At 60.2% G+C, this 199,529-nt stretch carries 183 protein-coding genes, 4 tRNA genes and 4 pseudogenes (1 of these 191 cut by a window edge); 96 read left to right on the top strand and 95 right to left on the bottom strand.

Annotated features, from left to right (window positions below; genetic code table 11):
- Positions 1-99, top strand: a pseudogene (locus tag AEQ63_RS28960) (hypothetical protein); the annotation flags it as partial.
- Here the strand turns inward: AEQ63_RS28960 and AEQ63_RS28955 are convergent.
- Positions 95-379, bottom strand: a pseudogene (locus AEQ63_RS28955) (energy transducer TonB); the annotation flags it as partial. The pseudogenes AEQ63_RS28960 and AEQ63_RS28955 overlap by 5 nt on opposite strands.
- Positions 380-1,443: 1,064 nt before the next feature.
- Here AEQ63_RS28955 and AEQ63_RS13230 point away from each other — a divergent pair.
- Complete coding sequence (locus tag AEQ63_RS13230; protein WP_042609135.1) at positions 1,444-2,073, top strand: glutathione S-transferase N-terminal domain-containing protein; 630 nt, start codon at positions 1,444-1,446, stop codon at positions 2,071-2,073.
- 118 nt (positions 2,074-2,191) lie between these two features.
- Here the strand turns inward: AEQ63_RS13230 and AEQ63_RS13225 are convergent, their stop codons facing one another.
- Positions 2,192-2,632, bottom strand: a complete 441-nt coding sequence (locus AEQ63_RS13225; protein WP_016775372.1) for a CBS domain-containing protein — start codon at positions 2,630-2,632, stop codon at positions 2,192-2,194.
- A gap of 198 nt (positions 2,633-2,830) precedes the next feature.
- On the opposite strand from AEQ63_RS13225, the gene AEQ63_RS13220 reads away from it, so the two are divergent.
- Entirely contained in the window at positions 2,831-5,191 is a 2,361-nt protein-coding gene (locus AEQ63_RS13220) for a DNA polymerase II (RefSeq protein ID WP_161806075.1), read from the top strand.
- Here AEQ63_RS13220 and AEQ63_RS13215 read toward each other — a convergent pair.
- The 3 genes from AEQ63_RS13215 to AEQ63_RS13205 all read right to left on the bottom strand — a co-directional run bounded on the left by AEQ63_RS13215 (position 5,156) and on the right by AEQ63_RS13205 (position 7,843).
- On the bottom strand, positions 5,156-5,626 hold the full coding sequence (locus AEQ63_RS13215; RefSeq protein ID WP_064363687.1) for a DUF1810 domain-containing protein: 471 nt from the start codon (positions 5,624-5,626) through the stop codon (positions 5,156-5,158). The two genes, AEQ63_RS13220 and AEQ63_RS13215, sit on opposite strands and share 36 nt — an antisense overlap.
- Positions 5,627-5,650: 24 nt before the next feature.
- The gene (locus tag AEQ63_RS13210; RefSeq protein ID WP_064363686.1) at positions 5,651-6,472 is read right to left on the bottom strand and encodes an aldo/keto reductase; all 822 of its coding nucleotides are present in this window, start codon (positions 6,470-6,472) and stop codon (positions 5,651-5,653) included.
- Between the two features lie 222 nt (positions 6,473-6,694).
- A complete protein-coding gene (locus tag AEQ63_RS13205) occupies positions 6,695-7,843 on the bottom strand; it encodes an aldose epimerase family protein (protein WP_064363685.1) in 1,149 nt (382 codons plus the stop codon).
- A gap of 344 nt (positions 7,844-8,187) precedes the next feature.
- Between AEQ63_RS13205 and AEQ63_RS13200 the strand changes: the two genes are divergently transcribed.
- Both AEQ63_RS13200 and AEQ63_RS13195 read left to right on the top strand, forming a co-directional pair.
- Positions 8,188-8,937 carry a hypothetical protein gene (locus AEQ63_RS13200; protein ID WP_042609140.1) on the top strand — a complete coding sequence of 250 codons (750 nt, stop codon included), beginning with the start codon at positions 8,188-8,190 and terminating at the stop codon, positions 8,935-8,937.
- Between the two features lie 238 nt (positions 8,938-9,175).
- A complete protein-coding gene (locus tag AEQ63_RS13195; RefSeq protein WP_064363684.1) occupies positions 9,176-9,961 on the top strand; it encodes a sulfite exporter TauE/SafE family protein in 786 nt (261 codons plus the stop codon).
- Positions 9,962-10,018: 57 nt separating this feature from the next.
- Here AEQ63_RS13195 and AEQ63_RS13190 read toward each other — a convergent pair whose 3' ends face one another.
- Complete coding sequence (locus tag AEQ63_RS13190; RefSeq protein WP_064363683.1) at positions 10,019-10,483, bottom strand: GNAT family N-acetyltransferase; 465 nt, start codon at positions 10,481-10,483, stop codon at positions 10,019-10,021.
- Between the two features lie 208 nt (positions 10,484-10,691).
- On the opposite strand from AEQ63_RS13190, the gene AEQ63_RS13185 reads away from it, so the two are divergent.
- Entirely contained in the window at positions 10,692-11,264 is a 573-nt protein-coding gene (locus tag AEQ63_RS13185; RefSeq protein ID WP_042609143.1) for a DUF4174 domain-containing protein, read from the top strand.
- A 234-nt stretch (positions 11,265-11,498) separates the two neighbouring features.
- On the opposite strand, the gene AEQ63_RS13180 is transcribed toward AEQ63_RS13185, so the two are convergent.
- Positions 11,499-12,620 (bottom strand): AAA family ATPase, encoded by a 1,122-nt coding sequence (locus AEQ63_RS13180; RefSeq protein WP_064363682.1) that lies wholly within the window; start codon positions 12,618-12,620, stop codon positions 11,499-11,501.
- A gap of 454 nt (positions 12,621-13,074) precedes the next feature.
- Here AEQ63_RS13180 and AEQ63_RS13175 point away from each other — a divergent pair, with 454 nt between their 5' ends.
- Together AEQ63_RS13175 and AEQ63_RS13170 are read left to right on the top strand one after the other, a co-directional pair.
- Positions 13,075-13,404 (top strand): DUF6124 family protein, encoded by a 330-nt coding sequence (locus tag AEQ63_RS13175; RefSeq protein WP_042609144.1) that lies wholly within the window; start codon positions 13,075-13,077, stop codon positions 13,402-13,404.
- Between the two features lie 15 nt (positions 13,405-13,419).
- On the top strand, positions 13,420-13,686 hold the full coding sequence (locus AEQ63_RS13170; RefSeq protein WP_042609145.1) for a hypothetical protein: 267 nt from the start codon (positions 13,420-13,422) through the stop codon (positions 13,684-13,686).
- 95 nt (positions 13,687-13,781) lie between these two features.
- On the opposite strand, the gene ampC is transcribed toward AEQ63_RS13170, so the two are convergent.
- Complete coding sequence (gene ampC, locus AEQ63_RS13165; protein WP_064363681.1) at positions 13,782-14,948, bottom strand: class C beta-lactamase; 1,167 nt, start codon at positions 14,946-14,948, stop codon at positions 13,782-13,784.
- Positions 14,949-15,107: 159 nt separating this feature from the next.
- On the opposite strand from ampC, the gene AEQ63_RS13160 reads away from it, so the two are divergent.
- On the top strand, positions 15,108-15,980 hold the full coding sequence (locus AEQ63_RS13160; RefSeq protein WP_064363680.1) for a LysR family transcriptional regulator: 873 nt from the start codon (positions 15,108-15,110) through the stop codon (positions 15,978-15,980).
- A 128-nt stretch (positions 15,981-16,108) separates the two neighbouring features.
- Here the strand turns inward: AEQ63_RS13160 and gudD are convergent, their stop codons facing one another.
- Together gudD and AEQ63_RS13150 are read right to left on the bottom strand one after the other, a co-directional pair.
- Positions 16,109-17,452 carry a glucarate dehydratase gene (gudD, locus tag AEQ63_RS13155; RefSeq protein WP_064363679.1) on the bottom strand — a complete coding sequence of 448 codons (1,344 nt, stop codon included), beginning with the start codon at positions 17,450-17,452 and terminating at the stop codon, positions 16,109-16,111.
- A 25-nt stretch (positions 17,453-17,477) separates the two neighbouring features.
- A complete protein-coding gene (locus AEQ63_RS13150) occupies positions 17,478-18,824 on the bottom strand; it encodes an MFS transporter (protein WP_042609149.1) in 1,347 nt (448 codons plus the stop codon).
- Between the two features lie 355 nt (positions 18,825-19,179).
- Between AEQ63_RS13150 and AEQ63_RS13145 the strand changes: the two genes are divergently transcribed.
- Both AEQ63_RS13145 and AEQ63_RS13140 read left to right on the top strand, forming a co-directional pair.
- Entirely contained in the window at positions 19,180-19,893 is a 714-nt protein-coding gene (locus AEQ63_RS13145; protein ID WP_064363678.1) for a FadR/GntR family transcriptional regulator, read from the top strand.
- 91 nt (positions 19,894-19,984) lie between these two features.
- Positions 19,985-20,215, top strand: coding sequence for a hypothetical protein (locus AEQ63_RS13140; RefSeq protein WP_064363677.1), 231 nt, complete (start codon positions 19,985-19,987; stop codon positions 20,213-20,215).
- 127 nt (positions 20,216-20,342) lie between these two features.
- On the opposite strand, the pseudogene AEQ63_RS13135 reads toward AEQ63_RS13140, so the two are convergent.
- Positions 20,343-20,573, bottom strand: a pseudogene (locus AEQ63_RS13135) (U32 family peptidase C-terminal domain-containing protein); the annotation flags it as partial.
- A 230-nt stretch (positions 20,574-20,803) separates the two neighbouring features.
- Here AEQ63_RS13135 and AEQ63_RS13130 point away from each other — a divergent pair.
- Entirely contained in the window at positions 20,804-21,865 is a 1,062-nt protein-coding gene (locus AEQ63_RS13130; RefSeq protein ID WP_064363675.1) for an AI-2E family transporter, read from the top strand.
- Here the strand turns inward: AEQ63_RS13130 and AEQ63_RS13125 are convergent.
- The 3 genes from AEQ63_RS13125 to AEQ63_RS13115 all read right to left on the bottom strand — a co-directional run bounded on the left by AEQ63_RS13125 (position 21,862) and on the right by AEQ63_RS13115 (position 22,954).
- The gene (locus AEQ63_RS13125; RefSeq protein WP_042609153.1) at positions 21,862-22,044 is read right to left on the bottom strand and encodes a hypothetical protein; all 183 of its coding nucleotides are present in this window, start codon (positions 22,042-22,044) and stop codon (positions 21,862-21,864) included. The two genes, AEQ63_RS13130 and AEQ63_RS13125, sit on opposite strands and share 4 nt — an antisense overlap.
- Positions 22,045-22,147: 103 nt before the next feature.
- Positions 22,148-22,342 carry a hypothetical protein gene (locus AEQ63_RS13120; protein WP_016770691.1) on the bottom strand — a complete coding sequence of 65 codons (195 nt, stop codon included), beginning with the start codon at positions 22,340-22,342 and terminating at the stop codon, positions 22,148-22,150.
- Positions 22,343-22,573: 231 nt separating this feature from the next.
- Positions 22,574-22,954 (bottom strand): hypothetical protein, encoded by a 381-nt coding sequence (locus tag AEQ63_RS13115; protein WP_064363674.1) that lies wholly within the window; start codon positions 22,952-22,954, stop codon positions 22,574-22,576.
- A 243-nt stretch (positions 22,955-23,197) separates the two neighbouring features.
- Here AEQ63_RS13115 and AEQ63_RS13110 point away from each other — a divergent pair, with 243 nt between their 5' ends.
- Positions 23,198-24,016, top strand: coding sequence for a shikimate 5-dehydrogenase (locus AEQ63_RS13110; RefSeq protein ID WP_064363673.1), 819 nt, complete (start codon positions 23,198-23,200; stop codon positions 24,014-24,016).
- Positions 24,017-24,194: 178 nt separating this feature from the next.
- A pseudogene (locus AEQ63_RS13105) lies at positions 24,195-24,712 on the top strand (cupin domain-containing protein).
- A gap of 129 nt (positions 24,713-24,841) precedes the next feature.
- Here the strand turns inward: AEQ63_RS13105 and AEQ63_RS13100 are convergent.
- Entirely contained in the window at positions 24,842-25,486 is a 645-nt protein-coding gene (locus AEQ63_RS13100; protein ID WP_042609156.1) for a YceH family protein, read from the bottom strand.
- 125 nt (positions 25,487-25,611) lie between these two features.
- Here AEQ63_RS13100 and AEQ63_RS13095 point away from each other — a divergent pair, with 125 nt between their 5' ends.
- Positions 25,612-26,121: a DUF1993 domain-containing protein gene (locus AEQ63_RS13095; RefSeq protein ID WP_016775348.1), complete on the top strand. Its 510-nt coding sequence runs from the start codon at positions 25,612-25,614 to the stop codon at positions 26,119-26,121.
- Between the two features lie 238 nt (positions 26,122-26,359).
- On the opposite strand, the gene sstT is transcribed toward AEQ63_RS13095, so the two are convergent.
- Entirely contained in the window at positions 26,360-27,592 is a 1,233-nt protein-coding gene (gene sstT / locus AEQ63_RS13090; protein WP_064363672.1) for a serine/threonine transporter SstT, read from the bottom strand.
- A 306-nt stretch (positions 27,593-27,898) separates the two neighbouring features.
- Between sstT and AEQ63_RS13085 the strand changes: the two genes are divergently transcribed.
- Positions 27,899-29,056, top strand: a complete 1,158-nt coding sequence (locus tag AEQ63_RS13085; RefSeq protein WP_042609158.1) for an MFS transporter — start codon at positions 27,899-27,901, stop codon at positions 29,054-29,056.
- Here AEQ63_RS13085 and nhaR read toward each other — a convergent pair.
- Positions 29,051-29,950, bottom strand: coding sequence for a transcriptional activator NhaR (nhaR, locus tag AEQ63_RS13080; RefSeq protein WP_042609159.1), 900 nt, complete (start codon positions 29,948-29,950; stop codon positions 29,051-29,053). The genes AEQ63_RS13085 and nhaR overlap by 6 nt on opposite strands.
- 133 nt (positions 29,951-30,083) lie before the next feature.
- On the opposite strand from nhaR, the gene AEQ63_RS13075 reads away from it, so the two are divergent.
- Together AEQ63_RS13075 and AEQ63_RS13070 are read left to right on the top strand one after the other, a co-directional pair.
- Complete coding sequence (locus tag AEQ63_RS13075) at positions 30,084-30,326, top strand: hypothetical protein (protein ID WP_064363671.1); 243 nt, start codon at positions 30,084-30,086, stop codon at positions 30,324-30,326.
- A gap of 29 nt (positions 30,327-30,355) precedes the next feature.
- The gene (locus AEQ63_RS13070; RefSeq protein WP_042609161.1) at positions 30,356-31,105 is read left to right on the top strand and encodes a TerC family protein; all 750 of its coding nucleotides are present in this window, start codon (positions 30,356-30,358) and stop codon (positions 31,103-31,105) included.
- A 245-nt stretch (positions 31,106-31,350) separates the two neighbouring features.
- Here the strand turns inward: AEQ63_RS13070 and AEQ63_RS28785 are convergent, their stop codons facing one another.
- On the bottom strand, positions 31,351-31,506 hold the full coding sequence (locus AEQ63_RS28785; RefSeq protein ID WP_177330594.1) for a hypothetical protein: 156 nt from the start codon (positions 31,504-31,506) through the stop codon (positions 31,351-31,353).
- A 193-nt stretch (positions 31,507-31,699) separates the two neighbouring features.
- On the opposite strand from AEQ63_RS28785, the gene AEQ63_RS13065 reads away from it, so the two are divergent.
- The 3 genes from AEQ63_RS13065 to AEQ63_RS13055 all read left to right on the top strand — a co-directional run bounded on the left by AEQ63_RS13065 (position 31,700) and on the right by AEQ63_RS13055 (position 32,941).
- Positions 31,700-32,425: a peptidase C39 family protein gene (locus tag AEQ63_RS13065; protein WP_177330597.1), complete on the top strand. Its 726-nt coding sequence runs from the start codon at positions 31,700-31,702 to the stop codon at positions 32,423-32,425.
- 90 nt (positions 32,426-32,515) lie between these two features.
- Positions 32,516-32,722, top strand: a complete 207-nt coding sequence (locus AEQ63_RS13060) for a DUF6021 family protein (protein WP_042609163.1) — start codon at positions 32,516-32,518, stop codon at positions 32,720-32,722.
- Between the two features lie 12 nt (positions 32,723-32,734).
- Positions 32,735-32,941: a hypothetical protein gene (locus AEQ63_RS13055; RefSeq protein WP_042609164.1), complete on the top strand. Its 207-nt coding sequence runs from the start codon at positions 32,735-32,737 to the stop codon at positions 32,939-32,941.
- 58 nt (positions 32,942-32,999) lie between these two features.
- Here the strand turns inward: AEQ63_RS13055 and pbpG are convergent, their stop codons facing one another.
- Entirely contained in the window at positions 33,000-33,938 is a 939-nt protein-coding gene (gene pbpG, locus AEQ63_RS13050) for a D-alanyl-D-alanine endopeptidase (RefSeq protein WP_064363669.1), read from the bottom strand.
- Positions 33,939-34,169: 231 nt separating this feature from the next.
- Positions 34,170-35,024, bottom strand: a complete 855-nt coding sequence (folD, locus tag AEQ63_RS13045) for a bifunctional methylenetetrahydrofolate dehydrogenase/methenyltetrahydrofolate cyclohydrolase FolD (protein WP_039763375.1) — start codon at positions 35,022-35,024, stop codon at positions 34,170-34,172.
- A gap of 275 nt (positions 35,025-35,299) precedes the next feature.
- Here folD and AEQ63_RS13040 point away from each other — a divergent pair.
- The 11 genes from AEQ63_RS13040 (at position 35,300) to AEQ63_RS12990 (ending at position 45,945) form a co-directional block, all read left to right on the top strand.
- Positions 35,300-35,376, top strand: a tRNA-Arg gene (locus AEQ63_RS13040).
- A gap of 32 nt (positions 35,377-35,408) precedes the next feature.
- Positions 35,409-35,484: transfer RNA gene (locus AEQ63_RS13035), tRNA-His, on the top strand.
- Between the two features lie 57 nt (positions 35,485-35,541).
- Positions 35,542-35,626 (top strand) — tRNA-Leu (locus tag AEQ63_RS13030).
- A gap of 77 nt (positions 35,627-35,703) precedes the next feature.
- A tRNA-His gene (locus tag AEQ63_RS13025) sits at positions 35,704-35,779 on the top strand.
- Between the two features lie 400 nt (positions 35,780-36,179).
- Entirely contained in the window at positions 36,180-37,490 is a 1,311-nt protein-coding gene (gene tig / locus AEQ63_RS13020) for a trigger factor (RefSeq protein ID WP_042609166.1), read from the top strand.
- A 92-nt stretch (positions 37,491-37,582) separates the two neighbouring features.
- Entirely contained in the window at positions 37,583-38,218 is a 636-nt protein-coding gene (gene clpP / locus AEQ63_RS13015) for an ATP-dependent Clp endopeptidase proteolytic subunit ClpP (protein ID WP_016775336.1), read from the top strand.
- A 112-nt stretch (positions 38,219-38,330) separates the two neighbouring features.
- Positions 38,331-39,614 (top strand): ATP-dependent Clp protease ATP-binding subunit ClpX, encoded by a 1,284-nt coding sequence (gene clpX / locus AEQ63_RS13010; RefSeq protein ID WP_007951558.1) that lies wholly within the window; start codon positions 38,331-38,333, stop codon positions 39,612-39,614.
- Between the two features lie 163 nt (positions 39,615-39,777).
- Positions 39,778-42,174, top strand: coding sequence for an endopeptidase La (gene lon / locus AEQ63_RS13005; protein WP_064363668.1), 2,397 nt, complete (start codon positions 39,778-39,780; stop codon positions 42,172-42,174).
- A gap of 149 nt (positions 42,175-42,323) precedes the next feature.
- Positions 42,324-42,596, top strand: coding sequence for an HU family DNA-binding protein (locus tag AEQ63_RS13000; protein ID WP_003183171.1), 273 nt, complete (start codon positions 42,324-42,326; stop codon positions 42,594-42,596).
- 227 nt (positions 42,597-42,823) lie between these two features.
- On the top strand, positions 42,824-44,695 hold the full coding sequence (locus AEQ63_RS12995; RefSeq protein WP_064363667.1) for a SurA N-terminal domain-containing protein: 1,872 nt from the start codon (positions 42,824-42,826) through the stop codon (positions 44,693-44,695).
- Positions 44,696-45,078: 383 nt separating this feature from the next.
- A complete protein-coding gene (locus tag AEQ63_RS12990; RefSeq protein ID WP_064363666.1) occupies positions 45,079-45,945 on the top strand; it encodes a DUF2242 domain-containing protein in 867 nt (288 codons plus the stop codon).
- A 382-nt stretch (positions 45,946-46,327) separates the two neighbouring features.
- Here AEQ63_RS12990 and AEQ63_RS12985 read toward each other — a convergent pair whose 3' ends face one another.
- Both AEQ63_RS12985 and AEQ63_RS12980 read right to left on the bottom strand, forming a co-directional pair.
- A complete protein-coding gene (locus AEQ63_RS12985) occupies positions 46,328-47,368 on the bottom strand; it encodes an AraC family transcriptional regulator (protein WP_064363665.1) in 1,041 nt (346 codons plus the stop codon).
- Positions 47,369-47,371: 3 nt separating this feature from the next.
- Positions 47,372-48,502 (bottom strand): nitrilase-related carbon-nitrogen hydrolase, encoded by a 1,131-nt coding sequence (locus AEQ63_RS12980; RefSeq protein ID WP_064363664.1) that lies wholly within the window; start codon positions 48,500-48,502, stop codon positions 47,372-47,374.
- A 207-nt stretch (positions 48,503-48,709) separates the two neighbouring features.
- On the opposite strand from AEQ63_RS12980, the gene AEQ63_RS12975 reads away from it, so the two are divergent.
- From AEQ63_RS12975 to AEQ63_RS12965, 3 genes are all read left to right on the top strand, one after another.
- Positions 48,710-50,749, top strand: a complete 2,040-nt coding sequence (locus tag AEQ63_RS12975; RefSeq protein ID WP_064363663.1) for an NADPH-dependent 2,4-dienoyl-CoA reductase — start codon at positions 48,710-48,712, stop codon at positions 50,747-50,749.
- Positions 50,750-50,874: 125 nt separating this feature from the next.
- Positions 50,875-51,801, top strand: a complete 927-nt coding sequence (locus AEQ63_RS12970; protein WP_042609172.1) for a 1-aminocyclopropane-1-carboxylate deaminase/D-cysteine desulfhydrase — start codon at positions 50,875-50,877, stop codon at positions 51,799-51,801.
- Positions 51,802-52,475: 674 nt separating this feature from the next.
- Positions 52,476-52,817: a hypothetical protein gene (locus AEQ63_RS12965; protein WP_064363662.1), complete on the top strand. Its 342-nt coding sequence runs from the start codon at positions 52,476-52,478 to the stop codon at positions 52,815-52,817.
- Between the two features lie 90 nt (positions 52,818-52,907).
- Here the strand turns inward: AEQ63_RS12965 and phnX are convergent, their stop codons facing one another.
- Both phnX and AEQ63_RS12955 read right to left on the bottom strand, forming a co-directional pair.
- On the bottom strand, positions 52,908-53,735 hold the full coding sequence (gene phnX / locus AEQ63_RS12960) for a phosphonoacetaldehyde hydrolase (protein ID WP_042609174.1): 828 nt from the start codon (positions 53,733-53,735) through the stop codon (positions 52,908-52,910).
- 120 nt (positions 53,736-53,855) lie between these two features.
- Positions 53,856-54,986, bottom strand: coding sequence for a 2-aminoethylphosphonate--pyruvate transaminase (locus AEQ63_RS12955; protein WP_064363661.1), 1,131 nt, complete (start codon positions 54,984-54,986; stop codon positions 53,856-53,858).
- A gap of 111 nt (positions 54,987-55,097) precedes the next feature.
- Here AEQ63_RS12955 and AEQ63_RS12950 point away from each other — a divergent pair, with 111 nt between their 5' ends.
- Positions 55,098-55,958, top strand: a complete 861-nt coding sequence (locus AEQ63_RS12950) for a LysR substrate-binding domain-containing protein (RefSeq protein ID WP_064363660.1) — start codon at positions 55,098-55,100, stop codon at positions 55,956-55,958.
- 102 nt (positions 55,959-56,060) lie between these two features.
- On the opposite strand, the gene AEQ63_RS12945 is transcribed toward AEQ63_RS12950, so the two are convergent.
- The gene (locus tag AEQ63_RS12945) at positions 56,061-57,455 is read right to left on the bottom strand and encodes a type VI secretion system Vgr family protein (protein ID WP_064363659.1); all 1,395 of its coding nucleotides are present in this window, start codon (positions 57,453-57,455) and stop codon (positions 56,061-56,063) included.
- Between the two features lie 221 nt (positions 57,456-57,676).
- Here AEQ63_RS12945 and AEQ63_RS12940 point away from each other — a divergent pair, with 221 nt between their 5' ends.
- Positions 57,677-58,381: a YebC/PmpR family DNA-binding transcriptional regulator gene (locus AEQ63_RS12940; RefSeq protein WP_064363658.1), complete on the top strand. Its 705-nt coding sequence runs from the start codon at positions 57,677-57,679 to the stop codon at positions 58,379-58,381.
- Positions 58,382-58,507: 126 nt separating this feature from the next.
- On the opposite strand, the gene AEQ63_RS12935 is transcribed toward AEQ63_RS12940, so the two are convergent.
- The 4 genes from AEQ63_RS12935 to AEQ63_RS12920 form a co-directional block, all read right to left on the bottom strand.
- Complete coding sequence (locus AEQ63_RS12935; RefSeq protein ID WP_064363657.1) at positions 58,508-59,821, bottom strand: leucine-rich repeat-containing protein kinase family protein; 1,314 nt, start codon at positions 59,819-59,821, stop codon at positions 58,508-58,510.
- A 214-nt stretch (positions 59,822-60,035) separates the two neighbouring features.
- Positions 60,036-61,166, bottom strand: a complete 1,131-nt coding sequence (gene zapE / locus AEQ63_RS12930; protein WP_064363656.1) for a cell division protein ZapE — start codon at positions 61,164-61,166, stop codon at positions 60,036-60,038.
- A 208-nt stretch (positions 61,167-61,374) separates the two neighbouring features.
- Positions 61,375-62,130 carry an anti-sigma factor family protein gene (locus AEQ63_RS12925; protein ID WP_064363655.1) on the bottom strand — a complete coding sequence of 252 codons (756 nt, stop codon included), beginning with the start codon at positions 62,128-62,130 and terminating at the stop codon, positions 61,375-61,377.
- Positions 62,127-62,633, bottom strand: a complete 507-nt coding sequence (locus AEQ63_RS12920; RefSeq protein ID WP_016775320.1) for an RNA polymerase sigma factor — start codon at positions 62,631-62,633, stop codon at positions 62,127-62,129. The genes AEQ63_RS12925 and AEQ63_RS12920 overlap by 4 nt, the downstream gene beginning before the upstream one ends.
- 156 nt (positions 62,634-62,789) lie before the next feature.
- On the opposite strand from AEQ63_RS12920, the gene AEQ63_RS12915 reads away from it, so the two are divergent.
- Entirely contained in the window at positions 62,790-63,896 is a 1,107-nt protein-coding gene (locus tag AEQ63_RS12915; protein ID WP_064363654.1) for a catalase family peroxidase, read from the top strand.
- Positions 63,893-64,438 carry a cytochrome b gene (locus AEQ63_RS12910; RefSeq protein ID WP_042609182.1) on the top strand — a complete coding sequence of 182 codons (546 nt, stop codon included), beginning with the start codon at positions 63,893-63,895 and terminating at the stop codon, positions 64,436-64,438. The genes AEQ63_RS12915 and AEQ63_RS12910 overlap by 4 nt, the downstream gene beginning before the upstream one ends.
- A gap of 57 nt (positions 64,439-64,495) precedes the next feature.
- On the opposite strand, the gene AEQ63_RS12905 is transcribed toward AEQ63_RS12910, so the two are convergent.
- Entirely contained in the window at positions 64,496-65,647 is a 1,152-nt protein-coding gene (locus AEQ63_RS12905; RefSeq protein ID WP_064363653.1) for a M14 family metallopeptidase, read from the bottom strand.
- A 97-nt stretch (positions 65,648-65,744) separates the two neighbouring features.
- Between AEQ63_RS12905 and AEQ63_RS28105 the strand changes: the two genes are divergently transcribed.
- Complete coding sequence (locus tag AEQ63_RS28105; protein WP_152972353.1) at positions 65,745-65,963, top strand: hypothetical protein; 219 nt, start codon at positions 65,745-65,747, stop codon at positions 65,961-65,963.
- A 104-nt stretch (positions 65,964-66,067) separates the two neighbouring features.
- Here the strand turns inward: AEQ63_RS28105 and AEQ63_RS12900 are convergent, their stop codons facing one another.
- The gene (locus tag AEQ63_RS12900) at positions 66,068-66,466 is read right to left on the bottom strand and encodes a DUF6124 family protein (protein WP_064363700.1); all 399 of its coding nucleotides are present in this window, start codon (positions 66,464-66,466) and stop codon (positions 66,068-66,070) included.
- A gap of 130 nt (positions 66,467-66,596) precedes the next feature.
- Between AEQ63_RS12900 and AEQ63_RS12895 the strand changes: the two genes are divergently transcribed.
- Positions 66,597-67,253: a LexA family protein gene (locus AEQ63_RS12895; protein ID WP_042609184.1), complete on the top strand. Its 657-nt coding sequence runs from the start codon at positions 66,597-66,599 to the stop codon at positions 67,251-67,253.
- A gap of 42 nt (positions 67,254-67,295) precedes the next feature.
- Here AEQ63_RS12895 and AEQ63_RS12890 read toward each other — a convergent pair whose 3' ends face one another.
- The 4 genes from AEQ63_RS12890 to AEQ63_RS12875 form a co-directional block, all read right to left on the bottom strand.
- Positions 67,296-69,245, bottom strand: coding sequence for an acetyl/propionyl/methylcrotonyl-CoA carboxylase subunit alpha (locus AEQ63_RS12890; protein ID WP_064363652.1), 1,950 nt, complete (start codon positions 69,243-69,245; stop codon positions 67,296-67,298).
- Positions 69,245-70,057 (bottom strand): gamma-carboxygeranoyl-CoA hydratase, encoded by an 813-nt coding sequence (locus AEQ63_RS12885; RefSeq protein ID WP_064363651.1) that lies wholly within the window; start codon positions 70,055-70,057, stop codon positions 69,245-69,247. Before AEQ63_RS12885 ends, AEQ63_RS12890 begins: the two co-directional genes overlap by 1 nt.
- Positions 70,058-70,070: 13 nt before the next feature.
- Positions 70,071-71,675: a carboxyl transferase domain-containing protein gene (locus AEQ63_RS12880; protein WP_064363650.1), complete on the bottom strand. Its 1,605-nt coding sequence runs from the start codon at positions 71,673-71,675 to the stop codon at positions 70,071-70,073.
- 107 nt (positions 71,676-71,782) lie between these two features.
- Positions 71,783-72,946 (bottom strand): isovaleryl-CoA dehydrogenase, encoded by a 1,164-nt coding sequence (locus tag AEQ63_RS12875; protein ID WP_016775311.1) that lies wholly within the window; start codon positions 72,944-72,946, stop codon positions 71,783-71,785.
- 291 nt (positions 72,947-73,237) lie between these two features.
- Between AEQ63_RS12875 and AEQ63_RS12870 the strand changes: the two genes are divergently transcribed.
- Positions 73,238-74,935 carry an AMP-binding protein gene (locus AEQ63_RS12870; protein WP_064363649.1) on the top strand — a complete coding sequence of 566 codons (1,698 nt, stop codon included), beginning with the start codon at positions 73,238-73,240 and terminating at the stop codon, positions 74,933-74,935.
- A 653-nt stretch (positions 74,936-75,588) separates the two neighbouring features.
- Here AEQ63_RS12870 and AEQ63_RS12865 read toward each other — a convergent pair.
- The 3 genes from AEQ63_RS12865 to AEQ63_RS12855 form a co-directional block, all read right to left on the bottom strand.
- Positions 75,589-76,488 (bottom strand): hydroxymethylglutaryl-CoA lyase, encoded by a 900-nt coding sequence (locus AEQ63_RS12865; protein ID WP_064363648.1) that lies wholly within the window; start codon positions 76,486-76,488, stop codon positions 75,589-75,591.
- Positions 76,489-76,639: 151 nt separating this feature from the next.
- On the bottom strand, positions 76,640-77,035 hold the full coding sequence (locus tag AEQ63_RS12860; RefSeq protein ID WP_042609191.1) for a MerR family transcriptional regulator: 396 nt from the start codon (positions 77,033-77,035) through the stop codon (positions 76,640-76,642).
- A gap of 150 nt (positions 77,036-77,185) precedes the next feature.
- The gene (locus tag AEQ63_RS12855) at positions 77,186-78,121 is read right to left on the bottom strand and encodes a LysR family transcriptional regulator (RefSeq protein ID WP_064363647.1); all 936 of its coding nucleotides are present in this window, start codon (positions 78,119-78,121) and stop codon (positions 77,186-77,188) included.
- 171 nt (positions 78,122-78,292) lie between these two features.
- On the opposite strand from AEQ63_RS12855, the gene AEQ63_RS12850 reads away from it, so the two are divergent.
- Positions 78,293-79,522, top strand: coding sequence for an acyl-CoA dehydrogenase (locus AEQ63_RS12850; RefSeq protein ID WP_042609193.1), 1,230 nt, complete (start codon positions 78,293-78,295; stop codon positions 79,520-79,522).
- Between the two features lie 121 nt (positions 79,523-79,643).
- Here the strand turns inward: AEQ63_RS12850 and AEQ63_RS12845 are convergent, their stop codons facing one another.
- Together AEQ63_RS12845 and xthA are read right to left on the bottom strand one after the other, a co-directional pair.
- A complete protein-coding gene (locus AEQ63_RS12845) occupies positions 79,644-80,978 on the bottom strand; it encodes a substrate-binding domain-containing protein (RefSeq protein ID WP_064363646.1) in 1,335 nt (444 codons plus the stop codon).
- A 153-nt stretch (positions 80,979-81,131) separates the two neighbouring features.
- Positions 81,132-81,944, bottom strand: coding sequence for an exodeoxyribonuclease III (gene xthA, locus AEQ63_RS12840; protein ID WP_064363645.1), 813 nt, complete (start codon positions 81,942-81,944; stop codon positions 81,132-81,134).
- A gap of 297 nt (positions 81,945-82,241) precedes the next feature.
- Between xthA and AEQ63_RS12835 the strand changes: the two genes are divergently transcribed.
- The 7 genes from AEQ63_RS12835 to AEQ63_RS12805 all read left to right on the top strand — a co-directional run bounded on the left by AEQ63_RS12835 (position 82,242) and on the right by AEQ63_RS12805 (position 93,488).
- Positions 82,242-82,892 (top strand): GNAT family N-acetyltransferase, encoded by a 651-nt coding sequence (locus tag AEQ63_RS12835; RefSeq protein ID WP_042609196.1) that lies wholly within the window; start codon positions 82,242-82,244, stop codon positions 82,890-82,892.
- A 66-nt stretch (positions 82,893-82,958) separates the two neighbouring features.
- Positions 82,959-84,686, top strand: a complete 1,728-nt coding sequence (locus tag AEQ63_RS12830) for an autotransporter assembly complex protein TamA (protein ID WP_064363644.1) — start codon at positions 82,959-82,961, stop codon at positions 84,684-84,686.
- Positions 84,683-88,357, top strand: coding sequence for a translocation/assembly module TamB domain-containing protein (locus AEQ63_RS12825; RefSeq protein ID WP_064363643.1), 3,675 nt, complete (start codon positions 84,683-84,685; stop codon positions 88,355-88,357). Before AEQ63_RS12830 ends, AEQ63_RS12825 begins: the two co-directional genes overlap by 4 nt.
- Before the next feature lie 303 nt (positions 88,358-88,660).
- Complete coding sequence (locus tag AEQ63_RS12820) at positions 88,661-89,143, top strand: MarR family winged helix-turn-helix transcriptional regulator (protein WP_042609199.1); 483 nt, start codon at positions 88,661-88,663, stop codon at positions 89,141-89,143.
- The gene (locus AEQ63_RS12815) at positions 89,133-90,602 is read left to right on the top strand and encodes an efflux transporter outer membrane subunit (RefSeq protein ID WP_064363642.1); all 1,470 of its coding nucleotides are present in this window, start codon (positions 89,133-89,135) and stop codon (positions 90,600-90,602) included. Before AEQ63_RS12820 ends, AEQ63_RS12815 begins: the two co-directional genes overlap by 11 nt.
- Positions 90,603-90,617: 15 nt before the next feature.
- The gene (locus AEQ63_RS12810; protein ID WP_042609201.1) at positions 90,618-91,820 is read left to right on the top strand and encodes an HlyD family secretion protein; all 1,203 of its coding nucleotides are present in this window, start codon (positions 90,618-90,620) and stop codon (positions 91,818-91,820) included.
- A gap of 138 nt (positions 91,821-91,958) precedes the next feature.
- Complete coding sequence (locus tag AEQ63_RS12805) at positions 91,959-93,488, top strand: DHA2 family efflux MFS transporter permease subunit (protein ID WP_042609202.1); 1,530 nt, start codon at positions 91,959-91,961, stop codon at positions 93,486-93,488.
- Positions 93,489-93,674: 186 nt separating this feature from the next.
- Here AEQ63_RS12805 and lpxH read toward each other — a convergent pair whose 3' ends face one another.
- Positions 93,675-94,421, bottom strand: a complete 747-nt coding sequence (gene lpxH / locus AEQ63_RS12800) for a UDP-2,3-diacylglucosamine diphosphatase (RefSeq protein WP_064363641.1) — start codon at positions 94,419-94,421, stop codon at positions 93,675-93,677.
- Positions 94,418-94,924 (bottom strand): peptidylprolyl isomerase, encoded by a 507-nt coding sequence (locus AEQ63_RS12795; protein ID WP_064363699.1) that lies wholly within the window; start codon positions 94,922-94,924, stop codon positions 94,418-94,420. Before AEQ63_RS12795 ends, lpxH begins: the two co-directional genes overlap by 4 nt.
- 251 nt (positions 94,925-95,175) lie before the next feature.
- On the opposite strand from AEQ63_RS12795, the gene AEQ63_RS12790 reads away from it, so the two are divergent.
- Both AEQ63_RS12790 and cysS read left to right on the top strand, forming a co-directional pair.
- Entirely contained in the window at positions 95,176-96,873 is a 1,698-nt protein-coding gene (locus AEQ63_RS12790) for a glutamine--tRNA ligase/YqeY domain fusion protein (protein WP_064363640.1), read from the top strand.
- Positions 96,874-96,891: 18 nt separating this feature from the next.
- Complete coding sequence (gene cysS, locus AEQ63_RS12785; protein WP_064363639.1) at positions 96,892-98,274, top strand: cysteine--tRNA ligase; 1,383 nt, start codon at positions 96,892-96,894, stop codon at positions 98,272-98,274.
- Between the two features lie 324 nt (positions 98,275-98,598).
- Here the strand turns inward: cysS and AEQ63_RS12780 are convergent, their stop codons facing one another.
- Positions 98,599-100,437, bottom strand: a complete 1,839-nt coding sequence (locus tag AEQ63_RS12780; RefSeq protein ID WP_064363638.1) for a sigma-54-dependent Fis family transcriptional regulator — start codon at positions 100,435-100,437, stop codon at positions 98,599-98,601.
- Positions 100,438-100,811: 374 nt separating this feature from the next.
- On the opposite strand from AEQ63_RS12780, the gene AEQ63_RS12775 reads away from it, so the two are divergent.
- Genes AEQ63_RS12775 through AEQ63_RS12750 form a run of 6 tightly spaced genes read left to right on the top strand, consistent with a single transcriptional unit; the run spans position 100,812 to position 106,764 of the window.
- Positions 100,812-101,906, top strand: coding sequence for an ABC transporter ATP-binding protein (locus AEQ63_RS12775; protein ID WP_016775291.1), 1,095 nt, complete (start codon positions 100,812-100,814; stop codon positions 101,904-101,906).
- Positions 101,906-103,018 (top strand): ABC transporter ATP-binding protein, encoded by a 1,113-nt coding sequence (locus tag AEQ63_RS12770; protein WP_016775290.1) that lies wholly within the window; start codon positions 101,906-101,908, stop codon positions 103,016-103,018. The genes AEQ63_RS12775 and AEQ63_RS12770 overlap by 1 nt, the downstream gene beginning before the upstream one ends.
- The gene (locus AEQ63_RS12765; protein ID WP_007961995.1) at positions 103,015-103,881 is read left to right on the top strand and encodes a carbohydrate ABC transporter permease; all 867 of its coding nucleotides are present in this window, start codon (positions 103,015-103,017) and stop codon (positions 103,879-103,881) included. Before AEQ63_RS12770 ends, AEQ63_RS12765 begins: the two co-directional genes overlap by 4 nt.
- Positions 103,882-103,890: 9 nt before the next feature.
- Entirely contained in the window at positions 103,891-104,691 is an 801-nt protein-coding gene (locus AEQ63_RS12760) for a carbohydrate ABC transporter permease (RefSeq protein ID WP_024013421.1), read from the top strand.
- A 10-nt stretch (positions 104,692-104,701) separates the two neighbouring features.
- Positions 104,702-104,974 (top strand): DUF2160 domain-containing protein, encoded by a 273-nt coding sequence (locus AEQ63_RS12755; RefSeq protein WP_064363637.1) that lies wholly within the window; start codon positions 104,702-104,704, stop codon positions 104,972-104,974.
- Between the two features lie 47 nt (positions 104,975-105,021).
- Entirely contained in the window at positions 105,022-106,764 is a 1,743-nt protein-coding gene (locus AEQ63_RS12750) for an ABC transporter substrate-binding protein (RefSeq protein WP_042609208.1), read from the top strand.
- Positions 106,765-107,065: 301 nt separating this feature from the next.
- Here the strand turns inward: AEQ63_RS12750 and nuoN are convergent, their stop codons facing one another.
- The 22 genes from nuoN to AEQ63_RS12640 all read right to left on the bottom strand — a co-directional run bounded on the left by nuoN (position 107,066) and on the right by AEQ63_RS12640 (position 133,294).
- On the bottom strand, positions 107,066-108,529 hold the full coding sequence (gene nuoN / locus AEQ63_RS12745; protein WP_024013420.1) for an NADH-quinone oxidoreductase subunit NuoN: 1,464 nt from the start codon (positions 108,527-108,529) through the stop codon (positions 107,066-107,068).
- A 7-nt stretch (positions 108,530-108,536) separates the two neighbouring features.
- Complete coding sequence (gene nuoM, locus AEQ63_RS12740; protein ID WP_042609209.1) at positions 108,537-110,069, bottom strand: NADH-quinone oxidoreductase subunit M; 1,533 nt, start codon at positions 110,067-110,069, stop codon at positions 108,537-108,539.
- A 39-nt stretch (positions 110,070-110,108) separates the two neighbouring features.
- The gene (gene nuoL, locus AEQ63_RS12735; protein ID WP_042609210.1) at positions 110,109-111,962 is read right to left on the bottom strand and encodes an NADH-quinone oxidoreductase subunit L; all 1,854 of its coding nucleotides are present in this window, start codon (positions 111,960-111,962) and stop codon (positions 110,109-110,111) included.
- Entirely contained in the window at positions 111,959-112,267 is a 309-nt protein-coding gene (nuoK, locus tag AEQ63_RS12730) for an NADH-quinone oxidoreductase subunit NuoK (RefSeq protein ID WP_003180046.1), read from the bottom strand. The genes nuoL and nuoK overlap by 4 nt, the downstream gene beginning before the upstream one ends.
- Before the next feature lie 3 nt (positions 112,268-112,270).
- Positions 112,271-112,771: an NADH-quinone oxidoreductase subunit J gene (nuoJ, locus tag AEQ63_RS12725; protein WP_007951462.1), complete on the bottom strand. Its 501-nt coding sequence runs from the start codon at positions 112,769-112,771 to the stop codon at positions 112,271-112,273.
- 9 nt (positions 112,772-112,780) lie between these two features.
- Positions 112,781-113,329: an NADH-quinone oxidoreductase subunit NuoI gene (nuoI, locus tag AEQ63_RS12720; protein WP_016775283.1), complete on the bottom strand. Its 549-nt coding sequence runs from the start codon at positions 113,327-113,329 to the stop codon at positions 112,781-112,783.
- Between the two features lie 11 nt (positions 113,330-113,340).
- Positions 113,341-114,348, bottom strand: a complete 1,008-nt coding sequence (gene nuoH, locus AEQ63_RS12715) for an NADH-quinone oxidoreductase subunit NuoH (RefSeq protein WP_039763316.1) — start codon at positions 114,346-114,348, stop codon at positions 113,341-113,343.
- A complete protein-coding gene (gene nuoG, locus AEQ63_RS12710; protein WP_039763314.1) occupies positions 114,345-117,059 on the bottom strand; it encodes an NADH-quinone oxidoreductase subunit NuoG in 2,715 nt (904 codons plus the stop codon). The genes nuoH and nuoG overlap by 4 nt, the downstream gene beginning before the upstream one ends.
- A gap of 136 nt (positions 117,060-117,195) precedes the next feature.
- Positions 117,196-118,551, bottom strand: a complete 1,356-nt coding sequence (gene nuoF / locus AEQ63_RS12705) for an NADH-quinone oxidoreductase subunit NuoF (RefSeq protein ID WP_064363636.1) — start codon at positions 118,549-118,551, stop codon at positions 117,196-117,198.
- Complete coding sequence (gene nuoE / locus AEQ63_RS12700) at positions 118,548-119,045, bottom strand: NADH-quinone oxidoreductase subunit NuoE (RefSeq protein ID WP_003223804.1); 498 nt, start codon at positions 119,043-119,045, stop codon at positions 118,548-118,550. Before nuoE ends, nuoF begins: the two co-directional genes overlap by 4 nt.
- 2 nt (positions 119,046-119,047) lie before the next feature.
- Positions 119,048-120,832 (bottom strand): NADH-quinone oxidoreductase subunit C/D, encoded by a 1,785-nt coding sequence (gene nuoC / locus AEQ63_RS12695; RefSeq protein WP_042609213.1) that lies wholly within the window; start codon positions 120,830-120,832, stop codon positions 119,048-119,050.
- Between the two features lie 69 nt (positions 120,833-120,901).
- Entirely contained in the window at positions 120,902-121,576 is a 675-nt protein-coding gene (locus AEQ63_RS12690; RefSeq protein WP_016775278.1) for a NuoB/complex I 20 kDa subunit family protein, read from the bottom strand.
- Positions 121,577-121,586: 10 nt separating this feature from the next.
- Entirely contained in the window at positions 121,587-122,000 is a 414-nt protein-coding gene (locus AEQ63_RS12685; protein WP_003223812.1) for an NADH-quinone oxidoreductase subunit A, read from the bottom strand.
- A gap of 639 nt (positions 122,001-122,639) precedes the next feature.
- Positions 122,640-123,965: an isocitrate lyase gene (aceA, locus tag AEQ63_RS12680; RefSeq protein ID WP_003223815.1), complete on the bottom strand. Its 1,326-nt coding sequence runs from the start codon at positions 123,963-123,965 to the stop codon at positions 122,640-122,642.
- A gap of 474 nt (positions 123,966-124,439) precedes the next feature.
- A complete protein-coding gene (locus AEQ63_RS12675; RefSeq protein WP_042609214.1) occupies positions 124,440-125,201 on the bottom strand; it encodes a secretin N-terminal domain-containing protein in 762 nt (253 codons plus the stop codon).
- 248 nt (positions 125,202-125,449) lie between these two features.
- A complete protein-coding gene (locus tag AEQ63_RS12670; protein WP_016775275.1) occupies positions 125,450-125,875 on the bottom strand; it encodes a GNAT family N-acetyltransferase in 426 nt (141 codons plus the stop codon).
- Positions 125,868-127,037, bottom strand: coding sequence for a ribosomal protein uL16 3-hydroxylase (locus AEQ63_RS12665; RefSeq protein WP_016775274.1), 1,170 nt, complete (start codon positions 127,035-127,037; stop codon positions 125,868-125,870). Before AEQ63_RS12665 ends, AEQ63_RS12670 begins: the two co-directional genes overlap by 8 nt.
- An 86-nt stretch (positions 127,038-127,123) precedes the next feature.
- Positions 127,124-128,494, bottom strand: coding sequence for an adenylosuccinate lyase (gene purB, locus AEQ63_RS12660; RefSeq protein ID WP_003223822.1), 1,371 nt, complete (start codon positions 128,492-128,494; stop codon positions 127,124-127,126).
- 126 nt (positions 128,495-128,620) lie between these two features.
- Complete coding sequence (gene hflD / locus AEQ63_RS12655) at positions 128,621-129,244, bottom strand: high frequency lysogenization protein HflD (protein ID WP_039763308.1); 624 nt, start codon at positions 129,242-129,244, stop codon at positions 128,621-128,623.
- Positions 129,241-130,365, bottom strand: coding sequence for a tRNA 2-thiouridine(34) synthase MnmA (gene mnmA / locus AEQ63_RS12650; RefSeq protein ID WP_042609216.1), 1,125 nt, complete (start codon positions 130,363-130,365; stop codon positions 129,241-129,243). The genes hflD and mnmA overlap by 4 nt, the downstream gene beginning before the upstream one ends.
- Positions 130,366-130,424: 59 nt before the next feature.
- Positions 130,425-130,871 (bottom strand): NUDIX hydrolase, encoded by a 447-nt coding sequence (locus AEQ63_RS12645; protein ID WP_064363635.1) that lies wholly within the window; start codon positions 130,869-130,871, stop codon positions 130,425-130,427.
- Positions 130,872-131,068: 197 nt separating this feature from the next.
- Complete coding sequence (locus AEQ63_RS12640; protein WP_064363634.1) at positions 131,069-133,294, bottom strand: NADP-dependent isocitrate dehydrogenase; 2,226 nt, start codon at positions 133,292-133,294, stop codon at positions 131,069-131,071.
- Between the two features lie 481 nt (positions 133,295-133,775).
- Between AEQ63_RS12640 and icd the strand changes: the two genes are divergently transcribed.
- Entirely contained in the window at positions 133,776-135,032 is a 1,257-nt protein-coding gene (gene icd / locus AEQ63_RS12635; protein ID WP_056788899.1) for an NADP-dependent isocitrate dehydrogenase, read from the top strand.
- 82 nt (positions 135,033-135,114) lie between these two features.
- On the opposite strand, the gene AEQ63_RS12630 is transcribed toward icd, so the two are convergent.
- Positions 135,115-135,420 (bottom strand): cold shock domain-containing protein, encoded by a 306-nt coding sequence (locus AEQ63_RS12630; protein WP_064363633.1) that lies wholly within the window; start codon positions 135,418-135,420, stop codon positions 135,115-135,117.
- A 224-nt stretch (positions 135,421-135,644) separates the two neighbouring features.
- Between AEQ63_RS12630 and clpS the strand changes: the two genes are divergently transcribed.
- A complete protein-coding gene (gene clpS / locus AEQ63_RS12625) occupies positions 135,645-136,028 on the top strand; it encodes an ATP-dependent Clp protease adapter ClpS (RefSeq protein WP_011334948.1) in 384 nt (127 codons plus the stop codon).
- A gap of 30 nt (positions 136,029-136,058) precedes the next feature.
- Positions 136,059-138,329, top strand: coding sequence for an ATP-dependent Clp protease ATP-binding subunit ClpA (gene clpA / locus AEQ63_RS12620; protein ID WP_016775266.1), 2,271 nt, complete (start codon positions 136,059-136,061; stop codon positions 138,327-138,329).
- Between the two features lie 739 nt (positions 138,330-139,068).
- Here clpA and infA read toward each other — a convergent pair.
- The 3 genes from infA to aat all read right to left on the bottom strand — a co-directional run bounded on the left by infA (position 139,069) and on the right by aat (position 140,846).
- Positions 139,069-139,287 carry a translation initiation factor IF-1 gene (gene infA, locus AEQ63_RS12615; RefSeq protein WP_002553999.1) on the bottom strand — a complete coding sequence of 73 codons (219 nt, stop codon included), beginning with the start codon at positions 139,285-139,287 and terminating at the stop codon, positions 139,069-139,071.
- 112 nt (positions 139,288-139,399) lie between these two features.
- Complete coding sequence (locus tag AEQ63_RS12610) at positions 139,400-140,107, bottom strand: arginyltransferase (RefSeq protein ID WP_042609221.1); 708 nt, start codon at positions 140,105-140,107, stop codon at positions 139,400-139,402.
- Between the two features lie 58 nt (positions 140,108-140,165).
- Positions 140,166-140,846 (bottom strand): leucyl/phenylalanyl-tRNA--protein transferase, encoded by a 681-nt coding sequence (gene aat, locus AEQ63_RS12605; RefSeq protein ID WP_064363632.1) that lies wholly within the window; start codon positions 140,844-140,846, stop codon positions 140,166-140,168.
- 522 nt (positions 140,847-141,368) lie between these two features.
- On the opposite strand from aat, the gene ftsK reads away from it, so the two are divergent.
- From ftsK to cysG, 6 genes are all read left to right on the top strand, one after another.
- Positions 141,369-143,777, top strand: coding sequence for a DNA translocase FtsK (ftsK, locus tag AEQ63_RS12600; protein WP_041477069.1), 2,409 nt, complete (start codon positions 141,369-141,371; stop codon positions 143,775-143,777).
- Positions 143,778-143,842: 65 nt separating this feature from the next.
- The gene (gene lolA, locus AEQ63_RS12595; protein ID WP_042609224.1) at positions 143,843-144,463 is read left to right on the top strand and encodes an outer membrane lipoprotein chaperone LolA; all 621 of its coding nucleotides are present in this window, start codon (positions 143,843-143,845) and stop codon (positions 144,461-144,463) included.
- Between the two features lie 162 nt (positions 144,464-144,625).
- Entirely contained in the window at positions 144,626-145,948 is a 1,323-nt protein-coding gene (locus AEQ63_RS12590) for a replication-associated recombination protein A (RefSeq protein ID WP_042609225.1), read from the top strand.
- Entirely contained in the window at positions 145,948-146,322 is a 375-nt protein-coding gene (gene crcB, locus AEQ63_RS12585; protein ID WP_016775261.1) for a fluoride efflux transporter CrcB, read from the top strand. The genes AEQ63_RS12590 and crcB overlap by 1 nt, the downstream gene beginning before the upstream one ends.
- Positions 146,323-146,337: 15 nt before the next feature.
- A complete protein-coding gene (serS, locus tag AEQ63_RS12580; RefSeq protein ID WP_064363631.1) occupies positions 146,338-147,618 on the top strand; it encodes a serine--tRNA ligase in 1,281 nt (426 codons plus the stop codon).
- Entirely contained in the window at positions 147,619-149,013 is a 1,395-nt protein-coding gene (gene cysG / locus AEQ63_RS12575; RefSeq protein WP_064363630.1) for a siroheme synthase CysG, read from the top strand. It abuts the gene before it with no gap.
- A 94-nt stretch (positions 149,014-149,107) separates the two neighbouring features.
- Here cysG and AEQ63_RS12570 read toward each other — a convergent pair whose 3' ends face one another.
- The 7 genes from AEQ63_RS12570 to AEQ63_RS12540 form a co-directional block, all read right to left on the bottom strand.
- Positions 149,108-150,109 (bottom strand): glutathione S-transferase family protein, encoded by a 1,002-nt coding sequence (locus AEQ63_RS12570; RefSeq protein ID WP_064363629.1) that lies wholly within the window; start codon positions 150,107-150,109, stop codon positions 149,108-149,110.
- Positions 150,110-150,200: 91 nt separating this feature from the next.
- On the bottom strand, positions 150,201-151,202 hold the full coding sequence (locus AEQ63_RS12565; protein WP_042609229.1) for a glycosyl transferase family protein: 1,002 nt from the start codon (positions 151,200-151,202) through the stop codon (positions 150,201-150,203).
- Positions 151,199-151,534, bottom strand: a complete 336-nt coding sequence (locus AEQ63_RS12560; protein WP_016770652.1) for a TusE/DsrC/DsvC family sulfur relay protein — start codon at positions 151,532-151,534, stop codon at positions 151,199-151,201. The genes AEQ63_RS12565 and AEQ63_RS12560 overlap by 4 nt, the downstream gene beginning before the upstream one ends.
- On the bottom strand, positions 151,531-151,824 hold the full coding sequence (gene tusB / locus AEQ63_RS12555; protein WP_064363628.1) for a sulfurtransferase complex subunit TusB: 294 nt from the start codon (positions 151,822-151,824) through the stop codon (positions 151,531-151,533). Before tusB ends, AEQ63_RS12560 begins: the two co-directional genes overlap by 4 nt.
- Positions 151,824-152,180, bottom strand: a complete 357-nt coding sequence (gene tusC, locus AEQ63_RS12550) for a sulfurtransferase complex subunit TusC (protein WP_042609231.1) — start codon at positions 152,178-152,180, stop codon at positions 151,824-151,826. Before tusC ends, tusB begins: the two co-directional genes overlap by 1 nt.
- A gap of 2 nt (positions 152,181-152,182) precedes the next feature.
- Positions 152,183-152,575 carry a sulfurtransferase complex subunit TusD gene (tusD, locus tag AEQ63_RS12545; protein WP_042609397.1) on the bottom strand — a complete coding sequence of 131 codons (393 nt, stop codon included), beginning with the start codon at positions 152,573-152,575 and terminating at the stop codon, positions 152,183-152,185.
- Positions 152,576-152,750: 175 nt separating this feature from the next.
- A complete protein-coding gene (locus tag AEQ63_RS12540; protein WP_064363627.1) occupies positions 152,751-153,080 on the bottom strand; it encodes a DUF6388 family protein in 330 nt (109 codons plus the stop codon).
- Between the two features lie 132 nt (positions 153,081-153,212).
- Between AEQ63_RS12540 and AEQ63_RS12535 the strand changes: the two genes are divergently transcribed.
- A complete protein-coding gene (locus tag AEQ63_RS12535) occupies positions 153,213-153,563 on the top strand; it encodes a hypothetical protein (RefSeq protein ID WP_042609233.1) in 351 nt (116 codons plus the stop codon).
- Positions 153,564-153,666: 103 nt separating this feature from the next.
- Here AEQ63_RS12535 and AEQ63_RS12530 read toward each other — a convergent pair whose 3' ends face one another.
- Entirely contained in the window at positions 153,667-154,092 is a 426-nt protein-coding gene (locus AEQ63_RS12530; protein WP_064363626.1) for a GNAT family N-acetyltransferase, read from the bottom strand.
- 151 nt (positions 154,093-154,243) lie between these two features.
- Between AEQ63_RS12530 and AEQ63_RS12525 the strand changes: the two genes are divergently transcribed.
- From AEQ63_RS12525 to AEQ63_RS12515, 3 genes are all read left to right on the top strand, one after another.
- The gene (locus AEQ63_RS12525; RefSeq protein ID WP_064363625.1) at positions 154,244-154,681 is read left to right on the top strand and encodes a hemerythrin domain-containing protein; all 438 of its coding nucleotides are present in this window, start codon (positions 154,244-154,246) and stop codon (positions 154,679-154,681) included.
- A gap of 221 nt (positions 154,682-154,902) precedes the next feature.
- Complete coding sequence (locus AEQ63_RS12520) at positions 154,903-155,538, top strand: lytic polysaccharide monooxygenase auxiliary activity family 9 protein (RefSeq protein WP_064363624.1); 636 nt, start codon at positions 154,903-154,905, stop codon at positions 155,536-155,538.
- Positions 155,539-155,637: 99 nt separating this feature from the next.
- Positions 155,638-156,225, top strand: coding sequence for an NUDIX domain-containing protein (locus tag AEQ63_RS12515; protein ID WP_064363623.1), 588 nt, complete (start codon positions 155,638-155,640; stop codon positions 156,223-156,225).
- Between the two features lie 75 nt (positions 156,226-156,300).
- On the opposite strand, the gene AEQ63_RS12510 is transcribed toward AEQ63_RS12515, so the two are convergent.
- Entirely contained in the window at positions 156,301-156,816 is a 516-nt protein-coding gene (locus AEQ63_RS12510) for a methylated-DNA--[protein]-cysteine S-methyltransferase (protein ID WP_064363622.1), read from the bottom strand.
- 150 nt (positions 156,817-156,966) lie between these two features.
- On the opposite strand from AEQ63_RS12510, the gene ggt reads away from it, so the two are divergent.
- From ggt to AEQ63_RS12495, 3 genes are all read left to right on the top strand, one after another.
- The gene (gene ggt, locus AEQ63_RS12505; protein WP_064363621.1) at positions 156,967-158,694 is read left to right on the top strand and encodes a gamma-glutamyltransferase; all 1,728 of its coding nucleotides are present in this window, start codon (positions 156,967-156,969) and stop codon (positions 158,692-158,694) included.
- 65 nt (positions 158,695-158,759) lie between these two features.
- Complete coding sequence (locus tag AEQ63_RS12500) at positions 158,760-159,293, top strand: cysteine hydrolase family protein (protein WP_064363620.1); 534 nt, start codon at positions 158,760-158,762, stop codon at positions 159,291-159,293.
- A 764-nt stretch (positions 159,294-160,057) separates the two neighbouring features.
- Positions 160,058-161,071 (top strand): lysozyme inhibitor LprI family protein, encoded by a 1,014-nt coding sequence (locus AEQ63_RS12495; RefSeq protein ID WP_064363619.1) that lies wholly within the window; start codon positions 160,058-160,060, stop codon positions 161,069-161,071.
- Here AEQ63_RS12495 and AEQ63_RS12490 read toward each other — a convergent pair.
- Entirely contained in the window at positions 161,041-161,382 is a 342-nt protein-coding gene (locus AEQ63_RS12490; protein ID WP_064363618.1) for a DUF7693 family protein, read from the bottom strand. The genes AEQ63_RS12495 and AEQ63_RS12490 overlap by 31 nt on opposite strands.
- 158 nt (positions 161,383-161,540) lie before the next feature.
- Between AEQ63_RS12490 and AEQ63_RS12485 the strand changes: the two genes are divergently transcribed.
- Entirely contained in the window at positions 161,541-162,986 is a 1,446-nt protein-coding gene (locus AEQ63_RS12485) for a SulP family inorganic anion transporter (protein WP_064363617.1), read from the top strand.
- Here the strand turns inward: AEQ63_RS12485 and AEQ63_RS12480 are convergent.
- Both AEQ63_RS12480 and AEQ63_RS12475 read right to left on the bottom strand, forming a co-directional pair.
- Positions 162,954-165,176 carry a response regulator gene (locus AEQ63_RS12480; RefSeq protein WP_064363616.1) on the bottom strand — a complete coding sequence of 741 codons (2,223 nt, stop codon included), beginning with the start codon at positions 165,174-165,176 and terminating at the stop codon, positions 162,954-162,956. The two genes, AEQ63_RS12485 and AEQ63_RS12480, sit on opposite strands and share 33 nt — an antisense overlap.
- Before the next feature lie 185 nt (positions 165,177-165,361).
- A complete protein-coding gene (locus tag AEQ63_RS12475; RefSeq protein WP_064363615.1) occupies positions 165,362-165,880 on the bottom strand; it encodes a carboxymuconolactone decarboxylase family protein in 519 nt (172 codons plus the stop codon).
- A 130-nt stretch (positions 165,881-166,010) separates the two neighbouring features.
- On the opposite strand from AEQ63_RS12475, the gene AEQ63_RS12470 reads away from it, so the two are divergent.
- A complete protein-coding gene (locus AEQ63_RS12470; protein ID WP_064363614.1) occupies positions 166,011-166,826 on the top strand; it encodes an AraC family transcriptional regulator in 816 nt (271 codons plus the stop codon).
- A 3-nt stretch (positions 166,827-166,829) separates the two neighbouring features.
- Here the strand turns inward: AEQ63_RS12470 and AEQ63_RS12465 are convergent, their stop codons facing one another.
- Positions 166,830-167,723: a DMT family transporter gene (locus AEQ63_RS12465; RefSeq protein WP_064363613.1), complete on the bottom strand. Its 894-nt coding sequence runs from the start codon at positions 167,721-167,723 to the stop codon at positions 166,830-166,832.
- Between the two features lie 89 nt (positions 167,724-167,812).
- Here AEQ63_RS12465 and AEQ63_RS12460 point away from each other — a divergent pair, with 89 nt between their 5' ends.
- Both AEQ63_RS12460 and AEQ63_RS12455 read left to right on the top strand, forming a co-directional pair.
- Positions 167,813-169,144, top strand: a complete 1,332-nt coding sequence (locus AEQ63_RS12460; protein WP_064363612.1) for an aminotransferase-like domain-containing protein — start codon at positions 167,813-167,815, stop codon at positions 169,142-169,144.
- A gap of 40 nt (positions 169,145-169,184) precedes the next feature.
- Positions 169,185-169,562, top strand: coding sequence for a c-type cytochrome (locus tag AEQ63_RS12455; RefSeq protein ID WP_064363611.1), 378 nt, complete (start codon positions 169,185-169,187; stop codon positions 169,560-169,562).
- Between the two features lie 398 nt (positions 169,563-169,960).
- Here AEQ63_RS12455 and AEQ63_RS12450 read toward each other — a convergent pair whose 3' ends face one another.
- Positions 169,961-171,616: a sensor domain-containing diguanylate cyclase gene (locus AEQ63_RS12450; protein ID WP_064363610.1), complete on the bottom strand. Its 1,656-nt coding sequence runs from the start codon at positions 171,614-171,616 to the stop codon at positions 169,961-169,963.
- 176 nt (positions 171,617-171,792) lie between these two features.
- Between AEQ63_RS12450 and AEQ63_RS12445 the strand changes: the two genes are divergently transcribed.
- Positions 171,793-172,128, top strand: coding sequence for a hypothetical protein (locus tag AEQ63_RS12445; RefSeq protein ID WP_042609250.1), 336 nt, complete (start codon positions 171,793-171,795; stop codon positions 172,126-172,128).
- 74 nt (positions 172,129-172,202) lie between these two features.
- Here the strand turns inward: AEQ63_RS12445 and AEQ63_RS12440 are convergent, their stop codons facing one another.
- A complete protein-coding gene (locus AEQ63_RS12440) occupies positions 172,203-172,643 on the bottom strand; it encodes a hypothetical protein (RefSeq protein WP_064363609.1) in 441 nt (146 codons plus the stop codon).
- Between the two features lie 124 nt (positions 172,644-172,767).
- Positions 172,768-173,337 carry a chorismate mutase gene (locus AEQ63_RS12435; protein WP_064363608.1) on the bottom strand — a complete coding sequence of 190 codons (570 nt, stop codon included), beginning with the start codon at positions 173,335-173,337 and terminating at the stop codon, positions 172,768-172,770.
- Positions 173,338-173,535: 198 nt separating this feature from the next.
- Here AEQ63_RS12435 and AEQ63_RS12430 point away from each other — a divergent pair, with 198 nt between their 5' ends.
- Both AEQ63_RS12430 and AEQ63_RS12425 read left to right on the top strand, forming a co-directional pair.
- The gene (locus tag AEQ63_RS12430; RefSeq protein WP_064363607.1) at positions 173,536-174,894 is read left to right on the top strand and encodes an MATE family efflux transporter; all 1,359 of its coding nucleotides are present in this window, start codon (positions 173,536-173,538) and stop codon (positions 174,892-174,894) included.
- Positions 174,895-174,968: 74 nt separating this feature from the next.
- A complete protein-coding gene (locus AEQ63_RS12425) occupies positions 174,969-175,526 on the top strand; it encodes a YceI family protein (RefSeq protein ID WP_064363606.1) in 558 nt (185 codons plus the stop codon).
- Between the two features lie 4 nt (positions 175,527-175,530).
- Here the strand turns inward: AEQ63_RS12425 and AEQ63_RS12420 are convergent, their stop codons facing one another.
- Positions 175,531-176,016 (bottom strand): DUF3592 domain-containing protein, encoded by a 486-nt coding sequence (locus AEQ63_RS12420; RefSeq protein ID WP_064363605.1) that lies wholly within the window; start codon positions 176,014-176,016, stop codon positions 175,531-175,533.
- Between the two features lie 152 nt (positions 176,017-176,168).
- Between AEQ63_RS12420 and AEQ63_RS12415 the strand changes: the two genes are divergently transcribed.
- The gene (locus AEQ63_RS12415; protein WP_042609256.1) at positions 176,169-176,855 is read left to right on the top strand and encodes a GNAT family N-acetyltransferase; all 687 of its coding nucleotides are present in this window, start codon (positions 176,169-176,171) and stop codon (positions 176,853-176,855) included.
- Positions 176,856-176,919: 64 nt separating this feature from the next.
- On the opposite strand, the gene AEQ63_RS12410 is transcribed toward AEQ63_RS12415, so the two are convergent.
- Entirely contained in the window at positions 176,920-177,360 is a 441-nt protein-coding gene (locus AEQ63_RS12410; RefSeq protein ID WP_042609257.1) for a hotdog fold domain-containing protein, read from the bottom strand.
- Between the two features lie 160 nt (positions 177,361-177,520).
- Between AEQ63_RS12410 and AEQ63_RS12405 the strand changes: the two genes are divergently transcribed.
- The gene (locus tag AEQ63_RS12405; protein WP_042609258.1) at positions 177,521-178,144 is read left to right on the top strand and encodes a TetR/AcrR family transcriptional regulator; all 624 of its coding nucleotides are present in this window, start codon (positions 177,521-177,523) and stop codon (positions 178,142-178,144) included.
- A gap of 113 nt (positions 178,145-178,257) precedes the next feature.
- Here AEQ63_RS12405 and AEQ63_RS12400 read toward each other — a convergent pair whose 3' ends face one another.
- The gene (locus tag AEQ63_RS12400; RefSeq protein WP_064363604.1) at positions 178,258-179,199 is read right to left on the bottom strand and encodes a class I SAM-dependent methyltransferase; all 942 of its coding nucleotides are present in this window, start codon (positions 179,197-179,199) and stop codon (positions 178,258-178,260) included.
- 200 nt (positions 179,200-179,399) lie between these two features.
- Here AEQ63_RS12400 and AEQ63_RS12395 point away from each other — a divergent pair, with 200 nt between their 5' ends.
- The 4 genes from AEQ63_RS12395 to AEQ63_RS12380 all read left to right on the top strand — a co-directional run bounded on the left by AEQ63_RS12395 (position 179,400) and on the right by AEQ63_RS12380 (position 182,130).
- Positions 179,400-179,819, top strand: coding sequence for a response regulator (locus tag AEQ63_RS12395; RefSeq protein ID WP_064363603.1), 420 nt, complete (start codon positions 179,400-179,402; stop codon positions 179,817-179,819).
- A 57-nt stretch (positions 179,820-179,876) separates the two neighbouring features.
- Positions 179,877-180,545 (top strand): HAD-IA family hydrolase, encoded by a 669-nt coding sequence (locus AEQ63_RS12390; protein ID WP_064363602.1) that lies wholly within the window; start codon positions 179,877-179,879, stop codon positions 180,543-180,545.
- 352 nt (positions 180,546-180,897) lie between these two features.
- The gene (locus AEQ63_RS12385) at positions 180,898-181,695 is read left to right on the top strand and encodes an SDR family NAD(P)-dependent oxidoreductase (RefSeq protein ID WP_064363601.1); all 798 of its coding nucleotides are present in this window, start codon (positions 180,898-180,900) and stop codon (positions 181,693-181,695) included.
- Between the two features lie 21 nt (positions 181,696-181,716).
- Positions 181,717-182,130: an SRPBCC family protein gene (locus AEQ63_RS12380; protein WP_064363600.1), complete on the top strand. Its 414-nt coding sequence runs from the start codon at positions 181,717-181,719 to the stop codon at positions 182,128-182,130.
- A gap of 126 nt (positions 182,131-182,256) precedes the next feature.
- On the opposite strand, the gene AEQ63_RS12375 is transcribed toward AEQ63_RS12380, so the two are convergent.
- Complete coding sequence (locus AEQ63_RS12375) at positions 182,257-183,651, bottom strand: sensor histidine kinase (protein ID WP_064363599.1); 1,395 nt, start codon at positions 183,649-183,651, stop codon at positions 182,257-182,259.
- Complete coding sequence (locus AEQ63_RS12370; RefSeq protein ID WP_042609265.1) at positions 183,629-184,312, bottom strand: response regulator transcription factor; 684 nt, start codon at positions 184,310-184,312, stop codon at positions 183,629-183,631. Before AEQ63_RS12370 ends, AEQ63_RS12375 begins: the two co-directional genes overlap by 23 nt.
- 198 nt (positions 184,313-184,510) lie before the next feature.
- Between AEQ63_RS12370 and AEQ63_RS12365 the strand changes: the two genes are divergently transcribed.
- The 6 genes from AEQ63_RS12365 (at position 184,511) to hcnC (ending at position 189,902) form a co-directional block, all read left to right on the top strand.
- Positions 184,511-184,813: a hypothetical protein gene (locus AEQ63_RS12365; protein ID WP_064363598.1), complete on the top strand. Its 303-nt coding sequence runs from the start codon at positions 184,511-184,513 to the stop codon at positions 184,811-184,813.
- Between the two features lie 189 nt (positions 184,814-185,002).
- Positions 185,003-185,932, top strand: a complete 930-nt coding sequence (locus tag AEQ63_RS12360) for a hypothetical protein (RefSeq protein ID WP_016775227.1) — start codon at positions 185,003-185,005, stop codon at positions 185,930-185,932.
- A gap of 220 nt (positions 185,933-186,152) precedes the next feature.
- Positions 186,153-186,692, top strand: coding sequence for a hypothetical protein (locus AEQ63_RS12355; RefSeq protein ID WP_064363597.1), 540 nt, complete (start codon positions 186,153-186,155; stop codon positions 186,690-186,692).
- 237 nt (positions 186,693-186,929) lie between these two features.
- Positions 186,930-187,244 carry a (2Fe-2S)-binding protein gene (locus AEQ63_RS12350; RefSeq protein ID WP_064363596.1) on the top strand — a complete coding sequence of 105 codons (315 nt, stop codon included), beginning with the start codon at positions 186,930-186,932 and terminating at the stop codon, positions 187,242-187,244.
- Positions 187,241-188,650 carry a cyanide-forming glycine dehydrogenase subunit HcnB gene (gene hcnB / locus AEQ63_RS12345; protein WP_064363595.1) on the top strand — a complete coding sequence of 470 codons (1,410 nt, stop codon included), beginning with the start codon at positions 187,241-187,243 and terminating at the stop codon, positions 188,648-188,650. Before AEQ63_RS12350 ends, hcnB begins: the two co-directional genes overlap by 4 nt.
- Positions 188,643-189,902 (top strand): cyanide-forming glycine dehydrogenase subunit HcnC, encoded by a 1,260-nt coding sequence (gene hcnC, locus AEQ63_RS12340; RefSeq protein ID WP_064363594.1) that lies wholly within the window; start codon positions 188,643-188,645, stop codon positions 189,900-189,902. The genes hcnB and hcnC overlap by 8 nt, the downstream gene beginning before the upstream one ends.
- A gap of 115 nt (positions 189,903-190,017) precedes the next feature.
- Here the strand turns inward: hcnC and AEQ63_RS12335 are convergent, their stop codons facing one another.
- Positions 190,018-191,826 carry a monovalent cation:proton antiporter-2 (CPA2) family protein gene (locus tag AEQ63_RS12335; protein WP_064363593.1) on the bottom strand — a complete coding sequence of 603 codons (1,809 nt, stop codon included), beginning with the start codon at positions 191,824-191,826 and terminating at the stop codon, positions 190,018-190,020.
- A gap of 251 nt (positions 191,827-192,077) precedes the next feature.
- Between AEQ63_RS12335 and AEQ63_RS12330 the strand changes: the two genes are divergently transcribed.
- Positions 192,078-192,992, top strand: a complete 915-nt coding sequence (locus AEQ63_RS12330; RefSeq protein ID WP_064363592.1) for a LysR family transcriptional regulator — start codon at positions 192,078-192,080, stop codon at positions 192,990-192,992.
- Here the strand turns inward: AEQ63_RS12330 and AEQ63_RS12325 are convergent.
- From AEQ63_RS12325 to AEQ63_RS12310, 4 genes are all read right to left on the bottom strand, one after another.
- Positions 192,982-193,752: a substrate-binding domain-containing protein gene (locus AEQ63_RS12325; protein ID WP_064363591.1), complete on the bottom strand. Its 771-nt coding sequence runs from the start codon at positions 193,750-193,752 to the stop codon at positions 192,982-192,984. The two genes, AEQ63_RS12330 and AEQ63_RS12325, sit on opposite strands and share 11 nt — an antisense overlap.
- A 13-nt stretch (positions 193,753-193,765) precedes the next feature.
- Positions 193,766-195,058 (bottom strand): MFS transporter, encoded by a 1,293-nt coding sequence (locus AEQ63_RS12320; protein WP_016775219.1) that lies wholly within the window; start codon positions 195,056-195,058, stop codon positions 193,766-193,768.
- A gap of 829 nt (positions 195,059-195,887) precedes the next feature.
- Positions 195,888-197,849 carry a M48 family metallopeptidase gene (locus tag AEQ63_RS12315; RefSeq protein WP_064363590.1) on the bottom strand — a complete coding sequence of 654 codons (1,962 nt, stop codon included), beginning with the start codon at positions 197,847-197,849 and terminating at the stop codon, positions 195,888-195,890.
- 21 nt (positions 197,850-197,870) lie between these two features.
- Entirely contained in the window at positions 197,871-198,467 is a 597-nt protein-coding gene (locus AEQ63_RS12310; protein WP_173867292.1) for a LemA family protein, read from the bottom strand.
- Between the two features lie 200 nt (positions 198,468-198,667).
- Here AEQ63_RS12310 and AEQ63_RS12305 point away from each other — a divergent pair, with 200 nt between their 5' ends.
- The gene (locus AEQ63_RS12305) at positions 198,668-198,976 is read left to right on the top strand and encodes an RcnB family protein (protein ID WP_042609276.1); all 309 of its coding nucleotides are present in this window, start codon (positions 198,668-198,670) and stop codon (positions 198,974-198,976) included.
- An 88-nt stretch (positions 198,977-199,064) separates the two neighbouring features.
- Positions 199,065-199,529: the 5' portion of a hypothetical protein gene (locus AEQ63_RS12300; RefSeq protein ID WP_064363589.1), read on the top strand. Its footprint extends 48 nt past the window's final position; the window shows 465 of its 513 coding nt (coding positions 1-465); its start codon is at positions 199,065-199,067; its stop codon lies beyond the right edge, outside the window.

Raw genomic sequence — 199,529 nt, 5'->3', positions numbered from 1 at the left:
GCACCGAAGCGCGCGGAAGCTGCGAAAAAATTCATCGCTTTCTCGGTGCAGCCGCAGCAGCAGAAGACCTACTCGGAAAACATCGCCTACGGCCCGGCCTGGGTGTTGGCGGGGCCGGAGGCGTCGGGCTGGTCAGCTCGACGGTCATTTCCGGAATTTCCGGCGGCGTCGGCAGTGGCTCCGGTCGCGCCTGATGGAAGAACCACCACGCGCCGCCGTGTATCAGTGCCGACACGGCGATCAGCAAGAGCATCTGTGATTTGTTCAACCCGCCGGGTCGTGACGTGTTGGCTGTAAACGCCGGGCTGCCCGGGGGCGGCGGAACCGGCGCTTGCTGCAACGTCCCCGGCAGGGTTCTGTGCTTTACCGCATCGTTCATTAAAGCTCCCTCGGGTCAGATGAAGGGCAATAAGGTGCCGTCCGAACATATGGCTGATGTTCGAGTGAGTGGGTGCAACTTTCTTCAAGGTGTACGCGAGCCGATAGTTGGACTATCTGTATAAGTGGCCTCGAACAGACTTATTGGCTCAGTAACATCGGTTTTGATTGTTCATGATCCATTCCCTGGCTTGTTGTTGTTTGGAGACGTCAGCTGTCTCACGCTTGTTACAGTTTGCAACAGGTGTGCCAGTTATTACCGAACTGCATTGAGTGCATTTTCTCGCTGCTGCCGATGTCGCATTTCTATAAGTTTCAGGTTCGCTCGCTGTTTTATACGGCGCGAAAGGGTCTTCAAGTCCACACAGAAGGACTTTTTCGAGTGCGAGCCAGAGGGAACGCCGTATCGCGCGAATTGGCGGGATAGAGCGGCTGCTCGGTGATCAGGCTCAGCACCTTACGGTGCGCGGCGAATCGATTTGGTGCAGGTCAGTAATTCAGCGGTCCACAGGATATGTTCCTTATTATTGCTTCTGGAGTATTGGATAACTGCATCACATTCAGGCGTGCGCTTTTGGTGCAACTTCAATGGCGGCAACTCATTGTTTGACAATCTTGCTAAACCGCCTTTTATTCATTGTCGTATTTAAAAAATAAATAACACCTGGCGCCCGGCGATTGATCGGACGCCAGGCACGTTAAGTGTGCGTTGGGTTTCAGGTAATAAAGTAGAAACGCACCAAGTCGAATATGTTCGGCTGGATTTGCGAGTGAGTCGGGTCTGTCGGGCGACGGAGCATTTGAAGATTCACGCGGTGAACTCCTTGTTGCCAGCTCGGACAGGCGAACTTTTGATTCCCTGTCGCACCTTACAAGAACGCGGATAGCGTTCGATGAATGCTCTTGGTGCGGGATGGGCACCGCCAGCGCTGATTGGCGAAGGTTGATTTCGCAAGTCGGCAGTGCATGGGAAAAGCGTGCCAATCACGACACATTTGCAGAATTTTCCACAGCAGGCCAGCCAGCCATCTACCCTGTGCTAAGGCCTAATCGGGGGAAACGGACATGTACCAGCTCTACGGGCACAAGAATTCCGGCGCGGCCGCCATCGAGGCGGCACTGGAGTTGTGCCAGATCGCCTATCGATTCATTGATACCGAAGCCAGCGCCGAAGCCGCCGAAGCGCTTGGTAAACTCAATCCGCTGAAGCAGATCCCGACCCTGCAACTGCCGGACGGCAGCGCCATGACTGAAAGTGCGGCGATCCTGATCCACCTGGGCCTGACGTTTCCCAAGTCCGGCCTGCTGCCGAGCGAGGCGGCTGATCGCGATCAGGCGATTCGCGGCCTGGCCTATATCGTCGGCAATTGCTACGCGGCGGTCGGCATCATCGATTACCCCGAGCGCTGGTTGATCACGCCCGACGAGAGCGCACGGCAGAACCTGATCGCTGGCACGCGCCAGCGCCTGCACTTCAGTTGGGAGATATTTGCCGATCAGTTTTCCGGCGAGCTGTATCTGGATGACGAAACCCCCGGGGCACTGGATGTGCTGGCGGCGGTGGTGAGCCGCTGGGCCGGCAGCCGCGAACATCTGCGCCAGACCCGCCCGGGGTTTTATGCGTGGTTGCAAAGGATTGACCGACACCCGGTGCTGGCACCGGTGTTCGAACGGCATTGGCCCTCTCAAGGCTGACAAATAGCCCCTTGTGGGAGCGAGCCTGCCCGCGAAAGCGGTGTGTCAGCCAAAGATGTTTCGACTGACCCAGCGCATTCGCGAGCAGGCTCGCTCCCACAACGGCACGGCGGTGGGCTCATTCGCCGCGAATGTATTGCTCCAGCTGTTTGATCAGTTCAGCCTGTTCGGCAATTGCTTCTTTGACCAGGTCGCCGATCGACAGCAGACCAATCAACTGGCCGTCCTCGACCACCGGCAGGTGGCGCAGGCGTTTGTCCGACATGATGCCCAGGCAGGTGTCGACGGTTTGCCGGGTGTCCACGGTGATCACGTCCTTGACCATGATGTCGCGCACCGGCGTGCCTACCGAGGAGCGGCCGTGCAGCACCAGTTTGCGGGCATAGTCGCGCTCGCTGATGATGCCGACCACTTTGTCGTCCTCGACCACCAGCAAGGCGCCGACGTTTTTCTCGGCCATCTTCATCAGCGCTTCGAGCACCATGTGATCGGGTTTGATCTGGTGCACTTCCTGATTTTTCTGATCTTTGAGCTTGAGCAGTTGGGCGACGGTCTTCATGGCAGTTACTCAGGTGTTGTCGTTGTTCATCAAGCATCGTAGACGCAGCCGCGCAGAGCAAGGTGGCAATGCGGCAGTTAGCGTGCAAAAAACGCCATTCGCCGGGTTTTTCCGCAGATCCGCGGTATTTTTTGCCGAGGCCAGGCGTGGTAATGCCGCGTAGAATGCCGGTCAGTCTGATTTTTCGAGGTCGCAGTGGTGGATTTACAGCAGGGCTTCGTCCTGACCCGGCATTGGCGCGATACGCCGGCCGGCACCGAAGTCGAGTTCTGGCTGGCGACCGACGCCGGGCCACGCCGTGTGCGCCTGGCGCATCAGCCGTCGGTAGCGTTCATTCCCGCCGCCCAGCGTGAAGCGGCCGAGCGTCTGCTGCACGATGAAAACAATGTCGAACTGCGCTCGCTCGCCCTGCAGGATTTTCAGCATCGTCCGGTACTCGGTCTGTATTGCCAGCAACACGGCCAGTTGATGCGCCTGGAAACCGCGCTGAACCGCGCCGGCGTCGATGTTTTTGAAGCCGACGTGCGCCCGCCGGAACGCTATCTGATGGAGCGCTTCATCACCGCGCCGGTGCTGTTCGGCGGCACCCCGGATGCAGAGGGCGTGCTGCTCAACGCCCAGATGAAAGCGGACCCCGATTACCGGCCGAAACTGCGCCTGGTCTCGCTCGACATCGAAACCACGGAAAACGGCGAGCTGTATTCGATTGCCCTGGAAGGCTGCGGCGAGCGCCAGGTGTACATGCTCGGCGCGCCGAACGGCGACGCCAGCATTGTCGATTTCGATCTGGAGTACTGCGACTCGCGCACGGTGATCCTGAAAAAACTCAACGACTGGTTTGCCCGCCACGACCCCGACGCAATCATCGGCTGGAACGTTGTGCAGTTCGATCTGCGCATCCTTCACGAACACGCCCGGCGTCTCGGCGTGCCGCTGAAAATCGGCCGTGGTGGCGAAGAAATGCAGTGGCGCGAGCACGGCAGCCGCAATCACTACTTCGCCTCGGCAGCGGGGCGGCTGATCATCGATGGCATCGAGTCGTTGCGGTCGGCGACCTGGAGCTTTCCGTCGTTCAGCCTGGAAAATGTTGCGCAGACCCTGCTCGGCGAAGGCAAGGCGATCAACAATCCGTACCAGCGCATGGACGAGATCAACCGCATGTTCGCCGAAGACAAACCGGCGCTGGCCAAGTACAACCTCAAGGACTGCGAACTGGTCACGCGGATCTTCGCCAAGACCGAACTGCTGACGTTTTTGCTTGAGCGCGCCAGCGTTACCGGACTGCCGGCCGACCGCAGCGGCGGTTCGGTCGCCGCGTTCACCCATTTGTACATGCCGTTGATGCATCGCCAGGGCTTTGTTGCGCCGAACCTCGGCACCAACCCGCCGCAGGCCAGCCCCGGCGGGGTTGGCATGGGTTCGCGGCCGGGGGTGTACGAGTCGGTGCTGGTGCTCGATTACAAAAGCCTGTACCCGTCGATCATTCGCACGTTTCTGATCGACCCGGTGGGCCTGATCGAAGGCCTGCAACATCCCGACGACGCTGACTCGGTGCCGGGTTTCCGTGGCGCCCGTTTCTCACGTACCCGGCATTGCCTGCCGGCCATCGTGGCGCGGGTGGCTGAAGGGCGTGAGACCGCCAAGCGCGAGCACAACGCGCCGCTGTCCCAGGCGTTGAAGATCATCATGAACGCCTTTTACGGCGTGCTCGGCTCCAGCGGCTGCCGGTTTTTCGATACCCGCCTGGCCTCGTCGATCACCTTGCGCGGCCACGAAATCATGCTGCGCACTCGCCAGTTGATCGAGGAACAAGGCCACGCGGTGATTTACGGCGACACCGATTCCACCTTCGTCTGGCTGCGCCGACTGCATGGCCAGGAAGAAGCCGCGCAGATCGGCCATGCGCTGGTCAAGCACGTCAACGATTGGTGGCGCGCCCATGTGCGCGACGAATACGGGCTGGAAAGCGCGCTGGAATTGCAGTTCGAGATTCACTACAAGCGTTTCCTGATGCCGACGATTCGCGGCGCGGAGGAGGGCAGCAAGAAGCGCTACGCCGGTCTGGTCACCCGCGCCGATGGCTCGGAGGAAATGGTCTACAAGGGCCTGGAGACCGTGCGTACCGACTGGTCACTGCTGGCCCGACAATTTCAGCAGGAACTGTATGAGCGGATTTTCCACCGCAAGCCGTATCAGGATTACGTGCGCGACTACGTGCGCAAGACCCTCGCCGGGGAATTCGATGATCGGCTGGTGTATCGCAAGCGTCTGCGTCGCACGCTCGACGATTACGAACGCAACGTGCCGCCGCATGTCCGTGCGGCACGGCTGGCGGACGACTACAACGCCGAGCAGGGTCGGCCCCGGCAGTATCAGAACGGCGGCTGGATCAGCTATGTCATCACCCTGGCCGGCCCGGAGCCTTTGGAGGTACGCCGCGCCGCCATCGATTACGATCACTACATCACCCGCCAGCTGCAACCGGTGGCGGATGCAATCCTGCCGTTTGTCGACGACGACTTCTCAACCCTGATCGGTGGGCAACTGGGCCTTTTTTGAGTCGAGCAGTTGCAGCGTCCATTCATCGAGAATGCCATGGAAGTAACGCTCCAGCGCCTGATGGAACAGGCTGCCCTCGGCGCTGAACTGAGCGAACAGGGTCATCGACGAATGAAATTTCAGGTCATCGGGGTGGCCGAAAATCTCTGCAATCGAGCGCTGCGGTACGTTGAGTACCAACTGCGTGCAGGTGCGCAATCGCGCGCCAAGCAGTTCGTGGGCCAGATAAGCCTGGGCCTCATCGGCTGAACCAATGGCAAAACGCCGGGCCATTTCGCTGCCGCCCAACCCGGCGAATTGCGGGAAGACAAACCACATCCAGTGGCTGCGCTTGCGGCCCTCTTCGAGTTCGCGTTGAACGCGTTCGAACACCGGGTCCTGCGCCTGGACAAAACGTTGCAGATCAAACGGGTCGTGCAGATCTGTGCTTCTCATCGCCAAGCCCTCGCAGTCGGCGGCTCAGACCATGGCCAGCCGCTGCTTGCGTTGTGGCGCCGGGAATAGCTTGTCTAGCGCCGCCAGATCCCCGGCGTCCAGTTGCAGCTGCGCCGCTTCGGCATTGAGTTGCACATGTTCCGGGCGCACAGCCTTGGGAATCGCAATCACGCCATCCGGGCGCAGAATCCATGCCAGCGAAACCTGCGCCGGGGTGGCGTTGTGACGACTGGCAATGTCTTGCAGAACCGGCTCGGCGAGCATCGCGCCGCCCTGGCCGATCGGACAGTAAGCCATCAGCGGCAGGCGCTGGTGCTGGCACCACGGCAGCAGATCGAATTCGATGCCGCGCTCTTCGAGGTTGTACAGCACTTGATTGGTGGCGCAGGCCGAACTGGACAGTTCTTCGAGATCGTCGACATCGAAATTCGACACGCCCCAACGGCCGATCTTGCCTTCCTCGCGCAAACGTTCGAAGGCGTCGACGGTTTCCTCCAGCGGGTATTGACCGCGCCAGTGCAGCAGATACAGATCGATGTAGTCGGTGCCGAGCCGACGCAGGCTGCGCTCGCAGGCTTGCGGGATGCCTTGGCGGCTGGCGTTGTGCGGATAGACCTTGCTGACCAGGAAAATCTTGTCGCGCTGACCGGCAATGGCCTCGCCGACGACGGTTTCGGCACCGCCCTCGGCGTACATCTCTGCAGTGTCGATCAGGGTCATGCCCAGCTCGATGCCGGTGCGCAGCGCCGCGACTTCACGGGTGTGCGCCGAGCGATCCTCGCCCATGCGCCAAGTGCCCTGGCCAATCACGGGAACCTGTACGCCGGCCAACTCAAGGGTACGCATTCAAACCTCCTGGCTTAAAGAGTCGATATCTTTAGTGGGCAGCAGGATAGACCAAGGGTTCCCCAACGAAGGTGTGTCGGAACGCTGAAACTCCTGTGGCGAGGGAGCTTGCTCCCGCTGGGGCGCGCAGCGGCCCTCGCTTTTCCTTGAGTTGAAAAGCAGGGGCCTGCTGCGCAGTCCAGCGGGAGCAAGCTCCCTCGCCACAGGGGCGCGTGTTGCAGATTATTTTGTGGTGAATTTCAGGACCACGCTGTGGGCATAGGTCTGCCCCGGATCAAGCCGTGTGCTCGGGAAGTCCGGCTGGTTCGGCGAATCCGGGTAGTGCTGGGTCTCGAGGGTAAACGCCCCCCAGTGCGGATAGACCTTGCCGCCCTTGCCCTTGACCGTGCCGTCGAGGAAGTTGCTGGTGTAGAACTGCACCCCCGGCTCGGTAGTGAACAGTTGCAGGACACGCCCGGATTGTGGGTCGCTGACTTCGGTGGCGACTTTGCTGACATCGCCCTTGGTGTCCAGCGCCCAGTTGAAATCGAAACCACCCTGTTTCGGCTCGGCAAATTTCAGTTGCGGATGATCAGCCTTGATATGCGTGCCGATCGCCGTCGGTTTGCTGAAGTCCATCGGCGTACCGGCGACTGGCGCCAGTTCCCCGGTGGGGATCAGTTTCGCGGTGACCGGCGTGTAATGGCTGGAGTGGATGGTCGCGACCTGCTTGAGAATGTCGCCATTGCCAGCGCCGGCCAGGTTGAAGTAGCTGTGGTTGGTCAGGTTGAGCACGGTTGGCTTGTCGGTGCTGGCCTTGTAGTCGATGCGCAGCTCGTTGTTGTCGGTCAGGCGATAGGTGACTTCGGTGGTCAGGTTGCCAGGGAAGCCCATTTCACCGTCGGCCGACAGGTAGGTCAGGGTCACGCCAACCGAATCCTTGTCCTTGGTCTCTTTGGCCTTCCAGACTTTCTTGTCGAAACCTTCGGGGCCGCCATGCAAGGCATTGGACTTGTCGTTCTGCGGCACTTGATAGCGTTTGCCATCGAGTTCGAAAGCACCCTCGGCGAGGCGATTGCCGAAGCGGCCGATGGTCGCGCCGAAGTACGCGGTGCCTTTCTGGTAGCCCTGCACATCATCGAAACCCAGCACCACGTCGTCGAACTTGCCGTGCTTGTCGGCAACTTTCAGTGCTTGCAGGGTCGCGCCGTAAGTGATGACAGTGGCTTGCATGCCGTGGCTGTTGCGCAGGATGTACTGTTCGACGGGCGTGCCGTCATTGGTCTTGCCGAAGGCTTTGTGTTCGGCGGTCAGGCCCGCCGCGTTGGCGGAAAGGGTAGCGATCATCAGGGACAGTCCGAGGCCGGAGAGCAGGTGACGGGATTGAAGCATGGTTGACCTTCCTTTTTGTTGTTGTTTTCGTATTGACCGTAGGAGCTGCCGAAGGCTGCGATCTTTTGATCTTGATCTTGATCTTGATTTTTAGAAGCAAGATCAAAAGATCGCAGCCTTCGGCAGCTCCTACATATCACTAGTCATGCTATTTGAGTGGGAAGAGGAGATTTATAGCGGATTTCCGCGTATTGGCAAATATAAAGTCCGACTAATTGATCTATCGCAAAGCGCCGAAGGTCGGCTTACGGCCCAGGCACTGCACTTTTTCGCAATCGGCGGCTCTATGCATGGCCAGGATGCGGTGACTCCCGCCGCACAGGAATGTGCCTGTCCGAGATTTCATGCCGAGTGTTTTTGCCCTGATCACCGCCGCTCACCGCCGCCCGTGCCTGCTGCTGGCCTGCCTGGTCTCGCTGTTGCTCAGCGGCTGCAGCCACCAGAACGGCAACGGGTTCTTCAACCAGATGCGTGAAGGGCAGCCGCAGGAATTCCTGCAGACCAGCGTCGACCGTATGGCCACCCTGGCGATGCGCGACAACCTCGACAGCCTCTACCGATTGATGGGCAAGCTCTACCTGCGCAACCCGGAAGAACTGCGCAAGTCCGGTTTCCTCAACATCAACACCGCTGTGAAACAGGTGCGCCTTGCCGTTGAGCAACAGCAGCCGCTGCCCGTGCTCGGCGGGCGCAAGGATCTGGCGGCGCTGAGCTATGCGATGAGCCCGGAATTCCTCGGCGACCGCGTCGGCGCGTTCATCTATGCGATCGGCAGCATGCTGGTCACCGCCCACGGCAATCGCACCGAGTTCTACATGACCGACGCGATCAACCCGACCTTCGTCCACAACGCTGCACGTAATATCGAAAAAGCCATGTGGATCCTCTCGCAACGGCAGAACAAGGAAGGCCAGCCATTGCTGTTCTCCAATGAAATTTCAGAGGAGGGCAGCAACCTCAGCTTCGCCACCGAATTCAGCAAAATCGTCGCGCGCCTGGACCTGCTCACGCAGATGCTCGATGAGCGCTATCGCAGGATTGGTTTGAATTACGCGCAGAGTCTGTTGTTTCTGAATTTCCTGCCGGTGCAGTGAGCCCCACGGTTTCGGCTAGTGCAGAGATCCCTGTAGGAGTGAGCCTGCTCGCGATAGCCGTCTTTCAGATTTTGATGAGTCGACAGGCACTCCGCTATCGCGAGCAGGCTCACTCCTACAATTTTAATCCCGGGTAAATTCGATATGGCATAACCATAGACCGCATCGATATATGTGGTTATATGAAAAATCGCTATGCTGCGGGCCAGATTTTTCCTGTCGTTTTCTGGACGTTTGAATGGAATTGGCAAATTTCGGCCTGGTGATTGCCGGGCTGGTGGTGGGGTTTATCGTCGGCATGACCGGTGTCGGCGGCGGTTCGTTGATGACGCCGATTCTCCTGTGGTTCGGCATCAACCCGGCAACCGCGGTGGGCACCGACCTGTTGTATGCGGCGATCACCAAATCCAGCGGCGTCCTCGTTCACAGGAAAAACAACAACATCGATTGGGCCATCACCGGCTGGCTGACCCTGGGCAGTGTGCCCGCCGTGGCCATGACGCTTTGGTTCCTCAGCACTCTGCACACCGCGCCGGAAGCGATGAACGCCATCATCAAACAGGCGCTGGGCTTCGTCCTCTTCGCCACGGCGCTGGCAATCTTTTTCAAGAAACGCTTGCTCGAATTCGCCCACAAACGCGCGGATGGCAACTACAACCCAAGCGGTTCGCGGCTCAACGTGATGACCGTGATCACCGGGCTGATCCTCGGCACGATGGTTGCCCTGACCTCGATCGGCGCCGGCGCACTGGGCACCGTCGCGCTCTTCATCCTCTACCCGTTGCTGCCAACCCGCCGCCTGGTCGGCACCGAAATTGCCCACGCCGTACCCCTGACCCTCGTCGCCGGCCTCGGCCACGCCAGCATGGGCAACATGGACTGGGGCGTGCTGGGTTTTCTGCTGATGGGGTCACTGCCGGGCATCTGGCTCGGCAGCCACCTGACCGGCCGCATCTCCGACGAAGTCCTGCGCCCGTGCCTGGCAACGATGCTGGTGTTGATTGGTTATAAGTTGGCGTTTTGATCCTGCTGAGCGCCCTACAAAGCTGTGGCGAGGGAGCAAGCTCCCTCGCCACAGGGGTCAGCGTTGGATGACGAACTTCATCACCGTTACCGGCAGTTCTTCGTAAACCAGCTCCTCGACTACCTGCCAGCCCAGTCGCGCATACAGCGACTGCGAAGTGTCGGTGTAGAGATATAGCTCAGGTACGCTCAGCGCCGCTGCTTCTGCAACCACTCGATTGACCAGTTGCGAAGCCACGCCTTTGCCGCGGTGTCCGGCTTTGACGTAGACCCCGGCCAGCCACGGCGTCAGTTCCGGCCGCAGGTCAAGATCGCTGTCGATCAGCAAGGCACCGCCGAGCAGCTCCGCGCCTTCCAAAGCCACCATCACGCTGGGGATCTCGCCCTTGCCACACGCAGAGCGCATCAACTCGATGCGGGCCTCCAGGCTGTCGCCAGGCGCGAAATCACCCCATTCCTTGAAGTTGAGTGTGGCCAGTTCTTCGATAAATTCGGGGTGATTGCACAGATAGTCGATGTGCATGCGGGTGAACTCCATTTCATTGGCAGAGCAGCCACCGTAGTGTGCCGTTGGCCGGTAAGCAAATCGACAGCGTGATCACCTCTGCCATGTTGCGCAAAGCGCGCCCTGACCTAAGCTTCTGACAGGGCAATGCCTTTTTGCCAGACGCCGCCGGAACAATCGCTACGATGCGCAATCAGTAGTGCGTGGATATCAAAAGGAGATGCGCATGCTCATCAGGTCCCTGACCCTGACATTTTTGCTGGCGATCGCCGGCCCCTTGTTCGCCGCCGACAGCGATTCACCCCTGGCCGGGGACGTGGGCCGCGCCCGCCCGCTGATCGTGATTGCGCAAAGCACTGTCGACCCGGTATGGCTGAGCCTGAAAAAGTCGCTGGAAGACCCCGCCAACAAAAAGGGCGTCACCGACCGCAACATCAAGGTCTACACCATCCTCAGCATGTCCGGCCAGCTCGACGGCAAGGACATGGGCCAGCAGGACACCATGGCCCTGCTGCGCTCGCTGAAGCTGGGTGCCGGGGCGTATCCGAAAGTGTTCCTGGTGGGCAAGGACGGCGAAACCAAGCTTTCCGCCTCAGGTGACGAAGCCAAGGCACTGAGCCTGGCGAAAATCTTCGAAACCATCGACGCCATGCCCATGGCCGAAAAAGAAGCCGCCGCTGCCGCCGCCGCTGCGCAAACACCCGCCGCCACCGAGCCGGAACCGGCCAAAGGCGCGAAGGGCGCCAAGCCGAGCAAACCGGCGAAACCGAGCAAGCCGCCGCAGATGCCGGATGATTGAGTGCGCGTTGACTGACTGAAGCAGAATCCCTGTGGGAGCTGGCAAACCAGCTCCCACATTTTTTTGTCAGAACACAAACCCGAGGCAGTCACAAATCCCTTGTAGGAGTGAGCCTGCTCGCGATGGCGGCGGATCAGCCCGCGAATATGTTGCCTGACAAACCGCGATCGCGGGCAGGCTCACTCCTACAGTTTGACCGGCGCTGCCTGCAAAAAAAATGTGCAGGTCGGCATATCACTGGTCATCAAGCATGTACACCAATGCACCTTTTGCACGCTCAATGATCATAGGCGAGCGGGTGGTCAATACGAATTGGCAGTTGGGAAAGGTTGCGCTCAATTGCTCGATCAGACCGAGTTGCCTGCGTTGATCGAGGTGCAAGTCGACATCGTCGATCAGCACGATGCCGTCGCCTTGCAACGGATCAGCCAGTGATGGATTAAGCAGTGCCAGACGTCGGCCGATATCGCCTGCCAGCGCGATCATCGATTTTTCGCCTTGGGAGAGCCGGCTCACATCCAGCGATGTGCCCTGCCGGTCGATGGTCATAAACAGGCGCGGTCGGCGCTGCACGCGCAGATTCGTAAACTCCGGCATGAATGCCGCGATAGCCGAGCGAACAGCAGTCAACTGGCTGTCGCGCGCCGAGGTCTTTATTGTGGCAAGTTCTTTCCAGACGTCGCTGTCGGTACCGAATCTTTCCGAGATTGCTGCCAGTGCCGAAGCAGATAACCCATCCTCGTTTTCGCTGTCCTCGCGCTCACGAAACCATGCGAAAAAGCCGCGAAAATCGGCGCCATCGCTAAAACTGCTTTCGTAGGCATCGAGCTGATCGAAGGCCTGTCTGCCGCTGGGTTTCAGCGAGATATCGTTCACACACCGTTCGGCTGGGTAGTAGGCGATCAGCGGGAGTGAGGCGCTGGCATCGGCGGTGAGTCGCGTACGGTAGTGATCGGCAAGCTCTCTGACGTCTCTCAGAAAGCCACGGTCAGAGACCGCAGGTTCTCCTCGAGTGCGAGCGCTGCCCCATACGAACAGATGGTTTTCGTCATCGGCATTGCAGACAGCAGCCCGTGGGTGAGAACGGTCCGCGAGGCCAATCGAAACGACGGCTGCCGGGGCGTCGTTCCTGATTTCTTCGTCGGCAAGCTGTCTGCCCTTGCCTTTATCGGAACGGATTCGCGCGATCAACCAGGTCAGGCAGGTGTTAACGGATTTCAGCACAGTGGTTTTGCCCGTGCCGTTGTTGCCCACCAGTACCGTGATATTCGATGAATGTGTCCGGGTCGGTGCAAACTCGGTATCCAGATCGCCAAAATGTCCGACGTTCGAGAGTTTGAAGCTTTGGATTTCCATGGATGCGCCTTTTGAGCGGTACTCGGATTGCAGGAAAATGTGGAGTGTAGATACAACGAATTCATCCGCTAATCAAAACTCGTTGCAGCATGTGCCCGCCGAAATGTCCGACACAAAAACCCTTCAAACCCGGTGGATTTTTCCTGCAAGACGCGGCGGCTGGGGTGAACTGGTGCGTTGTGGCGCAGAGGGATAACCTCTTTTGGCCGCTGAGAAAAACAGTGGTCGGATGTGGAAGTCTGGTTGTTCGATTACATCCATCAGTGTCTCAAAAGCGCATGTCGACGGGTTTTATGTCAACATCGCCGCGTTTTGGCGGCTGTGCGCAGGAGCACTTTCGAGTGCGCCGGGTCTTGGTGGATTTGCCTGGTCTTCCACACCTGCGTACAGCGGCCACCCTCATGTGGAAGTGAGACAGGTAGTGTTTCCTACAATCCACAACGGTAATAAACACATGAAAAAACACACTCCAAATCCCCCAGAATCCCTTATGGATTCAAGCTCCTTCGACTCCAATAACCCGCGTCTCCGCCATCCCGGAAACCCCGATCCCATCAGCCACGTCTTCACCATTCTCCCCGACATCGACACAGCAACACTCTTGAGTCACGCCTGCGAAACCCTGGCCTCACTGAACGTGTTGACCACTGATCTGGCCTGCGAATTGAGTGGTGCGCAGCGCAGCCTGACATTGTCGATCCAGCAATTGGCCGTGCTCGGTGAACTGTTGGTCAACCGCGCGCTGGACAATCTCGATTCACCCGCAACGGCGACTCAACATTGAACAGGGAGGTTCTACATGGCGCGCTACATACCCATCACCGGGATCGACTGCAAAATCCCCTGTCTGCTGATCGACAGCGAAGCTCCACTGGATGTCCTGCACGGCACTGCCGCGTATCGCTTGCGCTGCGTAACGCAATTGCTGGAAACCCTGGCGCTGGGTGACGGCAAGGGCCACGACGCCTTGTTGCTGCAGGATCTGGCCCGGGTCTCGGCGACCGTGCTGCGTGACAGTTGCGACCTGATGGATGTCATCGGCTGGCGCTTGCAGGCGCAGCTTTAAGCGCTGAAACGAAAAGATCGCAGCCTGCGACAGCTCCATCGACCGTGTGAAAACCCGATCCCGTAGGAGCTGCCGCAGGCTGCGTTCTTTTGCTCTTAATCCGCCAGCGCCGCGAAAACCGTATGCGCAATCTTCACCCGTTCGGCATTCGGGTAATTCTTGTTGGCCAGAATCACGACACCCATATCCCGCGACGGCACGAACGCCACGTACGCGCCAAAGCCCCGCGTCGAACCGGTCTTGTTGAACAGCACGTTGGCCGGTTCAGCTTGCGGCGGGGTCAGCCACTCGACTGTGTGCGGCTCCATGGCCATGGGCGTGGAGTTGCCGTTTTGCAGTTTTTCCAGGCTGATCGGGTAGGCGTAGCGCTCCCAGCCGAGGCCTTGGGTCATGTCGCCGACGCGGTAATAACCGAGGTGTGTATTGACGATGGCTTTGTGCAGATCAGGCGCGAGGCTGGCCGGTTTCAGCTGTGCCTGGACATAGCGCAGCAGGTCGGCGGCGCTGGTTTTGATGCCGTAGGCTTCGGCGTCGAGTGCGCCGGGGCTGACGCGCACCGGTTGGTCGGCGTTGTCGTAGCCTTGGGCGTAAAGCTTCGACTGCGCTGGCGGCACGCTGAGGAAGGTGTGTCGCAGGCCGAGTTTCGGCAGCAGGGTTTGCGTCATCGCCTGGTCGAACGGCTGGCCGAGGCTTTTCGCCGTCAGGTAGCCGAACAGGCCCAGGCTCGGGTTGGAATACAGGCGATGGCTGCCGGCGGGAAATTGCGGTTTCCACTGTTGGTAATAGCCGAGCATCTTGTCGGAAGAATCCGCCTCAGCAGGAAATTGCAACGGCAGACCGCCAGCACTGTAGGTGCCCAGTTGCAGCACGCTGATGTTGTCGAAGGCGCTGCCCTTGAGCTCCGGCCAGAGTTGGCTGGCCTTGCTCGACAGGTCGAGTTTGCCTGTGGCCTGGGCGTAGCCGGCGAGGGTGGCGGTGAAGGTTTTACTCACCGAGCCGACTTCGAACAGGGTGCTTTCACTGACTTTTTGCCCGGTGTCTTTGGCAGCGACTCCGTAATTAAAGTAATGCGCCTGGCCATTCAGGGTGATCGCCACGGTCAGCCCCGGGATGTTGTTTTGTTGCATCACCGGGGTGACGGCTTGGCTGACCAGTGCCTGCAATTGCCCATCGCTCGGCGTGGCGGCATGGCAGGCAACGCTGCCGAAGAACAGGGCGAAAGCGCTGTAGGAAAAGGCCTTGCTCGGTTTGAAGGAACGCATGAGTGAGTCACTCTCCATGAGTGTCGATTGTTGTATACCGCTACACTGCGGGTGATTTTTCATCGGGCGGCTGATCAGCGCGGTTAATTTAGGCACCTCGCCGGCCCTCGACAAACGATGAAAACTCGGACGAGCCATTAGAAAAATTCTGGACAGCGCATGATTCGACCACAACTGCCGCTCAACGCTCTGCGCGCGTTTGAAGCCTCGGCACGCCACTTGAGTTTCACCCGCGCGGCCGTCGAGCTCTGCGTGACGCAAGCTGCCGTAAGCCATCAAGTCAAAAGCCTGGAAGCGCAACTCAATCTGACCCTGTTCAAACGCCTGCCCCGTGGACTGATGCTGACCAGTGAAGGCGAGACCTTGCTGCCGGTGCTCACTACCTCATTCGATCATATTGCGCAGATGCTCGAGCGCTTGGCCGGTGGCCAGTATCGGGACATGCTGACGGTCGGTGCGGTGGGCACGTTTGCCGTGGGCTGGCTGCTGCCGAGGCTGGCGGACTTTCGGGCGAAATATCCGCTGATCGACTTACGCCTCTCGACTCATAACAACCGGGTGGATGTTGCGGCGGAGGGGCTGGATTACGCGATTCGTTTCGGCGCTGGCGCCTGGCATGGCATTGAGGCGACACGCTTGCTCGATGCGCCGTTGTCGGTGTTATGCGTGCCGGAGATTGCCCGTCAATTGCACTCGCCGGCGGACCTGTTGCAGCAGACCTTGCTGCGTTCCTACCGCACCGATGAATGGCCGGAATGGTTTCACGCGGCGGGTCTGGCGACCCAGGCCGCGCCACCGCAAAGCATCGTGTTCGATTCGTCGCTGGCCATGATGGAGGCGGCATTGCAGGGCGGCGGGGTGGCGTTGGCACCTCCGCTGATGTTCGCCCGGCAACTGGCAGCGGATGCGATCTGCCAGCCGTTTGCGATCGAGATCACCACCGGCAGTTATTGGCTGACGCGGTTGCAGTCGCGACCCGAGACAGCGGCGATGAAAGCGTTCAAGGCGTGGTTGCTGCAAATCTCTGGTTAATGCAAATCCCTTGTAGGAGTGAGCCTGCTCGCGATAGCGGTGTGTCAGTTGATATCAATTTTGACTGACACGCCGCTATCGCGAGCAGGCTCACTCCTACAGGGACTGTGGTGGATGGGAGATCAGGTTTACCGCACCAGACACGGCCGCTTGTTATCGAACTTCCACCCCGGAATCAGAAACTGCATCGCGACGCTGTCATCCCGCGCGCCGAGGCCCATGCCTTTGTACAGTTCGTGAGCCTTGGCCACTTGATCCATGTCCAGTTCCACGCCCAGTCCCGGTTTCTGCGGCACCTGCACGAGACCATCGACAATCTGCAGCGGTGCCTTGGTCAGGCGCTGGCCGTCCTGCCAGATCCAGTGAGTGTCGATGGCGGTGATGTCGCCCGGTGCAGCGGCGGCGACGTGAGTGAACATCGCCAGAGAGATATCGAAGTGGTTGTTGGAATGCGAGCCCCAGGTCAGGCCCCATTCGTGGCACATCTGCGCCACACGAACCGAACCCTGCATGGTCCAGAAGTGTGGGTCGGCCAGCGGAATGTCCACCGACTGCAACTGAATCGCATGACCCATTTCGCGCCAGTCGGTGGCGATCATGTTGGTCGCGGTTTTCAGCCCGGTGGCGCGGCGGAATTCGGCCATGACTTCGCGACCGGAATAACCGTTTTCCGCACCGCACGGGTCTTCGGCGTAGGCGAGTACGTGATGCTGATCGCGGCACAGACGAATCGCTTCTTTCAGCGACCAGGCGCCGTTCGGGTCGAGGGTAATCCGCGCATCGGGGAAGCGCTCGGCCAGTGCCGTCACCGCTTCGATCTCGGCATCGCCACTGAGCACGCCGCCCTTGAGTTTGAAATCCTTGAAACCGTACCTGGCGTGCGCCGCCTCGGCCAGACGCACCACCGCTTCGGCGCTCATGGCTTTTTCGTGACGCACACGGAACCAGTCGTTGTCGGCGTCCGGTTCGCTGCGATAGGCCAGATCGGTTTCGTGCTGATCGCCGACGTAGAACAGATAACCGAGCATCTTCACTTCATCGCGTTGCTGACCTTCGCCGAGCAGCGCCGCCACCGGCACATCCAGATGTTGGCCGAGCAGGTCGAGGAGGGCGGCTTCCAGGCCGGTGAGCGCGTGAATGGTGATGCGCAGGTCGAACGTCTGCAGGCCACGGCCACCGGCATCGCGGTCGGCGAAAGTCTTGCGCACCTGGTTGAGGATTTTCTGGTAGGTGCCGATCGGGCTGCCGACCACCAGATTGCGCGCGTCTTCCAGGGTCTGGCGAATGCGCTCGCCACCGGGCACTTCGCCGACGCCAGTGTGGCCGGCGTTATCCTTGAGGATGACGATGTTGCGGGTGAAAAACGGCCCGTGGGCGCCGCTCAGATTGAGCAGCATGCCGTCGTGACCGGCCACCGGAATGACCTGCATCTCGGTGATGATCGGAGCTTTGGCGGTGTCATGAACAGTCATTGTTGTTTTCCTTGTCGAGACGAAGTCAGGCGTGTTTCGGCGCGGCGTCGGCCAGCGCTTTTTCAGCAGCGGGTTTCGGCGTGGTGCGCGCAGCGAAGACGATGATTGCGGCGATAATCGAGGTCGCGGCCAGACCATAGAGGCCGCCCTGAATCGAGCCGGTGTGTTGTTCCAGCAGGCCGAAGGTGGTCGGCGCGACGAAACCGCCTAGGTTGCCCACCGAGTTGATCAGTGCGATCACCGCCGCCGCGATGCGTGCGTCCAGGTAGGCCTGGGGAATCGGCCAGAACAGCGACGAGGCGGATTTGAAGCCCAGCGCCGCAAAGCAGATCGCGACGAAGGCAAAGATCGGCCCGCCAGTGGTGGACATGAACATCCCCGCTGCGGCGATCAGCAGCGCCGTAGCCACCCACGCTTGCTGGTGTTTCCACTTCGCCGACAGCGAGGCAAAGGCGTACATGCCGACGATCGACAGCAACCATGGAATCGAGTTGAACAGGCCGACCTGCACGTCGCTGAGTTCGCCCATCTTCTTGATGATGCTTGGCAGCCAGAAGGTCGCCGCATAAATGGTCAACTGAATGAAGAAGTAGATCAGGCAGAACAGAATGATCTGCCGGTCCTTGAGCAGTTTGCCCAGCGAGGGCCGAATCGGCGTCGCGGCTTCGCGGGCCTTTTGCTCGTCGTCGATGGCGCTGACCAGCGCATCCTGTTCGGCGCGGCTCAGCCATTTCGCATCGTGGGGTTTGGCATCCAGCCAGAACCAGACGAAGACGCACAGGCACACCGAGAACATCCCCTCGATGAAGTACATCCACTGCCAGCCGTGCATGCCCAGCCCGTTGATCTGCAGAAGCAGACCGGACAACGGACCGGAGATCAGCGAGGCCACCGCCGAGCCGCTGAGGAAGATCGCGATCGCCTTGCCGCGCTCGACGCCTGGCAGCCAACGGGTGAAGTAATAAATCACCCCGGGAAAGAACCCGGCCTCGGCGACACCGAGCAGGAAACGCAGGATATAGAAGTGGGTTTCGTTCTGAATGAACGCCATGCAGGCCGCGACGATGCCCCAGGTGAACATGATGCGGGTCAGCCAGATGCGCGCGCCGACTTTTTGCAGGAGCATGTTGGACGGCACTTCGAACAGCGCGTAGCCGATGAAGAACAGCCCGGCGCCGAAGCCGTAGGCGGCAGCGCCAATGCCCAGATCGGTTTCCATGTGGGTGCGGACGAAACCGATGTTCACCCGGTCAATGTAATTGACGATAAACATGATCACGAAGAGCGGCAGGACGTGGCGTTTGACTTTCGAGATGGCCGAGGCGAGCGTTGGATCAACGCTTTCCTGCATCCCCGAGACGGAGGTTTTCACTTGTTTTTCTCCCACTGATTATTTTTATGCGGGTAGGACTGGTGTTGCGTTGTTGATAGACATCATACAACTGTGTTTTTTTGTCCTACAAGTGGGGAGGGGTGATTAAATTCGTCTGAACATAGAGTTTCTTATGAAAAAATCGGGTTAAGCCCAATATTTTCGGGGGTTGTAGCGAGATGTGCGTAGTGGCTTGCTTGCTTCAGGCATATCGGTAACACCGTAGGATCAACACAGCGAATTTCGACGTCTCTGATGTTGTCATACAAGTAGTCGTGGCATACAGCGCTAGAATCCATCTCAACCGTCATCCCGCGGTGCTACGATCGGCAAGCCCCGATCACCGGAACCGACCATGCAAGAAGACCTCGACGCGCCTGCGCGCAAACGCACGCACAACCTCGCTCATGACCTGGTGGAAAAACTCACCCAGAGCATCCTGCTCGGACAGATGTCGCCCGGTGACAAACTGCCGTCGGAGAATTCCATCGTCCAGGAGCACGGCGTCAGTCGCACCGTGGTGCGCGAGGCGATCTCCAAGTTGCAGGCCTCGGGGCTGGTCGAGACGCGCCACGGCATCGGTACCTTCGTGATCGAGCGCGCGGCGGAGCAGGGCCTGCGCCTGAATGTCGACACGGCGCTGGGTGTGCGCAGCATTCTCGAATTGCGCATGGGCCTTGAAACGCAAGCCGCGGCGCTGGCGGCACAGCGACGCAGTGAGCAGCAGTTGCTGCAGATGCGTCAGGCGCTGGATGACTATCAGCGGCTGCTGGCCAACAACGACAGTTGCGTGGAGGCCGATCGGCGTTTTCATCTGTTGATCGCCGAGGCCACCGGCAACGCCTGCTTCAGCGAGATCATGCAGCACCTGGGCAGCGCGATGATCCCGCGCAATCGTCTGAATGCCGCCGAACGCGGCGCGGCGGATCTGAGCAAGCTCGGGCATTTGGCGAATCTGGAGCACGAGGCGATTCTGAATGCAATCAAGCACCAAGACGCCGATGCCGCCCGTGCCGCCATGTGGCTGCACTTGACCAACAGTCGTGATCGCTTTATTGCCCAGGATTGATGCCGCTGGTCTGATGTATCGCACGCCGTCGATGGCCGCGCTTCCAACTTATACGCCCCGGATAATCCGGGCCAGTATTGTGAGGTGCAGCATGGCTGATGACTCGCTTGTTCCCGGTGGCATGGCGCCCACCGACCAGACCCGCCCCGTATCCGGCACCGACGAGCCGACCCTGAGCGATCACGACGCACCGCCGGGCATGCATCCGGGGCGCGATCCACTGAGCGATGGCGACCGGCCGGATGACTGGAAGGATCCGCCGGATGACGAGGATGTGCCGCCGGCGGATGAGCCGACGCCGTTGTCGGATGACATGCGCTGAGGTCTGGGTTTTTTGTTGCGTGTGCCGGCCTCTTCGCGAGCAGGCTCGCTCCCACGCTGGAGAGTGGGAGCGATCACAATCAAAAGATCGCAGCCTTCGACAGCTCCTACCGAGGCGTGCCTTGGAACTAAACCGGGACCAAATCCCGCATTAACAACTCAAAGCGCAAGTCCGCTCCATCCGGTACCGGAACATACACCGTATGCCCATCCCCCGGCGCCACCTCGATCGCTTCCCCGCTGACACTGCGCAACTCATGCAGAGCAAAATGAAAATTGCCCTTGGGCGTCATCAGTTCCAGATGATCGCCCATGACAAACCGATTCTTCACCTTCATCTCGGCCAAGCATCGGCGCCGTAGGCGAAGGCGTAACGCATGTTTTTCAGGGTGTCAGCGGGGGCAAGCAGCTCGGGGGCAATGAGAGTTGGCATTTGGGTGTCGGTCGCAAAAGCCGCGCAAGGTAGGGCAGCTGTCGCGAGGGTTTATTGATCTGGATCTATGCTCCATGAATAAACATGGCACTCGCGCGCGCGGCGGCTGACTAAGTGGGGCGGGCGTGCGTGACGCCTGACTGACATGGACCGGATATGAACGAAAAGAGTCTGCAATTCAAATCCCTGACAGTGCTGCTAGTGCTGGTCACGGTAGCTTTTATCTGGATTCTGCTGCCGTTTTACGGCGCGGTGTTCTGGGCTGTCATCCTCGGCATTCTGTTTGCGCCAGTGCAGCGCAAGGTGCAGCTGAAATTCGGCTGGCCACGCAACGTGACCTCGCTGTGCACGTTGAGCCTGTGTCTGGTGATCGCGATTCTGCCAGTGATCATCGTCAGCATTTTGCTGGTGCAGGAAGGGGCGACGGTCTACAAGAACATCGAAAGCGGTGAGCTGGACATCGCCGCGTATCTCGCGCAGTTCAAGCACAGCCTGCCGCCGTACTTTCAGCATTTGCTCGATCGCTTTGGCATGGGCGAACTCGACAGCCTGCGGGAGAAGATCGTCAAGACGGCGATGCAGGGCAGTCAGGTGCTGGCGACCCAGGCGTTCAGTTTCGGCCAGGGCACCTTTGAATTCGTGGTGAGCTTTTTCATCATGCTGTATCTACTGTTTTTCTTTCTGCGTGACGGCCCCGAGCTGGCGCGCAAGATTCGCACGGCGGTGCCGCTGGAGGAAAACCACAAGCGCCGCCTGCAACTGAAGTTCAACCGCGTGGTGCGTGCGACAGTCAAGGGTAACGTGGTAGTGGCCGTGACCCAGGGTGCGCTGGGCGGGCTGATTTTCTGGTTTCTCGACATCCCCAGCGCGTTGCTCTGGGCGGTGCTGATGGCGTTTCTCTCGCTGTTGCCTGCGGTGGGCGCGGGGATTGTCTGGGCGCCGGTGGCGGTGTACTTCCTGCTCAGCGGCATGATCTGGCAGGGCGTGGTTCTGGGCTTGTTCGGCGTCTTCGTGATCGGCCTGGTCGACAACGTGCTGCGCCCGATTCTGGTGGGCAAGGACACGAAAATGCCCGACTACCTGATTCTGGTTTCCACCCTTGGTGGGCTCGCGGTGTTCGGCCTCAACGGCTTCGTGATCGGCCCGCTGATCGCCGCGCTATTCCTGTCGAGCTGGGCGCTGTTCGTCGAGACCAAGCCCAAAGTGCAACTGCCTTAGGCATGCAACGCGGTGCTGGTGACCTGTTGCGACAAGGCCTGCGCCGCCGGCAAAGAGGTGAGCGGGCCGCTGATTGGCTCGCCATCGCGCACCAGATACCAGCAGGCGAGCAAGCCCGACGCGCGCAGCGAAGCGGGAACTGCGCTGCCGATCACCGACATGATTTGAACCTGAGCCATGGGAAAACCTCCATCAAACTGATGGGGCTACCTTAGGGATTTGTTGGCGCTGCGGACAATCAACGCTTTCGATAGTGGTCATTGATGCCAGTGAGGTCTGGCGTCATTCGACCACCTGATCGAGCATGTGCATGACTTCGCGTTCATTGAGCAGGCCCTTGTGCACGAGGTTTTCGGCGAGCAGGGACAGCAGCTTGGCGCACCGATGGCCTTCCAGATGCTTGAGCTCGGTGAGCGCGCTGTAGACCTTGCTCGAGGTGCACAAACCGACGATGCGGTGCGGATTTTGTGTGGGCATACAGTCGTCCTTGTTGTTATCGATCTGTTGTTTACGGACGGATTCAGATTGCGGTTCCGTCATGACAAAACGGTGACCATTTGATGAAAAAAACAGCCAGCGGTCGATTCCATCATGCCGACTTTAGCTGCTCGAACTGTCCTCACAACGACCTCGGCGAGATTTTTTCGGACCTTCGCCGACCAGCGGTCATAAAAAAGCCCCGCTCGAAAGCGGGGCTCTGTGTTGCGCTTACCAGCGTGGACCGCCGTAGTAACCATGCGGGCCGCCATAGTAGCCATGGGGCCGACCGTAATAACCGCGAGGCGGGCCGTAGTAAACAGGGGCCGGCTGCACGTAAACCGGTTGCTGCACATACACCGGTGCCGGTTGGTAGTAGACCGGTGGCGGCGGTTGCTGCACGTAGACCGGTTGCGGCTGAACATAAACCGGCTGTTGCTGCACGTACAACGGCCGATCCTGGTTGATCAGTGCCGAGCCGATGATGGCCGAGCCGACGATCGCGCCAAACACTGCAGGGCCCTGCCAGCCATGGCCACCACCCGCTTCAGCCTGACCGGTGACGGCGAGTGCGCCAATCAACAAAGCCATGATGGGAAGTTTACGAATCATGATAAGTCCTCGGTTCTTCGACCCGGCGGCTGGGCCTGAACCAGGCCCACAGTTGTCGCGGGGATACAGCTAAGACAGCAAATTTGCGAAATTCAGCACAGCCGCTGGGTAAATTTTGTGTAAGGTCTGTAGCGGCTTTTTTACTCGGCAGCGCGGCGCCTCGAACAAGCCGCAATGATGATTCAGAACCCGGTGGGCTGGCCAAACCCGTCCATCCGAAAGTGCGTTTGAAGGAGAAGTTTCATGCAGATGAACCCGAACAAAGACACCCAATTGTGCATGTCCCTGTCCGGGCGGCCGGGGAATTTCGGTCTGCGTTTTCACAACCATTTGTATGAACAGTTGGGCCTGAATTTCTACTACAAGGCATTCAGCAGCCAGGACCTGACCGGCGCAGTCGGTGGCATCCGGGCACTGGGTATTCGTGGCTGCGGCGTGTCGATGCCGTTCAAGGAAGCCTGCATTGCCCTGGTCGATGAGCTGGATGCCTCGGCAGCGGCGATCCAGTCGATCAATACCATCGTCAACACCGACGGCCACCTCAAGGCCTATAACACCGATTACATCGCCGTCGCGCAGTTGCTGGAAAGCCACGCGGTGCCGAAAGATTCGACCTTCGCCCTGCGCGGCAGCGGCGGCATGGCCAAAGCGGTGGCCAGCGCCCTGCGCGATGGCGGCTACAGGAACGGTTTGATCGTCGCCCGCAACGAGCGGGCCGGACGTGCTTTGGCAGATTCGCTGGGTTATCGCTGGCAGGCCGAGTTGGGCGACGAGCGCCCGCAGATGCTGATCAACGTCACGCCGGTGGGCATGGACGGCGGGCCGGAGGCGGGGCTACTGGCGTTCGAGCCTGAGGTGATCCAGGCGGCCGAGACCGTGTTCGATGTAGTGGCGATCCCTTCGGAAACGCCGCTGATCGTGCGGGCGCGGGCCGAAGGCAAGCGGGTGATCACCGGGCTGGAAGTGATTGCGATCCAGGCGCTGGAGCAGTTCGTGCTGTACACCGGGGTGCGGCCGAATGAGGCGCAGTTTGCGGCGGCGGTGGAATTTGCCCGTAGCTGAGTGATTTTTGTAGTGGGCTGGTCTGGCCTCATCGCGAGCAGGGTCACTCCTACAGTTGGAATGCGTTCAATCTGTAGGAGTGAGCCTGCTCGCGATAGCCTCGCCACGGATTCACATGAGACCCCTACACTTCAGAAACAACACTCGCCCACCACAAAAACCATAACCGAGGCCACCCATGCATCCCCCCATCCTCAACCTCAACGAGGTCGAACTCGAGCCCCTGCCCGAAGCCCTCGCCCCCGAAGGCGAAACCGCCGAGCGTTATCAGCAGCGTATCGCGCGGATAGGTCAGCAACTGGGTGCGCAGAAGCTCGGTTATCGCCTGTATGCGCTGCCGCCGGGCATGCGCGGCAGTCCGTTCCACAGCCATCGGGTCAATGAGGAAATGTTCTACGTGGTGGCCGGGGAGGGCGAGGTGCGGTTGGGAGGCGAGCGTTTTCCGATCCGCGCCGGTGATGTGATCGCCTGCCCAGCGGGCGGGCCGGAGAACGCCCATCAGATCATCAATACCGGCGCGGGCGAACTGCGTTATCTGGCGGTGAGCACTCAGCAGCAGCCTGAGATTTGCGAGTATCCGGATTCGAACAAGTACGCGGTGATGGATAACTTCGCGGTGGATGCCGAGGGCAATGCCTCGGGGTTTGTCGCTGTCGCGCGGCAGGCGGATGGGTGGATTATTGGGATGGCGAATAAAATCTGAAATTTGCAGATGTCTCCTGTGGGAGCGAGCCTGCTCGCGAAGGCGGCGGGTCATTCAAGATCAGTGGTGACTGACACTACGCTTTCGCGAGCAGGCTCGCTCCTACAATGGCCCTGTGTTGGTTATTCGAGACGGGCCAGGCGTTCTTCCAGCGCTGCAATCCGCGCTTCCAGTTCTTCGATGCGCTCCAGCGAAACGCCACCGCTCGAACGCTCCCCGGGATTGTGCCGCGCCGCCAATATCGCCTCGATATCCGCCGGATCGCCCAGCGCATGGGTGTAGCGATCCTCGCGCTGCCCGGACTGACGCGGAATCAACACCGCCAGTCCACGAGCGATCAATCGCTCAAGCTGATGCACGACCTGTTCGCTATCTTCGAACTCATGCATGCGCCCGCTGCGGGTCAGCAGTTCATTGACGGTCTGCGGACCGCGCAGAAACATCAAACCCGTCAGAATCACCTGTGCCGGCACCAGTTCCAGCGCCTTGTCGACCTTGTGCTCCCAGCGGTCGGCGCGGCTGCCCATGACCAGTCTGGTGAAGCCGCGACCTTCCAGCGCCCGCAGGCTCTGACCAACCTGACCCTGATTGAGGTTCATTACCGGTTCGCGGCTGGTTTTCTGATTGCAGGCCAGCACCAGGGCGTTGAGGGTCAGCGGATAGGTTTCCGGGCTGGTGGCCTGCTTTTCGATCAGCGCACCGAGGATGCGGATTTCCGTGGCATTGAGCCGTGGCTGTTCGGCGGTGGATTCTTGTTCGTTGCTCATCGCGCGTTCCCTCTGCAGTCGAAGCCGCCTAGCCTAATCCTTGCCAAACAAAAGGCAAGCCGTGCGGTCATCAAGCATGGCTATAATCGCCACCACGTATTACCCAGCCATCACATGAGATTGCCATGACCATTTCACTGTACGCCGCATCCGTCCCGGTTTTTCAACAAATGCTCAACGCCCTGAGCGATGTGCTGAAAAAGGCTGAAGCCCACGCCAGCGCGAAAAACATCGACCAGAGCGTCTTCCTGCAAGCGCGGTTGTACCCGGACATGTTCCCGCTGGTGCGTCAGGTGCAGATCGCTGTGGATTTCGCCAAAGGCGTGTCGGCGCGTCTGGCTGAGGTCGAATTGCCGAAGTACGACGACACCGAAACCACCTTCGCCGAGCTGCAAGCGCTGATTGCCAAGGTTCTGGCCTTCATCGGCGAGATCAAGCCAGAGCAGATCGACGGCAAGGAAGGCATCGAAATCGTGACCCGTCCGGGCACGCCGAAAGAGAAGCGCTTCAGTGGTCAGGCGTATTTGCTGACTTACGGCTTGCCGCAGTTCTTCTTCCACGTCACCACCACTTATGCGCTGCTGCGTCATAACGGCGTTGAAGTGGGCAAGCGTGACTACATGGGCGCGTTCTAAGCCTGCAAGAGCCCCTCACCCTAACCCTCTCCCGGAGGGAGAGGGGACTGACCGTGGTGTTTGCCCGAGATAAGCTGACGTGAGCTATCAAGCCGAACTCAGGTATGAAAACGACACAGATCGGCTCCCTTTCCCCCTCGCCCCCTTGGGGGAGAGGGTTGGGGTGAGGGGGTAGATTCCAGCCACAAAAAAGCCCGCCAAGGTTCACACCAAGGCGGGCTTTTCGTTGCGCGAGAAATTACGCCGTGCGCTGAGCCTTCTCTTCCTCACCGAGGCAAGCCGCTGCGGTAAACAGCACATCGGTCGACGAGTTGAGCGCGGTTTCCGCCGAATCCTGCAGCACGCCAATAATGAAGCCTACCGCCACGACCTGCATGGCGATCTCGCTCGGGATGCCGAACAGGCTGCACGCCAGCGGAATCAGCAGCAGCGAACCACCGGCCACACCCGAAGCGCCACAGGCGCAGATTGCTGCGACGACGCTGAGCAGGATCGCGGTCGGGATGTCCACGGCGATGCCCAAGGTGTGCACGGCCGCCAGGGTCAGCACGGTGATGGTGATTGCCGCGCCCGCCATGTTGATGGTGGCGCCAAGCGGGATCGATACCGAGTAGGTGTCTTCGTGCAGGCCCAGGCGCTTGCTCAACTCCAGATTGACCGGAATGTTCGCCGCCGAGCTGCGGGTGAAAAATGCGGTGATGCCGCTTTCGCGCAGGCACATCAGGGTCAGTGGGTACGGGTTGCGGCGCAGCTTCCAGAACACGATCAGCGGGTTCATCACCAGCGCAACGAACAGCATGCAGCCCAGCAGCACGGCCAGCAGATGCGCATAGCCGAGCAGCGCGCCGAAACCGGAAGTGGCCAGCGTCGACGCCACCAGGCCAAAGATGCCCAGCGGCGCGAAGCGAATCACTACGCGCACGATCAGGGTCACGCCGTTGGACAGATCATCGAGCACTTCGCGGGTGGTATCGCCGGCGTGGCGAATGGCGATGCCCATGCCGATCGCCCAGGCGAGAATGCCGATGAAGTTGGCATTCATCAGCGCGCTGACCGGGTTGTCGACAACACTCAGCAACAGGCTTTGCAGGACCTCGGTGATGCCGCCAGGCGCGGTGACCGTAACGTTGTCCGTGGACAGTACCAGGGTCGACGGGAAGCTCATGCTGACAACCACGGCCACCACCGCCGCGGCGAACGTGCCCAGCAGGTAGAGGAACAGGATCGGCCGGATGTGTGTTTCCTGGCCATGCTTGTGGTTGGCGATCGAAGCCATCACCAGCACGAACACCAGAATCGGCGCCACGGCTTTCAACGCCGAGACAAACACTTTGCCAATGAACGTGGTGGACTTCGCCGCTTCCGGGGCGAACAGAGCCAGGGCGATGCCGGCGATCAGGCCGATGACAATCTGGCTGACCAGACTGAGGTTTTTCAGGCGTTGCAAAAGAGAAGGGGATGAAGCGGTCATGACGGCATCTCTGTTTTTTATAGGGTGCGAAGCGTCGTGGGCAGTCACGAAACGCCTGTCGAAGTGACATCAACGCCGCCAAACGGCACGTTGATCAGCTGTACGATTTTCAGGGCGCGGACTTTATCACAGCGCAGGCGCCAACCTTCAGCCTGTGACGATCTGCCACCGCATCAACCGGGCAGATCGGCAGTTTTGGGCAACTCAGTGCAGACACAGTCTGTTAAGATTCGCCATCCTCATTTTCTAGTTCTGCCAGCGGGCCTCCGGGTCATCGCTGGCGTCGTCGTTTTGCTGGAGTTGCGCATGCTGTTGCCTATTCTTCTGTTGTCCGCCGCCGGGTTCACGGTGCTGACCACGGAATTCGTCATTGTCGGCCTGCTGCCGGCGATAGCCCGAGACCTCGAAGTCACCATCCCGCAAGCCGGGCTGTTGGTGACGTTGTTCGCCTTTACCGTGGCGCTGTTCGGCCCGTTCCTGACCGCTTATTTCGCCCGTTTCGAACGGCGCAGACTGTTCATCAGCATCCTGATCATGTTCGGCCTGGCCAACACAGTTGCAGCTTTGGCGCCGAACATCTGGGTGATGGCCATCGCGCGCTTGATTCCGGCGCTGGGCTTGCCGGTGTTCTGGGCGCTGGCCAGCGAGACGGCGGTGGACATCGTCGGCCCGGATTTCGCCGGTCGGGCGATTGCCAAGATCGGCTTCGGTATTGTCTGCGCCACGGTGTTCGGCATTCCGGTCGGCACGCTGATTTCCGACGCGTTCGGCTGGCGCAGCGCATTCGGCATTCTCGCGCTGATCGCGTTTGCCAAAGCCTTGCTGCTGTTTGTCTACCTGCCGAAAACCAGTCTGCACCAGCATCAGGTCAGCTTCCGTTCGCAATTCAAGATCCTGCGCAGTCCGTTGATGATCGGCCATATCGTGTTGTCGATTCTGGTGTTCAGCGGCATGTTTACCGCCTACACCTACCTCGCCGACATCCTCGAGCGCCTTGCCGGGTTCAACGGCACCGTAGTCGGCTGGTGCCTGATGGCCTTTGGCGCGGTGGGGCTGATTGGTAACTCGCTCGGTGGACGTGCGGTGGATCGGCATCCGCTGGGAGCGTCGGTGTTGTTCTGCGCGTTCATGATCGCTGGCATGGTCTCGCTGGTGCCGAACATTCATTCGCCCGTTGGCCTGGCAGTGGCGATGGGCATCTGGGGCGTAACCCAGGCGGCGCTGTTCCTGGTCAGCCATGTGCGCCTGATGAAAGCCGCGCCGCAAGCGCCTGCGTTTGCCGCATCGCTGAACATCGCCGGGGCCAATCTCGGTATCGGCCTGGGCGCGATGGTCGGCGGTCGGGTGATCGACAGTGCCGGTCTGGGCTTTCTCGGCTTTGCCGCTGCCGGCTTCATCCTGCTGTCGGTGTTCCTCGCCATGGTGCTGATGACGCTGAAGCCGCGTGAAGCCTGCGCTTCATAATCCGGTAAACAGCTCGCGTCGGGCACCCTCGGTAATCGCAACGATGCCAGGGTGCTTGACCTTGCGCTCCACCGAAATGGCGTAGAACGACTCGCTCACCGCATCGGTCTGGCCAATCAGTTCGACGCCGTACTGACGCTTCACTTCCTCGGCAATAACGCTCGGGCCGATAAAGATCCCGCTGCCGGATTGGCCGAAGGCCTGCATCAAAGCACTGTCATCGAACTCGCCGACTATCTGCGGCTGGATCTGCTGTTCGGCGAACCAGCGCTGCAAGCGGCTGCGCACCACGGTTTCGGCTCCGGGAATCAACAGCGGCGCGCCGTGCAGGCTGCGCGGGAAGTCCTGGCCATACTGTGCGGCGAGTTCGGCGGTGGCGAAAAAACTGATACCGCATTCACCGAGCTTCTGGCTGTAGCCCTTGATGTCCAGATGCGAGGGCATCGGGCTGTCGGAAATCACCAGATCCAGACGTTGAATGGCCAGATCCGCGAGCAGGCGTTCGAGTTTGTCCTCGCGACAGGTGATGCGCAGCGGCTCGCTCAGCTCCATGGTCGGTGCGATCAGGCGATAGACAATGGATTTTGGCACCACATCGGCGACGCCAACCCGGAACAGGATCTGCTGCTCGTTGGGTTGCGCGCGCAGCATCAGCTCCAGCTCGCCGCCCAACTGAAACATCTGCTCGGCGTAGGGCAGGGCCTGGCGCCCGGCTTCGGTGAGCTCCAGCTGCCGGCCAACGCGACGAAACAGTTCCACGTTATAGGTTTGTTCGAGCAGGGAAATCTGCCCGCTGATGGTCTGCGGCGTCAGATTGAGCTGCTCGCAGGCGCGGACGATGCTGCCGGTTTTAGCCACGACCCAGAAGTAATGCAGTTGTCGGTAGTTGAGCATATCGATCGCCACTTCGTGAAAACCGAAGTATAGCCGCTAAAAATACGAATTTTCCTGAACTGTTCATCTCCCTAGAATGCCCAGCCATCGACGGCCGGTGTGTGCGCCTGTCTGTTCATTCGAAGGAAACCTTATGAAATACACATTTCCCGCAGTGATGTTTGCGTCTTTACTGGTTCTGGCCGGTTGTGATCAGGCGGAAAAAAGCGCGCAGCAATTGATGGGCGCTGCGGCCGAGACCGCCAAGCAAGCGATCGACGATACCCACAAGGCCGCCGAGCAAGCGCTCAGCGATGCCACCGGTGGCTTGATCCAGAAAAAAGAAACGCCGGAAAAACAAACGGAAGAATCCGAATCTTCCTCCAAGACCATCTGAACCGTCTTACACAGAGTCAGGACTGACCCATGGAATATCTGTTAGAACTCGCCGCCAGCCCGACCGCCTGGGTTGCTTTGGCCACATTGGTGGTGATGGAAATCGTGCTCGGCATCGATAACCTGATCTTTATCTCGATCCTCACCAACAAATTGCCCGAGCAGCACCGGCAAAAGGCGCGCCGTATCGGTATCGGCATGGCCCTGATCCTGCGTCTGGCACTGTTGAGCACCATCGCCTTCATCGTTCAGTTGACCGAGCCGGTGATCGAAATCCTCGGCCATGCGTTCTCCTGGAAGGACATGATCCTCATCGCCGGTGGCCTGTTCCTGGTCTGGAAAGCCACGACCGAGATCCATCACAGCATGGACCCGGCGCCGGAAGATCCAAAGACCGCGACGTCGACCGTGACCCTGGGCTTCGCCGCGGCCATCGGCCAGATCCTCATGCTGGATATGGTGTTCTCGATCGACAGCATCATTACCGCTGTCGGCATGACCGAACACTTGCCGATCATGATCATCGCGGTGGTGGTGTCGGTACTGGTGATGCTGCTCGCGGCTGATCCGCTGGCCAAGTTCATCAACGACAACCCGACCGTGGTCATGCTGGCGCTGGGCTTCCTGATCATGATCGGCATGACGCTGATCGCTGAAGGCTTCGGCGCCCATGTACCGAAAGGTTATGTGTATGCGGCCATGGCGTTCTCGGCCGGTATCGAGGTGTTGAACATGATGTCGCGCCGGGCGAAGCAGAAGAAGGTTGCTCAGCAGGCGTAATGGCTGACAACAAAAAAACCGCTTGGGCTGGTTGAGTCCAGGCGGTTTTTTTTCGCTTTGATATTGGCGTTGTGTTTGAGAGCGAGCCCCCTCACCCCAGCCCTCTCCCGAGGGAGAGGGCTGGGGTGAGGGGCTCTTCAAATCCTGTGTTCGGCTCGATGATTGACGTCGGCGTAATTCAAAAGAACAACCCGGTCAGTTCCCTCTCCCTCCGGGAGAGGGCTAGGGTGAGGGGCTCTTGATCTTCAGTGCGCGGCAACGTGCCGTACGGAATGCTTCTCTGTCTTCTCAACCGTTGGCGTCTGCACCGGGTGATGATGCCGCCGGGAAATCCGCAACACGCCCCACAACGTGGCAGTCGCCACGGCCAGCCAGCCGGCTATCAACATCACGATGGTCATGGTCAGGCTCATTGGTGCCTCCTCTTCGCCCTGCGTCGGGCGCTCGCTTTTCGCAATTCGCTCTATTTCAGTGACAGTCTAGTCAATGGGGTGTTTCAAGCTATTGACCAAAGGTCGTTAGTGACCAATCACTTTGCTCTATGTAATCGCGGGGTCTGCGGTTTAAGGCTATACCGCGAGCAGGTGCGGCTCTATGATCGCTGGCGTTGCCGGAACACGATGTCCGGCGTCTGTGAAGAGAGTGAAGATGGTGCAGGTATTTTCTCGAATGCGTGGGGGGTTGCTTATCGGCGCTTGCCTAGCGGCGCTGAGCGGATGCGCAGGCAATGTGGTGCCGGAAGTCAAACGCTTGCCGGAGCGGGTTGAACTCAGTGGCACTTTTTATCGCGGCGAAGCCAATCAGAGCGGGCCACAGGTGCTGGCCAGTCTGCTGTCGCAACAAGGCATCGTGATCACTCCGGGACTTCTGGAAAAACCGCTGAACTTGCCGGGCGCTGAAGACAAGCTGCAGCAAAACATGCAGAACCTCGCCCGCGAATATGGCTTGGTGGTCTATCCGCTCGACAGCAAGCTGCCAGCCTTGTTGACTCAGGTTGCGGCAGGTTATCCGGTGATGGTGCGCTTCAGCGAGGGTTCGGCCTTTTGGGCTGAACCGCGTTACGCGATCCTCTCCGGCTACGACCGCAATAAGCAGAAGGTGCTGCTGCGCGCCGGCATGAATCGTCGGCAATTGATGGATTTTGGCAGCTTCGAGTCGGCGTTCGACAAGTCCGGTGGCTGGGCGATCCTGATCCAGAAACCGTCGCAGATCCCCGCCGCTGTAGACCGTGCCCGTTGGTTGAAGGCCGCCGATGAGCTGGCGCAGGCTGGTGAAGAAAACGCCGCGGCGCAAGCGAGAAAAGCTCTGGCGGCGCAGTAAGGCTCCGTTCGTCATCTGCCGGGCACGACTGCGGCCGGCAGGCCTCTGAAGATCAGTACCCGTGCTTCGCGGGTGAATCAAGGAGGCAACATGGCAGATTCCTCAACCCCGAAAGGCCCGCATTCGTCCGATCACTCCTCGGGTGATGATCTGGGATTCGATCCGGATTCGCCGGACCTTGACGATCCGCAAGTCGATCCGGTCGGTCCGGCCAAGGCGCCGCTGGATGTCGAGCCTGGTGAAGATCCGAAGAAACCGGCCAAGCCCTACGATCCGATGGCCGATCTGAAACCTTGATGCGAGGTGCGTATGAGTACCGATTCAAGCTTCGACGATCACAAACCTGACAGCGTCCCGACCACGCCAGAGCCAGACGTTGATCCGGTGCTGGATCCGGGCAGTCCGATGCGCGATCCACTGGCGCGGCCCAATGTGCTGACGCCCGACGTTTCGCCAGAGCCGAGCTCGGGCGATGGCATCCCCGATGACGACAAGATGCCGCTGCCCAACGACTGAAAAAGCAGCAGGCGAAAAAAAGCCCCGAAGACTCGGGGCTTTTTCATGTTCGCGGGATCTACTTTGCCGCTTCGACCACGCCACTCTGACGACTCTTGAGGTTTTTGTCGGCCTTGTATTGCTGGGCTACCGCAGGAACATTCGCGCTGCGCCCGGTCTCCACCCAGCTGCGGATACGGCTGGCATCGGCAAAATGCGTGTACTTGCCAAACGCATCGAGAATTACCAGGGCGACCGGGCGATTGCCCATCTTCGTCACCAGCACCAGGCAATGGCCGGCCGGATTGGTGAAGCCGGTCTTGGTGATCTTGATGTCCCAATCGGCCTTGTTGACCAGATGATCGGTATTGCGAAAGCCCAGGGTGTAGTTGGGCTTGCGGAACGCCACGGTTTTTTCCTTGGTGGTGGTCAACTGCACGAGTAACGGCTGCTTGTGCGCAGCCACCAGCAATTTGCTCAGGTCGCGGGCAGTGGAAACGTTGCGTTCCGACAGGCCGGTCGGCTCGACGAAGTGTGTGCTGGTCATGCCCAGCGCCTTGGCCTTGGCGTTCATCGCCGCAATAAAAGCTGCATAGCCGCCCGGGTAGTGATGCGCAAGGCTGGCGGCAGCACGGTTTTCCGAAGACATCAAAGCGATCAGCAGCATCTCGCGGCGCGGCAGCTCACTCTTGAGTTTGACCCGGGAGAACACACCCTTCATTTCCGGCGTGTTCCTGATATCGACATCGATCCATTCGTCCATGTTCTGTCGAGCTTCTACCACCACCAGGCCAGTCATCAGCTTGCTGACAGAGGCGATCGGCACGATCACGTCAGGGTTGCTGGAATAAATGACTTTATTGGTCTGCATATCCATGAGCAGGGCGCTGCCGGACGCGATCTTCAGGGTCGAGGCGTCGCGCGGGACAGCGGTGGTTTCCGCAGCGTTGATCGTTGGCGTGATGAATGTGCCTGTGAAAGCAAAAAACAGGCTCAGAATCGAGAGACGAATTTTCACGCGGGCGAACTCATAAGGGTTGGATATTCCGTTAGTTTGTAACGGGTTATTTCTTAAAACCGGCGCATTTTAGGAGTATGGCTGAAGAACTGTCGATGGTTGTTTGAGAGACCTGAAAATCTCGTGAAAAGGCCTGTAAAAAGAGCGGTTTCCGGCGAACGGTTGAAGTTTTTTCTCAGGCATGAAAAACCCCGCACAAGGCGGGGTTCCGATACGGTGGAAAAAAACCGGTCAGGCGTGCAGGGTTTCTGCCGCGTACAGGGTGTTTTCCAGCAGGCAGGCGCGAGTCATCGGGCCGACGCCACCCGGTACCGGGGTGATCCAGCCGGCGCGGGGCAGGGCGGTTTCGTAGACGACGTCACCGACCAGCTTGCCGTCGTCCTGACGGTTGATGCCGACGTCGATGACGATCGCGCCTTCCTTGATCCACTCGCCCTTGACCAGGCCCGGCTTGCCGGCGGCAACGACCACCAGATCGGCTCGGCCGACGTGACCGGCCAGATCCTTGGTGAAGCGATGGGTCACGGTGACGGTGCAGCCGGCCAGCAGCAGTTCCATGGCCATCGGGCGACCGACAATATTGGAGGCGCCGACGACCACGGCGTCCATCCCATAAAGGTCAGCACCGGTGCTTTCGAGCAGGGTCATGATGCCTTTCGGGGTGCACGGGCGCAGCAGCGGAATGCGCTGGGCCAGACGACCGACGTTGTAGGGGTGGAAACCGTCGACGTCTTTGTCCGGGCGGATGCGCTCCAGCAATTTGGACGCATCGAGGTGCTCGGGCAGAGGCAGTTGCAAGAGAACGCCGTCGATGGCCGGGTCGTCATTGAGACGATCGATCAGATCGGTCAGGGCGTCCTGAGTGGTGTCGGAGGGCAGGTCGTAGGCTTGAGAGAGGAAGCCAACCTCTTCACAGTCTTTACGCTTGTGCGAGACATAAACCTGAGAGGCAGGATCGCTGCCGACCAGGATCACCGCGAGGCCGGGGGTGCGCAGGCCTTGCTGGCGACGCTCGGCAACTCGTTGGGCGATCTGCTGGCGCAGGCTGGCGGCGATCGATTTGCCGTCGATTAGTTGTGCAGTCATTGCGCGTGATTAACCATCGAGAGGGGAAAAAATGAGAACGCATTCTCGCATGTCGAGCGGTGAGGGCAAAGGCGCTTGGTCAGCAAATTCCGCTAACTCCTTTAATTAAATGAATTTTTTTCAAAAAGGATTTGACGACCTTTGGAGCCCTCTATACTATTCGTCGCACTTGTCGGGCACAGCCTAGCACTGGTTAAGAAGGTGAAGCGGAATCAAGGTTCTGCGACACTGGAAAGCACTTAGTTTGTAGTCCTTTAAGAGTACAGATTAACAAGGCGCCCGTAGCTCAGCTGGATAGAGCATCCGCCTTCTAAGCGGATGGTCGCAGGTTCGAGTCCTGCCGGGTGCGCCATTAGGCAGCTTTGGCACAAGTAACGCGATATGGTGGGCGTAGCTCAGTTGGTAGAGCACGGGATTGTGACTCCCGTTGTCGTGGGTTCGATCCCCATCGTCCACCCCATATTTCGAAAGGCGCCAGATTTAACGGTCTGGCGCCTTTGCTTTAAAAGCTTCATCCGCGGATGTGGTGGAATTGGTAGACACACTGGATTTAGGTTCCAGCGCCGCGAGGCGTAAGAGTTCGAGTCTCTTCATCCGCACCAAATAAAGCTTCATTTGTGCTTCGGGCCTGATGAGGTTTCGACAAAGAAGTTGTTTGGCTTTTTTGTTACGCAATATGGTGGGCGTAGCTCAGTTGGTAGAGCACGGGATTGTGACTCCCGTTGTCGTGGGTTCGATCCCCATCGTCCACCCCATATTTCGAAAGGCGCCAGATTTAACAGTCTGGCGCCTTTTTTGTTTTAGTGGTTCTGAAATCCGGTTATGGCCGGATTCAGGTCGCAGGGCAGGGCACTTCATCGAATTTACAGGTTCCGATGGGGCTGAGCTGCTCGCTGTTCCGGTCATTGCCGGTATAGCTGTCAGGGCCAATTGATTGTCCTTCTATATATAGAAGGGTTGATGCGGAGCCCTGAAGTGATCGCTTGTATTCGCCTGTGGAGTGCGCGGCATTCGTGCGGCGCTCCCTATAAATTGCCTGCTGTTTTTTTACCCGTTTCCAGTAGGGTGACTTCTTGAGTTTGACCCACTAGAATGCATGCCCTTGATTCTGGGGTCGGAAACGGCCGGCTAACGTCTGTGCAACGAGGAATATCCATGCAAGTTTCTGTTGAAAATACTACTGCTCTCGAGCGCCGCATGAGCGTCACCGTGCCGGCAGAGCGCATCGAGACTCAGGTCAACAAGCGTCTGCAGCAGACTGCCCAAAAGGCCAAAATTGCTGGCTTCCGTCCAGGCAAAGTGCCAATGAGCGAAATCAAGCGCCGTTTCGGTGCTGACGCGCGCCAGGAAGCGGTAGGCGACGTGATCCAGTCTTCGTTCTACGAAGCTGTGGTCGAGCAGAAGCTGAACCCAGCCGGTTCGCCTTCGATCGAGCCAAAATCCCTCGAAGCGGGCAAGGACCTGGAATACGTGGCCGTATTCGAAGTGTTCCCTGAGTTCACCGTTGCCGGTTTCGAAGGCATCACCGTTGAGCGTCTGAGCGCTGAAGTGGCTGACGCTGACCTGGACAAGATGCTGGACATCCTGCGCAAGCAGAACACCCGTTTTGAAGTGGCCGATCGTGCCGCCCAGAACGAAGACCAGTTGAACATCGATTTCGTTGGCAAGGTCGACGGCGAAGTGTTCGCTGGCGGTTCCGCCAAGGGCACTCAGCTGGTACTGGGTTCCGGCCGCATGATCCCGGGCTTCGAAGAAGGCCTGGTCGGCGCTAAAGCTGGTGAAGAGCGCGTTCTGAACCTGACCTTCCCTGAGGACTATCAGAACCTCGACCTCGCTGGCAAAGCGGCCGAGTTCACCGTGACCGTCAACACTGTGTCCGAGCCTAAGCTGCCTGAGCTGAACGAAGAGTTCTTCGCTCAATTCGGCATCAAGGAAAGCGGCATCGACGGTTTCCGCACCGAAGTTCGCAAGAACATGGAGCGTGAACTGCGTCAGGCGATCAAGTCCAAGGTCAAGAATCAGGTCATGGACGGTCTGCTGGCCACCAACCCGATCGAAGTGCCAAAGGCCCTGCTGTCCAACGAAGTTGACCGTCTGCGCGTGCAGGCTGTTCAGCAGTTCGGTGGCAACATCAAGCCAGACCAACTGCCGGCCGAGCTGTTCGAAGAGCAAGCCAAGCGTCGCGTCGTGCTGGGCCTGATCGTCGCTGAAGTGGTCAAGCAGTTCGATCTGAAGCCTGACGAAGCTCGCGTTCGCGAAATGATTCAGGAAATGGCTTCCGCTTACCAGGAGCCAGAGCAGGTCGTGTCGTGGTACTACAAAAACGAGCAGCAACTGAACGAAGTGCGTTCGGTTGTGCTGGAAGAACAAGTTGTGGATACTGTTCTGCAGAAAGCTAGTGTGACCGACAAATCGGTCTCCTACGAAGAAGCAGTCAAGCCGGTAGAAGCTCCAGCAGCCGACTGATTGATTTTGCGTTAGAAGTGCACACCATAAGCCAGCTCTCGAGCTGGCTTATGCGTATTCAAGACATAACTATTTGGGAGCGACTGCAGAGCATGTTCCGTAATTCTTATATTCAGCAGAACTCTGATATCCAGGCCGCCGGCGGCCTGGTCCCGATGGTTGTCGAGCAGTCCGCTCGTGGCGAACGCGCCTACGACATCTACTCGCGCCTGCTCAAGGAGCGAGTGATCTTTCTGGTGGGCCCGGTAGAGGACTACATGGCCAACCTGATCTGTGCGCAACTGCTGTTCCTTGAAGCGGAAAACCCGGACAAGGACATCCATCTGTACATCAACTCGCCGGGCGGTTCGGTGACTGCAGGCATGTCGATCTACGACACCATGCAGTTCATCAAGCCGAACGTATCGACCACCTGCATCGGTCAGGCCTGCAGCATGGGCGCATTCCTGCTCACCGCAGGTGCTCCGGGCAAGCGTTTCTGCCTGCCGAACTCGCGCGTGATGATTCACCAGCCACTGGGTGGTTTCCAGGGCCAGGCGTCGGACATCGAAATCCACGCCAAGGAAATCCTCTTCATCCGCGAGCGTCTGAACATGCTGATGGCCAAGCACAGCGGCCGTACTCTGGAAGAAATCGAGCGCGACACCAATCGCGACAACTTCATGAGTGCCGAAGCTGCGAAGGAATACGGCCTGATCGATGAAGTGATCAACCAGCGTCCAGCTTAATATAAGCAGCGCAAAACAGGCCTGATCGGCATGTCCGATCAGCGGCGGGCTTGAAAAAGCCCGCAATAGCCTTCATCTTGTGTTGCAAGCCTATCGGATTTGGATCGAACGAATGACTGACACCCGCAACGGCGAGGACAACGGCAAGCTGCTCTATTGCTCCTTCTGTGGCAAAAGCCAGCATGAAGTGCGCAAATTGATTGCCGGCCCCTCGGTCTTTATCTGCGACGAGTGCGTCGACCTGTGCAATGACATCATCCGCGAGGAGGTGCAGGAAGCACAGGCCGAAAGCAGCGCGCATAAATTGCCTTCGCCTAAAGAAATCAGCGGCATCCTTGACCAGTACGTCATTGGTCAGGAGCGTGCGAAAAAGGTTTTGGCCGTAGCGGTGTACAACCACTACAAGCGCCTGAACCAGCGTGACAAAAAGGCTGACGACGTCGAACTCGGCAAGAGCAACATCCTGCTGATCGGCCCGACAGGCTCTGGTAAAACCCTGCTGGCCGAAACGCTGGCCCGCTTGCTGAACGTTCCGTTCACCATCGCCGACGCAACCACCCTCACCGAGGCCGGTTACGTGGGTGAAGATGTCGAGAACATCATTCAGAAGCTGCTGCAGAAGTGCGATTACGACGTAGAGAAAGCCCAGATGGGTATTGTCTACATCGACGAAATCGACAAGATTTCCCGCAAGTCCGACAACCCGTCGATCACCCGTGATGTTTCCGGTGAAGGCGTGCAGCAGGCCTTGCTCAAGTTGATCGAAGGCACGGTCGCCTCGGTACCGCCGCAAGGTGGCCGCAAGCATCCGCAGCAGGAGTTCCTGCAGGTCGACACCCGTAACATCCTGTTCATCTGCGGTGGTGCGTTCTCAGGCCTGGAAAAGGTCATTCAGAACCGTTCCACCAAAGGCGGCATCGGCTTTAACGCCGAAGTGCGCAGCAAGGAAGAAGGCAAGAAAGTCGGTGAATCCCTGCGTGAAGTCGAGCCTGACGATCTGGTCAAGTTCGGTCTGATCCCGGAATTCGTCGGTCGTCTGCCTGTCCTGGCGACACTGGACGAGCTCGACGAGGCTGCGCTGATGCAGATCCTCACCGAGCCGAAAAATGCTCTGACCAAACAGTATGCCAAGCTGTTCGAGATGGAAGGCGTGGACCTGGAATTCCGTTCCGACGCGCTGAAATCGGTCGCCAAGCGTGCCCTGGAACGTAAAACCGGTGCTCGTGGCCTGCGTTCGATTCTCGAAGGTGTGCTGCTCGACACGATGTATGAGATCCCCTCGCAGTCCGAGGTGAGCAAGGTCGTGATCGATGAAAGCGTGATCGAAGGCAAGTCCAAGCCACTGTATATCTACGAAAACAGTGAGCCGGCGGCCAAGGCAGCGCCGGACGCGTAAGCGTCCACCGCGCCGCAACAAAGAAGGGGCCTTCGGGCCTCTTTTTTTTTAAGTCGTTTTTTACCTCCGCTTTACGCTTGTTTTTTTTCGAGGCAGCCCCCATCTTGGTTTCAAGCTCAATTCCATCTGATTACGGCCATATGGCCGCCGTAGAGGCGAAATCATGAAGACAACCATCGAATTGCCTCTCCTGCCATTGCGTGATGTCGTGGTTTATCCGCACATGGTTATCCCGCTGTTCGTGGGGCGCGAGAAATCCATCGAAGCCCTCGAGGCCGCGATGACGGGTGACAAGCAGATTCTGCTGCTGGCCCAGCGAAACCCGGCTGACGATGATCCCGGTGAAGACGCTCTCTATCGCGTAGGTACGATTGCTACCGTTCTGCAGCTGCTGAAGCTGCCTGATGGCACGGTCAAGGTTCTGGTCGAAGGCGAGCAGCGTGGTACCGTCGAACGCTTCAGCGAAGTCGATGGCCACTGCCGCGCCGAAGTCTCTTTGATCGAAGAAGTCGATGCCGCCGAGCGCGAGTCGGAAGTCTTCGTGCGCACGTTGCTGTCGCAGTTCGAACAATATGTGCAGCTGGGCAAGAAGGTCCCGGCTGAAGTCCTGTCATCCCTCAACAGCATCGATGAGCCGGGTCGCCTGGTCGACACCATGGCCGCGCACATGGCGCTGAAAATCGAGCAGAAGCAGGAAATCCTCGAGATCATCGATCTGTCGGCCCGTGTCGAGCACGTGCTGGCGCTGCTGGACGCCGAAATCGACCTGCTGCAGGTTGAGAAACGCATTCGCGGTCGCGTCAAAAAGCAAATGGAGCGCAGCCAGCGCGAGTACTACCTGAATGAGCAGATGAAGGCCATTCAGAAAGAGCTCGGCGATGGTGACGAAGGCCACAACGAAATCGAAGAGCTGAAAAAGCGCATCGATGCTGCCGGCCTGCCGAAAGACGCACTGGCCAAAGCCAACGCCGAGCTGAACAAGCTCAAGCAAATGTCGCCGATGTCGGCTGAAGCCACCGTGGTGCGCTCGTACATCGACTGGCTGGTGCAGGTGCCGTGGAAGGCGCAGAGCAAGGTACGCCTCGATCTGGCCCGTGCTGAAGACATTCTCGACGCCGATCACTACGGTCTTGAAGAGGTCAAGGAACGCATCCTTGAATACCTCGCCGTGCAAAAGCGCGTGAAGAAAATCCGTGGCCCGGTGTTGTGCCTGGTCGGTCCTCCAGGTGTGGGTAAAACCTCGCTGGCGGAGTCGATTGCCCACGCCACCAATCGCAAATTCGTGCGCATGGCCCTGGGCGGTGTGCGCGATGAAGCGGAAATTCGTGGCCATCGCCGCACCTACATCGGTTCGATGCCTGGAAGATTGATTCAAAAAATGACAAAAGTGGGCGTTCGTAACCCGCTGTTCCTGCTCGATGAAATCGACAAGATGGGCAGCGACATGCGTGGCGACCCGGCGTCTGCGTTGCTGGAAGTGCTTGATCCCGAGCAAAACCACAACTTCAACGATCACTATCTGGAAGTCGACTACGACCTGTCCGATGTGATGTTCCTGTGCACCTCGAACTCGATGAACATCCCGCCAGCGCTGCTGGACCGGATGGAAGTCATCCGTCTGCCGGGTTACACCGAAGACGAGAAGATCAACATTGCCGTGAAATACCTGTCGCCAAAACAGATCGCCGCCAATGGTCTGAAGAAGGGCGAGCTGGAGTTCGACGAGGAAGCGATCCGCGACATCATCCGTTATTACACTCGTGAAGCGGGTGTGCGTGGCCTTGAGCGGCAGATTGCCAAGGTCTGCCGCAAGGCGGTCAAAGAGCATGCGCTGGAAAAACGTTTCTCGGTAAAAGTGACAGCTGATCTGCTTGAGCACTTCCTGGGCGTGCGTAAATTCCGCTACGGTTTGGCCGAGCAACAGGATCAGGTGGGGCAGGTGACTGGCCTGGCATGGACTCAGGTTGGCGGCGAATTGCTGACGATCGAAGCCGCTGTGATTCCGGGCAAAGGCCAGCTGATCAAGACCGGTTCGCTCGGTGATGTAATGGTCGAATCGATCACTGCCGCGCAGACCGTGGTCCGCAGCCGCGCCAAGAGCTTGGGGATTCCACTGGACTTCCACGAGAAGCGCGACACCCACATTCACATGCCGGAAGGGGCGACGCCGAAAGACGGTCCTAGCGCTGGCGTCGGTATGTGCACGGCGCTGGTCTCGGCATTGACCGGTATTCCGGTGCGCGCCGACGTCGCCATGACCGGTGAGATCACCTTGCGTGGGCAGGTGCTGGCGATTGGCGGTCTGAAAGAAAAACTGCTGGCGGCGCATCGCGGCGGAATCAAGATTGTGATTATTCCGGAAGAAAACGTCCGCGATCTGAAGGAGATTCCTGACAATATCAAGCAGGATCTGCAGATCAAACCGGTTAAATGGATTGACGAGGTCCTGCAAATTGCGCTGCAATACGCGCCGGAGCCCTTGCCGGATGTGGCTCCAGAGATAGTTGCCAAGGACGAAAAACGCGAGTCTGATGCCAAGGAAAGAATTAGCACGCATTAATACGTTTTAGCCTGGGGGGCTTTCCTTGACAGCTTTTTAGAGCCCTTGTTATAAAGCGGCTCTTAAGTGTCTGTAGGCCATTCAGCACTCGTTTTTGCTTTCACCAAAAAACTTAGAAACATCTCAAAATAGATATAAGGGGACTTAGAGTGAACAAGTCGGAACTGATTGATGCTATCGCTGCATCCGCTGATATCCCGAAAGCTGCTGCTGGCCGTGCGCTGGACGCTGTAATCGAATCCGTCACTGGCGCTCTGAAGGCTGGCGACTCCGTTGTTCTGGTTGGTTTCGGTACTTTCTCCGTGACTGACCGTCCGGCTCGTACCGGTCGCAACCCGCAAACCGGCAAGACTCTGGAAATCCCGGCTGCCAAGAAGCCAGGTTTCAAAGCCGGTAAAGCACTGAAAGAAGCTGTTAACTGAGTTTTCAGGTTTTTACCCATCCGGGTCGGGGTCAAGCCTGACTTGGCAGCGGAGCGGTAGAGCAGGTGGCTGGAACAGGCACCTGTAACGCCGGGATCGAGGGTTCGAGCCCTGTCCGCTCCGCCAGTTACGAGAAGGCGCATCCTCGGATGCGCCTTTCTTCTATCCGGATTCTACCCACGCTCCACGGTTGCCTAAATTGAAGTTCAACCGTTTCTGGGGGACGCATGCTGCAGAATATCAGGGACAATTCACAAGGCTGGATTGCCAAGACCATTATCGGGGTCATCGTTGCACTGATGGCCCTGACCGGTTTCGACGCCATTTTCCAGGCCACGACTCACAAGAACGAGGCGGCCAAGGTCAACGGTGACGAAATCAGCCAGAACGAGCTGAGCCAGGCCGTTGACATGCAACGCCGTCAGCTGATGCAACAGCTGGGCAAGGATTTCGATGCTTCCTTGCTCGACGAAAAAATGCTGCGCGAATCGGCTCTCAAAGGCCTGATCGACCGCAAGCTGCTGCTGCAAGGCGCCGAACAGGCGAAGTTCTCTTTCTCCGAAGCCGCGCTGGATCAGGTGATCCTGCAGACGCCTGAATTCCAGGTCGATGGCAAGTTCAGCTCCGAGCGTTTTGACCAGGTAATCCGCCAACTGGGTTACAGCCGCATGCAGTTCCGCCAGATGCTGGCTCAGGAAATGCTGATCGGCCAGTTGCGCGCAGGCGTTGCCGGCAGCGGTTTCGTCACCGACGCCGAAGTGCTGGCATTCGCCCGTCTGGAAAAACAGACCCGCGATTTCGCTACTCTGAACGTCAAGGCCGACCCGGCTGCGGTCAAGCTGACCGACGACGAGGTCAAGGCTTACTACGACGAGCACGCCAAGGAATTCATGACGCCGGATCAGGTGATCATCGATTACGTCGAGCTGAAGAAGTCGTCGTTCTTCGATCAGGTCGCGGTCAATGATGAAGACCTTGAGGCGGCGTATCAGAAAGAAATCGCCAACCTTTCGGAACAGCGTCGTGCCGCTCACATCCTCATTGAAGTGAACGACAAGACCACCGAAGCGCAGGCCAAAGCGAAGATCGAGGAAGTCCAGGCGCGTCTGGCCAAGGGCGAGAAGTTCGAAGCACTGGCCAAGGAGTTCTCGCAGGATCCGGGTTCTGCCAACAATGGTGGTGACCTCGGTTATGCCGGTCCTGGCGTTTACGACCCGGCTTTCGAAAAAGCCCTGTACTCCTTGTCGAAAGACCAGGTGTCGGAGCCGATCCGTACTGATTTCGGTTTCCACCTGATCAAGCTGCTGGGCGTGGAAGCGCCTGAAGTGCCGACCCTCGCTAGCTTGAAAGACAAGCTGACCCGCGAGCTGAAAGCCGCTCAGGTCGAGCAGCGTTTCGTTGAGGCGACCAAGCAGCTGGAAGACTCGGCGTTCGAAGCCTCTGACCTGGCCCAGCCAGCAGCGGACCTGAAACTGACCGTACACACCTCCAAGCCGTTTGGCCGTGAAGGTGGCGAAGGTGTTGCGGCCAACCGTGCCGTGGTCACTGCCGCGTTCAGCCCCGAAGTGATTGATGAAGGTGCCAACAGCACCGCCATCGAACTGGACCCGGAAACGGTGATCGTGCTGCGTGCCAAGGAACACCTGAAGCCTGCGCAATTGCCCCTGGAAAGCGTGAGCGCGGCGATCCGCACTCAGTTGACCAAGGAGCACGCCAGTGCCGAGGCCAAGACCCGTGCCGAGAAGCTGATTGCTGATCTGCGTGACGGCAAGGCGCCGCTGGACAAGGCGGTTGACGGTCAGAACTGGAAAACCACTGAAGCGGCCACCCGTGGTCAGGAAGGGGTCGATCCGGCTGTGCTGCAGGCGTTGTTCCGGATGCCGAAGCCGGCTGCCAAGGACAAGCCGACGTTCACCAGCGTTACGTTGCCGGACGGTAGTCTGATGATCGTGCGTCTGAATGGCGTCAATGAAGCGGCTGCGCCGACGGATGAGGAGAAGGCGCAATATCGTCGCTTCCTCGCTTCCCGCGAGGGGCAGCAGGACTTTGCGGCTTATCGCAAGCAGTTGGAAGCTGAGGCGAAGATCGAGCGGTTCTGATCTTTTGCCTGAGGTGGATTGAGGAAGCCCCGGCCTGGTTGGTCGGGGCTTTTTCGTTTTTGGGCCTGGCGGGTTTTGGGCCGGTCGTGCGCTCGGGGGGTTGGTTCTGTGGGAGCGAGCCTGCTCGCGAAGGCGGCTTGGCGGCCGACCTGTTTCTTCAGATGTACACTGTCCCCGGCATGCGCGACAGTTCTGGGTAGTGTGGCCGTCGAGTCGCCGGGCCACGGCGGATTGCGCGCGCTGGCAGATCATTTGTCGTCGCGGCTTTTTCCTTGCGGCCATGACCGGTAGAGTTGTAACCGATTCTTGACACTATTCCATGCGCCATGGGGCGGCGATCTGTTGCACAATACGCCCCGGACTGTTTTCCCTCAGGATGTTCAATGTTGATTTCCACTCCCATGCGTGTTGTCGGGCTGGCGCTTTTGTTGACTGCGGTGGCCGGTTGTTCGAAGGACAAGCCGATCTATGAGCATGAGAACTTCGATGACTCCGGCACCTTTTCGCGCAATTACCCGGTGACCGATACCGCCAGTTGCGAAGCGGCGCGGCGTGCGTTGCTCAGTCAGGGCTACATCATTACCAGCAGTGATCCGAAGCTGGTCAGCGGTCACAAGAGTTTCCAGCAGACCGGCGAGACGCACCTGGAGATCAGCTTCAACGTGGTCTGTGCCGAAGACGGCAGCGCCGGGCATCACGCTACGGTGTTCGCCAACGCCCTGCAGGACCGTTACGCGCTGAAGAAGACCAACAACTCGGCCAGCCTCGGTGTTGGCGTGTTGGGCTCGGTATCGATGCCGATCGGTTCTTCAGACGACTCGATGGTCAAGGTCGCCAGCGAGACGGTCACTGCGCAGAAGTTCTACGAGCGTTTCTTCCCCCTGGTGGAGCAGTCCCTCCCCGCCGATGCGAAGAAGGCTGCGCACATCGAAGAAAAACCGAAAACCGATCTCGGCGTGCCAGAGCCCAAGGCGACGCCTGCACCCGCTGCTGCGCCATTGGTGCCAGCACCTGCAGCGGAACCGGCGCCTGCGCCTGCGCCAGCTGCGGAACCGGCTCCGGCCCCGGTTGAAACCGCGCCAGTGAGCTCCGAGCCAATGGTGCCGCCAGCTGAGTCGACGCCGATCACGCCTGCACCGGCGCCCGCGCAAGAGCCTGCGCCGGCCAGCGAAACCATCACGCCACCGACCAACCCGGATATTCCACCGCCGTCCGAGCCGATCCCGGCGATGCCTGCGTCGGGCCAATAACCCCGCGTTTCAAACTGTAGGAGTGAGCCTGCTCGCGATGACGGTTTATCAGTCACTTCATCAATGACTGATACACCGCTATCGCGAGCAGGCTCACTCCTACATTGTTTTGGGTTGGCTTAAGATCTCGTTACATAGCTGCCACACCATCGCCGCGATAAATCTCCAACCACCTGCTACGTTTTATTCATGAAGGTCGCGTTTCACTTTTCCTTCACACGGGCACTTTATGCTCGGGGCACAGGTCGATTGATCAGCCATTTCACAGCGAGCGGTTTGGGGGATTTATACGATGGATGAGTATCAGGAAGAACTGCTCGAATACCAGGCCTTTGAACTGGATCAACCAGAGCCGGCTGACGATGCAACGGAGCTCTGAGCTTCAAGCTCCCGAGCGATAATTGCGTCGGGATTCGCCGGGCGTGTGGCCGCTCCAGCGTTTGAATGCGCGCTGGAAAGCTTCGGCTGAGGCGAAGCCCAGCAGGTAGGCGATTTCACCGAACGCCAGTTCGGTGTCGCGGATATAGGTCATCGCCAGGTCGCGGCGTGTGTCGTTGAGGATTGCGCGGAACTGCGTGCCTTCTTCGGCAAGCTTGCGGCGCAGTGTCCAGGTGGGCAGTTTCAAGCGTGCGGCGACTTCTTCAAGGTCCGGTTCGCGGCCGCCATTGAGCAGCGGGCCGAGCAATTGGGTGATGCGCTCGCGCAGGCTGCGGGTGCGGGTCAATTGCTCCAGTTCCCGCTCACACAGTTGCAGTAGATGTCGCCAGGTGCTCGGACAATGCTCGGGGTTGCGCAGGGCGAGGCTGCTCAAGCTCAGGCGCAATTGATTGCGTTCGGCGCTGAACTGGATCGGGCAGTCGCCGAGCACGGTGTACGCGTCGCGGTAGTCCGGCGCTTCGAACTCGATTTCGATCCTTTCGGCGCGCAACGATTGGCCGCAAAGCCCCGACAATTGGTGCAGCCAGCCGGCGAGGATCGAATCGACCACGAAGCGGTTATAGGCGTTGTACGGGCTGATCGAGTAGAAACGCAGCCAGGCGCCATTGGCGTCTTCATGGAAACTGGATTGCCCGCGGTAATTGGAACCGTAAAGCGGTTCAAAGCGGGTCAGGCAGCGGGCCGCTTCGCGTACGGTGGGCGCCTGCGCGGCGGTGATGCCGGCCAGACCTGCCTGATTCAAGCGAATCATCCGGCCCATGCGCAGGCCCAGGGCCGGGTCGCCCGTCAGCTGGATGGCGGCATGGCCAAGGCGCATGTAGCGCGGAATTGATAAACGCGCTCCTGCCTCGGCCAGTCGCGCGGCATCGAGACCGTATTGCTCCAATAACGGCAGCGGGTCGGCGTCGTGGCTGCGCACGGCATCAGCCAGGCTGTGCACGAAGCCTACCGATAGATCCCCGAGACGCATCGGCTGCGGCTTCATGATTTACAGCCAGACGTTCAGCAAACGCGCGCCACGGGTTTCGCCATCGGCGAACTGCTGGCCGTTGCTGCTGAGAAAGCTCCTGCCGGTGCTCGGCTTGTCCCAGAACTGCCCGCGCATGAACACACTGACGCCGGCAATCGCGCGGCTGCTCGGCGGTTGTGCGGTGAGGGTCAGTCGATGCCAGGCCTGGCCTTCACTGAGGTCGCCGGGCTTGAGGCTGACCGACCCTGGCGTGCTCGAACCTTTGTAGCCCCGCCATGGTTTGTCCCAGGCACCCTGGCCAATGACCTGCGCTGGTACGGCCACCAGTTGCGCGCCTTGTTCATCGAGGGTGCGGTAGTTGGCGGGATACCAGCTGTCACTGCCGATCAGGATGCCCAAGCGTCCGGCCGGTGTGTCGACGACCTGGATGGCGTGTTTGTCCTCGGCCTTGATCACGCCTTGCTGATCGAAGATCGGGTGCATCTGCCGTTGCGGCTGGCCCAGCGGCACGCCGTCGCGGCCGAAGACCACGCTGCTGTTGAACAGGGCGCCGCTACCGGGCTTGAGCTGACCGTCGCGAATGCTTGGCTCCGGCAGCACGATGGAGCCGGCCACCAGTGTGACCTGAAACTCCTTGGCCAGGCCCCCGAACAGCGCCTGATAATCCTTGGCCATGGCCTTCGATTTCATCCGCAGGTGCGCGTCGTCCAGACGTTGCTCGCCCTTTGCACTCAGCCAGGCGCGGGCGAACAGCAACGGATTGCTCGCCGCCAGCCAGTTCATCGCCTCAGCCAGGGTCGGCGCCTGGTACAGCTCGTCTTTCTCGCCGCTGATCATCAGCCAGGTGCCGACATGCTCGGGCAAGACCACCACGGTTTTCTCATTGAGCAAGCCTTGATCGCGGGCTTGCTGAAGATAAGCCGCGAGCTTGCGGTGCAGGCGTGCGGAGCTTTGATAATCGGTGGGAAACAGTTCGGGCTGAATGCCCAGGAGGTTGCCGCGATCGGCGGGTGTGCCCTGATCGACAGCAAGCTTGATGCGCAGATCCGACAGGTAATGGCCCGCCGGCCGGTCCGCCGCCCACATGGCGTAGGTGGTCAAAGCGGCAACGAGGGCCATGGAGAAAAACAGATACAGAAGTTTGCGCATGAAAACCAACAACAGCCGGGTACAGAGTGTGGCGCCTAGGGTAGGGCCCATGGCCCGGATTGCCAAGGGGCCCTGCGCATTTGGATCAATAACTTGTCAGTTACGGTCATTGAGTGACAGCGGTGCGCCTCTTAGTCTGTCGAACATGACTGACGGGGGACGCAGAGCTCCCGCAACTTTCCGTGATCGCTCGTTGTGGAGTTACCGATGACCGCCGCTCATTACCCGCATCTGCTGGCCCCGCTGGACCTGGGATTCACCACGCTGCGCAACCGCACCCTGATGGGCTCGATGCACACTGGCCTGGAAGAAAAACCGGGTGGCTTCGAACGCATGGCGGCGTACTTCGCTGAACGTGCCCGGGGCGGCGTAGGCCTGATGGTCACGGGCGGCATCGGCCCGAATGATGAAGGCGGCGTGTACTCTGGCGCGGCGAAACTGACCAGCGAAGAAGAGGCGCTCAAGCACCGCATCGTCACCCGCGCTGTGCATGAGGCCGGCGGCAAGATCTGCATGCAGATTCTCCACGCCGGCCGTTATGCCTACAGCCCGAAGCAGGTAGCGCCGAGCGCGATCCAGGCGCCGATCAACCCGTTCAAGCCCAAAGAGCTGGACGAGGAGGGCATCGAGAAGCAGATCAGCGATTTCGTCACCTGTTCGGTGCTGGCGCAGTCCGCCGAATACGACGGCGTCGAGATAATGGGGTCGGAAGGTTATTTCATTAACCAGTTCCTCGCCGCCCACACCAACCACCGCACCGACCGCTGGGGTGGCAGCTACGAAAACCGCATGCGCCTGCCGGTGGAAATCGTCCGCCGTGTGCGCGAAGCGGTGGGACCGAACTTCATCATTATTTTCCGTCTGTCGATGCTCGATCTGGTCGAGGGCGGCAGCACCTGGGACGAGATCGTCACCCTGGCCAAAGCCATCGAGCAGGCCGGTGCGACCATCATCAACACTGGCATCGGCTGGCACGAAGCGCGGATTCCGACCATCGCCACCAAAGTCCCGCGCGCGGCATTCAGCAAAGTCACGGCCAAGTTGCGCGGCTCGGTGAGCATTCCGCTGATCACCACCAACCGCATCAATACCCCGGAAATCGCCGAGCAGATTCTTGCCGAAGGCGATGCCGATATGGTCTCGATGGCGCGGCCGTTCCTCGCCGACCCGGAGTTCGTCAACAAGGCTGCCGAAGGCCGCGCCGACGAAATCAACACCTGCATCGGCTGCAACCAGGCGTGCCTGGACCACACCTTTGGCGGCAAGCTCACCAGTTGCCTGGTCAACCCGCGCGCCTGCCACGAGACCGAACTCAATTACCTGCCGGTGCAGCAGATCAAGAAAATCGCCGTGGTCGGTGCCGGCCCTGCCGGGTTGTCCGCCGCCACCGTGGCCGCCGAGCGCGGTCATCAGGTAACGCTGTTCGATTCGGCCAGTGAGATCGGTGGCCAGTTCAACATCGCCAAGCGCGTGCCGGGCAAGGAAGAGTTTTTCGAGACCCTGCGCTATTTCAAGCGCAAGTTGCAGACGACAAATGTCGAGGTGTGCCTGAACACCCGCGTCGACGTGACGAAACTGGTTGAAGGTGGCTACGACGAAATCATTCTCGCCACCGGTATTGCCCCGCGCGTGCCAGCGATTCCGGGTGTCGAGAATCCCAAGGTACTGAGTTATCTGGACGTAATCCTCGAGCGCAAGCCGGTCGGCAAGCGGGTCGCGGTGATCGGTGCGGGCGGAATCGGTTTTGACGTGTCGGAATTCCTCGTCCATCAAGGCGTGGCCACCAGTCTGGATCGCGCGGCGTTCTGGAAAGAGTGGGGCATCGACACGCAACTGCAAGCCCGTGGTGGTGTGGCGGGGATTAAAGCGGCACCCCATGCGCCGGCCCGTGAGGTGTTCCTGTTGCAGCGCAAGAAAACCAAGGTCGGCGACGGTCTGGGCAAAACCACTGGCTGGATTCATCGCACCGGTCTGAAGAACAAACAGGTACAGATGCTCAACAGCGTTGAGTACCTGAGCATCGATGACCAGGGCTTGCATATCCGCATCGGCGAAACCGGCGAGCCGCAATTGCTGGCGGTGGACAACATCGTGATCTGCGCCGGGCAGGATCCGTTGCGTGAGTTGCACGATGGCCTGGTCGAAGCCGGACAGAATGTGCACTTGATCGGTGGCGCGGATGTGGCGGCGGAGCTGGATGCCAAGCGGGCGATCAATCAGGGGTCGCGCCTGGCCGCTGAGCTGTAAACACATTTTGTAGGAGCTGCCGCAGGCTGCGATCTGTTGATCTTGTGTTCGAAAGCAAGATCAAGAGATCGCAGCCTGCGGCAGCTCCTACTAATATGTCGTCTTTTCCAGATTGTGCTGTGCCCATGCTTCTGCCTCCCGCCAATTGGCTACCCCAAGCTCCCCTCGAACCCCTCCATCTGGACTGGCTGGCAAGCGCCGACATCGAAGTCGCGATCCTGCGCCTCGATCAGATCGACCCGCTGATCAGTGGCAACAAGTGGTTCAAACTCGCCGAACACCTCAAAGCCGCCGAGCGCGCCGGTGCCGACGGCATCATCAGCCTCGGCGGTGCGCATTCCAATCACCTGCACGCGCTGGCGGCGGCGGGCAGGCGGCTGGGATTCAAAACTGTAGGGCTGCTGCGTGGGCACCCGCAGGACACGCCGACGGTGGAGGATCTGCAAGCGTTCGGCATGCAGTTGCACTGGCTGGGTTACGCCGGCTACCGCGCCCGGCACGAGCCGGGATTCTGGACGCCCTGGCAGACTCAGTATCCAACGTTGCAGGCGGTGCCCGAGGGCGGTGGCGGACTGGCCGGTGCCTTGGGGTGCGCGGCGATCAGGCAGCAGGTCGATGAACAATTGCCCAGGCTGGGATGGAATGATTTCGACGCCTGGTGGCTGGCCTGTGGCACGGGCACGACACTGGCCGGGCTGGCAATCGCCGAGAAAGGCAAGCGCTCAGTGTATGGCGCGCTGGCGGTGCCGGATGATCACGGCGTGGCGCCGAATATCGAATCGATTCTTGCGCACGCCAACGGGCCTGCGGCGGACTATCGGCTGATCGATGCCAGCCGTGGCGGCTTCGCCAAGGTTGATGAGGCGTTGCTGAACTTCATCGAACAGACCGAGCAGGCCACCGGCATTCCTTTGGAACCGCTGTACACCGGCAAGGCCGTGCTGGCGCTCAAGCGGCATGTCGAGTCGGGCGGATTCGCCGCCGGTACTCGTCTGATTTTCGTCCACACCGGTGGCCTGCAAGGGCGGCGCGGGATTGCCGCGACGCCGTGAAGCTCAGCCGCGCTTGGGCATTCTTTGCAGCAAGGTGTTATTGCGCACCATCTCATCGAACACCGTCCTTACGCTACTCAGTTAACTGTGAATTCGCCGGAATATTTATGCCTGCAAGGTGAGATGTTTTGCAGTCAGGATAACTGCGTGCTACCCGGTTTTAATTTGCCAGTTAGTTGGAAGTAACCTGTTATGTGTTTTTATATCTGGCGTAACTTTATGTTGTTTATATCTTGTGTTTTGTTTTGGTTTGAATAGTTGGTTTTGGTTGATTATTGTCTGGTCGAGTCTTTAGTTGATTGTTAAAGATTTAATGTCTATTTTTTAATTTGAGTATGAATATGAAAAGTCCGACCCCGAAGCCTCGCCCCTCTACCACTGCGCCAAAACCAGTCGTACCGACCAGGCCGGTTGTGCCAGCCAAACCACCGGCACCGGCACCGAGCAAACCTGCGCCAACCAAACCGGTAGCACCGGGCAAGCCTGCACCAACCAAACCGGTTGCACCGAGCAAGCCTGTGCCAACCAAACCGGTTGCACCGAGCAAACCTGTAGCGCCACCCAAACCTGCGCCAACTAAACCGGTTGCACCGACCAGGCCCGTAGCGCCACCCAAGCCAGTGGCAACCAAGCCAGTAGCGCCGACCACGCCCGTCGACAACAAGCGGCCGCCAATGCCATGGCCGACCATCAATGTTAATGTTGATCCGGTGGCCCTGATAACGCTGATTCAAACTATCGGCGCGACCGTCAATGCTGATGGTTCCACCACACTATCGGATGGTAGCGTGGTGGATGTCGATAACACATCCATCAAACGTCCCGACGGCATCATTCAATATGAGGACGGCCGTGTAGAGTATCCGGACGGGCGTATCGTCTGGCCGGATAACACTGTTGAATATCCTGATGGCCGTATTGTCTGGGAAGATGGAACTGAACAGTTGCCGGACGGTAGTGTTAAACATCCCGACGGCCTTGCATACGACGCAGAGAGCAATCTGGTGTCGGCGTAAGTAATTACCTGGCACTGGCCTGATTCCAGGACCGCGCAAAAAAAAACACCGCTGATCGTTATTGATCAGCGGTGTTCTGGTTTTTCAGCGTCAGGCGTTTTGCGGCATCTCACCATTGGCCAGACGCTTGTTGATGTCGGCAATCACTTGCGGCAAATCACTGATGGTGTCGATCATGTAATGCGGGCGCGAGCTTTCGAACAGTGCATGAATGCGCGTGCGTTCGCTGGTCAGTTCGTCGCTACCCAGCGCGCGGAAAGCCTCGTAGTCCAGACCCAGCGCGTTGCCCGAGCAAATCAGCGCAACCGTCCACATGCCGGCCCGGCGACCTTCGAGAATGCCCGGCACGGTGTCGTCGATCTTCACGCAGGCTGCCACATCGTCGATGCCCAGGGCGATCACGTTGGCCAACGCTTGCGCCGGCCATGGGCGACCGTTTGGTACTTCGTCGGTGGCGACGACGTGGTCGGCGACATAGCCGTTGCTGGCGGCCAGTTCGACGACTTTATCCATGACCGCTTTCGGGTAGCCGGAGCAGGAACCGATCCTGATCCCTTGCTCGCGCAGTTGGGCGATGGTGTCCAGCGCGCCGGGAATCAGTGCCGAGTGCTCGGCGATCTTCTCGATCTGCAGCGGCATGAAGCGGTTGTAGATGGCGGTGACGTCGTCATCGGTCGGCGTGCGGCCGAACACCTTGCGATAACGCTCGGCCACCTGCGGCTGGTCGCACAGGGTGCGGATGTGGTCCCACTTGCCCATGCCCATTGGCCCGCGGGCTTCTTCGATCGACACCCGCACGTCGAACTCGGCGAAGGCTTCGACGAAAATCTGCGTCGGCGCAAACGAGCCGAAATCGACCACGGTGCCGGCCCAGTCGAGAATCGCGGCTTGCAGGCTGGTTGGATTGGTGTAGTTCATGGCAATCAATTCCTGATTTGGCAATACGATTCAAATGCAGGAGGGAGCCTGCTCGCGATAGCGGTTGATCATTCAACATCTTCGTCGACTGACAGGGCCTCATCGCGAGCAGGCTCACTCCTACAGGGGATTTGTGGTGGGATTTATGTCGAGCACTTCCATCTCCCGCAGCACTTCAGCCACGGCTGCCACCGCTTGGCGCATGTCGTCCGGGGTGACGTGGCCGATGCAGCCGACGCGGAAGGTGTCGACCTGGGTCAGCTTGCCGGGGTAGAGGATGTAACCCTTGGCCTTGACCCGTTCGTAGAAGTCCTTGAAGCGATAACGCGGGTCCTTCGGCGCATGGAAAGTGACGATGATCGGCGCCTGAACTGCCGCTGGCAGAAAGCTGCGCAAACCGATTTTGTTCATCTCTGCCATCAGCGCCTGACAGTTGGCTGCATAGCGCGCATGCCGCGCCGGCAGGCCGCCTTCTTCGCTGTATTGCAACAAGGCTTCGTGCAGCGCGGCGACCACGTGGGTCGGCGGGGTGAAGCGCCATTGGCCGGTTTTCATCATGTAGACGTGCTGGTCGGACAGGTCCATCGCCAGCGAGTGGGAGTTGCCAGCGGCGGCGGCCAGAGATTCCTTGCGGGCAATGACAAAGCCCATCCCCGGTACGCCTTCCAGGCATTTGCCAGAGGCGGCGATCAGTGCATCGAACGGCACTTTCTGCGCATCCACGGGCAACGCGCCGAAGGAACTCATGGCGTCGATGATCAGACGTTTGCCGTGTCGCGCAACGACCTCAGCGATTTCCGCCAGCGGATTGAGAATGCCGGTACTGGTTTCGCAGTGAATCAGCGCTACGTGAGTGATGTTGGCGTCGGCGCGCAGCAGTCGGTCGACGTCGGCGGCGGTGGTCGGTTCGTCTTCGGCGGTTTCGAAGGTGCTGAACGAGCGGCCGAGCACTTCGCAGATCTTCGCCAGACGCTTGCCGTAGGCGCCGTTGATCAGCACCAGTACTTGTCCATCGCGCGGCACCAGCGTGCCGATCGCCGCTTCGACGGCAAACGTGCCGCTGCCCTGTAACGGCACGCAATGATGACTGGCGGCGCCGCTGAGTATGCCCAGCAATTGCTCGCAGAGGCTGGCGGTCAACTGGTTGAAGCGATCATCCCACGAACCCCAGTCGACCATCATGGCCTGACGGGTGCGGGCCGAAGTGGTCAACGGCCCGGGAGTGAGAAGAATCGGTGCGGCGGTGCTCATTCGTGTGTCCTCGGGAAAACGCTGGGATGAAGTTATGGGGCGTACGTTGCAATTCGCCGCTTCATCAATCAAATTGTTTGTTGTTATGCCAGCCATCAGTGAGAGTTATTCATGAACCTGTTTCAGCTGCGCGCTTTCGATGCAGTGGCCCGCGAAGGCAGCTTCACCCGCGCTGCTGCGCGGTTGTTCATCAGCCAGCCGGCAGTCACCGGGCACATCAAGGCGCTGGAGGAGCACTACCAGATCACCTTGTTGCGGCGCACCGCGCGACGGGTGGAGCTGACCGAGGAGGGCACCAGACTGGCAGCGATCACCCGGGCCATGTTTGGCCTGGCAGAAGAAGCGCAGACACTGCTCGAAGCCAATCGGCAGCTGCTGACGGGGCGTCTGGAGGTGGCGGCGGACGGGCCGCACCTGGTCATGCCGATGTTGGCGAGCCTGCGCGCGCGCTACCCGGGGATCACCGTGAACCTGCGTCTGGGCAATGCCCAGGAAACCCTGGCGGCGCTGTTGTCGGAGCACGCCGACGTTGCGGTGCTGACCGAGGTCGAGCCGCGCAAAGGCCTGCATCTGCAAGCACTGAGCGAGTCACGGATCTGCGCGCTGGTGCCGGCAGCGCATCAATGGGCAGCGCGCGCGGGGGAAGTGAAACTCAAGGAGCTGGATCAGGTGATCATGGTATTGCGCGAGCCGAGTTCGATAACCCGCCGCACTTTCGATCAGGCGTGTGCGCAGGCGTCGATCAATCCCCGAGTGTTGCTGGAATTGGACAGTCGCGAGGCGGTGACCGAAGCGGTCGCGGCGCAGTTGGGTATCGGTGTGGTGTCATCGGTGGAGGTCAGCCACGACCCGCGCGTGGTGGCGATCCCCATTGCCGGGGAAGGGCTGGTCAATCGACACCTGCTTGGCTGCATGGAGCGACGACGCGCGTTGCGCTTGATCCAGGCCTTTTTTGATCTGGCGCCCGACTGAAACCGAGGTGACTTCTTCGCGAGCAGGCTTGCTCCCACATGAGTGCTGCGCTTGGCGCAATGAATGTGGGAGCTGCCGAAGACCGCGATCTTTGACTTTGCTCTAGTGTTCGGCGCGGTTGATCAGCCAGTCGAGCAGCAGGCTGTCACGCGCGGGCTCTGACTCCCGGGCCGGTGGCTGGCGGGCGTGACCGAGGCACAGGATCGGTCGGTCCGGATCGCTGTCGAGAAAGCTGACCCACACTTCGCTGCCGGCACCTGGCAGTTCATCGACGGCGACGGGTCCGTTCAGCCGGCTCATGGCGATCGGCAGCCAGAGGGCGGCACTGTCATTGCCGGGCTGATGGTCTGCGGGCCACAAGGTCACGGCGAGACAGCCGTTTTCGTCCACTTGCGCAGGCTGCCCCGGCGCACCCGCCACCCGCGCCACGTGATAACCGGCCACATTCGGACGCGGCTGTTTGAGTGGCGGACGAAAATCGTTCGACCAGGGCTGAGCGGTAAAGTCGTTGTGATAGCGATGAGCGTTTGGCGCCGGATCAAGGATCGATGGGTGTTGCCCATGGTGGCGTACGGCACTGATCAGCCACTGTTCATTGAAATGACTGATCGGGTGATCTGCGACCAGCAGCAAACGGCCACTGAGCAGAGAGCAGCAATCACTGCGCCCGTGAATGGAGCGCAGTTGGCAGCGTTGTCGCTGCAGATGACGACGACTGCGTTGTTCGGCGTGCAGGCGCTCCAGTGAGCGCGCTGGCACCGGCAGCGGCGGGGAAACTTCGTTCGCCGCTTCGCCGTTGCAGGCTGGCTGGCCGCGATTGCGCACCGCATGCAGCATTGGCACCGGTGCCGCACGATGCTGTTGGTAGAGAACGCTTACGCAGGGCGATGGCGGTTGGTCTTCGGCATTGAAGGGGATTTCGACCGGTTCCTGCGGCAGGCTCAGGCTGTCGTCGGCGAACACCACGACGTGTCCGTCCGGCCCGTGTTCGAAGTGATAGTGGATGCCTTCTTCTTCGCAGAGCCGTTGCAGCAGCGCCAGATCAGTTTCTTCGTACTGAATGCAAAACGCCCGGGCCGGGTAGTGGCCCACGGTCATTTCCATGCGGTAGCTGTGCGCTGGCAGGGCGTGTTCTTCGAGTAGTTGTTGAATGATCTGCGGCGCGCTGAGGTGGGTGAACACGCGTCGTTGCTGCGCTTGCGCCAGTTGTTGCAGATACGGCACCAGAATCAGCCGATAGCCGACCCGATGCGTGCCGCGATGCTCGCAACTGGCACTGGAGATTGTGCCGTGGAAGCCCTGCTGTTCACTCAGCCGCAAAAAGGCTGGCCTGTGCAGGAAGGATCCCGGAGCGATGGCCGGGGCCAGGCCGAGCAGTTCGATGTCGAAACGGTAGGGCTGGTTCAGCGCTTCCTCGCCGCGAAAACGCACCACCGGCAGGCGCAATCCACTGTCGGTCAGGGTAAGGGTGAACGGACTTTCCTTGTCATTGAGCATTCGAGCAAGCCCTGTCAGGCGATACGGGGAATCAAGGGTACGAAACCGTCGGGCTGAATGGTCATGTCAAAGGCGCTTTTCAGAATTCCCCTACACGCTTTGGTGAAGATGTCGATTCCGTCAGCGGTTTTTTTGGTCGATTGCCGACTTTAGGCCGTATAAACTTGCCGCCACGCGTCGGCCAATAGATGTCTCGGCGCCACAGATCAAGAGAGTGAGTAATGGGCGCACAGTGGAAGGTTAAACACAAAGAAGCGGCAGCCAACGCCAAAGGAAAAATCTTCGGCAAACTGGTGAAGGAAATCACCATTGCTGCGCGCAACGGCGCCGATACCGCCACCAACGCACACCTGCGTCTGGTGGTCGAACAGGCGAAGAAAGCCTCGATGCCAAAAGAAACCCTCGATCGCGCGATCAAGAAAGGCGCCGGTCTGCTGGGTGAAACCGTGCAATACCATCGCGTCACCTACGAAGGCTTTGCCCCGCATCAGGTGCCGCTGATCGTCGAATGCGTGACCGACAACATCAACCGCACCGTCGCGGAAATCCGCGTGGCGTTCCGCAAGGGCCAGTTGGGCGCTTCCGGTTCGGTGGCATGGATGTTCAACCACGTCGGCATGATCGAAGCCGCGCCGGACAGCCCCGACGCCGATCCGGAAATGGCCGCGATCGAAGCCGGCGCCCAGGATTTCGAGCCGGGCGAAGAGGGCGCGACGCTGTTCCTCACCGACCCGACTGATCTTGATGCCGTGCAGAAAGCCCTGCCGGAACAAGGCTTCACTGTGCTGTCGGCCAAGCTCGGCTACCAGCCGAAGAACCCGGTCGGCGGGTTGAGCGACGAGCAGATGGCTGAAGTCGAAGCGTTCCTTGAAGGCCTCGACAACCATGATGATGTGCAGGACATGTTTGTCGGCCTGGCTGGCTGATCTGCTGCTGTATTGACCTGTGGCGAGGGAGCTTGCTCCCGCTCGGCTGCGCTGCAGTCGTCGCTTTTTCGGGACGGCTTCGCCATCCAGCGCGAGCAAGCTCCCTCGCCACAGTGTTCGTCTCCGTCAGTGATCTTGCAGAAGTTCTATCACTTCGCTGAATGCCGGGCGTCCCAAGACATCCGCCTGACAGCAGCGCCGCTCCAGCGCTTCCAATGCCAAGCGCCGCTCTGTACTCAACCCCGAGTCGACACGCGCAAGCAACTCCCCGAGCAACACGCCGAACGCGCGCACTTCCAGCCGTTGCAACGCCCGCGTCTGCGCATCATCGGTGGTGGCATGAAACGACGCCGCGCCAAAATCCCCTAGCAGACAATCGCCCTGAGTGTTCAACAGAATGTTGTGACCGTAGAGGTCGCCGTGGGTGATGCCTTGTCGATGCAGATGCTCCGCCGCCGAAGCGATGCCCTTGGCGATGCGCAGGGCCACGTCGGCCGAGAACCGGCAATCTTCGGCATAGACGTCCCGAGAGCATGAGGCCAGGCTCGGCAAACCCGCCAGATTGCGGAAGCTCGGATCAACCAGCTGCATCACCAATCCCTGCTGCTGATCGGGATGACCGCTGATGCGCCCTTCGACGCGGATCAGGTTCGGGTGCAAGCCTGCGGTGATGCAGGCATTCATCTCGTGCAACGGTGAGCCGTCGCTGGTCATCTCGCCTTTGTACAACTTCACCGCAACCGCCTGCGTCGTGCCATCGTCGCGCTGCCAGATCGACCGGGAAATCACCCCGGAAGCGCCTTCGCCCAGTTGTTGCTCAAGGCGCAGCGCCGACCAGTCGATCAGCGGCGTGGCCTCAAGGGCAGCGGCATCGGCTTCGGTTTCCAGCGGATTGCCGGCGTAGGCCAGCCAGGTCAGGCTCGGCAAGGTCAGCAGCCACTGTGGCAGCTCGTCGAGTTGGTTGGCGGCAATGCGGATCAATTCCAGCCGATGGCAGTGACGCAGGGATTCCGGCAGCGATTGCAGGCGATTGCCAGCGAGCATCAGTTTCTGCAGGGCGGGCCGTTCACCGAGTTCGCTCGGCAGGCTTGCGATGCGGTTATCGGTGAGGATCAGCCAGCGCAGCTGCGGCGGCAGGGCGGCACCGGGGACATCGACGATGCGATTGGCCTTGAAGCCGACCATCGTCAGCGCCGCGCACTGGCCGAGGCAGGCCGGCAGTTCGCTGAACTGGTTGTCGGAGCAGAACAGCACGCGCAGGCGTGTCAGGCGGTGCAGGTCGTCGGGCAGGGTGCTCAAGGCATTGCCGCTGAGGTTGAGCACTTCCAGCGTGTCGGCCAGTTGGAAAATTTCCCGGGGGAATTCGGTGAGTCCGCAAGACAGATCGAGGCGGCTAATGCCAGACAGCTCGCCGGCGCGCAGTTGAGCAAGAGTATGCATGTTTGGTTTCGCTATTGATCGGTGGAGCGACGCGGGGGCGCTGAGGATGGGCGACATGATAGCGGTAAAGCGGATGTTGAACGGGGCAGGATGCTGGAATCACACCCGGTCATTGTAGGAGTGAGCCTGCTCGCGAAGACGGGTTATCAGTCACATCATCAGCATCTGAAAGAGCGCTATCGCGAGCAGGCTCACTCCTACAGGGGGCCGGGTGTCAGCCAGATTCGTGGATTTCCTGTAATTGCCCCAATCGGCTGCGCGTGCGCGCCAGGTCGATGGCGTGGCCTTCCAGGCTCTGGCCCAGCGGCAGTTGGCCGAGCAGGGTCAGGTGTTTGTCCTGATCGTAAAGCACGTCGATCAGATTGATGAAGCGCTGTTGCACGGCGATCGGACAGTCCCCGAGCAGTGGCAGGTCATCGATGATCCACTGGTCGAAACGCTGGCAGAGCTGCAGATAATCCATGACTGCCGTCGGTTGTTCGCACAGGTCATTGAAGGTGAAAGCGACGCGCCGGCCCTCGCACAATCGCGCCTGAAGCTGGCGCTTGCCGACCTCGAGCGCTATGGCAGGCGCATCGGCTGGCGGCAGGCTCAAGGCATGGCGCTGCTCTGACGTCGCCGGCCACACGTAATGCCCTTGGGTAAACACCTGATGCGTGTGCTGGCGGTTGAGCGTGCGGTAATCGTGGGCGCCGCCGACTTCCATGACCTGCATGCGCGTGTTGATCAGCTCGATCACCGGTTTGAAGCGTGCGTGATACAGCGGATTGGGCAGCAGGCCCTCCGGCGCATAGTTGGACGTGACCAACAGCATGATCCGCCGTTTGAACAGCGCCTTGAACAGGCGCGTGATGAGCATCGCGTCGCCGATGTCATGCACGTGAAACTCGTCGAAACACAGCGCCTGACAATCTTCCAGCAGCTCGTCCAGGGTGATTTCCAGCGCGTCTTCCTGCTGGCGATGACGGAACATGCCGTCATGCAGTCGGGCGAAGAACTGATGGAAATGCAGGCGACGTTTACGGGTGATCGGCAGTGCCTGGAAGAAGCCGTCGAGCAGCCAGCTCTTGCCGCGCCCGACCGCGCCGTACAGATACAGACTGGGTGGTGTGAGTCCGCTGTCGCCCAACAGCACGCTGGCCTGTTGCGCCATGCAATCAATGACGTGCTGCTGACTGCGGCTGAGGGTGTAGCCCTGACTGTGGGCCTTGTCGCGAAAGTAATCGCGGATGATCGCGGCATTGGCATCGTGCCCGGCGCTGGCGGGCAGGCCTTTGCCGAACAGGCGGCGCAGCAACGGCCAGCGTTGGCTCAGTCGTGATCGTTTCGGCGTTCGGGCGGGCACGCGGCACAGGCTCCTGATGGATTGGCCGGCTCCAGCAGGAGCGCGGTGGTCCAAGTGTAACCAGACCTCCAGCGTTGGCTCCATGAAATATGCACGGTTCCGAATGTAGGAGCTGACGAGTGCAACGAGGCTGCGATCTTTTGATCTTGGGTTGCCGCCAACAGATCGCAGCCTCGTTGCACTCGTCAGCTCCTACAATGGGCGTATTTCAGAGCGGTGGTGATTGCTTGAGCAATTGCGCCGCCGGCGAGTCCGTCGGGCTGACCACTGCATAGTTGTAGCCGGGCCCGGACCAGTAATCGGCCTGCAGATCGCCATCGCTGCGCGAACCGCGCGGCAGCAGAGTGTTTTTCGGCCCCGGCGGACGCAGGTAGAAACTCACCTTGTGGCCGCTGCCATCCTCATACATCACCATCGCCGCCGGGCCCTCATCGGTGCTGAGCAAGCGCCCGCTGACCGGCTCGAACCCGGCCGCCCTGAGATCGGGCAAGCGCCCGGCGCCGCTGAAGTAACGGTCGAGCCAACGCTGCATGTCGCCGCCGCTGTCGACCTTGTAATCGGCGGGCAGCACGCCTTGCTGGGCAATCAGGCGGTAGGCTTGCAACGCGTCGGTCATCGGCAATTGCGCAGGACGCACCAGGGTCATTTCCCGTGCCTGCCAGCCACTGAAACCGCCAATGCTCACGGCAATCAGCAACACCGCTGCGCGGGCCAGATGACCACGTGACTGCTCGCGGCGACGCTGGCGAATCATCGTCGGATCCAGCGCCGGATTACTCGGCTGCTGCAACGCACCACTGAGCGCCGCGCGCAACTGCTGGGCATCGCGTTGCCAGGCACGAACCTGCGCCGCTTCTTCAGGGTGGCTGGCCAACCAGGTCTCGAGCATGCGCCGGTCGGCGTCGCTGAGCTGGTGATCGACGTAGGCGTGCAAGTCACGCTCATTGGGAGGGAGGCTGATCATTTGAGTATCCGCAGGGAAGGGCTGCTGATTTCGCCGTCGCTGAGTTGGCGCAAGGCCTGGCGGGCGCGGGACAGGCGCGACATCACGGTGCCGATCGGGGCGCCGAGGATCTCGGCGACCTCTTTATAGGACAGGCCCTCCACCGACACCATCAGCAGCAGGGCGCGTTGTTCGGTGGGCAGGCGTTCGAAGGCTTGCAGGGTCGATTGGGCGATCACTGTGCGTTCCACCGACGGCTCGGCATCGTCGCGACCGGTGAAAAATTCGAGCATGCGCGCATAGCGCCGCGAGCGACGGTGGGCATCGAGAAATTGCCGATAGAGGATCGCAAACAGCCAGGCGCGCAAGTCGCCTTCGGCGCGTTTTTCGCCCCACGCCGACAGCGCCCGCTCGAGGCTGGCCTGGACCAGATCGTCAGCGCTGCTGCTGTTGCGCGTCAACGACACGGCGAAGCGGCGCAATCTGGGAATGATTTCTCTCAACTGTTCGTCGAATTCGCTCATGAATTTCTGCTGGTCGCTACGCTGTGGACTAGGAAGACGCCCGTCAGCGCAGGTTATTCCCCGTGCGCAAAAATAAATACGGCGCCGTGGAATAAACCCTGACGGGGTGCGTCTTGCTGACTCTTTCCACTTGTGGCCGATGGCCTGGAGATATTCATGGTTGATCGCTCATCCCCCAACGCTGCACCGCCCGGCAGGCCGCCGCGCCAGCCACTGAGCGCTGCGAGCCTGGTTTTCCGTCTGGGCGGCATTGCCGTGATTGTCGCCGCCGTGGCCGGGACGTTTGCCTACGTGCACGGCAACCTCGACCCACAACGCCTGACGCCAAAGGCGTTGGTCGATGTGCTGGAAAAGAACAACGGCGTGCATCCCGGTTTTCGTCGCAACCACGCCAAAGGTGTCTGCGTGATTGGCCATTTCGAGAGCAGCGGTGAGGCGCGGGCGTATTCCACTGCGCAGGTGTTCAACCTGCCGCAGACGCCGGTGGTCGGGCGCTTTGCCTTGCCCGCCGGCAATCCCTATGCGCCGGACAGCGCCGTGCCGATCCGCAGCCTGGCGCTGCGTTTCACTCAGGCGGACGGCCAGCAGTGGCGCACCGGCATGAACAGCATGCCGGTGTTCCCGATCGGCAACCCCGAGGCGTTCTATCAATTGCAGCAAGCGCAGTCGCCGGATCCGGCCACCGGCAAGCCCGACCCGACCAAGGTACCGGCGTTCTTCGCCGCACATCCGGAAGCCGTGCCGTTTTTGACTTGGGTGAAGACCGCCAAGCCCTCGGCCAGCTACGCCACCGAAACCTATAACAGCATCAATGCGTTCTATCTGGTCGATGGCAACGGCAAGAAACAGGCGGTGCGCTGGAGCATGACGCCGCTCGCGCAGGACGCGGCGGGGGCCACGGCCCCTGAAGGCGCGGATTTTCTCGAGAAGGATCTGGTGCAACGCCTGGCAGCAGCACCCTTGCGCTTCCAGCTGAACATCACCCTGGCCAACGCTGACGACCCGGTCAACGATGCCAGCAAGTCCTGGCCCACAGATCGCAAAGTGCTGAACGCCGGGACTTTGGTGCTGGAGAAAACCCAGCCGCAGCTGAGTGGCGAGTGCCGCGATATCAACTACGACCCGCTGGTGCTGCCAGCCGGGATTCAAGGCTCGGAAGACCCATTGCTCGCCGCGCGCTCGGCCGGTTACGCCGATTCCTACCTGCGTCGCACCAGCGAAGTCAGCCAATTGCCCGCCGCCAGACAGGAGGCTCGCCCATGAGCAAGCACCCGACTCATTTCGTATTGCTGGCGCGTTTGCTCCATTGGCTGATGGCGCTGATGATCATCGCCATGCTGTTTATCGGCGCGGGCATGGTCACTTCGGTGTCGTCTCGCCATGAATGGCTGATTCATCTGCACAAGCCGCTGGGCATCGCGATTCTGGCGCTGGTGATTGTGCGCCTGGTGGTGCGCTTCACCACACGTCAACCGCCGTTGCCGGATGATCTGCCGGGCTGGCAGGTGCTGGCAGCCAGGGCTTCCCACGTCTTGCTGTACGCGTTGATGCTGGTGTTGCCGCTGCTCGGGTGGGCGATGATCAGTGCATCGGGCGAGCCAGTGATGCTCACAGCGTCGCTGCATCTGCCGTCGATTGTGCCGGCGGATGCGCAACTGTTCGCGCTGTTGCGCAAGTCCCATGGCTATCTGGCGTATCTGCTGTTTCTGACGGTGCTGCTGCACTTGGCGGCGGCGCTGTTTCATGGCTGGGTGCGTCGTGACGAAGTGCTCGACAGCATGTTGCACGGGCGCGATCGCGGCTGAGTCGGCAAAGCAAAAGATCGCAGGCGGGCTGCGATCTTTTGTTCCTGACGCCGGGGATCAGCGCAGGATATCGACCATGTCGGCGAGAGTGGTCAGCACGTCCTTGCCCAATTGCTTCGAACGCTTGCCCGACCAGCCGGTGATCTTGTCCGGGTGGTCGTCATGGTCCTTGAACGGCATCTCCAGAGTCTGCGACAGGCAGTCATATTTCTGTCCGACGCTGTTGCAGGCCAATGTCATGTTGGCCTGGCCCGGTTCGTCGCGGGTGTAGCCGTAGGTGGTCTGGAAGTCTTTGGTGGTGTGCTTCAAATGGTTGCGGAAATGCTCTTCCAGCTTTTCGATGCGCGGCGTAAAGCCAGGGTTGCCTTCGCAGCCGGCGGTGAAGACGTGGGGGATGGTTTCGTCGCCGTGTACGTCGATAAACGCATCGACGCCGTACTTTTCCATCTGCTGCTGAACGAATAGCACTTCCGGGCTGATGTCCTGACTGGCGTTCTGCCAGGCGCGGTTCAAATCCTGACCCATCGCGTTGGTGCGCAGGTGCCCGTGGAAGGCGCCGTCCGGATTCATGTTCGGCACCAGATACAGATCGGCGCCGGCCAGCAGTTTGTTCAGTACCGGATCGTCCTGTCGTTCCAGACGCTCGATCACGCCTTCCATGAACCATTCAGCCATGTGTTCGCCCGGATGCTGCTGGGCGATGATCCAGATCTTGCGCTGGCCTTCGGCGCCGCTGCCCTTGCGCAGCAGCTGAATATCGCGGCCTTCGACGCTTTTGCCGGTCGCCAGCAATTCGGTGCCAGCCTTGCTCTGCGCCTGCTCGATCAACCAATCGTGGCGGCCGCGGCTGTAGGGTTCGAAGTAGGCGAACCAGGCGTGGGTCTGTTCGGCTTCGAGGCAGAAGCGCAGGCTGTCGCCTTCGAAGCTGGTGGGAATGCGGAACCAGTTGACGTGATCATACGACGCCACCGCTTGATAGCCCGGCCAGCCTTTGCTGTAGGTCGATTGGCTGGCGTTGACCAGGCGAAACCAGTGTTCCTGATGAACGTGCAGGCCGCTGGCCTTGAAGTGGAACCACTGGAAATGAGGGCTGCGGGTGTCCGGGCGGATCGCCAGAACCGGATTGAGAGGGTTGCTGATGTCGATGACTTGGATGTTGCCGCTGTCAAAATTGGCGCTGATGTCGAACGAAGATTTGGCCACGGTCATAGTCGCTTCCTGAGCAGGATTTTTATGACCGGTACTTTACACGCAGGCTGGGGTGAAACCGAGAGGAATTGCAGGGTGCTGGCGGGGGGCGTCCTCCGTGACGCGCCAGCAGCTTAGAGGCTATGCGATTGATTCTCAAGTGCTGATTGCCGTTAGTTTTGGCCAATGTGGCCGGGCTCGGCTTGCCAATCAATATTCTTTTGATATTATCCGCGCCATCGAATTTGCAACACTCAAAGACTTCATTAGCCTGAAGACACAAGCCCGAAAAACGGGCAAAAAAAGACCCGGCAAAAAGCCGGGTCAAAAACCGTGATTAGCCTGATGAGGAGATAGTCCAGAAGACCGACCTAAGGTCTCTGGTCTATCGACTGATCTCGCGACCAGCTGCTTGCAATAATAATCATTATCATTTGCAAGTCAAATGTTTTTATCTGCGCGATGGGGAAATTCTTTCCTGTCCGTCCGTACCTTGTTTGCTATGACTTCATCGTTGTCGATCGAGTGATCGACCATCGCCCGCGCCATATCCACCATGTGCACCACCGAGAAGGCCAGGTCGCGATTCGTGCCCTGCAGGTTTTCTGCGGCCTTGAAGGCCGTGGCGGCTGCGCATCGCAACAGGTCCGAGGCATGCACCAGCGCTTCCTCGCCGCTGAGATGGCCTTTGACATCGAAGAACCGTTCTTCCGTCTCAGGTTCTGAAATTGCCGGTTTCAAGTAGTAGTCCAGCGCGCGTTGTGCGGCGGCGGTGCCTTGGGGCGAAGTGAAGCTGGTGTCGATTTGCAGATCGGGCAGGTCTTTGCTGCTGATGTTCATCATGAGAAGGCACTCCATGTTCGATTGAAAGTCCGTTTACCTAGGATAGTACCGCCTGTATTTGTGACCAGAATTTAAATACTACAATATGTGTTTTGCCGGTCGAAGACGTCCGCGTAAGGTGCGGCACATGGATAAATGGATTGAGTTGGTCAAGGCCAAGATGAGTGAACTCAAAGTCACTCAAACAGAGCTCGGAGAGCGCGTCGGCATGTCCCAGGGCGGGATCGGTCATTGGCTGAACAAGCGTCGCGAACCCGGTGTTACCGAAATGAACCGTGTGCTCAAAGCGCTGGGAATGGATTTCCTCGAAGTCGTTCTGGTGATCCGCGAACCGCAGCCGACGCCGGAGGATGAAATGCCGCTGGCGCAGAAGTACAACCCGTACTTCCGCTACCCGGTTCGTGACTGGCACGCGCCCTGTGAGGTGCGCGACGATTCGGCGAGCTACGCCGGCGCATCGGCGAAGCAGCGCTTTGAACTTACGGATTACCACGCTCGCGGTGCGGCGTTCTGGCTGACCGTGACGGGGGATTCGATGACCGCGCCCAGCGGCCAGAGCATTGCCGAGGGCATGCTGATTCTGGTCGACCCGGAGTTGGAGGCGGTGCCTGGAAAACTGGTGATTGCCCAGTGGCCGGACAGCGAAGAAGCGATTTTCCGCAAACTCGACGAACAGGGCGGCCAGCGTTACCTGGTGCCGCTCAATCCGACTTGGCCGAAAGCGCTGTTCACCGATGAATGCCGGATTGTCGGCGTGGTGGTTCAGGCGACGGCGCGTTTCTGACCGGATCGATCCTCGCTCAAGGCCCGGATCGATCCTGCAATTTCACACTTGTTCCAGTTCAACCAAAGCGCTGCCTTCGCTGACCATATCGCCTTCCTGGCAATACAGCGCTTTGACCACGCCCGCCTGTGGCGCACGAATGCTGTGTTCCATCTTCATGGCTTCGAGCACCACCAGTTGCGCCCCGGCCTCGACCGCTTGCCCGACCTCGACCAGCACGCGCACGATGCTGCCGTTCATTGGTGCGGTCAGACCGCCCTGATGGCTGTGGCTGGCCTCAACGGCACTGATCGGATCATGGGCCTCGATGCGTCGCAGCTCTCCCTCCCACTGCAGATACAACGAATCGCCCTGACGAATTGCCCGCAACGTGCGGCGCACGCCGTCATGCTCGACCGCCAGCGCTTCGCCCAACAGTCTGACGTGGGCCGCAGCTGCCAATGTCAGCGCACGATCCTGTCCCTCGCAACTTAAATGCAAAGTGATTTCCGCCGGCAAGCCTGCCCGCAAACCACTGCCGCAAGACCACGGCGAGGCGGGATCATCCGTCCGCTTACGTGCTGGCAGACTCTGCGCGAAAGCCTGCGCCGCCGCTTGCCAGAACTCATCGCTCAACGTACCTGGCGCTGGCAGCAACTGCTCCTGATAACGCGGAATGAACCCGGTATCCAGTTCTGCCGCGGCAAACGCCGGATGCGCGATGATCCGGCGCAGGAAGTTGATGTTGGTCTTCAGTCCGCCAATCGCAAACTCATCGAGCATGCTCAGCAGACGCAGGCGCGCCTGTTCGCGATCTTCACCCCAGGCAATCAGTTTGCCGAGCATCGGGTCGTAGAACGGCGAAATCTCGTCACCTTCCTCGACCCCGCTGTCCACTCGCCGCCCCGGACCCTGTGCCGATTCGCGGTACAGATCCAGACGCCCGGTGGCCGGCAGAAAATCATTCGCCGGATCCTCGGCATACAAGCGCACTTCAATCGCATGACCGTTGAGCGGCACCAGCGCCTGGGTCATCGGCAGCGCTTCACCCCGGGCGACGCGAATCTGCCAGGCGACCAGATCGAGCCCGGTAATCGCTTCGGTCACCGGGTGCTCGACCTGCAGGCGCGTGTTCATTTCCATGAAGAAAAACTCGCCGCGCGCATCCAGCAGAAACTCCACGGTGCCAGCGCCGACATAACCGATTGCCTGTGCCGAACGCACCGCCGCTTCGCCCATGGCCCGGCGCAATTCCGGCGTCAGGCCCGGCGCCGGGGCTTCTTCGACGACTTTCTGATGCCGCCGCTGGATCGAGCAATCGCGCTCATTGAGATACAGGCAGTTGCCGTGCTGATCGGCGAACACCTGAATCTCCACATGACGCGGCTTCAGCAGATATTTCTCGACCAGCATTCGCGAGTCGCCGAACGAGGACTGCGCTTCCCGCTGAGCCGAGGCGAGGGCTTCGGCCAATTGGCTGACGTCCTCCACGACTTTCATGCCTTTACCGCCGCCACCGGCCGTGGCCTTGAGCAGCACCGGATAACCGATGCGTTCGCAGGCTTCACGGAAGGTGTCGAGGTCCTGCGCCTCGCCGTGATAGCCCGGCACCAAAGGCACGCCGGCCTTTTCCATCAGCGCTTTGGCGGCGGATTTACTGCCCATCGCATCGATGGCAGAGGCAGGCGGGCCGAGAAAGATCAGGCCGGCAGCTTCGATGGCGCGGGCGAATCCGGCGTTTTCCGAGAGAAAGCCGTAGCCGGGATGAATCGCCTCGGCGCCGCTGGCCTTGGCAGCAGCGATCAATTTGTCGATTTGCAGATAACTGTCAGCGGCCTTGCTGCCGCCCAGATCGACGCGGATATCGGCTTCACGGCTGTGCCGCGCATCGCGGTCGGTGGCGCTGTGCACAGCGACCGTAGTCAGGCCGAGGGCCTTGGCGGTGCGCATGACCCGGCAGGCGATTTCGCCGCGGTTGGCCACCAATAGGGTGGTAATCACAGGTGCGCTCATCAACGCGACTCCTTGGTGGATGCGGCTTGCCAGCTCGGCGGGCGTTTTTGCAGAAAGGCGCGCAAGCCTTCCTGGCCTTCGGCGCTGACGCGAATCCGCGCGATGGCATTTTCCGTGTAGCGGCGCAGGGCCGGGGTCAGCGCGCCGTTGCCGACTTCACGCAGCAAGTCCTTGCTGGCACGCATGGCGGCGGGGCTGTTGAGCAACAGATTGTCGATCCACTGCTCGATCTGCTGCTCCAGTTCAGCGGCAGGACAGCTTTCAGACAACAAGCCGATCTCCCGCGCCCGCTGTCCGCCGAAGCGCTCGGCGGTCAGCGCGTAACGCCGCGCCGCTCGCTCACCGATCGCCTGCACTACAAACGGGCTGATCACCGCCGGCGCCAGGCCGATGCGCACTTCCGACAGGCAGAACTGCGCATCATCGGCGCCAATCGCCATGTCGCAGCAACTGATCAGGCCCAGCGCGCCACCGAACGCCGCGCCCTGAACCACGGCGAGGGTGGGGATTTTCAGTTTGGCGAGGTTGTACATCAGCTCGGCCAGTTCGCGGGCGTCGTCGAGGTTGGTGTGGTAATCGAGCTCCGCCGACTGCTGCATCCAGGCCAGGTCGGCGCCGGCACTGAAGTGCTTGCCGCGCCCGCGCAGCAGCAGAAAACGCAGGCTCGAATCGCTGGCCACCTTGTCGAGGGCGAGGATCAGTTCGCGGATCATCTCGGCGTTGAAGGCGTTGTTTTTCTCGGCGCGGTTGAGCCACAGCGTCGCGAAGCCGCGCGGGTCGGTTTGCAGTTCGAGGGTATTGAAGTCGCTCATCAGGTTCTCCCCATCACATCCGGAACACGCCGAAGCGGCTCGGTTCGATTGGCGCGTTCAGCGACGCGGACAAGGCCAGGGCCAGCACATCGCGGGTCTGCGCCGGGTCGATGACGCCGTCGTCCCACAACCGCGCGCTGGAGTAGTAGGGGTGACCCTGCTCTTCGTACTGGTCGAGAATCGGCTGCTTGATCTCGGCCTCCTGCTCGGCGCTGAACGCCTGACCGCTGCGTTCGGCCTGTTCGCGTTTGACCTGCACCAGCACGCCGGCAGCCTGTTCGGCGCCCATCACGCCGATCCGCGCGTTCGGCCACATCCACAAAAAGCGCGGATCGTAGGCGCGACCGCACATGCCGTAGTTGCCGGCCCCGAAGCTGCCGCCGATGATCACGGTGAATTTCGGCACCTTGGCGCAGGCCACTGCGGTAACCAGCTTCGCGCCGTGCTTGGCAATGCCGCCGGCTTCGTATTTCTGCCCGACCATGAAGCCGGTGATGTTCTGCAGAAACAGCAGTGGAATACCGCGTTGGCAGGCCAGTTCGATGAAGTGCGCGCCTTTTTGCGCGGCTTCGGCGAAGAGAATGCCGTTGTTCGCCAGGATTGCGATCGGGTAGCCGTGCAAGTGAGCGAAGCCGCAAACCAGCGTGGTGCCAAACAGCGCTTTGAATTCATCGAACACCGAGCCATCGACCAGTCGCGCGATCACTTCGCGCACATCGAATGGCTGCTTGGCGTCAGCCGGAACCACGCCGTACAACTCGTCGCTGGCGTACAGCGGCGCAATCGGCGTGCGTTGCTGCACCTCGCCGAGCTTGCGCCAGTTGAGGTTGGCGACGCTGCGGCGGGCGAGGGCGAGGGCGTGTTCGTCGTTCTCGGCGTAATGGTCGGCCACGCCGGAAGTCTTGCAATGCACATCGGCACCGCCCAGATCCTCGGCGCTGACCACTTCACCGGTTGCAGCTTTCACCAGCGGCGGGCCGGCGAGAAAGATCGTCGCCTGGTTGCGCACCATGATCGCTTCGTCCGCCATCGCTGGCACATACGCGCCGCCAGCGGTGCACGAGCCCATCACCACGGCGATCTGCGGGATGCCCATGGCGCTCATGTTGGCCTGATTGAAAAAGATCCGCCCGAAGTGCTCGCGATCCGGAAACACTTCGTCCTGACGCGGCAGGTTGGCGCCGCCCGAGTCCACCAGATAAATGCACGGCAGGCGATTCTGCTGGGCGATGGTCTGTGCACGCAGGTGTTTCTTCACTGTGAGCGGGTAGTACGAACCGCCTTTCACCGTCGCATCGTTGGCGACGATCATGCATTCCACGCCTTCGACGCGACCGATCCCGGCAATCACCCCGGCGGCGGGGACGTCTTCGCCATACACGGCGTGAGCGGCCAGTTGGCTGATTTCCAGAAACGGCGAGCCCGGATCGAGCAGGCGATTGATGCGCTCACGCGGCAGCAATTTACCGCGCGAGGTGTGGCGTTCCTGGGCTTTGGCACCGCCACCCTGGGCTACTTGAGCGAGCAGGGTGTGCAGCGCGTCGACCTGTTTGAGCATCGCCGCGCTGTTGACGGCGAACTCCGCGGAGCGCGGGTTGAGCTGAGTGTGCAGGATCATGGGGCTTACTCCGTAAGCAGCTTCTAGCTACAAGCGGCAAGCTGCAGGTTGGGGCAAGAGCGCGGTTCTCTTGCAGCTTGTAACTTGCGGCTTGCAACTGACGAAATTCATTTCGTCTCGTTGAACAGTTCGCGACCGATCAGCATGCGGCGGATTTCGCTGGTGCCGGCGCCGATTTCGTAGAGCTTGGCGTCGCGCAGCAGGCGGCCGGCGGGGAATTCGTTGATGTAGCCGTTGCCGCCAAGAATCTGGATCGCGTCGAGGGCCATTTGTGTGGCGCGTTCGGCGGTGTAGAGAATCACTCCAGCGGCATCCTTGCGCGTGGTTTCGCCGCGCTCGCAGGCCTGCGCAACCGCGTACAGATAGGCGCGGCTGGCGTTGAGTTGGGTGTACATATCGGCGACTTTGCCCTGGATCAGCTGGAATTCGCCGATGCTCTGACCGAACTGCTTGCGGTCGTGGATGTACGGCACGATCAGGTCCATGCACGACTGCATGATCCCGGTCGGGCCGCCCGACAGCACCACGCGCTCATAATCGAGGCCGCTCATCAGCACCTTCACGCCGCCGTTGAGCACGCCGAGGATGTTCTCTTCCGGCACTTCGACGTCATCGAAAAACAGCTCGCAGGTATTGGAGCCGCGCATGCCCAGCTTGTCGAACTTGTTGCTGCGGCTGAAGCCTTTCCAGTCACGCTCGACGATGAACGCAGTAATGCCGTGCGGGCCTTTTTCCAGATCGGTCTTGGCGTAGATCACGTAGGTGTTGGCGTCAGGGCCGTTGGTGATCCAGGTCTTGCTGCCGTTGAGGACGAAGCGGTCGCCGCGTTTGTCGGCACGCAGCTTCATCGAGACCACATCGGAACCGGCATTGGGCTCGCTCATGGCGAGGGCGCCGACGTGCTCGCCGCTGATCAGTTTCGGCAGGTATTTGCTCTTCTGTTCGTGGTTGCCGTTGCGGTTGATCTGGTTGACGCAGAGGTTGGAGTGCGCGCCGTAGGACAACGCCACCGACGCCGAGCCACGGCTGATTTCTTCCATCGCCACCACGTGCGCCAGATAACCCAGGCCCGCGCCGCCGTACTCTTCCGGCACGGTGATGCCGAGCAGACCCATGTCACCGAATTTGCGCCACATATCGGCCGGGAACAGGTTGTCGTGATCGATCTGCGCGGCACGCGGGGCGATCTGATCGGCGACGAAGGACTGCACCTGATCGCGCAGCATGTCGATGGTTTCACCGAGGGCGAAATTCAGGGATGGATAGCTCATGGGTCACCTTTTGGCTTTTTTATCGGGTGGAGTGCACGTCAGATCGGCGCTCAGCTTTACGTTAACGTAAAGCTTCCCGAGTTCGGCTGTCAATCAGCTTTACGTAAGCGTCAACTTGCGCGAGAGTAAGGACAGTTCAGGATAGAAAGCGCAGAGCTTTCTGTAGGAGTGAGCCTGCTCGCGATGGCAGTGTGTCAGTCAATATTTGCGTTTGCTGACACGACTCTATCGCGAGCAGGCTCACTCCTACAGGGTCGTCGTTACCCATAAATAAAGACAATAGGGCTCGTCATGGATCAACCCACTGCAAACCCGCCGCGCAGCTACACCCGTGGCTCTCAGCACCAGGCCCTGTTGGCGCTGACCATCGGTCAGCGCTTCGATCAAACGGTCGCGCAATACCCGGATGGCGAGGCGCTGGTGGTGCGCCACCAGCAGTTGCGTTACTCCTGGCGACAACTGGCCGACGCCGTGGATGAGCAGGCCAGAGCTTTGCTCGCATTGGGTTTGCAGACCGGTGATCGCCTCGGCATCTGGGCGCCGAACTGTGCGCAGTGGTGCGTCACCCAATTCGCCACGGCGAAGATCGGAGTGATCCTGGTCAACATCAATCCCGCCTATCGCAGCTCGGAACTCGAATACGTGCTCAAGCAATCCGGCTGTCAGTGGCTGGTCTGCGCGGGCGCGTTCAAAACCTCGAATTACCATGAGATGCTTCAAGGCCTGGCGACCGAGCTGGCCGAGCACGCCATCGGTCACCTGCGCAGGGAACGTCTGCCGGATTTGCGCGGCGTGATCAGCCTCGATGCAAACCCGCCAGCTGGCTTTCTGCCGTGGTCGCAGCTCAGCGAGCTGGCTGCCAGCGTCTCGCCTGATCAACTGGCCGAGCGCAGCGCCAGCCTGCATTTCGATCAACCGGTGAACATCCAGTACACGTCCGGCACCACCGGTTTCCCCAAGGGCGCAACCCTTAGTCACTACAACATTCTCAACAACGGCTACATGGTCGGCGAAAGCCTCGGGCTGACGTCTGCCGATCGTCTGGTGATCCCGGTGCCGCTGTATCACTGCTTCGGCATGGTCATGGGCAACCTCGGCTGCGTCACCCATGGCAGTACGATGATTTACCCCAGCGACGCTTTTGATCCGGCGGTGACTCTGCAAGCGGTGGCCGAAGAAAAAGCCACGGCGCTGTACGGTGTGCCGACCATGTTCATCGCCATGCTCGATCAGCCGCAGCGGCAGGCTTTCGACCTGACGAGCCTGCGCACGGGGATCATGGCCGGGGCGACCTGTCCGATCGAGGTCATGCGTCGAGTGATCAGCGAAATGCACATGAGCGAAGTGCAGATCGCCTACGGCATGACCGAAACCAGCCCGGTGTCGTTGCAGACCGGGCCGGCCGACGAGCTTGAGCTGCGCGTCACCACGGTCGGGCGCACTCAGCCACAGCTGGAAAGCAAGATCATCGACGACGCAGGCAACGTCGTGCCACGCGGCACCATCGGCGAATTGTGCACCCGCGGTTACAGCGTGATGCTCGGCTATTGGAATAACCCGCAGGCCACGGCGGAAGCCATCGATGAGGCGGGGTGGATGCACACCGGCGACCTGGCGAGCATGAACGAGGAGGGTTACGTCAACATCGCCGGGCGTAACAAAGACATGATCATTCGTGGCGGCGAGAACGTTTATCCCCGAGAGCTGGAAGAATTCTTCTTCACCCATCCGGCGGTAGCGGATGTGCAGGTGATCGGCATTCCGTGCCCGCGCTACGGTGAAGAGATCGTCGCCTGGATCAAATTCCACCCCGGCCACAGCGCCTCTGAACTGGAGCTGCAAACCTGGTGCAAAGCGCGGATTGCGCACTTCAAGACACCGCGTTACTTCAAGTTCGTCGACGCGTTTCCGATGACAGTGACGGGGAAGATCCAGAAATTCAGGATGCGTGAGATCAGTATCGAAGAGCTGCGCATCAATAACGCCTGACACAAATCCCTGTAGGAGTGAGCCTGCTCGCGATAGCGGTGTATCAGTCAATATTTGCATCGGCTGATATGACGCTATCGCGAGCAGGCTCACTCCTACAGGGGATCGGGTGAATTCAGGAATTGCAGAAAGCACAAAGGGGAGCCGAGGCTCCCCTTTAATTTGTCGTTGCGTGCTCTTTTTATTATTGAGGGTCGGTCTGTTGTTGTTTTTGGCAACCGTGGCCCTGTACAGCTTTTGGCGACCCCCATCCGGGGTCAAGAGCAAACGTATTTTTTTGAGCGCTGATCTGCTTTCTCGTCAAACGATCCAACCGATTCGGGAGCTACCTGAAGGTAGTTTTATTGTTCTCTGCCCGGTTGCGGGTCACTCCTGAGAGCACCCTGAAAAGCACACCTTCTCCAAAAAAATCTGTTAGCTGCGTCTCTGCCGTGTTGTTCTTGTTATGTCAGAGTCGTTTCGTCTTGTTTTTATTGGTTTGCGGCTTTTTATTCTTGTTATGCGATAGAGATAGCAGGTGTCGTGCCAACTTTTGAAAAGCTTTGTAGATCAAATGGTTACGACTTTCAGAGGTTTTCAGCCTTGGGCAAAGCCAGACAATTTGTTTCCGTGTTACTCGCTTTTGCCCACATCACTGACCCAGCGGTAACACCTCACTGGGCGCTGCGTGCCTTCGCCACTCGCGAACCGGTCGGGCGGCCGAGCACTGCGCTGATCTGCTGGCCCGCGGCGATCAAGGCGTCCAGGTCGATACCGGTCTCGATGCCCAAGCCGTTGAGCAGGTACACCACGTCTTCGGTGGCGACGTTACCGCTTGCGCCTTTGGCGTACGGGCAGCCGCCGAGGCCGGCGATAGAGCTGTCGAACACCGCAATGCCTTCGAGCAGGCTGGCGTAGATGTTGGCCATGGCCTGGCCGTAGGTGTCGTGGAAATGCCCGGCCAGTTTGTCCCGGGGCACCTGCGCCGAGACCACCTCGAACAGGCGCCGGGTCGCGCCCGCCGTACCGGTGCCGATGGTGTCGCCCAGCGACACTTCGTAGCAGCCCATCGCGTACAGCTCACGGGCGACCATCGCCACTTGCTCCGGCGCGACCGTGCCTTCATACGGACAACCCAGCACACAGGAAACGTAACCGCGCACAGTAACGCCGTGTTGTTTCGCCGCCTCCATGATCGGCGCAAAGCGCGCCAGGCTCTCGCTGATCGAACAATTGATATTGCGCTGCGAGAACGCCTCGGAGGCCGCAGCGAACACCGCGACTTCCTTGACCCCGGCGGCAATCGCGTCTTCAAAACCGCGCAGATTCGGCGCCAGCGCGCCATAAGTCACGCCGGGCTTGCGTTGAATCTGCGCGAACACCTCGGCGGAACCGGCCATCTGCGGCACCCACTTGGGCGAAACGAAACTGCCGACTTCGATATAGCCGAGCCCGGCGGCGCTCAGTGCATCGACCAGTTGCACCTTGTCAGCCACGCTGATCGGTTGGGCTTCGTTCTGCAGGCCATCGCGCGGGCCGACTTCAATCAGGCGTACTTGGGAGGGGAGGGACATGGGCGGGACCTGCCTGTTTTTTTTTGAGTTCACGAAGAACCCTTTGTAGGAGTGAGCCTGCTCGCGATAGCGGAGTGTCAGTCGCCATATTTTTTTCTGATACACCGCTATCGCGAGCAGGCTCACTCCTACAGGGGGGATGTAGTGTTTGCTAGACCGCCTGGCTTTTAAGCGTCTGCTCCAGCGCCTGCACGCAGCGTTCTTCGGCGGTATCAAGCTCGAGTTTCATCTGTTCGATATCCAGCAACTGCTGCTCGAGCTGTTCGCGGCGTTCGCTGATTTTCGCCAGCATGCTGTTGAGCTGTCGGGTGTTACCGCTGGACGGGTCGTAGAGCTCGATCAGCTCGCGGCATTCGGCGAGGGAAAAGCCGATGCGCTTGCCGCGCAGGATCAGCTTCAGCGTGACCTTGTCCCGTGGTGAGTAAATGCGTTCCTGGCCACGACGCTCGGGGCTGAGCAGGCCTTGCTCTTCATAAAAGCGGATCGCCCGGGTGGTGATGTCCAGCTCGCGGGCGAGGTCGGAAATGCTGTAGGTCTGACTGCTCATGAAAGCGCTCGGAAAAGGGGCATGGCGCTAAGCTAATCGGTGGTTTACGTTTACGTCAAGCAAGAAAAAGATCGCAGCCTTCGGCAGCTCCTACAGGGGAATGCATTCCAAATGTAGGAGCTGCCGAAGGCTGCGATCTTCTGATTTGCCTCAAACCGCCTGCTTATCCAGCTTCTTCTCCTGCGCCGTCACTTGCTGGCACAACTCGATCATCTGCTCACGCATCCAGCGGTTGGCCGGGTCCTGGTCGGTGCTTTCGTGCCAGTACAAATGCGTTTCCACCGACGGCACATCATTCACCGGCAAATTGAACGCCTGCAAGTCATGACGACGGGCGAAGCGTTCCGGCACGGTCATGACCATGTCGGTCTGCTGCATCACCTGCGAGGCCATCAGATAGTGCTGCGAGCGCAGGGCGATCTTGCGCTGGATGCCCATTTTGCCCAGCGCCAGATCGACATAACCCAGACCGCTGCGGCGGCTGGAGATATGGATGTGGGTCAGCGACAGATAATCATCAAGGCTGAGTTTTTCCTTCCCTGCCATCGGATGGCCCTTGCGCATGGCGCAGACGTAACGGTCGTCCATCAGCTTGACGTGGCGCACCTGCGGGTCGGTATTGAGCGGCGCATCCACGGCGAAATCCAGGCGCCCGGCCGCCAGTTCCTTGGTGGTTTCCCGGCGTTTCGACAGAAAGCTTTCGATGATCACCGTCGGCGCCAGGCGGCGCAGACGCTGGAACAACGGCGGCAAAATGATTGCTTCCGTGAGGTCGGTCATGCTGATGCGATAAGTCTTGACTGCCTGCGCCGGGTTGAAGATGCGGCTTTCCTGCACCGACACACGCAGCAGCGACAGGGCATTACGCACCGGGCCGATGATGTTCTGCGCCATCGGCGTTGGCACCATGCCTTGGGCAGTACGCACGAAGAGCGGGTCGTTGAAGGTCTCGCGCAGCCGGGCCAGGGCGTTGGACACCGCCGGTTGGGTGATGCCGACAATCTGCCCGGCGCGGGTCAGGTTGGCTTCGGTGTAGATCGCGTCGAAGACGATGAAAAGGTTGAGGTCGACCTTGCTCAGGTTCATAACGCGGCTTCTCTTGTTATTAAGTGCAAGTGTTTTGGGGCTCAGGATCAGCCGATCATATATCGGTGATGAATGTTTATACACGCCGAGAATAGGCTAGGTAAATTATCAGTGCTGTTCTAGCATCGATTGCATGACTTGAACAACCTCTGCCCGAGAAGGTAACTACCCATGGATTTCGCTTATTCGCCCAAGGTGCAAGAACTGCGTGAGCGCGTGACTGCGTTCATGGACACTTACGTTTACCCGGCCGAAGCGGTGTTCGAGCGCCAGGTCGCCGAGGGCGATCGCTGGCAGCCGACCGCGATCATGGAAGAGCTCAAGGCCAAGGCCAAGGCGGAAGGGCTGTGGAATCTGTTTCTGCCCGAGTCCGAACTGGGTGCCGGCCTGAGCAACCTCGAATACGCGCCGCTGGCGGAAATCATGGGCCGTTCCCTGCTGGGGCCGGAGCCGTTCAACTGCTCGGCCCCGGATACCGGCAACATGGAAGTGCTGGTGCGTTACGCCAATGAAGAACAGAAACAACGCTGGCTCGAACCGCTGCTGCGCGGCGAGATCCGTTCGGCGTTCGCCATGACCGAACCTGACGTGGCGTCCTCCGATGCGACCAACATGGCCGCCAGCGCCGTGCGCGATGGCGATCAGTGGGTAATCAACGGCAAGAAATGGTGGACCTCCGGCGCCTGCGATCCACGCTGCAAGATTCTGATCTTCATGGGCCTGAGCAACCCCGACGCGCCGCGTCACGCCCAGCACTCGATGATCCTCGTGCCGGTCGACACCCCTGGGGTGAAGATCGTCCGGCCGCTGCCGGTGTTCGGTTACGACGATGCGCCGCACGGCCACGCCGAAGTGCTGTTCGATAACGTGCGGGTGCCGTACGAAAACGTCCTGCTCGGTGAAGGACGCGGCTTCGAAATCGCCCAGGGCCGCCTTGGCCCAGGACGCATTCACCACTGCATGCGCTCGATCGGCATGGCTGAGCGGGCACTGGAACTGATGTGCAAACGCTCGGTAAGCCGCACCGCGTTCGGCAAACCGCTGGCGCGTCTGGGCGGCAATATCGACAAGATCGCCGACTCGCGGATGGAGATCGACATGGCCCGCCTGCTGACGTTGAAAGCGGCGTACATGATGGACACTGTCGGTAACAAGGTGGCGAAGAGCGAGATCGCGCAGATCAAGGTTGTGGCGCCGAACGTCGCCTTGCGGGTGATCGACCGGGCGATCCAGATGCACGGCGGCGCCGGGGTGTCGAACGATTTCCCGCTGGCTTATATGTACGCCATGCAACGCACCTTGCGCCTGGCCGACGGCCCCGACGAAGTGCACCGCGCGGCGATCGGCAAGTTCGAGATCGGCAAATATGTGCCGAAGGAAATGTTGCGTAGCGGTCAGTAACACCGCGTCGCCTAATTCGCGAGCAGGCTCGCTCCCACAGGATTTGTGACCGCCACAGATCCAATGTGGAAGCGAGCCTGCTCGCGAAAGGGCCTGAACATTCAGTACATCAACATCAGGGTCAATACACCCAAACCTCAACCCGCCGATTCTTGATCCTTCCTTCATCCGCACTGTTGGTCGCCACCGGCATCAGCGCGCCGAAGCCGCGCACTTCGCGCATGACCACGCCGTTCCTGACCAGCTCGCGGCGCACCGCCATCGCCCGCAGCTTCGACAGCAGATCGGCCCGGGCCGGGTCATCCTTGAGGTCACCAAAACCCACCAGAGTCACCGCGCGCTCGGTCTTGCCATTGCGCTTTATATAGTCGAGCACTCGCGCCAGATCCTGCCGCGCCTTGTTGTCCAGGCCGGCGCTGCCCTCGGCAAACCGGAAATTCACTGTCAGACGCTGGGCATGTCGGCTGAGGGATTGGTAGCCCTCGGGCATCAGCGCATTCGGCGCCACGCTCATGGCCTGCACGGTCTGGCTGACAAAACCGCTGGCGGCGACGATTGCCTGACCCTGTGGGCTCTGCGCGAACGTGGCCAGGGCCTGCGCCCAAGGATTGCGGGTGTCCGGCGGCAGATAAAAGAACAGGCGCCGCGACAGCGGATAATCTTCGGTGGCGATCAGACTGTTCAGCGGCAGCATCGCTTGCGAGGCGCCGTCGGCAATCGCCACGGCTTTGGCCTGACGCACGTAAGGCAAGCCGATGAAGCCGATGCCTTGCGGATCAGCGCTGACCGCATCGGACAACTGCTCGCTGGATTCGAAACGTTTCGCCGTGCTGCTGAGACTTTTCCCACGCCGACTCAGGACCAGTTCCTTGAATGTGTCGTAGGTCCCCGACTGATCATCCCGCGCATATAGATGTATGGCGCCGCCACGGCCACCGAGCTCTTCCCAGGTTTTCACTTCGCCGGCAAAAATCCGCGCCAGTTGGTCGGTATCCAGCTGCTGTAGCGGATTGGCCGGGTTGAGGATGATGGCCAAGCCGTCGATGGCAATGACTTGCTCGGCCGCCGGGCTTTTCAGATCGCCGAGGGTTTGCAGGGCGAGCAGCTCGCTGTCCTTGATCTCCCGGGAAGAAGCGGCGAGATCGGCGCTGGTGTTTTTCAGCGCAGCGAAACCGGTGCTGGAACCGTGGGCGGCGACTTCGATGACCACGCGTTGCCCCTGCGCAGTCTGGCCGACGATGCGCTGTTCGTTGGCGGTATCCGGGGTTTCACGATGGATTTTCAGCAGGCCTTGTTCCTGCAACAGGCCTTCGACCAACGCCGGGCCGAGCTCGGCGCCGATAGTGTTGGAACCCTGAATGCGCAGCGCCGGGCCGTTTTCGGGGATCGGCAGGACGGCGGCGTAGACCGACAGCCAGCCACTCAACAGGAAAACGCAGAGAACACGCAGGGTCATGCCGGCACCGAATCAAGCCAAGGGGATTGCCGGGGAGATTAAGTCAGGCGCGTGACCGAAATATGACAGATCAAAAGATCGCAGCCTTCGGCAGCTCCTACAGGGGAATGCATTCCAGATGTAGGAGCTGCCGAAGTCTGCGATCTTTTGCTTTTAGCTCAGTTCAAGCCAGATCGGCGCATGGTCCGAGGGCTTTTCCATACCGCGCAGTTCGTAGTCCACACCGGCATCCTTGACCCGTGGCAGCAAACCATGGGAAGCCAGAATCACGTCAATGCGCAGGCCGCGCTTGGGCTCGTCTTCAAAACCACGGCTGCGGTAATCGAACCAGCTGAACATGTCGGTTACGTCGGGGTTCAGGTGGCGATAGCTGTCAGTCAGGCCCCAGTTTTTCAGGCGCGCCATCCACTCGCGCTCTTCCGGCAGGAAGCTGCATTTGCCGGTTTTCAGCCAGCGTTTCATGTTGTCCGGGCCGATGCCGATGTCGCAGTCTTCCGGGGAAATATTCACATCGCCCATCACCACCAGTGGCTGCTCGTTGTGGAACTGGCTCTCCAGCAGCGCTTGCAAATCACTGTAGAAACGCTGCTTGGCAGGGAATTTGGTCGGGTGGTCGCGGCTTTCACCCTGTGGGAAATAGCCGTTCATGATTGTCACCGGCACGCCGTTGGCATCGGCGAAAGTGCCCCAGATAAAGCGCCGCTGCGCATCTTCTTCGTCGGTGGCGAAGCCTTTATGAATGGCGATCGGCTCGTTGCGCGAAAGCAGGGCGACACCGTAATGACCTTTCTGGCCATGAAAATGCACGTGATAGCCGAGGGCGCGGATCTCTTCGAGGGGGAACTGGTCGTCGTGAACCTTGGTTTCCTGCAGGCCGATCACGTCGGGCTGATGTTTTTCGATCAGCGCTGCCAGCTGATGCGGACGGGCACGCAGTCCGTTGATGTTGAAGGAAACGATCTTCATGGTCGGCAGTCCTGGCAAAAGGGCGATGCTAGCTGACATGGGGGAGATGGGCCAGTGTGGGAGAAATCATTTTGGCCTGTGGGATTTAAGTTGTTAGTGATGACGCTATCGCGAGCAGGCTCACTCCTGCATTTTGGAATGCGTTCCCCTGTAGGAGTGAGCCTGCTCGCGATAGCGCCCTCACATTCGATGAAGATCCAGGGCTGGTCTAACCTGTGAGGGAACCACGCCACCGTCAAAAGGTTCGTACCAACAAGCGCGCCAGCCTCCGAGCGCGCCCCGGGGAGAATCATTGCCATGCCTGAAACCCAGTTCGCCAGCGCCGCCATCCACATGCTCGACCGCGGCTATTCGCGCGAGGCCCGCTCTCTGCTGTATCAGGCCTATCGCCACGAGCCGACCTTCGGCTACCTGTTCGAAGCCGAGCGTCCCGGCTACGAACAACGGGTGCGGGCCACGGTGCGTGAGCTGGTCAAACAGCATTTCCTCCAGGACCTACCGGCGATCGGCCTGTTGGTCAACGATCGCCTGATCGGCATCGCCCTGATCGCGCCGCCGCAACGGCGTCTGGGGGTGACGGAAAGCTGGGCATGGCGCTTGCGCATGGTGCTCAGCACCGGGTTTCGCTGCACCCGGCGTTATCTGGAATATCACGATGCCGTCGCCGCGTGCGTGCCTGGCGACTCCGTGCACATGCTGCCGCTGCTCGGCGTGCATCCGCAGTTTCAGGGCAAGCACTACGGCGAACAGTTGCTCACTGCCGTGCACAACTGGTGCGCGGTCGATGAAACCTCGCAAGGTGTGGTGCTCGACACTGGCAACCCGCGCTACCTGGAATTCTATAAAAGGCAGGGTTATCAGGAGATCGGCGAGGTTGCCGTCGGACCAGTGCGTGAACACGTATTTTTCCACGCCAATCCGCAGGTGTTACAAACAGCCACGGGATAATGATCGAACTTCTTCACAAATTACCTGTTCTATCAGGCTCCCGAGCCCGTGATAGCATCCGCGCCTATGAAGTTTCCACGAAGATTTACCAGCGGCGTGCTGATGCTGTTATCCAGCTGCGCGGCGCTGGCGCAAAGTGAATTGGATGTACGGATCAAGCCGTCCAACGATGAACTCAAGGCCAATATAGAAGGCTATATCGGCAGCCTCGGCGATCGCGACGAAGAAGCCTTGCTGCGCTTCAGTCGCGGTGCCGAAGAGCAGGCGCGCAAAGCCGCTCAGGCGCTGGGCTACTACCAGCCGCAGATCGACAGCGACGTCAAGGGCGGGGAGAAACCGCGTCTGGTGCTGAACATCGATCCCGGCGAGCCGATTCGCCTGCGCAATGTCACCGTGCGCGTCGACGGCCCGGCGGCCTCGCTGAAATCCTTCCGCGTACCGAAAAGCGACCTGCTCAAATCCGGGGCAGTGCTCAATCATGGCCGCTACGAAGACGCCAAACGGGTCATCCAGAATCAGGCCTCGCGCTTCGGTTACTTCAGCGGCCATTTCACCCGCCAGAAGCTCATGGTCGATCCGCGCGCGGGTGTCGCCGATATCGAATTGATCTACGACAGCGGCCCGCGCTATGCGCTGGGCAAAGTCAGTTTTGAGGGCGACACGCCCTTCGACGAAGACCTGCTGCAACGCATGGTGCCGTTCAAGGCAGGCGAGCCCTACGACTCCGAACTGATCGCCGAACTCAATCGCGACCTGCAATCGAGCGGTTACTTCGAAGGCGTGCGCGTCGACGCCGCACCGACGGCGGCGAAGAATCAGGTGATTCCGGTCGAGGTCAAACTCGACACGCGCAAGCCGCGCACCATGGGCCTGGGTCTCGGTTACTCGACCGACGTCGGGCCACGCATCAAGGCCAACTGGACGCGTCACTGGGTCAATCCCCAGGGCGACAGTTATGGCTGGGAGGCCGAACTCTCGGCGCCCCGGCAGAACGTCGGGCTGTTCTATGACATCCCGCTCGACCCGCCATTGACCGACAAACTGCGCTGGGCCGGCGGCTATCAGTTCGAAGACATCGAAGGCTCCGACACCCTGAGCAAACTGCTGACTTTCGGCCCGGAATGGCACAGCAAGTTGCCCAGCGGCTGGCAGCGGGTGATCTCGCTGAAGTGGCAGCGCGAGGAATACGAACTCGGCGACGACTCCGGCCTGAGCACGTTGCTCATGCCCGGCATCAGTTATTCCTACCTCAAAAGCGACAACCGCATCGACCCGCGCAACGGCTACCGCCTGAGCTTCGAAAGCAAAGTGGCGAAGGAAGGCCTCGGTTCGGACAACAACCTCTTATATGGCACCGCGCAGGTCAAAGGCCTGACCACTGTTTTCGACAAGCACCGCTTGCTGGGCCGCGTGCAGGTTGGCGGCAGCGCCACCAATGGCTACAACTCGATCCCGCCGTCGCTGCGTTTCTTTGCCGGTGGCGATCAGAGCGTGCGCGGTTACGACTACCAGAGCCTGTCGCCGAAAAACTCCGACGGCGACCGCATCGGTGGCCGCTACATGATTGCCGGCAGCGTCGAATATCAATATTCGATCGCTGAGAAATGGCGGGTCGCGACCTTCGTCGACCAGGGCAACTCTTTCAACAAACTCGAACTGCCCGACCTCAAGACCGGGGTCGGCGTAGGTGTGCGCTGGGTCTCGCCGGTCGGGCCGATCCGCCTAGACCTCGCTCATGCGCTGGACGACGACGGCGGCATCCGGCTGCACTTTTCCATGGGGCCTGAGCTGTGAAGCGTGGTTTGAAAATTACGGCGCTGACGTTGTTGGCGCTGGTTTTATTGATCGTCTTGAGCCTCGCCGCGCTGCTCGGTACGCAGGCGGGCAGCCGCTGGGCGCTGGGCCTGGTGCCGGGTTTGAGCGTGGAGAATTTCCAGGGTCGCCTCGGTGGCCAATGGAGCGCCGATCATTTGGTGTGGCAGCAGGACACAAGCCGCGTCGAGCTGAACAGGGCGATCTTTGCCTGGTCGCCGCTGTGCCTGACGCGCATGACCTTGTGCATCGATCAGCTCAAGGCCGATCAGGTGATTCTGCAATTCCCGCCGAGCGAAGAAACCACCGAGAGCGGCCCGATCAAACTGCCCGATCTGCAATTGCCACTGGCCATTGAACTCGGCGATGTCGAGGTCGGCAGCCTGTTGTTCAACGGCAGCGAACAGCTCAAGGGCTTGCAACTGGCGGCGCACTGGACCACTCAGGGTCTGCAGATCGACAGCGTGAAATTGCAGCGTGACGAACTCAGCCTGAACCTGTCCGGCCTGCTGCAACCGAGCGGTAACTGGCCGTTGAACATTCAGGGCGATCTGACCTTGCCCGCGCCCGGCAGCGAACCGTGGACCCTGGCACTGAAAGTCGACGGCGATCTGCTGAAAACCCTCAACCTGCACGCCGACAGCCGTGGCTACCTCGACGGCCAATTGAGCGGCGAGCTGCAAGCGCTGGCGGAAAACCTCCCGGCCAGGTTGCGCATCACCAGCGACGCGTTCAAACCGAGCGCCGATCTGCCGGACACCCTGCAATTCAACCAGTTGGTATTGACCGGCGAAGGCGACCTGAAAAACGGTTATCAACTGCTCGGCAACGCCACGCTGCCCGCGGAAAAATCGCCGGTGGCGTTGCTGCTCAAAGGCAAGGTCGACGCCAGCGGCGCGCAAATCGCCGGGCTCGATCTCAACGCCAGCGACAAGCAAAGCCTCAAGCTCACCGGCAATGTCGACTGGAGCAAAGGCCTCAGCGCCCAGGCCAACATCAACTGGCAAGACTTCCCGTGGCATCGCCTCTATCCAGAAATCGACGAGCCACAAGTCGCCTTGCGTACCTTCACCGGCGAAGTGTCCTACACCGACGGTCAGTACCTCGGCAATTTCGCTGCCGCACTCGATGGCCCGGCCGGGGCGTTCACCCTGAGCAGTCCGTTCAGCGGCAGCCTCGAACAGATCGCCTTGCCGCAACTGGTCATGCAGGCCGGGCAGGGCAGGGCCGAAGGGCACGTCAATGTGCGCTTCGCCGACGGCATCGCCTGGGATACCGCGCTGGATCTGTCGGCGCTCAACCCGGCGTACTGGGTCGCGGAACTGCCGGGCACCCTGGCCGGGCCGTTGAAGAGCAAAGGCGAGATGAAGAATGAGCGACTGAGCCTCAGCGCCGACCTCGACCTCAAAGGCAAACTGCGCGGCCAACCGGCGATTCTGCAAGCCAAGGCTGACGGCGCGGGCGAGCGGTGGAACCTCAATGCCCTGCAAATCCGCCTCGGCGATAACAGCATCAGCGGCAAGGGCAGCCTGCAGGACAAGCTCGGCGGGCAGATCGATATCAAGCTGCCGCGTCTCGCGCAGCTATGGCCGCAATTGCGCGGGCAGGTCAACGGTCAGGTCAACGTCGCTGGAACGCTGAAGGCGCCACAGGGCAAGCTCGATCTGCAAGGTTCGCAACTGGCCTTTCAGGACAATCGCCTGCAAAGCCTCAACCTCGACGCCACCCTCGACAGTGCGCAACGAGCGAAAATCAATCTCAAAGGCAGCGGCATTCAGACCGGCGACACCTCCCTGGGCACCCTGACCGCCAGTGCTCAGGGCGACATCAAGAGTCAGAAACTCAGCCTCGATCTGCTCGGACCCAAGCTGAAACTGGCGCTGGGACTGGACGGCAATCTGGACAAGGGCAACTGGCGCGGTCGCTTGGCCAGCGGCGATATTCAGGCCGGTGGCCAGGACTGGAAACTGCAAAACCCGGCGAGACTGGAGCGCCTGGCGGACGGCCAGATCAATTTCGGCGCGCATTGCTGGCTGTCCGGCAATGCGAGCCTGTGTGGTGAAGACCAGCGCCTGATGCCCGAGCCGAAGCTGCGCTACCACCTCAAGCAATTCCCGATCGAAAGCCTCGCGCAATGGCTGCCCAAGGACTTCGCCTGGCAGGGCCGGCTCAATGCCGATCTGCAACTGGACCTGCCGGCCAGCGGCCCGAACGGCGTGGTCAGTGTCGATGCCAGCGGCGGCACCCTGCGCGTGCGCGACAAGGATCAGTGGCTGGATTTTCCGTACCAGACGCTCAAGCTCAGCAGCAAACTCACGCCCAAGCGCGTCGACACCGAGCTCAACTTCGTCGGCGGCAAACTTGGTGAGTTGATGGTGCAGGCGCAGCTCAATCCATTGCCGAAAAACAAACCGCTGAGTGGCTCGTTCCGCCTCTCCGGGCTCGATTTGTCGGTGGCGCGGCCGTTTGTGCCGATGGTGGAAAAACTCACCGGCCGGCTCAACGGCAGCGGCACGCTCTCCGGCGGCCTGCTCGCGCCGCTGGTCAATGGCACCGTGCAGCTCAGCGACGGCGAAGTGTCCGGCGCTGAACTGCCGATGGAGCTGCAGAACCTGCAACTGACCGCGGCGATTGCCGGCGAATCGGTGCGTCTGGACGGCGGCTGGAACAGCGGCAAGACCGGCCGGGGCAGCCTCAACGGCAACGTCGCCTGGGGCCAGGCGCTGGTGGTCGATCTGGCGCTCAAGGGCACGCAATTGCCCGTCAGCGTCGAACCCTACGCCAAACTCGAAATGGCCCCGGATCTGAAGATTTCCATGGCCGGCGATGAGCTGAAAGTTGCGGGCAAGGTGCTGGTGCCCAAAGGCGAAATCACCGTGCGCGAGCTGCCACCATCAACGGTGAAAGTCTCCGACGACACCATCATCGTTGGCGCGCAGACCGAGGAGGGCAAACCGCCGATCGCGATGAAAATGGACATCGATGTGATCGTCGGTCAGGAGAAGCTGAGCTTCGCCGGTTTCGGCCTGACCGCCAATCTGCAAGGCCAGGTGCACATCGGCGACAACATGGACACCCGTGGCGAACTCTGGCTCAACGACGGCCGCTATCGCGCCTATGGCCAGCGCCTCACGGTACGGCGTGCGCGTCTGTTGTTCGCCGGCCCCATCGACCAGCCGTATCTGGACATCGAAGCGATCCGCCAGACCGACGACGTCATCGCCGGCATTCGCCTGAGCGGCAGCGCCGAACAGCCGACCACGCAGATCTTTTCCGAACCGGCGATGAGCCAGGAACAGGCGCTGTCGTACCTGGTGCTGGGCCGTCCGCTGAGCACCAGCGGCGAAGACAACAACATGCTCGCCCAAGCCGCACTGGGCCTCGGTCTGATGGGCAGCGCCGGGGTCACCAGTGGGCTGGCCAAGGATCTGGGCATCGAGGATTTCCAGCTCGACACCCAGGGCAGCGGCAACGACACCAGCGTCGTCGCCAGCGGCAACATTTCCGAGAAACTCAGCCTGCGCTACGGCGTCGGCGTCTTCGAACCGGCCAGCACCATCGCCTTGCGCTACAAGCTGAGCAAGAAGGTGTACGTCGAAGCGGCAAGCGGCGTCGCGAGTTCGCTGGATATTTTCTACAAGCGGGATTTCTAGAGCGCATCTGCTCATTCAACCGAGTCGCACCCTTCGCGAGCAGGCTCGCTCCCACAGTTGGAATGCGTTCCCCCCTGCGGGAGTGAGCCTGCTCGCGATGAGGCCATCAGCCGCGCCATTGATGGTGGATGAAAGGACGCCATCGCGAGCAGGCTCACTCCTACAGGGGAATGCATTCCAGCGCCTCTGCATCGATAAAACGCAACTAATTACCAAGCCCCCTAACTATTGCGTTGACATTCGCTGCCTAAGCAGTAACATCTCGACATACATTCACTGCCTAGGCAGTTATCAGGTCGACACATGAAGCATTTCACTCCGGAAGAATTCAAACACTGCCACCTCGGCCTGTTGCTCGGGCGTGCCGCGTTGCTCAAGGACCGGATCATCGACACCCACATGGAACCCCACGGCATCACCGCCGCGCAGTTCAAGGTGCTTATCATCATGGCCCAGTTTGGCGTCGACACCCCGGCCGAGCTGTGCCGGCATCTGTCGCTGGACAGCGGGTCGATGACGCGCATGCTCGATCGTCTCGAACAGAAGGCTTTTCTGCTTCGTCAGCGCAGCGAAGGTGACCGGCGTCAGGTGCAACTGAAGCTGACCGAGCAGGGCCAGCAACTGGCCGATCGCCTGCCGCACATCGGTGCCGATGCGATGAATGAACTGGCCGGCGCGATCTCCCGCGACGAGCTGAAGACCCTCGAATACATCCTCAAGAAAATCCTCCTGGCCGCCGGTGACCCGATCACCGTCCAGCGTTTGGGTGAACACAATGAACGCTAAAATCATGCGCAGCAGCCTAACGCTGGTGCTGTCGGCGATGATCCTCGCCGGTTGCGCCAACTACAGCGGCCTCGACACCGAAGGCCAGCGCCTCGACGCGGCGCAGTTGAAGACAGCGCAGTCTCTGCAAGGCGTGACCCTGTCACCGGCGGCATGGCCGAAAAGCGACTGGTGGAGCAGCCTCGGCGATCCGCAGCTCGACGGTCTGATCCGCGAAGCCCTGCACGATAGCCCGGACATGCAGATCGCCGAAGCCCGCGCCCATCAGGCCAGTGCCGCCGCGTATGCCGCCGATGCCGAACGCTATCCGACCCTCGATGCCAGCGCCGGCGTCAGCCGTTCGCGTCTGGCCCGTGACCAGGATCCGTTGGGGCAGGGCGGCGCCTACGCGACGGTGCGCAATGTCAGTGCCGGCTTCAATTACAACTTCGACTTGTGGGGCGGCCAGCGCGATGCCTGGGAAGCCGCACTCGGTGAGGCCCGTGCTGCTGAAGTCGACCGTCAGGCCGCCCAGCTTACCCTCGCCGCTGACGTCGCCCGCGCGTACAGCGATCTCGGTCAGGCGCACATCGTTTACGACCTCGCCAGCGAGGACCTCAAGCGCACCCGGCAAATGCTCGACCTCAGTCAGCGCCGCTTGAGTTCGGGGATCGACAGCCAGTACCAGTTCCAGCAAACCCAGAGTCTGGAAGCCAGTTCCCAGGCCAGCCTGATCGACGCGGAAAAACGCCTGAACAGCGCGAAAATCGCCTTGGCGGTATTGCTCGGCAAAGGCCCTGATCGCGGCAACGAGATCGCCCGACCGAAAGTCCTGCAAGCCAGTGCCGTGGCGGTGCCGTCGGTGTTGCCGGCGGAACTGCTCGGCCGCCGCCCGGATCTGGTCGCGGCGCGCTGGCGTGTCGAAGCGGCGAGCAAAGATATCGCCGCGGCGAAAACCCGCTTCTACCCCAACCTCAACTTGTCGGCTTCGGCCGGGGCGGAGTCATTGCTGGGTGATGCGATGTTCGGTTCCGCCAGCCGCTTTTTCAGCATTGCGCCGACCGTGTCATTGCCGATCTTCGATGGCGGACGCCTGCGCGCCAGCCTCGATGCGCGCGACGCCGATTACGATCTGGCGGTGGCGCAATACAACAAGAGTCTGGTGAAAGCGCTCGGCGATGTCGGCGACACCATCAACCAGTTACGTGATATCGGCCGGCAGATCGGCGCGCAGCAACACGCCACCGACATCGCTCAGGATTCTTACAACACGGTCGTCCAGCGTTACGGTTCCGGCATCGGCAACTACCTGGACGTGCTCAGCATCGAGCAGCAATTGCTCCAGGCCCAGCGTCAGCTGGCGACCCTCAATGCCGAGCAGATCGACCTGTCGATTCAACTGATGCAAGCGCTGGGCGGCGGCTTTCAGGGTGAAAACCTGAACGCAGCCAACGCCAGCCCAGCCTCGTCGCACTACTAATTCAAGGTATTTGTCATGGCCACTGCCGAAAACACCCAAGCTCCAGACAACACCCCGGACACCGGCAACCCGCGCAAACGCAAGGTGATGCTGCTGGCCCTCGCCGTGGTCGTCCTGCTCGCCATTGCCGGCGTCTGGGCCTATCACGAATTCATTGGGCGCTTTAACGAAAGCACCGACGATGCCTACGTCAACGGCAACGTGGTGGAGATCACGCCGCTGGTCACCGGCACCGTGGTCAGCATCGGCGCCGACGACGGTGATCTGGTCCACGAAGGCCAGGTGCTGGTCAACTTCGACCCAAACGATGCCGAAGTCGGCCTGCAAAGTGCCAAGGCCAAACTGGCGCGCACCGTGCGTCAGGTGCGCGGTTTGTACAGCAACGTCGACGGCATGAAAGCCCAGGTCAACGCGCAGCAGGCCGAAGTGCAGAAAGCCCAGGACAACTACAACCGCCGCAAAAATCTCGCCCAGGGCGGGGCGATTTCCCAGGAAGAACTGTCCCACGCCCGCGACGACCTGACCTCGGCGCAGAACGCACTGGCCAACGCCAAACAGCAACTGAAAACCACTAGCGCACTGGTCGACGACACCGTGGTCTCGTCGCACCCGGACGTGATGTCGGCGGCTGCCGATCTGCGTCAGGCCTACCTGACCAATGCGCGCAGCACCCTGATCGCGCCGGTCACCGGTTATGTCGCCAAGCGCACCGTGCAACTCGGTCAGCGCGTGCAGCCGGGCACCGCGCTGATGGCGGTGATTCCGCTGGATCAGCTGTGGATCGACGCCAACTTCAAGGAAACCCAACTGCGTGACATGCGCATCGGCCAGCCAGTGGATATCGAGGCCGACATTTACGGCAGCGACGTGAAATACAGCGGCACCGTCGACAGCCTCGGCGCTGGTACCGGCAGCGCGTTTGCCTTGCTGCCGGCGCAGAACGCTACCGGCAACTGGATCAAGATCGTCCAGCGCGTGCCGGTGCGCATTCACATCAATGCCGAAGAGCTGGCCAAACACCCGCTGCGTGTAGGTCTGTCGACCAATGTCGAAGTGAATCTGCACGACCAGAGCGGCCCGGTGCTGGCCCAGCAACCGCCGCAAAAAGCCTCGTTCAGCACCAACGTCTACGAGCGCCAACTGGCTGAAGCGGACGCAATGATTGCGCAACTGATCCACGACAACAGCGCCGCAGCGGGCAAGACCGCACAGCGCTGATCTGCACGGACCTTGTAGGAGTGAGCCTGCTCGCGATAGCGGTGTGTCAGAGCCAAATATCTTGGCTGATACACCGCTATCGCGAGCAGGCTCACTCCTACAGGGGTGTGGTGTCCATCAGGTTTCATAGGATTCACAATGAGCAATAACGCTTCTTTCACGCCGCCCAGCCTGTTGCTCAGCACCATCGGCCTGTCGCTGGCGACGTTCATGCAAGTGCTCGACACGACCATCGCCAACGTGGCGTTGCCGACGATTTCCGGCAACCTCGGGGTGAGCTCGGAGCAGGGCACCTGGGTGATCACTTCGTTCGCCGTGAGCAACGCGATCGCGCTGCCGCTGACCGGTTGGCTGAGCCGCCGCTTCGGCGAGGTGAAGCTGTTTCTGTGGGCGACGATGCTGTTTGTGCTGGCGTCGTTTCTCTGCGGTATCTCGACTTCGATGCCCGAGCTGATCGGCTTTCGTGTGCTGCAAGGCCTGGTCGCCGGGCCGCTGTATCCGATGACGCAGACGCTGTTGATCGCGGTCTATCCGCCGGCAAAACGCGGGATGGCCCTGGCCTTGCTGGCGATGGTCACGGTGGTCGCGCCGATTGCCGGTCCGATTCTCGGTGGCTGGATCACCGACAGTTACAGCTGGCCGTGGATCTTCTTCATCAACGTGCCGATCGGCATCTTTGCGGTGATGGTGGTGCGTTCGCAACTGGCGAAACGGCCGGTGGTCACCAGCCGCCAACCGATGGATTACGTCGGCCTGATCACCTTGATCATTGGCGTCGGCGCATTGCAGGTGATCCTCGACAAAGGCAATGACCTGGACTGGTTCGAGTCGAACTTCATCATTGTCGGCGCGGCGATTTCCGTGGTGGCGCTGGCGGTGTTCGTGATCTGGGAAATGACCGACCGCCACCCGGTGGTCAACCTGCGCCTGTTTGCCTATCGCAACTTCCGCATCGGCACGCTGGTGCTGGTGCTGGGTTACGCCGGTTTCTTCGGGATCAATCTGATCCTGCCGCAGTGGCTGCAGACGCAAATGGGCTACACCGCGACCTGGGCCGGTCTGGCCGTGGCGCCGATCGGTATTCTGCCGGTGCTGTTGTCGCCGTTTGTCGGCAAGTACGCGAACAAGTTCGACCTGCGTTTGCTGGCCGGGCTCGCATTTCTGGCGATTGGCTTGAGCTGCTTTATGCGCGCAGGATTCACCAATGAGGTGGACTTCCAGCACATCGCGCTGGTGCAGTTGTTCATGGGCATCGGCGTGGCGCTGTTCTTCATGCCGACCCTGAGCATTCTGATGTCGGACTTGCCGCCGAGCCAGATTGCCGATGGCGCTGGGCTGGCGACGTTTTTGCGGACACTGGGCGGCAGCTTCGCGGCATCGCTGACCACCTGGATCTGGATTCGCCGCGCCGATCAGCATCATGCGTACATGAGCGAGAGCATCAGCACCTTCGAGCCGGCGACGCGCGAGACGTTGAACGCGCTGGGCGGGGCGAGTCAGTCGGCGTATGCGCAGATGGACCAGATCCTCACGAGTCAGGCGTACATGTTGTCGACCGTGGATTACTTCACGCTGCTGGGGTGGGGATTCATGGGGTTGATTCTGATCGTCTGGCTGGCGAAACCGCCGTTTGCCGCCAAAGCCGGGCCGGCCGCTTCGGGGCACTAAGATCAGGATCAAAAGCCCCTCACCCTAACCCTCTCCCGGAGGGAGAGGGGACTGACCGCGGTGGATGTTCGGTATACATCGACGTGCCAGACTTCAGTCGAACTCAGGTTTGAATAGCATGAAGATCGGCTCCCTTTCCCCCTCGCCCCCCTGGGGGAGAGGGCTGGGGTGAGGGGGTAGCGACCTTCAGCCGTGCGGCAAAGCCAGTGGCGGGGCGAAGTCGAACGGGGCCAATGCGTACCCGCTCTCATCCACCTGCAACGCCCAACCCTGACGATCCCAATCCCCCAGCACAATCCGCTTCGCCGCCTGTTCACCGAGCTGCAGCTTGTGAATCGCCGGACGGTGGGTGTGGCCGTGGATCAGGGTGTTCACGCCATATTCCTGCATGATCCGCGGAATTTCCTCAGGCGTGACATCGACAATGTCATTGGCCTTCATCCGCGTCTGCGCCTTACTCTCGCTACGCAGCTTGCGCGCCAGTTTATGGCGGCTGCTCAGCGGCAGATGACGGAGGATGAACAGGGTGATCGGGTTGCGCAGGTAGCGGCGCAGCTTCATGTAGCCGACGTCGCGGGTGCACAGGCTGTCGCCGTGCATCAGCAGCACCGGCTCGCCGTAGAACTGCACGACACTCGGATCCTTCAGCAATGTGCAGCCGGCCTGTTTGCAGAAGGCCTTGCCGAGCATGAAGTCGCGATTGCCGTGCATGAGAAAGATCGCCGTACCGCTGTCGCTCAAATCGCGCAGGGCCTGGCAGATGGAACGCTGAAAGGGCGTCATGGCGTCGTCGCCAATCCACGCCTCGAAGAAGTCGCCGAGGATGTACAACGCACTCGCGGTGCGGGCGCGTCCGGCGAGCAAATCCAGAAACGCCCGGGTAATGTCCGGGCGCTCCTCTTCCAGATGCAAGTCTGAAATCAGCAGTATCACGCTGCGATGATCTCGGCTTTCTCGATGATCACGTCTTCTGCGGGTACGTCCTGGTGGCCGGCCTTGGAAGTGGTCGACACGCCTTTGATCTTGTCGACAACGTCGGTGCCCTGGGTGACTTTACCGAATACCGCGTAGCCCCAGCCCTGCACGTTCTTGCCGCTGTGGTTGAGGAAGGTGTTGTCGGCGACGTTGATGAAGAACTGTGCCGAAGCCGAATGCGGCTCCATGGTGCGGGCCATGGCGACGGTGTATTTGTCGTTGGAAAGACCGTTGTCCGCTTCGTTCTGGATGCTTGGGCGCTTGTCTTTCTTTTCTTTCATGCCAGGCTCGAAACCGCCGCCCTGGATCATGAAGTTACCGATGACGCGGTGGAAAACAGTGTTTTCGTAGTGACCGGCCTTCACGTACTCGATGAAGTTGGCAACGGTGATCGGCGCCTTTTCAGCGTTCAGTTCGATGACGATCTCGCCATGGTTGGTGGTCAGTTTGACTTGAGTCATGGTCATTACTCTTCATAGGGAATTCGTGGTTCTGGGACCTTCAGCCCCACAACCGGTTCAGCCTGCTTCGGCCAAGGTGCGCAGTTTAGCGTGACAGGCGCGAATTTCGAGGCGGTTTTTCATTTCCCGGCGATTAAATGCATGCCTTTATCGGGCCTGCTCTGTCAGGCCCTTGACAGCATCGGCTATGATAGCGGCTTTGTTTTGTCTGGCCCCTCTTTGCGGCCGCGCACCTGTACGTCAAGGATCCTATGAGCAAGCCCACTGTCGACCCTACCTCGAATGCCAAGTCCGGCCCTGCCGTGCCGGTCAACTTCCTGCGGCCGATCATCCAGGCAGACCTGGACTCGGGCAAGCACACCCAGATCGTGACTCGCTTCCCACCGGAGCCCAACGGCTACCTGCACATCGGCCACGCCAAGTCGATCTGCGTCAACTTCGGTCTGGCCCAGGAGTTCGGTGGCGTCACGCACCTGCGTTTCGACGACACCAACCCGGCCAAGGAAGATCAGGAATACATCGGCGCGATCGAAAGCGACGTCAAATGGCTGGGCTTCGAATGGTCCGGTGAAGTGCGCTACGCCTCGCAGTATTTCGACCAGTTGCACGACTGGGCCGTCGAGCTGATCAAGGCCGGCAAGGCCTACGTCGACGACCTGACTCCGGAGCAGGCCAAGGAGTACCGTGGCAGCCTGACCGAGCCGGGCAAGAACAGCCCGTTCCGCGACCGCACCGTGGAAGAGAACCTCGACCTGTTCGCGCGCATGAAGGCCGGTGAGTTCGCCGACGGCGCCCGCGTGCTGCGCGCGAAGATCGACATGGCTTCGCCGAACATGAACCTGCGCGACCCGATCATGTATCGCATCCGCCACGCTCATCACCACCAGACCGGTGACAAGTGGTGCATCTACCCGAACTACGACTTCACCCACGGCCAGTCGGACGCCATCGAAGGCATCACCCATTCGATCTGCACCCTCGAGTTCGAAAGCCATCGTCCGCTGTACGAGTGGTTCCTGGACAACCTGCCGGTGCCGGCGAACCCGCGCCAGTACGAGTTCAGCCGCCTGAACCTTAACTACACGATCACCAGCAAGCGCAAGCTCAAGCAACTGGTTGACGAGAAGCACGTCAATGGCTGGGACGATCCGCGCATGTCCACGCTGTCGGGCTTCCGCCGCCGTGGCTACACGCCGAAATCGATCCGCAACTTCTGCGAAATGATCGGCACCAACCGTTCCGACGGCGTGGTCGACTTCGGCATGCTTGAATTCAGCATCCGCGACGACCTCGACCACAGCGCACCGCGCGCGATGTGCGTGCTGCGTCCGCTGAAAGTGGTCATCACCAACTACCCGGAAGGCCAGGTCGAAAACCTCGAACTGCCACGCCACCCGAAAGAAGACATGGGCGTGCGCGCGCTGCCGTTCGCCCGGGAAATCTACATCGACCGCGAAGACTTCATGGAAGAGCCGCCGAAGGGCTACAAGCGCCTGGAACCGGCCGGTGAAGTGCGTCTGCGCGGCAGCTACGTGATCCGTGCCGACGAAGCGATCAAGGACGCCGACGGCAATATCGTCGAACTGCGTTGCTCGTACGACCCGGACACCCTCGGCAAGAACCCGGAAGGGCGCAAGGTCAAGGGCGTGATTCACTGGGTGCCGGCCGCCGCCAGCGTCGAGTGCGAAGTACGTCTGTACGATCGCCTGTTCCGTTCGCCGAACCCGGAAAAGGCCGAAGACAGCGCCAGCTTCCTCGACAACATCAACCCTGACTCGCTGCAAGTGCTGACCGGTTGTCGCGCCGAGCCATCGCTCGGCAACGCACAGCCGGAAGACCGTTTCCAGTTCGAACGCGAAGGCTACTTCGTCGCGGATCTCAAGGACTCGAAACCCGGTCAGCCGGTATTCAACCGTACCGTGACCCTGCGTGATTCGTGGGGCCAGTGAGTGAGTCAAGGAACTAACGTGCTAACGATCTACAACACGCTCACCAAGAGCAAAGAAGTCTTCAAGCCGCTGGATGGCAACAAGGTGCGCATGTACGTCTGCGGGATGACCGTGTACGACTACTGCCACCTCGGCCACGGCCGCAGCATGGTCGCGTTCGACCTGGTGACGCGCTGGTTGCGCTTCAGCGGTTATGACCTGACCTACGTGCGCAACATCACCGACATCGACGACAAGATCATCAATCGCGCCCGCGAGAACGGTGAATCGTTCGAAGCGCTGACCGAGCGCATGATCGCCGCGATGCACGAAGACGAAGCGCGCCTGAATATCCAGAAGCCGGACATGGAACCGCGCGCCACCGATCACATCGCCGGCATGCACGCGATGATCCAGACCCTGATTGACAAGGGCTACGCTTACGCCCCGGGCAACGGCGACGTGTACTACCGCGTCGCCAAATTCATGGGCTACGGCAAGCTGTCGCGCAAGAAGATCGAAGACCTGCGCATCGGCGCACGCATCGAAGTCGACGAGTCGAAGCAAGACCCGCTCGATTTCGTCCTGTGGAAAGCTGCCAAGCCGGGCGAGCCGAGCTGGGAATCGCCATGGGGCGCCGGGCGTCCGGGCTGGCACATCGAGTGCTCGGTGATGTCGACCTGCTGCCTCGGTGAGACTTTCGACATTCATGGCGGCGGCAGCGATCTGGAGTTCCCGCACCACGAAAACGAAATCGCCCAGAGCGAAGCGGCCACCGGCAAGACCTACGCCAACGCGTGGATGCATTGCGGAATGATCCGTATCAATGGCGAGAAGATGTCCAAGTCCCTGAACAACTTCTTCACCATCCGCGACGTGCTCGACAAATACCACCCGGAAGTCGTGCGTTACCTGCTGGTGTCGAGCCACTACCGCAGCGCGATCAACTATTCGGAAGACAACCTCAAGGACGCCAAGGGCGCACTGGAGCGTTTCTACCACGCGCTGAAAGGCCTGCCGTCCGTGGCGCCGGCGGGCGGCGAAGCGTTCGTCGAGCGTTTCACCACGGTGATGAACGACGACTTCGGCACCCCCGAGGCCTGCGCCGTGCTGTTCGAAATGGTGCGCGAGATCAACCGTTTGCGTGAGAGCGATCTCGATGCGGCGGCGGGTCTGGCGGCACGTCTGAAAGAGCTGGCCAGCGTTTTGGGCGTGTTGCAGCTTGAGGCCGATGACTTCCTGCAGGCGGGCGCTGATGGGCGTGTCGATGCGGCTGAAGTGGACGCACTGATTGCCGCGCGTCTGGCAGCGCGGGCGGGTAAGGATTGGGCTGAGTCCGATCGTATCCGTGATCAGCTCACGGCGATGGGCGTTGTGCTGGAAGACGGCAAGGGCGGGACGACCTGGCGTCTGGCTGACTGAGCAAGAAGCCAAAAGCCAAAAGCCCCTCACCCTAACCCTCTCCCGGAGGGAGAGGGGACTGACCGACGTGTCTTTTGCTATACGCCGACCTGAACGATCGGGTCGATTATGGATTCGGTGAAGCCAGATCAGGTCGGCGTTTCTCTCGAATATCCCCAATCGGCCCCCTCTCCTCGGGGAGAGGAGTGAGGGGACACGCCGACCTGAACGATCGGGTCGATTATGGATTCGGTGAAGCCAGATCAGGTCGGCGTTTCTCTCGAATATCCCCCAATCGGCCCCCTCTCCTCGGGGAGAGGGCTGGGGTGAGGGGAAGGGGTGTACTCAGTTGCCAATCTGCCGCAACCGCTTGTAAAGCGTATTCCGACTCACCCCCAACCGCCGCGCCAGGTGCGAAATATTCCCCCCGGCCGCTTTCAACTCGCGATTCAACGCCTCGATATCATTCAAATCCAGCCCCAACGGCGCCGCGCTCTCCACCGGCTCCATCTCCAGATCGACAAAAAAATCATCCGGCAAATGCTCCGGCCGCACCGGTTGTTCCTCGGCCATGGCCAGCGCCACCTGCATCACACTGCTGACCTGACGCAGATTCCCCGGCCACGGATGCTTCTCGAAGAGCTCCAACACCTCCGGGCTCAACCCCGCCCATTGCGTCGGCTCGCGATGCTGCTCCCACAGCCGTTTGAACAGCGCCTGCTTGTCACTGCGCTCGCGTAACGGCGGCAGCTCCAGGGTCAGACCACCGATGCGGTAGTACAAATCCTCGCGGAAACGGCCCAGTTGCACCTGCTCGCGCAACGATCGGTTGGTCGCGGAGATAATTCGCAGATCAACCGCGAACAACTCGCTGCTGCCCACCGGTTGCACGCAACGTTCCTGCAACACCCGCAACAAGCGCGCCTGGGTCGGCAGCGGCATATCGCCGATCTCGTCGAGAAACAGCGTGCCTTTGTCTGCCTTGCGGATCAGGCCGATGCTGCCTTTCTGATTGGCGCCGGTGAAAGCGCCTTTCTCGTAGCCGAACAATTCCGACTCCACCAGTTCGGCGGGGATGGCTGCGCAGTTCACCGCGATGAACGCCTGTCTACTCCGCGAGCTGGCCTGATGCAGGGCTTTGACGAATACTTCCTTGCCGACGCCGGTTTCGCCATGGATCAGCAAAGGAATGTCTTTCTCAAGCAAGCGCTCGGCCTGACGCACGGCTTTTTCCACGCGGCTGTCGCCGAAATGCAGAGTATTGAGGCTGATTACACTGGCTGGCGCAGGCTGGTCCTCGGCGACAAACACCCGCGCTTGCACCGGCGCCTGTTTCGGCCGTTTCAACAAACATTGAAAACGGTTGCGCCCGGAAGTCTGCAAAGCAAACGGCATCCCTTCGGGCTGATTGATCAGCTCCAGCAGCGACACCTTGAACAGGCTCTCGACGCTGACCCGTGACAGACGCACACCAAGCAGATTGTCGGCGCGGCGATTGGCCGAGAGCACCTGGCCGCTCTCATCGAAAATCAGCAACCCGGCCCATTGGCTGTCGAGGTTGTTCAAGCCGGTGTTGAAGGTGAGCTGAAAGTGCTGGCCATGGAACAGGTTGAGGATCAGCCGGTTCTCCACCGTCTGGCTCATCATCTTGACCATGCCCAGGGTGTGCGAGGGCGGCAGGTAGCTGTCGCTGGACACATCGAGCACGGCGATGACCTTGCGCTCGGCGTCGAAAATCGGCGCAGCGGAGCCGGTCATGAAACGGTTGGCCTTGAGGAAGTGTTCATCGTGTTCGATGTGCACCGCCTGCTCACAGGCCAGTGCGGTGCCGATCGCATTGGTGCCGCTGCTGCGTTCCATCCAGCTCGCCCCGGCCTGAAAACCCCGGGCCAGAGTCGGTTCGATAAAGCGCTGCGTGCCCCACGAGGTCAGCACCTGGCCCTGGTTGTCGGCGAGCATGATCAGGCAGTTGGAATTGCTGAGGATGTTTTCGTAGTAGGGCAGGACTTCCTGGTGCGTGGTCTGCACCAGCGAATGATGACTGTCTAGCAACTGCGCAATGCCGGCGGCGGGCAACTGATCGAAGGCCGGGGTGCTCTGGTGGTCGAGGCCGAACGCGCGGCAACGTTGCCAGGAGGTCTGGACGATCGCGTCGTGGGACAGCGGCGAAGCAGGTGCGGCCATGGGGGCGAGCCTCTGAGTGCAGCGATTTTATTATTGTTATGAACCCGTTTCGAATCCGACGCAGATCCCCTGTAGGAGTGAGCCTGCTCGCGATAGCGGTCTTTCAGACATATTGTCATCGGCTGACACACCGCTATCGCGAGCAGGCTCACTCCTACAATTGACCGGCAGCGATCATCGAATGCGGGTGCATAGAGTGTTGTTCACTATTGTTCATTGTCAATCACCCCGACTGTTCAAAAGTGTTCAGCTGTGAACGCCACTTCCTCGGGTAATCAGCGATTTTCACGGCAAATCAGACACTTGCCATTTCTGGCACGAATGTCGCTCTGTTGCTCCGGTCGCTTGACTCCAAAAATAACAAAGGCCGAGCCATGTCACTCACCCTGGAGCACGTCAGCCGCACCGTCGAGGGCCAGATCTGGATCGACGATGCGTGCCTGAAATTCGAACCCGGATCCTTCAACGTTCTGCTCGGGCGCACCCTGTCCGGCAAGACCAGTCTCATGCGCCTGATGGCCGGCCTCGACAAGCCCGACAGCGGCCGCGTGTTGATGAACGGCGTCGACGTCACCCAGCGTCCGGTGCGTTTGCGCAACGTGTCGATGGTCTATCAGCAGTTCATCAATTACCCGACCATGACGGTGTTCGAGAACATCGCCTCGCCACTGCGTCAGGCCGGCATTTCCAAAGAAATCATCCACAGCAAGGTGCAGGAAACCGCACGCATGCTGCGCATCGAGAAGTTCCTGCAGCGCTACCCGCTGGAACTCTCCGGCGGACAGCAACAGCGCACGGCCATGGCCCGCGCACTGGTCAAGGATGCCGAACTGATCCTCTTCGACGAGCCGCTGGTCAACCTCGACTACAAGCTGCGCGAAGAGCTGCGTCAGGAAATGCGCGAGCTGTTCAAGGCCCGCCACACCATCGCCATCTACGCCACTACTGAGCCCAACGAAGCACTGGCCCTCGGCGGCACCACCACCATCCTGCACGAAGGCCGGGTGATCCAGAGCGGGCCGTCGACCGAGGTCTATCACCAGCCGCAATCGGTACTCGCCGCTGAATTGTTCTCCGAGCCGCCGATCAACCTGATGCCGGGGCGCATTGCCGGCAACGAAGTCAGTTTTGCCAACTTCGTCCATTTCCCGTTGAACGTCGATCTGCGGCCGGTGGGCGAGGGCGAATTCCGTTTTGGCGTGCGCCCCAGCCATATCTCGCTGGTGCCGAGCAACGATGACGATCTCGAACTGGCGGTGACCGTCGAGGTCGCCGAGATCAGCGGTTCGGAAACCTTCCTGCACGTGCGCAACGAGCATTTCCTGCTGGTGCTGCACTTGCCGGGCGTTCACGAATACGACGTCGATGCGCCGATCCGCATCTATATCCCGACCCACAAACTGTTCGTTTTCGATGCGCAGGGCCGTCTGGTGCAAGCACCGGGCCGGCGTGTCGCGAGGGTTGCCTGATGGCCGAAATCCGTTTGCAGCACCTCGCCCACAGCTACAGCAAAACCCCCAGCGGCGCTGAAGACTATGCGATCCGCGAGATGGATCACGTCTGGGAGCAGGGCGGCGCCTACGCCTTGCTCGGCCCGTCCGGTTGCGGCAAGTCGACCTTGCTCAACATCATTTCCGGCCTGCTCAGCCCGTCACAGGGCCATGTGTTGTTTGACGGCAAAGCGGTCAACGACCTGACCCCGGAGAAGCGCAACATCGCCCAGGTTTTCCAGTTCCCGGTGGTCTACGACACCATGACCGTGTTCGATAACCTTGCCTTCCCCCTGCGAAATCAGGGCATGGCCGAGGCGAAAGTGCACAGCAAGGTGCAGGAAATTGCCGAAGTGCTCGACCTGCAGAATCTGCTGAGCAAGAAAGCGCGCAACCTCACTGCCGACGAAAAGCAGAAAGTCTCCATGGGCCGTGGCCTTGTACGCGATGACGTTTCGGCAATCCTGTTCGACGAGCCGCTGACGGTGATCGACCCGCACCTGAAGTGGAAACTGCGGCGCAAGCTCAAACAGATCCACGAGCAGTTCAACATCACCATGGTCTACGTCACCCACGATCAACTGGAAGCCTCGACGTTCGCCGACAAGATCGCGGTGATGTACGGCGGCCAGATCGTCCAGTTCGGTACGCCACGGGAATTGTTCGAGCGGCCGAGCCACACCTTTGTCGGCTATTTCATCGGCAGCCCGGGGATGAATCTGATCGAGGTGCAGCCGCAGCCCGGTGGCGTCGGTTTCGCCTCGACGCACCTGCCGTTGTCCGACGCTTTGCAGCGCCATATCGAGCACGGCCAGTGGAAAAATCTCAAGGTCGGCATCCGTCCCGAGTTCATTCATGTGTGGGATGAGCCGTTTGACGACGCAATGCAGGCAAAAGTCGTACACGTCGAAGACCTGGGCACCTACAAGATCATGACCCTCAACCTCGACGGCGCACCGTTGAAGGTACGTCTGGCCGAAGACAAACCGGTGCCGCAGGGTACGGCGTACATCAGTTTCCCGGCGCAGTGGTTGATGGTCTATGCCGATGAATTTCTCCTGGAAGTCAGTGACGAGGAGGCGCAGCCATGAACAAGGTGCAGAACAATAAAGCCTGGTGGCTGGTGCTGCCGGTGTTCCTGCTGGTGGCGTTCAGTGCGGTGATCCCGATGATGACCGTGGTCAACTACTCCGTGCAGGACATCTTCGACCAGTCCAGCCGCTACTTCGTCGGCGCCGACTGGTACAAGCAAGTGCTGCTCGACCCGCGTCTGCATGATTCGCTGCTGCGCCAATTCATCTATTCGGCCTGCGTACTGTTGATCGAGATCCCGCTGGGCATCGCCGTCGCCCTGACCATGCCGACCAAGGGCCGCTGGTCCTCGGTGGTGCTGATCATTCTGGCGATTCCGCTACTGATTCCGTGGAACGTGGTCGGCACCATCTGGCAGATCTTCGGCCGCGCCGACATTGGCCTGCTCGGTTCCAGCCTCAATGCGCTGGGCATCAGCTACAACTACGCGGCCAACACCATGGACGCCTGGGTGACCGTGCTGGTGATGGACGTCTGGCACTGGACTTCGCTGGTCGCGCTGCTGTGTTTCTCCGGTTTGCGAGCAATTCCCGACGTCTATTACCAGGCCGCGCGCATCGATCGCGCCTCGGCCTGGGCGGTGTTCCGCCATATTCAGTTGCCCAAGCTGAAAAGCGTGCTGCTGATCGCGGTGATGCTGCGCTTCATGGACAGTTTCATGATCTACACCGAGCCGTTCGTGCTCACCGGCGGCGGGCCGGGTAATGCCACGACTTTCTTGAGTCAGACCTTGACGCAGATGGCCGTAGGGCAATTCGACCTCGGTCCGGCAGCGGCGTTTTCGCTGGTGTACTTCCTGATCATCCTGTTGGTGTCGTGGCTGTTCTATACCGCCATGACGCACTCCGACGCCAACCGCTGAGGCCCGGCCATGAGCAAGAAAAAGCTTATTCCGTTGCTGGTGTACATCCTGTTCCTGCTGGTGCCGATCTACTGGTTGCTGAACATGTCGTTCAAGAGCAACACCGAAATCCTCGGCGGCCTGACGCTTTTCCCACAGGATTTCACGCTAGCGAACTACAAGGTGATCTTCACCGATCCGAGCTGGTACACCGGCTATTTGAACTCGCTGTATTACGTCAGCCTCAACACCGTAATTTCGCTGAGTGTGGCGCTACCGGCGGCTTACGCGTTTTCGCGCTATCGTTTCCTCGGCGACAAGCATCTGTTCTTCTGGCTGCTGACCAATCGCATGGCGCCGCCGGCGGTGTTCTTGCTGCCGTTTTTCCAGTTGTATTCGTCGATCGGCCTGTTCGACACGCACATCGCCGTGGCCTTGGCGCATTGCTTGTTCAACGTGCCGCTGGCGGTGTGGATTCTTGAAGGCTTCATGTCCGGGGTGCCCAAGGAGATCGACGAAACGGCCTACATCGATGGCTACAGTTTCCCCAAGTTCTTCGTGAAGATTTTCATCCCGTTGATCGGTTCCGGCATCGGTGTCACGGCGTTTTTCTGCTTCATGTTTTCCTGGGTCGAGCTGCTGCTGGCGCGCACGCTGACCTCGGTCAACGCCAAGCCGATTGCCGCGGTGATGACGCGCACGGTGTCGGCGTCGGGGATCGATTGGGGCGTGCTGGCAGCGGCGGGGGTGTTGACCATCCTCCCGGGCATGCTGGTGATCTGGTTTGTGCGCAACCACGTGGCCAAGGGCTTTGCCCTCGGCCGAGTCTGAGGAACAGATGATGGAATGGATGAGCTGGACGACACCGACCGCCGCGTTCTTCATCGGCATCGGTCTGATTCTGGTGGGCATGACCACCTGGGAATTGCGCTCGCCGAGCATTCTGCGGCGCGGGTTTCTGCCGATTGCCACCACCCGTGGCGATCGCTTGTTTATCGGTCTTCTCGGCAGCGCCTACCTGCACTCGCTGGTAATCGGCGTCACCGACTGGAGCATCTGGGTGGCGTCCGCGTTGTCCCTGGTGTGGCTGTTGGCTGTGATGCGTTGGGGCTAGTCGAATCGTTCGGCAACGCGGCTCCACAACTTAAACAGGAGGTCTCTATGTTCGATAAAAACAATAAGCTGCGACATAGCATTTCATTGGCAGCCATGCTGGCACTCAGCGGTTTGAGCGCATCTGCCTGGGCAGACGCCTATGAGGATGCGGCGAAAAAATGGATCGGCAGCGAGTTCAAGCCCTCGACCCTGACGGCCGAACAGCAGCTCGAAGAATTGAAGTGGTTCATCAAGGCGGCCGAGCCGTTTCGCGGCATGGACATCAAGGTCGTTTCCGAGACCCTGACCACCCACGAATACGAGTCCAAGGTGCTGGCCAAGGCCTTCAGCGAAATCACCGGGATCAAGCTCACCCACGACCTGCTGCAGGAAGGCGACGTGGTCGAGAAAATGCAGACGGTGATGCAGTCGGACAAGAATATCTATGACGGCTGGGTCAACGACTCCGACCTGATCGGCACGCACTTTCGCTACGGCAAGACCGAATCGATCACCGACCTGATGGCCAACGAGGGCAAGAACTTCACCTCGCCGACCCTCGATATCAAGGACTTCATCGGCATCTCGTTCACCACCGCGCCGGACGGCAAGATCTACCAATTGCCCGACCAGCAATTCGCCAACCTGTACTGGTTCCGTGCCGACTGGTTCGAGCGCGCCGACCTGAAAGCCAAGTTCAAGGAAAAGTACGGCTACGAATTGGGTGTGCCGGTGAACTGGTCGGCCTATGAAGACATTGCCAAATTCTTCAGCGAAGACGTCAAGGAAATCGACGGCAAACGCGTCTACGGCCACATGGATTACGGCAAGAAAGATCCGTCGCTGGGCTGGCGCTTCACCGATGCCTGGTTCTCCATGGCCGGTGGCGGCGACAAGGGCATCCCCAATGGCTTGCCGGTGGACGAGTGGGGCATCCGCGTCGAAGACTGCCACCCGGTCGGCTCCAGCGTGACCCGTGGCGGCGACACCAACGGCCCGGCGGCAGTGTTCGCCACCACCAAATACGTCGACTGGCTGAAGAAATACGCGCCACCGGAAGCGGCCGGCATGACTTTCTCCGAGTCCGGTCCGGTGCCGTCGCAGGGCAACATCGCCCAGCAGATTTTCTGGTACACCGCGTTCACCGCCGACATGACCAAACCGGGCCTGCCGGTGGTCAACGCCGACGGCACGCCGAAATGGCGGATGGCGCCATCGCCACGCGGGCCGTATTGGGAGGAGGGCATGAAGCTCGGCTATCAGGACGTGGGCTCGTGGACATTCATGAAGTCCACGCCTGAGAAACAGAAACTGGCGGCCTGGCTGTACGCGCAGTTCGTCACCTCGAAAACCGTGTCGCTGAAGAAAACCATCGTCGGCCTGACGCCGATTCGCGAGTCGGACATCAATTCGCAAGCGATGACCGATCTGGCGCCGAAACTCGGTGGTCTGGTCGAGTTCTACCGCAGCCCGGCCCGCGTCCAATGGACCCCGACCGGCACCAACGTGCCGGACTATCCGCGTCTGGCGCAACTGTGGTGGAGCCACATCGCCGAAGCCGCCAGCGGCGAGAAGACCCCGCAACAGGCGCTTGATGGTTTGGCCAAGGATCAGGACGCGATCATGACCCGTCTCGAACGCTCCAAGGCCCAGGCCACTTGCGCGCCGAAGATGAACCCGGAGCGCGACGCGCAATACTGGTTCGACCAGCCGGGCGCACCGAAACCGAAACTGGCGAACGAGAAGCCGAAGGGCGAAACCGTGAGCTATAGCGAACTGCTGAAATCGTGGGCGGATGCGCGTAAGTGATAATGGAAGTGTGAAAGGCGAACGGCACCGGAAGGTGCCGTTTTTTTTGCTGCCTGATCTGCCGCTTTCGCGAGCAGGCTCGCTCCCACAGGGATTTTTGGTGCCACCGATCTTGAGTAGCACTGATCCAATGTGGGAGCGAGCCTGCTCGCGAAAGCGCTGGGTCAGACGGCGGATTTTCAACTGACATGACACCATCGCGAGCAGGCCCATTTCTACAAGGGTTTGCGATGCACCCGGGAACAAACAAAAAACGCACCCGAGGGGGCCGTTTTCATTTTCAGCCAGCCCAGCCAGGCAATCAGCCCGCCAGCCCCGCCTGTTGTACCAGCACCAGCAACGGCTGCGGATACACACCCAGGAAGAACGCGACCAGGGCGATGGCCAGCAGCATCACGCCACCTGCCTTCTGTTCCCAGTGCAGCTGGGCGTCGTGGCGACGCAGGTTTGGCTCGATCAGGTACAGGGTGACCATCACGCGCAGGTAGTAGAAGACGCCGATGGCGCTGCCCAGCACCAGTGCGCCGACCAGCCACCACTGACGCGTTTCGACGCCGCTGGCGATGATGTAGAACTTGCCGATGAAGCCAGCGGTCAGCGGAATACCGGCCAGGGACAGCATCATCACAGTCAGCACGGCGGTCAGGTACGGACGGCGCCAGAACAGGCCGCGGTACTCGTACAGCGCGTCAGCGTCGCGGCCGTTGTACGGCGAGGACATCAGGGTGATCACGCCGAACGCGCCGAGGCTGGTGATCACATAGGTGACCAGGTACACGCCGATGGCTTCCACCGCCAGACCCTTGCTCGCCACCAGTGCGATCAGCAGATAGCCGAAGTGCGCGATGGACGAATAACCGAGCAGACGCTTGAGGTTGCTCTGGGTCAGGGCCAGCAGGTTACCGAACAGGATCGAGGCAACTGCGATCACGCTGAGCACGTCGCTCAGTACACCACTGCTGGCGGCAGGGGAGAGCTGGAACAGACGCACCATCACCGCAAACACGGCAACCTTCGAAGCGGTCGCGAGGAACGCCGCCACCGGTGCCGGAGCACCTTCGTAAACGTCCGGCGTCCACAAGTGGAACGGAACCAGCGACAGCTTGAACGCCAGACCGATCAGCATCATGCCCAGGCCCAGTTGCGCCAGCGGGCTAGGCAGACCGGTCGCGGCCAGGGCCTGACCGATGCCGACGAAGCTCAGCGAACCGGCGTCGGCGTACAGCAGCGCCATACCGAACAGCAGGAACGCGGAACCGGCGGCCGACAGCACCATGTACTTGATGCCGGCTTCCAGCGAACGCTTGTTGAAGAAGGCGTAAGCCACCAGACCGTAGACCGGTACCGAGAGCAATTCCAGACCGATGAACAAACCGGCCAGATGTTGCGCGCTGACCAGGACCAGACCACCGGCGGCGGCCATCAGGATCAGCAGGTACAGTTCTTCGCGGTTGCCCGGGTAACCCGAACCGCCATCACCGAGGTAGGCGTGGGCGAGGGTGACGCAGGCGAGGGTGGCAACCAGGATCATCGCCATGTACAGGCAGGCGAAGGCATCGATCTGCAGCAATGGGGTCACGGCCAGAGGCGCGACTTTCAGGGCCGGCAGGATCGACAGCAGGGCCAGGTTCAGACCCGCCACCGAAATCAGGAAGGTCTGCGAGTGGTTGCGGCGCCAGGCGATTGCCAGCATCACCACGATAATGGTGAGGCTGGTGATCAACAGTGGCGCAAGCGCAATAAAGTGTTGAATCGTGAATTCCATAGCGCTCTTACCGGGCCGAAGCGAGTTGAGAGAAGGCGGTGCCGAGCCACTGCTGCACGCCATGCATGGTGGCGGCAGAGGTGTCGAGGAACGGTTGCGGGTAGACGCCGAGGTAAATCAGCAGCACCGCCAGACCGAGCACCATGATCAGTTCGCGCGCGTCCATGCCATGCAGCACCGCGTCGGATTTCGACGGGCCGAAGTAGGCACGGTGGATCATGATCAGCGAGTAGACCGAACCGAACACCAGACCGGACGTGGCAATCGCCGTGACCCATGGAGCGCTGGCGAAGGAACCGATCAGGATCAGGAACTCGCCGACGAAATTACCGGTACCCGGCAAGCCCAGCGACGCCGCAGCGAAGAACAGGCTGATGGCCGGCAGGTAGGCGATGCGCGACCACAGGCCACCCATCTCACGCATGTCGCGAGTGTGCAGACGCTCGTACAACTGACCGCTGAGGATAAACAGTGCCGCTGCCGACAGACCGTGCGCGAGCATCTGGATCACTGCACCTTGCAGCGCCAGTTGGCTGCCGGAGTAGATGCCGATCAACACGAAGCCCATGTGGGAAACGGAAGAGAAGGCGATCAGACGCTTGATGTCGGTCTGGGCGAACGCGAGGAACGCGCCGTAGAAGATCCCGATCAGACCCAGGGTCATGGCGATCGGCGCAAACTCGGCCGAAGCGTTCGGGAACAGCGGCAGGGCGAAACGCAGCAGGCCGTAGGCCGCGGTTTTCAGCAGGATACCGGCGAGGTCGACGGAACCGGCAGTCGGCGCCTGGGCGTGAGCGTCAGGCAGCCAGGAGTGGAACGGAACCACTGGCAGCTTGACCGCGAAGGCGATGAAGAAGCCGAGCATCAGGATGTACTCGGTGGTCATCGACATCTTGGTTTTCAACAGGTCGGCGTAGTTGAAGGTAATCACGCCAGTGTTGTTGAAGTTGACCAGCACCAGACCGAGGATCGCCACCAGCATGATCAGGCCGGAAGCCTGAGTGAAGATGAAGAACTTGGTCGCTGCGTAGATCCGGGTTTTCTTGCCGTCCGAAGAACTGTGACCCCAGAGCGCGATGAGGAAGTACATCGGCACCAGCATCATTTCCCAGAAGAAGAAGAACATGAACAGGTCGAGGGCGAGGAACACGCCGACCACACCGCCCAGGATCCACATCAGGTTCAGGTGGAAGAAACCAACGTGACGTTGAATCTCTTTCCACGAGCAGAGTACCGAGAGGATACCCAGCAGACCGGTCAGCAGGATCATCAACAGCGACAGGCCGTCGAGGGCCAGGTGCACGTTGATGCCGAAACGCTGGATCCAGACATGCTTGAACTCAAGCGCCCAGGTCGGATCGGCGCCCGGCGCCGGTGCGAATGAATAGTCACCGTGGGCCCACAGCCAGAGGCCGAGTGCGAGTTCCAGGGTCATGGTCAACAGCGCAATCCAGCGCGGGAGGGTGGCGCCGAAGCGCTCAGCCATCCAGCACAGCAGGCCGCCGATGAAGGGGATCAGGATTAGCCAAGGCAGAATCATGACGGGCTCGTTTCCTTTCGCAAATTCGCAAGGTTCATATCAGACCGCTACCAGCACGATGGCGCCGATCACCAGCACGGCACCCGCAGCCATCGAAGCAGCGTACCAACGCAGTTGACCGGTCTCGGTGCGGCTCAGGGCGGTGTGACCACCCTTGGCCATACGCGGGATCAGACCGATGGTCTGGTCGAGCGGGTCTTTGCGCAGTACATGGCTGATCGCAAGGTACGGCTTGACGAACAGTTTGTCGTAGATCCAGTCGAAGCCCCAGGCAGCGAACCACCAGGCCGAAAGGAAACGGCCGATGCCGCTGTTGGCGATCGCCGTGACGAAGCGACGCTTGCCGAGGAACAGCAGGGCCGCCAGCAGGATACCGGCCAGGGCGATGGCGCCCGAGGCGATTTCCAGACTGTGCTTGGCTTCGCCGCCGGCATGGCCAACGCTTTCTGGCAGAACGCCGTGCAGCGGCGGCACGATCATGGCACCGACGAAAGTCGACAACACGATCAGCACCGACAGCGGCAGCCAGTGAGCGATGCCGTGACCGGCGTGGGCTTCGGTCTTGGCTTCACCGTGGAACGTGATGAAGATCAGGCGGAAGGTGTACAGCGAAGTCATGAACGCACCGACCAGACCTGCGTAGAGCAGACCGTGGTTACCGCTGGCAAACGCTTCCCAGAGGATTTCGTCCTTGGAGTAGAAGCCCGCGGTGACCAGAGGCAGAGCGGCCAGCGCAGCACCACCGACGATGAAGCTGGCGTAGGCCAGTGGCAGTTTCTTCCACAGACCGCCCATCTTGAAGATGTTCTGCTCGTGGTGGCAGGCAACGATCACCGCACCGGAAGCAAGGAACAGCAGGGCCTTGAAGAAGGCGTGGGTCATCAGGTGGAAGATCGCGCCATCCCATGCACCCACGCCCAGCGCCAGGAACATGTAGCCGATCTGGCTCATGGTCGAATAGGCGAGGATACGTTTGATGTCGGTTTGTACCAGCGCGGCGAAGCCTGCGAGAACCAGAGTCACGCCACCGACGATGCCCACCAGGTGCAGGATTTCCGGCGCCAGGGTGAACAGGCCGTGAGTACGGGCGATCAGGTAGACACCGGCGGTGACCATGGTTGCGGCGTGGATCAGTGCCGACACCGGGGTCGGGCCGGCCATCGCGTCCGCGAGCCAGGTTTGCAGTGGCAGTTGCGCCGATTTACCGACTGCACCACCCAGCAGCATCAGGGTTGCCAGGGTGATCCAGAAGTCGCCGACCTGGAATTTCTGCGGTGCCAGCACCAGCAGTTCCTGGATGTTCAGCGTGCCCACTTGCTGGAACAGGATGAACAGGCCGATGGCCATAAACACGTCGCCGATGCGGGTGACGATGAAAGCCTTGAGTGCGGCGTTACCGTTGTTGCGATTGCTGTAGTAGAAACCGATCAACAGGTACGAGCACAGGCCCACGCCTTCCCAGCCGAAGTACAGGAACAATAGGTTATCGCCGAGCACCAGGAACAGCATGCTGGCGATAAACAGGTTGGTGTACGAGAAGAAGCGCGAGTAGCCCGCTTCACCGCGCATGTACCAGGACGCGAACAGGTGGATCAGGAAACCGACGCCCACCACCACGCCGAGCATGGTGATCGACAGGCCGTCGACGTAGAGGGCGAAGTCAGGCTTGAAGCCTTCGACCGCCATCCACTGCCACAGCACCAAGGTGTAGTGACCGCCTTCGGGAGGTGCGACGTTGAACTGCCAGATGACATAGGCAGCGACAATCGCCGACAAGCCAATGGAACCCACGCCGATCAGCGCCGAGAGGTTTTCCGACCAGCGTCCACGGGAGAACGACAGGAGCAGGAAACCGATCAGAGGGAATACGAAAGTCAGAAAGATCAGGTTCATCCGCGCATCTCACTGGCAGCGTCGATATCGAGCGTGTGGAAGCGGCGATACAGTTGCAGCAGGATCGCCAGGCCAATACTGGCCTCGGCCGCTGCAAGGCTGATCACCAGGATGAACATGATCTGTCCATCCGGCTGCGCCCAGCGGGCGCCCGCAACGATGAAGGCCAGGGCAGAGGCGTTCATCATCACTTCCAGACTCATCAACACGAACAAAATGTTGCGGCGGACCATCAGGCCGACCAGACCAAGGCAGAACAGGATGCCGGCAACCGCCAGTCCATGCTCGAGAGGGATAGCAGGCATGTCTTACTCCTTCGCCTCGTTACGGCCCAAATGGAACGCCGTGACGGCTGCGGCGAGCAGCAGCATCGAGGCGAGTTCGACCACCAGCAGGTACGGGCCGAACAGGCTGATGCCCACGGCTTTCGCGTCTACGGTGGTGTGGCCGATGGCCTGGCCGCTCTGGTGAGCGAACAGCACATACAGCAGTTCGGCCAGCAGCAGCGCGGCGAGAATCACCGGTCCTGCCCAGATGCCGGGCTTGAGCCAGGTGCGTTCCTGCTGCACCGAGGCCGGGCCGAGGTTGAGCATCATCACCACGAACACGAACAGCACCATGATGGCGCCGGCGTAGGCGATCACTTCCAGCACACCGGCGAACGGCGCACCGAGGGCGAAGAAGGTCATGGCCACGGCGATCAACGAGATGATCAGGTAGAGCAGGGCGTGCACGGGATTGGTGTTGGTGACCACACGCAGCGTGGACACCACAGCAATACCCGATGCGAAATAGAAAGCGAATTCCATCGTTCTTCCTTAAGGCAGCAAGCTCTTCACGTTGATCGGTTCGGCTTCGTTCTGCGCAGCGCCTTTCGGCTTGCCAGCGATTGCCATACCTGCAACACGATAGAAGTTGTAATCAGGGTTTTTGCCGGGGCCGGAGATCAGCAGATCTTCTTTCTCGTACACCAGGTCCTGACGTTTGAACTCGGCCATCTCGAAATCCGGGGTCAGCTGGATCGCGGTGGTCGGACAGGCTTCCTCGCAGAGACCGCAGAAAATGCAGCGCGAGAAGTTGATCCGGAAGAAGTCCGGGTACCAGCGACCGTCTTCGGTTTCAGCTTTCTGCAGCGAGATGCAACCCACCGGGCAGGCCACGGCGCACAGGTTGCAGGCTACGCAGCGTTCTTCGCCATCGGGGTCGCGGGTCAGGACGATGCGGCCACGGTAACGCGGCGGCAGGTAGACCTGCTCCTCGGGGTATTGCAGGGTGTCGCGCTTGCGAAAGCCATGGCCGAAGACCATGACCAGGCTGCGCAACTGGGTACCGGTACCCTTAACGATGTCGCCAATATATTTGAACATGGGTCAAATCCTCACTGAACCGCAACCGCAGGCGTGTTCAACAACACAACCGCAGCGGTCACCAGCAAATTGATCAGGGTCAGTGGCAGGCAGAATTTCCAGCTGAAATCCATCACCTGGTCATAACGCGGACGCGGGATGGAAGCGCGCAGCAGGATGAACAGCATGATGAAGAACGCGGTCTTCAGTGCGAACCAGACGAAGGACAGTTGCGGCAGGATGCCGAACGGACCGTGCCAGCCACCGAAGAACAGGGTGACCAGCAGCGCCGAGATCAGGATGATGCCGATGTATTCACCGACGAAGAACATGCCCCATTTCATACCGGCGTATTCAATGTGGTAACCGTCGGCCAGTTCCTGTTCTGCTTCCGGCTGGTCGAACGGGTGACGGTGAGTCACGGCGACGCCAGCGATGAAGAAGGTACAGAAGCCGAAGAACTGCGGAATGATGAACCACAGGTTCTGCGCCTGGTACTCGACGATGTCGCGCATGTTGAACGAGCCGACCTGGACCACGATGCCCATCAGGGCCAGGCCCATGAACACTTCGTAGGACACGGTCTGCGCCGAGGCACGCAAGCTGCCGAGCAGGGCGAACTTGTTGTTGCTCGACCAGCCGGCGAACAGCACGGCGTACACCGACAGACCGGCCATGGCGAAGAAGAACAGCAGGCCGATGTTCAGATCCGCCACGCCCCAGGTCGGGGTGATCGGGATGATCGCGAAGGCGATCAGCAGGGCGGACATCGCCACCACCGGTGCCAAAGTGAAGATCACCTTGTCGGCAAACGGCGGGGTCCAGTCTTCCTTGAAGAACATCTTCAGCATGTCGGCGGCGATCTGGAACATACCGAACGGGCCAACGCGGTTCGGACCGTAACGGTCCTGCCACCAGCCCAGCAGGCGACGTTCGACAAAGCTGAGCAAGGCGCCCGCGACCACCACGGCCAGCAGGATCACGATGGCTTTGATGACCGTCAGGATCACATCGATCACTTCAGGGGTGAACCAGGTCATTGCGCTGCCTCCTGCAGACCGTCGACGGACACGCCGGCGAATGCCGGTGGAATGCCAGCGATGCCCGCAGGCAATGCCACCAGACCGGCGCCCAGTTCTTCATTGATGCGCAGCGGCAGACGCAGGGTCTGGCCGGCCACGTTCAGGCTCAGCAGAGCACCGTCGTTGACACCGAGGCGGTCGGCTTCGGATTTCGCCAGAGCCACATATGGCGCCGGAATGCGTTCTTGCACCGGGGCGGCTTTCGAAGAGTTTTCTTCGCTACCAAACAGGTGGAAGAACGGCACGGCTTGCCAGGTACCCGGCGCCGGGTTGAACGCCCGCGGCGCAGCGGCGAACCAGTTCAGCGAGTCGCCAGTGCTTTCGATCAGGCGTGTGCCCGGATCGCCAGCGCGCAGGTGACCACCGACTTCGTCCTGGAACTTGTTCCACGCTTGTGGCGAATTCCAGCCCGGCGACCATGCGAATGGCACCTGTTGACGCGGTTCGGCGGAGCCAGAGTAACCTTCCATGGAGAAGGCGAACGCGGTGTCCTGGTCTTGCGGGGTACGCGGTTCGTGAACGCTGATGTCGGCGCGCATTGCGGTGCGACCGGAGTAACGCAGCGGCTCACGCGCCAGTTTCAGACCCTTGATGCGGAACGCAGCGGAAGGTGCAGCATCGACGATACGTGCCAGTTGCGCGGTGCTCGAGGCAACGGCGGCGGTGACGTGGTCGAGTTGCGTCCAGTCGATCGGCTGGTTCAGCAGGGTCGCGCGCAGGGCGTGCAGCCAGCGCCAGCCTTCGTGCACCAGAATGCTCGCGTCGAGGTATTGCGGATCGAAAACCTGGAAGAAGCGCTGGGCGCGACCTTCCTGGCTGACCAGCGTACCGTCGCCTTCGGCGAAGCTCGCCGCTGGCAGCACCAGGTGTGCGCGATCGGTGGTGGCGGTTTTCTGATGGTCGGCGACGATCACCACCTTAGCGGCGTTCAGCGCAGCATCGACCTTGGCTTTGGCGGTGCGGGTGTACAGATCGTTTTCCAGCACGACGATAGCGTCGGCCTTGCCATCGATGACCGCTTGCAGCGCGGCGTCGACCGATTCGCCACCGAGCATGGCCAGACCGAGGCTGTTGGCCTCCGGCACGATCAGGCTGATCGAACCGTTCTTCTCGCGCAGCTTCAGGGCCTTGGCGATGTTCGCGGCGGCTTCGATCAAGGCTTTGGAACCCAGCGAAGTACCGGCGATGATCAGCGGGCGCTTGGCGGCGAGCAGGGCGTCGGCGATGCGCTGCGCCAGTTCCAGGGCTTCAGCGTCCAGGCCTTCGACAGCCGGAGCGCTGGCATCGAGGGCGTGAGCCACGGCGAAACCGATGCGTGCCAGGTCATCCGGAGCTGCGTGTACGCATTCTTCAGCGACGTCGTCGAGCTTGGTTTCGGCGAGGCTGGCGATAAACAGCGGGTTCAGCGCGTGCTGACCGATGTTCTTCACCGCCGCGTCGAGCCAAGGCTGGACGCGCATGGCTTCGGCCATGTCTTCAGCCTTGCCCTTGACCGACTGACGCAGGGCCAGGGCCATGCGCGCGGCGGTCTGGGTCAGGTCTTCGCCGAGGACGAAGATCGCATCGTGGTCTTCGATGTCGCGCATGTTCGGCACAGGCAGCGGGCTGTCGTTCAGCACCTGCAGGACCAGACGGATGCGCTCCAGCTCGGAGGCTTCGATACCCGAGTAGAAGTGCTCGGCGCCGACCAGTTCGCGCAGCGCGTAGTTGCTTTCGAGGCTGGCACGTGGCGAACCGATACCGACGATGTTGCGCCCGCGCAGCAGATCGGCGGCTTTATCCAGCGCCGCGTCGAGGCTGAGCTTGGTGCCATCGGCCAGCAGCGGTTGACGTGGACGGTCGGTACGGTTGACGTAGCCGTAGCCGAAACGGCCACGGTCGCAGAGGAAGTACTGGTTCACCGAACCGTTGAAACGGTTTTCGATACGACGCAGTTCACCGTAACGCTCGCCCGGGGAGATGTTGCAACCGCTCGAGCAGCCGTGGCAGATGCTCGGCGCGAACTGCATGTCCCACTTGCGGTTGTAGCGCTCGGAGTGAGTCTTGTCGGTGAACACACCGGTCGGGCAGACCTCGGTGAGGTTGCCGGAGAACTCGCTCTCGAGGGTGCCGTCCTCAACGCGACCGAAGTACACGTTGTCGTGGGCGCCGAACACACCGAGGTCGGTGCCGCCGGCGTAGTCCTTGTAGAAACGCACGCAGCGGTAGCAAGCGATGCAGCGGTTCATTTCGTGGGAAATGAACGGGCCCAGTTGCTGGTTCTGGTGGGTGCGCTTGCTGAAGCGATAGCGGCGCTCGTTGTGGCCGGTCATCACTGTCATGTCTTGCAGGTGGCAGTGACCGCCTTCCTCGCACACCGGGCAGTCGTGCGGGTGGTTGGTCATCAGCCATTCGACAACGCTGGCGCGGAACGCCTTGGATTCTTCATCGTCGATGGAGATCCAGGTGTTGTCGGTGGCTGGGGTCATGCAGGACATGACGATGCGACCACGGGTGTCGTTCTCGTCGGTGTACTGCTTGACCGCGCACTGGCGGCAGGCCCCGACGCTACCAAGCGCGGGGTGCCAGCAGAAATATGGAATGTCGAGGCCCAGCGACAGACATGCCTGTAACAGGTTGTCTGCCCCGTCGACTTCGAGCGCTTTGCCGTCTACGTGGATAGTGGCCATGGTTCAAAGGTCTTCGTTGGCCCGGTGTCAGCGGGCGTGGCTAATGGAATCTTGTTATGCGTCCGAATCCAAACAGCCCCGAAGGGCGTCATCGGACGAAAGGCGAAGGGCACGGACCCTTCGCCTTCTTAAGCGTTTACGCGCCGACTACGATCGGCCTTGCCAGAGGCGGGACGGCGGCGCTGACAGGCGCGATACCGGCTTCGAACTCTGGACGGAAGTATTTGATGGCGCTGCCCAGCGGCTCCACGGCACCCGGTGCGTGAGCACAGAAGGTTTTGCCCGGGCCAAGGAAACCGACCAGACCCAGCAGGGTCTCGATGTCGCCTGGCTGGCCCTTGCCTTGTTCGATGGCCATCAGCAGCTTGACGCTCCATGGCAGACCATCGCGGCACGGGGTGCAGAAACCGCAGGACTCACGGGCGAAGAACTGCTCCATGTTGCGCAGCAGCGAGACCATGTTGACGCTGTCGTCCACCGCCATCGCCAGGCCGGTACCCATACGGGTGCCAACCTTGGCGATGCCGCCGGCGTACATTTGTGCGTCGAGGTGCTCCGGCAGGAGGAAACCGGTACCGGCGCCCCCCGGCTGCCAGGCCTTGAGCTTGAAGCCGTCGCGCATGCCGCCGGCGTAGTCTTCGAACAGCTCGCGACCGGTGACGCCGAATGGCAGTTCCCACAGGCCCGGATTCTTGACCTTGCCGGAGAATCCCATGAGCTTGGTGCCCATGTCTTCGGAGCCTTCGCGAGCCAGCGATTTGTACCAGTCAACGCCGTCGGCAATGATCGCCGGCACGTTGCACAGGGTTTCGACGTTGTTTACGCAGGTCGGCTTGCCCCACACGCCGACGGCGGCAGGGAAGGGCGGCTTGGAGCGCGGGTTGGCACGGCGGCCTTCGAGGGAGTTGATCAGTGCGGTTTCTTCACCGCAGATGTAACGCCCGGCGCCAGTGTGGACGAACAGTTCGAAATCGAAACCGCTGCCCAGAATGTTCTTGCCCAGCAGGCCGGCCGCCTTGGCTTCTTCCACGGCACGGTTGAGGTGCTTGGCAGCGGTGGTGTATTCGCCGCGCAGGAAGATGTAGCCACGGTAGGTTTTCAGTGCGCGGGCACTGATCAGCATGCCTTCGATCAGCAGATGGGGCAGTTGCTCCATCAGCATGCGGTCTTTCCAGGTGTTCGGCTCCATTTCATCCGCGTTGCACAGCAGGTAGCGGATGTTGATGGATTCGTCCTTGGGCATCAGGCCCCACTTCACGCCAGTGGGGAAGCCGGCACCGCCGCGACCCTTGAGGCCGGCGTCTTTCACGGTCTGGACGATGGCGTCCTGATCCATGTCGGCGAAGGCTTTGCGCGCGGCAGCGTAACCGTTCTTGGCCTGGTACTCGTCGAGCCACACGGCTTCGCCGTCATCGCGCAGACGCCAGGTCAGGGGATGCGTCTCGGCCGAACGCTGAATGCGGTTGGCAGGACCGAAAGATGTCAGGGTCATACGTAGCCCTCGAGCAGTTTGGCCACGCCAGCAGGCTGGACATCGCCAAAGGTGTCGTCGTCGATCATCAGCGCCGGTGCCTTGTCGCAGTTGCCGAGGCAGCAGACAGGCAGCAGGGTGAAACGACCGTCGGCGGTGGTCTGACCCAGGCCGATGCCCAGATTGTTCTGGATTTCGCTGACCACCGACTCGTGGCCGCCGATGTAGCAGACCATGCTGTCGCAGACGCGAATGATGTGGCGGCCGACCGGCTGACGGAAAATCTGGCTGTAGAACGTCGCCACGCCTTCAACGTCGCTGGCCGGGATGCCGAGGATCTCGCCAATCGCGTACAGGGCGCCGTCCGGCACCCAGCCGCGTTCCTTCTGAACGATCTTCAGGGCTTCGATCGACGCCGCGCGCGGGTCTTCGTAGTGATGCAGCTCGTGCTCGATGGCCGAGCGCTCGGTTTCACTCAAGGTGAAACGGTCTGTCTGGATAAGCGTGCTGTTCATGCTTAGCGGTCCACGTCGGCCATAACGAAGTCGATACTACCCAGGTACGCAATCAAGTCCGCGACCATGCTGCCTTTGATCACCGAAGGGATCTGCTGCAGGTGCGGGAAGCTCGGAGTACGGATCCGGGTACGGTAGCTCATGGTGCCGCCGTCGCTCGTCAGGTAATAACTGTTGATGCCCTTGGTCGCTTCGATCATCTGGAAGGATTCGTTGGCCGGCATGACCGGGCCCCACGAAACCTGGAGGAAGTGCGTGATCAGGGTTTCGATGTGCTGCAGCGTGCGCTCTTTCGGTGGCGGCGTGGTCAGCGGGTGATCCGCCTTGTACGGGCCTTCCGGCATGTTGCGCATGCATTGATCGATGATCTTGATGCTCTGGCGCATCTCTTCGACGCGAACCATGCAACGGTCGTAGGCATCGCCGTTGACGGCCAGCGGCACTTCGAATTCGAAGTTCTCGTAGCCCGAATACGGACGCGCCTTGCGCAGGTCGAAATCGCAACCGGTGGAACGCAGGCCGGCACCGGTGACGCCCCATTCCAGGGCCTCTTTGGTGTTGTAGGCAGCGACGCCGACGGTACGGCCCTTGAGGATGCTGTTCTGCAGGGCGGCCTTGGTGTATTCGTCCAGGCGCTTGGGCATCCACTCGACGAAATCCTTGACCAGTTTTTCCCAGCCGCGCGGCAGGTCGTGGGCGACACCACCGATGCGGTACCAGGCCGGGTGCAGACGGAAACCGGTGATCGCCTCGATCACCGTGTACGCCTTCTGGCGGTCGGTGAAAGTGAAGAACACCGGCGTCATGGCGCCGACGTCCTGGATGTAGGTGCCAAGGAACAGCAGGTGACTGGTGATACGGAAGAACTCGGCCATCATGATGCGGATGACGTCGACCTTCTGCGGCACCTTGATGCCGGCGAGCTTCTCGACCGAGAGCACGTACGGCAGGTTGTTCATCACGCCGCCGAGGTAGTCGATGCGGTCGGTGTACGGAATGTAGCTGTGCCAGGACTGACGTTCGCCCATCTTCTCGGCGCCACGATGGTGGTAACCGATGTCCGGGACGCAATCGACGATCTCTTCGCCGTCCAGCTGCAGAATGATGCGGAACGCACCGTGCGCGGAAGGGTGGTTCGGGCCGAGGTTGAGGAACATGTAGTCCTCGTTGGCCCCGGAACGCTTCATGCCCCAGTCTTCGGGACGGAAACGCGCGGCTTCCTCTTCAAGCTGCTGCTTGGCGAGGTTGAGGCTGTACGGATCGAATTCGGTGGCGCGCGCCGGGAAGTCCTTGCGCAGCGGGTGACCTTCCCAGGTCGGCGGCATCATGATGCGCGACAGGTGCGGGTGGCCTTTGAAGTCGATGCCGAACATGTCCCAGACTTCGCGCTCGTACCAGTTGGCGTTCGGCCAGATGCTGGTGACGGAAGGCATGCTGAGGTCGCCTTCGGACAAGGCCACCTTGATCATCACGTCACTATTACGCTCCAGCGACATGAGGTGATAGAACACGGTGAAATCGGCGCCGGTCGGCAGCCCTTGACGCTTGGTGCGCAGACGCTCGTCCACGCCGTGCAGGTCATAGAGCATGACGTACGGCTTGGGCAGGTTGCGCAGGAAAGTCAGGACTTCAACCAGTCTGGCGCGGGCCACCCACAGCACCGGCATGCCGGTGCGGGTTGCCTGCGCGGTGAACGCTTCGGCGCCAAAACGGTTGTTCAGTTCGACGACCACATCCTGGTCGTCTGCCTTGTAAGGCGGGATGTACAGAGCACTGCCTGTAGTCATGGTTATTTTTTCGCTTTCGGTCAACGTAAAGAATGAAGCCAGCTTCTCGTTACTTGGAACAGAACTGGATCAGACTTCGTCAGGGCTGCGCAGATTGGTGACTGCGATTCGCTGTTCGCGGCGCTGTTCCTTCTGCGATGGCATGTCGGCGCGATACACGCCTTGATCACCAACGACCCAGGAAAGCGGACGACGCTCCTGTCCAATCGATTCCTGCAACAGCATCAAGCCTTGCAGAAATGCTTCCGGACGGGGCGGGCAGCCAGGTACGTAGACGTCCACGGGCAGGAACTTGTCTACGCCTTGAACCACGGAGTAGATGTCGTACATGCCGCCGGAGTTGGCGCACGAACCCATGGAGATGACCCATTTCGGTTCGAGCATTTGCTCGTAGAGACGCTGAATGATCGGCGCCATCTTGATGAAGCAGGTACCGGCGATAACCATGAAGTCGGCCTGACGCGGCGAGGCCCGGATCACTTCGGCGCCAAAGCGCGCGATGTCGTGGGGCGCCGTGAAGGCGGTGGTCATTTCCACGTAGCAGCACGACAGGCCGAAGTTGTACGGCCACAGGGAGTTCTTACGTCCCCAGTTGACCGCGCCACTCAGCACGTCTTCCAGCTTGCCCATGAAAATGTTTTTGTGGACTTGATCTTCTAACGGATCGGCAACGGTTTCCCGCTGGCCAATCGGATACTGCTCGTTAGGAGCATCGGGGTCGATCCTGGTGAGATTGTATTGCATTGCCAAAGCCTCATTGTTTCAGCTTCGCCTGCCGCTTGCGACGAGCTTCCGGAGCCCAGTCAAGGGCGCCCACTCGGAACAGGTAGACAAGACCTGCCAACAGAATTGCTATGAAAACGAGAGCTTCGACGAATCCGGTCCAGCCGCTTTCGCGGACGGACACAGACCATGCAAAGAGAAAGAGGGCTTCGATATCGAAGATCACGAAGAGCATCGCGACCAGATAGAATTTGGCTGAGAGCCGCAAGCGGGCGCCACCGGTAGGTAGCATGCCCGACTCGAACGGTTCGTTTTTGCTGCGACCCCAGGCTTTTGACCCGAGGAGGCTGGAGACGCCAAGCATGAAGGCACACAGGCCGACGACACCCAGAAGGAAAATGGCAAAGCCCCAGTTGTGGGCCATGAGTCCTGTCGCTTCGGGCATGCTGGTAATCCTTAACAGAGAGCAAAGGTCTCTGAGCTTGATAAAGAAATAAGGCAGTGACGATATGTCGCAGCAATCAATCGGGCTGATTTTATGGCTAAACACCCGGCAAGTAAAATTCCAAAGGCGAAATTATTTACCGGATTAAGGACATAGCGCTTGCTCACAGCCCTGCGGCCCATGCGTTGCGGGCATTAGCCGGGTTTCCATCAATTATGTTTTGTAGGGCTTGTAACGAACATAGTTGCTGCTGAATGATAATTGATATCGTTTGCAGTGGTTTTGTAACTGTTTAACGAGTGAGTGGTTGGGAAGTTGTCTTACTTGCGCGTTACTGCAAGTAGCGAAGCCTACGGTTTTAGCGGAAATTTCTGACGCTTGTACCGCTTCAGATCAATGTTTCACGCCCACGCCACAGATCCACTGTAGGAGTGAGCCTGCTCGCGATGGCGGTCTGTCAGCCAGCACATGAGTTAACTGATAAACCGCTATCGCGAGCAGGCTCACTCCTACAGGGATTTGTGGTGTTCATCAAAACTCAGGCAAAAAAACGCCCCGATCCAGTCGGGGCGTCAATCTTGCGGCTCTGCGGTTAGCTTTTGTTCGATCCGCAAAGGCCGTTTGCTCAGCGAAGCGCTATCAGTGGAACTGTTCTTCTTCGGTCGAACCGGTCAGCGCGGTCACCGAGGACGAGCCGCCCTGGATCACGGTGGTCATGTCGTCGAAGTAGCCGGTGCCCACTTCCTGCTGGTGCGCCACAAAGGTGTAGCCTTTGGCGGCGTCAGCGAATTCCTGCTCTTGCAGCTTCACGTAGGCCGTCATGTCGTTGCGGGCGTAGTCGTGCGCCAGGTTGAACATGCTGTGCCACATGTTGTGAATGCCGGCCAGGGTGATGAACTGGTGCTTGTAGCCCATGGCGGACAGTTCGCGCTGGAATTTGGCGATAGTGGCGTCGTCCAGGTTCTTCTTCCAGTTGAAGGAAGGCGAGCAGTTGTACGACAGCAGCTGGTCCGGGTATTCCTTCTTGATCGCTTCAGCGAAGCGACGGGCTTCTTCCAGATCCGGCTTGGCGGTTTCGCACCAGATCAGGTCGGCGTACGGCGCGTAAGCCAGGCCACGGGCGATCGCTTGATCCAGACCGGCACGTACCTTGTAGAAACCTTCCTGAGTACGCTCGCCGGTCACGAATGGCTGATCGTACGGGTCGCAGTCGGAGGTCAGCAGGTCAGCCGCGTTGGCGTCGGTGCGGGCCAGAATGATGGTCGGCGTACCGGCAACGTCAGCGGCCAGACGGGCAGCAGTCAGCTTCTGTACGGCTTCCTGGGTTGGCACCAGAACCTTGCCGCCCATGTGCCCGCATTTCTTCACCGAAGCCAGTTGGTCTTCGAAGTGAACGCCGGCGGCGCCTGCTTCGATCATGCTCTTCATCAGTTCGTAAGCGTTGAGTACGCCGCCGAAACCGGCTTCAGCGTCCGCCACGATTGGCGCGAAGTAGTCGATGTAGCCTTCATCGCCCGGGTTCTTGCCGGCTTTCCACTGGATCTGGTCGGCACGACGGAACGAGTTGTTGATGCGCTTGACCACGGTTGGCACCGAGTCGACCGGGTACAGCGACTGGTCCGGGTACATCGATTCGGCGGAGTTGTTGTCCGCAGCCACCTGCCAGCCGGACAAGTAGATCGCCTGGATACCGGCTTTAACCTGCTGAACAGCCTGGCCGCCGGTCAGGGCGCCCATGCAGTTGACGAAATCTTTCTCTGGACGGAAGGACGGCTTGGCACCCTGGGTCACCAGGTTCCACAGCTTCTCGGCGCCCATCTTCGCGAAGGTGTGCTCAGGCTGAACCGAGCCACGCAGACGGACCACGTCAGCAGCGGAGTAAGTGCGAGTCACGCCTTTCCAGCGCGGGTTCTCGGCCCAGTCTTTTTCGAGGGCTGCAATTTGCTGTTCGCGTGTCAGTGCCATGGAGATAAACCTCGTCGCGTCTTTTATGAAAAGTTGTTCTGCGGTGGAAAATTCCTGCGCTCGCTGACCAGAAGCTTGGTGGTCAAGTCGGATTCGGCGGGGTAGGCGACGGGATGAACGATGGGCTCGAGGGGAAGTGAGCAGGTAGTGGCGGACTGCGGGGCGCATGCGGGCGTCGTGGGCCTTCATACGGACAACAGCGTGAAGCCGGGTTACCTAAATACGCTTCCGTCCCTCGGGACAACTTCGTTCCAGTCGGCAACCTCGTCAAACACACCTTGTGGGCGGTACAGACACGAAACGGTTCGCGGGGTAGGTGCGAACGGCGCTTCGAAGGCCCTTGCCAGGGCCTCTGATTAGCGGGAGCGAGGCCATCATGCCCTCGCTTTTTCGCGTCGTCAAACGTTTTGTAGTGCTTTTTTTAAAGCACTACATCTTTAGTCTGATACGACTAATCAGTCAGTTTTCGGTGCTTTAGTCCAGTGCGTCGACTTTGACCCGCAGAGTCATGTCATCGCGACCTTGAGTCGAGTAGCTGCGGGTCAGGCCCTGTTTGTCGGCCTGAGTCTGGCTGTTGACGCCGGCGAGGGTGATCCACTCACCGAGGCGTCCGGTGACGGTTGTGTCGGTACTCTGAACGTTCACTACATCGGGACGTTCCTGGCTCATGCGGTCACGGTTGGTACTGATCGCCAGATGAACGGTCTCGCCGGTGACGCTGGCGGTGACGTAGAAACCCTGGGTGACGTTGCGGTATTGAGTCTCGCTGCTGTAACCGCCGTAGGAATCGCTCTGGGTGTTGGTGATCGGCACACTCTGGCCGACCTGGATCAGCGCCGGAGTGCCTTCACTGGTCTGCACTTGCTGGACGCCGCCGTTGCGGCTGGTGGTGCTGCGACTGATGATCCGGGTCTGGTTCGGCTGGGCGCCGTTGACTGAATAACCTTCGTCGCCACGGCCATTGTTTTCGTTGGTGTCGACGGTGATCAGCAAGCGCTTGGGCGCGGTGTCGAGTTGTGCAAGCAAATCCTTCAGTTCTTGAATCTTGCCCGGCTCGGCCTTGACGATCAGTTGGTTGCCGTAAGCGCTGACCTGACCGTCCTGACCGATGAAGTCCTGCGCCACCGGCAGCATGTCGGCGCTTGTGTGGTATTTGAGAGGGACGATTTCTGTGGCTGCCAGCACCGAAAAACTGCAGCCGAGCAGCAGGGTGGTGAGCAGGGTGCGTAGGGACATGTCCGTTATCTCCGCGTTCGAAAGGCTTGATATTGCCAGTTTGTCGGCCCGGGGTGGGGCAAGTTGAATCGTAGTTAGCAAAACGCCCCGGCATCGTTGAATGCCGGGGCGTCAGGAGATGATGTTGTGGCGAGGGAGCTTGCTCCCGCTGGGGCGCGAAGCGGCCTTGCTGTTGAAATCCAAAGCAGGGTCTGCTGCGCAGCCCGGCGGGAGCAAGCCCCCTCGCCACAGGGTTTGATCAGTGCTGCTCAGGCCGAATGCCGAACCATGTCGACATGCGGTATCCCGGCCTCGAGAAACTCCTCGCTGACCAGGCTGAAGCCCAGGCGTTCATAGAACGCCGTGGCCTGCACCTGAGCGCTGAGCTTTTGTTGCTTCAGGCCGCGCGCTTCGGCCTCGGCGATGACCGCCTGCATCAGCGCGTCACCGACCTTCATCCCGCGCCAGTCTTTCAGCACCGAGACGCGGCCGATGTGCCCGTCAGGCAGCAAGCGGGCCGTACCGATGGGGAAGTCGCCTTCAAATGCCAGAAAATGCACAGCGGTCGCGTCATCCGCGTCCCACTCAAGCTCGGGCGGTACCGATTGTTCGGCGATGAACACCGTTTCACGAATGCGCCGGATCTCGGCGATATCCTTCTGCCAGTCTGCGACACGAACGCGAATTTTATTCATCAGCGAACCCCAGGCTCCCTTGCTTGACCAGTTCGCAGAGCAGGCTGCGACCGTCTTCATCGCTCAGCCACTCGCCGAGGTTATCGGCGTGCAGGGCGTCAGCGGCGCAGATCAGCTTCAGCAGCTCGCGCAGCTTGCCCGGCAGGTAACGGCTCTGGCCGCTGGCGAACAGCAGCAGATCGTCGTCGACTTCCGACCAGGCCAGGCGCGCGCTCGGGTTGCGGATCAGCACGGCGCCGTCCTGGAGGGCGGCGAGGAAGTCTTCTTCTTCGACGTCCTCCGGGCCAACAACCAGCTCCGGGTAGCGCGGCTCAGTCATGTACTGGCCGAACCAGGTCAGCAGCAGACGCTCGTCGCTCATGTGCTCGGCAAGCAGGCTTTTCAGGCGATCCAGCGCGTCATGTTGAATCTGGTGCGGATCGACCGCCGGCTTGGCGTCGGCATCGGTGTAGCGCTCTTCGTCGGTCAGGAACTGGCTGAGGAAGTCGGTGAAGTGGGTCAGCACTTCAGCGGCGCTTGGGGCGCGGAAGCCGACCGAGTAGGTCATGCAGTTGTCGACTGCGACACCGCAATGGGCCAGACGCGGCGGCAGGTAGAGCATGTCCCCCGGCTCCAGCACCCACTCTTCGGTCTCGTGGAATTCGGCGAGGATGCGCAGGTCGGCGTGTTGCAGCAGCGGGCTTTCGGAATCGCACATCTGGCCGATTTTCCAGTTGCGCTTGCCGTGGCCCTGCAGCAGGAATACGTCGTAGTTGTCGAAGTGCGGACCGACGCTGCCACCCGGGGCGGCAAAGCTGATCATCACATCGTCGACGCGCCAGCTCGGCAGGAAGCGAAAGTTCTCGAGCAGCTCGCTGACTTCCGGCACGAATTGGTCGACTGCTTGCACCAGCAGGGTCCACTCTTTTTCCGGCAGTTTGCTGAATTCGTCTTCAGCGAACGGGCCGCGGCGCAGTTCCCATGGGCGCTCGCCATGTTCGATCACCAGGCGCGATTCGACTTCTTCTTCCAGGGCCAGACCGGCCAGTTCGTCGGCGTCGATCGGGCTTTCGAAATCAGGAATCGCCTGACGGATCAGCAGCGGTTTTTTCTGCCAGTAGTCACGCAGGAACTCGCGTGCAGTGAGGCCGCCCAGAAGTTGAAGAGGAATATCGGAATTCATATGTAACCTATTGAAAAAAAGCACTTTTCAGACGGGAATAAAAACGCCCGGCGCGGCCGGGCGTCTCAAACGGGGCAAACGGTCGATCAGATGCGTTTGGCTTGTGCCACTGCGTTGCCGATGTAGTTGGCCGGGGTCAGTTGCTTGAGCTCGGCTTTGGCTTCGGCTGGCATGTCCAGGCCATCGATGAAAGTCTGCAGCGCTTCAGGGCTGATGCCCTTGCCGCGGGTCAGTTCTTTCAGCTTTTCGTACGGGTTTTCGATGTTGTAGCGACGCATCACGGTCTGGATCGGCTCGGCCAATACTTCCCAGCAAGCGTCGAGATCAGCAGCAATCTTCTGCTCGTTGAGCTCCAGCTTGCTGATGCCTTTGAGGCTGGCTTCGTAAGCGATCACGCTGTGGGCGAAGCCGACACCGAGGTTGCGCAGGACGGTGGAGTCGGTCAGGTCGCGCTGCCAGCGGGAGATCGGCAGTTTGCTCGCCAAGTGCTGGAACAGTGCGTTGGCGATACCCAGGTTGCCTTCGGAGTTTTCGAAGTCGATCGGGTTGACCTTGTGCGGCATGGTCGACGAACCGATTTCGCCAGCGATGGTGCGCTGCTTGAAATAACCCAGGGAGATGTAGCCCCAGATGTCACGGTCGAAGTCGATCAGGATGGTATTGAAGCGCGCGATCGCGTCGAACAGCTCGGCGATGTAGTCGTGCGGTTCGATCTGCGTGGTGTACGGGTTGAAGCCCAGGCCCAGTTCGTCTTCGATGAAGGCGCGGGCGTTGGCTTCCCAGTCGATCTGCGGGTAGGCCGAAAGGTGTGCGTTGTAGTTGCCGACGGCGCCGTTGATCTTGCCCAGCAGCGGCACGGCAGCGACCTGCGCGATCTGCCGCTCGAGACGGTAAACCACGTTGGCCAGTTCTTTGCCCAGAGTGGTCGGCGAAGCGGGCTGGCCGTGGGTGCGCGACAGCATCGGCACGTCGGCGAAACGGATCGCCAGTTCGCGGATGGCGTTGGCGGTCTGGCGCATCAGCGGCAGCATCACGTCGTCACGGCCTTCGCGCAGCATCAGCGCGTGGGACAGGTTGTTGATGTCTTCGCTGGTGCAGGCAAAGTGGATGAACTCGCTGACCTTGGCCAGTTCCGGCAGCTTGGCCGCCTGCTCCTTGAGCAGATATTCGATCGCTTTGACGTCGTGGTTGGTGGTGCGCTCGATCTCTTTGACGCGCTCGGCGTGCTCCAGCGAGAAGTTTTCCGCCAGTTCGTTGAGAACGGCGTTGGCCTCGGCGGAGAAGGCCGGCACTTCAGGGATGCCAGCGTGGGCGGCCAGGCGCTGGAGCCAGCGCACTTCAACCAGAACGCGGGCACGGATCAGGCCGTACTCGCTGAAAATCGGGCGCAGGGCCTGGGTTTTGCCGGCGTAGCGGCCGTCAACAGGGGAAACCGCAGTGAGCGAAGAGAGCTGCATGGGGTGTTCTCGGACAGTCGGGCAACGAAATGGGGCGCGTATCATACATGAAAAAATCCGCCGGTCCGTCGCCAACTGACCGGCGTATTACGCGTTACAGACTACAAAGCCTTCATGACGCGGCGTTTATTCGCTGCGCATCAACGGATAAAGCTCTTTGAGCAACTTGCGGCGGCTGATCACCAACTGCCAGCGATGACCGCCGAGCTGTCGCCACAGGCGCGCCGAGCGGATACCGGCGAGGAGCAGGGCGCGGATCTTCGAGGCATTGCTCGGCTGCTGCAGGTTGCGCATGTCGCCGTGCACCTGAATGCGCTGGCGCAGGGTGCTCAACGTGTCCTGATACAACGCACCGCAAGCGGCGACGACGTTTTCATGAGCCGGGCCAAAATGCTCGACCTGCGACTGAATCTGCGGCAGGCGCTTGGCGATCGTCTCGAGCATGTCGTCACGCTTGGCCAGTTGTCGCTCCAGCCCGAGCATCGACAGGGCGTAGCGCAGCGGCTCGCGCTGCAAGGTGCTCGGATCGCGCTCCAAAGCGCCGATCAGCGCGCGGTAACCCTCGCGCAGATTGATGTCATCGCCACCGTAGACGTCCAGCGTGTCTTTCGGATCCCGCACCAACAGGCTGCCGAGCATGCAGCTCAGGCCGGCCTCGTTGGTCTGGCCGGTCTTGGCGATACGGTCCACCAGCACGGCGGCGAGAAACACGCCGCCCAGCGCCGTCAGTTGCTCCTGAGTCGGGCTCATGCCTGGCCGCTCCACGGCTCGGCCACTTCGATCACGCCGCCGCCGAGGCAGATCTCACCGTCATAGAACACCACCGATTGGCCCGGCGTCACCGCGCGCTGCGGCTCGTCGAACACGGCGCGGTAGCCGCTGGCGGTTTTTTCCAGGGTGCAGGCCTGATCGCTCTGGCGATAACGCACTTTCGCCGTCAGGCGCAGCGGCTGGCTCAGGTCGATCGGGTTGACCCAATAGATTTCCGAAGCGAGCAGGGCGCTGGAAAACAACCACGGATGGTTGTTGCCCTGACCGACGATCAGCTCGTTGGTCTCCAGGTCCTTGCGCAGCACGTACCACGGCTCGTCGCCGGCATCTTTCAAACCGCCGATGCCCAGACCCTGACGCTGGCCGATGGTGTGGTACATCAAGCCGTGATGACGGCCGATGACATCGCCTTCGGTGGTTTTGATCTCGCCCGGTTGCGCCGGCAGGTATTGCTTGAGGAAATCGCTGAAGCGCCGCTCGCCGATGAAGCAGATCCCGGTGGAATCCTTCTTCTTGGCGGTGGCCAGTTCGTATTTCTCGGCAATCGCGCGGACTTCAGGCTTTTCCAGTTCGCCGACCGGGAACAGGGTCTTGGCAATCTGTTCGCCGCCAACGGCGTGCAGGAAGTAGCTCTGATCCTTGTTCGGATCGAGCCCCTTGAGCAGCTCGGTGCGACCGTCGATGTCGCGGCGGCGCACGTAGTGGCCGGTGGCGATCAGGTCGGCGCCGAGCATCATTGCGTAGTCGAGGAACGCTTTGAACTTGATCTCGCGGTTACACAGGATGTCCGGGTTCGGCGTGCGCCCGGCCTTGTATTCGGCGAGGAAGTGCTCGAACACGTTGTCCCAGTACTCGGCAGCGAAGTTGGCGGTGTGCAACTTGATGCCGATCTTGTCGCAGACAGCCTGCGCATCCGCCAGGTCGTCCATGGCGGTGCAGTATTCCGTTCCGTCGTCTTCTTCCCAGTTCTTCATGAACAGGCCTTCCACTTCATAACCCTGCTCGATCAGCAGAAGGGCGGAAACGGAAGAGTCCACGCCGCCGGACATGCCGACAATGACGCGCTTCTTGGATGTGTCAGAAGGGGCTGGATCACGCATATGGATTCAATGAGTGTCTTGGAAAAGGGCGCGATTCTATCAGGCTCGCGGCCGCAAGGCTAAAGAGAAGGGCGGATCAGCTCGAGGCTGAAGTGATGGCCGGCCAGATAATCGTCGATGCAACGGATGATCAGCTCACTGCGCCAGTTGTCGCGCTGGGCGATTAATTCGTCGCGGGTCAGCCACTTGGCGCCGATGATCCCGTCGTCTAGCTGGTAATCCGGGTGGTGCTGCACGGCTTTGGCGCTGAAGCAGACACGCTGGTAAGTCACGCCGTTGCTCGGTGCGGTGTACAGATAAATGCCGATCACCCCAGTGGGTTCGACGTCCCAGCCGGTTTCTTCGAGGGTTTCGCGAATGGCCGCGTCGATCAGGGTTTCATCCGGATCGAGATGGCCGGCGGGCTGGTTGAGCACGTTACGGCCGCCTTTGTGTTCTTCGACCATCAGAAAGCGGCCATTGTCCTCGACGATGGTGGCGACGGTGATGTGGGGGAGCCATTCCATAAGTCATCCTCAATCTATTGGTTGAAACCCAATCACCTGTAGGAGTGAGCCTGCTCGCGATAGCGTCGGGTCAGTCACCATCAATGTTGAATGGTATACCGCTATCGCGAGCAGGCTCACTCCTACAGGGGATTTGTGTTGTGTTCGGAAACACAAACCCCGGCACAAGGCCGGGGTCTGTTTACCGCATTACAACCTTAAACCAGCGCAGCGATCGCTTTGTTGAAGGTTTCGCTTGGGCGCATGGCCTTGCTGATCAGCTCGGCGTCGGCGTGGTAGTAACCGCCGATGTCGACTGGCTTGCCCTGAACGGCGTTGAGCTCGGCAACGATGGTCGCTTCGTTCTCGGTCAGGGTTTTGGCCAGAGTCGCGAACTGCGCTTGCAGTGCAGCGTCTTCAGTCTGGGCGGCCAGGGCCTGAGCCCAGTACATCGCCAGGTAGAAGTGGCTGCCGCGGTTGTCGATGTTGCCGACTTTGCGCGATGGCGACTTGTTGTTGTCGAGGAACTGGCCAGTGGCCTGGTCCAGAGTTTTCGACAGCACCAGCGCTTTCGGGTTGTTGTAGTTCACGCCCAGATGCTCGAGGGAAGCGGCGAGGGCGAGGAACTCACCCAGCGAATCCCAGCGCAGGAAGTTTTCTTCAACCAGTTGCTGCACGTGCTTCGGAGCCGAGCCGCCGGCGCCGGTTTCGAACAGACCACCGCCGTTCATCAGCGGCACGATCGACAGCATCTTGGCGCTGGTGCCCAGTTCCATGATCGGGAACAGGTCGGTCAGGTAGTCGCGCAGTACGTTGCCGGTCACCGAAATGGTGTCCTTGCCTTCGCGGGTGCGCTGCAGGGTGTACTTCATCGCATCGACCGGGGCCATGATCTGAATGTCCAGACCGCTGGTGTCGTGATCCTTCAGATATGCCTGAACCTTCTCGATCACCACGCCATCGTGAGCGCGCATCGGGTCGAGCCAGAAGATCGCCGGCGTGCTGCTCGCGCGAGCACGGTTGACGGCCAGTTTGACCCAGTCCTGGATCGGCGCGTCCTTGGTCTGGCACATGCGGAAGATGTCGCCGGCTTCGACAGCCTGTTCCATCAGCAGCTTGCCTTTGCTGTCGGTGACGCGAACGACGCCGTCAGCCTTGATCTGGAAGGTCTTGTCGTGGGAGCCGTACTCTTCGGCTTTCTTCGCCATCAGGCCGACGTTTGGCACGCTGCCCATGGTGGTCGGATCGAAAGCGCCATTGGTTTTGCAGTCTTCGATCACGGCCTGGTAGATGGTCGCGTAGCAGCGATCCGGGATAACTGCCTTGGTGTCGTGCAGCTGACCATCGGTGCCCCACATTTTGCCGGAGTCACGGATCATCGCCGGCATCGAGGCGTCGACGATGACGTCGCTCGGCACGTGCAGGTTGGTGATGCCTTTGTCGGAGTTGACCATCGCCAGCGATGGACGAACGGCGTAGACCGCGGCGATATCCGCTTCGATCTGCGCTTGCTGCTCGGCCGGCAGGGCCTTGATGCGCGCGTACAGATCGCCGATGCCGTTGTTCAGGTTGAAGCCGATCTGGTTCAGCACGTCAGCGTGTTTGGTCAGTGCGTCTTTATAGAACTCGGCAACGATCTGGCCGAACATGATCGGGTCGGAAACCTTCATCATGGTTGCTTTCAAGTGCACCGAGAGCAGTACGCCCTGAGCCTTGGCGCTTTCGATCTCGGCAGCGATGAACGCGCGCAGAGCGTTTTTGCTCATTACGGCGCAGTCGAGGATCTCGCCAGCCTGAACGGTGGTTTTCTCTTTCAGAACGGTAGCGCTACCGTCCTTGGCGACCAGCTCGATCTTCACTGCGTCAGCGGCGTCGATCAGGACAGCTTTTTCGCTGCCGTAGAAATCGCCGGTGCTCATGTGAGCGACGTGAGACTTGGAGTCCTTGGCCCAGGCGCCCATTTTGTGCGGGTGCTTGCGCGCGTAGTTCTTCACCGACAGCGGAGCGCGGCGGTCGGAGTTGCCTTCACGCAGAACCGGGTTCACGGCGCTGCCCTTGACCTTGTCGTAGCGCGCCTTGGCGTCTTTGTCGGCGTCGCTGATCACGGTTTCCGGGTAATCCGGCAGGTTGTAGCCCTGTGCCTGCAATTCTTTGATCGCGGCTTGCAGCTGTGGCACCGATGCACTGATGTTCGGCAGCTTGATGATGTTGGCTTCAGGCGTAACGGCCAGGTCGCCCAGTTCGGCGAGGTGGTCGGCTACGGCTTTGTCGCCCAGTTGCTCGGGGAAGCTTGCCAGGATGCGCGCTGCAAGAGAGATATCGCGGGTTTCCACGGCGATATCGGCCGAGGCGGTGTAAGCCTCGATGATCGGCAGCAGGGAATAGGTGGCGAGGGCAGGAGCTTCGTCGGTGAAGGTATAGATGATCTTCGAGCGGGTGGGCATATTCGGATTAACTCTCTCTTCTTTGCTAAAGCGTGCGCAGAAACTCGAGGGGCGCCGGGTAAGCGCGTTCGTTCAAAGTCATCCATGAACCGAATGTCGAGATTCTTCGCGGTGATGTTGGGTGCATCAGTAGAGCGTCAAGCAGTCAGGCTGCGGTAACAACCCGACCAATCAGGCGGAAAGTCTCGTGCTAGAGAGGCCAGCCGTCGTGACCCTGTGGTCAGCGGGCGGCATTATACATAGGTAGCTGGCAATCTGCCGATGGTTCATATGCAACGATTCTCGTCCATTGGTCTAAAGGTCGCAGGGCGGCGCCGGGCAAAGACTCGTTACGAATGCTGGAGTTTGGCGCTTTTCCCTTTGCTTTCAGGCTTGTACGAAACGAGATGTGCGGGGTGGCGGAACATAGGGTTTGCGTGTTGATTCAACTGGGTTACGCTCGAAGCAAGCCAGATGTTCAATCCAAACAATGGAGTTCAGCATGGGTTACAAGAAGATTCAGGTTCCAGCCGTCGGCGACAAAATCACCGTCAATGCAGACCATTCTCTCAATGTTCCTGATAACCCGATCATCCCCTTCATCGAAGGTGACGGTATTGGTGTCGACATCAGTCCGGTGATGATCAAGGTTGTCGATGCTGCTGTTGAAAAGGCCTACGGCGGCAAGCGCAAGATTTCCTGGATGGAAGTCTACGCTGGCGAAAAAGCCACCCAGGTTTACGATCAGGACACCTGGCTGCCGCAGGAAACCCTCGACGCCGTCAAGGATTACGTAGTCTCCATCAAAGGCCCGCTGACCACCCCGGTCGGTGGCGGCATCCGCTCGCTGAACGTGGCCCTGCGTCAGCAACTCGACCTGTACGTCTGCCTGCGCCCGGTGCGCTGGTTCGAAGGCGTGCCAAGCCCGGTGAAAAAGCCCGGCGATGTCGACATGACCATCTTCCGCGAGAACTCCGAAGACATTTATGCCGGCATCGAGTGGAAGGCCGGTTCGCCGGAAGCCACCAAGGTAATCAAATTCCTTAAAGAAGAAATGGGCGTCACCAAGATCCGTTTCGACGAAAACTGCGGCATCGGCGTCAAGCCTGTATCCCGCGAAGGCACCAGGCGCCTGGCGCGCAAGGCCCTGCAATACGTGGTCGACAATGACCGCGACTCGCTGACCATCGTGCACAAAGGCAACATCATGAAGTTCACCGAAGGTGCCTTCAAGGAATGGGCCTACGAGGTGGCGGCCGAAGAGTTCGGCGCGACCCTGCTCGATGGCGGCCCGTGGATGCAGTTCAAGAACCCGAAAACCGGCAAGAACGTTGTGGTCAAGGACGCCATCGCCGACGCCATGCTCCAGCAGATCCTGCTGCGCCCGGCCGAGTACGATGTGATCGCCACTCTCAACCTCAACGGTGATTACCTGTCAGATGCCCTGGCGGCGGAAGTGGGCGGTATCGGCATCGCGCCGGGTGCCAACCTTTCCGACACCGTGGCGATGTTCGAAGCGACCCACGGTACCGCGCCGAAATATGCCGGCAAGGACCAGGTCAACCCGGGCTCGCTGATTCTCTCGGCCGAGATGATGTTGCGTCACATGGGCTGGACTGAAGCGGCGGACCTGATCATCAAGGGCACCAACGGTGCGATCGGGGCGAAGACTGTTACTTATGATTTCGAGCGTTTGATGGATGGGGCCAAGCTGGTTTCGTCTTCGGGGTTCGGGGATGCGTTGATTTCGCATATGTAAAAGTTACAGGCACATGAAAACCGCCTGACTCGATGGGTTGAGTCAGGCGGTTTTTTTCTCAGCGTATTCAGGCAGGAATCAGTCAGCTCATCGCCTTGGCAGTTGCGGCAGCGGCAGCTGCGCCGACAGCGGCAGTTTCAGAAGCGGTGGATGGTTCGATGATTACGGATTCAATGGCTACCGCATGCAGGCCCTTCGGACCTTGCACGATCTCGAATTTCACCGTCTGGCCCGCTTTCAGCGTCTTGTACCCGTCCATCAGGATGGCCGAGTAGTGGGCGAAGAAATCAATGTCCTTGCCATCCTCATCGCGGCCTTCCCGGGAGTCGGTATTGATAAAGCCGAATCCCTTGGCATTGTTGAACCATTTCACCTTGCCGACAGCCATGCTCAAATCCCTCTGCAACAGACTCCATCGCTGGAGTATCATCCACGACATCCGCAATCGAATTCGATAAAAGAATTGACTCCGCGGATCTTTTTTACCCACTGTGGGCTCTATTGGTTGTAACACCGTTTTCCCGATAGTCAAGGTGACCGGGCAGTCGTAGTTGAAAACGTGTGCAACCGCCCCCACCACTGTATTCGCACAACTGACGAACCTTTTTTTCCATGCATGCAATCAGCCAGATTCGACTAACATTCAATCAGGATCGCCCGCTTCTCCAAAAGGATCTTCCACAGGAGCACGACGACGATTCGGCAGGCGTTGCTGTTCAGGAAGCAAAGCCCGCGTTACAGGCGCCGCCGATGTACAAGGTGGTTTTGTTCAATGATGACTACACACCGATGGATTTCGTCGTCGAAGTGCTCGAGGTGTTTTTTAACCTGAATCGCGAGCTGGCGACCAAGGTCATGCTGGCCGTCCATACAGAAGGCCGGGCAGTATGTGGAGTGTTTACCCGCGACATCGCCGAGACAAAGGCCATGCAGGTCAACCAGTACGCCAGGGAAAGCCAGCATCCGCTACTCTGTGAAATCGAGAAGGACGGTTAATCGCCGACCACTTGGGTATGAGGTGAAGCTATGTTAAACCGCGAGCTCGAAGTCACCCTCAATCTAGCCTTCAAGGAGGCTCGTTCGAAGCGTCATGAGTTCATGACCGTCGAACATCTCCTGCTGGCCCTATTGGATAATGAGGCTGCCGCCACCGTTTTGCGTGCCTGCGGCGCAAACCTCGACAAACTCAAGCATGATCTGCAGGAGTTCATCGACTCCACCACGCCATTGATCCCCGTGCATGACGAGGATCGTGAGACCCAGCCAACCCTGGGCTTCCAGCGTGTCCTGCAGCGTGCTGTTTTTCACGTACAGAGCTCGGGCAAACGCGAAGTGACCGGCGCCAACGTGCTGGTCGCCATCTTCAGTGAGCAAGAGAGTCAGGCAGTGTTCCTGCTGAAACAGCAGAGCGTTGCGCGCATCGATGTCGTCAACTACATCGCCCACGGCATTTCCAAAGTACCGGGGCACGGCGATCACTCTGAAGGTGAACAAGATATGCAGGACGACGAGGGCGGTGAGTCTTCTTCTTCAGGCAATCCTCTGGATGCTTATGCCAGCAACCTCAACGAACTCGCGCGCCAGGGTCGCATCGATCCGTTGGTCGGCCGCGAATCGGAAGTCGAGCGTGTCGCGCAGATTCTCGCGCGCCGGCGCAAGAACAACCCGCTGCTGGTGGGCGAAGCAGGCGTGGGTAAAACCGCGATTGCCGAAGGTCTGGCCAAGCGCATCGTCGACAACCAGGTGCCGGATCTGCTGGCCAATGCGGTTGTTTATTCCCTCGATCTCGGCGCTCTGCTCGCGGGCACCAAGTATCGCGGTGATTTCGAGAAGCGTTTCAAGGCGCTGCTCAATGAGCTGAAGAAACGTCCGCAGGCGATCCTGTTCATCGACGAGATCCACACCATCATTGGTGCGGGTGCTGCCTCCGGTGGCGTGATGGATGCGTCCAACCTGCTCAAGCCGCTGCTGTCGTCTGGCGACATTCGCTGCATCGGTTCGACTACGTTTCAGGAATTTCGCGGCATCTTCGAGAAGGACCGTGCCTTGGCGCGTCGTTTCCAGAAGGTCGATGTCGTCGAGCCGTCGGTGGAAGACACCATCGGTATCCTGCGTGGCCTGAAAGGGCGTTTCGAGCAGCATCACAACATCGAGTACAGCGACGAGTCGTTGCGTGCCGCTGCCGAACTGGCGTCGCGCTACATCAATGACCGGCACATGCCGGACAAGGCCATCGACGTGATCGACGAGGCGGGCGCCTATCAGCGTCTGCAACCGGTGGAGATGCGCGTCAAGCGAATCGAAGTGCCACAGGTCGAAGACATCGTTGCGAAGATCGCGCGGATTCCGCCTAAGCACGTCACCAGTTCCGACAAGGAGCTGCTGCGTAATCTGGAGCGTGACCTGAAGCTGACCGTGTTTGGTCAGGACGCGGCGATCGACTCGCTGTCGACCGCGATCAAGCTGTCCCGCGCCGGGCTCAAGTCGCCTGACAAGCCAGTCGGTTCGTTCCTGTTCGCAGGGCCTACCGGTGTCGGTAAAACCGAGGCTGCGCGGCAACTGGCCAAAGCGTTGGGGATCGAACTGGTTCGCTTCGACATGTCCGAGTACATGGAGCGTCACACCGTATCGCGTCTGATCGGTGCACCTCCAGGCTATGTCGGATTCGATCAGGGCGGTCTGTTGACCGAGGCGATTACCAAGCAGCCGCACTGCGTATTGCTGCTCGATGAAATCGAGAAGGCGCATCCGGAAGTCTTCAACCTGCTGTTGCAGGTCATGGACCACGGCACGCTGACCGATAACAACGGGCGCAAGGCGGACTTCCGCAACGTGATCGTGATCATGACCACCAACGCCGGTGCCGAAACGGCCGCGCGGGCTTCGATCGGTTTCACCCATCAGGATCACTCGTCCGATGCGATGGAAGTGATTAAGAAGAGCTTTACGCCGGAATTCCGTAACCGTCTGGACACCATTATCCAGTTTGGTCGCCTCAGCCATGAGGTCATCAAAAGCGTGGTGGACAAGTTCCTCACCGAACTGCAGGCGCAGCTGGAAGACAAGCGCGTGTTGCTCGAGGTTACCGATGCGGCGCGCAGCTGGCTGGCGGCCGGTGGTTACGATTCGGCAATGGGCGCACGTCCGATGGCGCGTCTGATTCAGGACAAGATCAAGCGTCCGTTGGCGGAGGAGATTCTGTTTGGCGAACTGGCCGAGCATGGCGGTGTGGTGCACATCGACATCAAGGACGGGGAGTTGACGTTTGACTTCGAGACTACTGCGGAAATGGCCTGACGGTCGTGTATCAAGAGGGCGCCTTCGGGCGCCTTTTTGCTGTTTGTCGTTTGGGGGTTTTGGGTGAATATCCGTTGCTGCGGTTACGGCTGCTTAGGGTTTCGCCCTGACGGCGACTCACATTTTTTACAAACGCCTAAAAAAGTAAGCAAAAAAACGCTTGCTCCTGCGTTAGGCCCTCGCAGGCTCGGGTTCCTTCGCTGCGGGATCGATCCGCTCAGCCTTCCGACGTCGCCCGTGGATCAAGATCAAAAGCACTCGAGCTAACGCTCATTGTTGAGTGGTGAAAAGCGTGTGGTCTGCTTTGGATCTGCGTTGGATTCGCCCCTCACCCCAGCCCTCTCCCGAGGGAGAGGGGGCCGATTTGTGTGGTGTTCAAAACCTGCATTCAACTCGGTATCTCACGTCGGCGTACCTCGCCTAAACACCGCGGTCAGTCCCCTCTCCCTCTGGGAGAGGGCTAGGGTGAGGGGCTCTTGATCCGGCTTTTGATCTTTTGCCCCTTTGGCAGGCTTCGTTACGGGATCGATCCCGTAACGAAGGAACCCCGAGCCCCAGCGAGCGGGCCGAACGCTGGGGCAAAGCCTTTTGGGTTACCTTTTTGGCGTTTGGAAAAGGTGACTCGCTGTAAGAGCGAAACCGCCAGCGGCCGCACCCGAAAAAATGGATATACACACAAACCAATAAAGCGCAGATACAAAAACGCCCGGCATAACCCGGGCGTTCTGTATTGACTTGATTAACGAGCGCGGTAAGTGATCCGCCCTTTGCTCAAATCATAGGGCGTCAGCTCGACGCGCACTTTGTCACCGGTAAGAATACGAATGTAGTTCTTGCGCATCTTGCCGGAAATATGCGCGGTTACGACGTGCCCATTTTCCAACTCCACACGAAACATGGTGTTGGGCAGGGTGTCGACGACAGTGCCTTCCATTTCGAAGCTGTCTTCTTTCGACATGCAGTAAAGCCCTCGGTATCCAATGAATGGCCCGGTGCAACTGCGCCAGGCAAAAGCGGCGTGCATTGTGCCCGAAAAATGGGGTTTACGCCAAGGGGTTTAGGCCGTGGGTTTAGTTCAGGACGACCCAGCGCTGATTGATCAGCAATTCAATGGGCCGATATTGCGTCTTGTAGTTCATCTTTTTGCAGTTCTTGATCCAGTAACCCAGGTACACCGCCTCAAGGCCCAAGCGCTGGCTCTCGGCGATTTGCCAGAGGATCGCGTAACGACCGAGGCTGCGCCGTTCTTCGTTCGGTTCGTAGAAGGTGTACACCGCCGACAGACCGTTTGGCAGCAGGTCGGTGACCGCCACCGCGAGCAGCCGTCCGTCGAGTCGGAACTCGTAGAAGCGCGAGAAGGGCAGATCACGTACCAGGAAAGTCGAGAACTGATCACGGCTCGGCGGGTACATGTCGCCGTCGGCATGACGCTGTTCGATGTAGCGCTGGTACAGGTCGAAGTATTCTTCACTGAACTGCGGTTTGACTGGCTGCACTTGCAAATCGGCGTTGCGTTTGTAGATTCGCTTTTGCTGGCGGTTGGCAATGAACTGGGCCGAAGGAATGCGCGCAGGCACGCACGCATTGCAATTCTGGCAATGCGGCCGGTACAGGTGATCGCCGCTGCGACGAAAGCCCATTTCCGACAGATCTGCGTAGACGTGCACATCCATGGGCTGACTCGGGTCGAGAAACAGCGTCGTGGCCTGCTCCTCGGGCAGATAACTGCAAGAGTGGGGCTGAGTGGCATAGAACTTCAAACGCGCCAACTCGGTCATGAATCAACCCTCGGGATAAGCTGGTGGATTAAGTGTAAGCCACCTGCGCAAAAGTCGCTCAGCAAACCCAGGTCGCCGAATTCGGTTGATCGAGATGACGCTGCAGATAGTCGGCGAATTCCCTGCGCGGAATCGACCGTGCACCGAGGCTGTGAAGGTGATCGGTCGGCATCTGGCAGTCGATCAGGACAAAGCCGGCGGCTTTCAAATGCTGCACCAGGGTGGCGAAGCCGTACTTGGAAGCGTTGTCGGCGCGGCTGAACATCGACTCGCCAAAAAACAATCGACCCATCGCCAAGCCATACAGGCCGCCAACCAGTTGTCCATCGGCCCAGACTTCAACCGAGTGAGCGAAACTGCGCCGATGCAGTTCGACGTAGGCATCCTGCATGGCTTCAGTGATCCAGGTGCCATCGGCGTAATCACGGGGCGCAGCGCAGGCCTGGATGACGGCGGCGAAATCCTGATCGAAGGTCACTTGATAGCGTTGCTTGCGCAGTAACTTGCCGAGACTGCGCGAGATGTGCAGTTCGTCGGGAAACAGCACGGTGCGCGGATCCGGCGACCACCAGAGAATCGGTTGGCCCTCGGAGAACCAGGGAAAACAGCCGTGGCGATAGGCCTGGATCAGCCGGTCAGCGGAGAGATCGCCACCGGCGGCGAGCAGTCCGTTTGGCTCGCGCATGGCTTTTTCCAGGGGCGGAAAGGTCAGGGAATTACGTTGTAACCAAGTCAGCATGGCATCCAGGCTTGCAGAAGGGGAGGGCGATCAGGAGGGCGCGCAGCCCCGCGAAAGAGTTTGCCGCGAAACGGCGCCGATGTCCTGCACAGATGTCGGGGGCGATGACTGTCGAGCTGCAACTTGATGTGTCGCCCGTGGTCGTAAGCGTCACCGTATCGATGCCTGCTTAGCATTTCTGTCCGCCATATCTGACCAGCCTCGCTACGTTCATCAAATACAGCTCATAAGCCTTTGTCACGCAAGACAATGCATGCTCCAATTGCAACGCGATTCCCATGCGTTTGGCTATGCTCAAGGCTGAGCGCTCAAGCATGGCGTCGGGCGCACAAACCCGTACAATGCCGGGTTGTGACGGGCTTTTCGCTGTGCGGAGTGTTTATGGCTGTGTTTATAAAACCAGTGGCACAGTGTTAAAAGTAGTCTCAGTTGAGCTTTTCACCTTTTTACCTGCCTGGATCGGGCAGTTTTTTATCGTCATTCAATAGATGGACGCGCCTCGGGCGCAGGAAAAGAAGCGTTTTGAAGAAGACCACCGAAGCACCCAAAACAGTCGTTCCGCTCTGGCGCCAACAGCTGCACTACCGGCTCAAGGAAGGTGCATTGATCGCCATTGGCGCCTTGTGCCTGTTCCTGATGATGGCTTTGCTGACTTACGGCAAGGACGATCCGGGCTGGAGTCATAACAGCAAGATCGACGACGTGCAGAACTTCGGCGGCCCGGCAGGCTCGTACAGCGCCGATATCCTGTTCATGGTGCTCGGTTACTTCGCCTATATCTTTCCGCTGCTGCTGGCGGTCAAGGCGTACCAGATCTTCCGTCAACGCCACGAACCGTGGCAGTGGAGCGGCTGGCTGTTCTCCTGGCGCCTGATCGGTCTGGTATTCCTGGTGCTCTCGGGTGCTGCGCTGGCGCATATTCATTTCCATGCCGCGACCGGTCTGCCGGCTGGCGCTGGCGGGGCCTTGGGCGAAAGCCTTGGCGATCTGGCGAAAAATGCGCTGAACATTCAGGGCAGTACCCTGCTGTTCATCGCTCTGTTCCTCTTCGGCCTGACCGTATTTACCGACCTGTCGTGGTTCAAGGTGATGGATGTCACCGGCAAGATCACCCTTGATCTGTTCGAACTGTTCCAGGGCGCGCTCAACCGCTGGTGGTCGGCGCGCACCGAGCGCAAGCAACTGGTGGCGCAACTGCGTGAGGTCGATGACCGCGTACATGATGTGGTCGCACCCACTGTCACCGACAAGCGTGAGCAGGCCAAGGTCAAGGAGCGCCTGATCGAGCGCGAGCAAGCGCTGAGCAAGCACATGTCCGATCGCGAGAAGCAGGTGCCTCCGGTCATCGCGCCGGCACCGGCCAAGGCGCCAGAGCCGAGCAAGCGCGTGCAGAAAGAGAAACAGGCGCCGTTGTTCGTCGACAGCGCGGTGGAAGGCACCTTGCCGCCGATCTCGATTCTTGATCCTGCGGAAAAGAAACAACTCAACTATTCGCCTGAGTCGCTGGCAGCCGTCGGCCACTTGCTGGAAATCAAGCTCAAGGAATTCGGTGTCGAAGTCACGGTGGATTCGATTCATCCGGGCCCGGTGATTACCCGTTACGAGATCCAGCCTGCCGCTGGGGTAAAAGTCAGCCGCATCGCCAACCTGGCGAAAGACCTTGCACGCTCCCTGGCGGTGACCAGTGTGCGGGTGGTCGAGGTGATTCCGGGCAAGACCACCGTCGGTATCGAAATTCCCAACGAAGACCGTCAGATCGTGCGCTTCTCCGAAGTGCTGTCGACGCCCGAGTACGACAATTTCAAATCGCCGGTCACCCTGGCGCTCGGTCACGACATCGGTGGCAAGCCGGTCATCACTGACCTGGCGAAGATGCCGCACCTTTTGGTGGCCGGTACCACCGGTTCCGGCAAGTCCGTGGGCGTGAACGCGATGATCCTGTCGATCCTGTTCAAGTCCGGCCCGGACGACGCCAAGCTCATCATGATCGACCCGAAAATGCTCGAGCTGTCGATCTACGAAGGCATTCCGCATTTGTTGTGCCCGGTGGTGACCGACATGAAGGACGCCGCCAACGCCTTGCGCTGGAGCGTTGCCGAGATGGAGCGGCGCTACAAGCTGATGGCGAAGATGGGCGTGCGTAACCTGTCCGGCTTCAACGCCAAGGTCAAGGAAGCCCAGGATGCAGGCGAGCCGTTGAGCGATCCGCTGTACAAGCGTGAAAGCATTCACGACGAAGCGCCGCTGCTGCAGAAACTGCCGACCATTGTCGTGGTGGTCGACGAATTTGCCGACATGATGATGATCGTCGGCAAGAAGGTTGAAGAACTGATCGCGCGTATCGCGCAGAAGGCGCGTGCGGCGGGCATCCACTTGATCCTCGCAACCCAGCGTCCTTCGGTGGACGTGATCACCGGTCTGATCAAGGCCAACATCCCGACTCGCATGGCGTTCCAGGTGTCGAGCAAGATCGACTCGCGGACCATCATCGACCAGGGTGGCGCCGAGCAACTGCTGGGTCACGGTGACATGCTCTACATGCCGCCGGGTACCAGTTTGCCGATCCGGGTGCACGGCGCGTTCGTCTCCGACGATGAGGTTCACCGTGTGGTCGAGGCGTGGAAACTGCGCGGCGCGCCGGAATACAACGACGACATCCTCAACGGTGTCGAAGAGGCGGGCAGCGGCTTTGAAGGCAGTAGCGGTGGTGGCGACGGTGATGATCCGGAAGCCGACGCGCTGTATGACGAAGCGGTGCAGTTCGTCCTCGAAAGCCGTCGCGCGTCGATTTCCGCTGTTCAGCGCAAGCTGAAGATCGGCTACAACCGCGCCGCGCGGATGATCGAGGCGATGGAAATGGCCGGTGTCGTCACGTCAATGAACACCAACGGTTCGCGTGAAGTCCTGGCCCCGGGCCCGGTACGCGACTGAAACGCAATGACTCGGGCGGCGCAATGACGCGCCACCCGCTCTCCCACGTATTCAAGAGGACTCCAATGCGCCTTATCCGCATGCTGTTGCCAGTACTGGCGCTGACCACGCTCACGGCCCACGCCGATGAAAAGGACGTGGCGCGCCTGACTCAATTGCTGGAAACATCGAAAACCCTGTCGGCAAATTTTTCCCAGTTGACCCTCGACGGCGGCGGTACGCAGTTGCAGGAAACCACCGGCAACATGACGCTGCAGCGTCCGGGCCTGTTCTACTGGCACACCAACGCGCCGGCCGAGCAGACCATGGTCTCCGATGGCAAGAAAGTCACCCTGTGGGACCCGGACCTGGAACAGGCAACCATCAAGAAGCTCGACGAGCGTCTGACCCAGACCCCGGCGCTGCTGCTGTCCGGTGATGTCTCGAAGATCAGCCAGAGCTTCGATATCAGCGCGAAAGAGGCGGGCGGTGTGATCGACTTCACCCTCAAGCCGAAGACCAAGGACACCCTGTTCGACAATCTGCGCCTGTCCTTCCGCAACGGTCTGCTCAATGACATGCAACTGATCGACAGCGTCGGCCAGCGCACCAATATCCTGTTTACCGGTGTCAAGGCCAACGAAGCGGTGCCGGCATCCAAATTCAAATTCGACATTCCCAAGGGTGCCGACGTCATCCAGGAATAAACGCCAGGTTCCGTGTCGGAGCTACTGTGGCGAGGGAGCTTGCTCCCGCTGGACTGCGCAGCAGGCCCCGCTTCTGAATGAAGAGCGGGGCTGCTTCGCGCCCCGACGGGAGCAAGCTCTCTCGCCACAGGTTTAAAAAATCAGAGGTTTCAACGCTACGTGATGGATCTGTTTCGCAGTGCACCGATTGCCCAACCCTTGGCCGCGCGTCTGCGTGCGGCCAATCTGGATGAGTACGTCGGTCAGGAACACGTGCTCGCTCGCGGCAAGCCTCTGCGTGAGGCGCTGGAGCAGGGCGCGCTGCATTCGATGATCTTCTGGGGCCCACCGGGCGTGGGTAAGACCACCCTGGCGCGGTTGCTCGCGGAAGTCTCCGATGCGCACTTTGAAACCGTCTCGGCGGTACTCGCCGGGGTCAAGGAGATCCGTCAGGCGGTTGAGATCGCCAAGCAGCAGGCCGGCCAGTACGGCAAGCGCACGATCCTGTTTGTCGACGAAGTGCACCGCTTCAACAAGTCGCAGCAGGACGCCTTTCTGCCGTACGTTGAAGACGGCACGCTGATCTTCATCGGCGCCACCACCGAAAACCCTTCTTTCGAACTGAACAACGCATTGCTGTCGCGTGCCCGGGTCTATGTGTTGAAAAGCCTCGACGAAGCGGCGTTGCGCAAGCTGGTGCACCGCGCACTGACCGAAGAGCGCGGGTTGGGCAAGCGCAACCTGACGCTGAGCGATGAAGGTTTTCAGATGCTGCTGTCCGCCGCCGATGGCGATGGCCGGCGTCTGCTCAATCTGCTGGAGAACGCCTCCGATCTGGCCGAAGACAACAGCGAGATCGGCACCGAGTTGCTGCAAAGCCTGCTCGGCGACACCCGTCGGCGTTTCGACAAGGGTGGCGAAGCGTTTTACGACCAGATATCGGCGCTGCACAAATCAGTGCGCGGCTCCAATCCCGACGGCGCGCTGTACTGGTTTGCGCGGATGATCGACGGCGGTTGCGATCCGCTGTATCTGGCGCGGCGCGTGGTGCGCATGGCCAGCGAAGACATTGGCAATGCCGACCCGCGTGCGCTGAGCCTGTGCCTGGCGGCATGGGAGGTGCAGGAGCGTCTTGGCAGCCCGGAAGGCGAATTGGCAGTGGCCCAGGCCATCACGTATCTGGCCTGCGCACCGAAAAGCAATGCGGTGTACATGGGTTTCAAGACCGCCCTGCGCGCAGCGGCCGAAAACGGCTCCCTGGAAGTGCCGCTGCACCTGCGCAATGCTCCAACCAAGCTGATGAAGCAGTTGGGTTATGGCGACGAGTACCGCTATGCACACGATGAGCCGGACGCTTATGCCGCCGGCGAAGACTATTTCCCGGAAGAGCTCGAGCCGATTCCGTTCTATCAGCCAGTGCCCCGTGGCCTGGAGTTGAAGATCGGCGAGAAGCTCAATCACCTCGCTCAACTCGATCGTCTGAGCCCTCGGCAGCGGAGAAAGTAGTGGTCCCATTGATCCTCGCAGTGTCGGTCGGCGGCGTCGCTGGCACATTGTTGCGCTTCGCCACCGGCAATTGGGTCAGCGCCAATTGGCCGCGGCACTTCTATACCGCGACGCTGGCCGTTAATATCGTGGGCTGCCTGTTGATTGGCGTGTTGTATGGCCTGTTTTTGATACGCCCGGAAGTGCCGATCGAGGTGCGTGCCGGGTTGATGGTCGGCTTCCTCGGGGGGCTGACGACTTTTTCATCCTTTTCACTGGATACGGTGCGCCTGCTGGAAAGCGGGCAAGTGTTGCTGGCCCTCGGCTATGCGGCACTGAGCGTATTCGGCGGGCTGCTCGCAACATGGGCTGGCCTGTCCCTGACCAAACTTTGATAACGAGAAACCGACATGCTCGATTCCAAACTGTTACGTAGCAACCTTCAGGACGTAGCGGACCGCCTGGCTTCCCGTGGCTTTGCCCTGGACACCGCGCGCATCGAAGCGCTGGAAGAACAGCGCAAGACCGTCCAGACCCGCACCGAAGCACTGCAGGCTGAGCGTAACGCGCGTTCCAAATCCATCGGGCAGGCCAAGCAGCGTGGCGAAGACATCGCGCCGCTGATGGCGGACGTCGAGCGCATGGCGGGCGAACTGAGCGCTGGCAAGGTCGAGCTGGACGCGATCCAGACCGAACTCGATTCGATCCTGCTCGGTATCCCGAACCTGCCGCACGAGTCGGTGCCGGTCGGCAAGGACGAAGACGACAACGTCGAAGTGCGCCGCTGGGGCACGCCAACCCAATTCGATTTTGAAGTGAAAGATCACGTCGCTCTCGGCGAAAAGTTCGGCTGGCTGGACTTCGAAACCGCTGCCAAGCTGTCTGGCGCTCGTTTCGCCTTGTTGCGTGGCCCGATCGCGCGTCTGCATCGCGCGCTGGCACAGTTCATGATCAACCTGCACGTCAACGAGCATGGCTACGAAGAGGCGTACACGCCTTATCTGGTCCAGGCACCGGCACTGCAAGGCACCGGTCAACTGCCGAAGTTCGAAGAAGACCTGTTCAAGATCGTCCGTGAAGGCGAAGCCGATCTGTACCTGATCCCGACTGCCGAAGTATCGCTGACCAACATCGTTGCCGGCGAAATCGTCGATTCGAAGTCGCTGCCGATCAAGTTCGTCGCCCACCCCCCGTGCTTCCGTAGCGAAGCCGGCGCGTCGGGTCGCGACACGCGCGGGATGATTCGCCAGCACCAGTTCGACAAGGTCGAGATGGTGCAGATCGTTGAGCCGTCGCAATCGATGGAAGCGTTGGAAGGCCTGACCGCCAACGCCGAAAAAGTCTTGCAACTCCTCGGCCTGCCTTACCGCACCCTGGCACTGTGCACCGGCGACATGGGTTTCCGCGCGGTCAAGACCTACGATCTGGAAGTGTGGATCCCGAGCCAGGACAAATACCGCGAAATCTCTTCGTGCTCCAACTGCGGCGACTTCCAGGCGCGTCGCATGCAGGCGCGTTTCCGTAACCCGGAAACCGGCAAGCCTGAGCTGGTGCACACCTTGAACGGTTCCGGGCTGGCGGTCGGTCGTACCCTGGTTGCCGTGCTGGAAAACTATCAGCAGGCCGACGGTTCCATCCGTGTGCCGGACGTGCTCAAGCCGTACATGGGTGGCCTTGAGGTCATCGGCTAAATGAAATATCTGCCGCTGTTTCACAACCTGCGCGGCAGTCGTGTGTTGGTCGTCGGTGGGGGGGAAATTGCCTTGCGCAAATCCCGCCTGCTGGCCGATGCCGGTGCGCTGCTGCGGGTGGTCGCACCTGAAATCGAAACGCAACTGGCCGAACTGGTCGCTGGCAGCGGCGGTGAATGCCTGTTGCGCGGCTACGTCGAGACGGATCTGGACGGTTGCGGGCTGATCATTGCCGCCACCGACGACGAAACGCTGAATGCGCAAGTCTCCACCGACGCGCATCGGCGTTGCGTGCCGGTCAACGTGGTCGATGCGCCTGCCCTGTGCAGCGTGATCTTCCCGGCGATCGTCGATCGCTCGCCGTTGATCATCGCCGTCTCCAGCGGCGGCGATGCGCCGGTACTGGCGCGTCTGATCCGCGCCAAGATTGAAACCTGGATTCCCTCTACTTACGGTCAGTTGGCTGGGCTGGCTGCACGTTTCCGCCATCAGGTGAAAAACCTGTTTCCGGATGTGCAGCAGCGTCGTGGCTTCTGGGAAGACGTGTTTCAGGGCCCGATCGCCGATCGGCAACTGGCCGGGCAGGGCGCTGAAGCCGAGCGTCTGTTGCAGGCGAAGGTGGATGGCGAGCCAATGGTCACCACTGGCGAGGTTTATCTGGTCGGTGCCGGCCCGGGTGATCCGGATCTGTTGACCTTTCGCGCACTGCGTCTGATGCAGCAAGCCGACGTGGTGCTCTACGATCGTCTGGTGGCACCGGCGATTCTGGAATTGTGCCGTCGCGATGCCGAGCGGGTGTATGTCGGCAAGCGTCGTTCCGAACATGCGGTGCCGCAGGACCAGATCAACCAGCAACTGGTCGATTTGGCCAAGGCCGGCAAGCGCGTGGTGCGGTTGAAGGGCGGCGATCCGTTTATCTTCGGCCGCGGTGGTGAGGAGATTGAAGAACTCGCCGCTCACGGCATCCCGTTCCAGGTGGTACCCGGGATCACGGCGGCCAGCGGTTGTGCGGCCTACGCGGGAATTCCGCTGACCCATCGCGACCACGCGCAGTCCGTGCGGTTTGTCACTGGGCACTTGAAGGATGGTTCCACCGATCTGCCATGGGCTGACCTGGTGGCCCCGGCGCAGACGCTGGTGTTCTACATGGGCCTGGTGGGGTTGCCGGTCATCTGCGAGCAGTTGATCAGACACGGCCGCGCAGCTGAAACTCCGGCGGCGTTGATTCAGCAGGGCACCACGATCAATCAGCGGGTCTTTACCGGCACGCTGGCCGACTTGCCGCGATTGGTGGCGGAGCATGAAGTGCATGCGCCGACATTGGTAATCGTCGGTGAAGTGGTGCAACTGCGCGAGAAACTGGCCTGGTTCGAAGGGGCGCAGGCGCAAATCTGAGTCAAAGCAAAAAGATCGCAGCCTTCGGAAGCTCCTACAGGGAACGCATTCTCATGTAGGAGCTGCCGAAGGCTGCGATCTTTTGCTTTTGTGGTTAGCCCCTGCGCCAAACCCCTTTCCCAATCAACCGCGCCCGATCATGGGCCACGCTGAAATCCTGCTCCGGCCCCTTCGGTACAACGCCCGTCGGGTTAATCGTCTTGTGACTGCCGTAGTAGTGATGCTTGATGTGCTGAAAATCTACCGTTTCGGCAATCCCCGGCCACTGATACATCTCACGCAGCCAGTTCGACAGGTTCGGGTAATCGGCAATCCGCCGCAGGTTGCACTTGAAGTGGCCGTGATACACCGCGTCAAAGCGAATCATCGTGGTGAACAGACGCACATCGGCTTCGGTCAGGTATTCCCCGCTCAGGTAGCGATTGGCACCCAGCAGTTGCTCAAGATGATCCAGCTCGGCAAATACTTCATCGAATGCCTGTTCGTAGGCCTGCTGCGACGTGGCAAAACCGGCGCGGTAGACACCGTTGTTCACCGCTGGATAGATCCGTTCGTTCAGTGCATCGATCTCGTTGCGTAGCGGCTCTGGGTAAAAGTCCAGATCGTTGCCGGTGAGATCGTCGAACGCGCTGTTGAACATGCGGATGATTTCCGCTGATTCATTGCTGACGATGCGCTTGAGTTTCTTGTCCCACAGCACTGGCACCGTCACACGCCCGGTGTAGTCAGGCGTGTCAGCGGTATAGCGCTGATGCATGAATTCGAAGCCATCAAGCTTGTCACCGGTCGAGCCGAGCGCCTTGTCAAAGGTCCAGCCGTTTTCCAGCATCAGCCAGCTGACGACCGAAACGCCGATCAGGCTTTCCAGCCCTTTGAGTTTGCGCAGGATCAGCGTGCGATGCGCCCAAGGGCAGGCAAGGGAAACGTAGAGGTGGTAGCGCCCGGCTTCGGCCGCGAAACCGCCTTCGCCGCTGGGGCCGGGCTGGCCGTCGCTGGTTACCCAGTTGCGTCGCTGCGCTTGCTCGCGCTGGAATGCGCCGTCCTTGCTGCTTTCGTACCACTTGTCCTGCCAGTGGCCGTCGACGAGTAAACCCATGATCAAGACTCCCAAAACCAATATGCGTTGGAGTCGAGTCTATTCCGATGAGTTCGAACAAAAAGCGCAAAGATCGGGCGCTAATGATCGGTTAGATCGATGTGTTGCGTGCTGCCCAATATTGCTCGGCGGTGATGAACGCCTGTTCACGATTTTGACCAAGGCCGCGCAGGGCAAGGGCCATGGTCGCAATCAAGGCCATTTGCGGGTAACTGTCGACCACGTCGCCACGCCACACGGCTTTCAAGTGTTCGATGTCCAGCGAGGCGGGTTTGACGTGGCGTTGCGCTGACAACTGTGGCCATTCTTCGTCCCAGCTCTGACCGCCGGTTGTGCCGTAGAGATGGCTGGTCGCGTCGGGGTTGATCTCGATTTCACCGCCGTCGCCCTTGACCACGATCGCCGTATCGCCAAGCAAACCGCTGGCATCGCGGTGCACCGCCTGGTAGCCCGGATGGAAAATGCTTTGCAGGCCACAACGCGCGCCCAGCGGATTGAGAATCCGCGCCAGCGAGTGGATCGGTGAACGCAGGCCGAGGGTGTTGCGCAGGTCGATCATCTTCTGCAACTGCGGCGCCCAGTCCACCAGCGGCATAAAGGCCAGGCCGCCGTTGTCCAGTGCCGTTCCGACCTGCTGCCAGTTGCGGCACAGGGGAATGTTCAGTTCGCCCAGCAGTTGTTCGCTGTACAGACGCCCGGCCGTGTGCGCGCCGCCGCCATGCATGAAAATGCGTACGCCATTCTGTGCGAGACATTTGGCTGCCAGCAGATACCACGGCAGATGGCGTTTTTTGCCGGCGTAGGTCGGCCAGTCCAGATCGACATTCATTGCCGGCGCCTGCAAGCGTTGGCGCAGCGCCTCGGTGAAACCGGCCATTTCCTCGGCGCTTTCTTCCTTGTGCCGCAGCAACATCAGGAAGGCGCCGAGTTGCGTATCTTCTACCTGATCGTCAAGCACCATGCCCATCGCCTCGCGGGCTTCCTCACGCGTCAGGTCGCGGGCGCCGCGTTTGCCTTTGCCGAGAATCCGTACGTATTGCGCGAACGGATGCTCGGCAGGCGTTTCGAGGGTCAATGCTGGAAAGTCGGTCATAGGCAATTCGTTGGTTTGGGCAGGCCCGCCAGCTTCGCGGCGAGTTTGGCAGGGGTGCCTTTGAACAGTCGATTCAAGTGCAGACTGTTGCCTTTGTCCGCGCCAAGCTTCAACGCGGTGTACTTGATCAGCGGCCGCGTGGCCGGGGACAGCTGGAACTCGGCGTAGAAGCTGCGCAGCAGTTCGAGGACTTCCCAGTGTTCGGGGGTCAACTCGATGTCCTCGGCGGCGGCAAGGGCGCTGGCGACTTCGGCCGACCAGTCGCTGAGGTCGACGAGAAAGCCGTCTTTGTCCAGTTCGATGGCGCGGGCGCCGACGGTCATCGAATTCATAGCCAGCTGTTGACCTTGGCGTGACGGACCGACAGCTCGACGAAGGCCGGATAATCGATGGCTTCAGCCCAATCCGGAACCTCGATCGCACGGGCCTGAGCGTCTTCAACCAATACAAACAGATTGGCTGGCCGTGCTTGCAGGGCAGAGAACGGCACAGTGTCCGGTTGCAGCGCATACACCGCATCACCGGCCAACAAAACCGCATCTGCGCTGCCGAGCAGGCGCAGGCAACTGGTCAGGCGGTCGTCGCCGAATGGGGAATGAGACAACACATGCAAAGTCGACATCAGAGGGTGATCACCTGGTCGTAACGGTCAATAAGGGCAGTGATTTGATCGGTGGCAAGCGGCTGCGCTTCGTCCAGCGACAGTTGGCCAAGACCGCGCGCGTGGGCGCTTTCTGCGCAATAGAACAGCTCCTCGACACCAAACATCGGCAACGCCTGCAGGTTGGCGCTGAGGTCTTTCTGCTGCAGGGCCTTGGCGTTCTGCCCGGCGGCCAGTTGCAGCACGCCGTCATCGAGAAACAGCAGGCCGATCGGCAAATCGAAGGCGCCCCCGGCCAGCACTATGTCCAGCGCTTCCCGCGCGCCGGGGCCGGACCAGGGCGATTGGCGACTGATGATCAACAGCGATTTGGCCATGTTCACGCGCCTCCGAAACAGACAAGACGGTCAGCGTCCTGCACGGCGTCGTGCAACTGACCAAGACCGGACAATTCCCACGGTGCGCTGAGCGAAATCGCATCACGCTGGTAACGCTTGGCTTCTTCTTCGTTCAATACACCACGGCGAAGCGCGGCGGCGATGCAAACCACGCCATCGAGTTGCTTATCGTTGATAAAGGCGCGCCATTGCTTGGGCAAGTCCGGTTCATCCTGTGGCGTCACCACTGCATCGGAGGCGTTGAACACGCCGTCCTGATAGAAAAACAGCCGGACAATCTCGTGCCCGCCGGCCAGCGCGGCCTGGGCAAACAGCAGGGCACGGCGCGAGGAGGGCGCATGGGCGGCGGAAAACAGCGCAATGGCGAACTTCATGATGGACTCGATCAGCGAAACTGCGGCCATGATAAAGCTTTATTGCAGCAGCCGCGAAACCTCAGTTTTACGCGATGCCCTTGTAGGAGTGAGCCTGCTCGCGATAGCGGTGTGTCATCCACAAAACGTTCGCTGACACACCGCTATCGCGAGCAGGCTCACTCCTACAGGAAAGCTACGGGGTAATGCCGTAAAGATCGCAATACTCGATCCAGTCCAACCCCGCCATTTCCGCCACCTCGCGATGCACCTCGAGCCGTTGTGCCTGATACTCCTCCGGCGAATCAGCGGTCAACTGCAACGTCAGTTCCCAGGCGAACAACCCCTGTCTTTCCGCCTCTTCTTCAAACGCCTCATGCAGGCGTTCTTCGCGATACTGCGCCTGGGTTTCGCCCTTCGCCTGAGCCAGCAGCGGGTTGAGATGGTCGAGGGTTTCACGCAGTTCGGGTCGTGCTTCGAGAAACAATTTCAGAGCGTGTTCATGTCGCTGGTCGCTAGGCGCCATGTAATTTCCTTGTGTGGCTGAAGACGTAGGGTGGCGCAGTTGCTCGCGCATGTCGCGCCTAAAAACAGTAAAGCAGAACGATTTGCCGCCTTGCAGTGCTACAGTCCGCTTTTTTCTCGATGAGCGAATGCAATGCGAATGCTGATGGTAGCGCTGGCGGCGGCCCTGTTGGCCGGGTGCGCCGGTTCGGTGATGAACGACGCTCGTACCAAGAGCCCTGACAAGGTCCTGACCTCGGACAAGCCGGAGAAAGACGTCGCCCAGTGCGTGCAATTCGCCTGGCAGGACGAAGCGGTATTCGGCGTCGACGCGGCGGCCTATCTGGAACCGCGCAAGTCCGGCGGCACGACGGTCTACACCCGCTCGGCGGAGTCGTTCGTCGATGTGATCACCGAAGCCTCCGGTACGACCCTCAACTACTACGCGCAGCAGGATGATTTTGTCGCGATGCGGCGGATGGCGGCGATGGCGACCTGCCTCTGATTGGGTGTCGAGGCGACTGGCGCTTTCGCGAGCAGGCTCGCTCCCACAAGTTGAAATGCATTCCAATTTGGGAGCGAGCGTGCTCGCGAAGACGACGGCGCAATCAGTCAATCAGGCGCTTCTGAAAGAAATGCCGCTTGTGTCCCGGTGGATAGTCAACGATCTCACCGAACTGGCTGAAGCCCAGTTTCTGGTAAAACTCCGGCGCCTGAAAGTCGAAGGTGTCGAGCCAGATTCCGTAGCAATTCTTCTCTTCAGCCAATGCTTGTGCCTGAGCCATCAATTGGGAGCCAATCCCCTGTCCTCGCCCTTGTTCCGGTACTGACAGGAGATCGATGAACATCCAGCGTAAAGTCACTCGTCCGTATAAACCGCCCAGTATCGCGCCATGCTCATCCTTGACCATCAAGGCGAACGGCTCTGTTTTCGATATGCCGGTTTTCGCATCGTTGTATTCAATCAATGGTTGAAGAATGGCCTGGCGCTGTTCCTCGGTAGGATTCTGCGTCAACTCGATACGCAAATTCATGCATGACTTCCTTGTGTAATGGAGCGTCCAGCCTACCGCGTCCGTGCAGGCGCCTCCAAGCCCTTCGATCAAACCAGCGGAACCGTCAAACCAGCGCTGCGGTCTAGGCTTCATCGCGCCTTTCCCTGAGCGCGATTGATGAGGAAATCCCGTGAATATTTTTGAAGCCCTGCGCGAAAGCCACGAGCGCCAGCGCGCTTACGCCAAGGCGCTGATCGCGACAAGCGGCGACAGCCCTGAGCGGGTCGAGGCCTACAAACAGCTCAAAGCAGAATTGCAAGCCCATGAAACCGCCGAAGAGCGGCACTTCTACATCCCGCTGATGGCAATCGACGAAGGCGTTGATCTGAGCCGCCACGCCATCTCCGAACACCATGAAATGGACGAGATTATGGAAGAACTCGACGAGACCGAGATGTCCAGCCCAGCGTGGCTGGCCACGGCGAAGAAGCTTTCCGACAAGGTCCATCACCACCTTGAGGAAGAAGAGCACAAATTCTTCCAGATGGCCGGCAAGCTGCTCGACGATAAACAGAAAACGCAACTCGCCGGACAGTACGAAAAGGAGTACCAGGCGCAACTGTCTTGAATCGCCCAAGGGCGATTTCGTCAACTCAGCGTGTAGGCGTTCAGCCACACGTTGAGTGCGATGCGTCGTCGATCACTGGTTATCCATCCAGTGTTTGCGGGTTTTTTGGGTTTTGCATGATCACGCTGCGACAAAAGCGCCAATGGACAAAAAAACCGTCTCCGTTAGCTTGAAGGCCTCTCCTCGGGAAGGAGAGTTCTCAAATCAACGGAGTGAAAAACATGAATCAGGCAATCCCACAAACCGAACTGAAGCACGGTCGCGTCATCTCACCCGCCAGTCGCGGTGCTGTCGCCATTGACCTTGGCTTGCTCGGCGGCTGGCAGGTCAATGAAATGGAAGGCGGCAAGAACTTCCCGGCAATTGAGGCCGGACCGTTTCCATCGCCTTTCGAAACCGACTCTGCCAGCGTCGCGCCGCCAGCTGACGGCTACATTCTCAGCGGCGGCAAGACCGATGCCCGCGATTGTGTGAACTACACCAGTGACGAAATGAGCAAGAAGCTCGGTCGTTCCTTCAACTGGCCGCTGCTGAGTGTCGATCCGGGCCAGATCCTCAAGGTCAGTTGGACCTACACCGCGCCGCACACCACCCGTGGTTATCGCTGGTTGATCACCCGGGAAGGCTGGGATCCTCAGCAACGGATCACGCGTGCACAACTGGAAGCACAGCCTTTCTTCGAAGACTTCTACCCGCAGGTGCCTTATTACAGTCATGCCGGTGAGTTGAAGGCGAAGGTCGATCATGAAGTGAAGCTGCCGGCGCACAAGAGGGGCCATCACGTCATTGTGCTGATGTGGATCGTCGCCAACACCGGCAACGCCTTCTATCAGGCCTTCGACGTCGACTTCCAGTAACAGCGGACGCTGAGCGAGCCCGGTAGCGCTGCCGGGCTTTTGTTGTCGGCGCATTTGTCCGACCATGGCAGCTCACACATGAAGACAGGATCAGACGCGATGTCCAACACAGCCGAACGGGTCAACATCGTCGACACTCAAGTGTTGTCCCACGACTGGTATCTGCTGAAGAAAATCACCTTCGATTACCACCGCAACAACGGTGAGTGGCAACGTCAGACTCGCGAGGTTTACGACCGGGGCAACGGCGCGGCGATTCTGCTGTTCAACCGCGAAAAGCGCTCGGTGGTATGGCCCCGCCAGTTCCGCTTGCCGGTGTTCGTCAATGGCCATGACGGTTTGCTGATCGAGGTGGCGGCGGGTTTGCTCGAAGGTGCCGCGCCCGAGCAACGCATTCGTGACGAAGCCGAGGAGGAAACCGGTTACCGCGTGCATGAAGTGAAGAAGGTGTTCGAGGCGTATATGAGCCCCGGCTCGGTGACCGAGAAGCTGCACTTCTTTATCGCCGAATACGACGCGGCGTCCAAAGTCAGCGACGGTGGCGGCCTGGAAGAAGAAACCGAAGAACTGGAAGTGCTCGAGTGGGGGTTCGATGAGGCGCTGGCGGCATTCCAGCGCGGCGAGATCTGCGATGCCAAGACCATCATGTTGTTGCAGTACGCAGCGATGAACAAGCTGTTCGCTTGATGAACATCGCAGCCTTCAACGCATCTTCATGTAGGAGCCGCCGAAGGCTGCGATCTTCTGATCTTTCTTGAATGGCTAAAACAGATCGCCGGTTTTACCGATCTGCGCCCACTGGCCACCCTCAAGCGTCAGCAAGCGCTCTTTAGCGTCAAGCCCACCGGCGAAGCCAGTCAGTTTCCCCGAAGCGCCGATCACCCGATGACACGGCGCAACAATGGAAATCGGATTGCGCCCGTTGGCGGCGCCGACCGCTCGAACCGCTGCCGGATGGCCAATCTGCGCAGCAATCTGGCTGTAGGTGCGCGTCTCGCCGAAGGGAATGGTCAGCAGTGCCGCCCAGACTTTTTTCTGGAATTCACTGCCGACAAATTCCAGCTCCAGATCGAAGCGATTTCGTGTGCCGGCAAAGTATTCATCGAGTTGCCGAGCGGTCAGCATGAGGATCGGATTGTCCGGTGCTTCGCTCATCGGCCCAAGCCGTACCCGGTTCGGTTTGTCGTTTTCCCAGAGGATGGCCGCGAGTCGACTGCCGTTCGCGACCAGCTTCAATGCGCCGACCGGCGAGGGCAGGGTGATGAACGTATAAGGCATGACGGCGACTCCGGAGCGGGGGCGATAACGCGGTCAGCATACTGGCTGAACGGGGAGGCGCAATACGCAAAGCCGACCATACTGCTTGTTGCTCCTGAAGCGTTGCCCTGCGTTTCGCGCAGTCCCCAAAAACAAAAAAGAGATCGACTCATGAAGTACGAACCTTTGGCCAGATCGCTCATTGCGACTTCCCTGGCGCTCAGCTGTCTCATGGCTCATGCGGCATCGGTGGCGCCGGTTGCGGCGGAAAACGGCATGGTCGTCACCGCGCAGCATCTGGCGACCCACGTTGGCGTCGATGTGTTGAAAAACGGCGGCAATGCCGTGGATGCGGCTGTGGCCGTGGGCTATGCACTGGCGGTGGTCTACCCGGCTGCGGGCAACCTTGGCGGTGGCGGGTTCATGACCATTCAACTGGCGGACGGGCGCAAGACCTTTCTCGATTTCCGTGAGAAAGCTCCGCTGGCAGCGACAGCGAACATGTATCTGGACAAGGAAGGTAACGTCATTCCGGACCTGAGTACTCGCGGTCACCTGGCGGTGGGCGTACCGGGCACGGTGTCGGGCATGGAGCTGGCCCTGAGCAAATACGGGACCAAACAGCGCAAGGAGATGATCGCCCCGGCGATCAAGCTGGCCGAAGATGGTTTTGAACTGCAGCAGGGCGATGTCGAACTGCTCGAATACGCGACGGATGTGTTCAAGAAGGACATACGCGATTCCGGCTCGATTTTCCTCAGCAACGGCGAGCCGATGCAGGTCGGGCAGAAACTGGTGCAAAAGGATCTGGCGAAAACCCTGCGGACGATTTCCGACAAGGGCGCCGACGGCTTCTACAAAGGCTGGGTCGCCGATGCCATCGTCACCTCCAGCCAGGCCAACACGGGCATCATCACCCAGGCTGATCTGGACAAGTACAAGACTCGCGAACTGGCCCCGGTGGAGTGTGATTATCGCGGTTACCACGTGGTCTCGGCGCCGCCGCCAAGCTCCGGCGGGGTGGTGATCTGCCAGATCATGAACATCCTCGAAGGCTATCCGATGAAGGATCTGGGCTTCCATTCGGCTCAGGGCATGCACTACCAGATCGAAGCCATGCGCCACGCGTACGTCGATCGCAACAGCTACCTCGGCGATCCGGATTTCGTGAAGAATCCGATCGAGCACCTGCTGGACAAGAACTATGCGACCAAACTGCGCAACGCCATCCAGCCGCAAAAGGCCGGCGTATCGGCTGAACTCAAGCCCGGTGTAGCGCCCCATGAAGGCAGCAATACCACGCACTATTCGATCGTCGACAAGTGGGGCAATGCTGTCTCGGTCACTTACACCCTCAATGACTGGTTCGGTGCGGGCGTGATGGCGAGCAAGACCGGGGTGATCCTCAACGACGAAATGGACGACTTCACCTCCAAGGTCGGCGTGCCGAACATGTACGGGCTGGTCCAGGGCGAAGCCAATGCCATTGCCCCGGGCAAGGCACCGCTGTCGTCGATGAGTCCGACCATCGTCACCAAGGACGGCAAAGTGGTCATGGTGGTTGGCACGCCGGGCGGTAGCCGGATCATTACTGCGACCTTGCTGACCATGCTCAACGTCATCGACTACGGCATGGGCCTGCAGGAAGCAGTCGACGCGCCGCGCTTCCATCAGCAGTGGATGCCGGAAGAAACCAACCTCGAAGACTTCGCAGCCAGCCCGGATACGCGAAAGATCCTTGAAAGCTGGGGCCACAAGTTTGCCGGCCCGCAGGATCCCAACCATATCGCCGCGATTCTGGTTGGCGCACCGTCGCTGGATGGCAAACCGGTTGGCAAGAACCGCTTCTACGGCGCCAACGATCCACGGCGCAATACCGGCTTGTCATTGGGTTACTGAGCGGAGTAAAAAGGGGCGGGCTCAAGTCCGCCCCATCTTCAAGGACTGATCAAGGAAGGCTCGACATGACCACCGCATTACTGATCATCGACGTCCAGCAGGCGCTGTGTGCTGGTGAGTATCAGTGTTTTGAGATCGACCGCGTGATCGCCACGATCAATGATCTGAGCCAGCGCGCCCGGGACGCCGGCGTTCCGGTAGTGCTGATTCAACATGAGGAGAAGGACAGCCCGTTGGCTTACCAAGCCGAAGGTTGGCAACTGGCCGAAGGGCTGGAGACATCACCGCAAGACCTGCGTGTACGCAAAACCACCGGGGATTCTTTCTATCAGACCGACCTCGGCAAGCTGCTGCCCAGCGAAGATTTCGAGCGGCTGATCATCTGCGGCCTGCAAACCGACTACTGCGTCAACGCCACGGTGCGCAGCGCGCATACGCTGGGCTACGACATAGTGGTTGCGGGAGACGCGCATTCGACAGTCGACAACGGCACCATGAGCGCCGACGACATCATTGCCCAACACAACAAGGACTTCGCCCAGCTCACGAGCTCCGTAGCGCGAATCGACGTCAAACTTGCAGCCGACATCACCTTCTAAACGTACTCACCCCACCTTGCGGGTTGCCGGGGATGGCGGGTGTAGCGCGAAATCCTGTGGGAGTGGGCTTGCTCACGAAGGCGGCAGGTCAGGCGATTTATCTGTGGCTGACACACCGCTTTCGCGAGCAGGCTCGCTCCCACATTGGTTTTGTGGGTTGCCGGGGATGGCGGGTGTAGCGCTAAATCCTGTGGGAGTGGGTTTGCTCACGAAGGCGGCAGGTCAGGCATTTTATCTGTGGCTGACACACCGCTTTCGCGAGCAGGCTCGCTCCCACATTGGTTTTGTGGGTTGCCGGGGATGGCGGGTGTAGCGCGAAATCCTGTGGGAGTGGGCTTGCTCACGAAGGCGGCAGGTCAGGCATTTTATCTGTGACTGACACACCGCTTTCGCGAGCAGGCTCGCTCCCACATTGGTTTTGTGGGTTGCCGGGAATGGAGGCGGTAGCGCTAAATCCTGTGGGAGTGGGCTTGCTCACGAAGGCGGCAGGTCAGGCGATTTATCTGTGACTGACACACCGCTTTCGCGAGCAGGCTCGCTCCCACATTGGTTTTGTGGGTTGCCGGGAATGGAGGGGGTAGCGCTAAATCCTGTGGGAGTGGGCTTGCTCACGAAGGCGGCAGGTCAGGCGATTTATCTGTGACTGACACACCGCTTTCGTGAGCAGGCTCGCTCTCATAATGTGACCGCGTGCGCTACGAGAACGGCGATTTCCGGCAGCAGCACTGGCATACTCCCCGCCATCCGAAGAATGGAATCTCTCGATGTTCGCTATCTCCCTGCGTAACGCCTTGGCGCTGGCAGCTCTCGCCCTTGCCTGCACCGCCCACGCCAGCAGTTTCGATTGCACCAGCGCCGCCAGCAAAACCGAAACAGCCATCTGCAACGACCCGTACCTCTCGAGCCTCGACGACAAACTCGCTGAGCAATGGCGGACCACTCTGGACAAAGTTGCCGATCCCAAAACCCTGAAAACCGACCAACGCCAATGGCTGAAAAACCGTAACGCTTGTGGTGCCCTGGGCGCGTGTCTGCGTCGCGAATACCTGATGCGCCTCACCGAACTCGAACATGCGGTTAAGCCGTTCAGTTGGGATGCCACATGGCAATTGATCCCGCCAGGCACCTCAACCTCGGCGACCATCGTTACCCAGCGTCGCGATGCTACGCATATCGACATCGATGTATCAGCAGGCGAGGGAGCCAATTCCGGCGATCTGACTGGAGTTGCCGTACTCAAAGATGGAATAGCCGTTTACGCCGCGGACGCCTGCAAACTCACCTTCACACCCATCAATGGCGTACTGACCGTCGCGCAAAGCGGTGCGGATTCCGACTGCGGCGGTGGCATGGGCGTGTATTACGCCGGTCGGTATATTGCCTCCGAACAACCGCTGACGCTGGATTACGATCTGCTCAGCCTGGGCCTTGCCCGCACGACCGCGGAGGATCAGGCGCTGCGTTCGTTGCTCAAGGCCGACTACCAGAAACTGGTAGAGACCTCGGGTTCCTTGCAGGTCGGCGAGGCCTCAAAAGATGTGCCTGATGCTCGGGTGGTAGAAATGTGGATGCGTGGTCTGGGCGACATCGGCATCCTGATGAGTGCCGCCGATGCGCAGGTCTGGCTGATCTTCAAAAGCTACGATGACCAGGGCCATGAACATCTGCGGTACTACACCAACGTAACGAAGTGGAAGTATCGGCTGCCTGATGTGCTGCAAGGCTGGTACGACCGCATGCAGGAAAATCATTCACCGATTCTGGAAATGGTGCCCTGAACGTCGAGCCGATTCGCCTCACGCAGCAAACGCTCGATTTGCGCCAGTTCCCACGTGCTGAGCAGACTCACCGGGTCAGTGCCATAACGCTGCCATGTGTTCAGCGTCGCTTCGTCCCCGGCGCAGTTGCGAGCGGATTCACAGTGATGCAAGTGTCCCTCGGTGAAATCCAGCAGCAAACGCCAGCCCTCGATATCCACGGCAATCAGCCCGGATTCGGAAATCACCTCGCAGACTTCGAACGCAAGCACACCCAGCGCGGCATCGCGCAGACGTTGACACACATCCCGGGCGGACAAAAACGCTGACATGCTGCAACCCGATTCAATGGACAAGCGTGCAAGGATAAGGCTCGCGCGAATCGGTGTCAGCGTTTCACTGGCCCGAGGCCGAACAATTCCGTAACATTCGCCTCCCTCTTTTTTCGCGAAACCGGCGGCCGCCCATCGGCCGCTCAGTCAGGTAAGCCATGAAACCGATTCGTCTGCGCGCCGATGTCCTGGCCGGACTCACCACCTCGTTCGCCCTGTTGCCCGAATGCATTGCCTTCGCGCTGGTAGCGCATCTCAATCCGCTGATGGGGCTGTACGGCGCGTTCATCATTTGTACGCTGACCGCTTTGTTCGGCGGCCGACCGGGTATGGTCTCCGGCGCGGCGGGGTCGATGGCGGTGGTGATCGTCGCGCTGGTGGGGCAACACGGCGTGCAGTATCTGTTGGCGACGGTGCTGCTCGGCGGTCTGATCATGATGGCGTTCGGGCTGTTGCGCCTGGGCAAACTGGTGCGCATGGTGCCGCATCCGGTGATGCTCGGTTTCGTCAATGGCCTGGCGATTATCATTGCCCTGGCGCAACTGGAGCATTTCAAAAGCGGCGAGCACTGGCTCAGCGGTACGCCGTTGTACCTGATGACCGGGCTGGTGCTGCTGACCATGGCCATCGTTTATATCCTGCCGCGCCTGACCAAAGCGGTGCCGCCAGCACTGGTGGCGATTCTTGGCGTTGGTCTGCTGGTCTACCTGTTCGGCCTGCCGACCCGCACCCTCGGTGACATGGCGCACATCGCCGGAGGTCTGCCGACCTTCGCTTTGCCGGACATTGCATGGAATTTCGAAACCCTGCGCATCATTGCCCCGTACGCGATCCTGATGGCGATGGTCGGCCTGCTGGAAACCTTGCTGACGCTGAACCTGACCGACGAAATCACCGAGACTCGTGGTTACCCGGATCGCGAGTGCGTGGCGCTCGGCGCGGCGAACATGGTGTCCGGCGCGTTCGGCGGCATGGGCGGTTGCGCGATGATCGGTCAGACCGTGATCAACCTCAGCTCCGGCGGCCGCGGGCGCTTGTCCGGCGTGGTCGCGGGTGTGTTGATTCTGTTGTTCATTCTGTTTCTGTCGCCGCTGATCGAGCGCATTCCGTTGGCAGCACTGGTGGGGGTGATGTTCGTGGTGTCGCAGCAGACCTTCGCCTGGGCTTCGTTGCGGGTGATCAACAAGGTGCCGCTGCACGATGTGCTGGTGATCATCGCCGTGACCACTATCACTGTGTTTACCGACCTGGCGACGGCGGTGCTCTGCGGGATCATCATCGCCGCGCTCAACTTTGCCTGGCAGCAGGCGCGCGAACTGTACGCCGATGAACATCTGGAGGCCGATGGCAGCAAACTCTATCGCCTGCACGGCACGCTGTTCTTTGCCTCGACCACGCCGTTTCTCAACCAGTTCGATCCGGCCAACGATCCGGCCAAAGTCACTCTCGACTGCCGGCATTTGAGCTTTGTCGATTACTCGGCGATTGCCGCGTTGAAAACCCTGCGGGAACGCTACGCCAAGGCCGGCAAGCAGCTACAGGTGTTTCATCTGTCGGAACGCTGCAAGAAATTACTCAAGCGCGCTGGCGTCGCTCACGACTGACGTCGCGGGCGTTGCCCAGGTCTTGCCGAGAATCCGCGAGACCTGTTCAGCGGAGTAGGGTTTGGCAAGAAATTCGAAACCTTCATAACCACTGCGCGCCAGTTCTTCGCTGTAACCGGAAGTCAGAATCACCGGCAGATCCGGACGGCGCTGGCGCAGCTCTTTAGCCAATGCGACGCCGGTAATGCCCGGCATGACCACGTCGGAAAACACTGCATCGAACGCCATGGCATCGCTGCCCGCCAGTTGCAGGGCTTCTTCGGCGTTGGTCGCCCACGCAGTTTCATAGCCCAGGTCCTGGAGGATCTGATTGGCGAAACGGCCGACGTCCAGGTTGTCCTCGACCACCAGCACCCGGCGCTTTTCGCAGGCCGGCTGCACCTCGCCATTGTCCTCGGTGTTGTCCAGTTCAGCCTCGTCCGCTGGCACTTGCGGCAAATACAAGGTGAACTCGGTGCCTTGGCCGAGCACGCTGGAGACGTCGACGTTGCCCCCTGACTGCTTGGCGAAGCCGAATACTTGCGACAGCCCCAGCCCCGTGCCTTTGCCGACAGGCTTGGTGGTGAAGAACGGTTCGAAGATGTGTTCGAGGGTGTGCGCGTCGATACCGGCCCCGGTGTCGGCGAGGGCGATCGACACGAAGTGGCTGCTTGAACCGGCATGGCCGCGAATCGACGGCAGCGGTTTGTGGCATTCCAGGCGCAGTTTCAGTTCGCCCTGACCGTTCATGGCGTCGCGGGCGTTAAGCGCAATATTGATCAACGCGGTTTCGAACTGACTGAGATCGACGCGGATGTAGCAGGGATGAGCGGGGCGTTCGACGCACACATGAATCTGCGCGCCGGTGACCGATTCGAGCATGTCGCCGATGTTGGCCAGACGCTCCCCGGCATCGACCACTTGCGGGTTGAGCGGCTGGCGCCGAGCGAAAGCGAGCAACTGGCTGGTCAGTTTGGAGGCACGCTCGACCGTGTCGGAAACCGCACGCATATAACGTTGGCGGCGTTCCTCCGGCAGGTTGGGCTGACGCAGAAAGTCCACTGACGAACGAATGATTGTCAGCAGATTGTTGAAGTCATGGGCCACGCCGCCGGTCAATTGACCGATGGCTTCGAGCTTTTGCGACTGGCGTAGCGCCGATTCCGCCTGGGCCAGGCGCAGGCTGCGTTCTTCGACCCGTTGCTCCAGCGTCGCATTGAGTTCAGCCAGGGCCAACAGACCTTCGCGCACATTGGCGTCGGCGCGCACCCGCTCGATGTGCGCCCAACACCGTTCGGTCACTTCGCTCATCAATGCCTGCTCAAAGCGCGACCAGACGCGCGGTACCTTGTCGTGGACGGCCATCAGCGCAGTCAGGCGGCCCTGCTTGATCAGTGGTACACAAATCGTCGCGGTGATGCCGATGGCCTGAAAGGTCGCCGACTCTTCAGGCGGCAGTTCGCTACGGTTGTCGTGGATGACCAGCGGCTCCCCGGCGCGCAGAAGACGTACAGCCTTCTCACCGAAATCGCGCAAGCGGTAGTGCCCGACGATGCTGGGCGAGCCCGGCGCGGCATAGTCGCCGCGAATGGTGAAGCCATCCTCATCGGCATCCATGTCGGCGTAAGCGCAGTTGGACAATTGCAATTGCTCGACCATCAGCCGCGTGCTCGCCGCCAGGATTGCTTGCGCATCGGTGGCATTGGTCACCGCGTTGCCGATGGCGTCGAGTACTGCCAGGCGTTGATTGAGATAGACGGTTTGGGTGGTCTCGGTGACCGTGTCGAGCATGCCCACGACATTGCCCAGCGAGTCACGAATCGGGCTGTAGCAGAAGGTGAAGAACGCCTGCTCCGGCCCGCTGCCGCGCTCGATGTTGAGGGCAAAGTTTTCGATATAGGTAGCGTGGCCGGCAAATGCCGCCTCGGCGATCGGTCTGATCTCATGCCAGGCTTCTTTCCAGATGTCGCTGAAAGGCCGTCCCAACGCCTGTGGCTTGTCGCCGAGAATCGGCACGAAGGCGTCGTTATACAGGGTGATCAGCTGCGGGCCCCAGACGATCGCCTGAGGAAAATGTGAGGCAAGACTGAGCGAGACGGTGGTCTTGAGCACATCGGGCCAGTGTTCCAACGGGCCGAGGGGCGTTTTCGCCCAGTCGTGACGGCGGATCTGCCCCGCCATCTCGCCGTTGTCTTGCAACCAGTCTGTCATGGGGTTCGTGTCTTCCCGGGCATTTGTCAGAGAACAAAGACCTGCGCGCAGGGTGTTTGGTTTCAGCGCACCAGACACTGTTTGCGCTACGAGTTTTCTGACATACATCATGGCAGCAAAAAACAGCGCTGGCGAAAAGAGCATCTTTTCGCCAGCGGATTTTTCTTCAGTTCGTGAGCGACTGCTCAGGCCTCGACGGCCGGGAAGTCAATGTCGGTCAGCGCAGTGTTGTTCAGGTAATTGGTCAGCGTCTGCACGGCTACCAGAGCAATCACTTCGATGATCTTGCGGTCATCGATACCGGCGGCGCGGGCAGCGGCCAATTGTGCGTCGCTCAAGTGGCCACGGGTTTCAGTCAACTGGCGGGCGAGGGCGGCGTAGGCATTCAGTTCGCCGTGACGTGCCGCGACGATGTCCTGTGTCGACAGCCCGGCCTTGCCGGCGAACACGGTGTGTGCGGACAGGCAGTAGTCGCAGCCGTTGACCTGCGAAGTGGCGAGATAAATCGCTTCTTTCTCTTGGGCGCTGAGTGAGGTCTTGCCCAGGATCGCCGAGGCTTGCAGGTAGGTGTCGAGTGCAACCGGTGCCTGGGCGAGGGTGGTGAAGACGTTGGGCAGGAAACCGATTTTTTTCTTCACGCCTTCCAGTGCAGGACGGACGGCGTCGGTGGCGGTGTCGAGGCTGATTGCAGGGATGCGGCTCATGGTGATTCTCCAGATTGCGCGGCGAAGTGCAGCGGCGATGGAGAGATCTTAGGGATTGCCGATAGCGCTTTGGCCGCAAATCGTCGAGGATATGCGGCAGATCGTCCAGATATGCCTTCGGGAGTCAGCCGTGGATCGCCTTTCTACGTTACTCAGTCACTTCGGCGTGAACGCCGGCACCTTTCACAGCGGCGCATTTTGCGGCGTCAGCGTTCACGAAGGCGAACCGGTCGGCCACGTGCATGTTCTGCAAGCGGGGGCGTTGCTGCTCAAGCCGGGCAATGAGCGGGAAATCCGTCTTGACCAACCGTCGCTGATTTTCTTTCCCCGGCCGTTCACCCACCGGATGTTTGCCGACGATGCCATGGCCAGCCAGATTGTCTGTGCTTCGCTGACCTTCGATGGCGGTTCGGGCAATGCCCTGGCCGCCGCGTTACCCGACTATCTGGTGTTGAAGCTCACGGATATTCCGCAATTGCGCAGCACCCTCGACTGGCTGTTCAACGAAGCCTTCGAAGGGCATTGCGGACGAGTGGCGGTGATGGATCGCCTGTTCGAATTGCTGGTGATTCTGCTGCTGCGCCATCTCATCGGCAGTCGTGATCAGCAGCCGGGCATGATGGCCGGGCTGGCTGATCCGCGTTTATCCCGCGCTCTGAACCTGATCCATGAGCAACCGCACAAGCCGTGGAGCGTCGGCGATCTGGCCGCAGCCGCGAACCAGTCCCGCGCCGGTTTTGCAGAGCAGTTTCGCCGCGTGGTCGGGCAGACGCCGGTCGATTACCTGTTGAGCTGGCGCGTCAGTCTTGCGCAAAAACGCTTGCGTGAAGGCCGGCCGATTGCACTGATAGCCGAGGAGGTGGGATATGAAAGTCCGTCGGCGCTGGCCCGGGCGTTTCGGCGCAAGACCGGACTCAGTCCTCGGCAATGGAAAACCGAACACTGAACACTATCTGGCAAATTTCTTTGCCCCGGCCACACAGAGAATCACCCCAAGCGTGACGCCGAGCATGCCCACGCTGACTTGCTCATGCAGCAACGTCGCCGCCAGTGCCAGACCAAAAAACGGCTGCAGCAATTGCAACTGCCCGACCGCTGCGATCCCACCCTGGGCCAGACCGCGATACCAGAACACGAAGCCGATCAGCATGCTGAACAGCGATACGTAACCCAGACACATCCACGCCGACACACTGATGTTGGCGAAAGAGGCGGGCGCCAGCCACAGGCTCAGCAGCGCCATCGGTGGTAACGACACCACCAGCGCCCAGCAGATCACCTGCCAGCCGCCGAGGCTGCGTGAGAGTTTCGCGCCTTCGGCGTAACCGAGGCCGCAGGCCAGAATCGCCGCGAGCATCAGCAAGTCCCCAGTCGGCGACGCGCTCAAGCCTTGGGACAGGGCAAAGCCCACCACCAGTGCACTGCCCAGGATCGAGAAGATCCAGAACACCGGTCGTGGCCGCTCACTGCCGCGCAACACGCCAAACATCGCGGTGGCCAGCGGTAGCAATCCTACAAAGACGATCGAATGCGCTGACGTTACGTGCTGCAACGCCAACGCGGTCAATAGCGGAAATCCCAGTACCACGCCCAGCGCCACAATCAACAGTGACAGCCACTGATGACGCGCCGGTCGCCGCTGTTTGAACAACAACAAAAGCCCCACAGCCAACACACCGGCAATCGCTGCTCGCACCACGGTCAAGAACACCGGGTCGAACTCCAGCACCGCCAGACGTGTGGCCGGCAGCGACCCGCTGAAGATCAGCACGCCGATAAAACCGTTGATCCAGCCACCGGTTTTTTCCAGCGTCGGGTTGGTTGCGGTCGAAGTAGTGCTCATGGCGGTCGCGCTCGAGAAGTGGCTTGTGTCGCTGCGATCCTAGGGCCGAGAATCAGCACAATCAAAAAATTGTCATGGATACAGCCGACATGCCCAAGTCTCGTTACAAAGCGCTGGTTGACCGTTATGCGGCGGACATTCGTGGTGGACGATTGGCGCCGGGCACGCGATTGCCAACCCACCGGCAACTGGCCGCGCAGGAAGGACTGGCGCTGGTCACCGCCTCACGGGTGTACGCCGAGCTCGAGGCGATGGGGCTGGTCAGTGGCGAAGCCGGGCGCGGGACTTTCGTCCGTGAAACCTCGCTGGCGCCGGGGCAGGGTATCGATCAGAAAGACGTGGCGATCGGCATGATCGACCTGAATTTCAACTACCCAGCGTTGCCCGGTCAGGCCGAGCTGTTGCGCACGGCGTTGCGCCAACTGGCGTTGTCCGGTGATCTCGAAGCACTGCTGCGTTATCAGCCCCACGCCGGGCGTGCCCACGAGCGCGCCTCGGTGGCGCGGCATTTATCGACACGCGGCGTGACGGTCGATGCCGGGCAAGTGCTGATCGTCAACGGCGCTCAGCAAGGCCTGGCGGTGACGCTGATGGCACTGCTCAAACCCGGCGATGTGATCGCCGCCGATGCGCTGACCTATTCGGGATTCAAGGTGCTGGCCGACGCGTTGTATCTGGAAGTGCTGGCGATTCCGATGACGGAACATGGCCCGGATCTTCAGGCGCTGGACAAACTCTGCCGCCAGCGGGCGGTGCGTGCCGTGTACAGCATGCCGACGCTGCACAATCCGCTGGGCGCGGTCATGCCGCTGAAACAGCGCGAGCAATTGGTCGCGATTGCCCGTCGGCATGATCTGACGCTGATAGAAGACGCGGCCTACGCGTTTCTGGTCGCGAGCCCGCCGCGAACCTTGATCGACCTGGCGCCGGAACGGACGTTTTACGTCTCGGGTCTGTCGAAAAACATCGCCACCGGTTTGCGGGTCGGCTTTATTGCGGCGCCGTTGTCGCAAGTGCCGGCGCTGGAGAGGATCATTCGCGCGACGACGTGGAACACGCCCGGGGTGATGACCGCCATTGCCTGCGGCTGGCTCGATGATGGGACGGTCACGGTGCTTGAACAGCAAAAACGTCACGATGCGATGGCGCGTCAGGCCTTGGCGGCCGAGGTGCTGAAAGGGCTGCGCTATATCGCTCATCCGGCTTCGTATTTTCTGTGGCTGCCGTTGCCCGAAGACGTGCGCGCCGATCAGGTCGTGGTCGAGTTGATGCAACACCAGGTTTCCGTCACCACCGCCGAGCCGTTTTCCCTGTCGACCAATACGCCCCATGCGATTCGTCTGGCGCTGGGTTCGGTCAACATGGACGTGTTGCGTCAGGCGTTGACCACCGTCAGAACGATCGTCGGCGCTTATCTGTAAACTGCGCTCACGCCATGAAAAGCCGGGTTTGGACTGTTCAATGAAATTCACCACAACACTGTTTCTCGTTTTGATCTTCAGTGCCAGCGTCCAGGCTGAGGGCGATCCTGAAGCCGGGGCGAAGATCTTCCCGCGCCTGTGCGGCGGTTGTCATCAGGTCGGCGAGTCGGCACGGCCGGGGTTTGGCCCGCAGCTTAACGGCATCATTGGTCGGGCGGCCGGGACTTCGGCCAATTATGTTTATTCCGATGCGATGAAAAATTCGGGGATTACCTGGGATCGGGCGACGCTGAAGGCGTATCTCGAAGACCCGAAAGGCGTGGTGCCGGGCACGCGGATGATTTTCTGGGGGCTGAGTGATGAGGAGAAGCTGGAGAATCTGCTGGCTTATTTGCAGAGGTTCAGTGCTGAGCCCTAGTCGGGCGATGGTTTACCATCTGATTGGGTACATATCCATTGCTGCGGTAACGGCTGCTTAGGGTTCCGCCCTTACGGCGGGTCACCTTTTCCAGACGCCGAAAAGGTAACCCAAAAGGCTTGCTCCTGCGTTCGGCCCCTCGCAAGCTCGGGGTTCCTTCGCTGCGGGATCGATCCGGGCGCAGCGGCTCCGGTTTGCTTCGCTGCACCACCTTCCGCTGTGTACGACTGCGTCGTACGGTCGCTGCGCTCCCACGCCCGGATCAATCCCTCCACTCAGCCTTCCGACGTCGCTGGTGGATCAAGATCAAAAGCAGGCGAGCTGACACTCGACCTCATGGTGCGCGCGATCACTGTAGGAGCTGCCGAAGGCTGCGATCTTTTGATCTTGCCCTTCCCTCAGTGGGCATGAAACGCCACCTGATTACGCCCCGCAGCCTTCGCCTGATACAGCTGCTGATCGGCACGTTTGATCAGGGCCGTGTGGTTGTTGTCTGCCGGATCTGCCAGGCCGAGACCGATACTCACGGTCACGCTGCCGACGCCGGGAAAGTCTGCTTCGGCCACTGCCGTACGAATTTTCTCGGCGACGACTTCCGGGGTGTCGGGTTGCGCGACTTCCGGTAACAGTACGGCGAACTCTTCTCCACCGTAACGCGCGACGAAATCGGTGCTGCGCACGCTGTTCTGAATCAATGTCGCCAGTTGTTGCAGGACCTCATCACCCACCGCGTGGCCGTGGCTGTCATTGATGCGTTTGAAGTGGTCGGCATCGATCAGCAGCAGGGCATACGGACGCCCGGTGCGTCGCGACAGCAATGAGTACTCAGTGATTTTTTCATCAAACCGGCGGCGGTTGTAAACGCCGGTCAGGCCGTCGTGTGTTGCCAGGCTCAGCAGCTCGGCGTTGGCCTCGGTGAGCGCGGCGGTGCGTTGCGCCACGGTAGCTTCCAGCGAAGCGTTGGCTTCCTGCAGCTCGCATTCCTTGCCGAGCAGCGATTGGGTCATCGCATCGATGGACTGGCCAAGCTGGGCGATTTCCAGCACTGGATGCTGCAGTTGGAAGTGTGCGCCGGTCTGGTTGTTCTGCACCTGTTTCGCCGAGCGTGCGAGTTGTTCGATCGGGCGGCTCAGGTACAGCGCCAGGTAATAAGCCACCAGCCCGAAAACGATGGCGGCGAATACGCCGAGTATCAGCAATTCATATAGCAGCGTTCGCGCCGGTTGCAGGGCCGTCTCCAAGGGCTGACGGATGGCGATCGACCACGACAGCGCCGTCCCCGATGGTGTCGGCACGGTGACCATACTGGTCAGGTAACCGTTGGCCGCCGTCCAGCCTGGCGTTACCGAACCTCTGCTCGCCAGTTGCTGGCCCATCAGTGCTTCGGGGTAAAGCACCTTGCCATCGTGGTCGACGATCAGTGCCTCGACATCCGGCGCCGAGTTTTTATGGGAAAACGCCGCCGAATCGACGATGCGCGTCACCCAGCTCCAGTGCGCATGCGCGCCCAGTACACCGATCACCTGACCTTCGGCGTTATGGATCGGCGCGGCGAAGTCGATAAAGCGCAGCGGCTCGCCATTGGGCAGGCCCGGCAACAACTTCGCCAGTAACACCGCTTCGTGGGGATCACCGGTGTATTGCCGGCGCAAGCCGATCTGGAACCACGGACGTTTTTGCACCGATTGGCCGACCAGCAGATCATTTACCGCTTGACGGACGTTGCCCTCGGCATCGGTGACGCCCATCCACGCATATTCAGCGCGCGCCTGGGTGCGCAGTTGCATCGATTTGAGGATGGCTGGATTGTCCAGATCGCCACGCTCCAGATGCGGGGCGCGGCTGAGCAGGTAAACCTCCAACTGCCGTTCGCGCAGTTGCTCTCCCAATAACGTCGCCGCCGACCGTGCCGTGTTCAGCAAGGCGTTGCCGCTGGCCTGTTTCATTTGTTCAGTGGCGATGTGACCGACATAAAAACCCACACTCAGCAGCGTCAGCAGGGACAAACCGCCGAACCAGAGAGTGAGATGGCTACGCAGACTGGCTTTGAACATGGAGGCGGGTGTCTGTCTTTATTGAAGTGGCGCCATGGTATGCGACATCCCCGACGCCCGGCCAGCGAACGGGTTCATAGAAATGCAAGATGCCTGATGCTAATGAGCCAGCATTTGCGTTAAAGTGCGCGCCGTCCGAGAGATGGATCCCGGGCGTTCCCCCATGGAGTTTTACTGTGAAATACCTCAGCAAAGTAGTCGCCGCCGCACTGTTCGGTGTGGTTCTGGCAGGTTGCACCGGCGCCCCGATGAAAACCTCACATTACGACAGCAACCAGTACACCGTGGTTGGCCACAGCGAAGCTTCGGCCACCGGCCTGCTGCTGTTTGGCGTCATCCCGATCCGCCAGAACAGCCGCTTCGTACGCGCGCAAGACGCGGCCATCAAAGCCAAGGGCGGCGATGCAATGATCAATACGCAGGTTCAGGAAAACTGGTTCTGGGCCTGGGTTCTGACCGGCTACACCACCACGATTTCCGGCGACGTGGTCAAGCTGAAAACCGCGCAATAAGCGACGGCTGAATGCAAAAAAGCCCGGCTGATCAGGCCGGGCTTTTTCATGGGTGTTGCAGTAGTGCAATTGATTCATGCCACGCGGCGCTCGATCAGACGATCCGAGCCACCTTCGGCAACGCGGCGCTCGATCAGACGATCCGAGCCACCTTCGGCAACGCGGCGCTCGATCAGACGATCCGAGCCACCTTCGGCAACGCGGCGTTCGATCAGACGATCCGAGCCACCTTCGGCAACGCGGCGCTCGATCAGACGATCCGAGCCACCCTCGGCCACGCGGCGTTCGATCAGACGATCAGAGCCACCTTCGGCAACGCGGCGTTCGATCAGACGATCAGAGCCACCTTCGGCAACGCGGCGTTCGATCAGACGATCGGAACCACCCTCAGCCAAGCGGCTTTCGATCAGCTTGTCCGAGCCGCCTTCAGCGACCAGAGTGTGCACGGGCGTTGAGGCAAAAGTGTTGACTGCGAAAACCGAGAAAGCGATGCCGAGAAGGATTTGGCGTTTCATGATCGTGTGCTCCAGGAAGTTGTTTGTTTGTCTGGAGCCGATGTTACGCCGCGCAGTTTTTATGAGAACTTCATTGACGTGATGGTGAACATCGACGCCGATGATGTTTGCTCTGACTCGCGACTCAGAGCGTTTTGGTCCGTACGCACAACTCGCCGCTGGCGCGGATCAGCGCCAGGTCATGCAACGCGTCGGTGGCCAGACCGCTGCGGACATTGGCCAGCCATGACGGGCAATTCGGATCCTGCCGATAGGGCGCGAACCCGGCGTACTGCCTTAACAGACTCTTTTGCAGTTCATCCAGGCGCGGGCGTATCTGTTTCGCCAGGTCCGGGCGCGGAGTGTCCGGTGCCGCACCTGCCGCCTGCCATTGCGCGAGCAGACCGTACTGCACCAGTTTGTTCGCTTCCATCTGTGCGGCGATCAGCTGCGCGACATCGTCCGGGTCCAGTTCGTGTTCGGCGGCCAGCATCCGGGCGTTGGCGATGACTTGCGCCTCACGCGGGCTGTCCTGAATCGGTTTGCCGCTGTCCCACTTGGTCAGTGCAACCAGATCACCGATGTTCAAGCGTTCGTTCAGGGTGGCGAGTAAAGGTTTCAATGAGTCGGGTGCCGCTGCAGGTGCGGCGGCCTGAGTACACGCGGCGAACAACGCGAGGAGGGTAGTGACCAGAAAATTTGCAACCTTACGCATGAGCCGAGCCTCAATAAGTACCTGTCGGAAGAACCGTGATTTACCACAGCCGCACACTGACACAAAGCGGTCTCCGGCATTTACACAAATGCAAAACAGGCGATCAACACCGATTGGAAATGTTGATTGCACGCTGCACGCAACTCACCGAAGCTATCGTCAATCAGGCCTGCCGCCGTCGAGATGGACCTCCATTCAATGCAAAGCGCCACCTTCGCCAAGCCCCTCTGGCAAACCTATCTACTGTTTCTCGCACCGATGGTGCTGTCGAATTTTCTGCAGTCGATGTCCGGCACGGTCAACAGTATCTACATTGGCCAGATGCTCGGCACTCAAGCGCTGGCGGCAGTGTCCGGGATGTTCCCCGTTGTGTTCTTTTTCATTGCCCTGGTCATCGGCCTCGGCGCTGGTGCGGGCGTGCTGATCGGCCAGGCGTGGGGCGCGCGTGAAACGCATCTGGTCAAAGCGATTGCCGGAGCGACGTTGCTGTTGGGAGTGTTGATCGGCCTGGTCGCGGCAGTGCTGGGCAGCGTATTTGCGCGACAGGCGCTGACGGGGCTGGGCACGCCGGCGGATGTGCTCGACGATGCGGTGGACTATGCCCACGTCATGCTGTGGATTTTGCCGTCACTGTTGGTATTCGTGCTGTTCACCCAATTGCTGCGCGGGGTCAGCGATACGTTGTCGCCACTGCTCGCACTGATCGTCTCAACCGCGGTGGGGCTGGCGCTGACGCCGGCGCTGATTCGCGGCTGGCTTGGTTTGCCGCCACTGGGCATCCAGAGTGCAGCCTATGCCGGGCTGGCCGGCAATCTGGCAGCGATGGCCTGGCTGGCATGGCGGCTGATCCGCAACGGCCATCCGCTGGCGCCGGACCGAGAATTCTTTGCAGCGCTGCGTCTGGACCGGGTGATCCTCGGCAAGGTCTTGCGCATCGGCCTGCCGACCGGAGTGCAGATGATCGTGCTGTCGTTGTCGGAGCTGGTAATCCTGGCATTGGTCAATCAGCACGGCTCGCAAGCGACAGCGGCCTACGGCGCGGTGACGCAGATCGTCAATTACGTGCAATTCCCGGCGCTGTCGATTGCGATCACCGCATCGATTCTCGGCGCCCAGGCGATCGGCGCGGGACATCTGCAGCGTATGAGCCCAATCCTGCGCACCGGGTTGTTGATCAACGTGTGCCTGACCGGCGGCCTGATTGTGCTGGGCTATCTGCTCTCGCACTGGTTGCTGGGCCTGTTCCTCACGGAAGACTCGACCCGAGCCATGGCCGAGCACCTGTTGCACATCATGCTCTGGAGTCTGTTGGTGTTCGGTTTCCAGGCGATCATCGGCGGCATCATGCGCGCCAGCGGCACGGTATTGGTGCCAGTGTTCATTTCGATTATCTGCGTGGTCGGCGTGCAACTGCCGGCGGCGTACTGGCTGGACGGGCAGTTCGGTTTGCAGGGTGTCTGGATGGCGTTTCCGGTTGCCTACCTGGGGATGCTTGTTTTACAGACGCTGTATTACCGACTGGTCTGGAAGCATCAGAAGATCGAGCGGTTGATATAGGGGCTGGCACAACGGGCGGTTGTTTGCTTAAGTCAACCAAGGCCCTGGACGGCGCGCGACGCCCGGAGAACTCCATGTCGATGCGATTGCTGCTGGTTGCCGCGTTCTGGCTCTGTGCCACGGCCGGCGCGCAGACTGCCCAATATACGCGCGTCAACACCAGCGCCAGCCAGATCAGCTTCACCTACCAGCAGATGGGCTCGCGGATGTACGGCACCTTCGGCAGGTTCGAGGCGATGCTGGATTTCGACACCGACAACCTCGCCACCGCCCGCACCATATTGCATATCGACCTCAGCAGCATCGACGCCGGAAGCGAAGACGCCAATACCGAGCTGGTTAAACCGGCCTGGTTCGACACCGAGAAATTCCCGCTTGCGGTGTTCGAATCCAGCCGTTTCACTCAGGTGGCCGAGCACCGTTACCAGATCGCCGGTCAGCTCACGCTCAAGGGAATCACTCGCGAGGTCGAAGTTCCGGTTGAGCTGAAACCGGACAACGCCATCGGTATTTTCGACGGCGAGCTGGTGCTCAATCGCGACGAGTTCGGCCTCGGAGCGGGGGAGTGGGCGGACAGCGTGGTGTCCAGGGACATCAACATCAGATTCAGAGTAGTGGCGCCGCAACAGTGACCGTTCAGTAGTACCGGTCTTGTTCCTTCATCGCCTGAATCTGCCAGAACGTCCGACCGGAAATCAGCAGGAACAGCAGGGAGAGGATCACACCGCCGGTCATGATGTAAAAACCTGCGCGGTAGCTTTGCAGCTGGGTGGCGATGGCGCTTTTTTCCGGCATCCATGGCGAGACCAATAGGGCAATCGGGCCGTTGAGTTCGTACTGGGTGTGTTCGGCGTAGCGTTCGTCGACGAAATCACCTTCATGAAGCTGGCCGTGTTCGTCGGCATAGCGATAGTGAATGATCTTGCCGTTCTTGTTCATCATGATCTCTTCCAACTGCGTGACAGTGCCATCGGTTTGCGCGCCGTTGAAATTCAGCAGCGCATACAGAATGCCCTGATGGCGCGCCATGCCGGCCAATAACAAGACCACGCAGCAGGCGACGGTGAGCATGACGATGCGGTTGTAAAGATGATCTTTTGCGGCTTCGCGCGGGTAATACATGGCCCGATCCTTGGTGGTGAAATGAAGGGTGATCGTTACATCGGCCTTCGGCACCGGATCTTTAAACGGCGACCGACCCTGCTACGGTATGATGTCGCGGTTCGTCGACGGCTCTGATCATCGGCAACGTTTTTTACCGCCGGAGTTTGCTCATGCCACGCATCACCCACTACACCTCCCCATGCCCCGAAAGCGTCAACAGCCAGATCCTGCAAATGGTCGTCGACTACCTCACCGACATCAGCGCGGTGGGCCTCGGCCCGAGCAATCTGCTGTACAACGTTTATCAGTACGCGGTCGGCTACGAGGTGCATCTGTATCTCGAAGCCTTGAATGGCCAGAAGGGTACCGAGGTGGAGTTGCTGGTGGCCACTGACGATGAGGATCCGGAGCAGGTCATCGGGTTTCTCATCTGTCTGCCGGTGCAGGGCGATTGGGAGGCGTGTAGCGTCGCTTATATGGCGGTGCGGGAGGGGCATCGGCGTCAGGGTGTGGCGCGGGCGATGCTCGCGCACATGGTCGGGCGCTATCCGCATGCGGAGCTGGCCTGCAGCATCGGCAAGGTGCCGTACTTCGAGGCGCTGGGGTTTGAAGTGATCGGCCAGCGCGAGACGCAGGTGCTGATGAGCACGCGGCATTATCGCAGCAACGGCTTGCGCGGCTTTATCGACACCACGCCCATCTACCGTTCGCTGGAAGTGCAGCAGATTCACACCTACCTGCTGCAGAAGAATGGCAAGCGCGCGATGCTCGATGCGGAAAAACAACGCGACCGGCATCTGGATCAGACCAGTCGCCACGTAGAAGAATTTGTCCGCCAGCGCCTGACCCTGCACTGATCAACCGCCAATAAACAGCCCTTGCCGCGCACTCCGCAGCAAGGGCTTTTTTGTGCCTGCAATCTCAACCGAGTTTGACGTTCATGGTGATGCGCGCGGTGAAGACTTTCTTGCCTTCGGTATCGTGAATGTCGACGTTGACCACCTTGTCGCCATCGCTTTGCCAATCCACGCCTTCAGCACTCGCCACGGCGGTGACGTCGGTTTTCGCCTTGGCCAGGTATTCCACGGTCATGCCTTTGGGAATCCAGCGCGCGCCGGCCGGGATGGATACGTCGGTCATCATGCCGCCGGCCAGTTCCGCCGCATTGCACATGGCGATCGCATGCACCGTGCCGAGGTGATTGGTGATTTCCTTGCGAAACGGCACCTGCACCGTGGCGGCATTCGGACGCAGCTCGGAGATCAGCGGATTGATGCTGCTGAAGTACGGAGCGAACTGGCAGGCCATTTTGCTGAATGCATCAGGGCCGACACTGTTGAACATGCTGAGAGATTGACTCATGGAAAGCCTCGTTTAGGTTTTTACAGAATGATGTTCCGTTACAGAATAATGTTCTGTAACGGAACGGTATTCTGTTCGCGGCAAATCTGTCAACCTAGGCGCGATTTGTTCGCGGGCACTCAACGCCTTATTCGAAATTTGTTCTCGGACCACAAGCAGCATGGACACCGCCGATCTACTCGAACGCAGCTACCCCGGCCGCCGCGCCGAACTCAAACGCGATATCTTTCGCAAGGCCCTGAGCCTGTTCAATGAACAGGGGATCGAGGCGACCACCATCGAGATGATTCGCGCCGAATGCGACACCAGCGTTGGCGCGATCTATCACCATTTCGGCAACAAGGAAGGGCTGGTCGCGGCGCTTTTTTTCACTGCGCTGGAGGATCAAGGGCGTTTGCGGGACGCGTATCTGGACGCGGCCGATACCACCGAAGGAGGCGTGCAGGCGTTGGTATTCAGCTATGTCGACTGGGTCGAGCAACAGCCGCAGTGGGCACGATTCCAGTACCACGCACGCTTCGCCGTAACCAAAGGCCCGTTCAAGGACGAACTGGCCGAGCGCAACAGGACGCGCAATCTGCGCTTGCGCCAGTGGCTGGCCGAACCGGGTCGCGCTGCCGAGCTTCAGGAATTGCCTGCCGAGCTGCTGCCATCGCTGATCATCGGGCAGGCGGACAGTTACTGCCGGGCCTGGCTGGCAGGGCGGGTGAAAGGCAGCCCGACGGACTATCGCGAAATGCTTGCGCAGGCGGCATGGCGGTCGATTCGCGCTGAGGTCTGCTGAGCACGTCCCCCTGTAGGAGTGAGCCTGCTCGCGATAGCGGTGTGTCAGTTAACCATTTGCTGACTGACACACCGCTATCGCGAGCAGGCTCACTCCTACAGGGGATTTCTGTGTCAGCTGATGCGCTGGAAGACCAGGGCTTTCAGGCCACTCTCCGGGTCGATATCGGGGAACTCCGCCGGATTTTCCAGTCGTTGTTCGAAGCGCAGGCTTGGCGCTTCCTGGGTAACGCCGTCAATCAGAAAGTCCGAACCGAACGACGGATCGTTCATGCACGCCAATACCGTGCCTTGGACGGTCAGCAGTTCCGGCAAGCGGCGCAGTACGCGCTGATAGTCCTTGGTCAGCAGAAAACTGCCCTTCTGGAACGACGGCGGGTCGATGATCACCAGATCGTACGGGCCGCTGTTGATCACCTTGCCCCAGGACTTGAACAGGTCGTGACCGAGGAAGCTGACTTTGCTCAGGTCGTGGCCGTTCAGCCGATGATTGTCGCGACCACGGCTCAGGGCCGCGCGGGACATGTCGAGATTGACCACATGACTGGCGCCGCCCTCGATCGCTGCTACGGAAAAGCCGCAGGTGTAAGCGAACAGGTTCAATACCCGCTTGCCCGCCGCTTGTTCGCGCACCCAGTTGCGGCCGTAACGCATGTCGAGAAACAGACCGGTGTTTTGCTTGCGGCCCAGATCGACGCGGTACTGCAAGCCACCCTCGACGATGGTCATTTCCTCGATTTCCTCGCCGATCAGCCATTCCGCTGTGCTTTGCGGCAGGTAACGATGCTGGATCAGCAGAGTGTGTGCGCCGGACTGCTGCCATTCGCGTGAGGCGGCAAGTTGCAACAGTGAATCCCTCAGATGTTGCAATTGATCAGGCACTGGCTCCTTGAACAGCGACACCAGCACCACGCCATGCAACCAGTCCACGGTCAGCTGTTCCAGCCCCGGCCAGCAGCGCCCGCGGCCATGAAACAAACGGCGGGTTTCGCTGGGTGCCGCTGCCAGCGCGGGCAGCAAATGGGCGTGGAGGGTGGCGAGGGCTTCAGGGTTCATGGATTACGGTTCGGCCTTTCAAAGGGCCGGCATTTTAACCACAAATGAGGGTTGCAGACGGCCGCTGCACTTCGAAAAACAACACCTTGGAGAAATCTGCTGTATCAAAAATGAATTTCTACAACACGCGCTGCTCATACCAGATAAGCAGCGGATTCAAAACCGCTATTCAAAAAATGTAATTCGGGGGAGTGCTGTTCATGTGCCCTACACCTAGGTCGAGCGCGCACCTTCCTGACGGGTTGATTCTGGTTGTCGAGGACGATCCGTTGATTCTGGAATTTCTTTGCGAAATTCTCCAGGAGGAAGGGTTCAAGGTCGAACCGCAAAGCAGCGCCGACGCCGCCTCACTGTATCTGGAAGAACACGCGGCGAAAGTCGCGCTATTGCTGACCGACATCACCATGCCCGGCACGCTTAACGGCGCCGACCTGGCGAATCTGGTCGGCGATCGCTGGCCGGAAAAACCGGTGATGGTGATGTCCGGCTATGAAACGCCGGAGACCTCCGGGGTCAAGCATTCGGTGGCGTTCATCAAGAAGCCATGGGCGATCGGTCAGTTGCTCGACTGTGTGGAAAGTGCGTTCAAATCCAAGGCTCCGCATCCGCAGCTGCATTGACAAGTGCTACATTGCCGGGGCTGTCTGCCCCGGCCATCTGTCAGAGGATTTGCTCTTTTGTCTGCACAAGCATCGGTTTTTGATCGCGCATTCGCTGCGTTTCTGTTCGATATGGACGGCACCGTCCTTAACTCCATCGCCGCCGCCGAGCGCATCTGGTCAGCGTGGGCGGTGCGCCATGGCGTGGAGGTCGAGACGTTTTTGCCGACCATCCATGGCGCGCGGGCGATCGACACGATCACCCGCCTCAATCTGCCGGGTGTGGATGCCGAGCAACAGTCGGCGTTCATTACCGCCGCTGAAATCGAAGATGTTGAAGGCATTGTCGAAATTCCTGCGGCAGCGGCGTTTCTCAATGGTCTGCCGAAAGATCGCTGGGCGATGGTGACGTCAGCGCCGCGGGATCTGGCTCTGCGCCGGATGGCAGCGGCGGGGATTCCGGAGCCGGCAGTGATGATCACGGCTGAAGATGTGAAGGCCGGCAAGCCTGATCCGTCGGGGTATCTGCTGGCGGCGAAAAAGCTGGGGGTCGAGCCGGCTGACTGTCTGATTTTTGAAGACGCGACGGTTGGTATTCAGGCTGCGGAAGCGGCGGGCGCGGCGTTGATGGTCATCACCACTACGCATCAGCATCCGATTGAAACGGCTCACGCTACGTTGGCCAGTTACGATGCGATCGGCGTCAGGGTCGGCGCCGATGGTCTGCTTCGTCTGACGGAAATCTGATCTGTTCCGAAATGCCCCTCACCCTAGCCCTCTCCCGGAGGGAGAGGGGACTGACCGGGGGATATTCAGGTAATACGCCGACGTGAAAGGTCTTCTTTGAATCCATAATCGCTATGGTCTTTCAGGTCGACGTCAAATTCAGCACAACTCGGTCGGTTCCCTCTCCCCCGGGAGAGGGCTAGGGTGAGGGGCTGCGTTCTGCCAGGCGCAGAAAATTCTCGAACCAGGCAACATCCCCGTCACCGGTCGGCAGCTCAACCATGCCGGCAATATCGCAACTACGCTGATCCATGCTTCTGAAATCGTCGCCAAAGTCGAGCGCGGTGAAACCCCTTGCCAATGAGGTAAACGCATGAAGATTGATCTGAGTGGAAAACTGGCCATCGTCAGCGGCAGTACCGCCGGCATCGGTCTGGGCATCAGCCAGTCGCTGGCCGAAGCCGGGGCCACGGTGGTGGTGATCGGTCGCGACACGGCCAAGGTCGAGCAGGCGCTGGCGAGCATTCGCCAAGCCGTGCCGGGCGCGCAGGTGCGCGGTCTGACCGCCGATCTGGGCACCGCCGAGGGCGCGGAAAAGCTTTTCGCTGCAGAGCCGCGCGCGGACATTCTGGTGAACAACCTGGGCATCTTCAATGACGTCGATTTCTTCGAAACGCCCGACAGCGAGTGGACGCGCTTCTACGAGGTCAACGTGATTTCCGGCGTGCGCCTGGCGCGGCATTACGTGCCGGCGATGGTCGAGCAGGGTTGGGGCCGGGTGATCTTCCTGTCATCGGAATCCGGCGTGGCGACGCCGGCGGACATGCTCAATTATGGCGTGACCAAAAGTGCCAACCTCGCAGTGTCCCACGGCCTGGCCAAACGTCTGGCTGGCACCGGAGTCACGGTCAATGCGATCCTGCCGGGGCCGACCTTTACCGATGGCCTGCAGGACATGCTCAAGGACGCGGCCGCCGAGTCCGGGCGCGACCTGCGTGACGAAGCCGACGCCTTTGTGCGCAAGGCGCGTCCGACCTCGATCATCCAGCGCGTGGCGGATGTGTCGGAGGTGGCGCATCTGGTGACTTACATCGCTTCGCCGCTGTCCTCGGCCACCACTGGCGCCGCGTTGCGCGTCGATGGCGGTGTGGTCGACAGCCTGACTATCTGAATTTTTCAAAAGAGAGGTTTTATGCCAACAGCATCCGCAACCATCGACATCCCGGTCTCGGCCGATCAGGTCTGGCAATTGATCGGCGGCTTCAACACGCTGCCGGACTGGCTGCCATTGATCACCAACAGCGAACTGAGCGAAGGCGGGCGCGTACGCACCCTGAAGACCGCTGACGGCGGCGTGGTGGTCGAACGTCTGCAGACCTTCGATAACGCCGCTCGAACGTACAGCTATTCGATCGAACAGGCGCCGTTCCCGGCCAGTGATTACCTGGCGACGATCAAGGTTGAAGCCCAAGGTCAGGGGGCGCGGGTGACGTGGTCGGGGCGCTTTAACGCGGTCGGCGTGAGCGATGAAGAAGTGGTGGCGTTGTTCAACGGCATCTATCAGGGCGGGCTCGACGCCCTGCGGGCCAATTACCCAACCAGATGACACCGCAACCCCCTGTAGGAGTGAGCCTGCTCGCGATAGGGTCGTCCCAGTCGATACCTATATTGACTGACACACCGCTATCGCGAGCAGGCTCACTCCTACAGGGGTTGCGTTTCAAGTTCGGAATCAGGAGTTTTCAATCAAACTCTGCCGGCAATCCAGCACCAGTTTCGCCCCACCCAGATCACTGCCGCCGACCTCGAGACTGAAGCCGTGCAGGCTGGCAATTGCCGCGACGATCGACAGTCCGAGGCCAAAACCACTATGCGGCTGGCCACCTTCAGTGCGATAGAATCGCTGAAACACCGCCTCACGTTCAGCCTCGGGAATCCCCGGCCCTGAATCATGCACCTCGATCCGCGTCTGCCCGTTCGCATTGACCCCACGCAGCATCACCGTGCCGCCGGGCGGGGTGAATTTGATCGAGTTGCTCAGCAGATTCGCCAGCGCTTCGAACAACAACGCCCGGTCGCCATTGAGCGGCGGCAGCGTCTCCGGCATGTTCAGTTGGAAACGCAGATCGCCTTCCTCGGCCAGCGGCAGGTAGAACTCGTGCAACTCTTCCAGCAGTTGCACCGGATCAAGCTCGACAAAGCCGGAACGGCGCTGGCGATCTTCCAGTTCGGAAATCCGCAACAGACCACGAAACCGCGCCATCAGCGTATCCGCCTCAGCCAGCACCAGATCCAGTTGCGCCGCTTCCTGCGAGCCTTCGCCGGCCTGTTGCTGCATGCGATACAACTGCGCGCGCAAGCGGGTCAGCGGGGTGCGCAAATCGTGGGCGATGTTGTCGCAGACACCTTTGACCTCGTTCATCAAGCGCTCGATGCGCTCGAGCATGGCGTTGACGATGGCGGCGAGCATGTCCAGTTCATCGCGGCGATTGGACAGCGGCAAACGGTGCGTCAGGTCACCGGCAACGATCGCCTGGGCGCTGTTCTGAATCGCCCGAATGCGCTGCAACGGCCGGCGCCGCAGCAGATGCCAGCCAGCGATGCCCGGCAGGATCGTCAGTGACACGCCCCAGAACAACGCGTGCAGAATGATCCGGGTGACCGCAAACAACGAGCCATTGTCGCGCAGCAACACCAGCCAGCGCCCGTCACGGGTTTGTGTGGCCACCGCGTCGCAGCTGTCGCTTGGCAGGGTCGGGTCGTCGGAATCGGCGCACTCGGCGAGCATGTGGATCTTGCCGTCCAGCGGCAGTCCTTCGGGGATTTGTTGCAGCGCACCGCCCAGGTAATTGCCCTGGGCGTCGAACAGACCGTAGGCGTCGATGCCGCGAATGTCGAAGGTCATGCTGGCGGCGAGGGCGTCTTCCAGCTGCTCGCCGCGAAAGTGCGAGAACAGGTGCTGACGTTGCATCAGCGAGTGTTTGGCGAGCTTGTCGAGGTAGCCGGACACCTCGTAGTACATGACCCCCATGAGAATTGCGCTCCAGGCCACGAACAGCGTGCTGTACAGCGCCAGCAAGCGACTGCTGGAGGAGCGCCAGCCGTCAGACGGGTTCGGCAATGACATAGCCCGAGCCCCGTACCGTGCGGATCAGCGGAACATGGCCCGCAGCGTCGATCTTCTTGCGCAGACGGCCGATGTGCACGTCGATCAGGTTGGTGCCCGGATCGAAGTGATAACCCCAGACCTCTTCGAAGATCATCATTCGCGAAAGAATCTGGCCGCTGTTGCGCATCAGAAACTCGAGCAGTTTGTATTCGGTCGGCAGCAGCGTCAGCACTTGCTCGGCGCGGCGGGCTTCGTGGCTGATCAGGTCCAGTTCGAGGTCGGCGACTTTTAGCGTGGTGGCCTGGGTGGCAACACTGTTCTGCCGGCGCAGCAACACTTCAACCCGCGCGGCCATTTCATCGGTGGCGAACGGCTTGGTCAGGTAGTCATCGCCGCCCGCGCGCAAGCCGCGCACCCGCTCATCGACGTCGGAGAGGGCGCTGATCATCAGAATCGGCGTCGCCACGCCCATGGTGCGCAGGGTGGTGACGATGGCCAGGCCATCGAGCTCGGGCAACATGCGATCGAGGGTAATCAGGTCATAGTTGCCGCTGACGGCGCGGTCGAGGCCTTCGCGGCCATTGTCGACCCAGTCGACGTCCAGCCCGTGGCTGCTCAGTTCGGCAACGATTTCCCGCGCGGTCACGGCGTCGTCTTCGATGGTCAAGATACGAGTCATAGGCAGGCCTGCTGATCGGTTCAAACGGAATGGCAGCATTTTGCCAAGAAATTACCGTGACGCTTTAAATTAACTTTCATGTTGTCGCTGCCATTCGCCGGGTCGGGATCTTTGGTTGTCGGAAGATTGATATCATCTGGCCATAAATCTAACAGGAGTAGGGCTGTGACTAAATTGATTCGCCGTGGCTGGAAACCAATGGTCCTGCTCTTGCTGCTGTTTACCAGCATTCTCGTTCAGGCGGCCAATACCCCTTGTTCCGGCAAAAAAGGCGGGATTGACCGTTGCGACGGCGATCTGTTTTTGTGCAATGACGGCTCCATCAGCGGTTCGAAGAAGAGCTGCGCGGCAATGTTTGGCGAGCGCCAGGAGGCGCGACCGCAAAACTTCCTGCAAAGCGACGATGGCTGCGCCTGCGGAACCAGCTCATTTTGCACAGGACCCCGTGGTGGGGTGTATTGCCTGACGCCCAGCGGGAAAAAGAGCTACAAGCGAAAATGATCGACCAAGCCAATGCATAAAACCCGCTGTATTTCGGCAGGTGTTGCAATTTGCAACGTCCTGAGAAGTTCATCTTTTATAAAGCATTGAAAAAAAAGGGTTTATTTAGATGTTGTAACTGGCACGGTCACTGCAATTCCCCACTTGACGAGTTGTAACACCATTTTTCATGCCTGGAGCAGCACAACAATGAACAGATCCCCTGATGGCTATTATCCTGCCGTGGAAGAGTCGAGCAGTGTCTCAGGCGTGTCCTGGGGCGCGATCTTCGCGGGTGCAGCGGCTGCCGCAGCACTGTCGATGATTTTGGTACTGCTCGGCTTCGGCCTGGGCTTTTCGGCTGTTTCACCGTGGGCCGGAGAGGGCGTCAGCGCCAAAGGCCTGGGCATTTCGACGATTGTCTGGCTGGCGGTGACGCAGATCATTGCTTCCGGCATGGGCGGCTACATTGCCGGCCGTCTGCGCGTGAAGTGGGCCAACATGCACGGTGACGAAGTCTACTTCCGCGACACCGCCCACGGCTTCCTCGCCTGGTGCGTCGCCACGCTGGTCACGGCTGTGCTGGTTGTCGGTTCGGTGAGCAGCGTCGTCAGCGGTGGTGTGCAGGCCGGTGCCAATGTAGTCGGCGGTGCTGCCGGTGCGATGAGCCAGGCCGCCGGCTCGGCTGCTGCCAACACTGACAGCGATCAGTACGGCTACTTCGTCGACAGTCTGTTCCGCGATGATCGTCCTGCTGCCGTCAGCGATGACGCCGCACGCGGCACCGTGACCCGCATCTTCGCCCAGAGCCTGGCCAACGGTCAGCTCAGCGCCGAGGACCGCACCTACCTCGCACAACTGGTTTCGCAACGTACGAACCTGAGCCAGGCCGATGCCGAGCGTCGTGTCGACGAGATCTACGCCAACACGCAGAAAGCCATCGCTGACGCGAAACTGAAAGCTCAGCAAGCAGCTGACACCGCCGCGAAAGTTGCTGCCTACACCTCGCTGTGGATGTTCGTTGCGCTGCTGGCCGGCGCATTCTTCGCCAGCCTCGCAGCCACCTTCGGCGGTCGTCGTCGCGATGCGGTCGAGTACGTCGAAGTCGACACCTACACCACTACCACTCCGGTTCGTTAAAAAGGAGAGTCACCATGCGCTCATTACTGCTGTTCTTCCTCGGCGTACCGATCCCGATCATCATCCTGATCGCCCTGTTCGTACACTGATCCCTCTGAGGCAGGATGCCTCTGCCGCTTTCATCTTCGGGTGAAAGCGGCTTTTTGCTTTCTGCGGGGCCAAAAGCGAAAATCCCCGCGCAAAGCGGGCGTTCCGCTTTTTCACTTTAAGGATGAGTCAGTTGGACAAGAAGGAAATCAAACGCCAGGTCGCCGAAATGCTCGATGCCGGGCGCTCGAAAACCGAAACTTTCAAGGCCTTCTCCGGTGGAGCGCTGAAAGATAAGGCGCTGGCCTATCTGATCGGTTCGCGCCCGGATCCGGATCTGCTCGAACGCCACGCCGGCAAGATCAAGATCCTCCTCGGACTGACTTACGTTCAGGCCCTGATCGGTCTGGTGGGTGGCTATCTCCTCGGGCTGACCATCAGTACCGGTTTTGCCATCGGACTTGGTTTGTTCGCCGGTGGCGTGCCTTTGCTCTTTGCCTGGGGTTTTTATCGCAACGCGGCTCATGCTTACACGGTGTACGTGGTGCTCTCGATCAGCCAGGTTCCGCGCATGTTCAAGGAATACGGGGATGACCCGACCGGTACGGTGATCGGCGTGGCAATCACCCTGCCGATGATTTTCTACGTGGCCTGGCTGAAAAACCTGCTGTTCCCCGACCTTGGTTTCTTCGGCGCAAAGAAAATCAAAGGCCAGTTCGTTTTCTCCAACTGATCGATGTCCGTCCGCCATTTTCACTGGCCTGGATCAATATTTCGCCTGGCGATATCGCCTACCGTAAATGACCCAGGCCTTTGCTGAGGTATGAGCTACAGTGCTTGTCGCGCACCTTGTTGCGCTGACGAAGTAGCCGCGTCGACGTTGAAAACACAGCAATAAAAGCGTCGACGAGGCGTAGTGCAGCAAGGAGCTGACACAACCTCAATTGAATCTTCACGGACGAACACCGTAATGAACTGCCTAGACAGAACCTTCGATATCCAGCCCTTGGTGCAGGCGGACATGACCGTGCACATCAATGGCCAAGCGGTCAGCGCCGCTATCGGCGAAACCGTCCTCAGCGTCATCCAGTCCCTCGGCGTGCGGCAGATCGCGCGCAACGATCACGATCAGGTAAGCGGCGCCTATTGCGGCATGGGCGTGTGCCAGTGCTGTCTGGTGAAAATCAACGGTCGCCACAAGCGCCGCGCCTGTCAGACCCTGGTGCGTGACGGCATGCTGATCGAGACCCAGGTCAACCGCGTCGTCGCGCAGGAGGTCGTATGAGCCTGCAACCGTTGATTGTTGGCGGCGGGCCCGCGGGGATGGCGGCGGCCATCGAGCTGGCGCGCCATGGGGTGCGCTGCACCTTGCTCGAAGAGGCCTCGCGCCTCGGTGGGGTGGTGTATCGCGGGCCGTTGCGCGATGGCGTGCAACTGGATTATCTCGGGCCGCGTTACTCGGAGGCGCTGGACAAACTGCACGGTGAATTTCAGCAGCAGTCGGGCCTGATCGACGTGCGACTCAACCACCGCGTGGTCGGCGCCGAAGGCACTCGCGCAATGGTGTTGCTTGACGGCGATGAACAGCTGCACGAGATCGCTTATCCGCAACTGCTGCTGGCCGCCGGTTGTCACGAACGCAGCGTGCCGTTTCCCGGCTGGACGTTGCCGGGAGTGATCCTGCTTGGCGGTCTGCAATTGCAGATCAAGAGTGGCGTGGTCAAGCCGCAAGGGCCGGTGATCATCGCCGGCACCGGGCCGTTGCTGCCGCTGGTGGCGACCCAGTTGCATGCCTCGGGCGTACGCGTCGCCGGGGTGTACGAGGCTTGTGCGTTCGGCAAGATCGCCCGGGAGAGTCTGGCGCTGCTGAACAAGCCGCAACTGTTCCTCGACGGCTTGAGCATGCTCGCTTATCTGAAATTGCACGGCATTGCGATGCACTACGGCTGGGGTGTGGTGGAAGCCCACGGTGAAGGCGAGTTGAAAAGCGTCAGCGTCGCGCCGTATTCGGCGACCTGGGAGGCGGATCTGTCGCGGGTCGAACGCTTCGAAGCGCAGACGCTGGCGGTCGGTTACGGTTTTATCCCGCGCACGCAATTGAGCCAGCAGATGGGCCTCGATCATGGTTTCAGCGAAGACGGCTACCTGCGTGCCCACGCGAATGACTGGCAACAAAGCAACGTGGCGCATGTGCATCTGGCCGGTGACGTGGGCGGGATCCGTGGCGGCGAAGCGGCGATGCTCGCCGGCAAGATCGCCGCCACTTCTATCCTGCTGCAACGCGGCGTGCTCGACGCCGAACTGGCCCGGGTGCGCCGCGATCGCTTCGCGAGCAAACTCAGAGCCATCGTGCGCTTTCGTGCGGCGGTGGATCGCTACACCGAGCGCGGCGTCGGTCAGATTGCTCTGCCTGCGGCCGACACGGTGATTTGCCGCTGCGAACACGCGACCCGCGCTGACATCGACCTGGCGCTGGAGCAGGGCGTGCAAGACATCGCCAGCCTGAAAATGCGCACCCGCGTGAGCATGGGCGATTGTCAGGGGCGGATGTGCGTCGGCTATTGCAGTGATCGCCTGCGTCAGGCCACCGGACGTCAGGATGTCGGCTGGCTGCGCCCGCGTTTCCCGATTGATCCGGTGCCGTTTTCCGCGTTCCAGTCCCTCGGCAAGGAGGGCGCTTGCCATGAGTAAGTTCTACGACGTGGTCATTGCCGGTGGCGGCGTGATCGGCGCGTCCTGCGCCTACCAATTGTCCAAGCGCAAAGATCTGAAAGTTGCGCTGATCGACGCCAAGCGTCCCGGCAATGCGACCCGCGCTTCGGCTGGCGGTTTGTGGGCGATTGGCGAGTCGGTCGGCCTCGGTTGCGGGGTGATCTTCTTTCGCATGATGTCGGCCAACCGCAAGCGCCAAACCCAGGGCGCAGCGGTGGCGGTCGACGCCAGTACCCCGCATATCTTGCCGGCGTCGTTTTTCGATTTTGCCTTGCAGTCCAACGCGCTGTACCCGGCGTTGCACCGCGAGTTGAAAGACAATCACGGCATGGATTGCAAGTTCGAAAAGACCGGGTTGAAGTTCGTGATCTATGACGACGAAGACCGGGTCTACGCCGAGCACATCGTCGGCTGCATTCCGCATTTGGCCGATCAGGTGCGCTGGCTCGATCAAGCGGCGTTGCGCGCGGCGGAACCGAGTGTCAGTCATGAGGCTCGTGGGGCGCTGGAGTTTCTCTGCGACCATCAGGTCAGCCCGTTCCGCCTCGTCGATGCCTATATGGAAGGCGCGCGGCAGAATGGCGTCGACCTCTTCGTCAACACCAACGTCACCGGCGTGCTGCATCACGGTACTCGCGTCACGGGTGTGCAGACGGCGGAGGCGGGGGTGTTTCATTGCAAGACGCTGATCAACGCCGCCGGCGCCTGGGCGGCGGATCTGAGTGAGTGGGCGACGGGGATTCGTATTCCGGTGAAACCGGTGAAAGGCCAGATTCTACTGACCGAGCGAATGCCGAAAATCCTCAACGGCTGTCTGACCACCAGCGATTGCTACGTGGCGCAAAAGGACAATGGCGAAATCCTCATCGGCAGCACCACCGAAGACAAAGGCTTCGACGTCACCACCACCTTCCCGGAGATTGCCGGGCTGGTGCAGGGCGCGGTGCGCTGCCTGCCGGAGCTGGCGGACGTCAACCTCAAGCGCACCTGGGCAGGACTGCGTCCGGGGTCGCCGGATGAGCTGCCGATCCTCGGGCCGATGCGTGGGGTCGAGGGGTATCTGAATGCCTGCGGACACTTCCGCACGGGGATTCTGACGTCAGCGATCACCGGGGTGTTGCTGGACAAACTGGTGAATGACGAACCGCTGCCGCTGGATATCACGCCGTTTCTCGCGGATCGGTTTGAAGTGGTACCGGTCAAACCGACACTGGAATTAGAACTGGCCTGACACCGATCCCCTGTAGGAGTGAGCCTGCTCGCGATAGCAGTGTGTCAGTAATGAATAAGTCGACTGACACACCGCCATCGCGAGCAGGCTCACTCCTACAGGTTTTGTGCAGGGCTCAGGTGTTGCGGGATTCTTCTTCGAGTTGATCCGATTCGAACAGTTTGGCCAGTTCCGCCCGGGCTTCCTGGGCGGTCTGCAGGACTTTGGCGGCGTCGTCGTAAACGGCGTGCTGCGCCTCCAGTACCTGTTCGTCGTGATGCTTGAAACGCTTGATCCGCGCATCGGCCTGGGCTTGCGTCAGACCAAGGCCGACCAATGTACGACGGCTCATTTCCAGACTCGAATAGTAGGTCTCACGAATTGCCTCCGCGCCCACATCGATCAAGCGATGCACGTGCTGACGGTTACGCGCGCGGGCAATGATTTTCATGTGCGGATACAGCTTGTGCACCACCTCGGCAGTCTTGATGTTGGTCTCCGGATCATCCGTGGCGATGACAAAATATTCCGCCTCGCCAACCTTCGCCGCGTGGAGAATTTCCGGGCGCATCGGGTCGCCGTAGAACACCGGCACACCGCCGAAGCTGCGCGACAGTTCGATGGTTTCCACCGAGGTGTCCAGCGCGACGAACTTGATGTTCTGCGCTCGCAGAATCCGCGCCACGATCTGGCCCATCCGGCCCATGCCGGCAATCACCACGCGCGGCGCTTCGGTGTCGATCTCGCGGAATTTTTCCGGCACTTCCACCGGCTGCACTTTCGGGCTGACCAGCCGCGCGCAGATCAACAGCAGCAATGGCGTCAGCGCCATCGACAGGGTGATGGTCAGCACCAGCAGGTCGTAAAGACGCGGCTCGAACAGGCCCTGATCGCGACCGATCTTGAACACCACAAACGCAAACTCACCGCCGGCAGCCAGAACGATACCGAGGCGAATTGCGCTGATCTTGTTCAGCCCGCCGGCCAGACGCCCGACGACAAACAGCAGCGGCAATTTCAGCCCGATCAGCAGCAGGGTCAGGCCCAACACGGTGATCGGCGCGCTCAACAACAGGCTGAGATTGGCGCCCATGCCGACGCTGATGAAAAACAGCCCGAGCAGCAGGCCTTTGAACGGTTCGATCTGCGCTTCCAGCTCATGGCGATATTCCGAATCCGCCAGCAGCAGACCGGCAAGAAACGCCCCCAGCGCCATCGACACACCGACCAGATCCATCAGCCACGCCGTGCCGATCACCACCAGCAACGCGGTGGCGGTGGACACTTCCGGCAGACCGGTTTTCGCCACCACGCGGAACACCGGACGCAGCAGATAACGCCCACCGATCACCACCACAGCAATGCCGCCGAGCACCTGCAGGCTGTGGCGGATGTCGTCGGCGGTGCTGGTGTGGTGATCGACGCCAGCGAGCATCGGCACCAGCGCAATCAACGGAATCGCGGCGATGTCCTGGAACAGCAGAATGGCAAACGCCAGACGCCCGTGGGGACTGGTCAGTTCCTTGCGTTCGGCGAGGCTTTGCAGGCCAAAAGCGGTAGAAGACAGCGCCAGACCGAGGCCCAGCACAATCGCGCTGTTCAGCGGCTGACCGAACACCGACAGCGCCAGCCCGCCGATCACCGACGCGGTCAGCAGCACCTGCGCCAGGCCAACGCCGAACACCGATTTGCGCATCACCCACAAGCGTCGCGGCGACAGCTCCAGGCCGATGATGAACAGCAGCAACACCACGCCCAGCTCGGAAATATGCGCCACGCTTTGCGGATTACCGATCAGGCCCAGCACTGACGGGCCGATGATCACCCCGGCAAACAGATAACCGAGCACAGCGCCCAGTTGCAGACGTTTGGCCAAAGGCACGGTGAGCACCGCCGCGAACAGAAACACGACAGCGGCTTGCAACAGATTGCCTTCATGGGGCATTGGAACGACTCCTGACTACGGATACGGCGGGGGGTGGCAAGGATAAGGGTTGACCGGATTTCAGATCCACCAAAGATCCCTTGTAGGAGTGAGCCTGCTCGCGATCGCGGTGGAACAGTCGACATCATCCGTGACTGACAAACCGCTATCGCGAGCAGGCTCACTCCTACACTGGATTTCCGGTGTCGCTGTAATAATTTGCATCAACTGGTTACATTTATAACCCCTGCGCATCAATTTCCGGAAACGCCATGGCCATCAACTTCGACCTCAACGACCTGCAAGCCTTTCGCGCGGTGGTCGAGCAGGGCAGTTTTCGCAAGGCTGCCGACACCGTGCGCTTGTCGCAGCCGGCGCTGAGTCGGCGCATCGAAAAGCTCGAAGACGCCCTCGGCGTGAAACTGTTCGAGCGCACCACGCGCAAGGTCAGCCTGACCCAGGCTGGACGCGGTTTCATGCCCAGCGTCGAGCGGTTGCTGGATGATCTCGACATCGCCTTGCTCGGCATCAGCGAAGTCGCCTCGACCCGTTTGGGGCATGTCACCGTCGCCTGTGTGCCATCGGCGGCGTACTACTTCATGCCGCGCGTGGTCGCGCGCTATCACCAGCAATTTCCGCGAATCAAAGTCAAAGTCCTCGATTCCAGCGCGCATGATGTGTTGAGTGCGGTGGTCAATGGCGAGGCGGATTTCGGTTTGAGTTTTCTCGGCACGCAGGATGCCAAAGTCGAGTTCGAACCGCTTGTGCAGGAGTGCTATGTCGTCGCCTGTCGCCGCGATCATCCGCTGGCCGGGCGCAGCAGCGTCAGCTGGGACGAGTTCTATCAGCAGGACTACATCGCGCTGGACAAGACTTCGGGCAATCGCTTCCTGCTTGATCAGGCCTTGGGCGGGGTGGTGCCGCAGCGTCAGAGCATTTGCGAGACGCGGCACGTGACGACGATGATCGGCCTGGTGGAGGCGGGTTTGGGCGTGGCGGCGGTGCCGTTGATGGCGATGCCCGGGCCGGACCATCCGATCCTGACGCGGGTGCCGCTGACCGAGCCGCAAGTGATGCGCAGTGTCGGCATCATCAAGCGCCGGGATCGTACGTTGACCCCGGCGGCATTGGAACTGGAGCGGCTGGTCGTCGAGATGCGCGTCCAGCCGCCAACGATCAGCGCTTGACCGAATCCAGTCCGGTGGCCTGCACGTCAGCCTGAGCGGCCGGTGCTGCGAGGTAGGCGAGCAAGGCTTTGGCCTCTTCTGGATGCTCGGCCGTGACCGGAATACCCGCGGCAAAACGCGTCACCGACTGCACCGATTCCGGAATCTTCGCGACGAAGCTCACGCCCGGTACCGGCAGCAATTCGCTGACCTGCTGGAAGCCCAATTGATAGTCGCCCGTGGCAACCACCGAACCGACCGGGATCTTGGCGATCATCTTGGCTTTCGGTTTCAGCTGATCTTCGATACCGAGTTTCTTGAACAACTGCTGCTCGATATACACGCCGCTGGCGCTGTCGGAGTACGCCACCGATTGCGCGTCGAGCAGGGTTTTCTTCAGGCCATTCACGCTGCTGATGTCCGGTTTCGCTGCACCTTCACGCACCACCATACCGATCCGCGAATCCGCCAGTTCAACGCGGGACGCCGGGTCGACCTTGCCTTGTTTGATCAGCTCATCAAGGGCGTAACCGACCATGATCACCACGTCGGCGTGCTCACCGCGGGCGAGACGATTGGGAATCGCTTCCGGCGCCTTGCCCATCGACGGGCCGAGGCTGGTGGTCAGGGTGTTGCCAGTCGCAGCGGCGAATTTCGGCCCGAGGATCTTGTAAGCGGCAGTGAAGCCGCCGGAGGTCATCACGCTCAATTCTTCCGCCTGGGCCGCGAAGTTGAAGGCGAGACCGGCGAGCAGGGCGGTGACAGTAAAGAGTTTTTTCATGGCGAGTTTTTCCTCAGGCCGCGACAGGTTGCAGACGACCACCGGCACGGCGGTACAGGTAAAGCGTGGCGCACAGTGCGCACAGGGCACCGATGCTCATCCAGTAACCTGGCGCGGCTTTGTCGCCGGTGTACTGGATCAGGAAGGTCGACATCGCCGGGGTGAAGCCGCCGAAGATCGCCGTGGCCAGGCTGTAGGCCAGCGAGAAACCGGCGACGCGCACTTCCACTGGCATGATTTCGGTCAGCGCCGGAATCATCGCGCCGTTGTACAGACCGTAGATGAACGACAGCCACAACAGCGACAGCAGCATGTTGGTGAAACTCGGCGCCTGCACCAGGAACGACAGCGCCGGATAAGTCGTGGCCAGGGCCAGCAGGGCCATGCCGATCAGCACCGGGCGACGGCCGATGCGGTCCGACAACGCGCCGCCAATCGGCAGCCAGAAGAAGTTCGACACACCCACCAGCAACGTCACCAGCAGCGCGTCGGAAGTGCTCAGGTGCAGCACGGTTTTACCGAAGGTCGGCGCGTACACGGTGATCAGGTAGAACGCGGTGGTGGTCAGCGCGACCATCAACATCCCGCCAAGCACCACGCCCCAGTTCTGACCCAGGGTGCGGAATACTTCGCGCATGCTCGGACGATGTTTGCGCGCGGCGAACTCTTCGGTTTCCGCCAGATTGCGGCGCAGGAAGAAAATGAACGGAACGATCATGCAACCGACGAAAAACGGAATGCGCCAGCCCCAGGCAGCCACTGCTTGTGGCTCCATCCACTGGTTCAGACCGTAGCCCAGCGCAGCCGCCACGATGATCGCCACTTGTTGACTGGCCGACTGCCAAGCGGTGAAAAAGCCCTTGCGGCCCGGCGTGGCGATCTCGGACAGATACACCGAAACACCCCCCAGTTCCGCACCGGCGGAGAAGCCTTGCAGCAGCCGGCCGATCAGCACCAGCGCCGGTGCGAACAAGCCTATGGTTTCGTATCCGGGCACCAGCACGATCAATATCGTGCCGCTGGCCATGATCGACAGGGTGACGATCAGACCTTTGCGCCGGCCGACATCATCGATATACGCACCGAGCACGATGGCGCCCAGCGGACGCATCAGGAAGCCTGCGCCAAACACCGCGAAAGTCATCATCAGGGAGGCGAACTCGCTGCTCGCCGGGAAGAACACCGCCGCGATCTGCGTGGCGTAGAAGCCGAACAGAAAGAAATCGAACTGTTCGAGGAAGTTGCCCGAGGTCACCCGGAAGATGGCACCGGCCCGCGAGCCGTTGGTAGGGATTGAGGCTGTCATAGAAAAGTACTCCACCGCTTTTATGACGTGCGCTACGGAGAAGCGGCGCACGGTTTTTATTGAGGTGGATGGTGGCGCAGATGTAACAATCTGTTAATTGCATTGTTGGCATGGATTGATGCGTGTTGCGGATCAATCCGTGCCGTGGAGCGCTGTCAATGTGGGAGCGAGCCTGCTCGCGAAGGCGTCTGGTCAGGCGGTGATTTTTTCAGGGCGACCGGGTACATATCCGTTGCTGCGGTAACGGCGGCTTAGGGTTCCGCCCTTACGGCGGGTCACCTTTTTCAAACGCCGGAGTGCCGGCCCAGCAAAAAGGTAACCCAAAAGGCTTGCTCCTGCGTTCGGCCCTCGCAGGCTCGGGTTCCTTCGCTGCGGGATCGATCCGGGCGCAGCGGCTCCGGTTTGCTTCGCTGCACCTCCTTCCGCTGTGTACGACTGCGTCGTACGGTCGCTGCGCTCCCACGCCCGGATCAATCCCTCCACTCAGCCTTCCGACGTCGCCCGTGGATCAAGATCAAAAGCACTCGAGCTAACGCTCATTGTTGAGTGGGGCGGCTTCGCCGCGAGCAGCTGCGCTGCCTTGCGTTTCTGTGGGAGCGAGCCTGCTCGCGAAGACGGCCTGACAGCCGACCTGATCTTGAGGTTGTGCCCAATCCAACTGTAGGAGCTGCCGAAGGCTGCGATCTTTTGATCTTGCTTTTGCTTTTGCTCCTGCTCTTTGTAGGAGTGAGCCTGCTCGCGATAGCGATATGTCAGGCGAAACCGATGTTGGCCGGTCGAATGCCATCGCGAGCAGGCTCACTCCTATAGGGGCGGGTTACCACTCTGCCTACGCCGTAGCCGACACTGCACTTGGTTCGCGAGCTACCTCAGTCGCGCCGTTCCCAACCTGCACAGGCATGCTCAGAAACGGCGGAAGCGGGCAATCGAGCAAGTCGGCGACGGCCCGGAACAACTCCGCTTCGGCCACGGTGATCACGCCGTCGTGCATCACGCAGCGGGTCATCGCATCGAGCAGGGCGGGGCGCTCCTCCGGCATGAGATGGCGCAGACGGCTGAGCGCGGTTTCCAGCCCGATTAGTTCTTCCAGATCGGCGCGAATCTCTGGTGGTCGCTCGAATGCGAGCCCTTGCCACGCAGATTCCAGCGCCTGCGCCACCGTCGCTTGATCATTTTGACCGGCGCGGGCCAGCGCGCTGAGCAGTGCCAAGAGTTCTTCGGCGCACTGGAACAGACCGAATTTGAACTGCACCGGCGCCGCGCCCAGCACATTGCGTTCGACGATGCGCAACAGCGTCCACTCAAGCAGTTCGGTCTGGTTGTCGGCTTCAATCAGCGCGATCAGGTTGGCATCGACCCTGGGGAAACTTTTGCCGAGCTGTTGCAGGCTTGGTGTCGCCAGATCGAGCAGTGGCAAACGCAGGCCCGGCTGTAGTGACAACAGTGGATTTTGCAGCTGTTCCAAATGCTCGAACACCGCGTCGTCGACGGATCCCCTCAGTATGTCGAACTGCATGCCCAGCACGGGCGCCGAGCGTGACAGCAACAACCCGTAAACGATGGCTTGAGCGCCATCGACGCTGCGCGCAGCGTCTCTGAGTACCTGCGGAATATCGTCGAGCAAACGGCGCGCCTCAAGCAAATGTTCTGCCTGCGGCGCGCCGATCGCTGCAACTGAGGCTTGCGCCGCACTGAAGTCGTAAAGCACCGCCATGGCGGCAGCCGGGACACCGCCAAATGCATCCGCCATCGGCAGGTCGGGTTTGGCCGGCAGCTCTACGCTCGGCGCGGCGATCTTGACGAAGCTGCCATCCCATTGCGCATCGACCCGGCGGATCCGCTCGCTCAAATCCGGATGCGAGGCCATCAGGTCGAACGAAGAAGTGCCCGAGCCGAAATACAGATGGCTGAACTCGGCAGCACGCGCGGCATTGAGCGTGGCGCCCAATTCATAACCACCGATTTTTTTCAGTGCACCGGCAATGCTTTGCGGGTTGCGCGTGTATTGCACAGCCGTCGCGTCAGCGAGGAACTCGCGCTGGCGCCCGATCGCTGCCTTGATCAGGTTGCCGAAATACGACCCGGCAAATCCTGCAACGCACAGGACAAAACCCACCAGCGCGGTGAGCGCGACAAACTTGCTGCGACGCGCGGCTTCTTTGCCCACCGTTTCGGTGCCACGCAGGATGTAGCTTCCGGTCAGGCCGAGCACGAGGATGCCGTGAACGATAGCGATCAACCGGGTATTCAGGCGCATGTCACCGTTGTAGATGTGGCTGAACTCATGGGCGATGACACCTTGCAACTCTTCGCGAGTCAGCAGATTGATCGCGCCCTGAGTCACGCCGATCACCGCGTTTTGCGGCGTCATGCCTGCGGCGAAGGCGTTGATGCCCAGCTCCGGCAGCAAATACACCGGCGGAACGGCCGTGCCTGAGGCGATGGCCATTTCTTCCACCACGTTGAGCAGGCGCTGCTCTTCAAGAGTCTGCGCGTTATGGTTGATCAGCCGGCCATTGAGGCTACGCGCAATGACTTTGCCGCCGGCGGACAACTCCGAATGCTTCGCCGTACTGCCCAGCAGCACGACGCTGATAACTACCGCGGATACGGTTCCGACCAGCTCCCAGCTCATTTCTAGATCGAAGAGGACATTGCCGTCGCCGTCTTCCACCGGAATGATCATCATCAAGCAGGACGCGGCGATCAGGCTCAGAACGGCCAATCCCATCAGAACGATGAGCAGCAGAGTGCGGCGCTTGGCCTGGCGCTGTTGTTGGAAAAAATTCATGGTGCCATCCGTTGGCTGGGGTCAGAACGAAACCTGTGGCGCTTGCTGAATCGCCGCGCTGTCGGCGAATGTCAGCAGCGACGCGTCGGCAGCATGGCCGAACAGCGGGGCGAACACGGCAGCCGGAAAGCTCTGTTTGAGGGTGTTGTAGCTCATCACCGCATCGTTGTAAGCCTGGCGAGCAAAGCTGACTTTGTTCTCGGTGCTGCTCAGCTCTTCGCTCAATTGCTGCATGTTTTGCGAAGCCTTGAGATCCGGATAGGCTTCGACCGTCACGTTCAACCGGCCCATCGCACTACTCAGTGCGCTGTCCGCCTGCCCGAGCTGGACGATGTTCTGGGCATTGCCCGGCTGCGCCTGAGCTGCCTGCAGGCCTGCAACCGCGTGGTTGCGCGCTGCGATCACTGCTTCCAACGTCTCACGCTCATGAGCCATATAGCCCTTGGCGGTTGCCACCAGATTGGGGATCAGGTCGTAGCGACGTTTGAGCTGCACCTCGAGTTGCGCAAACGCATTGTTGATTTGATTGCGGCGGGCAACGAGGCGGTTGAAGAGCTGGATGGCGTAGAGGGCGAGGAGGCCGGCAATGACCAAAAGGATGATGAGAGTGCTGTTCACGGTGATGTCCTTATTCACACGGCAGAAAGGGGCGCGGCATGTTAGCGCAAATCCGACGGGTCTGTGGCAGCGGGCCACCTTTCGCTGCGGGCCAGATCGGCAGCGTCAATTTCTCAGCCTGCCTGAGCACAAAAACAAGGAATGTTTCCCGCGCCGCGCAGTCGGAGTTCAGGTACTACTCATCTGAAAGAGGTTCACCGATGAACAGCAAAACCCTAATCGCCAGTCTGGCCCTCGTTGCCGGTATTGCCGGGATCACGCCCATTGTTCAAGCGGCGCAAACCTCCAGCGAACCCGCCGTGCAATCGCCGACCAGCGACCGCCAACTGAAGGTCAACGACCGCGCGCCGGAAATGTACCAGCGCGAGGACAAGGCTTTGAAGAACTGGAAAGCCAAAGGTCTGAAAGCACCGATCGAACAGGCGCAGTGGGTGCAGATCAATGACAAGTACGTGATGGTGATGATCACCAACGGCACGATTGTCGAGATGCAGCCGGTCGAGCGATAGGCCCGGTTTTACAATTGGCCATGGATGGCTGATTGTATTCGAACGGCGTTCCGGTAAAACAGCGGGCGTTTGAATGAGGAACAAGGGATTGGACAAGAAACTTCTTTACCGCAAAGTGAATACTCGTACGTGGGGTGTTCGTCGCAACGAATCAGTTGCGCATTACCGCGATCAGCGCAACAGCAAAGCCGCAAGCCGTCACGAAGCCATGCGAAGTTCGATGCATCCGGGCAAACAATACGGAAGAGACTACACCCCGCTTTTTCGCTTCCTGTTGTCTCGCGTTGGCGGCCCTTGGGATTCCATTTTCGGTGAGGCTGTCGCGCGACTTGATCAATCCGCCCCAGTGTTCTGGATGGTTGCCATCCATGAAGAAGATCGCCAGGACATCGTGCGACTAGGTGAATCCAGCTATTTCAGCGGGCTGTATGTCGATGAGCAAAATCGACTGCAAATGGTCAATCCGAAACTGACGGCGCAGGACATGACGCCGCATTGCGAGTGCTGTACGCACACATTCAACGGTGTGGTCTTTGGACAAACCGCAGGATTG

Origin of the sequence: Pseudomonas sp. RIT-PI-o, assembly GCF_001297215.1 — a bacterium.
Classification (GTDB): domain Bacteria; phylum Pseudomonadota; class Gammaproteobacteria; order Pseudomonadales; family Pseudomonadaceae; genus Aquipseudomonas; species Aquipseudomonas moraviensis_A.
This window is presented reverse-complemented; position numbering and strand designations above follow the sequence as displayed.

Bases quoted from the DNA above. Each gene is read 5' to 3' on its own strand.
- AEQ63_RS13180 (WP_064363682.1), bottom strand. From the start codon at position 12,620: ATGGAAATCCAAAGCTTCAAACTCTCGAACGTCGGACATTTTGGCGAT.
- AEQ63_RS12975 (WP_064363663.1), top strand. From the start codon at position 48,710: ATGACCGCCGCTCATTACCCGCATCTGCTGGCCCCGCTGGACCTGGGA.
- AEQ63_RS12460 (WP_064363612.1), top strand. From the start codon at position 167,813: ATGCCCAAGTCTCGTTACAAAGCGCTGGTTGACCGTTATGCGGCGGAC.
- lon (WP_064363668.1), top strand. From the start codon at position 39,778: ATGAAGACAACCATCGAATTGCCTCTCCTGCCATTGCGTGATGTCGTG.
- AEQ63_RS12325 (WP_064363591.1), bottom strand. From the start codon at position 193,752: ATGAAAAAACTCTTTACTGTCACCGCCCTGCTCGCCGGTCTCGCCTTC.
- AEQ63_RS13125 (WP_042609153.1), bottom strand. From the start codon at position 22,044: ATGGCTCAGGTTCAAATCATGTCGGTGATCGGCAGCGCAGTTCCCGCT.
- AEQ63_RS12315 (WP_064363590.1), bottom strand. From the start codon at position 197,849: ATGAATTTTTTCCAACAACAGCGCCAGGCCAAGCGCCGCACTCTGCTG.
- AEQ63_RS12900 (WP_064363700.1), bottom strand. From the start codon at position 66,466: ATGAACATCAGCAGCAAAGACCTGCCCGATCTGCAAATCGACACCAGC.
- AEQ63_RS13095 (WP_016775348.1), top strand. From the start codon at position 25,612: ATGACCATTTCACTGTACGCCGCATCCGTCCCGGTTTTTCAACAAATG.
- AEQ63_RS12370 (WP_042609265.1), bottom strand. From the start codon at position 184,312: ATGACTCGTATCTTGACCATCGAAGACGACGCCGTGACCGCGCGGGAA.
- AEQ63_RS12645 (WP_064363635.1), bottom strand. From the start codon at position 130,871: ATGGAATGGCTCCCCCACATCACCGTCGCCACCATCGTCGAGGACAAT.
- AEQ63_RS12530 (WP_064363626.1), bottom strand. From the start codon at position 154,092: ATGAATTTGCGTATCGAGTTGACGCAGAATCCTACCGAGGAACAGCGC.
- AEQ63_RS12945 (WP_064363659.1), bottom strand. From the start codon at position 57,455: ATGCTCAATGACAAGGAAAGTCCGTTCACCCTTACCCTGACCGACAGT.
- AEQ63_RS13215 (WP_064363687.1), bottom strand. From the start codon at position 5,626: ATGAGAAGCACAGATCTGCACGACCCGTTTGATCTGCAACGTTTTGTC.
- AEQ63_RS13130 (WP_064363675.1), top strand. From the start codon at position 20,804: ATGAACGAAAAGAGTCTGCAATTCAAATCCCTGACAGTGCTGCTAGTG.
- AEQ63_RS12965 (WP_064363662.1), top strand. From the start codon at position 52,476: ATGCCATGGCCGACCATCAATGTTAATGTTGATCCGGTGGCCCTGATA.
- AEQ63_RS12380 (WP_064363600.1), top strand. From the start codon at position 181,717: ATGCCAACAGCATCCGCAACCATCGACATCCCGGTCTCGGCCGATCAG.
- nuoL (WP_042609210.1), bottom strand. From the start codon at position 111,962: ATGAACCTGATCTTTCTGACTTTCGTATTCCCTCTGATCGGTTTCCTG.
- AEQ63_RS12925 (WP_064363655.1), bottom strand. From the start codon at position 62,130: ATGATCAGCCTCCCTCCCAATGAGCGTGACTTGCACGCCTACGTCGAT.
- AEQ63_RS12515 (WP_064363623.1), top strand. From the start codon at position 155,638: ATGTCCAACACAGCCGAACGGGTCAACATCGTCGACACTCAAGTGTTG.
- AEQ63_RS12385 (WP_064363601.1), top strand. From the start codon at position 180,898: ATGAAGATTGATCTGAGTGGAAAACTGGCCATCGTCAGCGGCAGTACC.
- AEQ63_RS13055 (WP_042609164.1), top strand. From the start codon at position 32,735: ATGAGTACCGATTCAAGCTTCGACGATCACAAACCTGACAGCGTCCCG.
- clpA (WP_016775266.1), top strand. From the start codon at position 136,059: ATGTTAAACCGCGAGCTCGAAGTCACCCTCAATCTAGCCTTCAAGGAG.
- AEQ63_RS13230 (WP_042609135.1), top strand. From the start codon at position 1,444: ATGTACCAGCTCTACGGGCACAAGAATTCCGGCGCGGCCGCCATCGAG.
- AEQ63_RS12815 (WP_064363642.1), top strand. From the start codon at position 89,133: ATGAACGCTAAAATCATGCGCAGCAGCCTAACGCTGGTGCTGTCGGCG.
- AEQ63_RS12475 (WP_064363615.1), bottom strand. From the start codon at position 165,880: ATGAGCCGCATCCCTGCAATCAGCCTCGACACCGCCACCGACGCCGTC.
- nuoM (WP_042609209.1), bottom strand. From the start codon at position 110,069: ATGATTCTGCCTTGGCTAATCCTGATCCCCTTCATCGGCGGCCTGCTG.
- AEQ63_RS28785 (WP_177330594.1), bottom strand. From the start codon at position 31,506: ATGACCATCGTGATGTTGATAGCCGGCTGGCTGGCCGTGGCGACTGCC.
- AEQ63_RS12830 (WP_064363644.1), top strand. From the start codon at position 82,959: ATGAAGTTTCCACGAAGATTTACCAGCGGCGTGCTGATGCTGTTATCC.
- AEQ63_RS12865 (WP_064363648.1), bottom strand. From the start codon at position 76,488: ATGTCCCTCCCCTCCCAAGTACGCCTGATTGAAGTCGGCCCGCGCGAT.
- AEQ63_RS12350 (WP_064363596.1), top strand. From the start codon at position 186,930: ATGAACTGCCTAGACAGAACCTTCGATATCCAGCCCTTGGTGCAGGCG.
- AEQ63_RS12495 (WP_064363619.1), top strand. From the start codon at position 160,058: ATGTTCGCTATCTCCCTGCGTAACGCCTTGGCGCTGGCAGCTCTCGCC.
- AEQ63_RS12440 (WP_064363609.1), bottom strand. From the start codon at position 172,643: ATGAAACGCCAAATCCTTCTCGGCATCGCTTTCTCGGTTTTCGCAGTC.
- phnX (WP_042609174.1), bottom strand. From the start codon at position 53,735: ATGAACTACACCAATCCAACCAGCCTGCAAGCCGCGATTCTCGACTGG.
- AEQ63_RS12640 (WP_064363634.1), bottom strand. From the start codon at position 133,294: ATGCCCACCCGCTCGAAGATCATCTATACCTTCACCGACGAAGCTCCT.
- AEQ63_RS12780 (WP_064363638.1), bottom strand. From the start codon at position 100,437: ATGGCCGCACCTGCTTCGCCGCTGTCCCACGACGCGATCGTCCAGACC.
- AEQ63_RS12980 (WP_064363664.1), bottom strand. From the start codon at position 48,502: ATGCGCAAACTTCTGTATCTGTTTTTCTCCATGGCCCTCGTTGCCGCT.
- AEQ63_RS12950 (WP_064363660.1), top strand. From the start codon at position 55,098: ATGAACCTGTTTCAGCTGCGCGCTTTCGATGCAGTGGCCCGCGAAGGC.
- AEQ63_RS12750 (WP_042609208.1), top strand. From the start codon at position 105,022: ATGTTCGATAAAAACAATAAGCTGCGACATAGCATTTCATTGGCAGCC.
- AEQ63_RS12630 (WP_064363633.1), bottom strand. From the start codon at position 135,420: ATGGCTGTCGGCAAGGTGAAATGGTTCAACAATGCCAAGGGATTCGGC.
- AEQ63_RS12880 (WP_064363650.1), bottom strand. From the start codon at position 71,675: ATGATCCTGCACACTCAGCTCAACCCGCGCTCCGCGGAGTTCGCCGTC.
- purB (WP_003223822.1), bottom strand. From the start codon at position 128,494: ATGCAGCTCTCTTCGCTCACTGCGGTTTCCCCTGTTGACGGCCGCTAC.
- tusC (WP_042609231.1), bottom strand. From the start codon at position 152,180: ATGGCCAAATCGCTGTTGATCATCAGTCGCCAATCGCCCTGGTCCGGC.
- AEQ63_RS13170 (WP_042609145.1), top strand. From the start codon at position 13,420: ATGGCGCGCTACATACCCATCACCGGGATCGACTGCAAAATCCCCTGT.
- AEQ63_RS12805 (WP_042609202.1), top strand. From the start codon at position 91,959: ATGAGCAATAACGCTTCTTTCACGCCGCCCAGCCTGTTGCTCAGCACC.
- ggt (WP_064363621.1), top strand. From the start codon at position 156,967: ATGAAGTACGAACCTTTGGCCAGATCGCTCATTGCGACTTCCCTGGCG.
- AEQ63_RS12870 (WP_064363649.1), top strand. From the start codon at position 73,238: ATGGATCAACCCACTGCAAACCCGCCGCGCAGCTACACCCGTGGCTCT.
- AEQ63_RS12955 (WP_064363661.1), bottom strand. From the start codon at position 54,986: ATGAGCACCGCCGCACCGATTCTTCTCACTCCCGGGCCGTTGACCACT.
- mnmA (WP_042609216.1), bottom strand. From the start codon at position 130,365: ATGCGTGATCCAGCCCCTTCTGACACATCCAAGAAGCGCGTCATTGTC.
- AEQ63_RS12565 (WP_042609229.1), bottom strand. From the start codon at position 151,202: ATGACCGACTTTCCAGCATTGACCCTCGAAACGCCTGCCGAGCATCCG.
- AEQ63_RS12995 (WP_064363667.1), top strand. From the start codon at position 42,824: ATGCTGCAGAATATCAGGGACAATTCACAAGGCTGGATTGCCAAGACC.
- nuoN (WP_024013420.1), bottom strand. From the start codon at position 108,529: ATGGAATTCACGATTCAACACTTTATTGCGCTTGCGCCACTGTTGATC.
- AEQ63_RS12915 (WP_064363654.1), top strand. From the start codon at position 62,790: ATGGTTGATCGCTCATCCCCCAACGCTGCACCGCCCGGCAGGCCGCCG.
- aceA (WP_003223815.1), bottom strand. From the start codon at position 123,965: ATGGCACTGACACGCGAACAGCAAATTGCAGCCCTCGAAAAAGACTGG.
- AEQ63_RS12520 (WP_064363624.1), top strand. From the start codon at position 154,903: ATGAATCAGGCAATCCCACAAACCGAACTGAAGCACGGTCGCGTCATC.
- nuoC (WP_042609213.1), bottom strand. From the start codon at position 120,832: ATGACTACAGGCAGTGCTCTGTACATCCCGCCTTACAAGGCAGACGAC.
- AEQ63_RS12480 (WP_064363616.1), bottom strand. From the start codon at position 165,176: ATGACAGACTGGTTGCAAGACAACGGCGAGATGGCGGGGCAGATCCGC.
- AEQ63_RS12590 (WP_042609225.1), top strand. From the start codon at position 144,626: ATGGATCTGTTTCGCAGTGCACCGATTGCCCAACCCTTGGCCGCGCGT.
- AEQ63_RS12970 (WP_042609172.1), top strand. From the start codon at position 50,875: ATGCTTCTGCCTCCCGCCAATTGGCTACCCCAAGCTCCCCTCGAACCC.
- AEQ63_RS12395 (WP_064363603.1), top strand. From the start codon at position 179,400: ATGTGCCCTACACCTAGGTCGAGCGCGCACCTTCCTGACGGGTTGATT.
- AEQ63_RS13085 (WP_042609158.1), top strand. From the start codon at position 27,899: ATGCTGTTGCCTATTCTTCTGTTGTCCGCCGCCGGGTTCACGGTGCTG.
- AEQ63_RS12535 (WP_042609233.1), top strand. From the start codon at position 153,213: ATGCGAATGCTGATGGTAGCGCTGGCGGCGGCCCTGTTGGCCGGGTGC.
- AEQ63_RS13195 (WP_064363684.1), top strand. From the start codon at position 9,176: ATGGAATTGGCAAATTTCGGCCTGGTGATTGCCGGGCTGGTGGTGGGG.
- AEQ63_RS12360 (WP_016775227.1), top strand. From the start codon at position 185,003: ATGAACAGATCCCCTGATGGCTATTATCCTGCCGTGGAAGAGTCGAGC.
- AEQ63_RS12490 (WP_064363618.1), bottom strand. From the start codon at position 161,382: ATGTCAGCGTTTTTGTCCGCCCGGGATGTGTGTCAACGTCTGCGCGAT.
- AEQ63_RS12775 (WP_016775291.1), top strand. From the start codon at position 100,812: ATGTCACTCACCCTGGAGCACGTCAGCCGCACCGTCGAGGGCCAGATC.
- cysG (WP_064363630.1), top strand. From the start codon at position 147,619: ATGAAATATCTGCCGCTGTTTCACAACCTGCGCGGCAGTCGTGTGTTG.
- AEQ63_RS12895 (WP_042609184.1), top strand. From the start codon at position 66,597: ATGGATAAATGGATTGAGTTGGTCAAGGCCAAGATGAGTGAACTCAAA.
- AEQ63_RS12790 (WP_064363640.1), top strand. From the start codon at position 95,176: ATGAGCAAGCCCACTGTCGACCCTACCTCGAATGCCAAGTCCGGCCCT.
- AEQ63_RS13175 (WP_042609144.1), top strand. From the start codon at position 13,075: ATGAAAAAACACACTCCAAATCCCCCAGAATCCCTTATGGATTCAAGC.
- AEQ63_RS13210 (WP_064363686.1), bottom strand. From the start codon at position 6,472: ATGCGTACCCTTGAGTTGGCCGGCGTACAGGTTCCCGTGATTGGCCAG.
- AEQ63_RS12890 (WP_064363652.1), bottom strand. From the start codon at position 69,245: ATGAGCGCACCTGTGATTACCACCCTATTGGTGGCCAACCGCGGCGAA.
- hcnB (WP_064363595.1), top strand. From the start codon at position 187,241: ATGAGCCTGCAACCGTTGATTGTTGGCGGCGGGCCCGCGGGGATGGCG.
- AEQ63_RS12450 (WP_064363610.1), bottom strand. From the start codon at position 171,616: ATGTTCAAAGCCAGTCTGCGTAGCCATCTCACTCTCTGGTTCGGCGGT.
- sstT (WP_064363672.1), bottom strand. From the start codon at position 27,592: ATGACCGCTTCATCCCCTTCTCTTTTGCAACGCCTGAAAAACCTCAGT.
- AEQ63_RS12860 (WP_042609191.1), bottom strand. From the start codon at position 77,035: ATGAGCAGTCAGACCTACAGCATTTCCGACCTCGCCCGCGAGCTGGAC.
- AEQ63_RS13190 (WP_064363683.1), bottom strand. From the start codon at position 10,483: ATGCACATCGACTATCTGTGCAATCACCCCGAATTTATCGAAGAACTG.
- AEQ63_RS12755 (WP_064363637.1), top strand. From the start codon at position 104,702: ATGGAATGGATGAGCTGGACGACACCGACCGCCGCGTTCTTCATCGGC.
- AEQ63_RS12770 (WP_016775290.1), top strand. From the start codon at position 101,906: ATGGCCGAAATCCGTTTGCAGCACCTCGCCCACAGCTACAGCAAAACC.
- ampC (WP_064363681.1), bottom strand. From the start codon at position 14,948: ATGCGTTCCTTCAAACCGAGCAAGGCCTTTTCCTACAGCGCTTTCGCC.
- AEQ63_RS12810 (WP_042609201.1), top strand. From the start codon at position 90,618: ATGGCCACTGCCGAAAACACCCAAGCTCCAGACAACACCCCGGACACC.
- AEQ63_RS12820 (WP_042609199.1), top strand. From the start codon at position 88,661: ATGAAGCATTTCACTCCGGAAGAATTCAAACACTGCCACCTCGGCCTG.
- serS (WP_064363631.1), top strand. From the start codon at position 146,338: ATGCTCGATTCCAAACTGTTACGTAGCAACCTTCAGGACGTAGCGGAC.
- nuoG (WP_039763314.1), bottom strand. From the start codon at position 117,059: ATGGCCACTATCCACGTAGACGGCAAAGCGCTCGAAGTCGACGGGGCA.
- AEQ63_RS13185 (WP_042609143.1), top strand. From the start codon at position 10,692: ATGCTCATCAGGTCCCTGACCCTGACATTTTTGCTGGCGATCGCCGGC.
- nuoF (WP_064363636.1), bottom strand. From the start codon at position 118,551: ATGACCCTGACATCTTTCGGTCCTGCCAACCGCATTCAGCGTTCGGCC.
- gudD (WP_064363679.1), bottom strand. From the start codon at position 17,452: ATGACTGTTCATGACACCGCCAAAGCTCCGATCATCACCGAGATGCAG.
- AEQ63_RS12485 (WP_064363617.1), top strand. From the start codon at position 161,541: ATGAAACCGATTCGTCTGCGCGCCGATGTCCTGGCCGGACTCACCACC.
- AEQ63_RS12940 (WP_064363658.1), top strand. From the start codon at position 57,677: ATGGGCGCACAGTGGAAGGTTAAACACAAAGAAGCGGCAGCCAACGCC.
- xthA (WP_064363645.1), bottom strand. From the start codon at position 81,944: ATGAAGATCGTTTCCTTCAACATCAACGGACTGCGTGCCCGTCCGCAT.
- AEQ63_RS12990 (WP_064363666.1), top strand. From the start codon at position 45,079: ATGTTGATTTCCACTCCCATGCGTGTTGTCGGGCTGGCGCTTTTGTTG.
- AEQ63_RS12405 (WP_042609258.1), top strand. From the start codon at position 177,521: ATGGACACCGCCGATCTACTCGAACGCAGCTACCCCGGCCGCCGCGCC.
- AEQ63_RS12365 (WP_064363598.1), top strand. From the start codon at position 184,511: ATGGTCCTGCTCTTGCTGCTGTTTACCAGCATTCTCGTTCAGGCGGCC.
- AEQ63_RS12375 (WP_064363599.1), bottom strand. From the start codon at position 183,651: ATGTCATTGCCGAACCCGTCTGACGGCTGGCGCTCCTCCAGCAGTCGC.
- AEQ63_RS12910 (WP_042609182.1), top strand. From the start codon at position 63,893: ATGAGCAAGCACCCGACTCATTTCGTATTGCTGGCGCGTTTGCTCCAT.
- AEQ63_RS12670 (WP_016775275.1), bottom strand. From the start codon at position 125,875: ATGAATAAAATTCGCGTTCGTGTCGCAGACTGGCAGAAGGATATCGCC.
- AEQ63_RS12540 (WP_064363627.1), bottom strand. From the start codon at position 153,080: ATGGCGCCTAGCGACCAGCGACATGAACACGCTCTGAAATTGTTTCTC.
- AEQ63_RS13200 (WP_042609140.1), top strand. From the start codon at position 8,188: ATGCCGAGTGTTTTTGCCCTGATCACCGCCGCTCACCGCCGCCCGTGC.
- AEQ63_RS12510 (WP_064363622.1), bottom strand. From the start codon at position 156,816: ATGCCTTATACGTTCATCACCCTGCCCTCGCCGGTCGGCGCATTGAAG.
- AEQ63_RS12305 (WP_042609276.1), top strand. From the start codon at position 198,668: ATGAACAGCAAAACCCTAATCGCCAGTCTGGCCCTCGTTGCCGGTATT.
- AEQ63_RS12685 (WP_003223812.1), bottom strand. From the start codon at position 122,000: ATGCCCGAAGCGACAGGACTCATGGCCCACAACTGGGGCTTTGCCATT.
- tusD (WP_042609397.1), bottom strand. From the start codon at position 152,575: ATGAAGTTCGCCATTGCGCTGTTTTCCGCCGCCCATGCGCCCTCCTCG.
- AEQ63_RS12455 (WP_064363611.1), top strand. From the start codon at position 169,185: ATGAAATTCACCACAACACTGTTTCTCGTTTTGATCTTCAGTGCCAGC.
- clpS (WP_011334948.1), top strand. From the start codon at position 135,645: ATGCATGCAATCAGCCAGATTCGACTAACATTCAATCAGGATCGCCCG.
- AEQ63_RS13115 (WP_064363674.1), bottom strand. From the start codon at position 22,954: ATGATTCGTAAACTTCCCATCATGGCTTTGTTGATTGGCGCACTCGCC.
- folD (WP_039763375.1), bottom strand. From the start codon at position 35,024: ATGACTGCACAACTAATCGACGGCAAATCGATCGCCGCCAGCCTGCGC.
- nuoE (WP_003223804.1), bottom strand. From the start codon at position 119,045: ATGAACAGCACGCTTATCCAGACAGACCGTTTCACCTTGAGTGAAACC.
- tusB (WP_064363628.1), bottom strand. From the start codon at position 151,824: ATGTCGACTTTGCATGTGTTGTCTCATTCCCCATTCGGCGACGACCGC.
- nuoH (WP_039763316.1), bottom strand. From the start codon at position 114,348: ATGACCTGGTTCACCCCTGAAGTGATCGATGTGATCCTGACGGTCATC.
- AEQ63_RS12875 (WP_016775311.1), bottom strand. From the start codon at position 72,946: ATGAGCTATCCATCCCTGAATTTCGCCCTCGGTGAAACCATCGACATG.
- AEQ63_RS12410 (WP_042609257.1), bottom strand. From the start codon at position 177,360: ATGAGTCAATCTCTCAGCATGTTCAACAGTGTCGGCCCTGATGCATTC.
- AEQ63_RS12845 (WP_064363646.1), bottom strand. From the start codon at position 80,978: ATGACCCTGCGTGTTCTCTGCGTTTTCCTGTTGAGTGGCTGGCTGTCG.
- AEQ63_RS12420 (WP_064363605.1), bottom strand. From the start codon at position 176,016: ATGTATTACCCGCGCGAAGCCGCAAAAGATCATCTTTACAACCGCATC.
- AEQ63_RS12920 (WP_016775320.1), bottom strand. From the start codon at position 62,633: ATGAGCGAATTCGACGAACAGTTGAGAGAAATCATTCCCAGATTGCGC.
- AEQ63_RS12560 (WP_016770652.1), bottom strand. From the start codon at position 151,534: ATGAATTCGATGACCGTCGGCGCCCGCGCCATCGAACTGGACAAAGAC.
- clpX (WP_007951558.1), top strand. From the start codon at position 38,331: ATGACTGACACCCGCAACGGCGAGGACAACGGCAAGCTGCTCTATTGC.
- AEQ63_RS13160 (WP_064363680.1), top strand. From the start codon at position 15,108: ATGATTCGACCACAACTGCCGCTCAACGCTCTGCGCGCGTTTGAAGCC.
- AEQ63_RS12850 (WP_042609193.1), top strand. From the start codon at position 78,293: ATGGATTTCGCTTATTCGCCCAAGGTGCAAGAACTGCGTGAGCGCGTG.
- aat (WP_064363632.1), bottom strand. From the start codon at position 140,846: ATGCTGACTTGGTTACAACGTAATTCCCTGACCTTTCCGCCCCTGGAA.
- AEQ63_RS13205 (WP_064363685.1), bottom strand. From the start codon at position 7,843: ATGCTTCAATCCCGTCACCTGCTCTCCGGCCTCGGACTGTCCCTGATG.
- AEQ63_RS12665 (WP_016775274.1), bottom strand. From the start codon at position 127,037: ATGAATTCCGATATTCCTCTTCAACTTCTGGGCGGCCTCACTGCACGC.
- AEQ63_RS13060 (WP_042609163.1), top strand. From the start codon at position 32,516: ATGGCAGATTCCTCAACCCCGAAAGGCCCGCATTCGTCCGATCACTCC.
- AEQ63_RS12935 (WP_064363657.1), bottom strand. From the start codon at position 59,821: ATGCATACTCTTGCTCAACTGCGCGCCGGCGAGCTGTCTGGCATTAGC.
- AEQ63_RS13120 (WP_016770691.1), bottom strand. From the start codon at position 22,342: ATGCCCACACAAAATCCGCACCGCATCGTCGGTTTGTGCACCTCGAGC.
- AEQ63_RS12400 (WP_064363604.1), bottom strand. From the start codon at position 179,199: ATGAACCCTGAAGCCCTCGCCACCCTCCACGCCCATTTGCTGCCCGCG.
- clpP (WP_016775336.1), top strand. From the start codon at position 37,583: ATGTTCCGTAATTCTTATATTCAGCAGAACTCTGATATCCAGGCCGCC.
- AEQ63_RS13070 (WP_042609161.1), top strand. From the start codon at position 30,356: ATGGAATATCTGTTAGAACTCGCCGCCAGCCCGACCGCCTGGGTTGCT.
- AEQ63_RS12335 (WP_064363593.1), bottom strand. From the start codon at position 191,826: ATGCCCCATGAAGGCAATCTGTTGCAAGCCGCTGTCGTGTTTCTGTTC.
- AEQ63_RS12570 (WP_064363629.1), bottom strand. From the start codon at position 150,109: ATGGGTTTACTCGTCGACGGCCACTGGCAGGACAAGTGGTACGAAAGC.
- nhaR (WP_042609159.1), bottom strand. From the start codon at position 29,950: ATGCTCAACTACCGACAACTGCATTACTTCTGGGTCGTGGCTAAAACC.
- AEQ63_RS13225 (WP_016775372.1), bottom strand. From the start codon at position 2,632: ATGAAGACCGTCGCCCAACTGCTCAAGCTCAAAGATCAGAAAAATCAG.
- lolA (WP_042609224.1), top strand. From the start codon at position 143,843: ATGCGCCTTATCCGCATGCTGTTGCCAGTACTGGCGCTGACCACGCTC.
- AEQ63_RS12760 (WP_024013421.1), top strand. From the start codon at position 103,891: ATGAGCAAGAAAAAGCTTATTCCGTTGCTGGTGTACATCCTGTTCCTG.
- AEQ63_RS12795 (WP_064363699.1), bottom strand. From the start codon at position 94,924: ATGACTCAAGTCAAACTGACCACCAACCATGGCGAGATCGTCATCGAA.
- nuoJ (WP_007951462.1), bottom strand. From the start codon at position 112,771: ATGGAATTCGCTTTCTATTTCGCATCGGGTATTGCTGTGGTGTCCACG.
- AEQ63_RS12320 (WP_016775219.1), bottom strand. From the start codon at position 195,058: ATGACAGCCTCAATCCCTACCAACGGCTCGCGGGCCGGTGCCATCTTC.
- AEQ63_RS12985 (WP_064363665.1), bottom strand. From the start codon at position 47,368: ATGAAGCCGCAGCCGATGCGTCTCGGGGATCTATCGGTAGGCTTCGTG.
- AEQ63_RS12765 (WP_007961995.1), top strand. From the start codon at position 103,015: ATGAACAAGGTGCAGAACAATAAAGCCTGGTGGCTGGTGCTGCCGGTG.
- AEQ63_RS13100 (WP_042609156.1), bottom strand. From the start codon at position 25,486: ATGAGCAACGAACAAGAATCCACCGCCGAACAGCCACGGCTCAATGCC.
- nuoI (WP_016775283.1), bottom strand. From the start codon at position 113,329: ATGTTCAAATATATTGGCGACATCGTTAAGGGTACCGGTACCCAGTTG.
- icd (WP_056788899.1), top strand. From the start codon at position 133,776: ATGGGTTACAAGAAGATTCAGGTTCCAGCCGTCGGCGACAAAATCACC.
- AEQ63_RS12465 (WP_064363613.1), bottom strand. From the start codon at position 167,723: ATGAGCACTACTTCGACCGCAACCAACCCGACGCTGGAAAAAACCGGT.
- infA (WP_002553999.1), bottom strand. From the start codon at position 139,287: ATGTCGAAAGAAGACAGCTTCGAAATGGAAGGCACTGTCGTCGACACC.
- hflD (WP_039763308.1), bottom strand. From the start codon at position 129,244: ATGAGCCCGACTCAGGAGCAACTGACGGCGCTGGGCGGCGTGTTTCTC.
- AEQ63_RS12690 (WP_016775278.1), bottom strand. From the start codon at position 121,576: ATGCAATACAATCTCACCAGGATCGACCCCGATGCTCCTAACGAGCAG.
- AEQ63_RS13145 (WP_064363678.1), top strand. From the start codon at position 19,180: ATGCAAGAAGACCTCGACGCGCCTGCGCGCAAACGCACGCACAACCTC.
- AEQ63_RS12610 (WP_042609221.1), bottom strand. From the start codon at position 140,107: ATGACCGAGTTGGCGCGTTTGAAGTTCTATGCCACTCAGCCCCACTCT.
- AEQ63_RS12425 (WP_064363606.1), top strand. From the start codon at position 174,969: ATGTCGATGCGATTGCTGCTGGTTGCCGCGTTCTGGCTCTGTGCCACG.
- AEQ63_RS12330 (WP_064363592.1), top strand. From the start codon at position 192,078: ATGGCCATCAACTTCGACCTCAACGACCTGCAAGCCTTTCGCGCGGTG.
- AEQ63_RS12430 (WP_064363607.1), top strand. From the start codon at position 173,536: ATGCAAAGCGCCACCTTCGCCAAGCCCCTCTGGCAAACCTATCTACTG.
- AEQ63_RS12835 (WP_042609196.1), top strand. From the start codon at position 82,242: ATGCCTGAAACCCAGTTCGCCAGCGCCGCCATCCACATGCTCGACCGC.
- AEQ63_RS12885 (WP_064363651.1), bottom strand. From the start codon at position 70,057: ATGAGCGACTTCAATACCCTCGAACTGCAAACCGACCCGCGCGGCTTC.
- AEQ63_RS12905 (WP_064363653.1), bottom strand. From the start codon at position 65,647: ATGACCGTGGCCAAATCTTCGTTCGACATCAGCGCCAATTTTGACAGC.
- AEQ63_RS13075 (WP_064363671.1), top strand. From the start codon at position 30,084: ATGAAATACACATTTCCCGCAGTGATGTTTGCGTCTTTACTGGTTCTG.
- AEQ63_RS13065 (WP_177330597.1), top strand. From the start codon at position 31,700: ATGATCGCTGGCGTTGCCGGAACACGATGTCCGGCGTCTGTGAAGAGA.
- AEQ63_RS12435 (WP_064363608.1), bottom strand. From the start codon at position 173,337: ATGCGTAAGGTTGCAAATTTTCTGGTCACTACCCTCCTCGCGTTGTTC.
- hcnC (WP_064363594.1), top strand. From the start codon at position 188,643: ATGAGTAAGTTCTACGACGTGGTCATTGCCGGTGGCGGCGTGATCGGC.
- nuoK (WP_003180046.1), bottom strand. From the start codon at position 112,267: ATGCCTGCTATCCCTCTCGAGCATGGACTGGCGGTTGCCGGCATCCTG.
- AEQ63_RS12855 (WP_064363647.1), bottom strand. From the start codon at position 78,121: ATGAACCTGAGCAAGGTCGACCTCAACCTTTTCATCGTCTTCGACGCG.
- AEQ63_RS13110 (WP_064363673.1), top strand. From the start codon at position 23,198: ATGCAGATGAACCCGAACAAAGACACCCAATTGTGCATGTCCCTGTCC.
- tig (WP_042609166.1), top strand. From the start codon at position 36,180: ATGCAAGTTTCTGTTGAAAATACTACTGCTCTCGAGCGCCGCATGAGC.
- AEQ63_RS12500 (WP_064363620.1), top strand. From the start codon at position 158,760: ATGACCACCGCATTACTGATCATCGACGTCCAGCAGGCGCTGTGTGCT.
- AEQ63_RS12415 (WP_042609256.1), top strand. From the start codon at position 176,169: ATGCCACGCATCACCCACTACACCTCCCCATGCCCCGAAAGCGTCAAC.
- AEQ63_RS13140 (WP_064363677.1), top strand. From the start codon at position 19,985: ATGGCTGATGACTCGCTTGTTCCCGGTGGCATGGCGCCCACCGACCAG.
- AEQ63_RS12675 (WP_042609214.1), bottom strand. From the start codon at position 125,201: ATGTCCCTACGCACCCTGCTCACCACCCTGCTGCTCGGCTGCAGTTTT.